General features: G+C 58.9%; 213 protein-coding genes, 4 tRNA genes and 4 pseudogenes (2 of these 221 cut by a window edge). 149 read left to right on the top strand and 72 right to left on the bottom strand.

Annotated features, from left to right (window positions below; all coding sequences use genetic code 11):
- Positions 1-597, top strand: partial view of a bifunctional 4-hydroxy-2-oxoglutarate aldolase/2-dehydro-3-deoxy-phosphogluconate aldolase gene (locus ACZ89R_RS10780; protein ID WP_008072964.1) — the 3' portion only. It extends 69 nt beyond the left edge of the window; the window shows 597 of its 666 coding nt (coding positions 70-666); its start codon lies beyond the left edge, outside the window; its stop codon occupies positions 595-597.
- A 216-nt stretch (positions 598-813) separates the two neighbouring features.
- Positions 814-1,539, top strand: a complete 726-nt coding sequence (locus ACZ89R_RS10775; RefSeq protein ID WP_429545812.1) for an intradiol ring-cleavage dioxygenase — start codon at positions 814-816, stop codon at positions 1,537-1,539.
- Positions 1,540-1,541: 2 nt separating this feature from the next.
- On the opposite strand, the gene ACZ89R_RS10770 is transcribed toward ACZ89R_RS10775, so the two are convergent.
- Both ACZ89R_RS10770 and ACZ89R_RS10765 read right to left on the bottom strand, forming a co-directional pair.
- Positions 1,542-2,723 carry an aminotransferase class V-fold PLP-dependent enzyme gene (locus ACZ89R_RS10770; protein ID WP_429545813.1) on the bottom strand — a complete coding sequence of 394 codons (1,182 nt, stop codon included), beginning with the start codon at positions 2,721-2,723 and terminating at the stop codon, positions 1,542-1,544.
- A gap of 25 nt (positions 2,724-2,748) precedes the next feature.
- Positions 2,749-2,985, bottom strand: coding sequence for a DUF3820 family protein (locus ACZ89R_RS10765; RefSeq protein ID WP_007949456.1), 237 nt, complete (start codon positions 2,983-2,985; stop codon positions 2,749-2,751).
- Positions 2,986-3,189: 204 nt separating this feature from the next.
- Here ACZ89R_RS10765 and ACZ89R_RS10760 point away from each other — a divergent pair, with 204 nt between their 5' ends.
- From ACZ89R_RS10760 to ACZ89R_RS10745, 4 genes are all read left to right on the top strand, one after another.
- The gene (locus ACZ89R_RS10760) at positions 3,190-3,657 is read left to right on the top strand and encodes a PA2169 family four-helix-bundle protein (protein ID WP_123495446.1); all 468 of its coding nucleotides are present in this window, start codon (positions 3,190-3,192) and stop codon (positions 3,655-3,657) included.
- 157 nt (positions 3,658-3,814) lie between these two features.
- Positions 3,815-5,803, top strand: a complete 1,989-nt coding sequence (locus ACZ89R_RS10755; protein WP_429545814.1) for an FUSC family protein — start codon at positions 3,815-3,817, stop codon at positions 5,801-5,803.
- On the top strand, positions 5,790-5,996 hold the full coding sequence (locus tag ACZ89R_RS10750) for a DUF1656 domain-containing protein (RefSeq protein WP_429545815.1): 207 nt from the start codon (positions 5,790-5,792) through the stop codon (positions 5,994-5,996). Before ACZ89R_RS10755 ends, ACZ89R_RS10750 begins: the two co-directional genes overlap by 14 nt.
- 11 nt (positions 5,997-6,007) lie before the next feature.
- Positions 6,008-6,868: an efflux RND transporter periplasmic adaptor subunit gene (locus ACZ89R_RS10745; protein ID WP_063341287.1), complete on the top strand. Its 861-nt coding sequence runs from the start codon at positions 6,008-6,010 to the stop codon at positions 6,866-6,868.
- 84 nt (positions 6,869-6,952) lie between these two features.
- Here the strand turns inward: ACZ89R_RS10745 and ACZ89R_RS10740 are convergent, their stop codons facing one another.
- Both ACZ89R_RS10740 and ACZ89R_RS10735 read right to left on the bottom strand, forming a co-directional pair.
- Positions 6,953-7,423 (bottom strand): MaoC family dehydratase, encoded by a 471-nt coding sequence (locus tag ACZ89R_RS10740; protein WP_007902410.1) that lies wholly within the window; start codon positions 7,421-7,423, stop codon positions 6,953-6,955.
- Positions 7,424-7,467: 44 nt separating this feature from the next.
- Entirely contained in the window at positions 7,468-8,412 is a 945-nt protein-coding gene (locus ACZ89R_RS10735) for an alpha/beta hydrolase (RefSeq protein WP_429545816.1), read from the bottom strand.
- 258 nt (positions 8,413-8,670) lie between these two features.
- Between ACZ89R_RS10735 and fadD2 the strand changes: the two genes are divergently transcribed.
- Together fadD2 and fadD1 are read left to right on the top strand one after the other, a co-directional pair.
- On the top strand, positions 8,671-10,359 hold the full coding sequence (gene fadD2, locus ACZ89R_RS10730) for a long-chain-fatty-acid--CoA ligase FadD2 (protein WP_429545817.1): 1,689 nt from the start codon (positions 8,671-8,673) through the stop codon (positions 10,357-10,359).
- Between the two features lie 372 nt (positions 10,360-10,731).
- Positions 10,732-12,432 carry a long-chain-fatty-acid--CoA ligase FadD1 gene (fadD1, locus tag ACZ89R_RS10725; protein ID WP_429545818.1) on the top strand — a complete coding sequence of 567 codons (1,701 nt, stop codon included), beginning with the start codon at positions 10,732-10,734 and terminating at the stop codon, positions 12,430-12,432.
- Between the two features lie 159 nt (positions 12,433-12,591).
- On the opposite strand, the gene ACZ89R_RS10720 is transcribed toward fadD1, so the two are convergent.
- Entirely contained in the window at positions 12,592-12,969 is a 378-nt protein-coding gene (locus ACZ89R_RS10720; RefSeq protein WP_008069134.1) for a hypothetical protein, read from the bottom strand.
- 191 nt (positions 12,970-13,160) lie between these two features.
- Between ACZ89R_RS10720 and ACZ89R_RS10715 the strand changes: the two genes are divergently transcribed.
- The 3 genes from ACZ89R_RS10715 (at position 13,161) to def (ending at position 15,005) form a co-directional block, all read left to right on the top strand.
- Positions 13,161-13,352: a CsbD family protein gene (locus tag ACZ89R_RS10715; RefSeq protein ID WP_192343900.1), complete on the top strand. Its 192-nt coding sequence runs from the start codon at positions 13,161-13,163 to the stop codon at positions 13,350-13,352.
- 172 nt (positions 13,353-13,524) lie between these two features.
- Positions 13,525-14,469, top strand: coding sequence for a YihY/virulence factor BrkB family protein (locus ACZ89R_RS10710; protein ID WP_429545819.1), 945 nt, complete (start codon positions 13,525-13,527; stop codon positions 14,467-14,469).
- Entirely contained in the window at positions 14,466-15,005 is a 540-nt protein-coding gene (def, locus tag ACZ89R_RS10705; protein WP_429545820.1) for a peptide deformylase, read from the top strand. The genes ACZ89R_RS10710 and def overlap by 4 nt, the downstream gene beginning before the upstream one ends.
- 88 nt (positions 15,006-15,093) lie before the next feature.
- Here def and ACZ89R_RS10700 read toward each other — a convergent pair whose 3' ends face one another.
- Together ACZ89R_RS10700 and gstA are read right to left on the bottom strand one after the other, a co-directional pair.
- Complete coding sequence (locus ACZ89R_RS10700; protein WP_429545821.1) at positions 15,094-15,507, bottom strand: GNAT family N-acetyltransferase; 414 nt, start codon at positions 15,505-15,507, stop codon at positions 15,094-15,096.
- Between the two features lie 360 nt (positions 15,508-15,867).
- Positions 15,868-16,470: a glutathione transferase GstA gene (gene gstA / locus ACZ89R_RS10695; RefSeq protein WP_429544108.1), complete on the bottom strand. Its 603-nt coding sequence runs from the start codon at positions 16,468-16,470 to the stop codon at positions 15,868-15,870.
- Between the two features lie 99 nt (positions 16,471-16,569).
- On the opposite strand from gstA, the gene ACZ89R_RS10690 reads away from it, so the two are divergent.
- The gene (locus tag ACZ89R_RS10690) at positions 16,570-17,502 is read left to right on the top strand and encodes a LysR family transcriptional regulator (protein WP_123501451.1); all 933 of its coding nucleotides are present in this window, start codon (positions 16,570-16,572) and stop codon (positions 17,500-17,502) included.
- 10 nt (positions 17,503-17,512) lie between these two features.
- Here ACZ89R_RS10690 and ACZ89R_RS10685 read toward each other — a convergent pair whose 3' ends face one another.
- The 3 genes from ACZ89R_RS10685 to gntR form a co-directional block, all read right to left on the bottom strand.
- Positions 17,513-18,256, bottom strand: a complete 744-nt coding sequence (locus ACZ89R_RS10685; protein ID WP_429545822.1) for an NAD-dependent epimerase/dehydratase family protein — start codon at positions 18,254-18,256, stop codon at positions 17,513-17,515.
- A 43-nt stretch (positions 18,257-18,299) separates the two neighbouring features.
- Positions 18,300-18,932 (bottom strand): glutathione S-transferase family protein, encoded by a 633-nt coding sequence (locus ACZ89R_RS10680; protein WP_429429168.1) that lies wholly within the window; start codon positions 18,930-18,932, stop codon positions 18,300-18,302.
- A 66-nt stretch (positions 18,933-18,998) separates the two neighbouring features.
- Positions 18,999-20,030, bottom strand: a complete 1,032-nt coding sequence (gene gntR, locus ACZ89R_RS10675; RefSeq protein ID WP_429545823.1) for an HTH-type transcriptional regulator GntR — start codon at positions 20,028-20,030, stop codon at positions 18,999-19,001.
- A 215-nt stretch (positions 20,031-20,245) separates the two neighbouring features.
- On the opposite strand from gntR, the gene ACZ89R_RS10670 reads away from it, so the two are divergent.
- Together ACZ89R_RS10670 and ACZ89R_RS10665 are read left to right on the top strand one after the other, a co-directional pair.
- Positions 20,246-20,779 (top strand): gluconokinase, encoded by a 534-nt coding sequence (locus ACZ89R_RS10670; RefSeq protein ID WP_007902444.1) that lies wholly within the window; start codon positions 20,246-20,248, stop codon positions 20,777-20,779.
- An 83-nt stretch (positions 20,780-20,862) separates the two neighbouring features.
- Positions 20,863-22,215: a GntP family permease gene (locus ACZ89R_RS10665; protein ID WP_123357887.1), complete on the top strand. Its 1,353-nt coding sequence runs from the start codon at positions 20,863-20,865 to the stop codon at positions 22,213-22,215.
- A 176-nt stretch (positions 22,216-22,391) separates the two neighbouring features.
- Here ACZ89R_RS10665 and alaC read toward each other — a convergent pair whose 3' ends face one another.
- Entirely contained in the window at positions 22,392-23,609 is a 1,218-nt protein-coding gene (gene alaC, locus ACZ89R_RS10660; protein WP_008069107.1) for an alanine transaminase, read from the bottom strand.
- Between the two features lie 138 nt (positions 23,610-23,747).
- Between alaC and ACZ89R_RS10655 the strand changes: the two genes are divergently transcribed.
- From ACZ89R_RS10655 to ACZ89R_RS10645, 3 genes are all read left to right on the top strand, one after another.
- Positions 23,748-24,410 carry a LysE family translocator gene (locus ACZ89R_RS10655; protein ID WP_429545824.1) on the top strand — a complete coding sequence of 221 codons (663 nt, stop codon included), beginning with the start codon at positions 23,748-23,750 and terminating at the stop codon, positions 24,408-24,410.
- A 66-nt stretch (positions 24,411-24,476) separates the two neighbouring features.
- Positions 24,477-24,962: a GyrI-like domain-containing protein gene (locus tag ACZ89R_RS10650; protein ID WP_429545825.1), complete on the top strand. Its 486-nt coding sequence runs from the start codon at positions 24,477-24,479 to the stop codon at positions 24,960-24,962.
- Between the two features lie 96 nt (positions 24,963-25,058).
- Positions 25,059-25,547 (top strand): GNAT family N-acetyltransferase, encoded by a 489-nt coding sequence (locus tag ACZ89R_RS10645; protein WP_218397853.1) that lies wholly within the window; start codon positions 25,059-25,061, stop codon positions 25,545-25,547.
- Between the two features lie 99 nt (positions 25,548-25,646).
- Here ACZ89R_RS10645 and ACZ89R_RS10640 read toward each other — a convergent pair whose 3' ends face one another.
- From ACZ89R_RS10640 to ACZ89R_RS10625, 4 genes are all read right to left on the bottom strand, one after another.
- Positions 25,647-27,479, bottom strand: coding sequence for an ABC transporter ATP-binding protein (locus ACZ89R_RS10640; protein WP_429544104.1), 1,833 nt, complete (start codon positions 27,477-27,479; stop codon positions 25,647-25,649).
- Between the two features lie 85 nt (positions 27,480-27,564).
- The gene (locus ACZ89R_RS10635; RefSeq protein ID WP_007902463.1) at positions 27,565-28,122 is read right to left on the bottom strand and encodes a peptidylprolyl isomerase A; all 558 of its coding nucleotides are present in this window, start codon (positions 28,120-28,122) and stop codon (positions 27,565-27,567) included.
- 3 nt (positions 28,123-28,125) lie between these two features.
- The gene (locus ACZ89R_RS10630; protein ID WP_218397847.1) at positions 28,126-28,929 is read right to left on the bottom strand and encodes an alpha/beta fold hydrolase; all 804 of its coding nucleotides are present in this window, start codon (positions 28,927-28,929) and stop codon (positions 28,126-28,128) included.
- Positions 28,930-28,943: 14 nt separating this feature from the next.
- The gene (locus ACZ89R_RS10625) at positions 28,944-29,867 is read right to left on the bottom strand and encodes a PA3225 family LysR-type transcriptional regulator (protein WP_429545826.1); all 924 of its coding nucleotides are present in this window, start codon (positions 29,865-29,867) and stop codon (positions 28,944-28,946) included.
- Positions 29,868-29,916: 49 nt separating this feature from the next.
- Between ACZ89R_RS10625 and ACZ89R_RS10620 the strand changes: the two genes are divergently transcribed.
- The 3 genes from ACZ89R_RS10620 to ACZ89R_RS10610 all read left to right on the top strand — a co-directional run bounded on the left by ACZ89R_RS10620 (position 29,917) and on the right by ACZ89R_RS10610 (position 32,204).
- Positions 29,917-30,246, top strand: a complete 330-nt coding sequence (locus ACZ89R_RS10620) for a 3-phosphoglycerate kinase (RefSeq protein ID WP_429378362.1) — start codon at positions 29,917-29,919, stop codon at positions 30,244-30,246.
- A 151-nt stretch (positions 30,247-30,397) separates the two neighbouring features.
- Positions 30,398-30,997 carry an FMN-dependent NADH-azoreductase gene (locus ACZ89R_RS10615; RefSeq protein WP_218397843.1) on the top strand — a complete coding sequence of 200 codons (600 nt, stop codon included), beginning with the start codon at positions 30,398-30,400 and terminating at the stop codon, positions 30,995-30,997.
- 343 nt (positions 30,998-31,340) lie between these two features.
- A complete protein-coding gene (locus ACZ89R_RS10610; RefSeq protein ID WP_429545827.1) occupies positions 31,341-32,204 on the top strand; it encodes a carboxylate/amino acid/amine transporter in 864 nt (287 codons plus the stop codon).
- A gap of 40 nt (positions 32,205-32,244) precedes the next feature.
- On the opposite strand, the gene ACZ89R_RS10605 is transcribed toward ACZ89R_RS10610, so the two are convergent.
- Positions 32,245-33,543 (bottom strand): mechanosensitive ion channel family protein, encoded by a 1,299-nt coding sequence (locus ACZ89R_RS10605; RefSeq protein ID WP_429545828.1) that lies wholly within the window; start codon positions 33,541-33,543, stop codon positions 32,245-32,247.
- A gap of 193 nt (positions 33,544-33,736) precedes the next feature.
- Between ACZ89R_RS10605 and ACZ89R_RS10600 the strand changes: the two genes are divergently transcribed.
- Positions 33,737-35,083 carry a DEAD/DEAH box helicase gene (locus tag ACZ89R_RS10600; RefSeq protein WP_008153197.1) on the top strand — a complete coding sequence of 449 codons (1,347 nt, stop codon included), beginning with the start codon at positions 33,737-33,739 and terminating at the stop codon, positions 35,081-35,083.
- 136 nt (positions 35,084-35,219) lie between these two features.
- Here ACZ89R_RS10600 and ACZ89R_RS10595 read toward each other — a convergent pair whose 3' ends face one another.
- The 3 genes from ACZ89R_RS10595 to ACZ89R_RS10585 form a co-directional block, all read right to left on the bottom strand.
- A complete protein-coding gene (locus tag ACZ89R_RS10595) occupies positions 35,220-35,495 on the bottom strand; it encodes a hypothetical protein (RefSeq protein ID WP_429545829.1) in 276 nt (91 codons plus the stop codon).
- A gap of 106 nt (positions 35,496-35,601) precedes the next feature.
- Positions 35,602-35,811 (bottom strand): hypothetical protein, encoded by a 210-nt coding sequence (locus tag ACZ89R_RS10590; protein WP_429547868.1) that lies wholly within the window; start codon positions 35,809-35,811, stop codon positions 35,602-35,604.
- 197 nt (positions 35,812-36,008) lie between these two features.
- Positions 36,009-36,743 carry a DUF899 domain-containing protein gene (locus ACZ89R_RS10585; protein WP_429545830.1) on the bottom strand — a complete coding sequence of 245 codons (735 nt, stop codon included), beginning with the start codon at positions 36,741-36,743 and terminating at the stop codon, positions 36,009-36,011.
- Positions 36,744-36,944: 201 nt separating this feature from the next.
- Between ACZ89R_RS10585 and ACZ89R_RS10580 the strand changes: the two genes are divergently transcribed.
- Positions 36,945-37,337 carry a transcriptional regulator gene (locus tag ACZ89R_RS10580; protein ID WP_429545831.1) on the top strand — a complete coding sequence of 131 codons (393 nt, stop codon included), beginning with the start codon at positions 36,945-36,947 and terminating at the stop codon, positions 37,335-37,337.
- Between the two features lie 123 nt (positions 37,338-37,460).
- On the opposite strand, the gene ACZ89R_RS10575 is transcribed toward ACZ89R_RS10580, so the two are convergent.
- The 3 genes from ACZ89R_RS10575 to ACZ89R_RS10565 all read right to left on the bottom strand — a co-directional run bounded on the left by ACZ89R_RS10575 (position 37,461) and on the right by ACZ89R_RS10565 (position 39,522).
- Positions 37,461-38,330: a DUF6279 family lipoprotein gene (locus ACZ89R_RS10575; RefSeq protein WP_429545832.1), complete on the bottom strand. Its 870-nt coding sequence runs from the start codon at positions 38,328-38,330 to the stop codon at positions 37,461-37,463.
- 76 nt (positions 38,331-38,406) lie between these two features.
- Entirely contained in the window at positions 38,407-39,123 is a 717-nt protein-coding gene (locus ACZ89R_RS10570) for a TorF family putative porin (protein ID WP_401176231.1), read from the bottom strand.
- Positions 39,124-39,333: 210 nt separating this feature from the next.
- Positions 39,334-39,522 carry a hypothetical protein gene (locus ACZ89R_RS10565; protein WP_017337097.1) on the bottom strand — a complete coding sequence of 63 codons (189 nt, stop codon included), beginning with the start codon at positions 39,520-39,522 and terminating at the stop codon, positions 39,334-39,336.
- A gap of 351 nt (positions 39,523-39,873) precedes the next feature.
- Here ACZ89R_RS10565 and ACZ89R_RS10560 point away from each other — a divergent pair, with 351 nt between their 5' ends.
- The 4 genes and pseudogenes from ACZ89R_RS10560 (at position 39,874) to ACZ89R_RS10545 (ending at position 42,420) form a co-directional block, all read left to right on the top strand.
- A complete protein-coding gene (locus ACZ89R_RS10560) occupies positions 39,874-40,710 on the top strand; it encodes a CvfB family protein (protein WP_030131899.1) in 837 nt (278 codons plus the stop codon).
- 280 nt (positions 40,711-40,990) lie between these two features.
- Positions 40,991-41,923, top strand: a complete 933-nt coding sequence (locus ACZ89R_RS10555; protein ID WP_429545833.1) for a DMT family transporter — start codon at positions 40,991-40,993, stop codon at positions 41,921-41,923.
- A 79-nt stretch (positions 41,924-42,002) separates the two neighbouring features.
- A pseudogene (locus ACZ89R_RS10550) lies at positions 42,003-42,131 on the top strand (LysR family transcriptional regulator); the annotation flags it as partial.
- A 157-nt stretch (positions 42,132-42,288) separates the two neighbouring features.
- Positions 42,289-42,420, top strand: a complete 132-nt coding sequence (locus ACZ89R_RS10545; protein WP_256348862.1) for a PA1414 family protein — start codon at positions 42,289-42,291, stop codon at positions 42,418-42,420.
- Positions 42,421-42,554: 134 nt separating this feature from the next.
- Here the strand turns inward: ACZ89R_RS10545 and ACZ89R_RS10540 are convergent, their stop codons facing one another.
- The 6 genes from ACZ89R_RS10540 to speB all read right to left on the bottom strand — a co-directional run bounded on the left by ACZ89R_RS10540 (position 42,555) and on the right by speB (position 48,161).
- A complete protein-coding gene (locus tag ACZ89R_RS10540) occupies positions 42,555-42,806 on the bottom strand; it encodes an acyl carrier protein (protein ID WP_123494647.1) in 252 nt (83 codons plus the stop codon).
- A gap of 55 nt (positions 42,807-42,861) precedes the next feature.
- Entirely contained in the window at positions 42,862-43,587 is a 726-nt protein-coding gene (locus tag ACZ89R_RS10535; RefSeq protein WP_429545834.1) for an MBL fold metallo-hydrolase, read from the bottom strand.
- An 85-nt stretch (positions 43,588-43,672) separates the two neighbouring features.
- Positions 43,673-45,052: a sodium:solute symporter family protein gene (locus ACZ89R_RS10530; protein ID WP_192343940.1), complete on the bottom strand. Its 1,380-nt coding sequence runs from the start codon at positions 45,050-45,052 to the stop codon at positions 43,673-43,675.
- A 163-nt stretch (positions 45,053-45,215) separates the two neighbouring features.
- A complete protein-coding gene (locus ACZ89R_RS10525) occupies positions 45,216-46,727 on the bottom strand; it encodes a purine-cytosine permease family protein (RefSeq protein WP_429545835.1) in 1,512 nt (503 codons plus the stop codon).
- 51 nt (positions 46,728-46,778) lie between these two features.
- Entirely contained in the window at positions 46,779-47,201 is a 423-nt protein-coding gene (locus ACZ89R_RS10520; RefSeq protein WP_429545836.1) for a YybH family protein, read from the bottom strand.
- Between the two features lie 9 nt (positions 47,202-47,210).
- Positions 47,211-48,161: an agmatinase gene (speB, locus tag ACZ89R_RS10515; protein WP_007905133.1), complete on the bottom strand. Its 951-nt coding sequence runs from the start codon at positions 48,159-48,161 to the stop codon at positions 47,211-47,213.
- Between the two features lie 255 nt (positions 48,162-48,416).
- Here speB and ACZ89R_RS10510 point away from each other — a divergent pair, with 255 nt between their 5' ends.
- Both ACZ89R_RS10510 and ACZ89R_RS10505 read left to right on the top strand, forming a co-directional pair.
- Positions 48,417-49,310, top strand: coding sequence for a LysR family transcriptional regulator (locus tag ACZ89R_RS10510; protein WP_008013540.1), 894 nt, complete (start codon positions 48,417-48,419; stop codon positions 49,308-49,310).
- 4 nt (positions 49,311-49,314) lie between these two features.
- Positions 49,315-49,911 (top strand): tRNA-uridine aminocarboxypropyltransferase, encoded by a 597-nt coding sequence (locus ACZ89R_RS10505; protein ID WP_429545837.1) that lies wholly within the window; start codon positions 49,315-49,317, stop codon positions 49,909-49,911.
- Positions 49,912-50,061: 150 nt separating this feature from the next.
- Here ACZ89R_RS10505 and ACZ89R_RS10500 read toward each other — a convergent pair whose 3' ends face one another.
- The 3 genes from ACZ89R_RS10500 to ACZ89R_RS10490 form a co-directional block, all read right to left on the bottom strand.
- On the bottom strand, positions 50,062-51,426 hold the full coding sequence (locus ACZ89R_RS10500; RefSeq protein WP_429545838.1) for an HlyD family type I secretion periplasmic adaptor subunit: 1,365 nt from the start codon (positions 51,424-51,426) through the stop codon (positions 50,062-50,064).
- 193 nt (positions 51,427-51,619) lie between these two features.
- On the bottom strand, positions 51,620-53,779 hold the full coding sequence (locus ACZ89R_RS10495; protein ID WP_429545839.1) for a type I secretion system permease/ATPase: 2,160 nt from the start codon (positions 53,777-53,779) through the stop codon (positions 51,620-51,622).
- 166 nt (positions 53,780-53,945) lie between these two features.
- Positions 53,946-55,304 (bottom strand): TolC family outer membrane protein, encoded by a 1,359-nt coding sequence (locus tag ACZ89R_RS10490; protein WP_429545840.1) that lies wholly within the window; start codon positions 55,302-55,304, stop codon positions 53,946-53,948.
- Between the two features lie 591 nt (positions 55,305-55,895).
- Between ACZ89R_RS10490 and ACZ89R_RS10485 the strand changes: the two are divergent.
- Positions 55,896-63,006, top strand: a pseudogene (locus ACZ89R_RS10485) (retention module-containing protein).
- A 352-nt stretch (positions 63,007-63,358) separates the two neighbouring features.
- Here the strand turns inward: ACZ89R_RS10485 and ACZ89R_RS10480 are convergent.
- The 3 genes and pseudogenes from ACZ89R_RS10480 to ACZ89R_RS10470 all read right to left on the bottom strand — a co-directional run.
- Positions 63,359-63,511, bottom strand: a pseudogene (locus ACZ89R_RS10480) (histidine kinase); the annotation flags it as partial.
- Positions 63,512-63,589: 78 nt separating this feature from the next.
- Complete coding sequence (locus tag ACZ89R_RS10475) at positions 63,590-64,642, bottom strand: sensor histidine kinase (protein WP_429545842.1); 1,053 nt, start codon at positions 64,640-64,642, stop codon at positions 63,590-63,592.
- Positions 64,642-65,400 (bottom strand): response regulator, encoded by a 759-nt coding sequence (locus ACZ89R_RS10470; protein ID WP_429545843.1) that lies wholly within the window; start codon positions 65,398-65,400, stop codon positions 64,642-64,644. Before ACZ89R_RS10470 ends, ACZ89R_RS10475 begins: the two co-directional genes overlap by 1 nt.
- Positions 65,401-65,692: 292 nt before the next feature.
- Here ACZ89R_RS10470 and pyrF point away from each other — a divergent pair, with 292 nt between their 5' ends.
- Positions 65,693-66,391, top strand: a complete 699-nt coding sequence (gene pyrF, locus ACZ89R_RS10465) for an orotidine-5'-phosphate decarboxylase (protein WP_008011684.1) — start codon at positions 65,693-65,695, stop codon at positions 66,389-66,391.
- Positions 66,392-66,505: 114 nt separating this feature from the next.
- On the opposite strand, the gene ACZ89R_RS10460 is transcribed toward pyrF, so the two are convergent.
- The gene (locus tag ACZ89R_RS10460; protein WP_123494632.1) at positions 66,506-67,510 is read right to left on the bottom strand and encodes an NADP-dependent oxidoreductase; all 1,005 of its coding nucleotides are present in this window, start codon (positions 67,508-67,510) and stop codon (positions 66,506-66,508) included.
- A gap of 236 nt (positions 67,511-67,746) precedes the next feature.
- Between ACZ89R_RS10460 and ACZ89R_RS10455 the strand changes: the two genes are divergently transcribed.
- The 4 genes and pseudogenes from ACZ89R_RS10455 to ACZ89R_RS10440 all read left to right on the top strand — a co-directional run bounded on the left by ACZ89R_RS10455 (position 67,747) and on the right by ACZ89R_RS10440 (position 72,328).
- Positions 67,747-68,508: an SDR family oxidoreductase gene (locus tag ACZ89R_RS10455; RefSeq protein ID WP_201060620.1), complete on the top strand. Its 762-nt coding sequence runs from the start codon at positions 67,747-67,749 to the stop codon at positions 68,506-68,508.
- Positions 68,509-68,805: 297 nt separating this feature from the next.
- Positions 68,806-70,185, top strand: coding sequence for an aminotransferase-like domain-containing protein (locus ACZ89R_RS10450; RefSeq protein WP_429545844.1), 1,380 nt, complete (start codon positions 68,806-68,808; stop codon positions 70,183-70,185).
- 178 nt (positions 70,186-70,363) lie between these two features.
- Positions 70,364-71,467, top strand: a pseudogene (locus ACZ89R_RS10445) (HAMP domain-containing protein); the annotation flags it as partial.
- The gene (locus ACZ89R_RS10440) at positions 71,447-72,328 is read left to right on the top strand and encodes a methyl-accepting chemotaxis protein (RefSeq protein ID WP_476241495.1); all 882 of its coding nucleotides are present in this window, start codon (positions 71,447-71,449) and stop codon (positions 72,326-72,328) included. The pseudogene ACZ89R_RS10445 and the gene ACZ89R_RS10440, both read left to right, overlap by 21 nt.
- Before the next feature lie 70 nt (positions 72,329-72,398).
- Here ACZ89R_RS10440 and ACZ89R_RS10435 read toward each other — a convergent pair whose 3' ends face one another.
- Positions 72,399-73,157: a hypothetical protein gene (locus tag ACZ89R_RS10435; protein ID WP_185022054.1), complete on the bottom strand. Its 759-nt coding sequence runs from the start codon at positions 73,155-73,157 to the stop codon at positions 72,399-72,401.
- Between the two features lie 396 nt (positions 73,158-73,553).
- On the opposite strand from ACZ89R_RS10435, the gene ACZ89R_RS10430 reads away from it, so the two are divergent.
- From ACZ89R_RS10430 to ACZ89R_RS10415, 4 genes are all read left to right on the top strand, one after another.
- Positions 73,554-73,629, top strand: a tRNA-Glu gene (locus ACZ89R_RS10430).
- A gap of 2 nt (positions 73,630-73,631) precedes the next feature.
- A tRNA-Gly gene (locus ACZ89R_RS10425) sits at positions 73,632-73,707 on the top strand.
- 104 nt (positions 73,708-73,811) lie between these two features.
- A tRNA-Glu gene (locus ACZ89R_RS10420) sits at positions 73,812-73,887 on the top strand.
- Positions 73,888-73,890: 3 nt separating this feature from the next.
- Positions 73,891-73,966 (top strand) — tRNA-Gly (locus ACZ89R_RS10415).
- A gap of 72 nt (positions 73,967-74,038) precedes the next feature.
- Here ACZ89R_RS10415 and ACZ89R_RS10410 read toward each other — a convergent pair.
- Positions 74,039-74,905, bottom strand: coding sequence for an AraC family transcriptional regulator (locus tag ACZ89R_RS10410; protein ID WP_429545845.1), 867 nt, complete (start codon positions 74,903-74,905; stop codon positions 74,039-74,041).
- A 408-nt stretch (positions 74,906-75,313) separates the two neighbouring features.
- Between ACZ89R_RS10410 and ACZ89R_RS10405 the strand changes: the two genes are divergently transcribed.
- The 12 genes from ACZ89R_RS10405 (at position 75,314) to ACZ89R_RS10350 (ending at position 85,617) form a co-directional block, all read left to right on the top strand.
- Positions 75,314-75,511, top strand: a complete 198-nt coding sequence (locus ACZ89R_RS10405) for a Flp family type IVb pilin (protein WP_429545846.1) — start codon at positions 75,314-75,316, stop codon at positions 75,509-75,511.
- 147 nt (positions 75,512-75,658) lie between these two features.
- Positions 75,659-75,856, top strand: a complete 198-nt coding sequence (locus tag ACZ89R_RS10400) for a Flp family type IVb pilin (protein ID WP_237886532.1) — start codon at positions 75,659-75,661, stop codon at positions 75,854-75,856.
- Positions 75,857-75,883: 27 nt separating this feature from the next.
- Positions 75,884-76,414 carry an A24 family peptidase gene (locus ACZ89R_RS10395; protein ID WP_429545847.1) on the top strand — a complete coding sequence of 177 codons (531 nt, stop codon included), beginning with the start codon at positions 75,884-75,886 and terminating at the stop codon, positions 76,412-76,414.
- 2 nt (positions 76,415-76,416) lie between these two features.
- Positions 76,417-77,751, top strand: coding sequence for a P-loop NTPase family protein (locus tag ACZ89R_RS10390; RefSeq protein ID WP_429545848.1), 1,335 nt, complete (start codon positions 76,417-76,419; stop codon positions 77,749-77,751).
- A gap of 15 nt (positions 77,752-77,766) precedes the next feature.
- On the top strand, positions 77,767-78,582 hold the full coding sequence (cpaB, locus tag ACZ89R_RS10385; RefSeq protein WP_429545849.1) for a Flp pilus assembly protein CpaB: 816 nt from the start codon (positions 77,767-77,769) through the stop codon (positions 78,580-78,582).
- A gap of 75 nt (positions 78,583-78,657) precedes the next feature.
- Positions 78,658-79,995, top strand: coding sequence for a Tad domain-containing protein (locus ACZ89R_RS10380; protein ID WP_429545850.1), 1,338 nt, complete (start codon positions 78,658-78,660; stop codon positions 79,993-79,995).
- A gap of 12 nt (positions 79,996-80,007) precedes the next feature.
- A complete protein-coding gene (locus ACZ89R_RS10375; protein ID WP_429545851.1) occupies positions 80,008-80,487 on the top strand; it encodes a TadE/TadG family type IV pilus assembly protein in 480 nt (159 codons plus the stop codon).
- Entirely contained in the window at positions 80,487-80,981 is a 495-nt protein-coding gene (locus ACZ89R_RS10370; RefSeq protein ID WP_429545852.1) for a TadE family protein, read from the top strand. The genes ACZ89R_RS10375 and ACZ89R_RS10370 overlap by 1 nt, the downstream gene beginning before the upstream one ends.
- On the top strand, positions 80,975-82,195 hold the full coding sequence (locus ACZ89R_RS10365; RefSeq protein WP_429545853.1) for an AAA family ATPase: 1,221 nt from the start codon (positions 80,975-80,977) through the stop codon (positions 82,193-82,195). Before ACZ89R_RS10370 ends, ACZ89R_RS10365 begins: the two co-directional genes overlap by 7 nt.
- Before the next feature lie 3 nt (positions 82,196-82,198).
- Positions 82,199-83,641, top strand: coding sequence for a TadA family conjugal transfer-associated ATPase (locus tag ACZ89R_RS10360; RefSeq protein ID WP_429545854.1), 1,443 nt, complete (start codon positions 82,199-82,201; stop codon positions 83,639-83,641).
- Positions 83,638-84,624, top strand: a complete 987-nt coding sequence (locus tag ACZ89R_RS10355) for a type II secretion system F family protein (protein WP_429545855.1) — start codon at positions 83,638-83,640, stop codon at positions 84,622-84,624. Before ACZ89R_RS10360 ends, ACZ89R_RS10355 begins: the two co-directional genes overlap by 4 nt.
- A 30-nt stretch (positions 84,625-84,654) precedes the next feature.
- A complete protein-coding gene (locus ACZ89R_RS10350) occupies positions 84,655-85,617 on the top strand; it encodes a type II secretion system F family protein (protein WP_429545856.1) in 963 nt (320 codons plus the stop codon).
- A 731-nt stretch (positions 85,618-86,348) separates the two neighbouring features.
- Here ACZ89R_RS10350 and ACZ89R_RS10345 read toward each other — a convergent pair.
- The 6 genes from ACZ89R_RS10345 to ACZ89R_RS10320 all read right to left on the bottom strand — a co-directional run bounded on the left by ACZ89R_RS10345 (position 86,349) and on the right by ACZ89R_RS10320 (position 91,911).
- Positions 86,349-86,618 (bottom strand): DUF3613 domain-containing protein, encoded by a 270-nt coding sequence (locus ACZ89R_RS10345; RefSeq protein WP_429545857.1) that lies wholly within the window; start codon positions 86,616-86,618, stop codon positions 86,349-86,351.
- 18 nt (positions 86,619-86,636) lie between these two features.
- On the bottom strand, positions 86,637-87,347 hold the full coding sequence (locus tag ACZ89R_RS10340) for a tetratricopeptide repeat protein (protein ID WP_429545858.1): 711 nt from the start codon (positions 87,345-87,347) through the stop codon (positions 86,637-86,639).
- A 119-nt stretch (positions 87,348-87,466) separates the two neighbouring features.
- Entirely contained in the window at positions 87,467-88,690 is a 1,224-nt protein-coding gene (locus ACZ89R_RS10335) for a type II and III secretion system protein family protein (protein WP_429545859.1), read from the bottom strand.
- A 738-nt stretch (positions 88,691-89,428) separates the two neighbouring features.
- Entirely contained in the window at positions 89,429-89,986 is a 558-nt protein-coding gene (locus ACZ89R_RS10330; protein ID WP_429545860.1) for a hypothetical protein, read from the bottom strand.
- Positions 89,987-90,068: 82 nt separating this feature from the next.
- Entirely contained in the window at positions 90,069-90,872 is an 804-nt protein-coding gene (locus ACZ89R_RS10325; RefSeq protein WP_429545861.1) for a putative hydro-lyase, read from the bottom strand.
- 91 nt (positions 90,873-90,963) lie between these two features.
- Positions 90,964-91,911, bottom strand: a complete 948-nt coding sequence (locus ACZ89R_RS10320) for a LysR family transcriptional regulator (protein ID WP_008070207.1) — start codon at positions 91,909-91,911, stop codon at positions 90,964-90,966.
- Between the two features lie 275 nt (positions 91,912-92,186).
- On the opposite strand from ACZ89R_RS10320, the gene ACZ89R_RS10315 reads away from it, so the two are divergent.
- Both ACZ89R_RS10315 and ACZ89R_RS10310 read left to right on the top strand, forming a co-directional pair.
- On the top strand, positions 92,187-93,470 hold the full coding sequence (locus ACZ89R_RS10315; RefSeq protein ID WP_367372574.1) for an MFS transporter: 1,284 nt from the start codon (positions 92,187-92,189) through the stop codon (positions 93,468-93,470).
- Positions 93,471-93,565: 95 nt separating this feature from the next.
- Positions 93,566-94,807 (top strand): OprD family porin, encoded by a 1,242-nt coding sequence (locus ACZ89R_RS10310; protein ID WP_429545862.1) that lies wholly within the window; start codon positions 93,566-93,568, stop codon positions 94,805-94,807.
- 66 nt (positions 94,808-94,873) lie between these two features.
- Here the strand turns inward: ACZ89R_RS10310 and ACZ89R_RS10305 are convergent, their stop codons facing one another.
- The 3 genes from ACZ89R_RS10305 to ACZ89R_RS10295 all read right to left on the bottom strand — a co-directional run bounded on the left by ACZ89R_RS10305 (position 94,874) and on the right by ACZ89R_RS10295 (position 97,004).
- The gene (locus ACZ89R_RS10305; RefSeq protein WP_429545863.1) at positions 94,874-95,512 is read right to left on the bottom strand and encodes a LysE family translocator; all 639 of its coding nucleotides are present in this window, start codon (positions 95,510-95,512) and stop codon (positions 94,874-94,876) included.
- 1 nt (position 95,513) lies between these two features.
- Complete coding sequence (locus ACZ89R_RS10300; protein WP_008070203.1) at positions 95,514-96,284, bottom strand: 2OG-Fe(II) oxygenase; 771 nt, start codon at positions 96,282-96,284, stop codon at positions 95,514-95,516.
- A gap of 93 nt (positions 96,285-96,377) precedes the next feature.
- Positions 96,378-97,004 (bottom strand): alanyl-tRNA editing protein, encoded by a 627-nt coding sequence (locus ACZ89R_RS10295; protein WP_429545864.1) that lies wholly within the window; start codon positions 97,002-97,004, stop codon positions 96,378-96,380.
- A gap of 90 nt (positions 97,005-97,094) precedes the next feature.
- On the opposite strand from ACZ89R_RS10295, the gene ACZ89R_RS10290 reads away from it, so the two are divergent.
- Positions 97,095-98,093, top strand: coding sequence for a LysR family transcriptional regulator (locus ACZ89R_RS10290; protein WP_429545865.1), 999 nt, complete (start codon positions 97,095-97,097; stop codon positions 98,091-98,093).
- Positions 98,094-98,248: 155 nt separating this feature from the next.
- Here ACZ89R_RS10290 and ACZ89R_RS10285 read toward each other — a convergent pair whose 3' ends face one another.
- Positions 98,249-98,656 carry a PA2817 family protein gene (locus tag ACZ89R_RS10285; RefSeq protein ID WP_007905217.1) on the bottom strand — a complete coding sequence of 136 codons (408 nt, stop codon included), beginning with the start codon at positions 98,654-98,656 and terminating at the stop codon, positions 98,249-98,251.
- Positions 98,657-98,756: 100 nt separating this feature from the next.
- A complete protein-coding gene (locus tag ACZ89R_RS10280) occupies positions 98,757-101,204 on the bottom strand; it encodes an acyl-CoA dehydrogenase (protein ID WP_429545866.1) in 2,448 nt (815 codons plus the stop codon).
- A 248-nt stretch (positions 101,205-101,452) separates the two neighbouring features.
- Here ACZ89R_RS10280 and ACZ89R_RS10275 point away from each other — a divergent pair, with 248 nt between their 5' ends.
- The 4 genes from ACZ89R_RS10275 (at position 101,453) to ACZ89R_RS10260 (ending at position 104,620) form a co-directional block, all read left to right on the top strand.
- Positions 101,453-102,112 (top strand): transglutaminase-like domain-containing protein, encoded by a 660-nt coding sequence (locus tag ACZ89R_RS10275; RefSeq protein WP_429545867.1) that lies wholly within the window; start codon positions 101,453-101,455, stop codon positions 102,110-102,112.
- A gap of 43 nt (positions 102,113-102,155) precedes the next feature.
- The gene (locus ACZ89R_RS10270) at positions 102,156-102,779 is read left to right on the top strand and encodes a glutathione S-transferase family protein (protein WP_429545868.1); all 624 of its coding nucleotides are present in this window, start codon (positions 102,156-102,158) and stop codon (positions 102,777-102,779) included.
- Between the two features lie 132 nt (positions 102,780-102,911).
- Positions 102,912-103,844: an ABC transporter ATP-binding protein gene (locus ACZ89R_RS10265; RefSeq protein ID WP_429545869.1), complete on the top strand. Its 933-nt coding sequence runs from the start codon at positions 102,912-102,914 to the stop codon at positions 103,842-103,844.
- On the top strand, positions 103,841-104,620 hold the full coding sequence (locus ACZ89R_RS10260; protein WP_429545870.1) for an ABC transporter permease: 780 nt from the start codon (positions 103,841-103,843) through the stop codon (positions 104,618-104,620). Before ACZ89R_RS10265 ends, ACZ89R_RS10260 begins: the two co-directional genes overlap by 4 nt.
- 169 nt (positions 104,621-104,789) lie before the next feature.
- Here the strand turns inward: ACZ89R_RS10260 and ACZ89R_RS10255 are convergent, their stop codons facing one another.
- Positions 104,790-105,305, bottom strand: coding sequence for a DUF2062 domain-containing protein (locus ACZ89R_RS10255; RefSeq protein WP_429378453.1), 516 nt, complete (start codon positions 105,303-105,305; stop codon positions 104,790-104,792).
- 136 nt (positions 105,306-105,441) lie between these two features.
- Here ACZ89R_RS10255 and ACZ89R_RS10250 point away from each other — a divergent pair, with 136 nt between their 5' ends.
- The 12 genes from ACZ89R_RS10250 (at position 105,442) to ACZ89R_RS10195 (ending at position 116,894) form a co-directional block, all read left to right on the top strand.
- Positions 105,442-107,676, top strand: coding sequence for a DNA internalization-related competence protein ComEC/Rec2 (locus ACZ89R_RS10250; protein ID WP_429545871.1), 2,235 nt, complete (start codon positions 105,442-105,444; stop codon positions 107,674-107,676).
- 97 nt (positions 107,677-107,773) lie between these two features.
- Positions 107,774-108,409 carry a MotA/TolQ/ExbB proton channel family protein gene (locus ACZ89R_RS10245; RefSeq protein WP_008067747.1) on the top strand — a complete coding sequence of 212 codons (636 nt, stop codon included), beginning with the start codon at positions 107,774-107,776 and terminating at the stop codon, positions 108,407-108,409.
- Positions 108,406-108,834 carry an ExbD/TolR family protein gene (locus tag ACZ89R_RS10240; protein WP_007904055.1) on the top strand — a complete coding sequence of 143 codons (429 nt, stop codon included), beginning with the start codon at positions 108,406-108,408 and terminating at the stop codon, positions 108,832-108,834. Before ACZ89R_RS10245 ends, ACZ89R_RS10240 begins: the two co-directional genes overlap by 4 nt.
- The gene (gene lpxK, locus ACZ89R_RS10235; protein WP_429545872.1) at positions 108,834-109,844 is read left to right on the top strand and encodes a tetraacyldisaccharide 4'-kinase; all 1,011 of its coding nucleotides are present in this window, start codon (positions 108,834-108,836) and stop codon (positions 109,842-109,844) included. Before ACZ89R_RS10240 ends, lpxK begins: the two co-directional genes overlap by 1 nt.
- Positions 109,845-109,869: 25 nt before the next feature.
- Entirely contained in the window at positions 109,870-110,055 is a 186-nt protein-coding gene (locus ACZ89R_RS10230) for a Trm112 family protein (RefSeq protein ID WP_003179363.1), read from the top strand.
- Positions 110,052-110,816, top strand: a complete 765-nt coding sequence (kdsB, locus tag ACZ89R_RS10225) for a 3-deoxy-manno-octulosonate cytidylyltransferase (protein ID WP_429545873.1) — start codon at positions 110,052-110,054, stop codon at positions 110,814-110,816. The genes ACZ89R_RS10230 and kdsB overlap by 4 nt, the downstream gene beginning before the upstream one ends.
- The gene (locus ACZ89R_RS10220; RefSeq protein WP_008067753.1) at positions 110,816-111,280 is read left to right on the top strand and encodes a low molecular weight protein-tyrosine-phosphatase; all 465 of its coding nucleotides are present in this window, start codon (positions 110,816-110,818) and stop codon (positions 111,278-111,280) included. The genes kdsB and ACZ89R_RS10220 overlap by 1 nt, the downstream gene beginning before the upstream one ends.
- A complete protein-coding gene (murB, locus tag ACZ89R_RS10215; RefSeq protein WP_429545874.1) occupies positions 111,277-112,296 on the top strand; it encodes a UDP-N-acetylmuramate dehydrogenase in 1,020 nt (339 codons plus the stop codon). Before ACZ89R_RS10220 ends, murB begins: the two co-directional genes overlap by 4 nt.
- Positions 112,297-112,532: 236 nt before the next feature.
- On the top strand, positions 112,533-113,003 hold the full coding sequence (locus ACZ89R_RS10210) for a (2Fe-2S)-binding protein (RefSeq protein WP_038982082.1): 471 nt from the start codon (positions 112,533-112,535) through the stop codon (positions 113,001-113,003).
- Positions 113,000-115,321, top strand: coding sequence for a xanthine dehydrogenase family protein molybdopterin-binding subunit (locus ACZ89R_RS10205; RefSeq protein WP_429545875.1), 2,322 nt, complete (start codon positions 113,000-113,002; stop codon positions 115,319-115,321). Before ACZ89R_RS10210 ends, ACZ89R_RS10205 begins: the two co-directional genes overlap by 4 nt.
- A complete protein-coding gene (locus tag ACZ89R_RS10200; RefSeq protein WP_429545876.1) occupies positions 115,321-116,304 on the top strand; it encodes an XdhC family protein in 984 nt (327 codons plus the stop codon). The genes ACZ89R_RS10205 and ACZ89R_RS10200 overlap by 1 nt, the downstream gene beginning before the upstream one ends.
- Complete coding sequence (locus tag ACZ89R_RS10195; RefSeq protein ID WP_429545877.1) at positions 116,301-116,894, top strand: nucleotidyltransferase family protein; 594 nt, start codon at positions 116,301-116,303, stop codon at positions 116,892-116,894. Before ACZ89R_RS10200 ends, ACZ89R_RS10195 begins: the two co-directional genes overlap by 4 nt.
- A 147-nt stretch (positions 116,895-117,041) precedes the next feature.
- Here the strand turns inward: ACZ89R_RS10195 and rne are convergent, their stop codons facing one another.
- Positions 117,042-120,236, bottom strand: a complete 3,195-nt coding sequence (gene rne, locus ACZ89R_RS10190; RefSeq protein ID WP_429545878.1) for a ribonuclease E — start codon at positions 120,234-120,236, stop codon at positions 117,042-117,044.
- 700 nt (positions 120,237-120,936) lie between these two features.
- Here rne and rluC point away from each other — a divergent pair.
- From rluC to sppA, 3 genes are read left to right on the top strand one after another with little or no spacing between them, the layout of a single operon-like run.
- On the top strand, positions 120,937-121,899 hold the full coding sequence (gene rluC / locus ACZ89R_RS10185) for a 23S rRNA pseudouridine(955/2504/2580) synthase RluC (RefSeq protein WP_429545879.1): 963 nt from the start codon (positions 120,937-120,939) through the stop codon (positions 121,897-121,899).
- Complete coding sequence (locus ACZ89R_RS10180; protein WP_123494587.1) at positions 121,886-122,548, top strand: HAD-IA family hydrolase; 663 nt, start codon at positions 121,886-121,888, stop codon at positions 122,546-122,548. Before rluC ends, ACZ89R_RS10180 begins: the two co-directional genes overlap by 14 nt.
- Before the next feature lie 26 nt (positions 122,549-122,574).
- Positions 122,575-123,564, top strand: coding sequence for a signal peptide peptidase SppA (gene sppA, locus ACZ89R_RS10175; RefSeq protein WP_429545880.1), 990 nt, complete (start codon positions 122,575-122,577; stop codon positions 123,562-123,564).
- A 148-nt stretch (positions 123,565-123,712) separates the two neighbouring features.
- On the opposite strand, the gene ACZ89R_RS10170 is transcribed toward sppA, so the two are convergent.
- Positions 123,713-124,291, bottom strand: a complete 579-nt coding sequence (locus tag ACZ89R_RS10170; RefSeq protein WP_429545881.1) for a Maf family protein — start codon at positions 124,289-124,291, stop codon at positions 123,713-123,715.
- 104 nt (positions 124,292-124,395) lie between these two features.
- Between ACZ89R_RS10170 and ACZ89R_RS10165 the strand changes: the two genes are divergently transcribed.
- The 17 genes from ACZ89R_RS10165 (at position 124,396) to ACZ89R_RS10085 (ending at position 138,180) form a co-directional block, all read left to right on the top strand.
- Complete coding sequence (locus ACZ89R_RS10165) at positions 124,396-124,923, top strand: YceD family protein (RefSeq protein WP_004371317.1); 528 nt, start codon at positions 124,396-124,398, stop codon at positions 124,921-124,923.
- 13 nt (positions 124,924-124,936) lie between these two features.
- A complete protein-coding gene (rpmF, locus tag ACZ89R_RS10160) occupies positions 124,937-125,119 on the top strand; it encodes a 50S ribosomal protein L32 (RefSeq protein WP_003179396.1) in 183 nt (60 codons plus the stop codon).
- Between the two features lie 4 nt (positions 125,120-125,123).
- Positions 125,124-126,134: a phosphate acyltransferase PlsX gene (plsX, locus tag ACZ89R_RS10155; RefSeq protein ID WP_429545882.1), complete on the top strand. Its 1,011-nt coding sequence runs from the start codon at positions 125,124-125,126 to the stop codon at positions 126,132-126,134.
- A 124-nt stretch (positions 126,135-126,258) separates the two neighbouring features.
- Positions 126,259-127,197: an ACP S-malonyltransferase gene (gene fabD / locus ACZ89R_RS10150; RefSeq protein WP_429545883.1), complete on the top strand. Its 939-nt coding sequence runs from the start codon at positions 126,259-126,261 to the stop codon at positions 127,195-127,197.
- A 16-nt stretch (positions 127,198-127,213) separates the two neighbouring features.
- On the top strand, positions 127,214-127,957 hold the full coding sequence (gene fabG, locus ACZ89R_RS10145) for a 3-oxoacyl-ACP reductase FabG (protein ID WP_305425726.1): 744 nt from the start codon (positions 127,214-127,216) through the stop codon (positions 127,955-127,957).
- 191 nt (positions 127,958-128,148) lie between these two features.
- Positions 128,149-128,385: an acyl carrier protein gene (gene acpP / locus ACZ89R_RS10140; RefSeq protein WP_003175607.1), complete on the top strand. Its 237-nt coding sequence runs from the start codon at positions 128,149-128,151 to the stop codon at positions 128,383-128,385.
- A gap of 108 nt (positions 128,386-128,493) precedes the next feature.
- Positions 128,494-129,738: a beta-ketoacyl-ACP synthase II gene (fabF, locus tag ACZ89R_RS10135; RefSeq protein WP_008067780.1), complete on the top strand. Its 1,245-nt coding sequence runs from the start codon at positions 128,494-128,496 to the stop codon at positions 129,736-129,738.
- Positions 129,738-130,553, top strand: a complete 816-nt coding sequence (pabC, locus tag ACZ89R_RS10130) for an aminodeoxychorismate lyase (RefSeq protein WP_429545884.1) — start codon at positions 129,738-129,740, stop codon at positions 130,551-130,553. Before fabF ends, pabC begins: the two co-directional genes overlap by 1 nt.
- Positions 130,554-130,556: 3 nt before the next feature.
- On the top strand, positions 130,557-131,771 hold the full coding sequence (gene mltG, locus ACZ89R_RS10125) for an endolytic transglycosylase MltG (RefSeq protein WP_429545885.1): 1,215 nt from the start codon (positions 130,557-130,559) through the stop codon (positions 131,769-131,771).
- 19 nt (positions 131,772-131,790) lie between these two features.
- Positions 131,791-132,423, top strand: coding sequence for a dTMP kinase (tmk, locus tag ACZ89R_RS10120; RefSeq protein WP_008067785.1), 633 nt, complete (start codon positions 131,791-131,793; stop codon positions 132,421-132,423).
- Entirely contained in the window at positions 132,416-133,402 is a 987-nt protein-coding gene (locus ACZ89R_RS10115) for a DNA polymerase III subunit delta' (RefSeq protein WP_429545886.1), read from the top strand. The genes tmk and ACZ89R_RS10115 overlap by 8 nt, the downstream gene beginning before the upstream one ends.
- Before the next feature lie 43 nt (positions 133,403-133,445).
- Entirely contained in the window at positions 133,446-133,802 is a 357-nt protein-coding gene (locus ACZ89R_RS10110; RefSeq protein ID WP_008014345.1) for a PilZ domain-containing protein, read from the top strand.
- A 14-nt stretch (positions 133,803-133,816) separates the two neighbouring features.
- Positions 133,817-134,608, top strand: coding sequence for a TatD family hydrolase (locus ACZ89R_RS10105; protein ID WP_123494576.1), 792 nt, complete (start codon positions 133,817-133,819; stop codon positions 134,606-134,608).
- 382 nt (positions 134,609-134,990) lie between these two features.
- Complete coding sequence (locus tag ACZ89R_RS10100; RefSeq protein ID WP_008067794.1) at positions 134,991-135,629, top strand: TetR/AcrR family transcriptional regulator; 639 nt, start codon at positions 134,991-134,993, stop codon at positions 135,627-135,629.
- Between the two features lie 139 nt (positions 135,630-135,768).
- Positions 135,769-136,737 carry a GTP 3',8-cyclase MoaA gene (locus ACZ89R_RS10095; protein ID WP_429545887.1) on the top strand — a complete coding sequence of 323 codons (969 nt, stop codon included), beginning with the start codon at positions 135,769-135,771 and terminating at the stop codon, positions 136,735-136,737.
- Positions 136,738-136,997: 260 nt separating this feature from the next.
- Positions 136,998-137,603 (top strand): DUF4823 domain-containing protein, encoded by a 606-nt coding sequence (locus ACZ89R_RS10090; protein WP_218397701.1) that lies wholly within the window; start codon positions 136,998-137,000, stop codon positions 137,601-137,603.
- 16 nt (positions 137,604-137,619) lie between these two features.
- A complete protein-coding gene (locus tag ACZ89R_RS10085; RefSeq protein WP_008067797.1) occupies positions 137,620-138,180 on the top strand; it encodes a DUF1285 domain-containing protein in 561 nt (186 codons plus the stop codon).
- A 59-nt stretch (positions 138,181-138,239) separates the two neighbouring features.
- On the opposite strand, the gene ACZ89R_RS10080 is transcribed toward ACZ89R_RS10085, so the two are convergent.
- On the bottom strand, positions 138,240-139,112 hold the full coding sequence (locus tag ACZ89R_RS10080) for an esterase/lipase family protein (protein WP_218397697.1): 873 nt from the start codon (positions 139,110-139,112) through the stop codon (positions 138,240-138,242).
- Between the two features lie 247 nt (positions 139,113-139,359).
- Between ACZ89R_RS10080 and ACZ89R_RS10075 the strand changes: the two genes are divergently transcribed.
- The 10 genes from ACZ89R_RS10075 to ACZ89R_RS10030 all read left to right on the top strand — a co-directional run bounded on the left by ACZ89R_RS10075 (position 139,360) and on the right by ACZ89R_RS10030 (position 150,424).
- A complete protein-coding gene (locus ACZ89R_RS10075; protein WP_050683259.1) occupies positions 139,360-140,076 on the top strand; it encodes a FadR/GntR family transcriptional regulator in 717 nt (238 codons plus the stop codon).
- 127 nt (positions 140,077-140,203) lie between these two features.
- On the top strand, positions 140,204-141,079 hold the full coding sequence (locus ACZ89R_RS10070) for an SMP-30/gluconolactonase/LRE family protein (protein WP_429545888.1): 876 nt from the start codon (positions 140,204-140,206) through the stop codon (positions 141,077-141,079).
- A 269-nt stretch (positions 141,080-141,348) separates the two neighbouring features.
- Positions 141,349-142,167, top strand: a complete 819-nt coding sequence (locus ACZ89R_RS10065) for an SDR family oxidoreductase (protein WP_429545889.1) — start codon at positions 141,349-141,351, stop codon at positions 142,165-142,167.
- Positions 142,168-142,297: 130 nt separating this feature from the next.
- Positions 142,298-143,302 (top strand): substrate-binding domain-containing protein, encoded by a 1,005-nt coding sequence (locus ACZ89R_RS10060; protein ID WP_192344004.1) that lies wholly within the window; start codon positions 142,298-142,300, stop codon positions 143,300-143,302.
- A 66-nt stretch (positions 143,303-143,368) separates the two neighbouring features.
- Positions 143,369-144,913, top strand: a complete 1,545-nt coding sequence (gene araG, locus ACZ89R_RS10055) for an L-arabinose ABC transporter ATP-binding protein AraG (RefSeq protein ID WP_429545890.1) — start codon at positions 143,369-143,371, stop codon at positions 144,911-144,913.
- 9 nt (positions 144,914-144,922) lie between these two features.
- The gene (gene araH / locus ACZ89R_RS10050) at positions 144,923-145,891 is read left to right on the top strand and encodes an L-arabinose ABC transporter permease AraH (protein ID WP_429545891.1); all 969 of its coding nucleotides are present in this window, start codon (positions 144,923-144,925) and stop codon (positions 145,889-145,891) included.
- A gap of 254 nt (positions 145,892-146,145) precedes the next feature.
- A complete protein-coding gene (locus ACZ89R_RS10045) occupies positions 146,146-146,859 on the top strand; it encodes a GntR family transcriptional regulator (protein ID WP_429378492.1) in 714 nt (237 codons plus the stop codon).
- On the top strand, positions 146,856-147,854 hold the full coding sequence (locus ACZ89R_RS10040; RefSeq protein WP_429545892.1) for an ADP-ribosylglycohydrolase family protein: 999 nt from the start codon (positions 146,856-146,858) through the stop codon (positions 147,852-147,854). Before ACZ89R_RS10045 ends, ACZ89R_RS10040 begins: the two co-directional genes overlap by 4 nt.
- A 181-nt stretch (positions 147,855-148,035) precedes the next feature.
- Complete coding sequence (locus tag ACZ89R_RS10035; protein WP_429545893.1) at positions 148,036-149,502, top strand: purine-cytosine permease family protein; 1,467 nt, start codon at positions 148,036-148,038, stop codon at positions 149,500-149,502.
- Positions 149,495-150,424 carry a PfkB family carbohydrate kinase gene (locus tag ACZ89R_RS10030; RefSeq protein ID WP_429545894.1) on the top strand — a complete coding sequence of 310 codons (930 nt, stop codon included), beginning with the start codon at positions 149,495-149,497 and terminating at the stop codon, positions 150,422-150,424. The genes ACZ89R_RS10035 and ACZ89R_RS10030 overlap by 8 nt, the downstream gene beginning before the upstream one ends.
- 135 nt (positions 150,425-150,559) lie before the next feature.
- Here ACZ89R_RS10030 and ACZ89R_RS10025 read toward each other — a convergent pair whose 3' ends face one another.
- The 5 genes from ACZ89R_RS10025 to ACZ89R_RS10005 form a co-directional block, all read right to left on the bottom strand.
- A complete protein-coding gene (locus ACZ89R_RS10025) occupies positions 150,560-150,940 on the bottom strand; it encodes a Rho termination factor N-terminal domain-containing protein (RefSeq protein ID WP_050683264.1) in 381 nt (126 codons plus the stop codon).
- A gap of 77 nt (positions 150,941-151,017) precedes the next feature.
- Complete coding sequence (locus ACZ89R_RS10020; RefSeq protein WP_007903936.1) at positions 151,018-151,272, bottom strand: hypothetical protein; 255 nt, start codon at positions 151,270-151,272, stop codon at positions 151,018-151,020.
- 54 nt (positions 151,273-151,326) lie between these two features.
- Positions 151,327-151,641: a hypothetical protein gene (locus tag ACZ89R_RS10015; RefSeq protein WP_123494562.1), complete on the bottom strand. Its 315-nt coding sequence runs from the start codon at positions 151,639-151,641 to the stop codon at positions 151,327-151,329.
- A gap of 141 nt (positions 151,642-151,782) precedes the next feature.
- On the bottom strand, positions 151,783-152,988 hold the full coding sequence (locus ACZ89R_RS10010; RefSeq protein ID WP_429545895.1) for an MFS transporter: 1,206 nt from the start codon (positions 152,986-152,988) through the stop codon (positions 151,783-151,785).
- Positions 152,989-153,075: 87 nt separating this feature from the next.
- Positions 153,076-153,753, bottom strand: coding sequence for an HD domain-containing protein (locus ACZ89R_RS10005; protein WP_429545896.1), 678 nt, complete (start codon positions 153,751-153,753; stop codon positions 153,076-153,078).
- A gap of 231 nt (positions 153,754-153,984) precedes the next feature.
- Between ACZ89R_RS10005 and ACZ89R_RS10000 the strand changes: the two genes are divergently transcribed.
- The 6 genes from ACZ89R_RS10000 to ACZ89R_RS09975 all read left to right on the top strand — a co-directional run bounded on the left by ACZ89R_RS10000 (position 153,985) and on the right by ACZ89R_RS09975 (position 159,855).
- On the top strand, positions 153,985-154,467 hold the full coding sequence (locus tag ACZ89R_RS10000) for a GNAT family N-acetyltransferase (RefSeq protein WP_052964833.1): 483 nt from the start codon (positions 153,985-153,987) through the stop codon (positions 154,465-154,467).
- 215 nt (positions 154,468-154,682) lie between these two features.
- Positions 154,683-155,675, top strand: a complete 993-nt coding sequence (locus ACZ89R_RS09995) for a 2-dehydro-3-deoxygalactonokinase (RefSeq protein WP_429545897.1) — start codon at positions 154,683-154,685, stop codon at positions 155,673-155,675.
- Positions 155,676-155,694: 19 nt separating this feature from the next.
- Positions 155,695-156,315, top strand: a complete 621-nt coding sequence (locus ACZ89R_RS09990) for a 2-dehydro-3-deoxy-6-phosphogalactonate aldolase (protein WP_429545898.1) — start codon at positions 155,695-155,697, stop codon at positions 156,313-156,315.
- Between the two features lie 46 nt (positions 156,316-156,361).
- Positions 156,362-157,510, top strand: coding sequence for a galactonate dehydratase (gene dgoD, locus ACZ89R_RS09985; protein WP_007903915.1), 1,149 nt, complete (start codon positions 156,362-156,364; stop codon positions 157,508-157,510).
- Between the two features lie 170 nt (positions 157,511-157,680).
- Positions 157,681-158,991, top strand: coding sequence for an MFS transporter (locus tag ACZ89R_RS09980; protein WP_123494558.1), 1,311 nt, complete (start codon positions 157,681-157,683; stop codon positions 158,989-158,991).
- Positions 158,992-159,051: 60 nt separating this feature from the next.
- Positions 159,052-159,855 carry an IclR family transcriptional regulator gene (locus ACZ89R_RS09975; protein WP_008012044.1) on the top strand — a complete coding sequence of 268 codons (804 nt, stop codon included), beginning with the start codon at positions 159,052-159,054 and terminating at the stop codon, positions 159,853-159,855.
- Here the strand turns inward: ACZ89R_RS09975 and ACZ89R_RS09970 are convergent.
- Entirely contained in the window at positions 159,852-160,904 is a 1,053-nt protein-coding gene (locus ACZ89R_RS09970; RefSeq protein ID WP_429545899.1) for an NAD(P)-dependent alcohol dehydrogenase, read from the bottom strand. The two genes, ACZ89R_RS09975 and ACZ89R_RS09970, sit on opposite strands and share 4 nt — an antisense overlap.
- Positions 160,905-161,106: 202 nt before the next feature.
- Between ACZ89R_RS09970 and ACZ89R_RS09965 the strand changes: the two genes are divergently transcribed.
- Positions 161,107-161,997, top strand: coding sequence for an AraC family transcriptional regulator (locus tag ACZ89R_RS09965; RefSeq protein WP_218397664.1), 891 nt, complete (start codon positions 161,107-161,109; stop codon positions 161,995-161,997).
- Between the two features lie 165 nt (positions 161,998-162,162).
- Here the strand turns inward: ACZ89R_RS09965 and ACZ89R_RS09960 are convergent, their stop codons facing one another.
- Positions 162,163-163,827, bottom strand: a complete 1,665-nt coding sequence (locus ACZ89R_RS09960) for an electron transfer flavoprotein-ubiquinone oxidoreductase (protein ID WP_429545900.1) — start codon at positions 163,825-163,827, stop codon at positions 162,163-162,165.
- 546 nt (positions 163,828-164,373) lie between these two features.
- On the opposite strand from ACZ89R_RS09960, the gene ACZ89R_RS09955 reads away from it, so the two are divergent.
- The 10 genes from ACZ89R_RS09955 (at position 164,374) to ACZ89R_RS09910 (ending at position 174,026) form a co-directional block, all read left to right on the top strand.
- Complete coding sequence (locus ACZ89R_RS09955) at positions 164,374-165,123, top strand: electron transfer flavoprotein subunit beta/FixA family protein (protein ID WP_003226982.1); 750 nt, start codon at positions 164,374-164,376, stop codon at positions 165,121-165,123.
- On the top strand, positions 165,124-166,053 hold the full coding sequence (locus ACZ89R_RS09950; RefSeq protein WP_429545901.1) for an electron transfer flavoprotein subunit alpha/FixB family protein: 930 nt from the start codon (positions 165,124-165,126) through the stop codon (positions 166,051-166,053). It begins immediately after the preceding gene.
- A 73-nt stretch (positions 166,054-166,126) separates the two neighbouring features.
- Complete coding sequence (locus ACZ89R_RS09945; RefSeq protein ID WP_429545902.1) at positions 166,127-166,963, top strand: substrate-binding periplasmic protein; 837 nt, start codon at positions 166,127-166,129, stop codon at positions 166,961-166,963.
- A 9-nt stretch (positions 166,964-166,972) separates the two neighbouring features.
- Complete coding sequence (locus tag ACZ89R_RS09940) at positions 166,973-167,329, top strand: DUF4398 domain-containing protein (protein ID WP_008073146.1); 357 nt, start codon at positions 166,973-166,975, stop codon at positions 167,327-167,329.
- Positions 167,326-168,138, top strand: a complete 813-nt coding sequence (locus ACZ89R_RS09935) for an OmpA family protein (RefSeq protein ID WP_007903897.1) — start codon at positions 167,326-167,328, stop codon at positions 168,136-168,138. The genes ACZ89R_RS09940 and ACZ89R_RS09935 overlap by 4 nt, the downstream gene beginning before the upstream one ends.
- A 357-nt stretch (positions 168,139-168,495) precedes the next feature.
- Complete coding sequence (locus ACZ89R_RS09930) at positions 168,496-169,935, top strand: aminotransferase-like domain-containing protein (protein WP_007903895.1); 1,440 nt, start codon at positions 168,496-168,498, stop codon at positions 169,933-169,935.
- A gap of 87 nt (positions 169,936-170,022) precedes the next feature.
- Positions 170,023-170,490, top strand: coding sequence for a translation initiation factor 2 (locus ACZ89R_RS09925; RefSeq protein ID WP_429545903.1), 468 nt, complete (start codon positions 170,023-170,025; stop codon positions 170,488-170,490).
- 158 nt (positions 170,491-170,648) lie between these two features.
- A complete protein-coding gene (locus ACZ89R_RS09920) occupies positions 170,649-170,903 on the top strand; it encodes a YkgJ family cysteine cluster protein (RefSeq protein WP_019582607.1) in 255 nt (84 codons plus the stop codon).
- 40 nt (positions 170,904-170,943) lie between these two features.
- Entirely contained in the window at positions 170,944-171,546 is a 603-nt protein-coding gene (locus ACZ89R_RS09915) for an START domain-containing protein (protein ID WP_008075148.1), read from the top strand.
- Positions 171,547-171,917: 371 nt separating this feature from the next.
- Positions 171,918-174,026, top strand: coding sequence for an LTA synthase family protein (locus ACZ89R_RS09910; protein WP_429545904.1), 2,109 nt, complete (start codon positions 171,918-171,920; stop codon positions 174,024-174,026).
- Positions 174,027-174,071: 45 nt separating this feature from the next.
- Here ACZ89R_RS09910 and ACZ89R_RS09905 read toward each other — a convergent pair whose 3' ends face one another.
- Positions 174,072-174,224 carry a DUF3309 family protein gene (locus tag ACZ89R_RS09905; RefSeq protein ID WP_008012020.1) on the bottom strand — a complete coding sequence of 51 codons (153 nt, stop codon included), beginning with the start codon at positions 174,222-174,224 and terminating at the stop codon, positions 174,072-174,074.
- 293 nt (positions 174,225-174,517) lie between these two features.
- Here ACZ89R_RS09905 and ACZ89R_RS09900 point away from each other — a divergent pair, with 293 nt between their 5' ends.
- From ACZ89R_RS09900 to csrA, 3 genes are all read left to right on the top strand, one after another.
- Complete coding sequence (locus ACZ89R_RS09900) at positions 174,518-175,333, top strand: SDR family oxidoreductase (protein ID WP_429545905.1); 816 nt, start codon at positions 174,518-174,520, stop codon at positions 175,331-175,333.
- 64 nt (positions 175,334-175,397) lie between these two features.
- Positions 175,398-175,730 (top strand): YnfA family protein, encoded by a 333-nt coding sequence (locus ACZ89R_RS09895; protein ID WP_063341152.1) that lies wholly within the window; start codon positions 175,398-175,400, stop codon positions 175,728-175,730.
- 153 nt (positions 175,731-175,883) lie between these two features.
- Positions 175,884-176,069, top strand: coding sequence for a carbon storage regulator CsrA (gene csrA / locus ACZ89R_RS09890; protein ID WP_123494546.1), 186 nt, complete (start codon positions 175,884-175,886; stop codon positions 176,067-176,069).
- A 5-nt stretch (positions 176,070-176,074) separates the two neighbouring features.
- Here csrA and ACZ89R_RS09885 read toward each other — a convergent pair whose 3' ends face one another.
- The 5 genes from ACZ89R_RS09885 to mnmC form a co-directional block, all read right to left on the bottom strand.
- A complete protein-coding gene (locus ACZ89R_RS09885; RefSeq protein ID WP_003199186.1) occupies positions 176,075-176,302 on the bottom strand; it encodes a YheU family protein in 228 nt (75 codons plus the stop codon).
- Positions 176,303-176,474: 172 nt separating this feature from the next.
- The gene (locus tag ACZ89R_RS09880; RefSeq protein WP_429545906.1) at positions 176,475-177,665 is read right to left on the bottom strand and encodes an osmoprotectant NAGGN system M42 family peptidase; all 1,191 of its coding nucleotides are present in this window, start codon (positions 177,663-177,665) and stop codon (positions 176,475-176,477) included.
- A gap of 248 nt (positions 177,666-177,913) precedes the next feature.
- Positions 177,914-179,659 (bottom strand): N-acetylglutaminylglutamine synthetase, encoded by a 1,746-nt coding sequence (gene ngg / locus ACZ89R_RS09875; protein ID WP_429545907.1) that lies wholly within the window; start codon positions 179,657-179,659, stop codon positions 177,914-177,916.
- A gap of 3 nt (positions 179,660-179,662) precedes the next feature.
- Positions 179,663-181,435: an N-acetylglutaminylglutamine amidotransferase gene (locus ACZ89R_RS09870; protein WP_429545908.1), complete on the bottom strand. Its 1,773-nt coding sequence runs from the start codon at positions 181,433-181,435 to the stop codon at positions 179,663-179,665.
- 122 nt (positions 181,436-181,557) lie between these two features.
- Entirely contained in the window at positions 181,558-183,540 is a 1,983-nt protein-coding gene (mnmC, locus tag ACZ89R_RS09865; RefSeq protein ID WP_429545909.1) for a bifunctional tRNA (5-methylaminomethyl-2-thiouridine)(34)-methyltransferase MnmC2/FAD-dependent 5-carboxymethylaminomethyl-2-thiouridine(34) oxidoreductase MnmC1, read from the bottom strand.
- Between the two features lie 209 nt (positions 183,541-183,749).
- Here mnmC and pap point away from each other — a divergent pair, with 209 nt between their 5' ends.
- Positions 183,750-185,273: a polyphosphate:AMP phosphotransferase gene (pap, locus tag ACZ89R_RS09860; RefSeq protein ID WP_429545910.1), complete on the top strand. Its 1,524-nt coding sequence runs from the start codon at positions 183,750-183,752 to the stop codon at positions 185,271-185,273.
- A 105-nt stretch (positions 185,274-185,378) separates the two neighbouring features.
- Positions 185,379-186,563 carry a thiolase family protein gene (locus ACZ89R_RS09855; protein WP_429545911.1) on the top strand — a complete coding sequence of 395 codons (1,185 nt, stop codon included), beginning with the start codon at positions 185,379-185,381 and terminating at the stop codon, positions 186,561-186,563.
- Positions 186,564-186,701: 138 nt separating this feature from the next.
- Here the strand turns inward: ACZ89R_RS09855 and ACZ89R_RS09850 are convergent, their stop codons facing one another.
- Positions 186,702-186,896 carry a DUF6316 family protein gene (locus ACZ89R_RS09850; protein ID WP_123494538.1) on the bottom strand — a complete coding sequence of 65 codons (195 nt, stop codon included), beginning with the start codon at positions 186,894-186,896 and terminating at the stop codon, positions 186,702-186,704.
- A gap of 201 nt (positions 186,897-187,097) precedes the next feature.
- Here ACZ89R_RS09850 and ACZ89R_RS09845 point away from each other — a divergent pair, with 201 nt between their 5' ends.
- Positions 187,098-188,051 carry a DMT family transporter gene (locus ACZ89R_RS09845; RefSeq protein WP_429545912.1) on the top strand — a complete coding sequence of 318 codons (954 nt, stop codon included), beginning with the start codon at positions 187,098-187,100 and terminating at the stop codon, positions 188,049-188,051.
- Positions 188,052-188,147: 96 nt separating this feature from the next.
- Here the strand turns inward: ACZ89R_RS09845 and ACZ89R_RS09840 are convergent, their stop codons facing one another.
- Positions 188,148-189,542: a class II fumarate hydratase gene (locus tag ACZ89R_RS09840; protein WP_429545913.1), complete on the bottom strand. Its 1,395-nt coding sequence runs from the start codon at positions 189,540-189,542 to the stop codon at positions 188,148-188,150.
- Positions 189,543-189,734: 192 nt separating this feature from the next.
- On the opposite strand from ACZ89R_RS09840, the gene ACZ89R_RS09835 reads away from it, so the two are divergent.
- From ACZ89R_RS09835 to ACZ89R_RS09805, 7 genes are all read left to right on the top strand, one after another.
- A complete protein-coding gene (locus ACZ89R_RS09835) occupies positions 189,735-190,256 on the top strand; it encodes a DUF2059 domain-containing protein (RefSeq protein WP_008071591.1) in 522 nt (173 codons plus the stop codon).
- A 12-nt stretch (positions 190,257-190,268) separates the two neighbouring features.
- Positions 190,269-190,568 (top strand): BolA family protein, encoded by a 300-nt coding sequence (locus ACZ89R_RS09830; protein ID WP_008005913.1) that lies wholly within the window; start codon positions 190,269-190,271, stop codon positions 190,566-190,568.
- A 171-nt stretch (positions 190,569-190,739) separates the two neighbouring features.
- Positions 190,740-191,681, top strand: coding sequence for an oxygen-dependent tRNA uridine(34) hydroxylase TrhO (gene trhO, locus ACZ89R_RS09825; RefSeq protein WP_095634957.1), 942 nt, complete (start codon positions 190,740-190,742; stop codon positions 191,679-191,681).
- Between the two features lie 39 nt (positions 191,682-191,720).
- The gene (locus ACZ89R_RS09820; protein ID WP_429547870.1) at positions 191,721-192,323 is read left to right on the top strand and encodes a DsbA family protein; all 603 of its coding nucleotides are present in this window, start codon (positions 191,721-191,723) and stop codon (positions 192,321-192,323) included.
- The gene (locus ACZ89R_RS09815) at positions 192,316-194,133 is read left to right on the top strand and encodes an ABC transporter ATP-binding protein (protein WP_429545914.1); all 1,818 of its coding nucleotides are present in this window, start codon (positions 192,316-192,318) and stop codon (positions 194,131-194,133) included. The genes ACZ89R_RS09820 and ACZ89R_RS09815 overlap by 8 nt, the downstream gene beginning before the upstream one ends.
- Before the next feature lie 196 nt (positions 194,134-194,329).
- Positions 194,330-196,789 carry an EAL domain-containing protein gene (locus ACZ89R_RS09810; RefSeq protein WP_429545915.1) on the top strand — a complete coding sequence of 820 codons (2,460 nt, stop codon included), beginning with the start codon at positions 194,330-194,332 and terminating at the stop codon, positions 196,787-196,789.
- A 77-nt stretch (positions 196,790-196,866) separates the two neighbouring features.
- Positions 196,867-197,628, top strand: a complete 762-nt coding sequence (locus ACZ89R_RS09805; protein WP_429428837.1) for a TenA family transcriptional regulator — start codon at positions 196,867-196,869, stop codon at positions 197,626-197,628.
- A gap of 110 nt (positions 197,629-197,738) precedes the next feature.
- On the opposite strand, the gene ACZ89R_RS09800 is transcribed toward ACZ89R_RS09805, so the two are convergent.
- The 5 genes from ACZ89R_RS09800 to ACZ89R_RS09780 form a co-directional block, all read right to left on the bottom strand.
- Entirely contained in the window at positions 197,739-198,665 is a 927-nt protein-coding gene (locus tag ACZ89R_RS09800; RefSeq protein ID WP_192344035.1) for a GGDEF domain-containing protein, read from the bottom strand.
- Positions 198,666-199,040: 375 nt separating this feature from the next.
- Positions 199,041-199,781, bottom strand: coding sequence for a YciK family oxidoreductase (locus ACZ89R_RS09795; protein ID WP_063341138.1), 741 nt, complete (start codon positions 199,779-199,781; stop codon positions 199,041-199,043).
- 116 nt (positions 199,782-199,897) lie between these two features.
- Positions 199,898-200,569, bottom strand: coding sequence for an N-acetylmuramic acid 6-phosphate phosphatase MupP (gene mupP, locus ACZ89R_RS09790; protein ID WP_123494528.1), 672 nt, complete (start codon positions 200,567-200,569; stop codon positions 199,898-199,900).
- A 4-nt stretch (positions 200,570-200,573) separates the two neighbouring features.
- Positions 200,574-201,272 carry a bifunctional 2-polyprenyl-6-hydroxyphenol methylase/3-demethylubiquinol 3-O-methyltransferase UbiG gene (ubiG, locus tag ACZ89R_RS09785; RefSeq protein WP_305425799.1) on the bottom strand — a complete coding sequence of 233 codons (699 nt, stop codon included), beginning with the start codon at positions 201,270-201,272 and terminating at the stop codon, positions 200,574-200,576.
- Between the two features lie 57 nt (positions 201,273-201,329).
- The gene (locus tag ACZ89R_RS09780) at positions 201,330-202,664 is read right to left on the bottom strand and encodes a TRZ/ATZ family hydrolase (RefSeq protein WP_429545916.1); all 1,335 of its coding nucleotides are present in this window, start codon (positions 202,662-202,664) and stop codon (positions 201,330-201,332) included.
- A 109-nt stretch (positions 202,665-202,773) separates the two neighbouring features.
- Between ACZ89R_RS09780 and mtnA the strand changes: the two genes are divergently transcribed.
- The 20 genes from mtnA to ACZ89R_RS09680 form a co-directional block, all read left to right on the top strand.
- A complete protein-coding gene (gene mtnA / locus ACZ89R_RS09775) occupies positions 202,774-203,850 on the top strand; it encodes an S-methyl-5-thioribose-1-phosphate isomerase (protein WP_429545917.1) in 1,077 nt (358 codons plus the stop codon).
- A 535-nt stretch (positions 203,851-204,385) separates the two neighbouring features.
- Positions 204,386-207,040: a DNA gyrase subunit A gene (gene gyrA / locus ACZ89R_RS09770; protein WP_429545918.1), complete on the top strand. Its 2,655-nt coding sequence runs from the start codon at positions 204,386-204,388 to the stop codon at positions 207,038-207,040.
- Between the two features lie 273 nt (positions 207,041-207,313).
- Positions 207,314-208,399: a 3-phosphoserine/phosphohydroxythreonine transaminase gene (gene serC / locus ACZ89R_RS09765; RefSeq protein WP_123494523.1), complete on the top strand. Its 1,086-nt coding sequence runs from the start codon at positions 207,314-207,316 to the stop codon at positions 208,397-208,399.
- On the top strand, positions 208,399-209,493 hold the full coding sequence (gene pheA, locus ACZ89R_RS09760; RefSeq protein WP_007899727.1) for a prephenate dehydratase: 1,095 nt from the start codon (positions 208,399-208,401) through the stop codon (positions 209,491-209,493). The genes serC and pheA overlap by 1 nt, the downstream gene beginning before the upstream one ends.
- 12 nt (positions 209,494-209,505) lie before the next feature.
- Complete coding sequence (gene hisC, locus ACZ89R_RS09755; protein WP_429545919.1) at positions 209,506-210,618, top strand: histidinol-phosphate transaminase; 1,113 nt, start codon at positions 209,506-209,508, stop codon at positions 210,616-210,618.
- Positions 210,619-210,646: 28 nt separating this feature from the next.
- Complete coding sequence (locus ACZ89R_RS09750) at positions 210,647-212,854, top strand: bifunctional prephenate dehydrogenase/3-phosphoshikimate 1-carboxyvinyltransferase (protein ID WP_259698659.1); 2,208 nt, start codon at positions 210,647-210,649, stop codon at positions 212,852-212,854.
- Positions 212,851-213,540 carry a (d)CMP kinase gene (cmk, locus tag ACZ89R_RS09745; protein ID WP_123494519.1) on the top strand — a complete coding sequence of 230 codons (690 nt, stop codon included), beginning with the start codon at positions 212,851-212,853 and terminating at the stop codon, positions 213,538-213,540. The genes ACZ89R_RS09750 and cmk overlap by 4 nt, the downstream gene beginning before the upstream one ends.
- A 119-nt stretch (positions 213,541-213,659) precedes the next feature.
- Positions 213,660-215,351 (top strand): 30S ribosomal protein S1, encoded by a 1,692-nt coding sequence (rpsA, locus tag ACZ89R_RS09740; RefSeq protein WP_007899744.1) that lies wholly within the window; start codon positions 213,660-213,662, stop codon positions 215,349-215,351.
- A 217-nt stretch (positions 215,352-215,568) separates the two neighbouring features.
- Positions 215,569-215,847, top strand: coding sequence for a hypothetical protein (locus tag ACZ89R_RS09735; protein WP_008071618.1), 279 nt, complete (start codon positions 215,569-215,571; stop codon positions 215,845-215,847).
- Between the two features lie 150 nt (positions 215,848-215,997).
- Entirely contained in the window at positions 215,998-216,294 is a 297-nt protein-coding gene (gene ihfB, locus ACZ89R_RS09730) for an integration host factor subunit beta (RefSeq protein ID WP_007899751.1), read from the top strand.
- A 27-nt stretch (positions 216,295-216,321) separates the two neighbouring features.
- Positions 216,322-216,561 carry a LapA family protein gene (locus ACZ89R_RS09725; RefSeq protein ID WP_218397609.1) on the top strand — a complete coding sequence of 80 codons (240 nt, stop codon included), beginning with the start codon at positions 216,322-216,324 and terminating at the stop codon, positions 216,559-216,561.
- A 225-nt stretch (positions 216,562-216,786) separates the two neighbouring features.
- A complete protein-coding gene (gene rfbB, locus ACZ89R_RS09720) occupies positions 216,787-217,863 on the top strand; it encodes a dTDP-glucose 4,6-dehydratase (protein ID WP_218397607.1) in 1,077 nt (358 codons plus the stop codon).
- Positions 217,860-218,753 carry a dTDP-4-dehydrorhamnose reductase gene (gene rfbD / locus ACZ89R_RS09715; RefSeq protein ID WP_429545920.1) on the top strand — a complete coding sequence of 298 codons (894 nt, stop codon included), beginning with the start codon at positions 217,860-217,862 and terminating at the stop codon, positions 218,751-218,753. The genes rfbB and rfbD overlap by 4 nt, the downstream gene beginning before the upstream one ends.
- Positions 218,750-219,640, top strand: a complete 891-nt coding sequence (gene rfbA, locus ACZ89R_RS09710) for a glucose-1-phosphate thymidylyltransferase RfbA (RefSeq protein WP_429545921.1) — start codon at positions 218,750-218,752, stop codon at positions 219,638-219,640. Before rfbD ends, rfbA begins: the two co-directional genes overlap by 4 nt.
- A 56-nt stretch (positions 219,641-219,696) precedes the next feature.
- Entirely contained in the window at positions 219,697-220,620 is a 924-nt protein-coding gene (locus tag ACZ89R_RS09705) for a glycosyltransferase (RefSeq protein ID WP_429545922.1), read from the top strand.
- The gene (locus ACZ89R_RS09700; RefSeq protein WP_429545923.1) at positions 220,617-221,579 is read left to right on the top strand and encodes a UDP-glucose 4-epimerase family protein; all 963 of its coding nucleotides are present in this window, start codon (positions 220,617-220,619) and stop codon (positions 221,577-221,579) included. The genes ACZ89R_RS09705 and ACZ89R_RS09700 overlap by 4 nt, the downstream gene beginning before the upstream one ends.
- Positions 221,576-222,595 carry an MraY family glycosyltransferase gene (locus ACZ89R_RS09695; RefSeq protein WP_429545924.1) on the top strand — a complete coding sequence of 340 codons (1,020 nt, stop codon included), beginning with the start codon at positions 221,576-221,578 and terminating at the stop codon, positions 222,593-222,595. Before ACZ89R_RS09700 ends, ACZ89R_RS09695 begins: the two co-directional genes overlap by 4 nt.
- Positions 222,596-222,970: 375 nt before the next feature.
- Positions 222,971-223,759, top strand: coding sequence for an ABC transporter permease (locus ACZ89R_RS09690; protein WP_218397596.1), 789 nt, complete (start codon positions 222,971-222,973; stop codon positions 223,757-223,759).
- Positions 223,759-225,018 carry an ABC transporter ATP-binding protein gene (locus tag ACZ89R_RS09685; protein WP_429544040.1) on the top strand — a complete coding sequence of 420 codons (1,260 nt, stop codon included), beginning with the start codon at positions 223,759-223,761 and terminating at the stop codon, positions 225,016-225,018. The genes ACZ89R_RS09690 and ACZ89R_RS09685 overlap by 1 nt, the downstream gene beginning before the upstream one ends.
- Before the next feature lie 4 nt (positions 225,019-225,022).
- A protein-coding gene (locus tag ACZ89R_RS09680; RefSeq protein WP_429545925.1) for a glycosyltransferase crosses the window boundary here: on the top strand, positions 225,023-226,224 show its 5' portion. 2,530 nt of this gene lie beyond the right edge of the window; only the first 1,202 of its 3,732 coding nucleotides appear in the window; the start codon lies at positions 225,023-225,025; its stop codon lies off the right edge, out of view.

Genomic DNA, 226,224 nt, shown 5'->3' with positions numbered 1-226,224 from the left:
GCGCGGATCCTGCCGGTGATCACCATCGCCCGTGAACAGGACGTACTGCCGTTGGCCGACGCCTTGGCGGCCGGTGGCCTGACGGCGCTGGAAGTGACCCTGCGTTCGCAGTTCGGTCTCAAGGCGATCCAGATCCTGCGCGAGCAGCGTCCGGAACTGGTGACCGGTGCCGGCACCGTGCTTGATCGCAGCATGCTGGCCGCTGCCGAAGCGGCCGGTTCGCAATTCATCGTCACACCGGGCATCACCCGTGACTTGCTTGAAGCCAGTGTTGGCAGCCCGATCCCGTTGTTGCCGGGCATCAGCAATGCCTCCGGCATCATGGAAGGCTATAGCCTGGGTTATCGCCGCTTCAAGCTGTTCCCGGCGGAAGTCAGCGGCGGCGTCGCGGCTATCAAGGCCCTGGGCGGTCCGTTCGGCGAAGTAAAATTCTGCCCGACCGGCGGCGTCAGCCCGGCCAACATCAAGAGCTACATGGCGTTGAAAAACGTGATGTGCGTGGGCGGTAGCTGGATGCTTGACCCCGAGTGGATCAAGAACGGCGACTGGGCCCGCATCCAGGAGTGCACCGCCGAGGCGTTGGCCCTGCTGGACTGATTTACCGGATTTTTACCAAACACTTCGTTGTGTGTTCTACGGCTTTACGGTGCGCTTGGTCGGTGCACCGTTTTTTTTTGCCTGAAATAAAACCCTTATGGCTGCACCTTTTTTTGCCAAAAAAGAAAATCTGTAGAAAAAAAGCGATACATAGTTACCGCATCTCGTCGCTCGTCCAGCGTTACCCTGCGTTCATCTTATGGAAGAGAGAACGTCATGGACGACAATACTGCAATTACATCCCCACCTCCGGCTTGCCAACTGTCACCCGAACAGATCGCCGGCCCGTATTTTCGAAACCCGAAACTGATCAGACGCAACATCAGCGAAGGCGTGGACGGCATCCCCTTGGTGCTGCGGCTGACGATCGTCGATGCGATGACCGGTCAACCGGTCACCGGGGCGGTGGTCGATATCTGGCATTGCAACGCGCGCGGGGCGTATTCGGGGTGGAGCAAGATCAACCCAGACAAGAAAGTCAGCGTCGGCGATATCGGGTCGATCCCGCGTACCGATGATGATACCTACCTGCGTGGTGGGCAATTCACGGACAAAAACGGCATCGTCCGGTTTACCACGATCTATCCGGGGTTTTATGCCGGCCGAGCGCTGCACATACATGTCGCGGTACGCATCACAGCCGGCAACAACTATCTCGAAGAACGCCATGTCGCCTGGGTTGGCCAACTCTACTTCCCGGACGTAGCGTCGAGATCGGTGCTTAATGCCAGAGAATACAGCGGGCGCACCGTATCACCGCTGACAAACGATGAAGATTTTCACTACAAACACCGAGGCGGCGAAGCCTCGACCTTGAATGTCCATGCCATCGGTCGAGACTCGAACGACGACGGCTTTTTCGGGCACATGACCATCGGCGTCGACACGTTTGCAGTGTCATCGCAAATCAAGCCCGAGGACTTCGACAAATACACCGTGTGACCTCAGCGCAATTCAGTCAGCGCCCGTGCCAGCCGATCCATGTCGGCTGCGGTGGTGGTGAGGCCCGGCGTAATGCGGATGCACGGGCCACACGCCGCACCGCTGCGCATCACGGTAAACAGGTTGTAGTCGTTGAGCAGGCGCTCGACCATCGCCTGCTGATCGGCATGCCGGGTAAAGCGCATCGAGGTGATGCCGCAATACAGGCGCGGGTCATCCGGGGTCATGACTTCAATTCCCGGTAACCCCCGAACGGCATCGACCCATCGGTTGCGCAGGTAATTGAGCCGCATGCCCTTGGCGACGGAACCGCCCATGGCGTGATGTTCTTCGAACACCAACGGCAGGGTCTGCAGGGCCGGAATATTGGGCGTGCTGTAGGGCGTGCGGGCGCGAATGTCGGTGACCGGGAAATGCATCTCGCCCATGTCCGGGTCAATATCGGCCAGGCGCTCGGGGGCGATGTAAATGAAGCCCAGCGTCAGCGGCGCACCGATCCATTTGTGCAAGTTGTAGCCAGCAAAGGCGATGCCCAGTTTCTCGAGATCGAACTCGATCTGACCGAGGGCATGGGCGCCGTCTAGGATCACATCGATCCCGTGTTCCCTGGCGGCAGCGGCAATCGCCTGCACCGGCATGACCAGTCCGGTGCGATGGGTGACGTGGGTCAGCGCCATCAGCTTCAGTCGCGGATAACGCACGAAAGCTTCGTGGTAAGCGGTGAGTAAACTGTCGAAACTGGCGGGGTGGCGGTGTTCGATCTCGATCACTTCCACGCCTCGATAACGTGCCAGCCAACGCATTGCGCCCTTGACCGTGTCGTACTCCAGATCGCTTATCAGCACCTGATCGCCCGGTGCCAGGCGATTGTAGTTGCGGATCAGCGATTGCAGGCCATCCGAAGCGTTGCGGGTGAAGGCAACGGCTTCGGCGGGGGCACCGATCAGCTCGGCCAGTTGCTCACGAATCTTGACGCTTTCGCCCTGTTCGAAGCGCTGGCGCACATGCACCGAGTTGCCGCGGTTGATGAGTTCGATGTTGCGCTGATACTCCTCGACCACGGTGCGCGACATGCGCCCGAAATAACCGTTTTCCAGGTTCAGGGGGCCGGGTTCGACAGCGTAACGGTCGGCAAAGGTCTGCCAAAAGGCTTCATCGCGGGTACGGCGTGTGTTATCGGGCATGAGCAACTCGGTGAGGTAGGGCGGGTCAGTGGCGAGGCGCGGGTTTGCCGTGTTTGGCGCGCAGGGGTTCGAGCAGTTCCGACAAGCCGTTGTGGTCGATTTCCTGCATCAAAGCCAGCAAACCGCCCAGTTCACCGTGGGGGAAACCTTCGCGAGCGAACCAGTTCAGGTACTGACCGGGCAGGTCAGCGATGATGCGGCCCTTGTATTTGCCGAAGGGCATTTCGCGGGTAATCAGCAGTTCGAGCTTTTCGGGATTCATCATCAGTCATCTTGATTCAAGGCAGTCTGGAAAATACAGGCATTCTGCATGCAGGCCAAATGACAGATCATGCAAAAAAAGCGGATACAGATTCCTCGCTAATATCTAAGCAATTGAAATATAAGTAGAAAGTCATCAATTCAAAGCTGGCATGCAGGCTGCAACTACTTATTGCATCTTTCATCAACCGCAAGGAATTGAAAAATGACCGACATTAATAAAGAAGCGATCTCTGTACTCAACGACCTGATTGAAACCAGTAAAGACGGTCAGGAAGGGTTCAAGACTTGCGCTGAAGACATCAAGCATCCAGAACTTAAAAACCTGTTCATGCAGCGCTCCGCCGACTGCGCTGCTGCCGCTGCCGAGCTGCAGGCTGCCGTGCGTTCCCTGGGCGGTGATCCGGAAACCTCCACCAGTGTCAGCGGCGATCTGCACCGTCGCTGGGTCGATGTGAAGGCAATGTTCACCGGCAAGGATGAAGAGGCGGTGCTGAACGAAGCCGAACGCGGTGAAGACCACGCGCTGAAGGCGTACAAGGAGGCGCTGGAAAAAATCAACAAAGACAACCTGGTGAGCATTCGTGACATCGTTGAACGCCAGTATCACGGCGTGCAACGCAACCACGATCAGGTGAAAGCCCTGCGTAACCAGGCTCGCGCACGCTCATAAGCGTTCGTTATCTGTCAAAAACGCCAGCCAGTCTGGCGTTTTTTTATGTTCGGGATTTAATACTGGACGGGATATAGATAGCTAGCTAATAATTTGTCATTCAAATCATCTCGCCTAACCGGGCTATCGTTAAACCGTCCTTTCAAGAGTGCCTTACGTGCCTATCACTTTACAGGCCTTGTTCGCGCCTGACCGCCGCGCCTTGCAGTTCGCGATCAAGACTTTGATCGGCGGCGGCCTGGCACTGTGGCTGGCGTTGCGCTGGGGGCTGGAGCAACCGTCGTGGGCGTTGATGACGGCATTTATCGTCGCCCAACCGTTGTCCGGGATGGTGGTGCACAAGGGTTTGGCACGGCTGTTGGGTACGCTGGTCGGGACGATCATGTCGGTGGTGTTCATGGGTCTGTTCGCTCAGACGCCCTGGCTGTTTTTACTGGCGTTGGCGTTGTGGCTCGGGCTGTGTACGGCGAGTTCGACCTTGCTGCGCAGTGCCTGGTCCTATTCCTTCGTGTTGGCCGGTTACACGGTGGCGATCATCGCATTGCCGGCCATTGCCCATCCGCTGACGGTATTCGATCAAGCCGTGGCGCGCTGCACGGAAATCTGCCTGGGCATTCTCTGCGCCACCGCTGCCAGTGCGTTACTCTGGCCATTGCGGGTCGAACGGCAACTGGCGGACCAGGCCCGGGCAGCCTGGCAAAGCGGCATGAATGCCGCGCGTGCGACATTGGCCGGCGACGCTCAGGCGCGTAAAGGCTTACTGGAAATACTCGGGAAAATCGTCGCGGTCGATGCCCAGCGCGAGCATGCCTGGTTTGAAGGTAGCCTCGGTCGGCAACGAGCGCGGGCCATCAGCGGTTTGAGTCAGAAGCTGTTGATGCTGTTGCGCATCGCCCGTTCGGTACGCCGCCAATGGAATCAATTGGAACTGCTCGAAGCCGAGCAACTGATGCCATGGATGACCGAGGTTCAAGAAGCGATTGGCGCTTGTGATACCGCCCAGTTGCAAGCCTTGCGCCCGAGATTGCTCGACGCCTCTCACGATGCACACATCAGTGCTGCGCAAAGTTACTGTCTGGCCCGTTTCACTTTGTTGCTCGATACCGCCATGGCGGCCTGTACCGCATTGAAAGCGGTGCAGGAGGGGCGTGAAACGGCCGACCCGCCGAGAACCCTTACGCCGCATCGCGACCTGTCATTGGCGCTGGTCTTTGGCGCGCGCAGTGCGCTGGCGTTTCTGGTGGTGTCGGGTTTCTGGCTGGCGACGGCATGGCCTGCGGCGTCGGGCGCTCTGGTGCTGACGTGTGTGGTGTGCAGTCTGTTTGCCAGCCGCGAGAATGGGGCGCAAATCGGCATGAGCTTTCTGCGCGGCATCCTGCTGGCGATTCCATCGGCGTTTATCGTCGGGCAGATTCTGCTGCCGCAATGGAGCGGGTTTGCGCTGCTGTGCATGGGCATGGGCGTGCCGCTGTTTCTCGGCGCGCTGGGCATGGCCAAACCGCAGATCGGCGCCACGGCCACGTCCTTCTGTCTGCACTTTATTGTGCTGGTTTCGCCGCTGAACACGATGAAGTTCGATGTCGCGAATTTCTTCAATAGCGCTCAGGCCATGTTGATCGGTGTCGGCGCTGCCGTATTGGCGTTTCATTTGCTGATCATGCGTAACCCGACATGGCATGGCCGACGCTTGCTGGCGGCGACCCTCGCCGATCTGGTGCGCCTCACCCGACGCAATCTGCGCGGTGCCGAGAGCTGGTTCGGTGGGCGCATGGCCGACCGTTTGCTGCAACTGGCGCGGCATTATCCCGAGTTGCCGGAGCCGGCGCGCAGCCGCTGGGATGACGGCTTGCTCGGCCTGGACATCGGCGATGAGTTGCTGCATTTGCGTTTGAGCCTGGCGGCCGCCCAGGTGCCGGTCAGTGCGCCCCAGCGGCGTTATCTCGAGCAACTGGAAAAAGTCCTCGGGCAAGGCCCGGCCGGCAGTCGCGCCGAGGCGCTGGCGCAACCCAGCGAAGCATTATTGAAAACCTTGTACGCGTTGCCGCCCAGCGACGCGGTGAAACTCGCCCAAGGCGCGGTGCTGCAATTGCAAAGCAGCTGGCGTGCCTGGTGTCACCAACAGGAGCAAAACCATGGGCTTGCATGAGTGGTCGGTGGACGGCGTGCTGCTCAGTCCGTTTCTGATTGATGTGTTGCTGGCGTTGCTGGTGACCGGAGCGTTGCGCATGGTATTGCGCCTGACCCCGGTCGGTCGCTGGATCTGGCACGAAGCATTGTTTGATTGCGCCTTGTACGTCTGTGTATTGACCTTGATCACCGTCGTCCTGGGGCCTTTATAAAGGAGTTGAATATGCGTACATCCGTACGTGTCGCGATAACCCTGAGCCTGACGGCGCTGGCGATTTTTGCCGGCTTCCATCTGTGGCAGTACTACATGTTGACGCCCTGGACTCGCGACGCGCGGATCCGCGCCGACGTCGTAGTCATCGCCCCCGACGTGTCTGGCTGGGTGCGAGAGCTCAAGGCTTTCGATAACCAACAGGTCAAGGCTGGCGATGTGTTGCTGAGTATCGACCGTGATCGTTTCGAAGCCGCGCTGGAGAAGGCGCAAGCGGTGGTGCAGACCCGTCAGCAGCAACTCGGTTTGCGTGAACACGAAGCCAGCCGCCGTGCCAGTCTCGGGCCGCAGGCGATCAGTGCCGAACTGCGCGAGAACGCGCAAATCAATGCCGGCATCGCCCGGGGCGAACTGCGCGAGGCTCAGGCTGAAGCCAAGGTCGCGCAACTCAACCTGACCCGCAGCGAGGTGCATGCGCCGCGCAGCGGTCACGTCACCAACCTGCGTCTGGCCCAGGGTAATTACGTGAATGCCGGGCAACCGGTGATGGCGTTGATCGACGATTCGACCTTTTATGTGCAGGCGTATTTCGAAGAAACCAAACTGCCGCGAATTCGCGTCGGCGATCCGGTCAAAGTCTGGCTCATGAGCGCCGGGGAGGCGTTGCAGGGGCACGTCGAAAGCATCAGTCGCGGGATTACCGACCGCAATACCACGCCCGATGGGCAGTTGCTGGCCGAGGTGGAACCGACGTTTAACTGGGTACGCCTGGCGCAGCGCATTCCGGTGCGGATCAAGCTCGACACGTTGCCTGAAGGGATCAGTTTGAGCGCGGGGATGACGGCGAGTGTGCAGGTGCAGGAGGGACGGTAAGATCAAAAGATCGCAGCCTTCGGCAGCTCCTACGCCGATCTCTGTAGGAGCTGCCAAAGGCTGCGATCTTTTAGGGCTTGCAAATCAGCCGATGCTGATCGCCGGCAACGTCGGCAACGTCACGGTCTGTTGCTTGCGCGGCGCCAGAATTTCCGCCTCGCCATCCACGACCAACTCATCGCGCTGGTTGAACACCCGAGTGGCGATACGTACACGAAACTTCGGCAGTTTCTCGAGAATTTCCAGGCGCACAGTCAGCGTGTCGCCAATTTTCACCGGCTTTTGAAAGCTCATCGTCTGACCGATATAAATCGTCCCCGGCCCAGGCAACTCGCAAGCCACCGCCGCGCTGATCAACGCGCCGCTGAACATGCCGTGGGCGATACGCTCCTTGAACATGCTGGCGGCGGCGAACTCGGCGTCCAGGTGCACCGGGTTGTGGTCGCCGGACATCGCGGCGAACAACTGAATGTCGCGCTCTTCGACGGTCTTGCTGTAGCTGGCGGTCTGGCCGACTTCAAGGGCTTCGTAAGGCGTGTTGGTAACCTGGGTCATCTGTCTCGATTCCTGTGACGAATTAAAAAAAATCCACAAAAAAACTATTCGGTTCTGGGTGGCCGGCGAGCGCTCAAGTCCTGGGCGATCCAGTTCAGCACATCGGCAGTCACTTCATCGCGATTGATTTCATTGAACAGTTCATGCCGGGCCTGAGGGTAAATAGTCAGCTGCAGGTTCTGGCAGCCAGCGTCGCGCAGGGCGTGGGCCAGATCTTTCAGACGTTTGCCTTCGCTCACCGGATCACATTCGCCGCCAATCACCAGCAGCGGCAGGCCCGGATCGATCTGGGCGAGATTGGACGCTTTGCTGATTTGCTGCAAGCCGCCGAGCAAATCGATCCACAGTTGATTGGTGCAGCGAAAGCCGCAGAGCGGGTCATTGGCGTATTTGTCGACTTCGGCCGGGTCGCGGCTCAGCCAGTCGAACGGCGTGCGCGCCGGTTTGAATTTCTTGTTGAATGAGCCGAACGACAGCCATTCGATCAGCGCACTGCGACCCTTGGGCCCTTGGCGCAGGCGTTCTAGGCGAGCTATCTGTCGCGCTGCGCGATAGAGCGTTACGGGCTGGAAGTTCGAGCCGCTGAGAATCGCTCCGTGCAGGCTGGCACTGTGGTGCAGCAAATAAGCCTGGGCGATGTAGCTGCCCATGCTGTGGCCGAGCAACACGATCGGCACGCCGGGATGCTGTTGGCCGATATGTTGGTTAAGGCTGGCCAGGTCGCCGACCACTTTGCACCAGCCATCATCATCGGCGAAATGGCCCAAGGTGCCGTTTTCGGCAGTTTTGCCATGTCCACGCAGGTCCGGCGCATAAACGCCGTAATCCTGATCACAGCATGCTTGCGCCAGACGGGCGTAACGGCCGCTGTGTTCCGCCATGCCGTGGGCCAGCAGGATCACCGCCTTGAGCGGCGCGGCCGGCAGCCACTGGTTGACGAAGAGGCGGCTGCGGTCACTCGCGGTCAGCCAGAAAGTGTCGTGGATCATGGCGATTCCTTTGCGTTGGGCTGCATGAGGCTGCCGGGTGGGAAACAGCCTCGATGCATTGTATAGCGCATCCCGTCGCCTACTGTCTGATCAGGCCACGGCGGGGCAGCAAGATTCACGCGATCAATGACGACCGTGCGCATATTTGCCTGATTCGTTATAGCTGCTAGTGTCCGGGAAGCACCGTTTTTCGCTTTCTGTTTTTGAGAAAGGACAGAAAGCGGCCCCGGATAGGCTCAGGTAAAGAGGACAAGAACAATGCAACCTGATTTCTGGAATGACAAGCGCCCGGCTGGCGTGCCCCTGGATATTGATCTTGGAGCCTATAAGTCGGTCATCGAGGTGTTCGAGCGTTCCTGCAAGAAATTTGCCGACCGCCCGGCGTTCAGCAACATGGGCGTGACCCTGACCTACGCCGAACTGGAACGCTACAGCGCCGCGTTCGCCGGTTATCTGCAAGCCCACACCGACCTGGTGCCGGGGGATCGCATCGCGGTGCAGATGCCCAACGTCCTGCATTACCCGATTGCCGTGTTCGGTGCCTTGCGCGCCGGGCTGATCGTGGTCAATACCAACCCGCTGTACACCGCGCGGGAGATGCGTCATCAGTTCAAGGACTCCGGTGCCCGGGCGCTGGTTTACCTGAACGTGTTCGGACAGAAGGTCCAGGAAGTGCTGCCCGACACCGACATTCAGTACCTGATCGAAGCGAAGATGGGCGACTTGATGCCCACCGCCAAGGGCTGGCTGGTCAATACCCTGGTGAGCAAAGTCAAGAAAATGGTCCCGAACTATTCCTTGCCGCAGGCCATTTCCTTCAAGAGCGCGCTGCGTCTGGGTCGGGGCCTGGGCATCAAACCGCTGAAGGTCGGCCTCGACGACATCGCTGTGTTGCAATACACCGGCGGCACCACTGGCCTGGCCAAAGGGGCGATGCTGACCCACGGTAATCTGGTGGCGAACATGCAACAGGCGCGCGCATGTCTTGGGCAATTCGGCACCGACGGCCAGCCGCTGCTGCGCGAAGGTCAGGAAGTGATGATCGCGCCGCTGCCGCTGTACCATATCTATGCGTTCACGGCGAACTGCATGTGCATGATGGTGACCGGCAACCACAATGTGCTGATCACCAATCCACGGGACATTGGTAACTTCATCAAGGAACTGAAGAACTGGCGGTTTTCGGCGCTGCTGGGGCTCAACACGCTGTTCGTCGCGCTGATGGACCACCCCGACTTCAAGACCCTGGATTTCTCCAGCCTCAAGCTCACCAACTCCGGCGGCACCGCGCTGGTCAAGGCCACGGCTGAGCGCTGGGAGCAGCTCACCGGTTGCCGCATCACCGAAGGTTATGGCCTGACCGAAACCTCGCCGGTGGCCTGCACCAATCCCTACGGCGACAAGTCGCGCATCGGCACGGTCGGCCTGCCGGTGCCAGGCACAACCCTGAAAGTGATCAACGATGAAGGCGTCGAGCAACCGCTGGGTGAGCGTGGCGAACTGTGCATCAAGGGCCCGCAGATCATGAAGGGCTACTGGCAGAAACCCGAAGCCACTGACGAAGTGCTGGACGCCGACGGTTGGTTCAAGTCCGGTGACATTGCGGTGATCGACCCTGACGGTTTCGTGCGTATCGTCGATCGTAAGAAAGACATGATCATCGTCTCGGGCTTCAACGTGTACCCGAACGAGATCGAAGACGTGGTGATGGCTCACCCGAAAGTCGCCAACTGCGCGGTGATCGGCGTGCCGGACGAGCGTTCGGGGGAGGCGGTGAAGTTGTTTGTGGTGGCCCGTGAATCCGGGGTCAGCCTTGAAGAGCTGAAGGCCTACTGCAAGGAAAACTTCACGGCGTACAAAGTCCCCAAGCACATCGTCTTGCGAGAGTCGTTGCCGATGACGCCAGTGGGCAAGATTCTGCGGCGGGAGTTGCGAGAGATCGCCTGATCGTTGAATGGCCGCGCTTTGCGCGGATCGCGGGCAAGCCTCGCTCCTACAGGTTCAATGGTCTGAACGACACGAACCCTGTAGGAGCGAGGCTTGCCCGCGAAGCTTTTAAGGGGCTGAAGCCCCGATTTCAAAGGCTTTCAAGGCGCTATAGAATTTTTGCTCTAAAAGTGACTATTGATTAGTCAAGAGTCAAAAATGTGACTATAGAGGCCGTTTTTGGCTCTAGTCGGCCCTTGGCAAAGCTGCTACTCTCGGCGCGCTTTGTGACTTCTCGGCCTTGTTAAAAGCCAGACTCACCAATAATCAAACACCAATAATAATCGCATCAAATGCGGTATTTGAATTCGCGTTGCTGAGGAGTGGGCTTCCATGATCGAAGACTTTTGGAAGGATAAGTACCCAGCTGGAATTGCTGCCGAGATCAATCCAGACGAGTATCCGAATATTCAGGCAGTGTTGAAGCAATCCTGCCAACGCTTCGCTGACAAACCGGCATTCAGCAATCTGGGCAAGACAATCACCTACGGTGAGCTGTACGAATTGTCCGGTGCCTTTGCCGCTTACCTGCAACAGCATACCGATTTGCAACCAGGCGATCGAATCGCCGTGCAACTCCCCAACGTGCTCCAGTACCCGGTCGCCGTTTTCGGTGCCATCCGTGCCGGGCTGATCGTGGTTAATACCAACCCGTTGTACACTGCGCGGGAAATGGAACACCAATTCAACGACTCCGGTGCCAAAGCCCTGGTCTGCCTGGCCAACATGGCGCATCTGGCCCAGACCGTCGTGCCGAAAACCGGCGTCAAGCATGTGATCGTCACTGAAGTGGCCGACCTGCTGCCGCCGCTCAAGCGTCTGCTGGTCAACAGTGTCATCAAGTACGTGAAGAAGATGGTTCCGGCGTATCACTTGCCCAAGGCCATCAAATTCAATGACGTGCTGCGCAAGGGTCATGGCCAGCCAGTGGCTGAAGCCAACCCGGCCAGCAGCGACGTTGCCGTGCTGCAATACACCGGTGGCACTACCGGCGTGGCCAAGGGTGCGATGCTGACCCATCGCAATCTGGTGGCGAACATGCTGCAGTGCAAAGCGCTGATGGGTTCCAACCTCAATGAAGGTTGCGAGATCCTGATCACCCCGCTGCCGCTGTACCACATCTATGCGTTCACCTTTCATTGCATGGCGATGATGCTGATCGGCAACCACAACATCCTGATCAGCAACCCGCGCGACCTGACGGCGATGGTCAAGGAACTGTCGAAGTGGAAGTTCAGCGGCTTCGTCGGCCTGAACACGCTGTTCGTCGCGCTGTGCAACAACGAAGCGTTCCGCAAGCTGGATTTCTCCAGCCTGAAAATCACTCTGTCCGGCGGCATGGCCTTGCAACTGGCCGCGGCCGAACGCTGGAAAGAGGTTACCGGTTGCCCGATCTGCGAAGGTTACGGCATGACCGAAACCAGCCCGGTAGCCACGGTGAACCCGAGCCAGAACATCCAGATCGGCACCATCGGTATTCCGGTGCCATCGACGCTGTGCAAAGTCATCGACGATGCCGGTGTTGAACAGCCGTTGGGTGCCATCGGTGAACTGTGTGTGAAAGGTCCGCAAGTCATGAAGGGCTACTGGCAGCGTCAGGACGCCACCGATGAAATACTCGACAGCGAAGGCTGGTTGAAGACCGGTGACATCGCGCTGATCCAGCCTGACGGTTACATGCGCATTGTCGATCGCAAGAAAGACATGATCCTGGTGTCTGGTTTCAACGTGTATCCCAATGAGCTTGAAGACGTGCTGGCGACTCTGCCGGGCGTGCTGCAATGCGCGGCCATTGGTGTGCCGGACGAGAAGTCGGGCGAGGCGATCAAGATCTTTATCGTCGCCAAACCGGGTGTGACCCTGACCAAGGACCAGGTGATGGAGCACATGCGCGCCAACGTCACCGGCTACAAAGTGCCCAAAGCCGTGGAATTTCGCGACGCGCTGCCGACCACCAACGTCGGCAAGATCCTGCGCCGCGAACTGCGCGACGAAGAGCTGAAGAAGCTCGGCGTCAAGAAAGTCAGCGCCTAGCCAAACAAAAAGCCCCGCAGATGCGGGGCTTTTTGTTGTGGTGAAAGCAGATCAAAAGATCGCAGCCTTCGGCAGCTCCTACATTGACCGAGTACACCCGATATTCCACAAGTATGCGCGATCCATGTAGGAGCTGCCGAAGGCTGCGATCTTCTGCTGTTACTGACGGAACTGCGCGAAATTGACGTTGGTACCGGCCGGGCGCATGTCCTGCAGGTAGGAATCCTTGTCGGCGCTTAATTCCAGGCTCAGGGCTGCCTTGCGCTTGCCTTGGTTGCGCACCACCAGGCCTTCGAGTTTCTCGCGCAGGAACACCGTCGGCACTTTAAGGTGCAGCAGTTCGTCGGTATCCGGGGTGTGCATCAGCAAGTGAATCCATTCGTACTGACCAACGGCCAGGCGCGCGACCGGAATATCGAACCAGAAGATATTGCGGTTGCGGTTCAATTCGGTGAAATGGCAGTTGTTGACGCCAAGCACAGCACCGCCGAGTTCCTGGTTTCTGCGGGCAATGGCCTGCTTTTTATCGAGTTTCATAACGTTCCTACGGGATTGGATCTTCAGCGCCATGGCCTGAATACGTTGCGCATTCTCGGGGCAAAGGCTGCAAACATAAAGCCTAACCTGCGAAATGTCCGGTTAATAAATAAATGAAACTCCGCGCAAAGGCCCCCGGTCAATCTTTGTGTAACCACTTTCCCCATTGAAATGTTCACAGGAGAAATACCATGGGCAGCACTGGCGATAAAGTTAAAGGCATGGCAAACGAAGCGGCCGGCAACGTCAAGCAAGGCGTCGGCAAGGCCACCGGCAACGAAAAACTGCGCTCCGAAGGCGTGGCGCAGGAGAGGAAAGGCGAAACCCAGCAAGCGATCGGCAAAGCCAAGGATGCTCTCAAAAAAGGCATCGATAAGGCGTAATCCGGCATTTGACGAGTAACAGAAACGGCCATCCGAAGATGGCCGTTTTTATGTTGGATAGGCGAGATATACCCTGTGATTGTTTCAAAGTCGCCAAGTAGGCTACTTTGTTGTAGAAAACGGCCCCTGAGTCGCCATGACTTCAACCTTTTTGCGGCGAAAGGAGACGCTAATGTTTTTTCCGACCATGAAAGGTTTGCCCCTGCATCGGGTGATGATGCGTACGGTCACCGAATTCGTCGACGACGAGATGTCGACCTATGCCTCGGCGCTGGCCTATCAAATGCTGTTCTCGCTGTTCCCTTTCATCCTGTTTCTGATCGCCCTGATCGGCTTTCTGCATTTACCGGACTTCTTCTCCTGGCTGCGCCTGCAATCAGAGCTGGTTCTGCCGCCCCAGGCGCTGGAGCAGGTGAACCCGGTGATCGACCAGCTCCAGCAATCCAAGGGGGGATTGCTCTCGGTAGGTATCGTGATTGCCCTGTGGACCGCGTCCGCCGGTGTGCGGTTGATGATGAGCGCGATGAACGCCGCCTATGACGTGGTCGAAGGCCGTCCGGTCTGGAAACGCTTTCCGCTGTCGATTTTCTACACCGTTGGCATCGCCGGCATGTTGCTGATTGCTGCCGCCCTGATGGTGCTCGGGCCGCAGGTGATGGGTTGGATTGCCTCGCAAGTGGGCCTCGAAGATTTTATCGTGACCGTGTGGACCATCGTTCGCTGGCCGGTTATCGTGGTTCTGTTGATGATGGCGGTGGCGCTGATTTACTACGTCATGCCCGACGTCAAACAAGAGTTTCGCTTCATCACCCCGGGTGCGGTGTTGTCTGTGGTGGTCTGGATCATCGCTTCGCTGGGCTTTGGTCTCTATGTCAAAACCTTCGCCAATTACAATGCCATGTATGGCAGTATCGGCGCGATCATCGTGTTGCTGCTGTACTTCTACATTTCCGCTGCCGTGCTGTTGCTCGGCGCGGAAATGAACGCGGTGATCGAGCACATGTCATCCGAAAACAAGAAACACGGCGAAAACGTGCCCGACGAACCCAAACACCACGTTTCGGGACTGGGACGGGACCACTCAATCAAGCCGACCACTGACGAAGCCCTGAAATGATCCGTGAAATTCTGAAAATGGGCGATGAACGCCTGCTGCGTATTGCCCCACCGGTACCGGCAGAAATGTTCGACAGCCCCGAGTTGTGGCAATTGATCGACGACATGTTCCAGACCATGGAAAGTGTCGGCGGAGTCGGCCTGGCCGCACCGCAGATCGGTGTCGACCTGCAACTGGTGATCTTTGGTTTCGAACACAGCGAACGCTACCCGGACGCCGAAGCGGTGCCGCAGACAATTCTGATCAATCCGCTGATCACGCCATTGAGCCCGACCCTCGAAGAGGGTTTCGAAGGTTGCCTGTCGGTGCCGGGCCTGCGCGGCGCGGTGGATCGTTATCAGCAGATTCGCTATGAAGGCTTCGATCCCAAGGGCGAGCCGATCGTGCGCATTGCCTCGGGATTTCATGCGCGGGTGGTGCAGCATGAATGCGATCACCTGATCGGCCGGTTATACCCGTCGCGCATCAGTGATTTCAGCAAATTCGGCTTTACCGAGGTGATGTTCCCGGATCTTGATCCTGCGACAGACGATTAAATCGCTAAAAGATCGCAGCCTTCGGCAGCTCCTACGGGTGTACACAAAACCCTGTAGGAGCTGCCGAAGGCTGCGATCTTTTGATCTTCTAACCTGGTTCAAAACCCATGGCAATCATCGGTTTGCTCCGCGCATAACGGCTCAACCGTTCAGCCATGGCGTAGGGCAGGGGCGGGTCGAAGGTAAAACCGCGACGTTCATAAAAACCACGCAGATCCGGATGGCAGAACAACCAGACGGGTTCTTCGAGGTGCTTGATGGCGTGGGCGATCATCGTCGCGGCGATCCCTTGCTCGCGACAGCGCGGGTCGACGAACAACCCGGTCAGCCAATGCCCGCCGGCCACTGGCCGCAAACATAACGCCGCAATGATCTCATCGCGTTTTGCGACCCACAGCCGAGCGTCGCGGACTGCTTTCATCGACGATTGGTGGGCGCGGTAAAACTTGTTCATCAACGGCCATAACGGCTCGTCGAGCAAGGTGTACTGGGTGTTGGGCATGGGCCTGGACTGTCAGTGCGCAAAGCGGGTGATTATAAAAGAACGCGGGCGCCGCGATAGGTGTATACCTGATCTCACGTCCCGTATGAGTGGAGTATGTATCATGGCCAAAGGCATGGATTCAAAGAAAGCGGCAAAGAAGAAACCGGCTAAAACCGCCGATGAAAAACGTGCGGACAAGAAGGCCAAGAAGGTGGGCGTGTTCGGCCACTGATCCCGCGTCAACGGAGCCCGAGTCCTCGGGCTCCTTGTTTTTTAGGCCTATCGAAATAACCAGATAATCTGCAAGAAATCCCGAAGACCTGCCCACCCTTTCAAGGCTAAACCTACAAGTGAGTTATTCGCGGTTGATTTAACGCCTCACGCCAATTGCGCAGCCAACGCGCCTTTCACGGCTGGCCGCATATCAACCCTCGCCTGAAATCGCGCCAATGCAGGCCACTGACTCAGATCGATGTCAAACCCCTGAGTCCAGCGCAACACCGTATACAGATACGCATCAGCGATGCCGAATCCACCGGCCATCAAGTAATCCTGCCGCTCCAGCGTTTTGCTCAACACGGCGAAGCGCTTGAACAGCTTCTCCTTGATGAGCGTCTTCACCTCATCCGGAAACTGCGAATTGAACAGCCAACCCAGCCCACCATGAATCTCGGTCGAAACGAAATTCAGCCATTCCTGCAAACGCACCCGCTCGAACGTCCCGTTCGCCGGTGCCAGGTTCGCCTCGGGTCGTAGATCCGCCAGGTACTGCAGGATCGCCGGGCCTTCGGTCAGCACCTCACCGTTATCCAGCTGCAATGCCGCGACGTAGCCTTTGGGGTTTATGGCGAGGAAGTCCTCGCCGGTGGCGGTTTGCTTGGTGCTGTTGTCGACGCGGACCAACTCGAACGGCAGATCCAGTTCGCACAGCACGATGTGCGGCGCCAATGAGCAGGCTTGCGGGGCGTAATACAACTTCATGGGCAGGGCTCTGGTTGCGGGTTTGCGCCAGTATCATAGTGCGCGGCACCCTCGGTAAAATTAATCTTTCAGAAAACTGCCATTAGGAAAGCTACTGCCATGATGAACCTGATGCACTGGCGAATGGTGGTGGCGGTGGCCGATACCGGCAACATTACCCGGGCAGCCGAGCGGGTTGGAATGACCCAGTCAGGTGCCAGTCAGGCGTTGGCCTTGATCGAAGAAACTCTGGGCGTTCAGCTGTTCAGCCGGGAAAACCGTCAGACCTTGCCGACCGCCATCGGCTTGCCTGTGATCGAACAGGCGCGAACCATGCTCGGCGCTCTCGAGAACATTCGCAGTACCGTCAACGCCACTAAAGATATTCAGCGCGGGACGATTCGCCTGGCCAGTTTCCCGTTGGTGTTGGCGACCTTTCTCCCGCCGCTGCTGCGCCAGTTCAATCGGTTGTATCCCGGCATTCAAGTGGTGGCACTGGAGGTCAGCGACGATGAAGTGGAAACATTGCTCAGTACCGGGCTGGTGGATGTCGGCGTGGTATTGAACCCTGCGCCCGCGCGCAGTGCTGGTCGTTTAGGGCGTGATGCCTGGGTGGCGGTTCTGCCCGGTGGCCACCCCTTGGCGCGCCGCTCGAATGAAGAGGGCGTTTCATTGGCTGAACTGGCGGAGCAACCCTTCGTGCTGGCCACGGGCGGTTGTTCGACCAATGCCCGCAGCCTGGCCGCCGATGCCGGGCTGCAACTGCTGGATGTGCGGGCCGAGGTGCGTGAGTGGAGCAGTGCGTTCACCCTGGTGCGAGAGAACATCGGCGTTACGCTCGTGCCGGAAATGACCTTGCCGGGAAATCGTCAGGGCTTGCGAGTAGTGCCGGTGACGCCGTGTATCGATCGCGAGTTTGCCTTGGTAGTCGCGCCTCACAAAGAACCTTCGGCGGCGGTGCGGGTGTTGTTGGGGATGCTTGCAGATCATCAGTTATCGGCTGGCTCGCCAGGGAACCGAAAGAGTGCAAGAACCACGTTGTCCGGATTCTGAAAAAGCACAGTCAAGGAAACCCGATGGGAATGTCGAACTCCTGAAACGCATCATCCACCGGCCTATAACCCAACACCCGGGTAGTTTCACTGAGGTCCAGGCGTTTGAAACGGTTATTGGAAATACCGTGGGCGATCAGGTGTTGCACACCTTTGACCTCTACCGAGAGTTGCAGTAACTGCACCGCATCACGAGGGCTGAGCCATGCGCTCAGGTCACGAGCATTGGTCAATTCGTGACGGTCCGCAAACTCGAAAGCGCCGATGCGTATGGCGATGCTCGATAGGTTGTGTTTGGCAGCGTAGAACGCACACAAGGCTTCGCCATAACACTTGCTGACGCCATACAGATTGGCCGGCATCACCTGCATGCCCGGTGTGATCTGCCGGTCCACCGGATAGCCCTCGATGGTCTGCGCGCTGCTGGCGAACACCAACCGTTTACAACCCGCCGTCACGGCGGCTTCGAACAGGTAAGTGGTGGCCAGAATATTGTTGGGCAGTAACTCATCGAAAGAGGCGGTGGCGTAAGGGATGCCAGCCAGATGCACGATGACGTCGATGCCCTTCAGCACTTCGCTTATGGCGGTGAGGTCGGACAGGTCCTGGCGTACAAAGCGATGCGGTGCATCGACATTGAAGTCGGGTTCGATGCGATCCGTCAGCACGAAGGTGTAGCGGTCCTGCGAAGCTTCGAAAAAGGTTCTGCCGATTCTGCCGCAGGCGCCGGTCAGCAGTACGTTGAGTCCGTTCATGGGGGTCTCTTTTTATGGAAGGGCAGAGGGGGCGGATTTGGCGTTATGGCACGCCGTTGCAAGCGTGTTCCATAAACCCCGGCCGCAACGCCAGTCGCTGGCAATAGGCGTCTACGGCGGGGTAGTCCGGGCGTTCCATCGGGGTCATTCGCCAGCGGTTGACCGACAATCCGATGAGGATATCGGCCAGTGTGAACTGCGGTCCGGCGACATATGCACCGGTCGCCGCGAGTTGCTGTTCGAGGATGCCCATTTTCGCGTTCCAGCCGCGAACGCCATCAGCAATCCGCTGCGAGTCCTGGAAGTTCGGCAATTGCCTGACCAGCGCAAAAAAAGCGTAGCCCCACGACGGGTTGAGTTCGGTGGCTTGCCAGTCCATCCACTGCTCCACGCGAGCGCGGGCCGCCGGTTCGATGGGCAACAGGTCAGTGTTTTGGAGTTTGCCGGCCAGGTACCGGCAGATGGTATTGGATTCCCACAGAACGCCGGCTTCGTCGATGAGCACCGGCACCTGTGCGTTGGGGTTGAGCTGGAGAAACTCCGGGCTCTGGGTCGATGCGAAACCGCTGCCCCAGTCTTCGCGTTCGTAGGAAACGCCCAGTTCGTCGCAGGTCCACAGGACTTTTCTGACGTTGATTGACGAGGCCCGACCCAAAATCTTCAGCGTATGTCCCATTGAGCTTCTCCGTTTGCTGTTCCAGGTATCGGAATCTAGCACGCGGAGCGTGGGAAGGGTCGCGCTTCAGGTGCTCTCGCGCACCTTCAATTCAAACCCCATATCCTGCACCGGTCTGGTCACTGAATTGCCGGCCAGCAAGGTCAGCATCAGCTCCGCGGAGCGACGGCCAATGGCTTCGCGCGGGGTGCTGATGCTGCTCAGGCGCGGCACCATGTGCTCTGATGCCGGCAGGTCGTTGAAGCCGAGGATCGCCACGCGCTCGGGGATCTTGATTCCATTGCGCAGCGCTTCGAGCAACGCGCCCTGGGCAAGGTCGTCGTTGCCGAAGAAGATCGCATCGACGTCCGGATGGGCAGCGAGCAGTTGCAGGAATAATTCGCCGCCCAGTCCCACCGACGAGGCTCGTGGTGTCAGCACTTCCAGGGCTGGATCATACAAACCGACCTTTTGCAGCGCGCGGCGGAAACCTTCGCCACGCAGTAGCGTGCGCTGGTCCAGTTGCGCGCCGATATAGGCCAGGCGTTTGCGACCGCGTGACAGCAAATGCCCGGCAGCGGTTTCGCCGGCGGCGACTTGCGAAAAACCGACGCAATTGAGCCCGGCCGCGCTGTCCAGTTCCATCATGTACACGCAGGGAATGTTGCTGGCTTCGATCATCCGCCGCGAACTTTCGGTGCGGTCGAAACCGGTCAGCAACAGGCCGCGAGGCTGATAAGCCATGTAATTGCGCAGCAGGTTTTCTTCTTCATCACGCGAGTAATGGAAGTTGCCGATCAGCACTTCGAAGCCCTTTGGTCGCAAAACCTGATGAATGGCTTCCAGCGTGTCGATGAACAGCAGGTTGGACAATGACGGCACCAAAACCACCACGGAATGGCTCTGGGCCGAGGCCAGGGCGCGGGCGGCGGGGTTGACCACGTAGTTCAGGTCGAGGGCGGCCTTCTGGACTTTTTCCACCAGTTCGGTGGCCACCGTGCTGACGCCGCGCAGGGCGCGGGAGGCGGTAATCGGGCTGACACCGGCCAGGCGCGCGACTTCGTTGAGGGTAGGGCGGCCAGTGGTGCGAGTATTTTTATCGTTTTTAGGGGTATTCATCGGACGGCTTGCCAAACAAAATTCAAGGCACTAAGGTAGCGCTGTCTCGATGCAGCTGCAAATGCGTGAACGAGGTTTGCCTGATCCTCGCTTTTTGGCCTCGAGAACGAACATGCTGCAACCCACAAAAATGACAAGAAGGCGTCGGCAACTTCTGCTTTTGCACTTGAGTCTTACGTCGCAAAGGTAGCGCTGTCTGCGCGCTGAGGTGTTACATGAATCATCCCATCACCGCCCTGGTCATCATGGGCGTTGCCGGTTGCGGCAAGACCTGCGTCAGCCAGTCCCTGTGCCAGCTTAGCGGCGCGACCGCCATTGAAGGCGACACTTTCCACCCTGCCGCCAATATCGAAAAGATGAGCGCGGGTATCCCCCTGAACGATGAAGACCGTGCCGGCTGGCTCGACAGCCTGTGCGATGAACTGCGCCGCGTCGATGCCAAGGGCGAGCGCCCGGTGCTGACCTGTTCGGCCCTCAAACACAGTTACCGCGAACGCTTGCGCAGTGCCTTGCCGGGCCTAGGCTTCGTTTTCCTTGAGCTGACCCCCGAAGTCGCCGCCGATCGTGTGTCTCATCGGCCGGGTCACTTCATGCCGTCGACCTTGATCGACAGCCAGTTCGCCACACTTGAATCGCCCGTTGGTGAGCCCCTGACCCTGGCTCTGGATGCGTCCAGCCACAGCGTCGATGAATTGGCGAAGCAGGCTCATGCATGGTGGCTCGATCATGGCTTGAAACTCGCCAGTTGAGTTTTGCTCCAAGAGATAGCGCTGTCCTGACGGCATTTGAATAATTGCTTTCATAACAACAACAAACAACGGAGACACCCCCCATGTTTGGCATGTCCCACGAGTCATTCCTGCTGCTAGACGCAGTGGTCACAGTGATCGGGCTTATCGTCCTGATCACCAAGTTCAAGTTGCACCCATTCCTCGCACTGATCATCGCCGCCGCCTTCCTCGGGCTGACGTCCGGCATGCCGATCGGCACCATCATCAAGGCGTTCCAGGATGGCTTCGGTGGGGTACTCGGTTTCGTCGGGATCATCCTGGCGTTGGGCACCATGCTCGGCAAAATGATGGCCGAGTCGGGCGGGGCGGACCAGATCGCCCAGACGCTGATTCGAGCCTTCGGCAAGGACAAGGTGCAGTGGGCCATGATGTTCGCCGCGTTCCTGGTCGGCATTCCGCTGTTCTTCGAAATCGGCTTCGTGCTGCTGATTCCGCTGGTGTTCATCGTGGCTCGTCGCACTGGCGTGTCAATCATCAAGATCGGTATCCCGCTGCTGGCTGGTCTGTCCGCGGTACACGGCCTGGTGCCGCCGCACCCGGGTCCGCTGCTGGCCATCGGTGTGTTCGGTGCCGACATCGGTAAAACCATTCTGTACGGCCTGATCGTTGCGTTGCCGACCGCTATTATCGCCGGTCCGATCTACGGCACGTTCATTGCCAAGCACATTCCCGGTCATCCGAATCAGGAGCTGGTGGATCAACTGGCGCGCGATGAGGGTTCAGCCGATCTGCCGAGCTTCGGCATCACCCTGATCACTGTGCTGTCACCCGTGTTCCTGATGCTGCTCAAGACCTTTGCCGATGTAGTGCTGCCAGACGGCAACTTCTTCCGCACCTTCATGGACCTGATCGGTCACCCGATTTCGGCGTTGTTGCTGGCATTGCTGCTGTCGCTGTATACCTTCGGCTACAAGCAGGGCATCGGTTCCAGTCAAATGATGAAATGGCTCGATGCAAGCCTTGCACCGACCGCCGCAATCATTCTGATCATCGGTGCCGGTGGTGGCTTCAAGCAGATGCTGGTGACCAGCGGTGTGGGTGACGTGATCGGCCACATGGCGGTGAACGCACAGATCTCGCCGATCCTGCTGGCCTGGCTGGTGGCGGCGGTGATTCGCATTGCGACCGGTTCGGCGACCGTGGCAACCATTACCGGCGCGGGCATCGTGGTGCCGGTGGTGGGGATGATTCCGGGCGTGAACCGTGAGCTGCTGGTACTGGCCACTGGTGCCGGTTCGTTGATCCTGTCCCACGTCAACGACGCCGGTTTCTGGCTGGTGAAGCAGTACTTCAACATGACCGTGGCGGAAACCTTCAAGACCTGGACCGCGATGGAAACCATCCTGTCCGTGGTGGGCCTGGGCTTCATCCTGCTGTTGTCGTTGTTCGTCTGACACGATCGGCAAACACAAAAAAACCGCAGCAATGCGGTTTTTTTGTGGGTGATGAGTCGAAATCCCTGTAGGAGCTGTCGAGTAGAACGAGGCTGCGATCTTTTGATTTTGTTTTTTAAATCAAGATCAACAGATCGCAGCCTCGTTTCACTCGACAGCTCCTACAGTGTTAGGTATTAGCTGTTGGTTTTCTGAACTAGCCCATCCGCCCGAAACATCCCGCGAATCCCGCGCACGGCCTGACGAATCCGGTCCTGGTTTTCGATCAGCGCGAAGCGCACATGATCATCCCCATACTCGCCAAATCCCACACCCGGCGAGACACAGACCTTGGCCTCGGCCAGCAGTTTCTTGGCGAATTCCAGCGAACCCATGTGCGCGTAAGCCTCGGGAATCTTGGCCCAGACGTACATCGACGCTTTCGGGTTTTCGACCATCCAGCCCAGTTCATGCAAGCCTTTGACCAGCACGTTGCGACGCTGCCGATACTGATCGGCGATGTCTTTGACGCATTGCTGATCACCTTCTAGTGCTGCGATGGCCGCGACCTGCAGCGGGGTGAAGGTGCCGTAATCGTGGTAGCTCTTGATCCGCGCCAGGGCGTTGACCAGTTCCGGGTTGCCGACCATGAAACCGATGCGCCAACCGGCCATGTTGTAGCTCTTGGACAGGGTGAAAAACTCCACCGCGATGTCCTTGGCGCCGGGCACTTGCATGATCGACGGGGCTTTCCAGCCGTCGTAGACGATGTCGGCGTAGGCCAGGTCGTGCACCACCAAAACATCGTACTGCTTGGCGAGGGCGATCACCCGCTCGAAGAAATCCAGCTCCACGCACTGGGCGGTGGGGTTGGACGGGAAGCCGAGGATCATCATTTTCGGTTTCGGGATCGAGCCGCGAATCGCCCGTTCCAGCTCGGCGAAGAAATCCACGCCAGGAATCAGCGGCACCGACCGCACCTGGGCACCGGCAATCACGGCACCGTAGATGTGAATCGGGTAGCTGGGGTTCGGCACCAGCACGGTGTCGCCCTGATCGAGGGTGGCCAGCATCAAATGCGCCAGACCCTCCTTGGAACCGATGGTGACGATGGCTTCGGTTTCCGGGTCGATGTCGACTTCGTAGCGATCCTTGTACCAGTTGGAAATCGCCCGGCGCAGGCGCGGAATCCCTTTGGACGTGGAGTAGCCGTGGGTGTCTTCACGCTGGGCAACGGTGACGAGTTTTTCGACAATGTGCGGCGGCGTGGCGCCGTCGGGGTTGCCCATGCTCAAGTCGATGATGTCTTCGCCACGACGACGGGCGGCCATCTTCAGCTCGGCAGTGATGTTGAAAACGTAAGGGGGGAGTCGATCTATGCGCGCAAAGCGGCGCGGCGAACCTTGTTCGGCCATTGTTGCCTCGGATAACGTAAGCGCCCGGAACCGTCCGAGCGACGCTGGCCACTGCGGTGGCCTGTGGCGGAATGTAAGGGCTGCTGTGGCAGACTGTCCAGCGTCTATGTAAACAATTTTTGCGAAGGAAATCGGTTGATGGAATTTACCAGCGGCTTTTTGCTGAGCCTTTCGCTGTGCCTGGACATCGGTGTGGCCAATATCGCTATGATCACGTTGGCGATGCAGCGCGGCTATTTCCAAGGCTTTGCCCTGGGGCTGGGGACGTGTGTCGGCGACCTGATTTACGCCGTGCTGGCATTGGCCGGCATGACCGTATTGCTGCAATACGAAACCGTGCGCTGGGTGCTTTGGATCGGCGGGTCGGCGCTACTGCTGTATTTCGCGGCGAAGATGATTTATTCGGCGATTCACCATGAAGCGCTGTTGGCGCAGACCGCTGAAGTCGGTCACAACTCCCACCGCAAGGAGTTCTTTCGCGGGATTTTCCTCGCCATGTCGTCCCCCAGCGCCATTCTCTGGTTCGCCGCGGTAGGCGGAACACTGATCGCCCGTTCCGGCGGTGGTGGCGCGCTCAGTTCGGCGCTGTTTCTCGGCGGTTTCTTGTGCGCCGGTGTGCTCTGGTGTGTTGGTCTGTGCTTCGCTGCGAGCCACGGCGGCAAATTGCTCGGGGACAAACTGCTGCGTTATTCCTACATGGCATCGGCAGCGATCTTCTGCTATTTCGCAGTCTACGTGATCCTATCGGGTTACAACGAGTTCATCGGTCCGGGCGCTCTCGAACAGTTGCACGCACTGTAACTGGGCGAATCAGGTTTGGCTTCTATACTCCCAGCCGAACCCACCTTTTGTACCAGGAGTTGAGTCATGGATGAGCAAACAAGCGCCGAGAAGGTCGAGCCACGCTTTGAAAACGGGCACTTCATGCTCATAGCGGGGCTTGGTGGACGATTTACGACGGATACGACCAAAGCGATCCCCGATCTATGGGAGAAATTCATTCCCGAGATGGGCAAAATTCCCGGTCAGAAAAGCGAAGTAACCTACGGCATCTGCTGCAATCCGGATGGCAAGGGTGGTTTCGAGTACATCGCCGGTGTCGAAATCAGCAAGCTCGACGACCTGCCCGAGAAGTACCGCTGGATCGAAGTTCAGCCTCAGAAGTATGCAGTCTTCGAACACAAGGGCTCTCTGGATGCCTTGCCCCAGACCTTTCAATACATCTGGAAAACCTGGCTGCCGAAGTCCGGTCATGAAGCGGCGGACGCTCCGGAGTTCGAACGCTACAGCGACGATTTCAACCCGAAGCTCAATACCGGCGTGCTGGAAATCTGGCTGCCGCTCAAGGCGTAATGAGCGGTTCGAGCGGCGGATCGGTGATTCGCCTCTCGATGTCGTATTGATGCTGATTTATGATCCCAACCTTTCCCACGCCGATTCCGAGCTGCCATGAACACCGTCATCCGCCACGTCAGCCCCGCTGACCTGGACCGTTGCTATGCCATCGAAACCGTTGCCTACGAAGGCGATGAAGCCGCTACCCGCGAGAAAATCGCCACCCGCATCGCCACCTGGCCCGAGGGCTTCATCGTTGCTGAAGTGAATGGCGTTGTCGCCGGTTTCATCAATTCCGGTGCGGCATTTCAGGTGGAGATGTCGGACGAAGCGTTCAAGGAGCTGATCGGCCACGACCCGGCCGGCCCGCACGTGGTGATCATGTCGGTGGTGGTGCATCCGGACTATCAGGGGCAGGGGCTGGCGAAACGCTTGATGAGTGAGTTTATCCAGCGCATGCGTGCACTGAACAAGTCCAGCATCCACCTGATGTGCAAAGAGCGGCACATTGCGCTCTATGCCGGGTTTGGTTTTGCCTACATCAAGCCCTCGACGTCGGACCATGGCGGGATGGCGTGGCATGAGATGGTGTTGACGCTGTAACCCGTGTGGGAGCGGGCTTGCTCGCGAAGGGGGGGTGTCTTGATGTCGGCTGATACACCGCCTTCGCAAGCAAGCCCGCTCCCACAGGTTGGTGTTGCCTCAATCGATTCCGACAAACCCGCCGGTCTGGTGCTGCCACAACCGCGCATACAAGCCGCCATGGGCCAACAGTTCGGCGTGGCTGCCGGTTTCGGCAATTTTGCCGTTTTCCAGCACCACCAAACGGTCCATCCGCGCGATGGTCGAGAGGCGGTGGGCGATGGCGATCACAGTCTTGCCTTGCATCAGGGTTTCGAGGCTTTCCTGAATCGCCGCTTCGACTTCCGAGTCCAGTGCCGAGGTGGCTTCGTCCATGATCAGGATCGGCGCGTCCTTGAGCAGCACCCGGGCGATGGCAATCCGCTGACGCTGGCCACCGGAGAGCTTCACGCCGCGTTCACCGACGTGAGCATCGAAACCGGTGCGACCTTCAGAGTCCGACAGCAATGGGATGAATTCGTCGGCGCGGGCCTTGTGCACCGCTTCCCAGAGTTCGGCATCGGTGGCGTCGGGTTTGCCGTACAGCAAATTGTCGCGGATCGAACGGTGCAGCAGCGAGGTGTCCTGGGTGATCATGCCGATGCGTTCACGCAGGCTTTCCTGGCCAACTTCGGCGATGTTCTGGCCATCAATGAGAATCCGCCCACCCTGCACGTCATAGAGGCGCAGCAGCAGATTGACCAACGTCGATTTGCCGGCACCGGACGGGCCGATCAAGCCGATTTTCTCGCCGGGTTTGATCGTCAGGTTGAGGTCGCTGATGATCCCGCTTTTCTTGCCGTAGTGAAAATCGACGTGATCGAAACGCACCTCGCCACGGGCCACCTTCAAAGGCTTGGCCTGCTCGCGGTCGGTGATGCTGACTGGCTGGGAAATGGTCTGCAAACCGTCCTGAACCATGCCGATGTTTTCGAAAATGCCCGTCACCACCCACATGATCCAGCCAGACATGTTGACGATGCGGATCACCAGACCCGTGGCCAAGGCAATTGCACCCACTGAGATCAACGACTGCGTCCACAGCCACAGCGCGAGGCCGGTGGTGCTGACGATCAGCAGGCCGTTCATGCTGGTGATGGCCACGTCCATGCTGGTCACCACACGGCCAGCCAGTTGGGCTTTTTCGGTTTGTTCCTTGATCGCTTCGCGGGCGTATTGCTGTTCGAAGTTGGTGTGGGCGAACAGTTTCAGGGTGGTGATGTTGGTGTAGCCATCGACGATCCGCCCCATGAGTTTGGAGCGCGCATCGGACGACACCACAGAGCGTTCCTTGACCCGTGGCACGAAGTAGTGGAGGGCGCCGATGAAGGCGGCGATCCAGGTCAGCAGCGGGATCATCAGGCGCCAGTCGGCTTCGGCGAACAGCACCAGTGAACTGATCGCGTAGATCAGCACGTGCCATAGCGCGTCCACCGCTTGCACAGCCGAATCGCGCAACGAGTTGCCGGTCTGCATGATGCGTTGGGCGATGCGCCCGGCGAAGTCGTTCTGGAAGAAATTGAGGCTCTGTTTGAGCACGTAACTGTGGTTTTGCCAGCGGATCAGGCTGGTCAGGCTAGGGCTCAAGGTCTGGTGCACCAGCAAGTCATGCAAGCCGACGAATATTGGGCGCAGGACCAACGCCACCACCGCCATCCAGGCCAGTTCGATGCCGTGTTCCTTGAAGAAGTCGACGTTGGGCGTGCCTTGGGCGAGGTCGATGATGCGGCTCAGGTAGCTGAACAGCGCCACTTCGATCAGCGCGCCGAACAGGCCGACGATCAGCAGGACGGCGAAACTCGGCCAGACCTGCTTCAGGTAATAGGTATAGAAGGGGAGAACCCGATCCGGCGGAGCCGCCGTCGGTGCATCGCGGAATATGTCGATCAGTTTTTCAAAACGGCGATAAAGCATCAGTTCTCCGCCCGCGCACGGGCTCTCCTTTAAACGATATGAGCGGCGCCGGAGACCGACAGCCGCTCAAGCACTCCTGTGCAGATTAGTCTATGCGTTTGGCCGACTTGATGAAGACAGGGTCGGCCGGCACGTCTTTCATGCCGCTTTTGGTGGTGGTCTGGGAGTTGACGATGACATCGACCACGTCCATGCCTTTAACGACTTTACCGAACACGGCATAGCCGTCGCCCTGGTCGAGGAAGTCGTTGTCTTTGACGTTGATGAAGAACTGGCTGGTGGCCGAATCCGGGACAGAGGTGCGGGCCATGGACAGCGTGCCACGCACGTTATGCAGGCCGTTCTTGGATTCGTTCTTGATCGGCGCCTTGGTTTCTTTTTGCTGCATCTGCTGAGTGAAACCGCCGCCCTGGACCATGAAGCCCGGAATCACACGGTGAAAAATCGTGTTGTTGTAAAAGCCGCTGTCGACGTACTCAAGGAAGTTCTTGGTACTGATCGGCGCCTTGACCGGGTCCAGTTCGATTTCGATCTGGCCATTGGTGGTTTCCAGCAGCACGTGCGGCGCCTTGGCGGGCGTGGCGGCCATCAGGTTGGCGGCAAACAGAACGGAGCCGGCGACGAGGGCGATTTTTTTCAGCATAAGTCAGTGATCCTGAGTAGTGGTGTCGACTGCGGTGAGAAATTCGAGCAGCGTTTGGTTGAAGCGTTCCGGTTGATCCAGCGGGGTGGCGTGGCGCGAGTCGGCGATCACCACCAGCCGCGCATCGGGTAGCAGTTTTACGTAAGTTTCCTTCACCGAGACCGGGGTGTAATCGTGGTCTGCGCTAACGATGAGGGTTGGACAGGTGACTCGCGAAAGTCGTTCCTGAACCCCCCAGCCTATGAGGGCATCGAAGCTGGCGAGATAAGCATGTTTGTGGTTCTTTGCCCAGCGCACGGCAATTTTTTGCCGCAAATCGGCTTGGTCGGGTTTGGGAAACAGCATGCGTCCCAAGGCTTTGCCGATTGTTTCCATGCTCAGCAGTCGGGCCATGCTCCAGCGTTTGATTAGCCACCAGTAGTCACTGGGCTTTTGCATTTTGACTTGCGGCTGGCTATTGACGATGCACAGACTTTTGAGTAATTGCGGCTGATCCACCGCCAGTTGAAAGCCGATTATGCCACCCATGGAAAGCCCTACATAATGTGTCGGGCCGAGGTGCAAGTGTTCAATGAGAGCGATCAGGTCGGCGCTGAATCCGGCGATGCTGTAACGCTCACGGGGTTTGTCGGAGCGCCCGTGGCCGCGTACGTCCGGGACGATCACCCGGTAGCGGGCAGACAGCGCCGGGATCTGCATTTCCCAGTCCAGGGTGCTGGAGCCCAACCCGTGAACCAATAGCAACGGCGTGCCGTGGCCATATTCCTCATAGTGCAGGTTGCAACCTTCATGTTCGAAATAGGCCATACGTACACTCCATGTCAGGCTTGTTCAGGGGCGGCGAAAGGTGCATCCAGCGGCGCGGTATCAAAGGTGCGCAGCAGTTCGATGAGAATCTGCGTCGCCGGGCCCAAGGGTTTGTCCTTGTTCGAATACAGAAAGAAGCTCGGGTTGCGGCTGCCACCCTGATCCAACGGTAGCACTTTGAGCGTGCCTTCCTTGAGTTCGCGCTCGATCATGTGCCGGGGCAGCCAGGCGAAACCCAGGCCGCTGCTGACGAAGGTCGCGGCGGTGGCCAGGCTGCCGACGGTCCAGCGCTGTTCGGCGCCGAGCCAGCCGACGTCTCGTGGTTGCTGGCGGCCGGAGTCGCGGATCACCACTTGCATTTGGCTTTCCAGGTCCTGGAAGTTCAGTTCGCGGTTCAAGCGATGCAAGGAATGCTCGGGGTGGGCGACCGCGATAAATTCGACGTCGCTCAATTCCGCGCCCAGATAACCGGGAATACTGAACCCGGTGATGGCCAGATCGGCCACGCCTTCGAGCAACACTTCCTCGACACCCGATAACACTTCTTCGCGCAGACGCACCCGGCAGCCACGGCTTTGCGGCATGAACGCGGTCAGGGCGCGAACGAGGCGGGCGCTGGGGTAGGCTGCGTCGACCACCAGCCGCACTTCCGCTTCCCAGCCTTGCTCCATGTGATGGGCCAGGTCTTCCAGTTGGCTGGCCTGTTTCACCAGTTGCCGGGAACGGCGCAGCAGCACGCCGCCGGCTTCGGTGAGTACCGCTTTGCGGCCGTCGATGCGTAGCAATGGCACACCGAGTTGGTCCTGCATGCGCGCTACGGTGTAGCTGACCGACGATTGCGAGCGGTGCAGCGCTTCGGCGGCCTGGGCGAAACCGCCGTGATCGACCACGGCCTGTAATGTTCGCCATTGATCAAGGGTCACGCGGGGCGCTTTCATGTTGAGCTCCTCTTGTCCTAAGCTGGCAGTCCTTATTGGAGGCTGCTGAATGAAAAAACTTTGTAGCGTGATGGCGGGTTGTGCGGTGTTGGCGATGTTGCCGCTGACTGCGTTTGCCTATCCGATCGACGTTCAAAAGCAATTGAACGGCTTGAGCATCGATTACAACGCCTTTGATACAGATGCCGATATCGCCTCCATTCAGGTGAACAACTACGGCAGCACCGATGCGATCTGTAAGGTGGTTTTCAACAATGGCCCGGAAGCGCCGCGTAACCGCACAATCGAAGTGCCTGCCGGTAAACACAAAAACGCCACCGCCAAGTTCACCCGCACCATCATCAAGATGCGTATCAACCTGACCTGCACCCCGAAATGACATCGAGCGGAGCGGCCCAGCTGGGACATGCTCCGCTTATAAACGAATTTATCGATGCTTTATAGCAGTTATTTGCGCTTTTTCATCGATATGACTCTGTTTAACCTTCACTCCATCGACCTACAGCATTCTCAGATGGAGGCTACATCCCATGTCCCGCGTTCTGATCATCGAAAGCAGCGCCCGTCAGCAAGACTCGGTTTCCCGCCAGCTGACCCAGACCTTCATCAGCCAATGGAAAGCCGCACACCCGGCCGACCAGATCACCGTCCGTGACCTCGCCACCACCCCGGTGCCGCACCTGGACATCAATTTGCTGGGCGGCTGGATGAAACCTGCCGAACAACGCAACGACATCGAGCAGGCCTCGCTGGAGCGCTCCAACCTGCTGACCGACGAGCTGCTGGCCGCCGACGTGCTGGTGATGGCGGCTCCCATGTACAACTTCGCGATTCCGAGCACCCTTAAAGCCTGGCTCGACCACGTGCTGCGTGCCGGTGTGACCTTCAAGTACACCGAAACCGGCCCGCAAGGTTTGCTCAGCGGTAAGCGGGCTTATGTGCTGACTGCTCGCGGCGGCATCTACGCCGGCAGCACCGCCGATCACCAGGAACCCTACCTGCGCCAGGTCATGGCCTTCATCGGCATCCACGACGTCACATTCATTCACGCCGAAGGCATGAACCTGGGAGGTGACTTCCAGGAGAAAGGCCTGAACCAGGCCAACGCCAAGCTTTCCCAGGTCGCCTGAGCCGTTAATCGCCAGATAATCGCTGGATGGTCTAGTGATCTGGCGCAACCCTTCAAGCCTGCACGCGCATCGAACCTCCCTTTGCACTTGTTGCTCCTGAGTGCTCTAGCCCGATTGAACGCATTAGCGAGATCGGGCTTTTTTTTGCCTGCGATTTAATGAATGAGCACACAACCCCTGTGGGAGCGAGCCTGCTCGTGATAGCGGTGTGTCAGCCAACATCAATGTTGAATGTAAGGCCGTCATCGCGAGCAAGCTCGCTCCCACAGGGATCTGTGTTGCCTGACTGTTCGCGATGACGGGCAAAACCCGCTATCGTCGCGCCATTCGAAATGAGGCGACCATGGGCTATCTACTTTTTGTCACGCTGATCCAGGCGTTTTCCTTCAGCTTGATCGGTGAATACCTGGCCGGGCATGTCGACAGTTACTTCGCGGTGCTGGTGCGGGTGCTGCTGGCGGGGCTGGTGTTCATTCCGCTGACGCGCTGGCGTCAGGTCGAACCGGCGTTCATGCGCGGGATGTTGCTGATCGGCGCGTTGCAGTTCGGCGTGACTTACGTCTGCCTGTACCTGAGCTTCCGGGTGCTGACGGTGCCAGAGGTGTTGCTGTTCACCATCCTCACACCTTTGCACGTGACCCTGATTGAAGACGCGCTGAACCGGCGCTTCAATCCGTGGGCCTTGATCGCGGCATTAGTGGCGGTACTCGGGGCGGCAGTGATTCGCTATGACCGGATCAATCCGGATTTCTTCATGGGTTTCCTGCTGCTGCAACTCGCCAACTTCACCTACGCCGCCGGGCAGGTGCTCTACAAACACCTAGTGGCCCGCCATCCGAGCGATCTGCCGCATTATCGACGGTTCGGTTACTTCTATCTGGGCGCATTGGCGGTGGCGTTGCCGGCGTTTCTGCTGTTCGGCAAACAGAACTTCCTGCCCGAAGCGCCGCTGCAATGGGGCGTGCTGCTGTTCCTCGGCCTGGTCTCGACCGCGCTGGGTTTGTACTGGTGGAACAAGGGCGCGTGCCTGGTGAACGGCGGCACGCTGGCGGTGATGAACAATTTGCATGTGCCGGTGGGGTTGCTGATCAACTTGCTGATCTGGAATCAGCATGAAGAGCTGGGGCGGTTGTTGTTTGGTGGGTCGGTGATATTGATGGCGGTGTGGATTAGTCGGTTGGGTGTTCGTAGACCCGCTATCGCATGATCGTCCCCACGCGGAGCGTGGGAACGATCAGTGCTAGCTGCTACATGATGTGTTTTTCGGGGGCAGGGATATGGCTCGCGCCCAACACCGCCGGGAGCAACCCCGACCGCAAATCCCCGCCGCTCGGCTGCTGATAAAGGCTCAAGCCAAACTCCGGCAATACCGCCAGCAGGTAATCGAAAATATCCCCCTGAATCCGCTCGTAATCAGCCCACACGGTGGTGCGGGTAAAGCAGTAGATTTCCAGCGGAATGCCCTGAGCGGTGGTCTGCATCTGGCGAACCATGCAGGTCATGTTCGGCTGGATTTCCGTGTGACTCTTCAGATAGGCCAGCGCATAGGCGCGAAAGGTGCCGATGTTGGTCATCCGTCGACGGTTGGCCGACATCGCTGCGACGTTGCCCTGAGCTTCGTTCCAGGCCTTGAGTTCGGCCTGTTTGCGGTTGATGTAGTCGGTCAGCAGATGCACCTGGGACAGCTTCAGCTCTTCGTCATCGCGAATAAACCGCACGCCGCTGGCGTCGATGAACAAGCTGCGCTTGATCCGGCGGCCACCGGACTGCTGCATGCCGCGCCAGTTCTTGAACGACTCGGACATCAGGCGCCAGGTCGGGATCGACACAATCGTCTTGTCGAAATTCTGCACCTTGACCGTGTGCAAGGTGATGTCCACCACGTCACCGTCGGCACCGACTTGTGGCATCTCGATCCAGTCGCCGACCCGCAGCATGTCGTTGCTGGTCAGTTGCACACTGGCGACGAACGACAGTAGGGTGTCTTTGTAGACCAACAGAATCACCGCCGACATGGCGCCCAGACCCGACAGCAGCAACAGCGGCGAACGGTCGATCAGCGTCGCGACGATGATGATCGCGCCAAACACGAACAACACCATTTTCGCCAGTTGCACGTAGCCCTTGATCGAGCGGGTGCGGGCGTGTTCGGTGCGGGCATAGATGTCCAGCAGGGCATTGAGCAATGCGCTGACGGCCAGTACCAGGAACAGAATGGTGAACGACAGCGCCACATTGCCGAGGAAGTTAAGGGCGGTTTTGCTCAGCTCCGGTACCAGGTGCAGGCCAAACTGGATCACCAGCGAGGGCGTCATCTGCGCCAGGCGATGAAACACTTTGTTGTGGCGAAAATCGGTGATCCAGTGCAACGACGGCTGGCGACCGAGGATTTTGGTCGCATGAAGAATGAGGTAACGCGCCACTCGTCCGAGTACCAGCGCCACCACCAGCAGCAACATCAGCGCGAGCGTGGAATGCAGGAGCGGGTGCTGATCGAGAGCACCCCAGAGGTCTTGGGCGTTGAGCCAGAGCTGTTTGATATCCATGGGTGAAAACGGTTCTTCTGTAGGACGCGACGGGGCAATTAGAGCATTTAAGACGTTCCGGATGACGTTTTGAGACAAAACAGGCGACAAAAAAACCACTGTTTGCAGCCGTTTGTATAAAGAAACTCGGCCTTCGCGCTCGAAACCGTTACCCTATGCAGCTGTTTTTTTGTATTTCTTCGAGGTAGCACCCGTGTTTTCCCAATTCGCCCTGCACGAACGCCTGCTCAAAGCCGTGGCCGAGCTTAAATTTGTCGAGCCAACGCCTGTGCAAGCAGCGGCTATTCCGCTGGCGCTCCAAGGGCGTGACCTGCGGGTGACGGCGCAAACCGGTAGCGGCAAAACCGCTGCATTCGTTTTGCCGATCCTCAACCGCTTGATCGGCCCGGCTAAAGTCCGCGTCAGCATCAAGACCCTGATCCTGCTGCCGACCCGCGAGCTGGCCCAGCAGACCATCAAGGAAGTCGAGCGCTTCGCTCAGTTCACGTTCATCAAGTCCGGCCTGATCACCGGCGGTGAAGACTTCAAGGTCCAGGCTGCCATGCTGCGCAAGGTGCCGGACATCCTGATCGGTACGCCGGGCCGGATGATCGAGCAACTGAACGCCGGCAACCTCGACCTCAAAGAAGTCGAAGTGCTGGTGCTCGACGAAGCCGACCGCATGCTCGACATGGGCTTTGCCGAAGACGTGCAGCGTCTGGTGGAAGAGTGCACCAACCGTCAACAGACCATGCTGTTCTCCGCCACCACCGGCGGTTCGGGTCTGCGCGAGATGGTCGCCAAGGTTCTGAACAACCCTGAACACTTGCAGCTGAACAACGTCAGCGATCTGAACGCCACCACTCGTCAACAGATCATCACCGCCGACCACAATCAGCACAAAGAACAGATCGTGAACTGGCTGCTGGCCAACGAGACCTATCAGAAGGCCATCGTGTTCACCAATACCCGGGCCATGGCCGACCGTATTTACGGCCGTCTGGTGGCGCAGGAATACAAAGCGTTCGTGCTGCACGGTGACAAAGACCAGAAAGACCGCAAGCTGGCCATCGACCGTCTGAAGCAGGGCGGCGTGAAAATCCTCGTCGCCACCGACGTCGCCGCCCGTGGCCTGGACGTGGAAGGCCTGGACCTGGTGATCAACTTCGACATGCCGCGCAGCGGCGACGAATACGTTCACCGCATCGGTCGCACCGGTCGCGCTGGCAACGATGGCCTGGCCATCTCGCTGATCTGCCATGGCGACTGGAACCTGATGTCGAGCGTCGAGCGCTACCTCAAGCAGAGCTTCGAGCGCCGCACCATCAAGGAAGTCAAAGGCACCTACGGCGGACCGAAAAAGGTCAAGGCCTCGGGCAAAGCCGTTGGCGTGAAGAAGAAAAAAGTCGACGCCAAAGGCGACAAGAAGAAAACCGGCGCCAAGGCCCCGACCAAGCGCAAGATCGCCAACCGCCCGAAGACCGACGCCCTGTCGCTGGTCAGCAAGGACGGCATGGCGCCTTTGAAACGCCGCAAGCCGGAAGCGCCAGCGGCTGAATAAAGCGCTGTAGCGTTCCCATAAAAAACCCGGACAGTGTCCGGGTTTTTTTACGTCAAAAAATCGCATCAGCTCTTACAGCTGCACGCTCAAACCCGTGTAGGAGCTGCCGAAGGCTGCGATCTTTTGATCTCGCCGTTCAGCTCTCGGCTTTCTTCTCAGCCGACTGCAACTCTTTGAGGCGCTGATCGATCAACTGGCACTTATCCGGCAGATCCTTGCTGGCCGTCTCCAGGTCCATCTTCTGTAACTCATCATTGATCTCCTTGGCCTTGGCCGGGTTTTGCTCAGTGATCTTGGCGACCTCCTTGGCCAATTGTTCGCGCTTGGCCGTGGCTTCGTCGGGAGGGCAGGCCCAAACGGGGAGGGCGCAGGCTAGGGTGGCGGCGAAGGTGAGTTTGAGCAGGGTTTTCATAAAGTCAGGCCTCGGTTCCGGTTAAGGCGGGTTATCCGGTTGAGGGCTGAAGGGCGAAAAAAGTTCAGTGACAGAAACGGGCGACCCACAGGTCGCCCGTTTTCATTCACTCCGCAGCCTGCGCCCGCAGACGTCTGCCAATGACATCCATCAAATCACAACCATCGCGTAACGGAATGGCCAGCAGTTTGGAGAAGTCGGAAAGCACCACCGTGTCGCAACCGATCTCGGCGCGAAAGGCGATGTTTTCCAGCACTTGGGTGACGGTGCGGTAGTCGGGAGGTTTTTGTAGGGCATTTGCCCCAGTTGCAGTCAGGCAACCGCATGTACCTACAGAACACACGCAACCTTGTGGGAGCGAGCCTGCTCGCGAAAGCGGTGTATCAGTCGACATCAATGTTGAATGTTAGTCATCGCGAGCAGGCTCGCTCCCACAGGGGATTTGTGGTGTTTATGGGGACTGTGTCTAATCCGGACCAATGCCCCGATGGCTGAGCCTCGATCCCTGAGGGTCTACCCCCCATGGCAGCAACTGGCCGAGGCCTTGTCTTCATACCGATCGTGATGCCGCACCCAATCCATGATCTCCTCTTCATTACGCCCCTTGGGCGTGAGGTCCAGATAGTTATAGGCCCCCACCAGCAAATCCAAACCTCGGGCATACGTTGAATAGGTGTGAAAAATCTCCCCCGCTTCATTGCGATAAAACACGCTGAGCCCTGGGAGTTCTTCTTCAGCCCCGTCGGATTTTTCGTAGTTGTAGGTAGCTTTTCCAGCGGCGACGTCTTCGGCTCGGGCTGATACGCCAAAGTCATAGTTGAAGTCGCAGCCTTCGGACGAGACCCAGTCGAATTTCCAGCCCATGCGCTGCTTGAACGGTTGGAATTCGGCGAACGGTGCGTGGGAAACCGCGACCACAGCCACGTCGTGATGGGCCAGGTGTTGGTTGGCGCCGTCGATGTGGTCGGAGAGGAACGAGCAGCCTGGGCAGCCTTCGTCCCAGCCTGCGGCGAACATGAAGTGGTAGATGATCAATTGGCTGCGACCGCCGAACAGGTCGGCCAGGCTCAGTTCGCCGTTGGGGCCCTGAAAGCGGTAGAGTTTGTCGATTTTCACCCAGGGCAAAGCGCGGCGTTCGGCGCTGAGTTTGTCTCGTTCCTTGGTGAAGGCTTTTTCGTGGGCCAGGTGTTGTTTGCGGGCAGCGAGCCATTCTTCTCGGGACACGACCGGATGGTTCTGAATGTTCATGGTGATTTCTCCTGCATGCTTTGGCGAAAGTCGATCCGCGCAGAGGGGTAAACCGTCTTACATAGCCTAGTCGTTTGGCCTGTGCCCTATTCGACATACCGCTGGTCGGTAGGGCGAAATAACCAGGCTGAACGGCCGCCCTCCCTGTCGGTCACAACCTATGAAGGCCATTTCACTCACGGGCTCTGGAGGTTGATCAGGATGACGACTTACAACTGGGATTTGATGGAGCGCTTGCTGCATGAAGTGCAGAACGGCGCTGGACACAGTTTCACTCCACGGCCTTATGCCGAGCAGTATGCGGCGGCGAAAGCCTCCGCGGGCGAGCCGTTTGAGAATCTGGATCACCTGAAAACGGTGGCTGGTGAGTACGAAAAATTACTGCTGCTGCGGGGCTATATCGAGCCTCGGCCAGAAGATCAGGGTGGCAATGGTGAGAACTACATTTTGACGCCCAGGGGCTCGAGTTTATTGAGCCTGATTGACAGCAGCATTCCGGGTAATGAGCATCCGCGGCAGGTGCTGGATGAACAGGAAGATGCGCTGGAGGAGCTGACGTTTGATGAGGTGGCGTCGAAGGCGCAGATTGCCTGATTTTGTGGCGACAGCAAAAGATCGCAGCCTTCGGCAGCTCCTACATGGAGTTGCGTTCACCCTTAAACATCGGGCGGACACAAATTCTGTAGGAGCTGCCGAAGGCTGCGATCTTTTGATCTTCTAGTCTTGCCGCGCCGCTTTCAGGCATTTTAAATCAGCGAAATCCTTGCGCACGCCTTCAATTTTTTGCAGCAACCGTTCACGTTGAACCGGTGTGCTCTCGGCCATCACGTCCACCAGCAAGGCCCGAGCCTGGGCTTCGGTGTTGGCGTAGGCCTCGCGGTAAGCCGGCGTCCACAAACTCTCGCGATTCACCAGAAGTGTCTCGATTCGCTGTGGGAATTCCGGGCTCTGCCGCTGCGCGACTGCCGCGCTGAATTGCTGTTGCCAATGGGCGCGGTTGGCAATCCATTGCTTGTTCTGATCACCCAAGGCATTCGACCAGGCCACGACCCGTTGCTGTTGGCTTGGGTTGAGCGGGCCGAGCCAGTCATTCAGGCGTTTCTCCATGCGCTTGCTCCGCTCTTTGATCTGTTGCTCCAGAGACGGTTTGAGGTAGGCCTCCTGGCGTTTGCGTTGGTCCTTGGCGAAGGCATCGTTCATTTCCGCGACTTGCTTGTCATCAAGACCCTGCAACAGCTCGATGGCCGACGGGGTGATTTCCCGGGCGGTATCGGCGATGGCCTGTTTGGCTTCCTGGGTGCGGGTTTGCAATGCGGCGTCGGTGATCTGGTTGGCCTCGACCATGGCCTGTAAGCGATCCAGCCAGTCGAGGTAGCCGGGCAATTGCGTGGTGCAGTGCCAGCTCAGGTGTTCTTTGAGGCGCTCGTTGAACCAGTCTTTTTGTTCGTGGTTCATTTCCAGGTAGTCGCTGAGCGTCCAGGGAATGATCACGTCGAGATTGCGGTAAGCCAGGCCCACGCGGCTGCACGCGGCGACAGTGAGGCTGAGGGTGATGATGACGCCGAGCTGTTTCCACCAGTGCGACATGGCGAGTCCTTGCGAAGACCTGGTTTCTTAAGGGTTCTCTTGTGTGATCGCGGGATAAGCCCGGCAGTTCAGCCAATTAATAGAAGCTGTGCGCAGCCTTGAGCGTCACCAGGCCGTCGCACTGGCTATTGTGGCCAGAATAAGCGGAACAATCGCTGCCGCTCAGGCTTGAATCACTGTAGATCAAGTCCAGATCGATGCCCATGAACGGCCGGGACAATTTCACTGACCAGTCGGTAAAGCTGCCTACATACCCATCGTCAACGGACACCGGTGTGTTGAGTTGGTGGGTGGTGTATTTCAGGCTGATCCCGATGCCGAACGGCTGATTGCCACTGAGGTCGGCGAACAGGGTGCTGTTCTGTTTGTCGGGGTCGTTGCTGAAGGCCGCGCCGAAGCGGCTGCCCAGCAGGGTCAGGCCGCCGAACAGCTCCTGGCTGTCGAGGGTGTCCACTTTCGGGTAGCTGTAATGGATCATGCCCACTTCGTAGCCGAGGGAGTGATCGAAAGGCTGTTTAAAGCCCATGTAGGAATCGACTTCAAGGTTGCTCGACGGGCTGAGTCCCATGCTGGGGGACCATTGACCTACATAGAAGCCGCTGTCGTGGCTCAGGTCGAGGCCACCATGGAACGAGCCGGTCGTCGAGGGTTTGACCAGCCCCTGGGCCATGCTGCGGCTGGGGGTGGTCGCGAGCTTGAGATCGAAATCGCCCAGTTCGCGCTGGAAGACTTGTGCTTGGGCGACCGAATACCACAGCAGGCTGCCGAGCAGAAAAAGAGAGGGCTTGAGCATGCGTCACTCCATGAACAGCGAGGAGCAGGTCCTGAAAACCTGCTGAAACGCTTGATCCAGACACGTGCAAGCATACCGGCGAATGTTCGGCATCGAGGGCCGTTCGTCGATTTTTGAAATATTGATTTGTTTTATGGGGTATTGCGGGAGGGTTCCAGTCCAAGCGCTTCGAAGCTCAAAGCGCTTAGGGACCAGTTAACGCGGGGGAAATTACTTCTTGCCCAGCGTGATCTGCTTGGACGGGCCGAACGTCTGGCCGCTGACGCCTTTGGCAATTTGCTGGATCTCTCCGCCGGACTTGAGGAACGCAGCGATCTGGTTGTTGATCGATTCGCTGGTTTCAACGGCTGGAGCTGGCTTTGCTTTGCTGTTGGATGCTTTTACACGCATGGCGGCCATTAACCTGTAGAAATTAACTTGGCCAGGCATCGTACAGGAAATACTTGACAATTGCTTGGTAAATATCATTCCGAAATACACCTTGGAGCAACGCAATTTATCGCAAGTTATTATTCGCAATGTTCCCGTAAGCTGCTGTTTTAACTAAGAACCCAAGTGAAGAAAAAGCGTTTTTCGGATGGGCAGACCAAGGCGCGAGGCACCCAAATGGTCTGACGAGCGGGCAAGCGCACCGGGTAAAACCCAGGAAAATTAAGGCCTTCGACGGATTTTCTTGTGCCACCGGACCGGCCGCCGAACGCGGCCCGCAAAACCGGGTAGAATGCCGCCCACGCAATGAGGGTATTGGACATGGCTTTAGTCGGGCGCTACAACAGTTTGCAAGTGGTTAAACACACTAACTTCGGTTTATATCTGGACGGTGGCGCGGATGGTGAAATCCTCCTGCCTAACCGTTATATCCCCAAAGATATTCCCAGCGAAGATGAAGACTGGCTCAACGTTTTTATTTATCTGGACAGCGATGACAAACTTATCGCGACGACCGAAAAGCCGAAAGTTCAGGTCGGTGAATTCGCCAGTTTGAAAGTTGTTGAAGTCAACAGCATCGGCGTGTTCCTGGATTGGGGTTTGCCGAAGGACCTGCTGCTGCCGTATTCCGAAGAAAAGCGCCAGATGACGGCCGGCGAGTATGTCGTGGTGCATGTCTACCTCGACAAACACACGCGGCGCATCACCGCGACGGCGCGTCTGGACCGCTACCTGGACAAGACCCCGGCCAATTACACCCCGGGTCAGGAAGTTGATTTGCTGGTGGCCGAAGCGACCGATATGGGCTTCAAGGCAATCATCAACAACAAGCACTGGGGCCTGATCCACAAGAACGAAATCTTCAAGTTCATGCGTGCCGGTAAAGAAGAGAAGGGCTTTATCAAAGAAGTCCGCGCCGACGGCAAGATCAGCCTGAGCCTGCAACCGGTGGGCGAGGAAGCTGCCACTAGCCTGAACTCGAAGATTCTTGCCAAGTTGCGCGACAACAACGGCACTCTGCCAGTCAGCGACAAGAGCGACCCGACGCTGATCAGCAGTATGTTCGGCGTCAGCAAGGGCAACTTCAAAAAGGCCATTGGTGCGTTGTACAAGAACGGCCAGATCGTCATTCACGCTGATCGTATCGAACTCAGCTGACCCTACGCCGCCCCCGTAGGAGCTGCCGCAGGCTGCAATCTTTTGACTGTAAAAGATCAAGATCAAAAGATCGCAGCCTGCGGCAGCTCCTACAGGGAGGCCGCGACCGCCATATGACGCAAGCAACGATTTAAAGGTCTTTTGCAGACACCTTTTTCTGTCCATCTGGTTAATAATCGACGGCATAATTTTTCGCCCCGGCACTCTGCTCAGCCAGAAGGTCGGGGCTTTGCTTTTACTGTCGAGTCACTGCCATGGATTGTGTTATCGAGGTGTTCCGGTGAGCGCCACCCGGCGTAGCGCCGATGGATTTGCCCTGCAAGTGATGGTCGGGTTGTGCCTGATCTGGGGCGTGCAGCAGGTGATGATCAAGTGGGCCGCGCCCGACATCGCGCCGGTCATGCAAGCGGCGGGGCGGTCGGGTATTTCCGCGTTGCTCGTAGGCGTATTGATCTGCTGGAAGGGCGGTTGGGATCAGGTCGGTAATACCTGGCGCGGCGGCTTGCTGGCGGGTGCTTTGTTTGGCCTGGAGTTCTTCTTCATTTCCGAAGGCCTGCAACTGACCACGGCGGCGCACATGTCGGTGTTCCTCTACACCGCGCCGATTTTCACCGCGTTGGGCGTGCATTGGCTGCTGCCGAGTGAGCGTTTAAGGCCGGTGCAGTGGCTGGGGATTGTTCTCGCCTTCATCGGCATTGCCATTGCGTTTGCCGGTGGCGTGTCGTGGGACAACCTCGACCACCGCATGCTGATGGGGGATGCGTTGGGCGTGCTGGCCGGCGCGTCATGGGGCGCGACCACTGTTGTAGTGCGTGCCTCGCGCCTGTCGGAAGCGCCGGTGACGCTGACGCTGTTTTATCAACTGATCGTCGGCTTCGTCGGCCTGCTGTTGATCGCGATCCTCAGCGGGCAGGTCACTCATGTCAGCCTGACCACTGTTTCCGTGGCCAGTGTGTTATTCCAAGGGTTGGTGGTGTCGTTCTTCAGTTACCTGACCTGGTTCTGGCTGCTGCGTCGTTATCTGGCGGCGAACCTGGCGGTGTTTTCGTTCATGACGCCGCTGTTCGGCGTCACATTCGGCGTGGTGCTGCTGGGCGAAGAACTGAGTCTCAACTTTGTGATCGGCGCGGTGCTGGTTCTGCTCGGGATCACTTTTGTGAGCGCAGAGCAGTGGGTCCGCCGTCGTTTGCGCAAAGCACTTGGGCAACCCTGATCGGGCGCAACAATAAAGCCCCCGTGATGATCAAACCGCTGCCGGCGATCAGCAAGGCAGGTTGCAAGCCACTCGTCGTCGCGAAAGCGTGGCGGCCGAGCCGTTCGCCAGCGCGACCACCTGGCTGATGTGGCGCAAAGACATGGTCGGCGCCAACCTGAATGCATGGATCGAGCAGCAGGCGGTGTATCCGTCGACAGCGATTTAGACCCAGGCAATTGCTTGAACCAACGTTCAGGGATTTGGATCAATTTAGTAACAGATCATTGCGATCTTGGGCGAGCATTGCGTAGGACTTCGGACTATTATCAGTGCGAAGGGGCTACAGAACTTCAGCCGCTCGGCACTACCCTGAAGGGGGCACCATGAAAGAGAAAATCCAAAACTGGCTGCATGACCTGGGTGTCGCACTCGGTTTGATCGAACCGCCTCTGCAACCCATACCCATTCGCACTGACGACGAACAACGTCGCCGCCAGCAGCAGCGCCGCCGGTAAGTTATTTATCCTGAAAAAGATCGCAGCCTTCGGCAGCTCCTACAGGAGTGCGCCTGTGCTGCGATTGCGGGTGCCTGTAGGAGCTGCCGGAGGCTGCGATCTTGGCGGTCGACAGGTTAGATCAAGTGTTGCGGTCAATAACGCCCAATCTCAATCAAAAACCGGCTCAAGTCGTCGACGGTCGTCGCAGTCTTGAGCATCCGGTCTTCTTCGGCGATAGACGCTGTCAATCCCAGCTGATCTTCCAGATGGAAAATCAGATCTTCAATATCTTCTTTATCCAGTCCCAACTGCACCAGACGGGTGTTGTCGTCGAAGTCATCCCGGCCCTCCAGCAGGCGGCTGATGAAGCGGTGCACGGCTGTACGAACGGCGTCTCTTGTCATGATTGTTCTTCGAGGGCGTCATTGTTGTTGTCCCTGGTGCTGAGTACAGCAGGCTTCAGGCGTGTCGGTGCTGCCACTCGTCAATCATCGTGCGCAAATATTCCCCGGAAAAACTCCCGAAATGTCCGCCGTGCACCGTGCGGATCGGCAGCGCGCGCAAGCGTTGCAGGCTGCGGGCGTAGTCGTCGAGGTTGGAGTGATAGGCGTCTTCGATCAGTGGCCCATCGTAAATGATGTCGCCGCTGAACAGGGTTTCGGTCGCCGCCTCGAACAGGCTGATGCCGCCCGGTGAATGACCCGGCGTGTGCAGCACTTGCAGGACCCGATCACCGAGATCAAGCACGTCGCCTTCTTCAATCAAACCCGTGGCCGGTGCGGCTTTGACCCGGTATTCGGCGTAGCACAGCGGGCAGTCGGGGTGAGCCTCGAACATGTCGTCACCGACGAAAGCCTTGCTCAATGTGTTTTCACCGTCCGGAGAAGCCAGAATCTGCGCTTCAGCCGGGTGCACCAGCCGTTCGGGAAACTCGTGATGGCCGGCAATGTGATCGAAATGGCAATGGCTGGCCACTGCCACCAGCGGTCGTTCGGTGATCCACGGCAATTGCTCGCGCAGGCTGACCAGCCCAGAACCGCTGTCCAGCAGCAAATCCTTGTCACGCCCCTGAATGTGCCAGAGGTTGCAGCGGTAAAAGGGCCTAATGTAAGGCTCGTGAATCAGGCGTATGCCGTCGCTGAGCTGTTTGACCTCGAACCACTGATCGCGAGAAACAATCTTCATCAAAGGTTTTCTCCAGACGAAAAAAAACGGGTGTGGCAACCGACGCCACACCCGTCGAAGAAAGCATCAAGTCGTTATGTTCAGCTTAGGCAGGGCTGGCCACCACTGCCGGGCGACGGGACAGCAGGCTGACCACCACGAAACTCACCAGGCCTACGCCGAGGCTGTAGTAGATCGGGGTGTTGGCGTCCATACCGTCCTTGACCATGAACAGCAGCGCGGTGGCGAAGCCCATGCCCATGCTGGCGATAGCGCCGGCGGTGGTTGCGCGTTTCCAGAAGATTGCACCGATCAGCGGGATCAACATGCCGCCCACCAACAGGTTATAGGCCAGGGTCAGGGCACTGATCACGTCGTTGACGACCAGCGCGATACCCAGCACGGCGATGCCGGTCAGCAGGGTGAACAGGCGGTTGACCGCCAGGCTCGACTGTTTACCGCCGCGCAGTTTCGGCAGCAGGTCTTCGGTCAGGGTAGTGGCGGCGGCGAGCAGGCCGGCGCTGGCGGTGGACATCATGGCCGCCAGGGCAGCCGCAATCACCAGGCCACGGATTCCGTCCGGCAGGGACAGTTTGACGATGGCGGCAAAGGCGTTGTTGACGTTGTCCAGGTCCGGGATCAGTACATGAGCGGCCATGCCGATCAGGGCGCAGGCCAGTCCGTAAAGGATGCAATAGAAGCCTGCGAATGTGCCGGCGACCTGAGCCACTTTGGCGCTCTTGACGGTGAACACACGCTGCCAGATGTCTTGGCCGATCAGGATCCCGAAGAAGTAGATCATGAAATAGGTGATGATGGTGTCCCAGCCAATCGTAGTGAAGCTGAAGGCGGTTGCCGGCAGTTTCAGCACCAACTCATCCCAGCCACCGACGCGGTACAGGCAGATTGGCAACAGGATGAACATCAGGCCCACGGTCTTGATGACGAACTGGACGATGTCGGTCAGGGTCAGGGACCACATGCCGCCGATCGCCGAATAAATCACCACCACGCCACCGCCGACCAATACCGACAGCCAGAACGGCAGGTCGAACAGCACTTGCAGCACGGTGCCAATGGCCAGAATCGAGACCACGCCGATCATCAGCGCATACGCCAGCATGATCACCGCGCTCGCGGAGCGGGCCATCGGGTTGTAGCGTTTTTCCAGCACCTGGGTAACGGTGTAGATTTTCAGTTTCAGCAGCGGTTTGGCGAGGAACAGGTTCAGCGCCACGATCCCGCAACCGAGGGCCGCGCAGAGCCAGAAACCGGAGATGCCATGGACGTAACCCAGGCGCACGGTGCCGACGGTAGATGCGCCGCCCAGAACGGTAGCGGCCATGGTGCCCATGTACAGGCTCGGGCCGAGGTTACGACCGGCGACCAAAAAGTCTTCGTTGGTCTTGGCCTTGCGCATGCCGTAGTAGCCGAGTATCAGCATCGCGGCGGCGTAGATGAGTACGACGAATAAATCCAAAGCCATGATGGCGTGTCTCCGATTGTCTTTTTTATGGTGAAACAAAGATGGTTCTGTGGACCGGCCCCTGTGGGAGCGAGCCTGCTCGCGATAGCGATTTATCAGTCACATCAATGTCGGATGTGCCGCAGTCATCGCGAGCAGGCTCGCTCCCACAGGGGTGTCGGTGTCAGGCTGGCTGACGCATTTCAGGTTTTGCGATGGTGTGTGCGCCCTTGCTGCGTGCATCGTTGGGGCCGAACACCGCAGCCGGTTCCGGGAACAGGCTCAGCAGCGTCAGGTACACCAGCGAGGCCAGGCCGAGGGTCACCGGCAGGCTGATGTCGATACCGCCCGCCAGATGCCCGAGTGGCCCGACAAACTGCCCCGGCAGGTTCACGAAGCACAAACCCACCAATGCACTTGGGATCCAGGCACCCAGGCCGCGCCAGTTCCAGCCGTGGGTGAACCAGTAACGGCCGCCTTTCTCGCCACGGGTGAACACTTGCAGGTCATCCGGGCAGTAGAAGCCGCGACGCACCAGCAGGCCGATGATCATGATCACCATCCACGGGGTGGTGCAGGTGATGATCAGCACGGCGAAGGTCGACACGCTCTGCACCAGGTTCGCCGCAAAGCGCCCGATGAAGATGAAAGCAATCGACATCACACCGATCAGCAGCGTTGCCTTGACCCGCGACAGCACCCTCGGGAACACGCTGGACATGTCCAGCCCGGTGCCATACAGCGAAGTGGTGCCGGTGGACATGCCGCCGATCACCGCAATCAGGCACACCGGCAGGAAGAACCAGCTCGGCGACACCGCCAGCAGACCGCCGACATAGTTGTTGGCCGCGATGTAGTCCGGTGCCTTGATCGCCACGATGGTGGCAGTGGCGAGGCCGAACAGGAACGGGATGAAGGTGGCGATCTGCGAGATCACCACGGCGGCCATGATCCGGCGCTTGGAGGTGTCACGCGGGATGTAGCGCGACCAGTCGCCGAGGAACGCCCCGAAGGAAATCGGGTTGCTCATCGCTACCAGCGCGGCGCCGATGAAGGCCGCCCAGAAACCCGGTTGACCGAGGCTGACGCTGCCGGCGTAGTTCACATCGAAAGGACCGGCGAAAGCGAAGACGCCCAGCAGGAACAACAGGCTGGCGCTCCACACGGCGATCTTGTTGACCCACAGCAGGAAGCGGAAACCGTAGATGCACACCGTCAGCACCAGAATCGCGAACAGACCGTAGGCCAGGCCCAGGGTCAGGTCGGTTTCTGGCAGGCCGATCAAGCGCTTCGCGCCACCGATCAACGCATCGCCCGAACTCCACACCGAAAGAGAGAAGAAGGCGATGGCGGTCAGCAGCGACAGGAACGAACCGACGATCCGCCCATGCACGCCAAAGTGTGCACCGGACGACACGGCGTTGTTGGTGCCATTAAGCGGACCGAACAGGCCCATCGGCGCAAGGATCAGCGAACCCAGCAACACGCCCAGCACAATCGCCCAGACGCCCGCCTGGAAAGACAGGCCGAACAGTACCGGGAAACTGCCGAGCACGGCGGTGGCAAAGGTGTTGGAACCGCCGAAGATCATCCGGAACAAGTCCGTCGGGCCGGCGGTGCGTTCGTTGTCCGGGATCTGTTCGACCCCGTAGGTTTCGATTTGCGTAAGGCTTTGGTCTTTGTTGTTGTTATTCATGATCTGCTCCGATCATAAAGGCGCGCTCATCGTGTGTGAGCGTCACCTTGGCTAAGGGGATGGCAGCCCTTCCGGCATTGCGGACAAATGTTCGTGGCAGGCCAGCCATAGGCCTTGTTGTTCTTGGCCAGACGTCTGTTTCTTGAAAACAATCGTCTCGCGTTCCTGGCTGAAGTGTTGCTCCCCTTGCATGCGCAGCTCGGTGGCCACGTCATGGATGAAAATTGCCACGTCACCCTGCAGGCTGACGAAGGCGTTGCTCGAGGTGCACGACAGCACCTCGAAGCCGTCCTCGGCGCGCCAGGTGTCCCACAACGCCTGATAGGCATCGCGCGACAGCAGGGGCTGCTCGAGGGTGTAGAACACGAAGCTGGCATCAACGCTGAATGCGTCGAAGTAAGCTTCGCGATCGTTACGGGCAAAGGCCGACACCAGCTCAGCGGCGGCGTTGAGTACCTGATCACGTTCGCTCATGACCGATCCTCAGCGATGGACCACGCCCGGCAGTACGCAGAGCATTTCGTACAGCAGGTTGGCGCCCAACAGCGAGGTGTTGCCGGTGGTGTCATACGCTGGCGAGACTTCCACCAGATCACAGCCGACCAGATCGAGGCCTTGGCAGCCGCGCACGATTTCGATCGCCTGAATGGTCGTCAGACCGCCGATTTCCGGGGTGCCAGTGCCTGGTGCCCAGGCTGGGTCGATACCGTCGATGTCGAAACTCAGGTACACCGGACCGCCGCCGACTTTCTCGCGAACTTCGGCCATCAGCGGTGCCAGGGATTTGTGCCAGCATTCTTCAGCCTGAACCACACGGAAGCCTTGATTGCGGCTCCAGTTGAAGTCATCAGCGGTGTAACCCTGAGCGCGCAAGCCAATTTGCACCACGCGGTCGCAATCCAGAAGGCCTTCTTCTACGGCGCGACGGAAGGTGGTGCCGTGGGCGATCTTCTCGCCGAACATGTGATCGTTTACATCGGCGTGAGCGTCGATGTGCACCAGGCCGACCTTGCCGTGCTTTTTATGGATGGCACGCAGGATCGGCAGGGTGATGGTGTGATCGCCGCCGAGAGTCATGGGGATCACATCGTGTTCGAGGATGTTGTCGTAGGCCTCTTCGATGATCCGCACGGCGTCCAGCAGGTTGAACGTGTTGATCGCTACGTCACCGATGTCGGCAACCGACAGCGAGTCGAACGGCGCGGCGCCGGTGGCCATGTTGTACGGGCGGATCATCACCGATTCCGCACGGATTTCACGCGGCCCGAAACGGGTGCCGGGGCGCAGGGAAGTGCCGATGTCCAGCGGGATGCCGATAAAGGCAGCGTCCAGGCCGGCGGCGGATGGCAAATGGGGAAGTCGCAGCATGGTGGCGATGCCGCCGAAGCGCGGCATTTCGTTGCCGCCCAGTGGTTGGTGAAGAATCTTGTCCACGGGTAAGGCCTCATCGTCGTTGTTTTATTTATGTCGGTTGCACGCTCGGGGAGAGACGGGCACCGCTGTGGGCCGATTCTGCGAAATGTAGTGACCGGGAAGAATCGCTACGGGCAAATACTTAGTTCAGATTTTTCTAAACTAATGGAGTGTGTGGCGATAGACTCAACACGTCTCGTAGCCGCTGACGAATAACCCTGTAGGAGCTGCTGCGACCCAGATTAAGCTGAATCTCGACCAGTGCTTGGAGCCCCCATGGCCAACGCTTTACCCGACCTGAAACTATTGCGCATCTTCGTCAGCGTGGTCCGCCATCAGGGGTTCGCCAACGCCCAGCAAGAGCTCAACCTCTCGACCTCGGCGATCAGCACTTACATGAGCCAGCTCGAAGCGGCCTTGGGCCTGGTGCTTTGCCATCGCGGTCGCGGTGGTTTCAGCCTGACCAGCAAGGGTGAGCTGTTCCATCAGGAAACCCTGCGGCTATTGGCCGAACTCGAAGGTTTCGAACAATACGCCGCCGCCCTCAAAGGCGAGCTGCGCGGAACCTTGAACCTGGGCGTGATCGACTCCACCGTCAGCGATAAGGCCTTGCCCTTCGCCGAAGCCATCGGCGCCTACAGTCAGGAGCACCCGGCGGTGCATTTGCATCTGTCGGTCATGAGCCCTTACGAGCTGCAACTCGGCGTGCAGGACAACCGCCTCGACCTGGCCATCGGTGCCTTTTCCACGCGCATGAGCGGTCTGGTCTACATGCCGCTGTACCGCGAGCAACACTGGCTGTATTGCAGCAGCCGCCATCCGCTGTTCACCGAGCGGCGTATTCCCGAGCAAGTCATCACCCAACAGCGCATGGTCGGTCGCGGCTATTGGAGTCAGGCGGAACTGGCCCGCCACGGTTTCAAACACAGCGCGGCGACTGTGGAAAGTATGGAAGCCCAGCTGATTCTGGTGCTGTCCGGCGCCTACATCGGTTACTTGCCGGAGCACTACGCTCAGGCTTGGGCCGACAAAGGTGATTTACGCGTGCTGCTGCCGGCGACGTTCGGTTATCAGGCGCCGTTCTCGATGATCGTGCGCCGAGGCCGCAGCCGCGAACCGCTGATCCAGACCTTCCGCGACCTGCTCAAAGCGCAGCTCAATCAGGCTTAAGACAATGTCCAGAATCCAGTGCCCGCGTTGCCTGCGTCCGCAAACCCATTGCCTGTGCCCGCTGATCCCGAGCCTCGACAGCCGCACCCGGGTGTTGCTGCTTCAGCATCCGAGCGAAGTGAACCATGCGCTGAACACCGCGCGATTGGCCGCATTGGGGTTGAAGAATGCCGAGTTGATCGTCGGCGAGGTGTTCGATGAATTGCCGGCGCTGTTGAATCAGCCGGGCTATCAGGCGCGGCTGCTGTTTCCCGCCGAGGACGCGCAACCGTTGCAGGCTTACACCGCTAATGATGAACCGCTATTGCTGGTGGTCCCGGACGGCACCTGGCGCAAGGCGCGCAAAATGCTGCACCTCAATCCGTTGTTGGCGGCGTTGCCCAGAGTGGCATTGGTCGAGGGCGGGGTCTCGCGTTATCGCTTGCGCAAGGCTCCGGGGCCTGGGGCGTTGTCGACGGTGGAGGCGATTGTGCAGGCGTTGCAGACGCTTGAGTCACCCGTCAGTTTCGAGCCGTTGTTAAAACCGTTCGAGGCGTTGATCGAGGGGCAGATTGCGGCGATGGGGGAGGAGACCTACCAGCGTAATCATGGGCCGAAATAGGCGTTGTTTATTAGGGCCTCATCGCGAGCAGGGTCGCTCCCACAGTTGATCTTCAGCGCACACAAAATGTGTGATCACCACCCATCCAATGTGGGAGCGAGCCTGCTCGCGATAGCGGTGGGAACAATCACAGAAAATTCCCGCCGCAGACTACCTTTCGCGCATCGCCTCAGTCCGCGCTTTCAACACCGGTTTAAGCAGATAATCCAGCACACTTTTCTCCCCGGTAATAATGTCCACCGTCGCCACCATCCCCGGGATGATCAGCAGCGGTTTCGCATCCCCGCCCAAGTGATTCTTGTCGGTTCTTACCTGAATCAGATAAAAGCTGTTGCCCTTGTCATCGGTGATGGTGTCCGCCCCGATCAGCTCCAGCTTGGCACTCAGCCCGCCGTAAATCGTGTAGTCATAAGCGCTGAACTTGACCATGGCTTTCTGGCCCGGGTGCAGGAACGCCACGTCTTGAGGGCGGACCTTGGCTTCGATCAGCAGGTTGTCTTCCAGTGGCACGATTTCCACCATGTCGTTGCCCGGCTGGACCACGCCGCCGATGGTATTGACCTTCAGCATTTTGATAATGCCGTGAACCGGCGACACCACGGTGGTGCGCGTCACCCGGTCGTCAATGGCAATGCTTGAAGCGGTGATTTTCGACAGGTCGGTGCGTTTCTCATTCAGCTCTTTTGCCGCGTCCGAACGGAAGGATTGTTCCGACTCGTCGATCTTGCTTTTGATCTCATTGATCGCCGATTCGGCACGGGGAATCGCCAGGGTCGTGGCGTTCAGCGAGCCGCGGATTTCCACCGCGCTGCGTTTGAGCCGAAGGATTTCCACCGGCGAGACCGCTCCGGTGCCCACCAGCGGCGCCGACATGTTCATCTCTTGTTGCAGCAGCGCCAGGCTGGAACTGAACTGCCCCTGTTTGGAACGGAATTCCGCCAGTTCCTGGGTTTTCTGCCGAAGTTGTTCGGTCAGCGTGCGCTGTTCGCTGGCCAGTCGGCGCTGGCGTTGTTCGTACAGCGAGCGTTCGTCCTCGGCCACTTGTGGCGCCTTGGCGATCACTTCCGCGGACAGCTTGAATGGCCGGCCTTCCGCTTCGGCGGACAACCGTTCGACCTGCGCGGTCAGCGCATAGCGATCCGCTTCGCTTTCACCCTTGTTCGACAGGAATCGCGTGTCATCCAGGCGCAGCAAGGTGTCGCCCTTGTTCACCATTTGCCCTTCGCGCACGAAGATTTCCGTGACGATGCCGCCCTCCAGGTTCTGGATCACCTGAATCTTGCTCGACGGAATCGCCTTGCCTTCGCCCGTGGTGACTTCCTGCAACACGGCGAACTTGGCCCAGACCAGTGCGGTGATCAGCAGCGCCGCTGCCAGCCACACGGTGATCCGCGACCAGCGCGGCGAATCCTGCAGCGAGGCGCCGGCGGTTTCCGGCATGAATTCGCTTTCGGCACTTTTGCTGAAACTGCCGAGGTAGCTTCGGGCCGCTGAATCCGGTGTTTGAGCAGACATGGGCGATACCCGTCAGTTAGAGAAATAAAGCCGAACACAAACCTGTGGCGAGGGAGCTTGCTCCCGCTCGACGGCGAAGCCGTGCAAAATCTGCCGATAGGGTCCATCTGACACAACGAGGTGAATGGCTTTGGGGCTGCTTCGCAACCCAGCGGGAGCAAGCTCCCTCGCCACAGGTCATGTGTTTGTGCCCCTAAACCGTCGCAGAGCCGACACGGCCCTTGCGCAATGCATCGATGACCGCTTCTTTCGGGCCGTCGGCGACGATCCGTCCGTTGTCCAGCACCACCAACCGGTCCACCAGGCTGAGCATTGAGGTGCGGTGAGTGACCAGCAGCAGGGTTTTGCCCTGGATCCAGCCGTGGAGTTTTTGCCGCAAAACGTCTTCGCTGCTGTTGTCCATGGCGCTGGTGGGTTCGTCGAGCAGCATGATCGGCGGGTCGAGCAACAAGGCCCGCGCCAGCAACACCGCTTGGCGTTGACCGCCGGACAGCAACTGACCGCGTTCACCCACCGGCCGGTCGAAGCCATGGGGATGTTGGCGAGCCAGTTCGGTGACGCCGGTCAGTTCGGCGACTTCGAGCATCCGGGCATCGCTGATGTAGCGCGCGCCGAGGGTCAGGTTGTCGCGCAGGCTGCCGGCCAGCAATGGCAGGTCGTGGGCGACGTAACCGATTTGTTGACGCAGGTCGGCGACGTCCAGTTGCCGCAGGTCCAGGCCATCGAGCAGCAACTGGCCTTCTTCCGGTGCATAGAAACCCATCACCAGCCGCGCCAATGTGCTTTTGCCCGAACCGCTGCGGCCGATGATGCCGATCCGTTCGCCGGGCTTCATGCTGAAGCTGACGTTGGCCAGGGCCGGAGCATTCTGGCCGTTGTAGTGGAACGTCACGCCGCTGACGTCGAGTGCGCCTTGCAATTGCGTGCGCTCCAATGGCCGCTGCTTGGCGTCACGTTCTTGCGGTAACGACATCAGCGCATCGGTGCTTTTCATGGTCAGTTGCGCTTGCTGATAACGGGTGATCAGCCCGGCGATCTGTCCCAGCGGCGCGAGTACGCGGCTGCCGAGCATGTAGGTCGCCACCAGCGCGCCAACGCTGAGGTTGCCGGCAATGATGCTGTAGACCCCGGCGACGATGGTCGCCATGCCGCAGAGTTGCTGAATGAACAGCGTGCCGTTGGTGGCCAGCGCCGAGAGGTTGCGCGCGTGACTGTCGAGGCGGGTGAGGGCACCGTGGGTGCTTTCCCATGTGTGCTGACGTTCGCTTTCGGCGCTGCAGGCCTTGAGGGTTTCCAGGCCGCCGAGGGTTTCGATCAGCAGGGCCTGACGCTCGGCGCCGAGGCTCAGACTCTTCTGCACGGTGTCGCGCAGACGGGCCTGGATCACCATGGCAAAGATGATCGTGATGGGGAAGGCCAACAGCGGAATCACCACCAGCCAGCCACCGAGCAGGCCGATCACCACCAGCATCAGTACCGCGAAGGGCAGGTCGATCAGGCTGGTCAGCGTGACGGCGGTGAGAAATTCCCGAAGGCCCTGAAAGTCATGAATGCTCTGGGCGAAACCACCGATGGTTGCTGGCCGTGCTTTCATCGCCATGCCGGTGATGCGTTCGAACAAGGTCGCCGAAAGAATCACGTCGGTTTTCTTCCCGGCGGTGTCCAGCAAGTGCGCGCGAACCACCCGCAGCACCAGTTCGAAGCCAGTGCCGATCAGCAAGCCGATCGACAGCACCCACAACGTTGAAGTGGCTTGGTTCGGCACCACTCGGTCGTAGGTCTGCATCACGAACAGCGGCACCATCAGGCCCAGCAGGTTGATCAGAAAACTCGCCAGAATCGCATCGCTGTACAGCCACTTCGACAACTTCAACGTGTCGCGAAACCATGCCTCGACTCGTGGCACCAGCGGCGCGCGCAAATCTTCGAGTTCATGCCGCGGCCGGGCGAACAAGGCCTGGCCGCTGTAGTTGGCGGCCAGCTCGTCCGTGCTGACCCATTGTTCTCCACCGTCGGCTTCGCTCGGCAGAATCAGCGCCTGACCGTCATCGCCGAAGCGACGCAAGATTGCGCAGCGGCCATGGTTGAGGATCAGCATCACTGGCAGGTTTAGCGCGGAAATCTCACCCAGTTCACGGCGCAGCACGCGCGCCTGCAAACTGGCCCGGGCCGCTGCGCGCGGCAGTAGGTCCAGGCTCAAACGTTGGTGTGCCATTGGCAGCCCGGCACTCAGGCTGGCGCGACTGACCGTCGCGCCATGAAGTTTGCAGAGAATCAACAGACCATCCAGGAGCGGGTCATCGAAGCTCAGACGCGGATCGACGCCAGTGTTGCCGGGTTCCATGCTGGTCACTTGATCGCTCCTGTTGAACCGTGGCAATGGATACACATCTCCCTGTAGGAGCTGCCGAAGGCTGCGATCTTTTGATCTTGATCGTGAAAACAAAATCAAAAGATCGCAGCCTTCGGCAGCTCCTACGCGGGGTTACATCATTTCAATTCAGGTAAGCGCGGTTAATTCATTTCAGTTCAGGCAAACGAGCTTCATTTTTCACTTCGGTGGCGGCGATCGCATCGGCAGGCAGCACCACCCGTTGTTTGCTCAGCAACTGACCCATGTTCGCCAGCACGCGGTACATCGAAAACTCCTCGGTGTAGCGCACTTCGGTGTAGCGGCGATTGGCGTTGTAGAGCTCGTTTTCACTGTCGAGCAAGTCGAGCAAGGTCCGTTGACCCAGGCCGAACTGATCCTGATACGCGGCCCGCACACGGGTGGTGGTTTCGGCGTATTCACGGGCGGTCGGGGTTTGTTTCTTGGCGTTGAGCATGGCGTTCCAGGCCAGGTGGATGTTCTCGTTGAGTTGGCGCAGGGCGTTGTTGCGGATGTCCAGCGCCTGGTTGATCTGGTGCGCGTCGGAGGCCAGCCGGGCCTTGTCGCTGCCACCGCGGAACAGGTTGTAGTTCATCACCACACCCACTCGCCATTCGTTGTCGTGACCTTCGTCGCCCTGAATATTGTTATTCGCGCCCACCGCTGCTTCAGCGTCAAAACGCGGGTAGAACGGCGACTTGGCGACTTCGTACTGGCTCTCGGCCGATTGCACATCGGCCTGGGCGGATTTCAGGTACGGGTTGTGTTCCACCATGCTCTGCTGGGCTTCCGGCAGGGTGGCGGGCAATTCGCCGCGGGTCGATGGCGGTGCTTCGAGTTCATCGGGCATGCGCCCCACGACGCTGTAGAAATTTGTCTCGGCATCGGCCAGATCGACTTCGGCGGTGTCGAGGTTGTTTTGCGCCAGTGCCCGGCGAGCGGTGGATTGGTCGGAGTCGGCGTTGCTGCCGACCCCTCGCTGAGTGCGCAGACCTATCTGATCATTGACCCGCATGTGCGCTTGCAGGTTGTTCTTGGCCAGGGTCACCAGTTCGCGGCGTTTGAGCACTTCGAGGTACACCTCGACAGTGCGCAGGGCCAGATCCTGGGCGGTGCCTTGAGCGTAATAGGCCCGCGAGTTGGCCACGCCTTTGGTGCGCGCGACTTCGTTGGAGGTGTTGAAACCGTCGAACAGCATCTGCCGCAGGCGCAGTTCCGATTGGGTGTAGTTGAGGATTTCGGTGTGGTGATTGCCCTGCGCCCGAGTGGTGGTGTTATCGCTGTACCCGCGCCCGTAGCCGGCGTTCAAATCCACCGATGGATAAAAGCCCCCTTTGGCGACTTTAACCTGCTCGTCGGCCGAGAGCCGGGCATCGACCCGCGACGCCAGTTCCGGGTGGGTCGCAATGGTGCTCTGGATCGCCTCGGTCAATGACATTGCCTGAGCCTGAGAAGTGCAGGCCATGGCCAGCAAAATCGCGCTGCAGAGGGGGGTTAAAACGCGCATGGATGCCTCTCCCTGATTCCTGATGGTACTTAGTGATTCGCCAAATATTTGACGTTATTTTTAAGTGAAACCGTCTCACCCTTGTTACAACAGAGCTAAGAACATCCTGACGCGAAGCTAAGAAGGATTTCTCATAACGCTTATGCCGAAAAAAACTTATGCGCTCTGAAAAATCCAGCACATTGTTCAATGCGAAAGCCTTTGTTTATGAGCTCTCAGGAGCATCGAAGGGCTTGAGGAAAGTTCAATTCACTTTTCGACACAGAGCGAAGAAGTGCTGGAGGGGAGGGAAGCGAGACGGTTTAGAGGCGACAATTTTTTGTCACTCAAGTGATTCAAAACCGTTACGCATCGTTAGCAGGGCGGTTATTTTGGAAGTGGATCCCGATGCCGTTGATTGCAGAGGGTTTTATCCCGATCCAGAAATTCCCCTTGCGAGCGACACGCCTGGCGAAAGTGTCGGGAGGCAGTGGTTTACGTCAGGTAAACGCTTTCTCGGCAAACGATCCATCAGGCCAACCTGCTTGAACCATGGGCACGTTCTTCGCGCAAACAGGATGCCGACAGCAGTTGGCAGCGGAGGAAATGCACATGGCAACGCTCATCGGTATCGTCAGTAAAGTCATCGGTCAGGTGTATGCAGTGGCGGGTGATGGCACCCGACGCACCCTGGTCGAGGGCGATCGGCTGTTTGCCGGCGAGCAGCTGGTCACCGGGGCCGAAGGCGCGGTGGCGGTGCAGCTGCAAAATGGCCAGGAACTGACCCTGGGACGTGACAGCAGCCTGCAGATGACGGCCCAGTTACTGGCGCATCAGGTCCCGCATGTGGAGACCTCTGAGGCGGTGACGCCGAGCCAGGCGCAACTGACTGATGTCGAGCAGCTGCAAAAAGCCATTGCCGCCGGCGCCGACCCGACTCAAACAGGCGAAGCCACTGCCGCCGGACCGGGCTCGGGCGCGCCGGGTGGATTGGGCGGTGGTCACAGTTTTGTGTTGCTGGAGGAAGTGGGGGGCCGGGTCGATCCCACGATTGGTTTCCCCACCGCGGGCTTCAACGGTATTCCCGAATTCCTCCTGGAGCGTCGGGATACTGATCCAGACAATGGCGATAGCGGCGATGCACCGAATAACCCGGTCACTCTCATTGGCCTGGCGGCGGCGGGGGGCGAACTGACCCTCAATGAAGCCCACCTGGCGGACGGTTCGGCCAGCAACCCCGGAGCGCTGACTCAAAACGGCACCTTCATAGTCATTGCCGCTGACGGGCTGACCAGCCTGAACATCGGCGGGATCAACGTGGTCAGTGGCGGTGTGCCCACCGGTTTTCCGCAGTCGATCACCACTCAATTGGGCAACACCCTGACGATTACCGGCTATAACCCGGCCACCGGCGTAGTGAGTTACAGCTACACCTTGGTCGGCAACGAAACGCACTCGGCTGGCGACGGCGCCAACAACCTCAGCGAACAGTTCACCGTGGTCGCGAGTGACAGCAACGGCGATACCGCCACCGGTTCGCTGGACGTCAACATCACTGACGATGTGCCCAAAGCCATTGATGACACCAACGCCAATACCGCCTCGGAAACCCTGCTGACCCTGACCGGCAGCGTGCTGCCCAACGACCTCCAGGGCGCCGACCGCATTGCCACCGGTCCCGACAGCGGGCCGATCATCGGCGGTACGTTCAACGGGACTTACGGCACGCTGGTGCTCAACCCCAACGGCACTTACACCTACACCCTGAACACCAGCGATGCGGATTTCAAAGCCTTGCACGGCGGCGGCAGCGCTACGGAAACCTTCATCTACACCCTGACGGATGCCGACGGCGATACCAGCACCGCGAACCTGGTGCTGGAGATTCACAACAACGATGACTCGGTGATCATCGGTGGGCTGAATGCCGAAGGCGGCGAGTTGACTGTTTACGAGAAAAACCTCGCTGACGGCAGTGACCCCGATGCACCGGCGCTGACCCGGAGCGGCACTTTCACCATCACGGCGCCAGACGGCGTGCAAACCCTTAGCGTAGGTGCAATCAACGTGGTGCTTGGCGGTCTGGCTGCAGACTTCCCGCAATCGTTCGTCACGCCGCAGGGCAATACGCTGACCATTACCGGGTTTGATCGTGCCACCGGCGTGATCACTTATAGCTTTACTCTCAACGCTAACGACGCGCATCCGGATACCAGCGGCGCCGACAGACTCGCCGGGCAATTTGCGGTAACCATGGTGGACGATAATGGCACCACCGCCCACGGCATTCTCGATGTGAATATCGTCGATGACGTGCCACAAGCCGTGGACGACATTAATGCCAATACCGCCTCGGAAACCCTGCTGACGTTAACCGGCAGCGTGCTGCCCAACGACATCCAGGGCGCCGACCGCATTCCTGCTGGCCCCGATAGCGGGCCGATCATCGGCGGTACGTTCAACGGGACTTACGGCACCCTGGTACTCAACCCCAACGGCACCTACACCTACACCCTGAACACCAGCGATGCGGACTTCAAAGCCTTGAATGGCGGGGGCAACGGCACCGAGAATTTCGTCTACACCCTCACCGATTCCGATGGCGATACCAGCACCGCGACGCTGGTGCTGAACATCCATAACAACGATGACCCAGTGACCCTCGATGGCCTGAACGTCAACGGCGGTGAACTCAACGTTTATGAGAAAAACCTCAGCGACGGCACCAGCCCCAACACACCTGCCTTGACCCAAAGCGGCACCTTCACCGTCACCGCCCTCGACGGTTTGCAAACCCTGACCGTGGGCGGTATCGCGGTAGTCACCGGTGGCGTGGCCGCAGGCTTCCCGCAATCGATTGTCACCGCGCTGGGCAATACGCTGACCATCACCGGTTTCAACAGCACCACCGGCGTGGTCAGCTACAGCTACACCCTGACGGATAACGAAACCCATCCGAACGCCGACGGCACCAACAGCATCACCGAGAACCTCGACGTCGTTGCCACCGACGTCGATGGCAGCACGGCATTGGGTCAGATCAACGTCAACATCGTCGATGACTTGCCCACCGCCAACCCTGATCTCGCCACGATCGACGAGGGCGCAACGGCCTCGGGCAACGTGCTGAACAATGACGTCGGTGGCGCCGACGGCCCGGCGCTCAGTGGTGCAGTGGTCGGCGTGCGCGCCGGCAGCGACACCTCGACTTCGGCTATTGGTGGCTTGAACACGCAAATCAACGGCACCTACGGCTACCTGACTCTGGATGCCAACGGCAATGCCGTGTACCACAGCAACCCGAACTCGGTCAGCGCGCCGGGGGCCACGGATGTGTTTACCTACACTGTGCGCGATGCCGACGGTGACGAAAGCACCACGACCATCACCATCAACGTGGCCGACTGCACCCTCGTAGCGGCCAGCGACAGCGACGTGACGGTTAACGAAAAAGCCCTGGATCTGACCCAGGATGGCCAGGACCTTGCAGCAGGCACCGTCATCGGCAGCGAGCCGGGCAATGCTGGTGAAACCGGCTCCGGTACGTTGGTGGGCTCGGTTACCGGCGCCACTGGCACGATCACTTACACCTTGGTCGGCAGCGCCACCGGGACTTATGGGCAAATCGTGCTCAACCCCGACGGCAGCTACACCTACACCCTGACCTCCCCACCCACGACCACGCCCCACGCCAACGACGGGCCAAATACCCTGAGTGAAAGTTTCACCTATCAAGCGACTGATCCCTTGGGTAACAGCGTCACCAGCACTATCGTGATCAATATCGTCGATGACGTACCCACCGCTCACGCCGATGCAGTCGCGGTGGCGGAGGGCGGGACCGTCAGCGGTAATGTGTTGGGTAATGATGTGCTCGGCGCCGACGGCCCTGCGTCGGGTGGTGCAGTGGTCGGCGTGCGCGCCGGCAGCGACACCTCGACCTCGGCCATCGGCGGTTTGAACACGCAAATCAACGGCACCTACGGCTACCTGACGCTGGATGCCAACGGCAACGCCGTGTACCACAGCAATCCGAACTCGGTCAGCGCGCCGGGCGCTACGGACGTGTTCACCTACACCGTGCGCGATGGCGACGGCGATGAAAGCACCACGACCATTACCGTCGACGTGTCCAACTGCTCCCTGGTAGTGGCTCCCGATACCGACGTGACGGTTCAGGAGAAAGCGCTGGATTTGACCAGGGATGGCCAGGACCTGGCGGCGGGTACCGTCACCGGCAGCGACCCTGGCAATACCGGCGAAACCGCTTCCGGCACGCTGGTCGGTTCCATCACCGGCGCCACTGGCGCGATCACTTACAGCCTGGTCGGCAGCGCCACCGGCACCTACGGGCAACTCCTGCTCAACCCGGATGGCAGCTATACCTACACCCTGACGTCCGCACCCGCGACCACGCCCCATGCCAACGACGGACCGAATACCCTGAGCGAAAGCTTCACCTATCAGGCCACCGATTCTCTAGGCAACAGCGTCACCAGTACCATCGTGATCACCATCATCGATGACGTGCCGACTGCTTACTGCGATTCAGTCGCGGTGGTAGAGGGCGGTACGGTCAGCGGCAACGTGTTGCACAACGATGTGCTCGGTGCTGACGGCCCGGCAGTGGGAGGTGCCGTGGTCGGCGTGCGCGCAGGCAGCGACACTTCGACTTCGGCCATCGGCGGTTTGAACACGCAAATCAACGGCACCTACGGCTACCTGACGCTGGATGCCAGCGGCAACGCCGTGTACCACAGCAATCCGAACTCGGTCGGCGAGGCGGGCGCCACCGATATATTCACCTATACCGTGCGCGATGCGGACGGCGATGAAAGCACCACCATCCTGACCATCGACGTGTCCAACAACTGCCTCGTAACGGTCTCCGATACCGACGTGACGGTCTACGAAAAAGCCCTGGATTTGACCCGGAACGGGCAGGACCTGGCGGCGGGTACGGTCATCGGCAGCGAGCCTGGCAACACGGGAGAAACCGGTTCGGGGACATTGGTCGGTGCAGTCACCGGCGCCAGCGGAGCCATCACTTACACCTTGGTTGGCAGCGCCACCGGAACCTACGGGCAGATCCTGCTCAACCCCGACGGCAGCTACACCTACACCCTGACCTCTGCGCCAAAAACTTCGCCCAACGCCAATGACGGCGCGAACACCCTGAACGAAAGCTTTACCTACACAGCCACTGATGCCGTGGGCAACAGCACCACGGGCACCCTTGTGGTCAGCATTGTCGATGACGTGCCCACCGCCTTCGCCTCGGACCGTTCGGTGCCCGCGGTGCAGATCGATTCCAACGTGCTGCTGGTGATCGACGTGTCCGGGAGCATGGTCGACCCTTCCGGCGTATCGGGTCTGTCGCGACTGGACCTGGCCAAGCAGGCAATCAGCACATTGCTCGACAAGTACGACGATCTCGGTGATGTGAAAGTGCAGATCGTCACCTTCAGCAGCAGCGCCACGGACCAGACTTCGGTGTGGGTCGATGTGGCGACCGCCAAGTTGATCATCGCTACGCTGACGGAGGGCGGCGGCACCAACTACGACGCAGCCGTGGCGGCCATGCAAACCGCGTTCAACACCTCGGGCAAACTTACCGGGGGCGCAGAACGTCGGCTACTTCTTCTCTGATGGCAAACCCAACGAAGGCGACATCGGCCCCGCGGACGAGGCCGCGCTCAAAGCCTTCCTCGACGCCAATGACATCAACAACTACGCCATCGGCCTGGGCAGCGGCGTCAGTAACGACAGTCTCGATCCAGTGGCCTATGACGGCAGCACGCACACCGACACCAACGCCGTGCTGGTGACCGACCTCAATCAACTCGACTCGGTACTCTCGGGCACCGTACAAGGTGCGCCGGTCACCGGTTCCTTGCTGGGCGAGGGCGGTACCTTCGGTGCCGATGGCGGCTTCATCAAATCCCTCACGGTTGACGGCACCACCTACACCTATGACCCGAAAGCCAACAGCAATCAGGGTTCGCTGAGCTTCAGCGGTGGCGCCAACCACGGCACGTTCAACACCGCCAATAACACCCTGAGCATCGCCACCGATGACAGCGGCACGCTGTTGGTGAACCTCGATACTGGCGAGTACACCTACCTCTCGCAGAAAACCACGACGGCGGTGATCACCGAAAACATCGGCTTCACCGTCAGCGACAACGACGGCGATCTGGCCAGCTCCACGCTGGTGATCAACGTGATTCCGAACACGCCACCGGTGGCGGTCGATGACCATGTCATCACCAATATTCTGTCGGGCAGCATTGTGGTGCCGGGTGAGCTGCTGCTGGCCAACGACAGCGACGTCAATGGTGATGCGCTCACGGCATCGCCGACCACCTTCAATACCGGGTGGGTGCTCAAGGGCGCGGACTTTACCGGCACCAACCCGAACTTCAGTTTCACCGGAAACAACCAGGCAGTGACCATCGCCCGCAGCGCATTCGTCGCCAACACGGCAGCCATGACCGCGGTACTGGTAGTCAGCGGGGCATTGGGGGCGGTCAGCAACAACAATACCAACGACGAGGATCAGATCACCGTCAACCTCAAGCAAGGTGAAACCCTCAACCTGGACCACAACCTGGCGGCCGGTCACGTCACCATGGAGTACTCGGTCAACGGCGGCGCTTTCATTGCCATCGCTGACGGCCAGACCATCACCGCTTCTGCGGACGGCACGTACCAGATCCACATCACCAACATCGACGACGGTGGTCCGGGTAACAGCGGCAAGGGCTCGGAAAATTACCAACTGACCATGACCGTCAACTACGCCGGCGCTCATGACAGCACACCGGACTTCCACGGCACCTACACCGCCAACGACAACCACGGCGGCAGCGACTCGGCCAATGTGACCATCAGCTATCAGGACGGCCATACGCTGACCGGCACTTCAGGTGACGACGTACTGGTGGCGGGAGCTGGCAACAACGTCATCAATGCCGGCGACGGCAACGACGTACTCACCGCAGGTGGAGGCAACAACGAAATGCACGGTGGCGCCGGTAATGACTTGCTGTTCAGCGGAGCGGGCAATGACCTGCTCGATGGCGGCACCGGCAACGACACCGCGAGCTACGCCCATGCCACCGCCGGGGTCATCGCCGACCTGAGCCTGATTACCGCGCAAAACACCCTTGGCGCGGGCACCGACACCCTGACCGGCATCGAAAACCTCACCGGCTCGAACTTCAACGACAGCCTCATGGGGGATAACAACAGCAACATCATCAACGGCGGTCTGGGCAACGATGTGCTCAACGGCGGGGGCGGCGACGACTTCCTGATCGGTGGCCTGGGCAACAACACCCTCACCGGCGGCAGCGGCGCCGACACCTTCCAGTGGCTCAAAGGCAACAGCGGCCACGACGTTATCACCGACTTCACCCCAGGCACCGACAAACTCGACCTGTCACAACTGCTGCAAGGAGAAAACGGCACCGCGGCATCGCTGGATGACTACCTGCACTTCACCGTCAGCGGCAGCGGCGCATCGGTCATCACCAGCATCGACGTCAGCGCCATGGCCGGCGCTACGCCGAACCAGACCATCGACCTTGCCGGCGTGAACCTGGCCAGCCACTACGGCGTCACCCCCGGGGCGGGCGGGGTGATTGCCGGCGGCGCGGATACGGCGACGATCATCAACGGCATGCTCAATGACCATTCGTTGAAGGTGGATACGGTGTGATCTGAAAGTACAAAGCCCGCCATTTCTTTGGAAAGAAATGGTGGGCTTTTTGTTGTTTGGGGTTTTGAAAGTCAACAGATCGCAGCCTTCGGCAGCTCCTACAGATTCGGTGTTCACCGCCCTATCGCGGTTGAGCACAATCGCGCGTAGGAGCTGCCGAAGGCTGCGATCTTTTGATCTACCAACCCTGTGCCCCTGAAGCAAAAAAGCCAGGCCCGGATTCAGATATCCGGTCCTGGTTTTTTGTTGGGGCTTAGGGCCTCTTCGCGGGCAAGCCTCGCTCCTACGGGGGTACGTGGCATCAGTGCCCTGCACATCAGTAGGAGCGAGGCTTGCCCGCGAAGCTTCTGACTCAGGTCGCCTCGTTCAGGTATTTACCCACGGTCGCCACGTTGTCGAGCGAGTACTGCTTGCTCAGGTTGGCGATCATTTTGTTCAGCGCTTCGGTCACGCTGAACTGATCGGTGGAGTTGTCAGTGTTCTGCTCGCGGCCGGCTTGCAAGGCCGGCACAGTCAACATTGATGTCACCTGACACACCGCTATCCCGAGCAGGCTCGCTCCCACATTGGATTTGTGTGTGATTTAGACGCGCGGCAGGCGGATGACCGCCGTCAGGCCGCCACCGGAAGTTTCTTCCAGACTCAACTGCCCACCCAACCGCTCTGCGGCTTCCCTCGCGATGGTCATGCCCAGGCCGACGCCGCCGGAGTTGCGATTACGTGAACCTTCCAGGCGAAAGAATGGCTCGAACACCGCTTCACGTTTATCCGCCGCGATACCCGGGCCATGGTCGATGACCCGGATCACCAGTTCCGCGCGACTGTCCTCAAGCGTGATCAGCGCGTCCCCGGCATAACGCAGGGCGTTGTCCAGCAGGTTATTGATGCACGAGCGCAGGGCCATCGGCTGAACCTGCAACGGGGCGCAATGGCCGCTGGCCTGGACATTGGAACCCTGGTCCTGGGCGTTTTCGCTGAGGGATTCCACCAGCGCCTGCACGTCCATCCATTGTGGCGCCTCGCTGGTGCGCTGTTCGTGCAGGTAGGTGAGGGTGGAGTCGAGCATGCTGATCATGTCGTTCAGGTCCTGACGCATCTGGCCTTGCAGCTTGTCATCGTCGATCTGTTCCAGCCGCAGCTTGAGCCGCGACAGCGGCGTGCGCAGATCATGGGACACGGCGCCCAGCATCCGCGAGCGTTGCTGCACCTGTTCAAGAATGCGCTTTTGCATCAGGTTGAAGGTGTGCGCCGCTTGCCGCGCTTCCCGTGGGCCTGACTCATCCAGCGGTGGGCTATCGAGGTTTTCACTCAGGCGCTCGGCGGCGTCGCTCAGGCGTTGAATCGGGCGGGTCAGCAGCTTGGCGCCGTACCAGGCGGCGATGATCAGCGAGACAAACTGAAAGGTCAGCGGCACCAGCGGCCCGCCGAACCACGGCCGTGGCGGCCGGTTGCCGAAGCGCGGGTCGGGTGGTGGGCGTTGTCCGTCGAAGCGCTCGGAAAATTCCGACGGCGCAGGCGGGGGAGGCGGTGGACCGTAATGCCTGAACCAGAAGAACGCCAACAGGTGCGCCAGTACGATCGCCAGCAGCAGCACGCCAAACAGGCGGCCGAACAGCGTATCGAAGCGCGTACGCATCAGCCGATGTCTCGTGCGTCGAACAGATAACCCTCGCCGCGAACGGTCTTGATCAGTTGTGGGGCTTTCGGGTCATCACCCAGTTTCTGGCGCAGGCGCGAGACGAGCAAGTCGATGCTGCGATCAAACGCTTCGATCGAGCGACCACGGGCGGCGTCCAGCAGTTGTTCGCGGCTGAGTACCCGGCGCGGACGTTCGATGAACACCCAGAGCAAACGGAATTCAGCATTGGACAACGGCACCACCAGGCCATCGGCGGCGATCAACTGGCGCAGCACACTGTTCAGGCGCCAGGTGTCGAAGCGAACATTCGCACGTTGTTCGGTGCGGTCGTCGCGTACCCGACGCAAAATGGTCTGAATCCGTGCGACCAGTTCCCGCGGCTCGAATGGCTTGGCCATGTAGTCGTCGGCGCCCAGTTCCAGGCCGATGATCCGGTCGGTGGGTTCGCAGCGGGCGGTGAGCATCAGGATCGGGATGTCCGATTCGGCGCGCAACCAGCGGCACAGCGACAAACCGTCTTCGCCGGGCAGCATCAGGTCGAGCACCACCACGTCGAAATGCTCGGCTTGCAGCGCCTGACGCATGGCAGCGCCATCGGTGACGCCGCTGGCGTGGATATTGAACCGGGCCAGGTAGTCGATCATCAGTTCACGGATCGGGACGTCATCGTCGACGATCAGGGCGCGAATGCTCCAGCGTTTATCGTCGGCCGGCGCTTTTCGATCGTCGTTCAGAGGTGCTGGGGAGTTGTGCATGCGTGCGTTCATCTGCCAGATAGGCTGCCAACCACAAAGATAGGCTGCGAGGTTGTGGCTTCAGCATAGGCGTCCGGCCGTGAGGCGGGAAGTGCTGTAGGACCTGTTGCGGCTGCCGAGGGTAGCGTTGAAGGGTGTTGTGGGCGTGTCGTGTGTGTACCGAACTCGACACAATTGCCGCAGGAGCTAGTCTTGTCTAAGCCGCGATGACGAATTACCGATCACCGGGTCCCGCAGCGGCGCTGGTTCCGCTACAATGCGCGCCGATTTCGACTTGCCTGAGAGCCCACTCATGTCCGCCTGCCAGACGCCTATCATCGTCGCCCTGGATTTCCCTACCCGTGACGCCGCACTGAAGCTGGCCGATCAGCTGGACCCGAAGCTGTGCCGGGTCAAAGTCGGTAAAGAACTGTTCACCAGTTGCGCCTCGGAAATCGTCGGCACTTTGCGCGACAAAGGCTTCGAAGTGTTCCTGGACCTCAAGTTCCATGACATTCCGAACACCACCGCCATGGCCGTCAAGGCCGCCGCGGAAATGGGCGTGTGGATGGTCAACGTGCACTGTTCCGGCGGTTTGCGCATGATGGCTGCCTGCCGTGAAGTGCTCGATCAGCGCAGCGGCCCGAAACCGCTGTTGATCGGCGTGACCGTGCTGACCAGCATGGAGCGTGAGGATCTGGCGGGTATCGGTCTGGACATCGAGCCGCAGGAGCAGGTGCTGCGTCTGGCCGCGCTGGCGGAAAAAGCCGGGATGGACGGTCTGGTCTGCTCGGCCCTGGAGGCCCGGGCACTGAAAACCGCGCACCCGTCGCTGCAACTGGTGACCCCGGGGATTCGTCCGGCGGGCAGCGCCCAGGACGATCAGCGCCGCATCCTGACCCCGCGTCAGGCGCTGGAGGCTGGTTCCGACTACCTGGTGATCGGCCGCCCGATCAGCCAGGCGGCGGATCCGGCGAAGGCGTTGGCGGCAGTTGTTGCCGAACTCGCCTAACCAAACGCTGAAGATCCAAATGTGGGAGCGAGCCTGCTCGCGATTGCGGAGTGTCAGTCGACATAAATGTTGTCTGATCCGCCGCTATCGCGAGCAGGCTCGCTCCCACATGGGTTAAACCTTCAACACCAACTTCCCGAAATTCTCGCCGCTGAACAATTTCATCAGCGTCTCCGGGAACGTTTCCAGTCCTTCGACGATATCTTCCTTGCTCTTGAGCTGCCCCTTGGCCATCCAGCCGGCCATTTCCTGCCCGGCAGCACCGAACTGTGCGGCGTAATCCATCACCACAAAGCCTTCCATCCGGGCGCGGTTGACCAGCAGCGACAGGTAGTTGGCCGGGCCTTTGACCGCTTCTTTGTTGTTGTACTGGCTGATGGCACCGCAAATCACCACCCGCGCCTTCATGTTCAGACGATTCAGCACGGCATCGAGAATATCGCCGCCGACGTTATCGAAATACACGTCGACGCCTTTCGGGCACTCGCGTTTGAGGCCAGCGTGTACATCTTCGTTTTTGTAGTCGATGGCGCCATCAAAACCCAGCTCGTCAATCAGGAATTTGCACTTGTCCGCGCCGCCGGCAATGCCGATCACCCGGCAGCCTTTGATCTTGGCAATCTGCCCGGCAATGCTGCCCACCGCGCCAGCCGCGCCCGACAGCACCACGGTGTCACCGGCTTTCGGCGCGCCGACATCGAGCAGGGCGAAGTAGGCGGTCATCCCGGTCATGCCCAGCGCGGATAAATAACGCGGCAGCGGTGCCAGTTTCGGATCGACTTTATAGAAACCTCGTGGCTCGCCGAGGAAGTAATCCTGCACACCGAGGGCGCCGTTGACGTAGTCCCCCACGGCGAAACCCGGATTGTTCGAAGCGATGACTTTTCCTACGCCCAATGCACGCATCACTTCGCCAATGCCGACCGGAGGGATGTAGGACTTACCCTCGTTCATCCAGCCACGCATGGCCGGGTCCAGGGACAGGTATTCGTTCTTGACCAGAATCTGACCCGCCGCCGGTTCGCCGACCGGTACTTCTTGATAGGTGAATGTTTCACGGGTGGCCGGCCCCACGGGACGTTTGGCGAGCAGGAACTGGCGATTGGTCTGGGTAGTCATGACAGGCACTCAAGATGAATGAAGTCTTGTTGATAGACCTTCATGGGCGATGTCGCAAGGTTGGCTGACGCTGCGAATGCACATCGATCCAGTGCGGTGATAGTCATGGCGCCCGTTCTATCACTGCAACTCATGGGTGCCCAACCGGCCTTCTGATAGTGCTGCCGCGCCATACGCCCCTGTGACTAGACTGGCCACACGCGATCCCCTGCATTCTTCCCTCCGAGGACATAACAATGAGCATGACGTTTTCTGGCCAGGTTGCCGTTGTGACAGGCGCAGCCAATGGTATTGGCCGCGCGACCGCTTTGGCGTTCGCCGCCGAAGGTTTGAAAGTGGTGGTCGCCGATCTGGACGCGGCCGGTGGTGAAGGCACTGTGGCGCTGATTCGCACCGCCGGCGGTGAAGCGACCTTCGTGCGCTGCAACGTCACGGTGGAAAGCGATGTAAAAAATCTGATGGACGAGGTGGTGAATACCTACGGCCGTCTCGACTATGCCTTCAACAATGCCGGTATCGAAATCGAGAAAGGCAAACTGGCCGACGGCACGATCGATGAGTTCGACGCGATCATGGGCGTCAACGTCAAAGGCGTCTGGTTGTGCATGAAGTATCAGTTGCCGTTGCTGCTGGCCCAGGGCGGTGGCGCGATCGTCAACACCGCTTCGGTCGCTGGTCTGGGCGCTGCGCCGAAGATGAGCATTTACGCAGCCTCCAAGCACGCGGTGATCGGCCTGACCAAATCGGCGGCCATCGAATACGCCAAGAAAAAGATTCGCGTGAATGCGGTGTGCCCGGCAGTGATCGACACCGATATGTTCCGCCGAGCCTACGAAGCGGACCCGAAGAAGGGCGAGTTCGCCAATGCCATGCACCCGGTCGGGCGTATCGGCAAGGTCGAAGAAATTGCCAGCGCGGTGCTGTACCTGTGCAGCGATGGCGCGGCATTCACCACCGGTCATTCGCTGGCGGTGGATGGTGGGGTCACGGCGTTTTAATGTTTTACGTCGCGCCACAGGGATTCAGGCAAACACAATCTTTGTGGCGAGCGAGCTTGCTCGCGCTGGGCTGCGTAGCGGCCCCAAAATCTTGTGAGTGCTACGCCCTCAAGCGGGAGTAAGCTCCCTCGCCACAGGTTTCTCTGCACTACACACATTGGCGCCGGTTCCGTGAAGACGCCAATCATTGTGTTTCAAATGGTTAGAACCGAGGGTTTTGACGGCGTTGTCGCACATCCCCTGAAGCGCTCCTGTGATTAACTGTTCCCCGCAAAACGGACAGGAGTTTGCTTGCTCATGGAGTTGAGAATCGATCGACAGGCATTGGTGCCTGTCGTGCAGCAAATCGTCGACGCATTGGCCGACTGGCTCCGTCGCGGCGAGGTGACGCCGGGGGGGCGTTTGCCTTCCGTGCGACAAATCGCGCGGACCAATCTGCTCAGTCAATCCAGTGTCGTCGAGGCCTGTGAACGGCTGGTGGCTCAAGGGGTACTGGAGACGCGTAACGGGGCGGGTTTCTTTGTCGCGGCAACGGTGCTGGCCACTCAGGAGCAACGCGATCTTCCCTGGTTCGAAGGGGTTGAGGAGAAGCAAGGCGGCCATGTCGAGGAACTGAAACTGGGTTGCGGCGGACTACCCGAAAGCTGGCGCGAGACTGACGACCTGAGCTACGCCATACGCCAGGTCAGCCGCACCGACATGGCCGGGTTGTTCAATTACAGCACGCCGCTGGGCCTGCCTGCTTTGCGCCAGCAGATCCTCAAGCGGTTGAAACAACTGAGTATCGAGGTGGATGAAAGCCGAATACTGACCACGGCAGGGGCCAGTCATGGGCTCGATCTGATTGTGCGCACGCTGTTCAAACCGGGCGATTGCGTGGTGGTGGAGAGTCCCGGTTATTCGATGCTGTTCGATCTGCTCAGGCTGCACGGGGTCAGCATGATCGAGGTGCCACGAACCCCGCGCGGGCCAGACACCGAAGCACTCGAGGCAGTGCTGATGAAGTACAAACCCCGTGGCTTGTTCATCAACAGCTTTTATCACAACCCCACGGGCAGCAGTTTGACCCCGGGGGTGGCTCAGCAGGTCCTGCAACTGGCCAAAAACCATGGCGTGCGGGTGATCGAAGACGACGTCTATGCGGATTTTCACAGCGGTCCCGGCACACGCCTTGCGGCACTGGGCATCGATGACAACGTGATCTACGTCGGCAGCTACTCCAAAACTCTCAGCAGTTCGTTGCGGGTTGGCTTTGTAGTGGCCAGTGCCGATGTCATTTCGCGACTGGCGCAGGTCAAGATGATCAGCAGCATGGGCGCTTCACGGTTCAGCGAGTCGGTGCTGGCGAGTCTGTTGGCCAGCGGTGCCTACCGCAAATTGGTGCAGCGTCAGCGCCAGCGTTTAAGTATTGGCAGGGAAGCAGCCTTGCAGGTCCTCGAAGACGCGGAGTGGGAGGTTTTCGGCAAACCGGTTGGCGGCCTGTTCATCTGGGCGCGATCGCGCAACGCTGACTATGCTCAGGTGCGCACTCAGGCTCGGCGCTTCGGTGTCCTGCTGTCTTGCCCGACGGCGTTCAGTCCGACCGGCCAGGCTCATGACTGGCAGCGGATCAACATAGCTTATGCCTGTGATCCTCGCGCCCGGGCATTTTTTCAGGCCACCGCCAGGGTCTGTTGACGTTTGGTGACGAACCGCGTTGCGCTGCCAAACGTCAACAGACCCTGAGGATCGACCTCGAGCGTTCTGAAAGCGACGCGGGCGTAGCTTTTTGCCATTATTCCGCAGCCAGAGACTTGTGTTGGCACAAGCCCGTTGCGAATCTGCATCAACAGACAATGGCAGGGGACTACGCGCAATGATTTCGGCCGTGCAAGGACGTTTTGCCAACCTCGGTATGGCGAAAAAACTGGGTGTCGGGTTTGTACTGGTGCTGCTGTTGACCGCACTGGTAGCGGCCATCGGCGTATGGTCCCTGCAAACCATCAGTCAGCGCTTCGACGGGCTCAAGCAGATGTCGTCGCTCAACAGCGGTTTGCTCAAGGTTCGCCTGCTCGAGCAGGAATACGCCTTGCACGATAATCCGAAAACCGCGGACGCCTTGCGCGCCGGGGTGGACGCTCTGATCGCTCTGGCGACCCAGCTCAAGGCCCAGTCAGCGGCCAACGTGCCGGTCATGAATGACGTCGAGCAATCTCTGGGGGCCTATCGCAAGGCTTTTGACGAGTTTGTCTCGCTGAGTCAGGCCAAGGACCTGGCACTGGAAATGGCCAGTTGGTCGGTGTCCAGCGTGGCCAATAACCTGGACGTGCTGCAGGCCGGGCTCGCCGATGATGGTGCCTATACCTTGAAGGAATCCGAGGGCAAGGATGGCGCGCAATTCATCGAACAAGCCAATCAGGTCAGCCAGGTTGCACGGCTGATGTTGCAGGCCATGAACGAAGCACGCGTACGGCTGGACCAGAGCCGCAAGGGCGACGACAGCGGCGGGCAGGGCAAGATCGAGCAGGCCGATCAGGCGCTGACTCAGGCCGAGCAACTGAAAACCACGATCAAGGATGAGGGCTACCAGACTGTCCTCAATGAAGTGTCCGGTCACATCGCCGGTTTCAGTGAAAAACTTGCCGAGTACACCGGACTGTTGGCAGAGGAAAAAACCGTCTACGAACAACTCCACCAGCGCGCCGCTCAAGTGGTGGAACGGGTGGATCAGGCCTACGTTGCCGAAGACCTGTCGATGCAGGCAGAGCTGAAAAAGAACTCGCTGTTGATCATCGGTTCTTCGGCACTGGCCTTGCTGGTGGGGCTGATTGCTGCGTGGGTGATCACCCGGTTGATCGTGGCGCCGCTGCGCAGCGTCATTGGTGTTGCTCAACAGATCGCCGCGGGCGATTTGAGTGCAACGATTGAAGTGACCCGCCGTGACGAGATCGGCCAGTTGATGCAAGCCATGCAGCAAATGGGCGCAGGGCTGAGCAGTATCGTCAGTGGTTTGCAGGCCGGTATCGAACAGTTGGCAAGCTCTGCTCAATCGTTGTCGGCGGTAACCGAACAGACCAATCTTGAGGTCAGCAGCCAGAAGGAAGAAACCGAGCAGGTCGCCACCGCGATGAATCAGATGACCGCCACGGTGCACGATGTCGCACGTAACGCGGAAGAGGCTGCCCAGGCGGCGCAGACTGCCGATGGCAAGGTTGAGAGCGGTCAGCAGGTGGTGCGTCAGAGCATGGTGCGGATCGAACAATTGGCGGACTCGGCCACCTCGGCCAGTTCCAGCATCGAAAGCCTCAGCGCGGAAATCCAGAACATTGGCACGGTACTCAGCGTGATCAAAAGCGTTGCCGAGCAAACCAACCTGTTGGCGCTCAATGCGGCCATCGAGGCAGCGCGGGCCGGCGAGCAGGGCAGGGGCTTTGCGGTGGTGGCCGATGAAGTTCGGGCATTGGCCAAGCGAACCCAGCAATCAACCGAGGAAATCGAACGGCTGGTCAGTGCCTTGCGCTCGGCGGCGCAGTCGTCGGTGCAGCAGATTCAGAACAGTGGCGAGTTGGTGAAGCTGGCGGTGAGCGATGCATTGCAAACCGAGAGCGCGTTGGGGAGCATTGCGACAGCGGTGTCGTTGATTCAGCAGATGAACCAGCAGATCGCAGCGGCTGCGGAAGAGCAGAGTTCAGTGGCCGAGGAGATCAATCGCAGTGTCACCAGTATCCGCGCCAGTGCGGATCAGTCGTCGCTGGCGATGCAGGGCAATGCCGCGTCGAGTATTGAGTTGGCGCAGCTGGGGGTTGAACTGAAGGGGATGGTGGGGCACTTCAGGTTGTAAGCGCTGCCCTCCATCAATCCCGACGCAAAAAAAAGCCACCTGACCCGGTGGCTTTTCAGCATTGGCATGATCAGTCGTAGATCGCTTTTTTCTTCCAGTCGGCGTCAGCCTCAACGTCTTTGAGGCCTTCAGTCAGTTGGTTCATCTCGCCTTCCACCGGAGCGATCTTGTCCATGACCTGGGCGTTGGCGCGGGCCAGGAGTTTCTCCAGGTATTCCAGCTGTTCAGCGTAAATCTGCGGTTCCTGCTGTTTGCGCAGGTATTGCACGCCGCGTTCGAAGGCCAGACGAGCCTGGCCGGGCTGGTTCTGCTGCAGCGAGTGCTGGCCCAGGTTGTTGAAGAATTCGATGTGCAGCAGGACCAGGATGTGGCGCACTTCACGGATCCAGCGCTTGGCTTCGTTGGGCGGCAGGAAACCGTCCTGTGCCGCGCGGGTGATCTGGCCATGCAGGGCTTCGAGCAAAAAGCGCACGTCTTTGGCTTTGGCTTCAGTCTGGATCGGTGCCGGCGGGTTGTTGACCGGGATCGATTCGCCTTGGGCGACGAGGGCACTCAGCTCGGCAATCCGTGCCTTTAAGGTGCTGTTGGATTTTTCCAGGTTCAGCAAGCGCTGGCAGACGTTCAATTCAAGACGGGTCAACAGCAGCTTGAGGGTCGGTGTCATCAACTGACCGGGGAAGGTCTCGGTGATTTCACCGCAGCGACGCAGGCGGTCATTGAGTTCAACCTTGGTGCGGGCCTTTTCCAGCTTATTGTTCTCCACCACATGGTTCATGTAGCCAATGGCGATCAATAGTGCGATCCCGGCTACGACTAGCAGGGTGATCATGAGTGGTGTCACCGGTAAGACCTCTTTTATTAGGGTTCGCGTGCGAGTCGAGTGTAGTAGCTTGGCATTTGGGCGCCTAGGGTCGCTCGACGAGTTGAATCGGCAATGGCTCTGCTTATATCGGCCGTAACGCTGCATAGATAAGTAAATAGCGTGCGAGGTGCACATTGCCATCATCCGGGCCGGGACTATAGCGCCTTGCTGGATGCCAGAATATAGGCGCCAAAGGTCAGTCGACGGAAAAGCCTCAATCGCTGCTGAAAGCAGGGCGAAGTCATTGATTTAAATAAATTTATATCTGGGGGTTGACGACCCCTCAATCCATCCATAGAATGCGCGCCACTTACAGCGTAAAGCACACAGCGAAACGCGGTAAGGAGTGAATGTTGTACGTGTGTCCCCTTCGTCTAGTGGCCTAGGACACCGCCCTTTCACGGCGGTAACAGGGGTTCGAGTCCCCTAGGGGACGCCAATGCGGGAATAGCTCAGTTGGTAGAGCACGACCTTGCCAAGGTCGGGGTCGCGAGTTCGAGTCTCGTTTCCCGCTCCAGTTTTAAACGGCTTTGCTTTCGGGCAGGGCTGAGTGAAACCAGAACCTAATCTTCGGATGCGGATCTGGGCACCGAAACACACACCATGTGTTCCGGGCAGCGTGTCCCCTTCGTCTAGTGGCCTAGGACACCGCCCTTTCACGGCGGTAACAGGGGTTCGAGTCCCCTAGGGGACGCCATTTGCGGGAATAGCTCAGTTGGTAGAGCACGACCTTGCCAAGGTCGGGGTCGCGAGTTCGAGTCTCGTTTCCCGCTCCAAATTCAAAAAAACGCCGCTCATTGAGCGGCGTTTTTTTATGCGCGTTATTTGTCACGGGCCTAAAAACCGCCTCAACTTCCGAGGCTCTGTACCAGGCTTTCGAGCACTTCAGCGGTTGTATCCTCCAGCGCCGGTTGCGCTGCCACCGCTCTGAGTTGGCAGGTCAAACGGTATTCGCTGGGTGTGCAGTTGACGAACTGCTTGAAGGCGCGAGCGAAGTAGGACGGGTCCTTGAAGCCGGCTTCATAGCCGATGCTGGTAATAGGCATCTGGCTATTGTCGAGCAGTTGTTTGGCGAAGCTCATGCGCTTGTTCAGGATGTAATCGGTAAAACCAACGCCATTGGCTTCCTTGAACAGGCGGCTGAAACGAAAGGTCGTCATGCCGCAGCGCTTCGCCAACTCCCTCTGATCAATGCTGTCGCGAAAGTGCTGGTCGATGTACAGCATGACGTGGCTCAACGCCTGGTGTTTTTGGTGCCCCGAGGTCAATCGGATGCTGTCCGGCAAGGTCGGGGAGTGATCGATCAGCGATGTCTGGCCCTGGCCGTTGGCATTTCTGCGCAACTCGCACAGCTGCACCACTGCTGTCAGATAGCGCTTTCTCTCAGTGCCTGAGAGCGGGAGCACCATGTATTCCCAGACACTGGAACGCATGGCCCATACCGCCAGTTCTTCCGAGTGCTGCACAGTGAACATGGTGATCGGAATGGTGGGCGTTGTGCGTTTGATCTCCAGCAACAGCCTCAAGCCTGGTGTGTCGGGGCGATCAAAATGGACGCAGATCATGTCCGCCTGTTCCCCGATGGGCAACGCGGAATTTTTCGCCAATTTGCAGTCGCAGGCACCCTCGAACTGCGCGATGAGTTCCTTCGTGGAATGATCGTGGGTCAGATCGAACCACAGTAGCGATGGCCTTCTGGTCAAATTGGACGTCATGTCTCTACTCTGCGGTTCTTCATGCCGTTCTCGGTGAGTAGTATTGTCAACGTGTACTGACTTTGCAGATTAAATGCTTATAAAGAACTGATACTTTAGTTCTATACGCTCTATATTTCGTTGCAAAGCCGTTACACCCAGTTGTTTGTTAGCGTGGATCGATGTCCCGAGCCCCAACCGCTCGTCGCTTGTGAATCAACGGCAATCGCATTCGCAAGTCATTTCCTTTTTTTTGTCCTGCCGTTCCTTCCAAAAGCCAATAAACGGCAGTTGGGCATCCCCGCAAAAAAGTCCTAGTGATGTGCAAAATCTTCCTAACGCCTATGCCTTGCCCCTGACTAGTGTTGCATCCAGGCAGAGCAGAACGCACTGCCTCCGAAAAAACAACATTCGAGTGAGGTGGGCAAAATGATCATGCAAACAATCAAGGCTTCGGTAGTGAAGTTCGCCAAAGACGAAGACGGCCTGACCATTGTGGAATACGCGGTGGCCGGTGGGTTAATTACGGTAGCTGTTGCCGCAGCGTTCGTGACACTTGGAGGCCAGGTCAATACCAAGATCACGGCGCTGTGCACCGCGGTCAATGGTGGGAACGCCTGCCCATAACAATAAGTCGCACTCGGGAGACGCGGCGATGCCCACAGAACCTCTGGTTGCCTTATTTCTGATAGGGCGCCGGGCACTTTCTTGATGGGCTTCGCGTTGTCCCTGCCAACTTACGTAATGAGCGGCATGGCCGCTGGAGTGATCGAAATGACTCTGCAAACAATCAAGGCTTCAGTACTGAAGTTCGTCAAAGACGAAGACGGTCTGACCATTGTGGAATACGCAGTGGCGGGTGGGCTGATTACGGTAGCTGTTGCTGCCGCGTTCGTAACACTCGGAGGCCAGGTGAATACCAAAATCACAGCGCTGTGCACCGCGGTCAATGGTGGGAACGCCTGCCCATAACAATAAGTCGCACTCGGGAGACGCGCCATGTCCATGGAATTGCTGGTGTCGACAGTTGTACTGCTAGGACTGCTGGGCGTCGCGGTGGTGAGCGATCTGCTTCGCCACCGTATTCCCAACATGCTGGTTCTATTGGGCCTTGCCCTGGGATTGGTCGGTCAGACTTATTCAGGTGGTATCAGCGGATTGGGTGACAGCCTGCTGGGCATCCTGATCTGTTTTGGGCTGTTTCTGCCGATGTACGCCGTGGGCGGCATGGCCGCCGGTGATGTCAAATTAATGGCCATGGTCGGCAGTTTTTTACCGGTTCATTTCGCTTTGTGGGCTGCCTTGTTCAGCCTGATGGCCGGCGGTGTCTGCGGTTTACTGATCGTGCTGTTCCGCGGTCAATTATTTCAAACCCTGGGCCGCTATCGGCTGATTCTGAGGGCGCAGTCCTATCTGGCGCCTGCTTCGGATGAAGTAGCCGGCAAACCTTTTCCTTATTCGATCGCCATTCTGATCGGCACTTTAAACAGCGTCTACTGGCAACTCGTTGCCGGTGGATTGGGAGCTTAGTCATGCACGTCATCGTCGATAGTGATGCCTACCCCAGCGATAGGGACGCGGTGCAACGACTGGCGCCTCAGCCATGCACCATCCGCGAAACCGGTCTGACCGACAGTTTTCTCGGTGAGCTGGTGTGCAAGCATTTGCATGACGCCGGTGTGCTGGACATGTCGCGGCTGGTGGAGCGCCTGGCACTGACCGGCGCTGTACTAGAGGAGGTCCTGGCGTTTCTGCGCAAGGACGGCCGTGTCGAAGTGCTGGGCCAGATGGGGCCGCAAACCACGAGTGGGCAGATGCTGCGTTATGGCCTGACCGAACGGGGTCGCAGTGCCGCCCGAGATGCCCTGTCACGTAGCGGCTATATCGGTGCGGCACCTTTCCCGGTGAGTACTTACCGTTCCCTGATCAAAATCCAGACCATTCACCACGGTCGCATCAACGCCGACGATATGCACAGGGCCCTCGCGGGCGTAGTGCTCACGGAAGGGATGCTCGATCAGTTGGGTGTGGCGCTGAACTCCGGGCGCGCGATCATGATTTACGGCCCCGCGGGTACCGGCAAGACGTATGTGAGCAGTCGGCTGATTCGTCTGTTCGCTGAAGCGATCTGGGTGCCTCATGCCATCGTCATCAACGAGTCGGTGATCGAGATTTATGATCCGCAGGTGCATCAGCGCCTGGATGACAACAGCCAACCGAACAGTCTGATGCTCAACGAAGGGATCGACCGTCGTCTGCTGTGCTGCAAACGCCCGATTGTCATTACGGGCGGCGAGCTGAGCATGGAACAGCTGGACGTTCGCTATGACCCCTACACCCGTCAATACCAGGCGGCCTTGCAGCTCAAGGCCAGCAATGGCTTGTTCATCATTGACGACATGGGACGCCAGCGCATGGCTCCGGCCGAGCTGTTGAATCGCTGGATCGTACCCATGGAAGAGAAGCGCGACTTCCTCAACCTGGGCGGCGGTCGGCATTGCGAGCTGCCGTTCGATTTGATTCTGGTGTTTTCCACCAACCTCAATCCGCTGGAGCTGGCCGATGAAGCCTTCCTGCGCCGGATTGGCTACAAGCTGCAGTTCGGTTACCTGAAGCCTGAGGAGTACGAAAAGATCTGGCGTCAGGAAAGCGAGCGTTTGGGCATTCCTTTTGACCCGCTGCTGCTGCGTTATGTACTGCAAAGGCTTTATGCAAGTGAAGGCATGCCCCTGGTGCCTTGCCACCCCCGCGATCTCCTGAACATGGCCCTCGACCGTCAGCGTTACCTGGGCGGTTCCGGAGCCCTGTCGCCGCAGGAGCTGGAATGGGCCTGGCACAACTATTTCGTCCAGCTCGACTTTCTTTGAAGCGGAGATACTGACATGAGCTCTCGTACTGTTTCCCTGATAGGCATTTCCCTGGTCATGGGCCTTGGGGCCGCATGGATGGCCGACTCCTGGCTGAGCGCACGGCTCAATGCCACCCCGGATGATCACCTTCGAAGTGTGGTGGTCGCCACGGTAGAAATTCCCTTCGGGCAGATGGTCGAGGCTCAGCAAGTCACGACCGTACGCATGCCGATGGACACAATTCCGGACGATGCGCTCGATTCAACCGACAAGGCCGTGGGCAAGATCGCAACGTTCGACATCTTGCGGGGCGACGTGATGCGCGGCGCACGCCTGAGCGAGCATTTGGGCGGCAGTACCCTGGCCTCGCTGATTGCGACAGACAAACGTGCCATATCGGTACGCGTAGACGATGTGGTCGGCGTGGGTGGGTTCCTGTTACCCGGTAACCGGGTCGATGTGCTGGCGACTAAAAAAACTGATGGCGCCGGCAATAACGCTGTGTCCAAGACCATCCTCGAGAACTTGCGGGTGTTGGCGGTGGACCAGACCGCAGGTACCGACAAGACCCAGCCGGTGGTGGTGCGCGCAGTGACGCTGGAAATGACGACTGCAGAGGCTGAAACCCTGGTTACCGCACAAACGGAAGGCAAATTGCAACTGACCTTACGCAATCCGCTGAACGACCAGAAGAAAATCGCGACCGTTGCGCCTGCACCTGCGGCACCGGTCATGGCGATGGCCGCTGCCCCGGCGCCAAAACGCGTGGTGCAGCGCAGCAGTGGCGAGCGTGGCGGAGCTATCACCATTATCCGCGGGATCGAAACCAAAGTAGTCAACATTCGCTGACAGAACGCAACAGGCGCCTGGACACCCAGGTATTGGCGGAGCCGATCCGGATCAGTTTCGGTAAATGAGGGCTTGATGATGAATCTTCGAATTCAGCAGCCGTTCACTGCGACGCCAAGGCGCCAGGAAGGTTCGGTGAGCGTATTGATGGTGATCGCGTTGGCGGCGATGGTGATGATGGCGGCGTTGGCTCTGGACGGCGGACACATGTTGCTGAACAAAACACGCCTGCAGAATGCGGTGGACGCCGCCGCCCTGAGTGGCGCCAAAACCTTGAGCCAGGTAGCAGGCGCTACCAATTTTGCCAGCACGACGCGATCTGCCGCGCTCAATACGCTGTTGCAAAATGCCAATGCCACCGGCAACAACGAATTGTCCACGGCTGTCGCCGGTAATCCAGGTGCATTTGCGGTAGTGGAACTGTCCGACAGCGTCTATGGCACATTCTCTTTTCCTGGCCCGACGAATGCCAAATACGTTCGGGTATCGGTATCGAACTATAGTCTGACAGGTTTTTTCTGGGGCTTCGTTCAGTCATTCGGTGTGCTGGGAGACAAAGCGGTGGCGGCGATCGCCACTGCTGGCCCCAGCCCTACCAGCCCATGTGATCTCGCCCCGTTGATGATCTGTGGCGATGCGACCCAATACGACCCTGACGCCGGTATGTTCTGGGGCTTCCAGTTTGGTGATTTGCAGGTATTGAAGTCGGCGGCTGGCAATTCGTCCGCCATTGGCCCAGGCAACTTCCAGTTGCTCGATTTCGGCTCGGGCGGCAGTACGGTCAGGCAGGATCTGGCTGGAGGCGGCTCGGTCTGCCGCAATGTGGGAGAGAACGTCCAGACCTCTCCCGGCAACATGGTCGGCCCTGCGTCTCAAGGTCTGAATACGCGCTTTGGCATCTACAACGGTCCGGTCAGTGCTTCGAATTACCCGCCAGACCTGGTGACCGCGTCCAGCAACCCTCAGATTACTTACAACGATTCAGTTACCCCGGCACAAGCGCAATACAAGGGGCAGCCTGTCACATCGAGCGATGGCAATCTTACGGCAGGTGGCGAGGCGATAATGGATTACAACGACTGGCGTGCCAGCGTGGCCGCGTGCGTGGCAGGGACCGGCAGCGGCTGTGAGAGCAATGGAGTGTTCGAGCGCCGGATGCTGAAAATCGTGGTGGGTGAATGCACCGGGAAACAGGGCGGTTCAACCTCGATCCCTGTCCTGGGTTTTGGCTGCTATTTCGTGGTGCAGCCCATGAACGGCGGCGGCACGGAGGCGCAGATTTTCGGACAGTTTGTGAAAGAGTGCGAAGGCGACAACGTGCCCGGCCCGACACCGACGACCGATTCCGGCCCACAGATCATCCAGCTCTACAAAACCTATCTCAACAGCGGCACTCCGAGCACTGACTCGTAGGGAGGGGGCGTCATGAGACTTCACGCGTTTAAACAGTCGCAGCGCCAGCAAGGCCTGGCCTTGGTCGAGTTCACCCTCGTGCTGCCGTTGTTGCTCCTGCTGTTGCTGGCTTTCGGCGAGTTCGGCCGCATGCTCTACCACTACAACGTGTTGCTGCAGGCCAGCCGTGATGCCGACCGTTTCGTCGCCAGCCAGGCCTGGAACTCGACGCTTGGCGCTGTCGCTCTGAGCGATGCGCTGAAGGCCCAGACGAGAAATGTCGCGGTCTATGGCGTGCCTGCAAATACCGGGACCGCAGTGGTGTCAGGGTTGACGACCAGCATGGTGGAGGTCGCCGCGGTGGGCCTGGACCATGTGCGGGTCACCATCACTTATACGTTCTGCCCGGTGATTGGCAGTGGCAATTGCACCGGAGCGATTCCGGGTTTCTTCGGTAATCCGATTGCGCTGAGCATTCCGCTGGTCGCCACCACTGTCATGAGGGCATTGTGATGAATCGCAAACGCATGCACGGCACCTATGTCGTGGAATTCGCCATCATCGGTATGCTCGTATTCACGCTGTTGTTCGCCGTGCTGGAGATGGGCCGACTGTACTTCACGGTCAATGCGCTGGATGAAGCCGCACGGCGCGGTGCACGCCTGGCGGCCGTGTGCAACATCAGCGATCCGGTGGTTTTGCGACGGGCGATCTTCAATGCCGCGACCGACGCCGGTACCAGCCAGCTGATCACCGACTTGACCACCAACAACCTGACGCTGACCTACCTGGATGCCAACGGCGCTTTGGTCGCCAACCCCGGCGATACGAGCGGTAGCAATGGCTTTCGTGCCATCCGCTATGTCCAGTTGAGCCTGCAAAACTTCGTTTTCAATCTGTTCATTCCCGGGTTCGGCGTGCCCATTACCTTGCCCACATTCAGGGCAACGTTGCCACGCGAAAGCCTTGGGCGTCATTCCGATTCCGGGGAGATCACACCATGCTGAATACCAAGGAAACTCCAGTCGCCACCTCGACCGGCAAAGCTGGGCTCCGGTTGCTGATCAGCAGCCGCGATGCCACCTCTTTGCGCGATCTGCAGAGCGTCTGCCAACGCATGCCTTGCCTGGAGGTGAGCACTCGCCTGGTGAGCAACGGCCATGTCGACCCGCTCTATGGCCTGGACCGGATGCCTGATCTGCTGCTGTTGCGCGTCAGCCATCTGTGGCGCGAGGAGCTGGCGGCGCTGTTGCAGCATCCAGCCCATGAGCGTCCGCCGATGTTGGTGTGCGGTCTGCTGAGCGAACAGGAAGCCATGCGCCTGGCGATGCAGGCCGGAGCCCGTGACGTGTTGCCCGAGCCCATCGCCGAGACAGAATTGGTCGCCGCCTTGAATCGTCTGGTCACAGAGGTTCGGACCGGCAGCGGGGCAGAAGGGAAATTGATCGCCGTGATGAGCGCCAAGGGCGGCTCCGGCGGAACCCTGGTGGCTTGCAACCTGGCTCAACAACTCAGTGTCAAGGGCGGCAGCACCCTGTTGCTGGACATGGACCTCCAATTTGGCAGTGTCACGCATTATCTGGATGTGGCGCAGTCGCACAGCCATCTGGAGGTGTTGGCGCAGATCGAGGGCATGGACAGTGTCGCGTTACGCGGTTTTTGCAGTCACTTCAGCCCGACCTTGCATGTGCTGGGTGGCCGGGCCGGTGAGCTGTGTCTGCCACAGGATGCCCAGCCCGAACAGCTTGATGCCCTGTTGAAACTGGCCCGCGCCAGCTACGACTGGGTGGTGATCGACCTTCCGCGGCAAATCGACCATCTCACCGGCTCGGTGCTGGAACAGGTGGATCGGGTGTACGTGGTGGTGCAGCAGAGTGTCAGTCATCTGCGCGATGCCAGCTCTCTGGTGCGGATTCTTCGCGATGACCTGGGTGTGCGCGGGGACCAAATGCAGATAGTGGTCAACCGCTATGACAAGGCAGCCCCCATCAGCCTCAAAGACATCGGCGAGGCGCTGCGCTGCACCAATCTGTCGAAATTACCCAACGACTTCAACCTGGTCAGCCAGAGTCAGAACACTGGCGTGCCGTTGGGGCTGCATGCGCCGAGGGCGGCTATTACTACTGCTCTGCGCGACATGACCGAGGACCTGGTCGGTCAACAAGTAGCCGGGAACAAAGGCTTACTCAAACGCGCCTTCAACCGTTTTTTCGGGGGATGACCCATGATCAGCGACTTTCGTAACCGCTTGCGCAAACAGTCCGGTAAACCCGCCGCTTCGTCGGCTGCTCAGCTGGGCGACGACCTGCTGGACCCGGCAGAGGAAATAATGGCGTGGGAGCGTGCAGCGCCGGACGTTCTTTACGAAACCAGAAGCCAAGTCACCCCGGTGGAAGCCGAATGGCGGGAAAAGATCTATCAGCAGTTGCTCAAGGTCATGGACCTGTCCTTGCTGGACTCCCTTGAACAGGCCGAGGCCACGCGGCAGATTCGCGATATTTGCCAGCGCTTGCTCGATGAGCATTCGGCGCCGGTGAGTTCTGCCAGCCGCCAGTTGATCATCAAGCAAATCACAGACGAAGTGCTTGGCTTGGGTCCCCTGGAACCGTTGCTGGCCGATCACAGCGTGTCGGACATTCTGGTCAATGGCTTTGCCTCGGTCTATGTCGAGCGCTTCGGCAAACTGCAACGGACCGATGTGCGCTTTCGCGATGATCAGCATTTGCTGAACATCATCGACCGCATCGTTTCCAGCCTGGGTCGGCGTATCGACGAGTCCTCGCCATTGGTGGACGCCCGGCTCAAGGACGGTTCGCGGGTCAACGCAATTATCCCGCCACTGGCGATCGACGGCCCGAGCATGTCGATTCGCCGCTTTGCGGTGGACCTGCTCAATACCGACAGCCTGATCTCGGTGGGGACGTTGACCCCGGCCATTGCCCTGCTGCTCAAGGCGATTGTCCGTGGACGCTTGAACGTGTTGATCTCCGGCGGTACCGGCAGCGGCAAGACCACCATGCTCAATGTGCTGTCCAGTTTCATTCCGCAAAACGAGCGGATTGTCACCATCGAAGACTCGGCTGAACTGCAACTGCAGCAACCCCACGTGGTGCGCCTGGAAACCCGGCCTTCGAATATCGAGGGGCGAGGCGAGGTGAGTCAGCGGGAGTTGGTGCGCAACAGTTTGCGGATGCGCCCAGACCGCATTGTCATCGGCGAAGTGCGCGGCGCCGAGGCGCTGGACATGCTGACGGCGATGAACACCGGCCACGACGGCTCGTTGACCACCATTCACGCCAACACCGCGCGTGATGCGTTGGGCCGAATCGAAAACATGGTGTCGATGACCGGGGCGACTTTCCCGATCAAGGCCATGCGGCAGCAGATCGCGTCGGCCATCGATGTGGTGATCCAGCTGGAACGTCAGGAGGACGGCAAGCGCCGCCTGGTCAGCGTCCAAGAGATCAACGGCATGGAAGGCGAGATTATCACCATGACCGAAATCTTCTCCTTTGCGCGTCAAGGCATGGGTGAAAACGGTGAGGTGCTTGGCGATTATCGCCCCAGCGGCATGATCCCGGCCTTCCGCGATGTGCTGGCCAAGCGCGGTATCGAGTTGCCGCTGACGATGTTCAGGCCTGAGTGGATGGAGGCACGGCAGTCATGAACAATATTCCCAGTGAATTCATTCTGATGTTCCTCGGCATGGTGTTTATCGCCGTGTTCCTTTTGTCCCAGGGCGTGGTGGTGCCGGTGTTCGGCGAGGCCGGCAAGATGCGCAAGCGCATCCGCGGTCGTCTGCATGTGCTGGAGAAAGCCAATAATTTGCCCAACATGCAGACGGTGTTGCGGCAGAAATACCTGACGCGTTTGTCGCCGCTGGAATCCATGCTCGAGCAGTTGCCGTTTATGGCGAGCCTGACCCAGGTGATCGAGCAGGGTGGCCACGAATACCGGGCTTATCGGGTGCTGTTGCTCGGGCTGTTCCTGGGCGTTTGTGCGGCTATCTCGATCTGGATGATTTCGGCAGTCTGGTGGATGGCGCTCTTGGCGGGCTTCGGGGTGTTCTGGTTACCCCTGCTGAAAATTTCTCGTGACCGGGGCAAACGCTTCGCTGAGTTCGAGGAAGGCCTGCCGGATGCGCTGGATGCCATGTGCCGGGCCCTGCGTGCCGGGCACCCGTTCAACGAAACCCTGCGCCTGGTCGCCGAAGAGCACAAGGGCGCCGTCGCTCATGAGTTCGGCCTGACCTTCGCCGACATCAACTATGGCAACGATGTACGCCGCGCCATGCTCGGCCTGCTCGAGCGTATGCCAAGCATGACGGTGATGATGCTGGTGACCTCGATCCTTATCCATCGCGAGACCGGCGGCAACCTGACCGAGGTGCTGGAGCGTTTGAGCCGGCTGATTCGCGGGCGTTATCGCTTCCAGCGCAAGATCAAAACCCTGTCGGCCGAAGGGCGGATGTCGGCCTGGATACTGGTGGCCATTCCCTTCGTGCTGGCGATCGCAATCATCGTTACAAGCCCCACTTACTTGCCGGTTCTGCTCAATGACCCCATGGGCCATAAGCTGATCATCGGGGCTTTCTGCGCCATGTTGATCGGGATTTTCTGGATAAAAAAAATCATCCGGATTCAGGTTTAAAGCGGTATTCGCTACCGGGAGGTACAGTTCATGGACTTTTTACTCGGGTTGTTCAGTCGTGTCACGGGGAACGAGGAGATGGGGCGCCTGTTGTTTCTCGGCGCCATTGGTGTCAGTACGGTGCTGGCGGTGGTCGCCGTGATCTTGCTGATGCTGGGCCTTCAAGACCCGGTGCAGCGTCGTCTGGCGTTGATCAAGCGTGGTCATTTAGGCAATACGACCGGGCAGGAAGCTCCAGGTAATCTGCAACTGTTGCTGGAGCGGGTCGGTCAGCGCTTTGCCTCGAGCGAATCGGCTCAGGCATCCGCCACCCAGACCCTGTTGACGCATGCGGGTTACCGTTCTGCTTCGGCGGTGCAGATGTACTGGGCGGTGCGTTTGATGTTGCCGCTGTTGTTGTTTGGCGTTGCATTGCTGCTATTGCCATTGATCCCCAAGATTTCGCTGACCATTGGTCTGCTGTTGGTGGTCATGATGGCGGGTATCGGATGGCTGCTGCCGGCCCTGTACGTTGGCAAGCGCAAGCAGGCGCGTCAAAACCGACTGCGCGCCGCGTTTCCGGATGCACTGGACCTGATGGTGGTGTGCGTGGAGTCAGGCCTGGCCCTGCCCACGACCATCGAGCGAGTGGCCGAAGAAATGTCGGTCAGTCAGGTTGAACTGGCTGAAGAACTGGCCCTGGTCAATGCGCAAATCCGCGCAGGCATTTCCAGTACCGAGGCGCTCAAGCAGCTGGCCGTACGCACTGGGCTGGATGATGTACAAGGGTTGGTCAGCCTGTTGGCGCAGAGTATTCGCTTCGGTACCAGCGTGGCCGATACCCTGCGCATCTATGCCGATGAGTTCCGTGACCGGCGTATGCAGGCTGCCGAAGAGGCAGGGGCGAAAATCGGTACCAAGCTGATATTCCCGCTGATTTTCTGCCTGTGGCCGAGCTTCTTCCTGGTCGCCATCGGCCCTGCCTTGATCGGTGTGATGAGAGCATTCGGGTGAAATAACGGGCGGAGGCTGTCGAGTACGATGGCCTTGCCGCCCGAGTCTGATCTGCACTTTCCTTCCAGCTCCACACATCCCTGTAGGCGTTGCCGCAGGCTGCGATTTTTTGATTTTTCTGGCAGGCAATTCGTTGCCCAGGCCTTTGAATCAAAAGCTCGCAGCCTGCGGCAGCTCCTACAGGGATTTGCGTATATCTGTTCATCACGACCGGGCGCTGATTGTCGCGATAGGCTCTGTGACAGGCTGGTCAAGGCGTAAGCGATGGTTGCCAGGCACTCCTTTAAGGAGCACCGCGGTCAAGCGTAGGAGCTGGCGAAGCCTGCGATCTTTTGATTTTGATGGCCGTGGAATCGCTGAAGAGCAAAAGCTCGCAGCCTGCGGCAGCTCCTACAGGGATTTGCGTATATCTGTTCATCACGACCGGGCGCTGATTGTCGCGATAGGCTCTGTGACAGGCTGGTCAAGGCGTAAGCGATGGTTGCCAGGCACTCCTTTAAGGAGCACCGCGGTCAAGCGTAGGAGCTGGCGAAGCCTGCGATCTTTTGATTTTGATGGCCGTGGAATCGCTGAAGAGCAAAAGATCGCAGCCTGCGGCAGCTCCTACAGGGTAATCCGGCCAAGCGGGATCATTTGTAGATGCCAATGCTTTCCTGCACACGACGTCTAGCCCGGCTTTGCAGCCAGGCCACTCTGAACGACGCCAGAGGCTGATCACTCATTGACGTGCCTCAGTTGCCGGTGGTCATTTCACCCGCTGCATCCTGGTCAAAAAACTCCGGAATCGGGTAGTTGAAGCTGTTCAGCCAACGCTGCATGGCCAGGTCACGTTCGGTGGCCGAAGCGGTTTGCAGTTTAGGAGAGGCAACTACACCGCGACTCTGTAACACCAACCACTGCTCGGTGCCTTTTTGCTCCTTCGAAGAGGGACCCGGTTCAATAGCCCAGGCACTGGTGGACAGGCAAGCCATGCACACGATCAACAGCCTCTTGGTATTCATCTCGACTCCTCGTACGTTTTACTTGGTCGCACTGGATGAGGCAGCGGCTACCTCAGTCTTGCGATTGCCCTGCGAAGCCGCCACTTTTTTTGCGGAGGCCTTGAGTTTTTCCGCGCGGCTTTGAGCCTCGGCGATTTGCTGGGGACTCAAGCTGGCACGGTTCGCGAGTTCGGAAGCTGCCTTCCAGTTATCCTGATAGATCAGCAGCGTCACCATATTGAGTGCCGCCAGTGAATTGGACTGTTTGAGCTCCATGGCGGTCATGAACTCAAAGCGTGCTTCAGGGATCCGTCGCTGATTGAGGTAGACCACCCCCAGGTCATTGCGCATCCTTTCGTCAGTGGGGGCCATCTTCACCGCACGCTCAAGGTGAGTGGTAGCGTTGGCGTAATCATTTTTGGCCGCGGCCAATTGGCCCAGGCCATGTTCCCCGTCGGCGGCCAGACAGGTGCCGAGCAAGCTTTGATACAACGGCCCCGCCTCGTTACGCCCCATCAAGCGCAGCACCCGAGCCTTGCGCAGGCGAACCTGAACCAGGTTCTCGGGCAAACCTTCCAGATTCGCCAGGCTGGCATACAAACGGCCATCGTTGGCCATGTTGTCGGCCAGACTCAGGGCCAACTCTTGTTCCGAATCGGGCTTGGCACAGATAGCCGGTCGCGAAGACAAACCATTAGTGGCACAACCTGCGAGCATTAATGTCGCCATGACTGCAATGACTGCTTTCATCGAATGTCCTTTGGCTACAACACGTTGAACATCTGGCCAATGGCAAGAAAGCTGGCCCGGCAAGCGCTCAAGGTCACCGTTACGAATGAGGGCGAGGCAAGTCTGATTCAGGCTCTGGCTCATTGCGAAAGCCCGGAGCGACTGTCGAAATCGCCATTTTCGAGGAAGAACATGCGGTAGAAGTTCGGGTCGTAATTGCGCAGCTGTTCGCCAGGCAATGACGGCAGTTTTGCGTTGGCAGCCAGTGGCTGGACCAGATGCGGAGTAACGATCATCAGCAGTTCACGCTCTTCACGGTTGATGCTGTTGTCGCGGAAGAACGCGCCCAGAATCGGGATATCGCCCAACCCCGGAAACTTGTTCACCTGGGAACTGTTGCGGGTGCTGATCAGGCCGCTGATGACGAAGCTTTCGCCGTCGGCCAGGGAGATGCTGGTGTCGGTACGTCGAATGGTCAGCGCAGGAACAATGGTACCGGCGATGCTCACGGCGTTGGAGAAGTCCAGTTCACTGACTTCCGGTGCCACCTTCAGCGCGATACGGTTTTTCCCGATGATGGTCGGCGTCAGGGTCAGGCGGATACCGAATTCCTTGTACTCGATGGACACGTTATCGCTGCCTGAACTGGGCACTGGAATCGGCACCTCACCACCGGCCAGGAAGCTCGCACTCTGCCCGCTGAGCGCGACCAGGCTTGGCCGTGCCAGGGTGTAGGCGAAACCGCTGCCTTCCAGTGCGTTGATCGACACCAGCGTATCGCTGGACGCAAAAGCGAAGTTGAACATGTCGTTGTTCACCGGCACCGACGGCGTGACAATGCCGTCGATGGTGGGAAAGGTTCTCGGCGAGCCGAACAAGAAGTTGCCCTGGCGGCCAAAAATCGAGGCATTGGCTTCCTTGAGTTTGGTCCGGCTGACTTCAACGAAGCGGATGTCGGTTTGCACCTGGATCGGCAACAGCGGGTCTTCGGAGGGCACCGTCGACACGCTGGTCAGCGCCGCGGTGGCCTTGCCCTTGACGAACACCATGCTTTGGCGCGGCTCTTTCGAACAGGCGGTCCAGACCATCAGGCTGGTGGCCCCTGGCGCGAGTCCCGTGAGTATGAAGGCGTTGCTGCCGCTGGGTTGCACGTCGGCAATCTTCGGATCGCCTACCGCCAGTTGCGTCACCGGGACGGGGACGCGCAGTTCGTTCTGAAGTCCCTGACCGACCTCGAACGTTGCCGGTAAGTTATCCAACTGCGAACAATTGGCCGCCGCGGCCTGAGCCGCATCCACACCAAGGCCCATCCAGAACAGACCATGGATAATTCGCTTGAAAGCGGGCACGGTACGATAGCTCATTAAGTGCATCCTCGCTGAATAGGCCATCTTTGAGGCAAAACCAGGTTGCCTCGGATCACTACAAGGGGCCTCGGTCGGCCCTCTACCCCGCCAGACCCCTGACTAATGGCCCCGGCAATATTCCTTGGTGCTACATGCAAGCAGCTGCAATACGCTGTTCTGACTGAACGGCGAGCGACCTTCGCTATAACGGTTTTTAGTGATCCAGATGCCAAGGCTGTCAACCCGAACGATATGCGCAGGCTCGACAGCAGCTAAAGACGGCACTTTGCGCCGACCTGACTCCCCTAAAAAGCAACCGGCAATTAACGCACTGAGCCGGAAAACGCTTGTCAGGATCATAGTGAGGTAACTCCTTTTGCCAATCCGCTATCTGATCGCTGAACCTAACGTGGCATTTCGAACCGTTATGTCTTCTTCTTGTTTGAAAGGTAGTTCAACCAAGGCAAAGCGCCATGCTTTGAACGAAAACTTTCGATACAGATACTGGTTTTTTTCTGAAAGCCACGGTCAGGCCGCGCAATCATTGGTATTGCGCTGGATGCTGATGAAATAAGGGGTGCTTTACGGTCCTGCGAGTTTTTCTTTGGGTTTTGCGCTGCATATTTCACAAAAACGCCACTCATTGAGTGGCGTTTATCAGGCGAGTCGGTTTGTACTTTTCGAATGCAGACCAAACCTAACAATGGCGTCTGAGGGGATATTACAAGGAAGCTGAATACGACTGATTGTGTAGCTCTACACCTGCGAGGTGCAGGTTGGCGTATTGGCCGTAAGGTACTGGATCACCTCTTCAAGCGTGTCTATGTCAGGAGCATTGCTCACTAACGCTTGCGAACTGCACCATGGGTAATCCAGATGCGATACCCACTCCATGATGCAGTGCAGATCAGTCGCTGGCAGGGTTTTCATGTGCTCAATGGTGATAGTGAGCCTCTCGACAAGCCCTGACTCGGGGTTGAACTGCCACTCATACAGACCGCAACCGACTCGGCCTTCGCCGCAGCTCTTGTCGGACATGCCGACCAGCCATTTGCACTGGAATGTTTTGGCCTGCGGTTCAGGTGGACGTCCCAGACAAAAGGTATAGACGTTTTCGAAAGTCTGGCCGAATCGCCTGACGAGTACATCGCCGATAGATCCGAGGCCTTCAACGTGGGGTGGAAACGAGATAGATCCGGTGTGCACGACCATGTCCAGTATCGCGTCTGGCGCAAAGGCCTGGCGCAACAAATGTGGGCGATTACTGTCCTTGGCTTTTATGTACTGTTGAATCGATAGCTGAGCAGTGTTCATTGTTTGTCCGTCGAATCCCTATCAGGTTGAGAACATCCTTATCCGAGGCTCACGTTACTATGCCACGCGAGCCCGCCCTCATTTACAAAGCGCTATTCCACACATCCGTTACCAGCATGCAGCCGGGAGCATGGGTGATGCACAGCGGTGGACGTGAAGTTTGCACCACCGATTGCGGGGTCACACCGCAGGCCCAGAATACCGGGATTTCGTCGGCTTCGACTGACACGGCATCTCCGTAGTCCGGGCTGCTTAGTGAATCGATGCCGATCAGCGCCGGATCACCGATGTGCACAGGCGCGCCGTGGACGTTGGGCATGCGTGCGGTGATCTGGATCGCCTGGATCGCCGCGGCGGCCTTCATCGGGCGCATGCTCACCACCAGCTTGCCGCTCAGGCGAGCGGTAGGGCGGGTGTCTATGTTCGTCCGGTACATGGCGACATTGCGCCCCAGATCGATGTGCCTGAGGGCGATGCCGGCATCCAGCAGCGGTTGTTCGAAGGAGAACGAGCAACCGATGGCGAAGGCCACCAGATCGTCCTGCCACAAATGCTCGATATCCGACGGTTCTTCGCTCAGTTCGCCATGGCGATAGACCCTGTATCGGGACACCTCGTGACGGATATCAATGGCTGTGCCGAGATTGCGAAAATACGGATCACCGGGGGCGGTAACGTCGAGCACCGGGCAAGCCTGACGATTGAGCGTGCAATACCGCAGAAACTCGTTAGCCCAATCATTGGGCAGAATCACGATATTGGCTTGCACCCGACCTTGGGCCAGGCCGCTGGTGTGGCCCCGATATTGTCCGGCAGCGATGCATTGGCGCAGGGCCAGTGGAACGCTGTGCTTCAGTTGTTCGAACGACAGGGTGGGTTGGCTCATCACGGCATCTCTTCAGGGGCGATGACCCTTTTTAGAAAACCATGACGATGGCGTCCAACCAGGAATGTTGTTACCCCCCGACAACTAAAAGTTATTCAAGGGACCGTCGGCTGTTGAGACCGGGTGCCGGAACCATTCGAAGCGGGCCGACATCCGCAGCGTATTGAGAGACTACCTGGCGGCTCATGTCGACGATGCTCTCGATCAATTCCAGGCCGACGCCGGCGCGCCATGAAGCCACGACATCCAGCTGCGGCAAGCGAGTGCCTGGTTCCAGCTGAATCAGCTCGCCGCTGGCCAAGGGCTTGGCCACCAGCGCGGCCGGCAAGGCGCCAATACCGAAGCCGTCACGAATCAGCCGGGTCATGGCCGACACCGAGTTGACGCAACTGACGCGTGGCGTGCTGATGCCATGGGCGTGCAGCAGGTTGAGTACATCCTGATGCGGCCGGGAGTTTTTGACGAAGGTGATGATGCGCTCACTGGCCATTTCGGCCAGTGAGGCATAGGGGCGGGCATAGATTGAGTTACTGGCGGCGATCCAGTGCATGGGGTAGTGCGCCAGTTCGAGGTTGCGCACACTTTCGTGGCGGATCAGGTCCGTCTGGAACACGATGTCCAGATAGCCCTTTTGCAGCTGATCGCACAGATTGCGTGCGGCGTCGGCCGTGATCTCGATTTCCACGGCGGGGAAGGTCTGCATCAAGGTCGACATCAACGGGCTGAGCCAGGTGTGGATCACCGTATCCATCACACCGATGCGCACCAGGCCCTGTTGCGGGTTGGTGTTATCCAGTGAGTGTTTCAACGCTCGCTGAACTTCGAGCATCTGCTCGGCGTAGTCGAGCACCTTGAGGCCTTCCAGCGTTAGCGATACCCCGCGCGAATCGCGCACGAACAAACGCAGGCCCAACTCTTCTTCCAGCGAGGCAATGCGGCTGGAGATAGCCGCCTGAGTGCTGAACATTTTCTCTGCGGTAAGGCTGAAGCTTTGCAGGCGTGCGACCCAGACGAAGGTTTCGAGAAATTTGAGGTTCATGGCGGTTCTCGTGGTGGGGCGTTCACTGTTTTTCCACAGAGAACCGTGGTGGGGGGGCAGTAATTGTTACTCCAGAGTTTGTCGCCGGGGGTATCAAATTTTCTTATGCATAACCTCGTTTTTTTCCCGTTTGACGCAGTTTGGCCTTGGCGCGAAGAATCCGCTCCACGACGCAGCCACTGCGTCTGCCCCCCACGACAACGCCTTCACAAAAAAATAATGAGGCGTGTCCGTCATCTTCGCTTGCTGCCGCAGGAACTCCCATGGAAAAGACCATGACTGACCACGTGCTTTCAGGTTCGGGCCGCACCGGCCCGTTCAGTTGGTACGGCCCCCTGTCGAAAAATGAAAAGCGTACCTTCTGGAGTTGCAAGATCGGCTATGCCCTGGATGGCATGGACACACAGATGCTCAGTTTCGTCATTCCGACCCTGATCGCAACCTGGGGCATCTCCAAGGGCGATGCCGGGATGATTGGCACTTGTACGCTGCTGGCCTCGGCAGCGGGTGGCTGGATCGCCGGAATACTGTCCGACCGCATCGGTCGGGTGCGCACCTTGCAACTGACGGTGCTGTGGTTCGCCTTCTTCACTTTCCTCTGCGGACTGGCACAGAACTACGAGCAACTACTGGTGGCCCGGACTTTGATGGGCTTTGGCTTCGGTGGTGAATGGACTGCGGGTGCGGTGCTGATTGGCGAGGTGATTCGCTCCCAGGATCGCGGCAAGGCAGTGGGCATGGTGCAGGCCGGATGGGCGCTGGGGTGGGGGCTGACGGCATTGCTCTATGCCGGATTATTCAGCTTTCTGCCGCCGGAAGAGGCTTGGCGGGCGCTGTTCATGATCGGGTTGGTGCCAGCGCTATTCGTATTGGTGATCCGCCGGCTGGTCAAGGAGTCGGACACCTTCGAGCAGGCCTGCATTGAGCGCAAGGCCAAGCCTGAAAAGGATTCGCGTTGGGCCTTCTTTGAAATCTTCGCACCTCGGATGCTCAGTACCACCTTGCGCGCTTCGTTGCTGACCACTGGCGCGCTGGGTGGTTATTACGCGATCACCACATGGTTGCCGACTTACCTGAAAACCGAGCGCGGCTTGAGCGTACTCGGCACTGGCGGCTATCTGGCGATGGTGATCGTCGGTTCCTACATTGGCTATGTGACCAGTGCATTGCTGACCGATGCCATCGGCCGAAAGAAGAACTTCATCCTGTTTGCCGTCGGCTCCATGGCGATCGTTCTGGCCTACACCCAACTGCCCATCGACAACACCTGGATGCTCTGGCTGGGCTTTCCGTTGGGTTTCTTCGCTTCGGGCATTTTTGCCGGCATGGGCGCTTTTCTGACCGAGTTGTTTCCGACCCGCATGCGCGGTTCGGGCCAGGGCTTTTGCTATAACGCCGGGCGTTCCATTGCGGCGCTGTTTCCGTTGTTCATCGGTGCGCTGAGCGAAACGTTGCCGATTGGTACGGGGATCGGAATCTTCGCTGCCGGTGCCTATGGCGTGGTGATTCTGGCCGCGTTAAGCCTGCCGGAAACCCGCGGTCGCCAACTCGAATCCTGAACCCAGACGTCGCTGATCCATTGCTAATCGACAAACATCGGCCGCGATCGCAGCGCCCCCGAGAGGGCTCGCTCGCGTCCGTAACAGGAGCAGGCATGAACTATTCGCTTTCCACCCAACGGTTGTACCTCCCGGTCGGCTCATTGCTCGGGTTGAGCTTGCTCGGCGCACCGGCCGCTCAGGCGGATTTCATTACCGACAGTAAAGGCAGCCTGGAAGCACGCAACTTTTACTTCAATCGCGATTTCCGCCAGGACGGCTCGCGAGACAAAGCCGAGGAATGGGCACAGGGTTTTCTGTTGCGGATGGAGTCCGGGTATACCGCTGGCACGCTGGGGTTTGGTCTGGATGCGTTGGGTATGGCCGGATTTAAACTGGACTCCGGCGGCGGCACGGCGGGCACCAATCTGTTGCCGCCGGATTTGTCAGGCGGCTCGCAGGATCGCTATGGCGAGTTGGGCCTGACCGCCAAAGTGCGTTTGTCCAAGAGCACTCTGAAGCTGGGGACGTTGCAGATCAAGGATCCGGTGGTGAACTCCAACGACAGTCGCCTGTTGCCGTCAACTTTCAAGGGCGGCCTGGTCAATGTGCAGGAAATAGACCGTTTGAAGCTCACCGCCGGTCAACTCACGCAGATCAACTTTGTTGATTCCACTGACTACCAGGACATGACTGCCAATCGCATCGGCGGGCAAAGCGACAAATTCCAGTTCGTCGGGGCTGACTATCAATTCCTGCCGAACCTGACAGCGCAGTACCGCTACGGCAAGCTGGAACATATCTACCAGCAAAACTACCTCGGATTGGTCCACCTGCTGGATCTGGGAGCCGGTCAGTCGCTCAAGAGCGACGTGCGCTATGCGCGCAGCATTGAAGATGGCAACTTTCGTGACCTCGACAACCAGGCTCTCGGTGCGATGTTTACCTACAGTCGCGACGGCCACGCGCTGGGCTTCGGCTACCAGCGCATGAGCGGCGATGATCCGTTTCCGTACATCGGCCGCAGCGATCCGTACCTGGTCAACTTCGTGCAGATCAATGACTTCGCCAACGTTGACGAACACTCCTGGCAAACGCGCTACGACTATAACTTCGCCGCATTGGGTGTGCCGGGGTTGAGCTTTATGACCCGCTATATCTCGGGGGATAACGTGCAGCGCAGTGCTGCGGGTGAAGGCAAGGAATGGGAGCGCGACACCGATATCGCTTACGTGGTGCAGGACGGTACTTTGAAAGGCTTGGGCTTTAAATGGCGCAACGCGTCGGTGCGTTCGAACTTTGGCAATGATCTGGATGAGAATCGCTTGATCGTCAGCTATACCCTGGCGCTTTGGTAAATGTCTGGGCTATCAAGCAAGCAATGAATCGACGGCCCGCCAGTCAGACTGCGCGGGCCGTTTTTTTTACATCGACAGAATCAACCGGCCAGCGAACAGAATCAGGATCACACCCATGGTTCGTTCGAACCAGTGCCCCATGCGCATGAACAGCAATCGCACCCGGGCGCTGGAAAAGAACAGCGCCACGATCACGAACCACAAAGCGTTCATGAAACACATCCATAGCCCGTATAGCGCCTGAATCTGCAGCGGTGTCGTGGCACTGATGATCGTGGTGAAGATCGCCAGGAAAAACAGCGTGGCCTTGGGATTAGTGGCATTGGTCAGAAATCCCGTGCTGAAAGCCCTGAACAAGGTCTGCCGTTCAGTTGACGCCTCTGCACCCTTGTCGCCTTCAATTGCCGATTTGGGTTTGCTGCGCAGCAGGCTCACGCCGAGGTACAAAATGTAGGCCCCCCCCACAACCTTGGCCACCGTCAACAACCAGGGTGTGGTGTGCATTAGCGCACCGACGCCGAGCAAGGTGTAAAGCACATGCACGGAAATGCCCGCGCCGATGCCCAGCGCCGTGCAAATCCCCACTAAGCGGCCGAAACGCACGCTTTGGCGGATGGTCACGGCGAAGTCCGGTCCGGGGGCGACCACGGCCAGAAAGTGGATGGTTGCCAGCGCCAGAAACTCGCCCAGGTAATTCGAAAACATCTCAGCTCCAGAAAGTCAGGGGTGAAGCATTGCCGCGATAGCCGACAAAGAAGGAAAGGCTCAATCGCGGATCGTCCACCCCCGGGGTCACCGAGTGCATGCAGCGCGAATTGAACATGATGAAATCACCCGGCTCAGGACGAATCTCCAGGGTCGGAGGGCCAAGCAAGGCCGGGTCGATGCCGTAACTGTCGCCACGCATTTCATCGAACTGGTCCGGAGAAATGTCGTGGTCCCACATCTGCAACGCGCCGCCCTCGGTCGGCATGTTCAGGTAGACGTTGCAGGCGAACTGCGCTTCCAGGCTTCTGGCCTGGAAGCTGTCCGGGGCGTCCTTGGCGAAAATGTCGTGATGGGCGAGGAAGCACACCCCGGGTTTCACGACCCGGGACAGGCCCACATACATCTTGCGGCCATAGAGATTTTCCAGGTGCGCTCCCGCCGGCCAGGACTCGTCGAGCATGCAGCGCAGCGTGTCGACAGGAGAGGAGTAGGGCGCACAACGGCTGCGCAACTCGGCGATATTGCTGGTGGCGCGCTCGAAATAGTCCTCGATCAGCAGCGGCTGGTTTTCCGCTTCATAAAACGCCATGCCAATGCGGCCGATACTCGGCGCGTTGATGTAGCCTTCGAAGCCGGGGGCGAGGATCTTGTCGCCGATCTGGATCGCCAGCGGCCCAGGCAACAAGCCCTTGACGCGGATGGCGAGGACTTCTTCATTGGCCAGTTTTTGTATGCACGTCTCATCGAGACGCTCGACGTCAAGCATCATGTCTTTAGGTCCATCTATCGATAGTCAACAGAGCCTGCGAACGCAGACTCCCCCCGGCGTCAGGCGATGACGGGGCCGACATCGCCCAAATGCTCAATCCACGCTGTAGTGGACTGACAGCGTTCCTTTTTTCTGTGAAAGGGAAGCGATCGTGACCGTGCCCAAATCCTTCAGGCTCCGTACATGGGTGCCGCCGCAGCCGTAGGCGGGCAGTTCACCGAAACCGATTTCCCGGGCGCCTTCGCGCAACGACGTCAAGCGCGGCAGGTCATGGGCGATCCATTGCGTGATGCCGTGTTGAATCGTCTGGGCATCGACCTCCTGCGCGCTATCACCCGGTTTGAACTGAACGCGTCCTTCATCGGGCCAGTGATGAGCCTTGATCGGCATCCAGCCCATCGCCTGGACGAAGTGACCAATCAGGTGACCCGCCGAATGCATGCGCGTGTTGAACCGGCGGCGTTGCTCGTCGACCCGAATCTGGGTCATGCCGAGTTTTACCGGGTGGTCGACGAAATGGATGATCCGGTCCGGATCCTGAACCACGCGCAGCACCTGGCTTTCGCCGATCCAGCCGGTATCCCAGGGTTGCCCGCCGCCTTGGGGATGAAACAGTGTGGCCCGCAGCACCACAGCGAATTCGTTCTCCTGAGGTGTGCATTCCAGGACTTCCACGTTGGCCTTGAGCTCATCACTATGGAAGAAGAGGCGAAGCGTCATATTCCATGCTCTTATTAAAGTTTCTATTTTTATTATATGAATCGTGGAATTGCGTGATAATCCGTTCAATCATCAAAGGACTGTTGCGCTGTGAGCATAAATCTTCCTCTGCCTCTGCTCGGTGAAATGGCGATTTTCGTCAAGGTTGTCGAGACTGGCAGTTTCTCCGAAGCGGCACGCCAACTAGGTTCTTCACCCTCGGCGGTGAGTCGCAGCATTTCGCGGCTGGAGAAGGCACTCGCCACGCGACTGCTGCAACGCACTACGCGCAAGCTACGCCTGAGTGACGGTGGCGAAGAGGTGTTCAAGCGTTGCCAGGAGATGGTCAGCGCGGCGAAGTCGGTGATGGAAATCAGCGGACAGTTCACCCATGAGGCGGAAGGGCTGGTGCGTGTCAGCGTGCCCAAGGCTGTCGGGCGATTCGTGATTCATCCGCACATGCCCGAATTCCTGCGGCGCTATCCAAAAGTGAACGTGGAATTGTTGCTCGACGACCGCCAGGTGGATTTGATCGACGACAACGTCGATCTGGCGATCCGTATTACCGACCGCCCGCCCGCGGGGCTGGTGGGGCGGCAGTTGCTGACCATCGATCATTTACTCTGTGCAACGCCGCAATACCTGGCCGAACACGGCACGCCGACTCATCCCCACGACTTACTCAACCACAGCTGTATCTATCTGGGCGAAACCCCGAGCGATGCTCGCTGGAAATTCAAGAAAGGCAGCAAAGCCGTGACCGTCGGCGTGCGCGGCCGTTATGCCGCCAATCACACGGGGGTGCGACTGGGCGCGGTATTGCAACACATCGGAATCGGCAGCCTGCCGTACTTCACCGCCCGTTATGCGCTGGAACAAGGGCTGATCGTTCAGGTTTTGCCGGACTGGACTTTTCTGGCGTCCTACCACGGAGGCGCCTGGCTGCTGCATTCGCCCACCCGCTATCTACCGCCCAAGTTACGGGTGCTTATCGATTATCTGGTGGAGTGCCTGGAGAAGGAACCGACCTTGAGCAGGCCGGGCAAGCCAAGCGGGTTGGGCAAGGTCGCGGTGGAGTATGAGTTGCCCGAAAGTGATGGATTGCTTTGAGGTTAAGATCAAAAGATCGCAGCCTGCGGCAGCTCCTACATTGAGATGGCGTACACCCTGTAGGAGCTGCCGAAGGCTGCGATCTTTTGATCTTTCACGAACAAAAAGGCCCGCATGTTCAACCATGCGGGCCTTTTGCATTACTGACTGTGGGATCAGTGCTTGCTGTCCTGGTTCGACATCGCCAGTAGCTGTTTTTCCTGATTCCAGTCGAATGGTTCGTCGTTCTGTTCGGCTTCGAAGCGACGCTCTTCAAGGGCCTGGTACAGGTCGATTTCATCATCGGGCATGTAATGCAGGCAGTCGCCGGCGAAATACCACAGCAGGTCGCGCGGGACCAGGTGGGCGATTTGCGGGTAGCGAGTGATCACCTGACACAGAATGTCCTGGCCCAGGTATTGGCTTTCGATCGGGTCGACCGGCAGCAATGCACGCAGTTCATCGAAGCGCTCCAGGAACAAGGCATGGCTTTCTTCGGGAACCTGTTCGGCCTCACCTACGGCGACCAGGATGCTGCGCAGGTGGTCGAGCAAGACGAGATGATCGGCAACGACGTTGGACACGAGATAAGTCCTCAAGAGCAAAACGGGCGCGGGAGTATAAAGCTCCTGCGCCCCTTTTCACATATTAAAGAGCCCCATGCAAGACACAGGGTCCGCCGGATCAGCGGACCTTGCCTTTGGCCAATACCAGCTCCTTTGGGTCGAAATCATCGACATCGATCACCTTGCGTCGCGCCACTTCTGCCTCGCGCAAGGTCTGGGCTTCAAGCGGTTGCAAGACGCCAGCCTCCAGGGCGGCATCAATGGGAGACTCTCCGACAGTGGGTTTGACCTGGCGACTTTTCAGTGCCGTATTGAGTTTTTTCTGTAGCGGCTTGGCGGCGTTCAACAAGTCGCAGGCGTGCTGCAGGGCGCCGACCGAATCTTCTGGTGATTGCGGGCGATAGCAGCCGCCCAGTAACTCCTCAAGCGTTGGATCGCCCTTGGGACGGCCGATGACGGCTGCGACGTTGGCCGCCAGTCTGTCCGACGGGCCTCTGTGACGACGACCGAACGGGAACACCATCACCCGCAGCAGGCATCCAAGTACCTTGTTCGGGAAGTTGGTCAGCAGTTCGTCCAGCGCACGTTCGGACTGACCGAGGCTCTCTTCCATGGCCCAGGCGAACAGTGGATGCATATGCTCCGGCGAATCGAGATCGTGATAACGCTTGAGTGCGCCGGAGGCGAGATACAGGTAGCTGAGTACATCGCCCAGACGTGCGGACAGACGTTCGCGACGTTTCAAATCACCGCCCAGCAGCATCATGCTCAGGTCTGCAAGCAAGGCAAAGGCCGCGGCTTGACGGTTGAGGGCGCGGAAATAGCCTTGGCTGAGCCTGTCCCCGGGCATGTGTTCGAAATGCCCGAGGCCGAGGTTCAGCACCAGCGTGCTGGCGGCGTTGCACACGGCAAAACCAATATGGTCGAGCAGCAGTGCATCGAACTCGATCAGTGCCTGTTGTTTGTCTTCGCGATGGGCGAGGGCCATTTCCTTGAGCACGAACGGATGACAGCGAATAGCGCCCTGGCCGAAGATCATCAAACTGCGTGTCAGGATGTTCGCACCCTCGACCGTGACGGAAATGGGCGCACCTTGCCAGCCACGCGCCAGGTAGTTGTTCGGGCCCATGATGATGGCCCTGCCGCCGTGAACATCCATGGCGTGGCTGATGCATTCGCGGCCGCGTTCAGAGAGGTGGTATTTGATAATGGCCGAAGGTACCGACGGTTTTTCGCCGAGGTCGACCGCGTTGGCGGTGAGCATCCGTGCGCTGTCCATCAGCCAGGTACTGCCGCCGATCCGCGCCAGTGCTTCCTGAATCCCTTCGAAGGCTGACAGCGGTGCGTTGAATTGTTCGCGAACCTGCGCGTATTGGCCCGTCACCAGACTGCTGAACTTGCCCGCAGCGGTACCGATGGCAGGCAGCGAAATGGAACGCCCGACTGACAGGCAGTTCATCAGCATCATCCAGCCCTCACCGAGCATCTCCTGACCGCCGATGATGAATTCCAGCGGTACGAACACGTCCTTGCCGGAGTTCGGACCATTCATGAATGAGGCGCCCAGCGGCAGGTGACGGCGACCGATTTCTACACCGGGGGTCTGGGTTGGAATCAAGGCGAGGCTGATCCCCAAGTCGACTTTGTCGCCCAGCAGATGGTCCGGGTCATAAGCCTTGAACGCCAGGCCGATCAAAGTCGCCACCGGGCCGAGGGTGATGTAGCGCTTTTCCCAGTTCAGGCGCAGGCCGAGGGTTTCCTTGCCCTCCCATTCACCTTTGCAGATGACCCCGGTGTCGGTCATCCCGCCGACGTTGGAGCCCGCCATCGGGCCGGTCAGGGCAAAGCAGGGGATATCGTCGCCACGGGCCAGCCGTGGCAGGTAATGATTGCGTTGTTCGTCGGTACCGTAATGCAGCAGCAGCTCCGCAGGTCCCAGGGAATTGGGCACCATGACGGTCGACGCCAGGTCGCCGCTGCGGGTGGCCAGTTTCATCGCCACTTGGGAGTGGGCATAGGCCGAGAAGCCTTTGCCACCGTACTCTTTGGGGATGATCAGGGCAAAAAAGCCATGTTGTTTAATGTGATCCCAAGCCTTGGGCGGCAGATCCAGCAACTGGCCGATCTGCCAATCGCTGACCATGGCGCAGAGCTCTTCGGTCGGGCCATCGATGAACGCTTGTTCCTCTTCGCTCAGTTGCGCTTTTGGATAAGCCAGCAGCTTGTTCCAGTCCGGGCGCCCGCTGAACAGCTCGCCGTCCCACCAGACCGTGCCCGCTTCAATGGCTTCACGTTCGGTTTGCGACATCGGCGGCAGGTTTTTTTGAAACCAGCCGAATATCGGCGTAGTGAAGAGTTTTCGGCGCAGATCCGGCAGCAACAGGAAAGCGGTCACGACCGCGAGCATCACCCAGAAAATCAGCATGAGCCAGACGGGGGCATGGCTGAAGATGCCCATCGCCAGCAGATAGGCCGCAATGATGCCCAAGGCGGGCAGAGGCGCGGTGCGGCGATGGGCCAGATAGGCAATCCCGACCACCAGAACCAGTATCCACAACAGCAACATATTCAATTCTCCATGAAGCCAGGGGCAAAACCACTTTCAGAGCTTAGACGGCATCCATAAAAGTGGGGGGCCAGCGCATGAGTCTGAGCGTGTAGGAAACAACGACTGAAATTCGTCAGTCATTTCTAGGAAAGACGGTTTAGCGCTTGCGTAAATAGGGCCGCAAGCGCTGACATTTGGCCGAAACGTCGTTATCTCTGTGCTGAAGCTGTCGCTAGACTCGTGGCTTCCCCCAGGAGATTGTTGCCATGCATGCGTATCTGAGCCCCGGCCGCTTCATCGACAGTGACCATCCCTCGGTGGTGGCGTTCGCCGAAAAACATCGTGGCGCCGGGCGCGATCCGCTTGAACAGGCGATCAATCTCTATTACGCGGTGCGCGAGGCCGTACGCTACAACCCTTACACCTTCAGCCGCGATCCAGAGACCTTGCGCGGCAGTTATGCGCTGGCGGCCGGAGAGAGTTATTGCGTGCCCAAAGCCACGCTGCTCGCCGGTGCAGCCCGGCATTGCGGGATCCCGGCGCGGATCGGTCTGGCAGATGTGCGTAATCATCTGTCGACGCCGCGTCTGCTCGAATTGCTCAAAAGCGATGTGTTCGCCATGCACGGCTACACCGAGTTGTATCTGAACGATCGTTGGGTCAAAGCCACGCCGGCTTTCAATCAGCAACTCTGCGAACTGTTCAATGTCGCGCCGCTGGAGTTCGATGGGATCAACGACAGCGTGTTCCACCCCTTCAACCGTGACGGCGAGCAATTGATGGAGTACCTGATCGATCACGGCCACTTCACCGATGTGCCTGAAGCGTTCTTTTTCGAACACCTGGAAAAGTGCTATCCGCATCTGTTTGGCGAGCAGCTGCCGGTGCTGCTGGGGGACATGCAGAGCGATTTGAGTCGCGCCTGATCCGGCGTATGCTGCCTGCGCATTCATCCAAAAAGGGGCGGTCATGCTGAAGATCTGGGGTCGGAAAAATTCGTCGAATGTCAGGAAGCCATTGTGGGCGGCCGAAGAACTGGGCCTGGCCTATGAAGCCATCGATGCCGGCGGCGCCTTTGGTGTAGTCGACACGCCTGAGTACCGCGCGATGAATCCCAACGGCCGCGTGCCGGTGATCGAAGACGACGGTTTTGTGCTGTGGGAATCCAACACCATCGTCCGTTACCTGATGGCCCGTCATGCCAGCGATACGGCCTGGTATCCGACAGACCTGCAAGCCCGAGCCTCTGCCGAAAAGTGGATGGACTGGACCACCTCAAGTTTTGCCGCCCCGTTCCGCACGGTGTTCTGGGGCGTGTTGCGCACCCCGGAAGACCAGCAGGACTGGCCGGCCATCAAGGCTGCGATCAAGGAGTGCGACGATCTGCTGTCGATGGCCGATCAAGCGCTGGCGGCCAAACCGTATCTGTCGGGCGATGAGATCGGCATGGGCGACATTCCCCTGGGCAGTTTCATTTATGCCTGGTTCGAGATGCCGATCGAGCGCGCGCCGCTGCCTCATCTCCAAGCCTGGTATGCGCGGTTGAAACAGCGTCCGGCCTATCAGAAGGCGGTCATGACCGCGTTGACTTAATACTCACTATCGACACGCTTGACTGTACTTGTGCGGCAGCGACAAGCACCATTGCGCTCATGCGCCGCGGTTGCATTGCTCGCCGCCCGCCCTTATTTATTCCTTTCTTCCCTTCTTGGTGCGTAATCCGATATGAGTTCCGCTCTGTCCATCCGGCAGCTAACCAAAACCTACGGCAACGGTTTCCAGGCCTTGAGTGGTATCGATCTGGACGTCGCCGAAGGTGACTTTTTCGCCTTGCTCGGCCCTAACGGCGCCGGCAAATCCACGACCATTGGCATTCTCTCGACCCTGGTGAACAAGACCAGCGGAACGGTGAATATCTTCGGTCATGACCTGGACAAGGAACCGGCGGCGCTCAAGCGCTGCATTGGCGTGGTGCCCCAGGAATTCAACTTCAACCAGTTTGAAAAGACGTTCGACATTGTCGTGACCCAGGCCGGTTACTACGGCATCCCGGCGAAAATCGCCAAGGAACGCGCTGAGCAGTACCTGACCCAACTGGGCCTGTGGGACAAGCGCGATGTGCCGTCACGTTCCCTGTCTGGCGGCATGAAGCGCCGACTGATGATCGCCCGTGCGCTGGTTCACGAACCGCGCCTGCTGATCCTCGACGAACCGACGGCGGGGGTGGACATCGAATTGCGTCGCTCGATGTGGACTTTCCTCACCGAGCTGAACAAGAAAGGCATCACCATCATCCTCACCACCCACTATCTGGAAGAGGCTGAGCAGTTGTGCCGCAACATCGGCATCATCGACCACGGCACCATTGTCGAGAACACCAGCATGAAGCAGTTGCTCAGCCAGCTGCATGTCGAAACCTTCCTGCTGGATATAAAGAATACGTTGCAAGTGGCCCCGCAATTGCTCGGTTACCCGGCCAAACTGATCGACAGTCATACCCTGGAAGTCCAGGTCGACAAGGCCATGGGCATTACCGCGCTGTTCACCCAATTGGCGCAGCAGAACATCGAAGTGTTGAGCCTGCGTAACAAAACCAATCGCCTCGAGGAGTTGTTCGTGTCCCTGGTGGAGAAGAATCTGTCGAAGGTGGCGGTATGAGTTCCGAGCTGCAACCCAACCTCGTTGCCCTCAATACCATCGTCTACCGCGAGGTCAAACGCTTCACCCGGATCTGGCCACAGACCCTGCTGCCGCCAGCCATCACCATGGTTCTGTACTTCGTGATCTTCGGCAATCTGATCGGTCGGCAGATCGGTGACATGGGTGGCTTCACCTACATGGAGTACATCGTGCCGGGGCTGATCATGATGTCGGTGATCACCAACTCCTACGGCAACGTGGTGTCGAGTTTCTTTGGCAGCAAATTCCAGCGTTCCATCGAAGAATTGATGGTGTCGCCGGTGTCGCCGCATACGATTCTGATTGGCTACACCTTGGGCGGCGTGCTGCGCGGGTTGATGGTCGGGATCATCGTGACCCTGCTGTCGTTGTTCTTCACTCAATTACAGGTGCATCACCTGGGCGTGACCGTTCTGGTGGTGGTGCTGACGGCGACGATTTTCTCGCTGCTGGGTTTCATCAACGCGGTATTTGCGCGCAACTTCGATGATATTTCGATCATCCCGACATTCGTGCTGACGCCGTTGACGTACCTGGGCGGGGTGTTCTACTCGATCAGTTTGCTGCCACCGTTCTGGCAGACCGTGTCGCTGGCCAACCCGGTGCTGCACATGGTCAACGCCTTCCGTTACGGCATTCTTGGTGTGTCTGATATCAGGATCAGCGTGGCAATCGCCTTCATGCTGGTGGCGACCGTTGTGCTTTATATCGGTTGTGCGCGATTGCTGGTGAGTGGGCGTGGGATGCGTACCTAAGGAAGATCGAGTCGCCTGCATCGCGAGCAGGCTCGCTCCCACATTGGTTTTGTGTCGATCGCAAAATAGATGGGCAACGCCATTCAGTGTGGGAGCGAGCCTGCTCGCGATGGCGTCAGCACAAACACCGCAAAAAAACGGCCTCCCAAGCGGAGGCCGTTTTACATTCTCACATTCGACTTTTCTTACGCCGCTTCCACTGCCGACTCACCCACCAGCGCCAATACATCATCACCAGACAATAGGCGAGGGCTCCCAGCACCAACCCCGTCACCACCGAGCCAAGCAAGAACGGTTGCCACAGGCTCGAGAGTTCGCCGCTGATCCATTCCCAGGTCAGCTCATTCGGCAGGCTGCGGGCGGGAACGTCCATCAGCCAGGCGCCGGTCTGGTAAGTGCAAAAGAACACCGCCGGCATGGTGATCGGGTTGGTCAGCCAGACCAGGCTGACGGCAATCGGCATGTTGCCGCGTACCACAATGGCAAGGATGGCCGCCAACAACATCTGCAACGGAATGGGCAGGAACGCCGCGAACAGACCGACCGCCATGGCCCGCGCGACGGAGTGGCGATTGAGGTGCCAGAGGTTCGGGTCATGCAGCAGGGTGCCGAGAAAGCGTAAGGATTTGTGTTCCCTGATGCTGGTCGGGTCTGGCATGTAACGTTTGAACAAGCGCCGGGGCATAAGGCTTCTCGGTCGGTTAAGGCGGCAAGTATGTCTTGATTCTACGAGCCGCCCATTCAGACTTTGTGACAATTGATAACGACGGACGTGCGGCGCACCGGCTAAGCCTAGGGAGGGGACTCTCAAGGACGGGCTTATGCGCACAGGGATGATGGCGCTGGCGTTGGGTCTGTTGGCCCTGCGTTTTTTTCCGGTATTACCGCCGGCGGGGTTGTGGCTGTTGTTGCCGGTAGTGGGTTTGATGTTGTTGCCGTTTCGCACCTTCCCCCTGGCATTTTTGCTGTTCGGTTTCAGTTGGGCGGGCGCGAATGCACAGTGGGCGCTGAATGATCGCCTGGCACTGAATCTTGATGGTGAGACTCGCTGGCTCGAAGGTCGTGTGACCGGGTTGCCGCAGCAGGCCGAGGGCGTAGTGCGTTTCGAACTGACGGACAGTCAGTCGCGTCGCACCAGACTGCCTCGGCACCTGCGCCTGGCCTGGTATGGCGGGCCGCCCGTCAACAGCGGCGAGCATTGGCGGCTGGCGGTCAAATTGAAGCGTCCTGCCGGGTTGCTCAACCCGCATGCGTTCGATTACGACGCCTGGTTATTGGCCCGGCACATCGGCGCCACCGGGACCGTCAAGGATGGCCAGCGACTGATGGACGCGCAATGGGCCTGGCGCGACGGCATCCGTCAGCGTTTGCAGGCCGTGGATGCCCAGGGACGAACGGGTGCGCTGACGGCGTTGGTGCTCGGGGATGGCGCCGGGTTGAGTCGTGAGGACTGGCAGGTGCTACAAGACACCGGCACCGTGCATCTGTTGGTGATTTCCGGGCAGCACATCGGTTTGCTGGCGGGAGTGATGTATCTGCTGATTGCCGGGTTGGCGCGTTATGGCTTATGGCCCAAGCGCTTGCCGTGGCTGCCATGGGCATGCGGACTGGCGTTCGCGGCGGCGCTCGGTTATGGGCTGCTGGCCGGCTTCGAAGTGCCGGTGCGGCGGGCCTGCCTGATGATCGGTCTGGTGCTGTTGTGGCGACTACGGTTTCGTCACCTTGGCGCATGGTGGCCATTGTTGCTGGCGCTTGACGGTGTTTTGCTGCTGGACCCGCTGTCGAGCCTGCAACCGGGTTTTTGGTTGTCCTTTGCGGCGGTCGCGGTGCTTATTTTCACTTTTGGCGGCCGATTGGGGGCATGGCGCTGGTGGCAAACCTGGACCCGTGCCCAGTGGCTGATCGCGATCGGCCTATGCCCACTGCTGTTGGTGCTGGGGTTGCCGATCAGTCTCAGCGGGCCGCTGGCCAATTTACTGGCGGTGCCCTGGGTCAGCCTGGTGGTCCTGCCACCGGCCTTGCTTGGGACGATGTTGTTGCCCGTTCCTTATGTGGGCGAAGGATTGCTGTGGCTGGCCGGCGGTCTGATCGATCTTTTGTTCAAGGGGTTGGCGTTGATCGCCGGGCAATTGCCCGCGTGGGTGCCGGTGGCGGTCCCGTTGTGGGGCTGGGCGCTCGGCACACTGGGGGCCTTCCTGCTGTTAATGCCGCGTGGCGTGCCGTTGCGCCCGTTGGGCTGGCCGATGTTGCTGTTACTGGTTTTTCCGCCCCGGCACACATTGCCTGAAGGCATGGCCGAGGTCTGGCAGCTGGATGTCGGTCAGGGTTTGGCAATCCTGGTGCGTACCCGCCATCACACCTTGCTGTATGACGCCGGGCCGAGGTTCGGCGATATCGACCTGGGTGAGCGGGTGGTACTGCCGTCATTGCGCAAACTAGGCGTGAATGGCCTCGATCTGATGCTGATCAGCCATGCCGACGCCGATCATGCCGGCGGTGCGCGAGCAATTGCCAATGGAATATCGGTGAAGCAAATACTGAGCGGCGATCACCAGGCCCTGCCAGACGAACTGCACGCCGAGGGCTGCGAGAGCGGTCAGCAATGGGCCTGGGACGGGGTGAAGTTTCAACTCTGGCAGTGGCCGTCTGCCATCGACAGCAATCAGAAATCCTGCGTGCTGCAGATCGAGGCCAACGGCGAGCGGTTGCTGCTGACTGGCGATATCGATAGTGCGGCCGAGCGTGCGCTGCTCGACGGTCCATTGGCGGTGCCGACGGATTGGTTGCAGGCCCCGCACCATGGTAGTCGCAGTTCGTCTTCGATGGCGTTGCTCAGCGTATTGCAACCCAAAGCGGTGCTGATCTCCCGTGGTAACGGCAATTCTTTCGGTCATCCCCATCCCACGGTCGTGGCGCGGTATCAAAAGCGCGGGGTGGCGATTTACGACAGCGCCGAGCAAGGTGCCATTCGTCTGCAACTGGGGCGCTTCAAGCCGCCGTGGACGATGCTTCAAGAACGGCGCTTCTGGCTTGATCTGCCACCATCCAGCCAGTAACCCGAACTGTCGAAGCCCGACCGGATACGACATCGCGGTCTTCGGTGCGTCCACCCCCTATGTTAGAGTGGCGCACTTTTTCGAGGGGACTGTCACTGTGTGGGAATTGGTCAAATCCGGCGGCTGGATGATGCTGCCGATCATTCTGAGCTCCATCGCGGCCATGGCGATCGTCGCCGAGCGTCTCTGGACCCTGCGTGCCAGCCGCGTGACCCCGGAGCATTTGCTCGGGCAGGTCTGGGTCTGGATCAAGGACAAACAACTCAATAAAGAAAAGCTCAAGGAACTGCGTGCCAACTCTCCGTTGGGCGAGATCCTGGCCGCCGGTCTGGCGAATTCCAGGCATGGCCGCGAGATCATGAAAGAGTGCATCGAAGAAGCCGCTGCGCGGGTGATTCACGAGCTCGAACGCTACATCAATGCCCTCGGCACCATCGCCGCCATGGCCCCGTTGCTGGGTCTGCTGGGTACGGTGCTGGGCATGATCGATATTTTCAGTGCATTCATGGGCACGGGCATGGGTACCAACGCCTCGGTACTGGCCGGTGGTATTTCCAAGGCGCTGATCACCACCGCTGCAGGCCTGATGGTCGGTATTCCGGCCGTGTTCTTCCACCGCTTCCTGCAACGCCGCATAGATGAGCTGGTGGTAGGCATGGAGCAGGAAGCGATCAAGCTGGTCGAGGTGGTGCAGGGTGACCGCGACGTGGATCTGGCTGAGGGCAAAGCGTGAAATTCCGTCGTAAACCACGGGAAACGATAGACATCAACCTCGCGTCGTTGATCGACGTGGTGTTTATCCTGCTGCTGTTTTTCGTTGTGACCACCACATTTACTCGTGAAACCCAGTTGCGCGTCGACCTGCCGGAAGCGGTCAGCGGTTCCCCGGCCGAAGACCAACAGGCCAAGCAACTGGACATCGCTATCAGCGCCGAAGGGGTGTTCTCGGTCAACAACCAATTGTTGCCCAAGAATGACCTGACCAGCCTGATGGAAGCGCTACAGAAAGAATCCAACGGCGATACCAACCTGCCGTTGTCCATCAGCGCTGATGGCAAGACCCCCCATCAGTCCGTCATCACCGCAATGGACGCTGCCGGCAAACTCGGTTTCAGTCATTTGCGCATGACCACTGTCGAGGCGGCGCCGGCATCCTGATGGCCATGTCCGATCGATTGCTCGCTGCATGGTACGAAGGCCATCCGGCGCTGAAGCTGTTGCAGCCTCTGGAATGGCTGTATCGGCGTGTGGTCATCGGCAAGCGCGAGCGCTTTCTGGCAGGTGAGGGCGAGATCTATCAGCCGCCGGTGCCGCTGATCGTGGTTGGCAACATCACGGTGGGCGGCACCGGCAAGACGCCGCTGATTCTGTGGATGATAGAGCATTGCCAGCGCAGCGGTTTGCGAGTTGGCGTTGTCAGCCGTGGTTACGGCGCCAAACCTGCGCAATTGCCGTGGCGGGTCGAGGCGGATCAAGGCGCGGACGTGGCGGGCGATGAGCCATTGTTGATCGTCCAGCGCACCGGCGTGCCGCTGATGATCGACCCGGACCGCAGTCGTGCGGTAAAAGCCTTGCTGGCGAGCGAGCCGCTGGACCTGATCCTCTCCGACGACGGCATGCAGCATTACCGGCTCGCCCGGCACCTGGAACTGGTGCTGATCGATGCCGCCCGGGGGCTGGGCAACCAGCGCTGCCTGCCGGCCGGGCCGTTGCGTGAACCGATCGAGCGTCTGCAAAGCGTCGATGCGGTGCTTTATAACGGTGCCACGGCCGACCGCATCGACGGTTTTGCCTTCCTGCTGCAACCCACGGCACTGGTCAATCTGCAAAGCGGCGAACGCCGGCCCCTTGACCACTTCCCCCCAGGCCAGGCCATTCACGCCGTGGCCGGGATCGGCAATCCCCAGCGTTTCTTCACGACCCTCGAAACGCTACACTGGCGGCCAGTGCCGCATGCATTTGCCGACCACGCCGAGTACAGCGTGCAGGCCTTGAATTTCACCCCGTCATTGCCAGTGGTGATGACGGAAAAAGACGCGGTGAAGTGCCGTGCCTTCGCCGCCGCCGATTGGTGGTACCTGGCGGTCGATGCTGCGCCATCGCCGGCCTTCGTGGCCTGGTTCGATACGCAGCTGATGCGCCTGTTGCCGGCTCGTCTTTTGCCTTAAATCCGTTTCTATCCAGGGAATGTTCATGGACACCAAATTGCTCGATATCCTCGCTTGCCCGGTCTGCAAAGGCCCGCTCAAGCTCAGTGCCGACAAAACCGAGCTGATCAGCAAGGGCGCTGGCCTCGCATACCCGATTCGCGACGGCATCCCGGTGATGCTCGAAAGCGAAGCGCGCACCCTGACCACCGACGAGCGTCTGGATAAATGACCACAGCCTTTACCGTTGTCATTCCATCGCGCTATGCCTCCACCCGTCTGCCGGGCAAACCCCTGCTGCTGATCGCCGGCAAGCCGATGATCCAGCATGTTTGGGAACAAGCGAGCAAAAGCAGTGCCCAGCGAGTGGTCGTTGCCACTGACGATGCGCGCATTGTCGAGGCCTGCAAAAGCTTTGGTGCCGAAGTGGTGCTGACGCGCGAAGACCATAATTCCGGCACCGACCGTCTGGCCGAAGTCGCAGCGAAACTGGGCCTGGCCCCGGACGCCATCGTGGTCAACGTTCAGGGCGACGAGCCGTTGATTCCGCCGAGCGTGATCGATCAGGTTGCCGCCAACCTGGGCGCCCACACCGAAGCGCGCATGGCCACCCTGGCCGAGCCGATCGAAGACGTGGAAACCCTGTTCAATCCCAACGTGGTCAAGGTGGTCAGCGACCTCAATGGCCTGGCGCTGACGTTCAGTCGTGCCACCTTGCCGTGGGCTCGCGACGCGTTCGCCAAGAGCCGCGAGCAATTGCCGGAAGGTGTGCCGTATCGCCGCCACATCGGCATTTATGCCTATCGCGTCGGTTTTCTGCATGACTTCGTCACCTGGGGCCCGTGCTGGCTGGAAAACACTGAGTCTCTGGAGCAACTGCGGGCGCTCTGGCACGGCGTGCGGATTCACGTGGCCGATGCGCTGATCGCCCCGCCTACCGGCGTCGATACCATTGAAGACCTCGAGCGCGTTCGTCGCTTGCTGGAGGCCTGATGCGGGTTCTGTTCGTCTGCCTGGGCAATATCTGCCGTTCCCCTACGGCCGAAGGCGTGTTGCGGCACAAACTGCGTGAGGCGGGGCTGGCCGATCAAGTCGAAGTGGCCTCCGCCGGCACCGGTGACTGGCACGTCGGCAAGCCTCCGGACAAGCGCAGCCAGGCCGCGGCGAAGCTACGCGGCTACGACTTGTCCGCCCAGCGCGCTCAGCAAGTGACCCGCGCCGATTTCGCCACCTACGACCTGATTCTGGCGATGGACAACAGCAACCTGCGCCACCTCAAGGCCTTGCAACCGGCCAAGGGCAAGGCCGAGCTGGACCTGTTTCTGCGTCGCTACCAGTCGGAAATCGATGAAGTGCCGGATCCTTATCACGACAGCGACCAGGGTTTCGAACAGGTACTGGACCTGATCGAGCGCGCCAGCGATCTGCTGGTCATCGAATTGAAGGGCCGGTTATGAGTTTGCAGGTTCAACCCCGGGTTTCGCTCAAGCCGTTCAACAGCTTTGGCGTGGATGTTCAGGCCCGGCTGTTCGCCGAAGCCCATAGCGATGCCGACGTGCGCGAAGCGCTGGCCTATGGGTTGGAACATGATGTGCCGGTGCTGGTGATCGGTGGCGGCAGCAACTTGTTGCTGACCGCCGATGTGCAGGCGCTGGTGCTGCGCATGGCCACACGAGGGATTCGCCTGCTGAGCGATGACGGTAACCAGGTGGTGATCGAAGCCGAGGCGGGCGAGCCCTGGCATCCGTTTGTGCAACATACCTTGGCGCAAGGGTTGGCGGGACTGGAAAACCTCAGTCTGATTCCCGGCACCGTGGGCGCGGCACCGATGCAGAACATCGGCGCTTACGGTGTCGAGATCAAAGACGTTTTTGCCGGCCTGACCGCCCTCGATCGCCAGACCGGCGAGCTACGGGACTTCACGCTGGCCGAGTGCAACTTCGCCTACCGCGACAGCCTATTCAAACAGGAGCCGGGGCGTTGGTTGATTCTGCGGGTGCGTTTCACCCTCACGCGCACCGCGCACCTGCACCTGGAATACGGTCCGGTTCGCCAGCGTCTCACATCGCTGGGCATCGATCACCCGACGCCTACCGATGTCAGCCAGGCCATTTGCAGCATTCGCAACGAAAAGCTCCCGGACCCGGCGGTGCTCGGCAATGCCGGCAGTTTCTTCAAGAATCCCTTGGTGCCGGCGACATTGGTCGCGCAACTCAAGGAGCAATACCCGGAGCTGGTGGCCTACGCGCAACCTGACGGGCAAATGAAACTGGCGGCGGGATGGTTGATCGAACGGGCCGGCTGGAAAGGCTTTCGCGACGGTGATGCCGGTGTGCATAAATTCCAGGCGCTGGTGCTGGTCAACTACGGCACCGCAACGGGCCTGCAATTGTTGAATCTGGCGCAGCGTATTCAGAAAGACATTTCAGAACGATTTCATGTCGACCTGGAAATGGAGCCCAATCGATATTGAGGCTACGCTTTCACGGCTGATTTCAAAGCCCTGCACATCTTCAAATGTGCAGGGCTTTTTTGTTAATGCTCAGTTAACTTAGCCACCTAACGATGCAAGCATTTGCTCCACCAAAGGCCCGATGCAGACGTTGTCGTCCGCGTAAGAGAGCCCATTAGCCTGAGTCGATCTGCGTGAAGGAACCCACGCGGCAGATTGCTCGACCCCATAACCTCTATAACTATGCGGGCGTGCCCATGATTACCCTGAAACTCAATGGTCAAGATCATCAACTCGATGTCACCGAGGACATGCCGCTGCTCTGGGCGATCCGTGACGTGGCCGGTTACAACGGCACCAAATTCGGCTGCGGCATGGGCCTGTGTGGCGCCTGCACCATTCATATCGACGGCGCGCCTGCGCGCAGTTGCATCACGCCGATTGGCTCGGTAGTCGGCCAGAACGTCACCACCATCGATAACCTGCACGCTGACCCGGTTGGCAAAGTCGTCCAGCAAGCCTGGCTCGACAGCGCCGTGGCCCAGTGCGGTTACTGCCAGGGCGGGCAGATCATGTCGGCCACAGCGTTGCTGAAAACCAATCCGAACCCCAGCGACGAGCAGATTGAAGAGGCGATGGTCGGTAACATTTGCCGTTGCGGCACCTACAACCGGATCAAGACCGCCATCCGCCAGGCATCCACTCACCTGAAGGAGGCCAAGGCATGAATCAGCTTCCCAATGATTTTGCGCTGAGTAACCTCAGCCGCCGTGGCTTCCTCAAAGGCGTGGGCGCCACCAGTGCCCTGGTGCTGGCAGCCAGTTGGGGTTGGCAGGACGCGCTTGCCGCCGAAAAAGACAAGAAGTTCGGCGCCGACGGCATGCCCAACGGCTGGATCGATGATCCAAAGGTTTACGTCAGCATCGCTGCCGATGGCAGCGTGACCGTGGTCTGCAACCGCTCGGAAATGGGTCAGGGCGTACGCACCAGCCTGACCATGGTAGTAGCTGATGAACTGGACGCCGACTGGGCGCTGGTCAAAGTGCAACAGGCGCCGGGCGACGAAGTGCGTTTCGGTAACCAGGACACTGACGGTTCGCGCAGCATGCGTCATTGGTACGAGCCGATGCGCCGTTGCGGGGCTGCCGCGCGGACCATGCTTGAGCAAGCCGCCGCCGCGCAGTGGAAAGTGCCGGTCAGCGAGTGCCATGCGCAACTGCATAAAGTCATTCACCAACCGACCGGTCGTGAACTGGGCTACGGCGCATTGGCCGCTGCTGCCGGTGCACTGGCGGTGCCGGCTCGCGACAGCCTGCGGCTCAAGCAGCCATCGGAATTCCGTTACATCGGCAAGGAAGGCACCAAGGCCATCGACGGTGCGGACATCGTCAACGGCCGGGCGGTCTACGGCGCCGATGTGCATTTCGACGGCATGCTATTCGCCACCATCGCGCGTCCAGCGGTCTACGGTGGCAAGGTCAAATCCTTCGATGCCAGCGCCGCGATGAAAGTCCCGGGCGTGATCAAGGTCCTGCAAGTCGAAAGCCGTCCATTGCCGTCCGAGTTTCAGCCTCTGGGCGGCGTGGCCGTGGTGGCCAGCAATACCTGGGCGGCGATCAAGGGCCGCGAAGCGCTGAAAATCGAATGGGATGACGGCCCCAACGCCAGTTACGACTCGATCGCCTACCGCAAGGAACTCGAAGCCGCGTCCCTCAAGCCCGGCAAAGTGGTGCGCAATACCGGCAGCATCGACCAGGCCATGAGCAGCGCCGACAGCACCCTCGAAGCCTCTTACTACCTGCCGCACCTGGCGCAATCGCCAATGGAACCGATGGTCGCCATTGCCCGTTTCAAGGACGGCGTGTGCGAAGCCTGGGCTCCAAGCCAGGCGCCGCAAGTCACCCGCGAACGGATCGGCGAACGCCTCGGCATTCCATTCGATAACGTCACGTTCAACGTCACCTTGCTCGGCGGCGGTTTCGGTCGCAAGTCCAAGCCGGACTTCGTCGTTGAAGCGGCGATCCTGGCCAAGGAATTCCCGGGCAAGGCGGTGCGGGTGCAATGGACCCGTGAAGACGACATCCACAATTCCTATTTCCACACCGTGTCGGCCGAATACCTGAAGGCCAGCCTGAACAAGGACGGCCTGCCGTCCGGCTGGCTGCACCGCACGGTGGCGCCGAGTATCACCGCACTGTTCGCGCCGGGCATGAACCATGAGGCGGCTTTCGAGCTGGGCATGGGCTTTACCAACATGGCTTACGCGATCCCCAACGTGCGCCTGGAAAACCCCGAAGCGGCGGTCCACACCCGGGTCGGCTGGTATCGCTCGGTGTCGAACATTCCCCACGGCTTTGCGATTCAGAGCTTTGTCGATGAACTGGCCCACAAGGCTGGCCAGGATCCACTCAAGTACCAGATCAAATTGCTCGGCCCGGACCGTCAGATCGATCCGCGCACCTTGAGTGAAGAGTGGAACTACGGCGAATCTCCCGAGCGTTATCCAATCGACACTGCACGGATGCGCACCGTGCTCGAAACCGCTGCCAAAGCGGCCGGTTGGGGGCGTGAGTTGCCCAAGGGCCGAGGCTTGGGCTTGGCGGTGCACTATAGTTTTGTCACTTATGTGGCGGCGGTGATCGAGGTGGAAGTCAAAGACGATGGCACGCTGATCGTGCACAAGGCCGACATCGCCGTGGATTGCGGCCCGCAGATCAACCCTGAGCGGATTCGCTCGCAGTTCGAAGGTGCTTGTGTCATGGGGCTGGGCAACGCGGTGCTGGGGGAGATCAGCTTCAAAGACGGCAAGGTTCAGCAGGACAACTTCCACATGTACGAAGTGGCGCGCATGTCGCTTGCTCCGAAAGAAGTCGCCGTGCATCTGGTCACGCCACCGGGCAATGTGCCCCTGGGCGGGGTCGGTGAGCCAGGCGTGCCGCCGATCGCGCCAGCGTTATGCAACGCGATCTTCGCCGCCACCGGCAAACGCATCCGTAACCTGCCGGTACGCTATCAGCTGCAAGGCTGGCAGAAGGCGCAAGCCTGATGGACAGCGTCGATCTGAACGTCCTGCGCAGCGTGCTGGAATGGCGCCGCGCCGGTCAGCGGGTGATGTTGTACAGTGTGGTCCAGACTTGGGGCACCGCGCCCCGGGCACCTGGCGCCATGCTCGCCTTGCGTGAAGATGGCGTGGTGATTGGCTCGGTGTCCGGTGGCTGCGTCGAGGATGACCTGATTGCCCGGCTCCACGATGGCCGTATCCCGGCCGATGGGCCGCCGGTGCAGCTGATTACCTATGGCGTCACTCGGGAGGAGGCCGCGCGGTTTGGTTTGCCATGTGGCGGCACGTTGCGCCTGGCCGAGGAGCGCGTCGGTGATCCGGCGTGGGTTGCCGAATTGCTGACGCGCTGCGAGGCCCATGAAATCGTTGCGCGTGAGCTGAACCTGGCGACCGGTGAAGTGATCCTGCAACCAGCGAGCAAGACTGATGTGCTGGTGTTTGACGGACAGACCTTGCGCGCCATTTATGGTCCGCGCTGGCGGCTGTTGCTGATCGGCGCCGGACAACTGTCGCGCTACGTTGCCGAGATGGCGCGGCTGCTGGATTTCGAAGTGCTGATCTGCGATCCGCGCACCGAGTTCGTCTATGGCTGGGAAGAGCAACACGGTCGCTTCGTCCCGGGCATGCCCGACGAAGCGGTGCTGACCATCCAGACCGACGAGCGCACAGCCATTATCGCGCTGACCCACGATCCACGCCTGGATGACATGGCGCTGCTCACGGCGCTGGATTCCAAGGCATTTTATGTTGGTGCGCTGGGTTCACGGGTCAACAGTCAGAAGCGCCGGGACAATCTGGCTCAGCTAGGCTTGTCACAACAGGCCATCGAGCGCTTGCACGGCCCGATCGGTTTGCACATCGCCAGCCATACACCGGCGGAAATCGCCTTGTCGCTGCTGGCCGAAATTGTGGCGATCAAGAACGGCGTCGAGCTGAAACAGAAGAGGCCGTTGCAGGAGGGCGTATGAGCGACTCCATTGGCGTTATCGTTCTGGCCGCAGGGCAGGGCAGTCGGTTTCGACAGGTAGCGGGCGACGATAAGGACAAGCTGCTGGTGGATTGCACCGCTCGTGACGGCGTCACCGTGCATTCGATGATCGAGCAGGTGCTGGTAAATCTGCCGGCCACGCTTGAGAAGCGCGTGCTAGTGACCACGGCGGATCGCCCGCAAGTGATTCGCATGGCTCAGGCCTATGGTTGCGAGATTGTGCGGATCGAGTCGGCCGGTCTGGGCGACAGCATTGCGGCGGGTGTGGCGGCGTGCTCACAACTCGGTGGCTGGCTGATTGTGCTGGGGGATATGCCGTTTATCCTGCCGTCCAGCATTGAGCGAGTGGTCGCGAATATTGCCGACGATGCCATCAGCGTGCCGGTGTTTGAGGGGCAATATGGACACCCGGTGGGATTCGGGCGAAGTTTTGGTCCGGGATTGAAGGCGTTGACCGGCGATCACGGGGCTAAGTCGCTGTTTGCACAGGCGAGGGTGGTCGAGGTGGCGGTGGACGATCCGGGGGTGTTGTGGGATGTGGATGTTCCAGAGAAATTAGTGTTTGTGTAATCCCAAAAAGATCGCAGCCTTCGGCAGCTCCTACAGAGATTGAGTTCATCCTGTAGGAGCTGCCGAAGGCTGCGATCTTTTGATTTTTTGGACATAAAAAAAGCCCCGCCTGGATCACCAGGCGGGGCTTTTTAGTGGCCGATGGAATCAGGCGAGGGGTTTAGGCTCGTGCTCTTTTTCCTGGGCTTGCTCGTGTTGCTCCACCGCTTCCTGAACGGAGCGCGGTGCTTCGTCGAACGCGGATTCAACCGGTTCGGCAGGGGCTTCAGCGGCTGGGGCAGGGGCTGCCTCGGCAACTTCAGCAACAACCGGTGCTGGCTCGGCAGCGGCCGGAGCAGCAGCGGCAGCCAGTTCGGCTTCCTTCTGCAGACGCTCGGCTTCACGCTTGCGACGACGTACTTCACGCGGGTCGTTCGGCGCACGGCCACTTGGGGTCAGAGCGCTGACAGGGGCGGCTTCAGCCACCGGTGCAGCCTCTTCGGCAACAACTGGCGCTTCAACAACCGCTGGAGCAGGCTCGGCAGCAGCAACCACTGGCTCGGAGACCATGGCTTCGGCAACCGGAGCTTCAGCGACTGGCGCTGGAGCTTCGACCGCTACAGGTGGCTCGGCAACCCAGTTGAACGTGGTTTGCTCTTCGCGAACTTCACGTGCCGGTTCAGCCGGCGCTTCAACCACAGGCTCGGTAGCAGCCACTGGTTCAGCGACGACGGCCGGCTCAGCGGCAGCTTCAACTTCAGGCTGTGCTTCACGAACCGGTGCCACTTCGACTTCCGGAGCAGCGGTGACTTCTACTGGTGTGGTCGCTTCAACCACTGGCGCTTCAACCGGAGCAGCTTCCAGCGTGGCGGCAGTGGCGCGTTCAGCTTGCTCGTTGGCTTGTGCTTCGGCAGGCGCGCTGATCACGGAGCTGGCAACGGCTGCGGTAACAGCCAGGCCGGCGGCCAGATCGGCAGCGCTTGGCGCTTCGGCGTTTTCAGCCGATTCGGACTCTTCCGAACCTTCGATCACATTGCCGTTGGCATCGCGTTGACGCTCACGACGGTTGCTGCGACGACGCTGGCCACGGGAGCGGCGGCGTGGACGATCGCCTTCGGCGCCTTCCTGACCGTCTTCCTGCAGTTGCTCTTCGTTGGTGGTCAACTCTTCTTCAGCAACGGCAGCAGCTTGCTCGGTACGTGGCTGACGTTCTTCACGCGGTGGGCGTGGAGCGCGTTCTTCACGTGGCTGACGGGCTGGACGCTCTTCAGCGTTGGCAGCGGCGGCCGGAGCGGCATCCAGAGGCTCGCGCAGTTCACGAACCGGACGTTCTTCACGCTCGCCACGTGGCTTGCGATCTTCACGCGGGGCGCGCGGTGCACGTTCTTCACGAGGGGCGCGTGGTGCGCGCTCTTCGCGCGGAGCGCGTTCCTGGGCAACTGCTGGAGCTTCTTCGCGGGCTTCACGTGGCTCACGTGGTGCGCGTTCTTCACGCGGTGCACGTTCCTCACGAGGCTTGCGCTCTTCATCGCGGCGACCGTTACGGTTGCGGCTCTGCTGACGGCCGTTACGGCGCTCTTCGTTGCGAGCAGGGCGTTCGGTGGCTGGCTTTTCAACCACTACCGGCGCGGCAGGCTCTTCCTTGGTGGCGAACAGGCTGACCAGCGACTTCACCAGGCCTTTGAACAGGCTTGGCTCTGGCGCGGCGGCCGGTGCGGCAACAGGTGCTGCCGCGACGACTTCGGTCGGAACCGGAGCGTTGGCGCGGGCCGGAGCGGTCTTGACCGCGGCTTCCTGGCGAACCAGGGTGCGGGTCGCGGCGGCTGGCTGGACTTCTTCGACTTCGGCAGCGGCAGCGGCGATTTCGTAGCTGGACTGGCCGACTGCGGCTTCCGGGCTGTCATCGCGCAGGCGCTGAACTTCGAAGTGCGGCGTTTCGAGGTGATCGTTCGGCAGAATGACGATGCGGGCACGGGTGCGCAGTTCGATCTTGGTGATCGAGTTGCGTTTTTCGTTGAGCAGGAAAGCTGCGACCGGAATCGGCACTTGTGCGCGAACTTCGGCGGTGCGGTCTTTCAGGGCTTCTTCTTCGATCAGGCGCAGGATCGCCAGTGACAGCGATTCAACGTCACGGATGATGCCGGTGCCGTTGCAACGCGGGCAGACGATGCCGCTGCTTTCGCCAAGCGATGGACGCAGGCGCTGACGGGACATTTCCAGCAGGCCGAAGCGCGAGATGCGACCGACTTGCACGCGAGCGCGGTCGGCTTCCAGGCATTCGCGGACTTTCTCTTCCACGGCGCGCTGGTTCTTGGCAGGGGTCATGTCGATGAAGTCGATGACAATCAGGCCGCCGATGTCGCGCAAGCGCAACTGACGGGCGATTTCTTCGGCAGCTTCAAGGTTGGTCTGCAGTGCGGTTTCTTCGATGTCGCTGCCTTTGGTGGCGCGCGCCGAGTTGATGTCGATGGACACCAGGGCTTCGGTCGGATCGATAACGATGGACCCGCCGGAAGGCAGTTCGACGACGCGCTGGAAGGCGGTTTCGATCTGGCTTTCGATCTGGAAACGGTTGAACAGCGGAACGCTGTCTTCGTACAGTTTGATTTTGCTGGCGTACTGCGGCATCACCTGACGAATGAAGGTCAGGGCTTCGTCCTGGGCTTCAACGCTGTCGATCAGTACTTCGCCGATGTCCTGGCGCAGGTAATCGCGGATGGCGCGGATGATCACGTTGCTTTCCTGGTAGATCAGGAATGGCGCGGAACGGTCCAGCGAAGCTTCTTTGATGGCGGTCCAGAGTTGCAGCAGGTAATCGAGGTCCCACTGCATTTCTTCGCTGCTGCGGCCAAGGCCGGCAGTACGAACGATCAGACCCATGTCGGCCGGGGCAACCAGACCGTTCAGGGCTTCACGCAGTTCGTTGCGCTCTTCACCTTCGATGCGACGGGAGATACCGCCGGCACGCGGGTTGTTCGGCATCAGCACCAGGTAACGACCGGCCAGGCTGATGAAAGTGGTCAGGGCGGCGCCCTTGTTGCCACGTTCTTCTTTTTCGACCTGAACGATGACTTCCTGGCCTTCGCTCAGGACGTCCTTGATGTTGACGCGGCCTTCGGGGGCTTTCTTGAAGTATTCGCGGGAGATTTCTTTGAGGGGCAGGAAGCCGTGGCGCTCAGAGCCGAAATCGACAAAGGCAGCCTCAAGGCTTGGTTCGATGCGAGTAATCCGGCCTTTATAGATGTTGGCCTTCTTCTGCTCGCGTGCACCGGATTCGATGTCCAGGTCGTAGAGGCGCTGGCCATCTACCAGTGCAACACGCAACTCTTCGGGTTGAGTTGCGTTAATCAGCATTCTTTTCATGTAGTACCGTCGGTTTCCGGGCTGCCGGAAACGGCGTTCGGCACACACGACTTCTCACGGTCGGTGTCAGGTGCGTCAGGAGTGGTTGGCCACTCCAGTGTCTAGCGAACCCCGGCCAATTGGGCCGGTGTCGCGACGTACGCGTCCTGCTTGCTGTGGCTACTTAAGCACTCAGTCAGGAGGAGGAATCAACCGGCGGCTGTGGACGAGATGAAGCGTCTTGATAAAGCCTATTGCTACACAGTCCAGCGGTTGTGCATCTCCACCCTACACGTATCCCTGATAATTCGGGTGCTGCCGCGCGCAGAATCCGCAGCGGGTTGGCATTTACCGTGAGCTCCGAAAGGGGAGGTCACGCATCATGGCTAATTTAGGCGGTGTTTCCGAAGCGTTCGCTCGGGGTCGTTCGCAGCTGACTGCACTTTGTGAACTGGCCGTGAATATTTGCTCGGAAGGCGAGTGAAAACTCTGCTTTGCGGCATGATTCAGGCCTTATGTCACCTGCGCTCGTTACAACTGCAAACTCTGCCGTTACGTAGCGAAAGCCCCGTAGGACGGCCTCTCGTCCTCGTGAATTGCGTTGGTCAGGGCCGGTTTTTGACCGTTAGTCCGCTGTCCAGGCCACTTTTGGCGGCGTTCGCGACTATAGCAGCAATGATTAAGTGCTTCAATTCCATAAAAAATTGTTATCATCCGCACCATGACGACTACTGCCCCTTCGACCCCAGCCGTACAACTGCTGGAGGTCTCGCCGGAATATGCCGGCCAACGTATTGATAACTTCCTTCTCGCTCGGCTCAAAGGCGTGCCCAAGACCTTGATTTACCGCATTTTGCGCAAGGGCGAAGTGCGGGTGAACAAAGGTCGGATCAAGCCCGAATACAAGCTGCGGGCGGGCGATATCGTGCGCGTGCCGCCGGTTCGCGTGCCTGAGCGCGACGAACCCGTGCCCTTGGCTCAAGGGCTGCTGCAGCGGCTTGAAGCCTCGATTGTCTACGAAGACAAGGCGCTGATCGTGGTCAACAAGCCTTGCGGCATTGCGGTTCATGGCGGCAGCGGCCTGACTTACGGAGTGATCGAAGCCTTTCGTCAGTTGCGTCCCGATTGCAAGGAGCTCGAACTGGTTCATCGTCTCGATCGTGATACCTCCGGCCTGCTGATGATTGCCAAAAAGCGCAGCATGTTGCGCCACTTGCACACGGCATTGCGCGGCGATGGCGTCGATAAGCGCTATATGGCGCTGGTGCGCGGCAACTGGGCGGCCTCGATCAAGCAAGTCCGTGCGCCGCTGGGCAAGAGCAATCTGCGCTCCGGCGAGCGTATGGTCGAGGTGGACGAGGATGAAGGCAAGGAGTCTGTGACCGTGTTCAAGGTGCTGCGTCGCTTTGGCGACTTTGCCACTATGGTCGAGGCCAAGCCGATCACGGGTCGCACTCACCAGATTCGCGTCCATACTCTGCATGCGGGACATTGCATCGCGGGTGATACCAAGTACGGCGATGAGGGTTTCAGCAAAGAGATTCGTGATCTCGGCGGCAAGCGTCTGTTTCTGCACGCCTACATGCTGACGGTGCCGCTGCCTGATGGTGGTGAGCTCAAGTTGCAGGCGCCGGTCGACGAGATGTGGGCCAAAACCGTGGAGCGCTTGAGTGCACCCTACTGATTACAAGCTGCTGATTTTCGATTGGGACGGCACGTTGGCTGACTCCATTGGTCGGATTGTCGAGGCGATGCATGTCGCGTCCGAGCGGTCCGGTTTTCAGTTGCGTGATGATTTTGCCGTCAAGGGCATTATCGGTCTGGGCTTGCCGGAAGCGATTCGCACCCTGTACCCCGAGATTGGCGACACCGAGCTGATAGCATTCCGTCAGCACTATGCGGATCACTACATTGCGGCGGAGGCCGAGCCTTCCCCGCTGTTTGAGGGCGTTGTCGAGTCTCTCGAAGCGTTTCGTGTCGAGGGGTATCATCTGGCAGTAGCGACCGGCAAGGCTCGTCGTGGGCTGGATCGGGTGCTGAAGTCTCACGGTTGGGAAGATTATTTCGATATCACCCGTGCCGCTGATGAAACCGCCAGCAAGCCCCATCCGCTGATGCTTGAGCAGATTCTCGCCCATTGTGAGGTTCGTCCGGAGCAGGCGCTGATGGTCGGCGATTCGTCGTTCGACCTGCAGATGGCGCGCAATGCGGGTATGGATTCGGTGGCGGTCAGCTATGGTGCTCAATCGATCGACGCCTTGAAGCTATTTGAGCCGAGACTGGCCATTGATCGTTTTTCAGAGTTGCACGCCTGGCTGAGTCAGCGGGTTTAATTGGTTTTTTTGCTGGGGTACATGGCATGACCGACGAATGGAAAGCGCCCGCCAAGGCGAGTGCGGAAAGCGGTGACGAGAAAAGCTGGAAGCTGCTGGAAAAAACCTTGCTGGCTGGTGTGCAGGAACAGCGCCGGTCCCGTCGCTGGGGGATATTCTTCAAGTCGCTGACTTTTTTGTACCTGCTCGGCGCGTTGATCCTTTTATCGCCGTTGATAGGCATGGAGAAAGGCGCGGGCCTCGGCTCTGGCTACACGGCGCTGATCGATATAACGGGCATGATTGCCGACAAAGAGCCGGCCAGTGCCGATAATATCGTCGGCAGTCTGCGTGCAGCCTTCGAGGACAAGAAGGTCAAGGGTGTGGTTCTGCGGATCAACAGCCCTGGCGGCAGTCCGGTGCAGTCGGGTTATGTCTACGACGAGATCCGTCGTTTGCGCGGCCTGCATCCAGATACCAAGGTTTATGCGGTGATCTCGGATCTGGGCGCTTCCGGTGCCTATTACATCGCTAGCGCCGCGGATCAGATCTACGCCGACAAGGCGAGCCTGGTGGGTTCCATCGGTGTGACGGCGGCCGGTTACGGTTTTGTCGGGACCATGGAAAAGTTGGGTGTGGAGCGTCGTACCTACACCTCTGGGGAGCACAAATCGTTCCTCGATCCGTTCCAGCCGCAGAAGCCCGCGGAAATCCAATTCTGGCAGAGCGTGCTCGATACCACCCATCAGCAGTTCATCAATAGCGTCAAGAAGGGTCGTGGTGATCGCCTGAAGGATAAAGAGCATCCGGAGCTGTTCTCCGGGCTGATCTGGTCGGGTGAGCAGGCCCTGTCGCTGGGCTTGATCGATGGGCTGGGCAATGCCAGTTCGGTTGCCCGTGATGTGATCGGTGAGAAAGAGCTGGTGGATTTCACTGTTGAGGAATCGCCATTCGATCGCTTCTCGAAAAAGCTCGGTGCCAGCGTGGCTGAGCATTTGGCAATGTGGATGGGCTTTCAGGGGCCGTCGTTGCGCTGATCTTCTTGCTGCATAAAAAAACCGGCTTTTTGCCGGTTTTTTTACAGTCAAAAGATCGCAGCCTCGTTTCACTCGACAGCTCCTACAAGGGAATACGCATTTCAATGTAGGAGCTGTCGAGTGAAACGAGGCTGCGATCTTTTGACCTTTAAGGTATCTGCACGCCTTCGGCCAGCAACATGTCCACCAAGCGAATCAGCGGCAGGCCGATCAGGCTGGTGGCGTCAGGGCCTTCGGTGCTTTGAAACAGGCTTACCCCCAAACCTTCGGCCTTGAAGCTGCCAGCGCAGTCATAGGGCTGTTCAGCGCGCAGGTAGCGTTCGATGCGCGCTGCGTCGAGCGTGCGCATGTGTACGGTAAAAGGCACGCAGTCGACCTGGCAGTGGCCGGTCTGGCTGTTGAGCAGTGCCAGGCCGGTCAGGAAGGTCACGCTGGCGCCGCTGGATGCCAGCAGTTGTTCACGGGCCTTTTCGAAGGTGTGGGGCTTGCCGATGATCCGCTCGCCGAGTACCGCGACCTGATCCGAGCCGATGATCAGGTGGGCTGGATGACTGCCTGCCAGTGCACGGGCTTTTTCTTCGGCGAGGCGCTTTACCAGTTCGATGGCTGACTCGCCCGGGCGATGACTTTCGTCGATATCCGGCGAGCTGCACGTGAACGGCAACTGCAAACGGGCCAGCAATTGCCGGCGATAGGCCGAGCTTGAAGCGAGTAATAAAGGCAGCATGCGCATCTCCAAAGGGCAGGGGCGAATTCTAGCGCAGGCTCAAGTGACGGGCAGGGCTGAATTTCCTTTGACATGGCTGGGGGCATCCCTATAATGCTGCGCCTATGTTGAATGACCCGATTCCACCTCACGTTGACCCGCGCAAATTGGCTGACCGTGGCACCACCCTTCAAGGTGAACTGCTGCTGGCCGATTTGGAGAGACTCTGCGACCCGCTTTCCGATACTGTCGGTACGGTGCAGGCTAAATTCGTTTTTGAACGAGATGAACGTAAATCTGTGGTAATTCACAGCTTTATCGACACCGAAGTCAAAATGGTTTGCCAGCGTTGTCTTGAGCTGGTCACCCTGCCGATCCATAGCGAATGCAGTTATGCTGTGGTGAAGGAGGGTGCGAATACCCAGTCGTTGCCGAAAGGTTATGACGTGCTGGAACTGGGCGAAGATCCTTTGGATCTGCAGTCACTGATCGAGGAGGAGCTTCTGCTCGCCTTGCCCATTGTGCCTGCTCATCATCCGGAAGAATGCCAGCAGCCGGCGGGTCTCGATGAGCCCGAACCGAGCGAGGACGAGGTAACGCGGTCCAACCCGTTCAGTGTATTGGCGCAGTTAAAGCGTGACCCAAACGTTTAGGAGTTAATCAATTATGGCTGTTCAGCAGAACAAAAAATCCCGCTCTGCCCGTGACATGCGTCGTTCGCACGACGCTCTCGAGGCTAGCACCCTGTCTGTAGAAAAAACCACCGGTGAAGTTCACCTGCGTCACCACGTATCGCCAGAAGGCGTATACCGTGGCCGTAAAGTGATCGACAAGGGCGCTGACGAGTAATCACTTGTCCGCTCAAGTCATCGCGATTGACGCAATGGGCGGGGACTTCGGTCCCCGCAGCATTGTTCAGGCCAGCCTTGCTTGCCTGTCTGCTACACCCTCGCTGCACCTGACCCTCGTCGGTCAACCCTCCCTTCTTGAAGAACTGCTCGCCAGCCAATCGGCTGTGGATCGCGCGCGCCTGTCGATTGTGCCAGCGTCCGAAGTCATCACCATGGACGAAAAGCCTGCCCAGGCCTTGCGCGGCAAACCCGATTCGTCGATGCGCGTGGCGCTGGAGTTGCTGCGAGACGGCAAGGTCCAGGCCTGCGTCAGTGCCGGCAATACCGGTGCGCTGATGGCGTTGTCGCGTTTTGTGCTCAAGACCTTGCCGGGCATTGATCGGCCGGCAATGATCGCGGCCATTCCAACGCAGAAGGGCTACTGCCAGTTGCTTGATCTGGGTGCCAATGTCGATTGCACTGCCGAGCACTTATTGCAGTTTGCAGTGATGGGCTCGGTTGCGGCAGAAACCCTGGGTGTCGTTCGCCCGAGGGTCGCACTGCTGAACATCGGCACCGAAGACATCAAGGGCAATCAGCAGGTCAAGCTGGCAGCCACCTTGTTGCAGAGTGCTCGTGGCATCAACTACATCGGGTTTGTCGAAGGTGACGGTTTGTACCGTGGCGAGGCGGATGTGGTGGTGTGTGACGGCTTTGTCGGCAATATCCTGCTCAAGTCCAGCGAAGGCCTGGCGACCATGATTGCCGGGCGCATCGAGGCGTTATTCAAGAAAAATTTCGCGTCCAAAGTGGTGGGTGCGCTGGCGCTGCCGCTGATGAAACGCTTGCAGGCTGAGCTGGCGCCGGCGCGACATAACGGCGCAAGTTTCCTCGGTTTGCAGGGAATTGTCGTGAAAAGCCACGGTTCGGCGGGGGTGCAGGGTTTTCAAAGTGCGATACAGCGAGCGCTGATCGAGATCCAGGAAAACCTGCCTGAGCGGCTTCATGGGCGCCTGGAAGATTTGTTGCCTTAGGCGTTTTCGTCGGACAATGCTTAAATGTGACCGCTCAGTTCAATGGGCCATCCAACTGTGAGTTTCTTGCGTTCCAGAAACGGGACGTCATTCTCCGACGACAAGATCATTAGGGGCTTGTTACATGTCTGCTTCCCTCGCATTCGTCTTTCCAGGACAGGGTTCGCAGTCCCTCGGCATGTTGGCCGAGTTGGGCGCGCAACATCCGGTGGTCCTCGAAACATTCAAAGAAGCTTCCGATGCTCTGGGTTACGACCTGTGGGCACTGACCCAGCAAGGGCCGGAAGAACAACTCAATCAAACCGATAAAACCCAGCCGGCCATTCTGACCGCCTCGATCGCCTTGTGGCGCCTGTGGCTGGCTGAAGGCGGCGCGCGTCCGGCTTACGTTGCCGGTCACAGCCTGGGCGAATACAGCGCCCTGGTGGCTGCAGGCAGTCTGAGCCTGGGCGACGCAGTGAAACTGGTAGAACGTCGCGGTCAGTTGATGCAGGAAGCCGTTCCGGCCGGGCAGGGCGGCATGGCTGCCATTCTCGGTCTGGACGATGCTGACGTGCTGGCAGCCTGTGCCGAAGCGGCGCAGGGCGAAGTGGTTAGCGCGGTCAATTTCAACTCCCCGGGTCAGGTAGTGATCGCCGGTGCCAAGGCGGCGGTCGAGCGCGCCATCGAGGGCTGCAAGGCACGCGGCGCCAAGCGCGCCATGCCATTGCCGGTCAGCGTGCCGTCCCACTGCGAATTGATGCGCCCAGCCGCCGAGCGGTTCGCCGAATCGATTGCAGCGATCGACTGGCAGGCGCCGCAGATCCCTGTGGTACAGAACGTCAGCGCCAACGTGCCGGCGGATCTGGAAACCCTCAAGCGTGATCTGCTTGAACAGCTCTACAAGCCTGTACGCTGGGTCGAGTCGGTCCAGGCGCTGGCGGCCAAGGGTGCGACCGAACTGGTTGAGTGCGGGCCTGGCAAAGTGCTGGCCGGGTTGAACAAACGTTGCGCCGAAGGCGTGTCGACCTCTAATCTCAATACCCCAGACGCTTTCGCTGCCGCCCGCGCAGCGCTGGCCTGAACAAGGAGAAGCTTGCATGAGTCTGCAAGGTAAAGTTGCATTGGTCACCGGTGCCAGCCGTGGTATCGGCCAGGCTATCGCTCTGGAATTGGGTCGTCAGGGTGCCATTGTCATTGGCACCGCGACTTCCGCTTCGGGGGCCGAGCGTATCGCTGCGACCCTGAAAGAAAATGGTATTCAGGGTACTGGCCTGGAACTCAATGTCACCAGCGACGAGTCCGTAGCGGCCGTGCTGGCGAGCATCCAGGCGCAATTCGGTGCGCCGGCGATCCTGGTCAATAATGCCGGTATCACCCGCGATAATCTGATGATGCGCATGAAAGATGACGAATGGCATGACGTCGTCGATACCAATCTGAACAGTCTGTTCCGCCTGTCCAAGGGCGTTTTGCGCGGCATGACCAAAGCCCGTTGGGGACGAATTATCAGTATTGGTTCGGTTGTGGGTGCCATGGGCAACGCAGGCCAAGTAAACTACGCTGCCGCCAAGGCCGGTCTGGAAGGTTTCAGCCGTGCACTGGCGCGTGAAGTCGGTTCGCGTTCGATTACGGTAAACTCGGTGGCCCCAGGGTTCATCGACACCGATATGACCCGTGAACTGCCCGAGGCGCAGCGTGAAGCCTTGCAGACGCAGATTCCGCTGGGTCGTCTGGGGCAAGCTCAAGAGATCGCGTCTGTGGTCGCTTTTCTTGCATCTGACGGTGCGGCTTACGTTACTGGGGCTACAATCCCGGTGAACGGCGGGATGTACATGAGTTAAATGTGACGGATTGCTTCAAAAAAATGTCATACGAGCTGTCTAAAATCCGTTATAAAGCTGCAATCTATTTATAGACAGAGGGTCGCCGGGTTTGAGGAGTGAAGCTTTCAGTTGAAAAACTGAAAAGTCTTTCTATACACTTACCCACCGGCCAGCTGCCTGAATTTGTCCATTAGGAGTGAAAACAAGGTATGAGCACCATCGAAGAGCGCGTCAAGAAAATCGTTGCTGAGCAACTGGGCGTTAAAGAAGAAGAAGTGGTCAACACTGCTTCCTTCGTTGAAGACCTGGGTGCCGACTCCCTTGACACTGTTGAGCTGGTGATGGCTCTGGAAGAGGAATTCGAGACCGAAATCCCTGACGAAGAAGCTGAGAAGATCACTACTGTACAAGCAGCAATCGACTACGTTACCAGCCACCAGGCGTAATAGTTTTTAGTCGTCGCTCGCTGTCATGGAAAAACCGCACTGCCATCATGGCGTGCGGTTTTTTCTTTAGGCCTGATGCAAAGTCGTCATTTGAAAAAGGAGAGTGCTGTGTCGCGTAGACGCGTCGTAGTCACCGGTATGGGTATGTTGTCGCCACTGGGCACGGATGTGCCGAGCAGCTGGCAGGGCATTCTGGCTGGCCGCAGTGGCATTGGTCTGATCGAACACACCGACCTTTCTGCCTATTCCACCCGTTTTGGCGGCTCGGTAAAGGGCTTCAATGTCGAGGAATACCTGTCGGTCAAGGAAGCTCGCAAACTCGACCTGTTCATTCAATACGGTCTGGCTGCAGGTTTTCAAGCCGTGCGTAACGCAGGTCTTGAGGTCACCGACGCTAACCGCGAGCGGATTGGCGTGGCCATGGGCTCGGGTATTGGCGGTCTGACCAATATCGAAGAAACCAGCCGTACGCTGCATGATTCCGGCCCACGACGGATCTCTCCGTTTTTCGTGCCTGGCTCGATCATCAATATGATTTCCGGTTTCCTGTCCATCCACTTGGGCGCACAGGGACCTAACTACGCCATTGCCACGGCGTGTACCACCGGTACGCACTGCATCGGCATGGCGGCACGCAACATCATGTACGACGAAGCCGACGTGATGATTGCCGGTGGTGCCGAGATGGCCGCGTGTGGTCTGGGCATGGGCGGCTTCGGTGCCTCCCGCGCACTGTCGACCCGCAACGACGAGCCGACCCGCGCCAGCCGTCCATGGGACAAAGGCCGTGATGGCTTCGTGCTGTCCGACGGTGCCGGCGCACTGGTGCTCGAAGAACTGGAGCACGCAAAGGCCCGTGGCGCGACCATCTACGCCGAGCTGATCGGCTTCGGCACCAGTGGCGATGCTTACCACATGACCTCGCCACCGGCCGATGGCGCGGGTGCTGCGCGTTGCATCACCAATGCCTTGCGCGATGCGAAGATCAACAGCGATCAGGTTCAGTACATCAACGCCCACGGCACCTCGACCTCGGCGGGCGACCTCGCCGAAGCCTGTGCGATCAAATCCGTGTTCGGTGATCACGCCTACAAGCTGGCGGTCAGTTCGACCAAGTCCATGACCGGTCACCTGTTGGGTGCGGCGGGCGCGGTCGAGGCGATTTTCAGCGTGCTGGCAATCAACAGCCAAGTAGCACCGCCGACCATCAACCTCGATGAGCCGGACGAAGGCTGCGACCTCGACTTCGTACCCCACACCGCGCGTGGCATGGATATCGACGTGGTGCTGTCCAACTCCTTCGGATTTGGCGGTACCAATGGCTCGCTGGTGTTCCGCCGGTTCGCTGACTGATGGACAGCTGGGTCGACGGTCAACCGGCTGACGCTTTGTCGCTGAAGGATCGCGGCCTGGCTTACGGTGATGGTCTGTTCGAGACCATTGCGGTCAAGGGCGGGCAGCCGCTGTTGCTGGATCGACATCTGTCGCGTCTGGCGGAGGGGTGTTCGCGCCTGGCGATTGCCGCCGATCATCAACTGATCCGCGCGGAGCTGCTGGCCTATGCCGCCGCGCTGGGCGAGGGCGTGCTCAAACTCATCCTCACCCGCGGCGACAGCCTGCGCGGTTATGCCGCCGATCCCTCGGCTCAGGCTCGACGTATTCTGCAAGGCAATCCTCCTGCAACTTATCCGGCTATTCATGCGGAGCAGGGCGTTCGCCTGTTTCCGTGTGCGACACGGCTTTCCAAACAACCATTGCTCGCCGGCCTCAAGCATTTGAATCGTCTGGAGCAGGTCATTGCCCGTTCCGAATGGCAGGACACCGAGCATGCCGAAGGCTTAATGCTGGATCAGGTCGGGCGGGTGATCGAAGGCGTGTTCAGTAATCTGTTCCTGGTGCGCGATGGCGTGCTGGTGACCGCCAATCTCAAACGCTGTGGCGTGGCGGGCGTGATGCGTGCCGAATTATTGTTTCAAGCCAAGTCATTGGGGATTCCCACGCAAATCACCGATATCACCCTCGAGCAGCTGCAATGGGCTGACGAGGTCTTTGTCTGCAACAGCGTGTATGGCGTTTGGCCGGTGCGCGCCTATGCCGCACTGAGCTGGCCGGTTGGGCCGCTCACCCGTAAACTCCAAACCATTGCCCGTGCGCTACTGGATGCTTGATTCGTGAGACGTAAATTCTTGCTGCTGCTGGAAACCGGATTGGTTCTGGCGGGGCTGTTGGCCGGCGCTTGCGCCTGGAAAATCGATTCGGCGCTGGAACAGCCGCTGAACATCGCCCAGGAAGAGCTGCTGGAAGTGCCCAAAGGCACTACGCCAAACCGCACCTTCCTTCGACTCGAAGCCGATGGCGTCATCAAAGACGCTTTCTGGCTGCGCGTGTATTGGCGCTTTAATCTGGCAGGGCAACCATTGCACAGCGGTGAATACCGTATGGTGCCGGGTATGACAGTCAATGGGCTGATCGACCTGTGGAAGCGCGGAGAAATGGTGCAGTACAGTCTGACGCTGGTCGAAGGCTGGAATTTCCATCAGGTTCGCGCAGCACTGGCCAAGGATGAAAAACTCGAACAGACCCTGAACGGTCTGAGCGACAGCCAAGTGATGGACAAACTCGGGCACAGCGGGATTTTCCCCGAAGGACGATTCTTCCCCGACACCTATCGTTTCGTGCGGGGCATGACCGACGCCGATCTGCTCAAGAAAGCTTACGACCGCCTCGATGAGGTCCTCCTCAAGGAATGGAACCAGCGCGCTGCCGACGTCCCTTACACCGAGCCCTATCAGGCGCTGATCATGGCCTCGCTGGTGGAAAAGGAAACCGGTGTGCCGCAAGAGCGTAGGCAGATCGCCGGCGTGTTCGTGCGGCGCATGGAGATGGGCATGCTGTTGCAGACCGATCCGACCGTGATTTACGGTCTGGGTGATCGTTACAATGGCAAGTTGACCCGTGCTCATCTCAAGGAGCCGACGCCGTATAACACTTACATGATTGCTGGCCTGCCGCCGACGCCGATTGCGATGGTGGGCCGCGAAGCGATCCATGCGGCGCTGAATCCGGCGGACGGCAACAGCCTGTATTTTGTCGCGCGTGGTGATGGCAGCCACGTGTTCTCCGATGATCTGGACGCTCACAACAATGCGGTGCGGGAGTTCCAGATCAATCGACGTGCCGATTACCGGTCCAGCCCTGCGCCGTCTGTTACGCCGTCGACGGAGGATGCCCAGGCGCCAATCCCGGCGGCTTCGCCCAATACGGCGCCCGAAGAAATGCCGCCAGTAGCGCCGCAAGACTCTGTGCAAGATCCCGTACAAGATCACGCACAAGAATCTGCGCCAGCACCCGAAGCGGATGCACCTGCGCCGCAAAGCCCGCAATGACTCTGACTAAGGACTGCCTGTGACTGGCTTGTTTATTACCCTGGAAGGCCCGGAAGGTGCTGGCAAGAGCACCAATCGCGAATACCTGGCCGAGCGTCTGCGCGCTGCCGGGATCGAGGTGGTGTTGACCCGGGAGCCCGGCGGCACGCCCCTGGCTGAGCGGATTCGCGACGTGCTGTTGGCCCCGGTCGATGAGGTCATGAACCCCGACACCGAGCTGCTCTTGGTGTTCGCCGCGCGAGCCCAGCATCTGGCCGAGGTGATCCGTCCGGCGCTGGCCCGTGGCGCGGTAGTCCTGTGCGATCGCTTTACCGATTCGACTTATGCCTATCAGGGCGGTGGTCGCGGTTTGTCGCTGGAGCGCATTGCGACCCTCGAAACATTCGTCCAGGGCGATTTGCGCCCGGACTTGACGCTGATTTTCGATCTGCCGGTAGAAGTGGGCCTGGCTCGCGCCAGCGCCCGCGGTCGGCTGGACCGCTTCGAGCTCGAAGGCCGAGCGTTTTTCGATGCAGTGCGCACTGCCTTCCTTGAGCGTGCCAAAGCGGATCCTGCGCGTTATGTGCTGGTGGATGCCGCTCAGCCGTTGGCACAGGTTCAGCAGTCTCTGGATGCCTTGTTGCCACGTCTGCTGGAGCTGACCCGTGGCTGAAGCCTATCCGTGGCAGGACAGTCTCTGGCAGCAATTGGCCGGCCGTGCCCAGCACGCCCATGCCTATTTGCTGCATGGCCCGGCCGGGATCGGCAAGCGCGCGCTGGCCGAGCGTCTGATGGCCCATTTGTTGTGTCAGCGCCCGACCGCCCAAGACGCCTGCGGTGAGTGCAAATCCTGTCTGCTGCTGAAGGCTGGCAGTCACCCCGACAACTACATTTTGGAGCCGGAAGAAGCAGACAAGGCGATCAAGGTTGATCAGGTGCGTGATCTGGTCAGCTTCGTGGTTCAGACCGCGCAGATGGGCGGGCGCAAAGTGGTGCTGATCGAGCCAGTCGAGTCGATGAACATCAACGCCGCCAACGCCTTGCTGAAAAGCCTTGAAGAGCCGTCCGGCGATACTGTTTTGCTGTTGGTCAGCCACCAGACCAGCCGTCTGCTGCCAACCATCAAGAGCCGTTGCGTGCAGCAAGCCTGTCCATTGCCAAGCGAAGCCATGAGTCTGGCCTGGTTGGCCAGCGCTTTGCCGGATTGTGCGCAAGAAGAGCGCGTCGAGCTGCTTACCCTCGCCGCCGGTTCGCCATTGGCCGCGGTCAAATTGCAGGCCCAAGGCGTGCGCGAGCAGCGGGCTCTGGTGGTCGAGGGCGTGAAGAAGTTGCTCAAGCACCAGCAATCGCCGACCCAGTTGGCCGAGGAGTGGAAAACCATTCCCATGTTGCTGCTGTTCGACTGGTTCTGCGACTGGTCGAGCCTGATCCTGCGTTATCAATTGACTCAGGATGAAGCAGGGCTGGGGTTGGCGGACATGCGCAAAGTGATTCAATACCTGGCGCAGAAATCCGCTCAGGACAAGGTCCTGAATATCCAGGACTGGATCCTCGCCCAGCGCCAGAAAGTGATGAGCAAAGCCAACCTCAATCCGGCATTGTTGCTGGAGGCGCTGTTAGTGCAATGGGTATCCTTGCCTACCCAGAAGTGACCGTCTGACACTAGACTCTGATCATCAGACAGTGGAGGTCAACATGAACGAACCCATCAGTCCGGGGCCGCGCAATGGCATTTTGTCCTTGACCATCAAAGACAGGGCCGTGCTCTACGCGGCCTACATGCCGTTCATCAAGAACGGTGGCCTGTTTATCCCGACCAACAAAAGCTACAAGTTGGGCGATGAGGTCTTCATGTTGCTGCACCTGATGGACGAACCGGAAAAAATTCCGGTCGCCGGCAAGGTCACCTGGATCACTCCCAAAGGCGCCCAGGGCAACCGTGCCGCCGGGGTTGGCGTGCAATTCAACGAAGGCGACAACACCGCGCGCAGTCGAATCGAAACCCATCTGGCCGGAGCCCTGAAGTCCGACCGTCCCACTCATACGATGTAAGTTGCAGCCCTTTTATGCTCGTAGATTCCCATTGTCACCTTGATCGCCTCGACCTCACCGCCCACGACGGCTCCCTGGATGCCGCGCTCGATGCGGCCCGTGCGCGCGGGGTAGGGCACTTCCTGTGCATTGGCGTCAGCGCCGATAACGCCGCCGACGTCAAAGCGCTGGCCGAACGTTACGACGATGTCGACTGTTCGGTCGGCGTGCATCCACTCGATGTGCAGCCGGGTGCCGCACCGGCGCTGGACTGGCTGTTGCACGAACTCAATCATCCGCGGGTGGTGGCAATCGGTGAAACCGGCCTGGATTATCACTACGAGCCGGAAGCGGCAGCGTTGCAGCAGGAGTCGTTCCGTCTGCACCTGCAAGCAGCGGGGCAGACCGGCAAACCGGTGATCATCCATACCCGTGGCGCGCGGGCCGATACCCTTGAACTGCTGCGCGAAGCGGCACTGCCTCAGGCGGGTGTGCTGCATTGCTTCACCGAAGACTGGGAAATGGCCAAGGCTGCGCTGGACATGGGGTATTACATTTCCTTGTCCGGTATTGTCACTTTTCGCAATGCCGATGCCCTGCGGGATGTGGCCAGCAAGGTACCGGCTGACCGTTTGCTGGTGGAGACCGATTCGCCGTACCTGGCGCCGATCCCTTATCGCGGCAAACCGAACCTGCCGCAATACGTGCGTGAGGTAGCGGAATTTCTGGCCATGTTGCGAGGTGAGTCCTACGAGCGATTTGCCGAGCAAACCACCGAGAATTTCAAGCGTTTGTTCCCGTTGGCGCATGTCAGGGCGCCGGTGTAACGTTAGAAAAGATCGCAGCCTTCGGGGCTTTGGCTGCTGAATCACAGGCAAAAAAAACCCGGGTTCTGGGGGGGGAATCCGGGTTAAGACCATTAGGAGTAAAACAAAGGCACGCAATCCGTTGGTACCTTCATCGGCGCGACACTTGGGGGAGATGCCTCGCCGACAGTTGAAGTATTGATCAGTATTGCGCCGAGTCCAGTTTAGCTGGTCGGGTTTTTAAACAAATTTGGAATACGCGCGCTTCGGTTGAGTTCTCATCAACCCTCGAGGTGGCGCGAATTCATCAAGAAACACATATATGGTCGGATGATCCGTGCATTTTGGCGTAAGTTAGGCATAATACGCGGCTTCGAATTTTGACCCCTACAGACCTTTTCTTATGCATAAAGAACCTCGTAAGGTCCGTGAGTTTCGTCGCCGCGAGCAAGAAATTCTCGATACCGCGCTCAAGCTGTTCCTCGACCAAGGTGAAGACAGTGTCACCGTCGAGATGATTGCTGATGCCGTCGGTATCGGCAAAGGCACGATCTACAAGCACTTCAAATCCAAGGCGGAGATCTATCTGCGCCTGATGCTCGATTACGAGCGCGATTTGAACGAGCTGTTGCATTCGGCCGATGTCGATAAGGACAAGGAAGCCCTGTCCCGGGCCTATTTCGAATTCCGCATGCGCGACCCGCAACGCTATCGGTTGTTCGATCGCCTGGAAGAAAAGGTGGTCAAGGGCAACCAGGTGCCGGAGATGGTCGAGGAACTGCACAAGATCCGCGCCTCGAACTTCGAACGCCTGACCCTGCTGATCAAGGGCCGGATCAGCGAAGGCAAGCTCGAAGACGTGCCGCCTTACTTCCATTACTGCGCGGCCTGGGCTCTGGTACATGGCGCGGTGGCGCTGTATCACTCGCCGTTCTGGAGCAATGTTCTGGAAGATCAGGAAGGTTTCTTCCAGTTCCTGATGGACATCGGCGTGCGCATGGGCAACAAGCGCAAGCGCGATACCGACACGCCGAGCAACTGAACCCGTCAGTTGCCTTGTTGCGCCATGATTTAGCTACATGGCGCAGTACCGCAGGAATATACTCAGGCATAGGGCTTGCTAAAACTTGATTTGTGAGTCAAGTTTTGCGCGTTCGAATCTTCTTTCGCCGGAGTGATCCATGATCGTTGACCGTCAAGGCAGGCGTTTTCGCAATTTGCGGATCAGTCTGACCTCAGCCTGCAACTACGCTTGTACCTACTGCGTGCCCAACGGCAAGCGGCTGGTGGCTGCGCAGGATGAGTTGTCGGCGGAGGCCATGGCACGCGGCGTGGCCTACCTGATCGAGGCCGCGGGCATCGAGCGTTTGCGCATTACCGGTGGTGAACCACTGGTCAGCCCCAAACTCGAAGCCTTCATGACCGCCGTCGGTCAGATGGGCCTGGCGGACATCAGCCTGACCACCAATGGTCAGTTGCTGGCGAAGAAGCTGCCACTGCTGGTGGATGCCGGCATTCGGCGCATCAACGTTTCCCTCGATACCCTGGATGCCAGCGCTTTTCGCGGTATTGCGCGCGGCGGTGATCTGGCGACCGTTCTCGACGGTATGGACCAGGCCGCCGCGGCCGGCATGAAGATCAAGGTCAATATGGTGCCGCTGCGCGGGCAGAACCTTGATCAGGTGATGCCGCTGCTCGCTTACTGCCTGGAGCGCGGCTACGAGTTGCGCTTCATCGAGTTGATGCGCATGGGCCATCTGGCCAGCGACTCCAACGCCTTCCTGCAGCAGTTCGTCAGCCTTCAACAGTTGCTGAGCCTGATCGGCGAACGCTACGAGTACCTTCAGGCCGATGCGCCGGTCGATGCCACGGCGGTGCGTTACCAGATTCCGGGGCTGGGCCACTTCGGCGTGATTGCCAACGAAAGCGTTCCGTTTTGCCGCACCTGTTCGCGTCTACGCTTGTCGTCCACTGGTTGGCTGCATGGCTGCCTGTCGTCGAGCAATCGTCACTATGTCGGCGATTTGTTGGACAAGCCTCGTCACCAGGCGCTGCCGGCGTTGCAGCGACTGCTGGTCAAAGCCTTGGGCGACAAGCAGGAAGTGGCGTTCTCCGGTGGCGCTACCATCATGAAGATTATTGGCGGCTGATCGGGCCCTGTGGTGAAGGGGGCTTGCTGTGGCGAGGGAGCTTGCTCCCGCTGGGTCGCGAAGCGGCCCCCCAAAAAAAACCCGTTTCGTCAGAATTAGCGCATTCATCGCTCTACGACGGCTACGCCGCCGAACGGGAGCAAGCTCCCTCGCCACAGGTCTGTATTCTCAGTCTGGAAATGTTCAGGGTCTTAGCTGGCGCGGAAGCTGCATCCCATGGCCATTCGCCGGTTTTCCGTCACCGGCCTCTGGAGGGTAGGATGCGTAGCCTGGTTTTGCTGCTGGCCGTTTTGGCGCTTGGTGGCTGCATGAATGTCAGCGATATGGCCGAAGGGACTCGCTACCACATGAGCGACGCGGGCCTGCTGGACCACAGCGACAGCCGTCGTGTGAATAACTTCCGCATTCAGCCGGACTCGTTCATCTACATCGCCCAGGGTGCCTTCGTGCCGCCGGGCAATGCCTACCCGCGACCTAACGTGGTGGCTGAAGAGGCCTTCAACGGCTTTATCGAATATTTCCCGATGGTCCGCCGCGCCCACGCGCCGGAAGGCCTCGACGCTGCCATGGGCGAAGCCCGTGCCGCCGGCGCCCATTACCTGCTCTACACGCGTTTCGCCAAAGCCGACGACCGCATCGGCAACTCGGACGAATGGCTCGACCAGGAACACGTGGATCGCCTCGGAATCGACAACGGCGTGATTCAAATCATGTTGATCGAGACCAGCACCCAGTATTTGATTGATACTGCACGTATCAAGAGTCGTGGCGGTTTACTGACGTTCCACGACAACAAGCCAGAAGACCTGCTGGGCCCGCCGCTGGAGCAATACGCTCGTAGCCTGCTGGGGCTCAGCGACCAGTAATTCAAAGGAGAACGCCATGAGTGGCCCGCAAAAAGCCAACGATCTGTTGGGGCAAATCCCCAAAACCAAAGGCTTGCCGCCGGTCCACTTGTGGAACCCCGACTTCTGCGGCGACATCGACATGCGCATCGCCCGCGATGGCACCTGGTATTACCTGGGTACGCCGATCGGGCGCAAGCCGATGGTCAAGCTGTTCTCCACCATCATTCGCCGCGACGGTGATGATTATTTTCTGATTACCCCGGTCGAAAAAGTTGGCATCAAGGTCGACGATGCGCCGTTCGTGGCGATTGCCGTGGAGGTCGAAGGCGAGGGCGAAGCTCAGGTCTTGCGCTTTACCACCAACGTCGATGAAACGGCCGATGCCGGCGCCGAGCACCCTATGCGCGTGGTGATCGATCCGGTGACTCAGGAACCCGCGCCGTACGTGCATGTACGCACCAACCTTGAAGCGCTGATTCACCGCAATGTGTTCTACCAACTGGTGGAGCTGGCGGTGAGTCGTGAAATCGACGGGCAGCGTTGGCTGGGCGTGTGGAGCGGCGGCGAATTCTTCCCGATCGGGCTTGAGCCATAGTCGATTGAGCGTTGGCAACGAAACGGCCCGTTATTGCAACGGGCCGTTTTTTTTTTGGCTTACAAACCTTTGCTCTTGAGTCGCTCAGCATGTTCCAGGTAGAGCCTCACCGGGCTCACATTCCAACTGGTGATCCCGGCCATTTGGTTGACGGCGTCAAAGTGGTCCATCGGGTAATCCGAGCGAATCACTTTGCCCAGATGCGAGCTGTAGCGGCCGACCAGCCCATCATTGGCACGCTTCTCTTTATAAAATAACTTCGACAGCACGACAGTATTCAAATGACTCGGGTCGAGTGGTTGCAGGCTTTGGAAGTTCTGCACGATCCCGCTCCAGGAGTAGTAATACACGCCGTTTTCAATTTCGTTGCCTTCGCCGCCCCAAACCTTTGGCACCCCTTGCGGGTACTTGCGATTGAAGGCAGCCAATCCCGCGCTGGTCAGCGATTCGAATGCCGCTTCAGCATCAATCGGGTTTTCCGGATGGCCGCTGATCAACGAAATGAAGGTGCCGACCGCGCCAAACAGGGCCAGTACAAACGCTTCGGGCAACTCTCCGGGCGTCAGCGCCTTATGCAATTGGTCGGCAATCTCGGAGCCATGATTGGGGCAACTGACAGACGTGACCGACGCGACCTTTTCCGGGTGCAGCGCTGCTACGTAGCGTGCGGCCAGAGGGCCTTGGCTATGGCCGATCAGATTGACCTTGGCAGCTCCGGTTTCCAGCAAAATGCGGTTGACATGCTCGAGCAGTTTTTCACCGCGTTCCTCATTGCCGTTGACGGCTGGAATATTGACCGCAAACACCTGAGCACCGGCGCGTTCCAGGGCTTCCTCGATTTCGAAGAAGTAGGGGTAACCGGCGATTTTATCGAAGCCGAAAAGGCCGTGAACCAACACAATGGGGTATTTCGTAGACGCATCCATGTCCATGTTCATACCTATCGATAGCGGATTTGAAGGAGAACAGACCGCTGACTGCCCGATCTGCTGCGGCTAACCGTAGTTTACAAAGTGGATGGGATCAAAGCGCTTCGAGCAGGATTCGGACGAACAGCCGTGTCCGTATGGCGAGGCATCTGAAAATCCAATTGACACCCAATCATATGATGATTAGCGTGGACACCCATCGCGAACGGCTTTGTGTCGTTTCTTTTTATCACCGGTCGACGAGGTGCCCATGTCCAGCAGTTTTCATGCGTCGACGGTCGATTGGCTGGGGTGCTGGATTGCTGCCGGCCAGGTAAAGCCCGGCGAAACCATCAAGGTCGAAGCCGACCTGGGCGAGCAGCTCGGTGTCAGTCGTACGGTTATCCGCGAAGCCATCAAAACCCTGGTGGCCAAAGGCATGCTCGAAGTCGGGCCAAAGGTCGGCACACGCGTATTGCCGGTGCGGCGCTGGAACCTCTTCGATCCGCAAGTCGTCGGCTGGCTGTCGCGCAGCGGCTTACCGGAAAACTTCGTCGACGATTTGCTCGACCTGCGCCGCACCATCGAACCCATGGCGGTGCGCTGGGCCTGCGAGCGGGCGACGGTGGAACAAGTGCAAGCCGTACTCCAGGCCTATAACGCGCTGGAACGGGCGGTGGACAGCGGCATCGATTACAACCGCGCCGACCAGTTCTTCCACGAGTGCATCCTCGCCGCCAGCCACAATCAATTCATCGAACAAATGGTCCCGGCCCTCGGCGCGTTGCTGGCCGTGTCTTTCGAAGTGTCTGCCGCTGACCCGGACGAACTGCGCCGAACCTTGCCAATCCACAAAGACATGGCCGACGCCATCGCCGCCCGGGATGCCGCGCGGGGTGTGTGGGCCTGCATGACCCTGATCGATAACGCAGACTTGGCGATCAAACGCTTCTACCCGCAAGTCATGGCTGACAAGAAGGCCAGCTAACAATAAGAACCCTTGTGGGAGCGGGCTTGCTCGCGAAGGCGATGTCTCAGGCGACAGAGATGGTGAATGTCACGGCCTCTTCGCGAGCAAGCCCGCTCCCACATAAAAGCATTAAAAAGGAGGTTTCATGACGTGGACTGCGGTTACCGGACACCGTGCGCAACTCGGCGAAGGCCCGTTTTGGGATGCACCGACCCAGGCGCTGTATTGGGTAGATATCGCCGGTAAACAAGCGCTCCGGCTGATCGGCGCCAACGTGGAAATCTGGCAGATGCCGGAACACGTGTCCGCGTTCATCCCCTGCGAAAGCGGCGATGCCCTGGTGACATTGAGCAGTGGGGTTTATCGGCTGGATCTGGATTCTCCAGGCCTGGAACCTCGGCTGAGCTTGTTCTGCGTCGCCGATCCGCAACCCGGCAATCGCCCCAACGAAGCCCGCTGCGATGCCCAGGGCCGGCTCTGGCTGGGCACCATGCAAAACAACATCGGTGAGCAGGGCGAAGATTTGCCCGTCGTGCGCCGCTCCGGTGGCCTGTTTCGCATCGACCGCGATGCTCGGGTCACGCCGCTGCTTCGAGGATTAGGCATTCCCAACACGTTGTTGTGGAGCGACGACGGCACCACCCTGTATTTCGCCGACAGCCTCGACAGCACGCTTTACCGGCATTTCATCCATACCGACGGCAACCTGGACACTGCCTATGTCTGGTTTGGCCCCCACAAACGTGGCGGCCCCGACGGCTCGGCGATGGATGCCGAGGGCTATATCTGGAATGCCCGTTGGGATGGCAGTTGTCTGCTAAGGCTGAACCCGGACGGTTATGTGGATCGGGTGATCGAACTGCCGGTCAGCCGTCCCACCAGTTGCGTGTTCGGTGGCGAAGACTTCAAAACCCTGTACATCACCAGCGCCGCAAGCCCGCTCAATCATCCGTTGGACGGCGCGCTATTATCGATTCGAGTGGATGTGCCCGGAAAACCCTGTCAGCGATTTGCTGGGTAAATCCCAAAGTATGGGATGTAAAATTATATATTGAGATTATTTGGTGGTCGGGTTTATAGTCGGCCCCATCAGTTACACGCACTCACACTTAAAAAAACAAAACAGGTGAAGTGATGCAGCGATATTCCACCGCACTCCCGTACGGAGTCAGTGCTTCAGGCCGCCTCGGCGCCCGGGCGTTTTCGCGCCTGCCTGGTCCCAACAGCTTTCTGACCGGACATCGACAGATGTCCGGTTTTCGTCGTGCCTTCAAACAGGAGTGTTGATCCATGGCTGAACCTCTTTCCTTGCCTCCGGTGCCCGAACCGCCCAAGGGTGAGCGCCTGAAAAACAAGGTGGTGCTGTTGACCGGTGCCGCTCAGGGTATTGGCGAAGCGATTGTCGCGACCTTCGCCTCTCAGCAGGCCAGGCTGATCATCAGCGATATCCAGGGCGAGAAAGTCGAAAAAGTCGCGGCGCACTGGCGTGAACAAGGCGCGGATGTCGTGGCAATCAAGGCCGACGTGTCGCGCCAGCAAGACCTGCACGCCATGGCCAGATTGGCCATTGAGCTTCACGGCCGGATCGATGTGCTGGTCAACTGCGCCGGGGTCAACGTGTTCCGCGATCCGCTGGAAATGACCGAGGAAGATTGGCGTCGCTGCTTCGCCATCGATCTGGACGGCGCCTGGTATGGCTGCAAAGCCGTGCTGCCGCAGATGATCGAGCAGGGCATCGGCAGCATCATCAATATTGCCTCCACCCATTCCACTCACATCATTCCCGGCTGCTTCCCGTACCCGGTGGCCAAGCATGGCTTGCTGGGACTGACCCGCTCCTTGGGCATCGAGTACGCACCGAAGGGCATTCGGGTCAACGCCATCGCCCCGGGCTACATCGAGACCCAACTGAACGTCGATTACTGGAACGGTTTTGCCGACCCCCATGCCGAACGTCAGCGGGCCTTCGACCTGCATCCGCCACGGCGTATCGGCCAGCCGATTGAAGTGGCGATGACCGCTGTGTTCCTGGCCAGTGATGAAGCGCCATTCATTAACGCTTCATGCATCACCATCGATGGTGGGCGTTCGGTCATGTACCACGACTGAATGCCCCGGGTTTCAAACGCGAAACTACGTCTGAAATCCAATCATCATACGATATGACTATTGGCTGCGTGCTTCGACCGCTGTATTGGCTTTCAAATAACGCTCAAAAAAAATAACAAGGAGTCAGCTTATGAAACGTCGTCGTGGGATCCGTTCCCTGTGCTGTGCCGCTTTGGCGGTCACCGCGGTCAGCCTGAGCAGTACGTTGCTGGCGGCCGAGGAAGTGAAGATCGGTTTTCTGGTCAAACAAGCGGAAGAGCCCTGGTTCCAGACCGAATGGGCCTTCGCCGAAAAGGCCGGCAAGGACAAGGGCTTCACCGTCATCAAAATCGCCGTGCCTGACGGCGAGAAAACCCTCTCGGCCATCGACAGTCTGGCGGCCAACGGCGCCAAGGGCTTCGTGATCTGCCCGCCGGACGTGTCCCTGGGCCCGGCGATCATGGCCAAGGCCAAACTCAACGGTTTGAAAGTGATCGCCGTCGATGACCGTTTCGTCGATGCCGGCGGCAAGTTCATGGAGAACGTGCCGTACCTCGGCATGGCTGCATTCGAAGTCGGCCAGAAGCAGGGCGCCGCCATGGCCGCCGAAGCGAAAAAACGCGGCTGGGACTGGAAAGACACCTACGCGGTGATCAACACCTACAACGAACTCGACACCGGTAAGAAACGCACTGACGGCTCCGTCAAAGCGCTGGAAGACGCCGGTATGCCGAAAGACCACATCCTCTTTTCTGCGCTGAAAACCCTCGACGTACCGGGCAGCATGGACGCCACCAACTCAGCCTTGGTGAAGCTTCCGGGGGCGGCGAAAAACCTGATCATCGGCGGCATGAACGACAACACCGTGCTGGGCGGCGTGCGCGCCACCGAGAGCGCCGGTTTTGCCGCGGCCAACGTGATCGGCATCGGCATCAACGGCACCGATGCCATTGGTGAACTGAAGAAACCCAACAGCGGATTCTTCGGCTCGATGCTGCCGAGCCCGCACATCGAGGGCTACAACACCGCGAGCATGATGTACGAGTGGGTCACCACCGGCAAAGAACCACCCAAATACACCGCGATGGACGACGTTACGCTGATCACGCGCGACAACTTCAAGCAGGAACTGGAAAAAATCGGCCTGTGGAACTGAGGCGCGGTTGATTTCATCGGCGGCCCTGGCGACGGGGCTGCCTGACCGGTGTGATGAGGTGGGTTTATGCACGCGCACGTACAAACAAATGAACAGAGTATTGGCGGCAGCTTGCGCTTCAACGGGATCGGCAAAACCTTTCCCGGGGTGAAGGCGCTGGACGGCATCAGTTTCGTCGCCCATCCGGGGCAGGTTCACGCCTTGATGGGCGAGAACGGCGCAGGTAAATCCACGCTGCTGAAAATCCTTGGCGGTGCTTACACGCCGAGCAGCGGCGATCTGCAGATCGGCGAGCGGACGAGGGTCTTCAAGTCCACCGCCGACAGTATTGGCAGCGGGGTTGCGGTGATCCATCAGGAGCTGCATCTGGTGCCGGAAATGACTGTCGCCGAGAACCTGTTTCTCGGGCATCTGCCGGCGAGTTTCGGTCTGATCAATCGCGGCGTTTTGCGGCAACAAGCATTGGCCTGCCTCAAAGGCCTGGCCGATGAAATCGATCCGCAAGAGAAAGTCGGGCGCTTGTCCCTCGGTCAGCGGCAACTGGTGGAAATCGCCAAGGCGTTGTCCCGTGGCGCGCATGTGATTGCATTCGACGAGCCCACCAGCAGCCTGTCAGCACGGGAAATCGATCGTTTGATGGCGATCATCGGGCGCTTGCGCGACGAAGGCAAAGTGGTGCTTTACGTCTCCCATCGGATGGAAGAGGTGTTCCGCATCTGCAACGCGGTGACGGTGTTCAAGGACGGCCGCTTCGTGCGCACTTTCGAGGACATGAGTGCGCTGACCCATGATCAGTTAGTGACGTGCATGGTCGGTCGCGACATTCAGGATATCTACGATTACCGCAGCCGCCCGCGTGGCGCGGTGGCGCTCAAGGTCGACAGGTTACTGGGGCCGGGCTTGCGTGAGCCGGTGAGTTTCGAGGTGCACAAGGGTGAAGTCCTCGGGCTGTTCGGCCTGGTCGGGGCCGGGCGCACCGAGCTGTTCCGGATGCTCAGCGGGCTCACGCGCAACACCGCCGGGCGCCTGGAATTACGCGGTCATGAACTGAAACTGCGTTCGCCGCGCGATGCCATCGCCGCGGGGATTTTGCTGTGCCCCGAGGACCGCAAGAAGGAGGGTATCCTGCCGCTCGCCAGCGTCGCCGAGAACATCAATATCAGCGCTCGCGGCGCCCATTCCACCTTCGGCTGCCTGTTGCGCGGCTTGTGGGAAAAGGACAATGCCGACAAGCAGATCAAGGCGCTGAAGGTGAAGACGCCCAACGCGGCGCAGAAAATCATGTACCTGTCCGGCGGCAATCAGCAGAAGGCGATTCTCGGTCGCTGGCTGTCGATGCCAATGAAAGTCCTGCTGCTCGACGAGCCCACCCGGGGCATCGATATCGGTGCCAAAGCCGAGATCTACCAGATCATCCATAACCTGGCGGCCAGCGGCATCGCGGTGATTGTGGTGTCCAGCGATCTGATGGAAGTCATGGGTATTTCCGACCGCATCCTGGTGCTCTGCGAAGGCGCGATGCGCGGCGAACTGACCCGCGAACAAGCCAATGAATCCAACCTGCTGCAACTGGCGTTGCCACGCCAACGCGCTGCCGACGTGGCGAACTGAGAGGTGACTATGACCATCCAAAACAACGCTCTGCCAACCCCGCGAAAACCGCTGGACCTGCGTCGCTTTCTCGATGATTGGGTGATGCTGCTGGCGGCCGTCGGGATCTTTGTGCTTTGCACCTTGCTGATCGACAACTTCCTGTCGCCACTGAACATGCGTGGCTTGGGCCTGGCGATTTCCACTACCGGGATTGCCGCATGCACCATGTTGTATTGCTTGGCGTCCGGGCATTTCGACTTGTCGGTGGGCTCGGTGATTGCCTGTGCCGGCGTAGTCGCGGCAGTGGTGATGCGCGACACCGACAGCGTGTTCCTCGGCGTGAGTGCAGCACTGGTGATGGGGCTGATCGTCGGGCTGATTAACGGGATTGTGATCGCCAAGCTGCGGGTCAATGCGTTGATCACCACGCTGGCGACGATGCAGATCGTGCGTGGCCTGGCTTACATTTTTGCCAACGGCAAAGCGGTGGGCGTTTCACAGGAACAGTTCTTCGTGTTCGGTAATGGTCAGTTGTTCGGCGTGCCGGTGCCGATTCTGATCACCATCGTCTGCTTCCTGTTTTTCGGCTGGTTGCTGAACTACACCACCTACGGGCGCAACACCATGGCCATCGGCGGCAACCAGGAAGCGGCGTTGCTGGCCGGGGTGAACATTGACCGGACCAAGATCATCATCTTCGCCGTACACGGTGTGATCGGTGCGTTGGCCGGGGTGATCCTGGCGTCGCGCATGACGTCCGGTCAGCCGATGATTGGCCAGGGTTTCGAGTTGACGGTGATCTCGGCTTGCGTGCTCGGCGGGGTGTCGCTGAGTGGCGGGATCGGGATGATTCGGCATGTGATTGCCGGGGTCTTGATTTTGGCGATCATCGAGAATGCGATGAACCTGAAGAATATCGATACGTTTTATCAGTACGTGATTCGTGGTTCGATCTTGTTGCTGGCGGTGGTGATTGACCGGTTGAAACAGCGCTGATTTTCCTTGTGGGGGCGGGCTGTCTGACACATTGATAGTGAATGTGCCGACGCCATCGCGAGCAGGCTCGCTCCCACAGTTGATTGGTGTCGCGCACAAGATTTATCTACACGACAGATCCCCTGTGGGAGCGAGCCTGCTCGCGATTGACCGCACAGCGGTCGGTTTTGAACCTGCATTCTTCACCCACTTTCACAAAATATCCCTTGCTCGCCCCAGCCCGTTTCGGCTATGACGGTACACCCGAGGTGTACATGATTAGACCGCTACGAATTGACAAGAAACAACAGGTGGTCGACGAGCTCGTCCGGCGCATCGAAAACGGCCTCATGGAGGACGGCGTTCTATTGCCGGGCGAACATCAGTTGGCTCAAGAATTCAAGGTCAGCCGCGGCACGCTGCGTGAAGCCCTGGCCGAACTGAAACGGCGCCACTACATCGCTACGCAAGGCGCAGTGGGGTCCATCGTCACGTTCGACGGTGTGGTGCTCGATCAGCGCAACGGCTGGGCCCAGGCGCTGGCCGACAACGGGGCGCTGATCAATACCGAAGTGCTGCGGCTGGAGGCGGTTACTCGTCCGGACCTGTTGGCGCGTTTCGGTACTGATCAATTCATCACCCTCGACCGGCGGCGGCGCGGCACCGATGGCACGCTGGTGTCCCTTGAGCGCTCATTGATGCCCGCCACCGGAGGCCTGGAAGGCCTGCCGCGAGTCGGTCTGATCGATGACTCCCTGACCATCACGTTGGCCGCCTACGGCTATATCGGCGACCACGGTGATCAGTGGGTCGGCGCCGAACCCTTGAATGCCGAAGACGCCGAATTGCTCGGGCGCCCGGAGGGCACGGTGTTCCTCAAGGCCCTGCGCACCACTTACGACCGTCAGAACCGCTTTATGGAACAGGTCGAAAGCCTGCTCGATCCGGTGCATTTTCGTCTGCACCTGCAAATTGGAACTTCAAAATGACCGCGCTCGACCGTGCCCTCGGCGCGTTCTACGGACTGGCCCTGGGCGATGCGTTGGGCATGCCGACACAATCCCTGAGCCGCGCCGAGATCAAGGCGCGCTTCGGCGAGATCACCGATCTGCAAGACGCTGGCCCGGATCAACCGATTGCCGCCAACATGCCCAAAGGTTCGATCACTGACGATACCGAGCAGGCGATTCTGCTCGGCCAATTGTTGATTGAAGGCGAGGGCTGGATCGAACCGGCGGTGCTGGCCCAACGCTTGATCAAATGGGAAGCAGGGATGCAAGCCAAGGGCTCGCAGGATTTGCTCGGCCCCTCGACCAAACGCGCGATCGAGATGATCCTCGCCGGCCACTCGCTGGAAGAGGCCGGCCGCCACGGCACCACCAATGGCGCGGCCATGCGTATCACGCCGGTGGGTATTGCGGCCGATGTTGCCGATCCCGAGCGTTTCATCCGCGCCGTGGTGCAGGCCTGTCAGGTGACCCACAACACCACGCTGGGAATTGCCAGTGCGGCGGCGGTGGCGGCGGTGGTTTCTGCCGGGATCAACGGCATGGACCTGGGCGAAGCATTGAACCTTGGCCAGCAGATTGCTCAGAAAGCCGAAAGCCATGGCCACTGGGTCGCTGGCGGACGTATCGCCGCGCGCATCGGTTGGGCGTGGAGCATCAGCGTCGACAGCGACAAGGCGTTGCTGGCGGATTTGCTGTACGACGTGATCGGCACGTCGGTGGCCTCGCAGGAATCTGTGGTGGTGTCGTTTGCGCTGGCTCGGCAAGTGGCTATCGGGCAGATGACGGCCTTCGAAGCGTTGTGCATGGCTGCCAGTTTGGGCGGAGATACCGATACCATCGCGGCGATTCTCGGCGCCATGCTTGGAGCCTGCCTGGGGCTTGAGAGTTGGCCTGTGGCGATGATCGAGCAGGTTAAAGCGGTAAATGATTTGCAGCTGGAACCGTTGGTAAGAGGACTCCTCACGTTGCGCTGAGGAACACAAACCCCCCGTAGGAGCTGCCGAAGGCTGCGATCTTTTGATCTTGATCTTTGGCAACTGGACGGCCGCCAAAAATCAAAAGATCGCAGCCTGCGGCAGCTCCTACACTGGATGCTGCAGGCCGACCTGAATCTGTCTGCCCATAACCACAACAATGGCAACAGGAGCAGTTTTCATGAGTTCATCGAACACCGGACAAAGTGCCGGGCAACTGGAAACCCGTGGCATCGAACCGGTGCCGGAAGGGGAGTGCAACGGTCACCCACTGCAACTGTTCTGGGTCTGGTTTGCCGCCAACATTTCCATCCTCGGCTTACCGTTGGGCGCCACGCTGGTGGCCTTCCGCGGCCTGGCGATCTGGCAGGCGATCATCGTCGCCATCCTCGGTGCCGCCGGCTCTTTCGCGGTGGTCGGGATCATCTCCATTGCCGGTCGCCGTGGTCGCGCACCGAGCCTGACGCTGTCGCGAGCAATCTTCGGGGTGCGCGGTAATATCGGCCCGACGCTGGTCTCGCTGATGTCGCGACTGGGTTGGGAAACCGTCAACACCACCACCGCCGCATTCGTCTTGTTGTCGCTGTGCTCGATTCTGTTCGGCTCGCCGGTGGAAGCCAAAAGCGCGCCGCTGCTGACCCTGGTGTTTATCGCGATTTTTGTCCTGCTGACGTTGTCGGTGTCTGGCCTCGGTCACGCCACGTTGCTGGTGATCCAGAGGTGGGCGACCTATGTGTTCGGTGGGTTGAACATCCTGGTCGGCGGTTTCCTTTGCGCGACCATCGACTGGAACGCCGTATTCAACGCCACGCCAGCGCCCCTGAGCGCAATGATCATCGGCATCGGCACCATGGCCGCCGGCACCGGGATCGGTTGGGCCAACGCCGGTGCCGACATGTCGCGCTACCAGCACCGCAGCGTCAAAGCCGTGCGTCTGGTGGCGTCGGCGGCGTTCGGTGCGGGGATTCCGCTGGTTCTGCTGATCACCCTCGGCGGTCTGCTGTCAGTGGGCAACAATGATCTGGCCTCGGCCACTGACCCGATCGTCGCGATCCGCGACATGCTGCCGACCTGGATGGCCGTGCCGTACCTGATCACCGCATTCGGCGGGCTGCTGCTGTCGAACAACCTGTCGGTGTACTCCGCCGGTTTGACCACGCTGACCCTCGGCCTGAAGGTCAAGCGCGTGTATGCGGTGGTGCTCGATATCATTGCGATCTTCGCCGGTTCGATCTACTTCATGCTGATCGCCGAGAGCTTCTACGGCCCGTTCATCACCTTCATTTCCTTGCTGGCGGTGCCAATTACGGCATGGGTCGGGATCTTTGTGGTCGACCTGATTCACCGGCATTACTACAGCCCCCAAGACCTGCTGGACGTTGGCCCGAGCAGCGCCTACTGGTATCGCGGCGGCGTCGAGTGGCGTGCCTTCGGTGCGTGGGCGCTGGCGATTGTGTTGGGTTTCAGTTTCACCACCATTGGCACCACTGAACACGATGTCTGGTTCCGGGGCTTTTTGTCCGACTCCTGGCTGGGCCACAACGGCCTGGGCTGGATCGTCACGTTCGTGGTGGCCGGTGGCATTTACGGGGTACTCGGCGGTGCCAAGGATCGCCGCACTGCGTTGATCGAGCCTGCTCATGCCTAATCTGCTACACACCGGCCAGGTCATGATCGACCTGGTCATGGCCGTGGATAAATTGCCTCATTCAGGCGGCGACGTGCTGGCGCAATCCGCCCGTTTCGAGGCTGGCGGTGGCTTCAATGTGATGGCTGCGGCCCGGCGAAACGGCTTGCCGGTGGTCTACCTCGGTGGCCATGGCAAGGGCCGTTTCGGCGACATGGCCCGAGAGGCGATGACGGCTGAAGGCATACGGATTGGCATCGATCAGAGCACTGAGCGCGACACCGGGCTGTGCGTCGCGCTGACCGAAGCCTCGGCCGAACGCACCTTCATTTCCTGCATCGGTGCCGAAGTCGAATTGACCGCCGAAGACCTGGCGAGCGTGCCGGTCGAGGCGGGCGATTTTGTCTATGTCAGCGGCTATAGCCTGCTGCATGGCGGCAAGGCTCAGGCGCTGGTGAATTGGGTGCTGGATTTGCCGGACGGGATCAAGGTGGTGTTCGATCCGGGGCCGTTGGTGGGTTCGCCGGACGCGCCGCTGATGAAGGCCTTGTTGCCGCGCATCGATCTGTGGACCAGCAACCGTGTCGAGGCGCTGCGGTTTACCGGGGCGTCAGACATTGCCGAGGCGTTGAATGGGCTGGCGGATCATTTGCCGGCGGACGCCTTGATGGTGGTACGCGATGGGCCGCAGGGGTGCTGGATCAGCCAGCGTGGCGATCACCAGCATGTGCCGGGATTCAAGGTCGTGGCGGTGGACAGCAATGGCGCCGGGGATGCTCACGCGGGCGTTTTTGTCGCCGGGTTGGCGCACGGATTATCGGCGGTCGAAGCGGCGCGGCGGGCGAATGCGGCTGCGGCGTTGGCGGTCACTCGCTGGGGGCCGGCGACTTCGCCGGGGGCGGCTGAGGTGGATGCGTTGATCCGGGAGACCTATGGCGCCTGATTGACCGCTATCGCGAGCAGGCTCGCTCCCACAGTTGATTCGTGTGAGCCGCAATATTGGCAGCTGGCATAAATCCAATGTGGGAGCGAGCCTGCTCGCGATGAGGCCCTCAAACGCACCCTCAAATCCGGACCCTTACCCGGCCTTGCGCAACGCCTCGATCAACTCCTGCTTGCGCATGCTCGAGCGCCCCGGAATCTTCTTCGCCCGGGCTTCTTTCATCAGGCTGTCCACTGTTTGCGTATCGCGCGAAGCCTTGCTGTTGCGCGGCTTGCCTTCACGGGTGGCCACCGCACGTCGGGCTGACTCCTTGCGATCTGCAGACTTGGCGCTGGCCGGCTTCTTGCGCCCGGAGCCGCCGGCGCGTTCACCGCCGCCCGACTGCTTGTTCACCGTGGCCCAGGCGCGAGCTTCGGCTTCATCTTTCGACACGCCTTTGTGCTCATAGCTTTCTTCGATGTGTTCGGCCTTGCGTTTTTGCTCGGCGGTGTATTTGTCTTTGCTTCCACGAGGCATGGGATTTCTCCTGGTTGTAGGCGCTGGCGAAGTCTGCGATCTTTGTTTTTCAAACATTCAAAGCAGCGCCAACTCGGTTAGACATCCAGCTTGCGCGCCGCTTCAACCCCAGCGGCGCTAAGTTTGATCGGCAGGTTCAGCGAGTGCTCGCCGGCTTCGTTGCAGATCACATGACCGTGCTGGATCAGCCCGCGATCCTGCAGAGTGGCGAGGGTGCTGGCCACGACTTTCTCCCCCCGGTAATTGTCCAGAACCTCCTTGCCCAAGCCATTTGGGTGGGCGTGCAACAGGCGGGTCAGGACTTCTTTTTCCAGGTTTTTATCGACGTTCATGGTTACCTCTTCGTTAGGACGGATAGGTATTGCAGGTCGCTCGCATCGGCGATTTTATGGACGGGTGCCAAGGCCTTCGGAGCCCGAGCCTCCGGTGGTGGTTTTCGAGCCGATGCCGGTGCCGGCGTTGTCGGGAGTCTGGGGGCCGGGTGTATTCATCCCGCCCTGACGGCCCGCGTCGTCGTGATAAATCCTTGGGTCTGTGGCCGTCGGAGAAGGCGATCGGCCGCTGTCGATACCTTGGGTGGTCGCAGATTCGGGCCTTTGAAGTGGGTCGCTCGGGTCGGTCCCGGAAGAGCTGGTCGCGGCGAACGCGACAGAGGAGAGCAGCGTGGTAAGAGCGAGGGCGGTCAGTCGGGACGTGGTCATGGTGTCGTCTCCGTTGATTAGAGTCCTTACCCGATATTGGTCCTCGCTAACCTGGATTGGTGCCTGATGAACGACGAGTGGTCCAGGGGGCCGTTTTCAATGAGTTCCCGGCGCGGCGGGGAAACTCATTGAGAACGCCCCCTAGGCCTGCTGCAACGTTTTGATCCTGCTGACGTGACGCCAGATCAACCGACCTACGGTGATCAGCCAGTTCAGTAGGGCGACCGTCAGTACCGTGAGCAACAGTGTCACCATCCCGTGTTCGACGATGATTCTGCCGGCCAGCAACGGAAAGCCGAACACGCCGACGAAGTAGGACAGGCTGAACAGCAACAAGGCTTGCGAGGTGGTGCCGGACGGCGTTTCGTTCGCCGCCAGGCCATTGATCACCGAATACGTCAGCCCATAACCCACCCCTAGCATCATCGCCGCCAGCACGTAGCTGAACCCGTCATCGACGACAAAACCGAACATCAGGATCGAAACCATCATAAGGCCCGACAACAGGCAGGAGGCACGCAATGGATCGCGTTTGACCACGAACCCGGCAATCAACATTCGGCTGCTGATCGCCGCGCCCATGAAGCCGAAAAAGAACAGCGAATAATCAAGTGAACGGGACGCCGCGTAACTGGTTTGAAAACTCGACAGACCACCGAATACACAACCGCCGAGGCCGACCATGATGATCGGGAACACGGCTCTGGAGGACAACACCCGAGCCGTTGCGCGCCAGGATATTCGTGCGACTGACGCTGATGCCGAGGGCGTTTTCTTGAGCTGGGCATCCAGCCGCCAGAACAGCAAAGCACCGATCAGGCTGGCCAGCGCCGCGAGGTAAAACGCTGCCGTCACCGGATACCCGAGAGCGCTGGCTGCGCGGCCCAACAATGGACCGCTGCCGATCCCGGTCATCATGCTGCCCGACAGCAGCGCAAAGTATTTAGCCCGTTGCGCAGGCGTCACCAGACTCGCGACGATGATCGGTCCGAGCGTGTAGAAAACGCCCCAGCCCAACCCTAGCATCAGTCCAAAAAACAGCAGCAGATTGCCAAAGCCAGGCGTCAAGGCAAATCCCAGGCTGGCGGCCACCAGCAAGAGGCTGAACAGTGCAATGGAGCGCGCCGCGCCGAGCAGGTCGGACAAGTGACCGGAAACAATCACCGCCGCAAAGGTGCTGAGCATCGCCGCCGAAATCACGCTGCCGGCATCGAGTTCGTTGCCACCGCGAGAGCCAATGAGCAACGACAGTAGAAAAGTCGAGCCATAGGACAACGACAACAAATAGCTGGCGAGGCAGAACAGGCTGAACAACCTGCTTGAGACGGGTGGGGCGGCGGTAGACATGAGTCGTTCCTTGACTTGATAGAAGTGAATGTCATCTATCTATCACGCAAGGTATCGATGATAGGTCTGTGGTTACCGATTTCAGGGTTAGCGCAGACCGGAGTAATGCTCTGGGCAGACGCCGATTTCTTCCTTGAACAGCTCCATGAAACCCTTCAGGCGTTCGTGGCGAATCTGTGCCAGACGTTGACCGGTGGTCGTTTGGAAGCCGTCCGCCAGGTGCAGCAACTTGGTCTGGAAATGATCGAGGCAAAAGCGCTTGTCGTCGTAGTCCCGTTCTTTTGCCTCTGGGTCCAAAGGATCGTACAACGCACTGCCCATGCGCCCGGCAATGTAGAAGGTACGCGCCACGCCGAGCATGCCAAGGGAATCGAGGCGGTCGGCGTCCTGGATGATTTTCGCTTCGAGGGTGGTGGGCGTGATGTTGGCGCTGAAGCTGTGGGCTTCGATGGCATGAGCGACCGCTGTAATTTTTGCGCCAGGCCAATCCAGGGCTATCAGTACGGTCGAAGCTTTCTGCGCCGCCAGTCGTGATGCCTGTGAGCGCAGCGGCGAGTTCTTCTCCACCGCCACGCAATCGTGCAACAGCACGGCGGCCAGCAGTACCTCAAGATCACCGCCTTCTTGCACATGAAGCGTGCGCACGTTGTGCCACACCCGCTGCAAGTGCGACAGATCATGGGCGCCGTCCTCGCCTGGTTCCAGTGCATGGGGCAGCAGTCTTGAGGCCAGATTATGCAGAGGCGCAAAAGCGATAGCGGTCATAAAAGTCCTTTAGTGTGGAAACGCTTTTGTGGCGAGGGAGCTTGCTCCCGCCGGGCTGCGCAGCAGTCCCTGCCCCAAACGACACGGTATTTCAGTTAGATCAGCATCGCCAGTTTTGCGACTGCTTTGCAGCCGAACGGGAGCAAGCTCCCTCGCCACAGTGCTTTCAAATGTGACGAGCGCCGCGCGCGGACTTAGTATGGCGTTTTCAACTTTTCACAAGGCACGTTCATGACGATCGAAATCCGCCCGGCAACCCCCAGCGATGCTCCGCAAATCCTCGCGTTCATCACTGAACTGGCCGACTTCGAACGTGCCCGCCACGAAGTCATCGCCAGCGTCGCCGACATCGAGCGCAGCCTGTTCAGCGAAGGCGCCACCGCCCATGGCCTGATTTGCCTGCGCGATGGCCTGCCGATCGGCTTTGCGGTGTTCTTCTTCAGTTATTCCACCTGGTTGGGCAGCAACTGCCTGTACCTCGAAGACCTCTACATCACGCCTGAACAACGGGGCGGCGGCGCCGGTAAAACCTTGCTGCGCCACCTGGCAAAAATCGCCTGCGCCAATGACTGCGGCCGTTTCGAATGGAGCGTACTGGACTGGAACAAACCGGCGATCGAATTCTACAAATCCCTCGGCGCACAGCCGCAGGAAGAGTGGGTGCGGTATCGGATGGATGGGGCGGTGTTAAGGGATTTTGCCGAGGGCAATTGATCCCCTAAAAGGTCGCAGCCTTCGGCAGCTCCTACACGGGATTGTGTTCGACCGCGCTATTGCGTCGTACATCGAATCTGTAGGGACTGCCGAAGGTTGCGATCTTTTTTTGTATCTTCCCAGTATATGGGATTGATATTTATATATTGAGATTTGTGCGCGTCCAGGTTTATAGTCCAGCTCACTCACTGCCAAAAAACAAAACAGGTGAAGCGATGCTGGCGCAATTGATCGCGCTCGATTGGGGGACAACCTCATTACGTGCTTACAAACTCGGCTTGGGTGGCCAGGTGCTGGAACAGCGCTCGCTGTCGTCCGGGATCATGCAGCTGCCCAAAACGCCACGAACCATCGCCGGCCAGGCATGCGTCGACGGTTTTGAATTGGGCTTCGATGAGGCGTGCGGAGACTGGCTCGACGCGCAGCCCGATTTGCCGGTGATTGCTTGCGGCATGGTCGGCAGTGCTCAGGGCTGGCGCGAAGCGGCCTACTGCGACACGCCGGCGAACGTCGCCAATCTCGGAACTTCCCTACAAATCGTTCGCAGTCTTCGCGGTGTCGATGTGCATATCGTGCCGGGCGTGATCCAGCGTTCTCGCTTGCCCAACGTGATGCGCGGCGAGGAAACCCAAGTCCTCGGTGTGTTGCAGCATCTGCCGAGCGGGGCGGGCAACGATCTGTTGATCGGTCTGCCGGGCAGTCATTCGAAATGGGTGGAAGTGGCCGACGGCTGCATCGTGCATTTCGATACTTTCATGACAGGCGAAATCTTCGCCGTCCTCAGTGAACACAGCATTCTGGGGCGCACTCAGCAGCGCGGCGCGTCTTTTGATGGAGAAGCGTTTGATCGTGGCGTGCGGGTGGCCTTGTCGGCGGACGGCGAGATCGGTCCTCTGTCGACGTTGTTCAGTGCCCGCAGTCTGGGGCTGACCGGTGAACTGAGCACCACGGCTCAACCGGACTATCTGTCGGGCCTGTTGATCGGCCATGAACTGTCGGCGCTGGCCAACGTTCAGCGGCGTCGGCGCAACAGCGTGCACCTGCCGTCGATCATCCTCATCGGCAACTCCCAACTCTGTGCCCGCTACAGCCGTGCGCTCGACGCCTGCGGTTTTGCCCGCGTGACCCTGGCCGAGCAGGCCACCGAACGCGGGTTGTGGCAGTTGGCGGTCGCCGCCGGACTGATCACGACACCCCCATCCCGTTAAACCTGACTGGAGGTCTGACATGCTCAAGCAAGCATTGGCACAAAACGGACTGATCGCGATCCTGCGTGGCCTGCGTCCGCAAGAAGCGGCAGCCGTCGGCGAAGTCCTGTATTCGGCGGGATTTCGCGTCATTGAAGTGCCGCTTAATTCCCCCGAACCGTACGAAAGTATCCACATCTTGCGCAGTACCTTGCCCGCCGATTGCCTGATCGGTGCGGGCACGGTGTTGACGCCGCAACAGGTCGAGCAAGTGAAAGCGGTGGGCGGCCAAGTGATCGTCATGCCCCACAGCGATGCCAAGGTGTTGCGCGCGGCGAAAGCAGCGGGGCTGTTCCTGTCGCCGGGCGTGGCGACGCCGACCGAAGCCTTTGCTGCATTGGCCGAAGGGGCGGATGTGCTGAAGATGTTCCCGGCCGAACAAATGGGCCCCGCCGTTGTGAAAGCCTGGCTGGCGGTGTTGCCAGCGGGGACGGTGCTGGTGCCGGTGGGCGGGATTACGCCAGACAACATGCAGGTGTTTATCGAGGCCGGCGTCAAAGGTTTCGGTCTCGGGTCCGGGTTGTTCAAACCGGGCATGACACCTGAGCAAGTGGCAGTAAACGCCAAGGCGTATGTCGCTGCATGGAATGCTTTGCGTTAAGACTTTTTGGCGCTGCGAGCGCTGCATCTAATAAGAGAGGCAATAGATGAAAATCACCAAACTCACTACCTTCATCGTTCCGCCGCGCTGGTGCTTCCTCAAGGTCGAAACCGACGAGGGCGTGACCGGTTGGGGTGAGCCCGTGGTCGAAGGCCGCGCGCACACCGTCGCCGCTGCGGTTGAGGAATTGTCCGACTACCTGATCGGCAAAGACCCACGCAACATCGAAGACATCTGGACCGTGCTTTACCGCGGCGGCTTCTACCGTGGCGGCGCGATCCACATGAGTGCTCTGGCCGGCATCGATCAGGCGTTGTGGGACATCAAGGGCAAGGCGCTGGGTGTGTCGGTCAGCGATCTGTTGGGTGGTCAGGTGCGCGACAAGATCCGCGTTTATTCGTGGATCGGTGGTGATCGCCCGGCGGACACCGCTCGCGCTGCGAAAGAAGCGGTCAGCCGTGGTTTCACGGCGGTGAAAATGAACGGCACCGAAGAACTGCAATTCCTCGATTCCTTCGAGAAGGTCGACCTGGCCTTGGCCAACGTCGCCGCCGTACGCGATGCCGTCGGCCCGAATGTCGGCATCGGCGTGGACTTCCACGGTCGGGTGCACAAGCCCATGGCCAAAGTGCTGATGAAGGAACTCGACCCGTACAAACTGATGTTCATCGAAGAGCCGGTGCTGAGCGAAAACTACGAAGCGCTGAAAGAACTGGCACCGCTGACCAGCACACCGATTGCCCTCGGCGAGCGGTTGTTCTCGCGCTGGGATTTCAAGCGGGTGCTCAGCGAAGGCTACGTCGACATCATCCAGCCGGATGCTTCCCACGCAGGTGGCATCACCGAAACCCGCAAGATCGCCAACATGGCCGAAGCCTACGACGTGGCACTGGCGCTGCATTGCCCGCTGGGCCCGATTGCCCTGGCGGCGTGTCTGCAACTGGACGCGGTTTGCTACAACGCATTCATTCAGGAACAGAGCCTCGGCATCCATTACAACGAGAGCAATGACCTGCTCGATTATGTGAAAGACCCACGGGTGTTCGACTACGACAAAGGCTTCGTGAAGATCCCCAACGGCCCGGGCCTGGGCATTGAGATCAACGAGGAATATGTGATCGAGCGCGCCGCCGTCGGCCACCGCTGGCGCAACCCGATCTGGCGCCATGCCGATGGCAGTTTTGCCGAGTGGTGAGTTCCTCCTGAGTCAACACAAATCCCTGTGGGAGCGGGCTTGCCCGCGATAGCGTCCTGTCAGTCACATCAATGCTGAATGTGCCGCCGTCATCGCGGGCAAGCCCGCTCCCACAGGGTGCAGCGCAAGTCTTCAAATCGACCTCAATAAACATAAGAAGAGGCACCCCCATGCAACCGCAAACCCTCACTGGGCAGGCGTCGTTGGTGACGCCGAGCCGCAAGCGCTTTTTCATCATGGTCCTGTTGTTCATCACGGTGGTGATCAACTACCTGGATCGCAGCAACCTGTCCATTGCCGCCCCGGCGCTGACCAGCGATCTGGGCATCGATCCGATCCATGTCGGGCTGATCTTTTCCGCGTTCGGCTGGACCTACGCCGCCATGCAGATCCCCGGCGGCTGGCTGGTGGACCGGGTGCCGCCGCGCATCCTGTATAGCGTCGCATTGCTGCTGTGGTCGCTGGCCACGGTGATGCTCGGCTTCGCTGCCAGTTTCATCGCGCTGTTTGTGCTGCGCATGGCCGTCGGTGCGCTGGAAGCACCGGCGTATCCGATCAACAGCCGTGTGGTGACCACCTGGTTTCCCGAGCGCGAACGCGCCACCGCCATCGGTTTCTACACCTCCGGGCAGTTCGTCGGCCTGGCGTTTCTCACGCCGGTACTCGCGTGGTTGCAGCACCAATATGGCTGGCACATGGTGTTTGTCAGCACCGGTGCGGTGGGCATCATTTGGGCGATGATCTGGTACGCAGTGTATCGCGAGCCCCGGGATTTCAAGGGCGCCAACGACGCTGAAATCGAGCTGATCCGCGAGGGCGGCGGGTTGGTGGATATCCAGGCTGAAGCCGCGAAGACCAAGGCTAAATTCAGCTGGGTCGACCTCGGGATTGTCCTGAGCAAACGCAAGTTGTGGGGCATTTACCTCGGTCAGTTCTGCCTCAATTCGACGTTGTGGTTTTTTCTGACGTGGTTCCCGACCTATCTGGTGAAATATCGCGGCATGGACTTCATCAAGTCTGGCTTGCTGGCGTCGCTACCGTTTCTGGCTGCATTCGTCGGTGTACTGTGTTCGGGGTTCTTCTCGGACTTTTTGATCCGTCGCGGTTACACGGTGGGTTTCGCCCGCAAGTTGCCGATCATTGGCGGCCTACTGATTTCCACCTCGATCATTGGTGCCAACTTCGTCGAGTCGACGCCGCTGGTGATTGCCTTCCTCGCGCTCGCCTTTTTCGGCAACGGCCTGGCGTCGATCACCTGGTCGCTGGTGTCGACCCTGGCCCCGGCGCGCTTGCTTGGATTGACCGGTGGGGTGTTCAATTTCATCGGTAACCTGGCGGCGATTACCACGCCGATCGTCATCGGCTTCCTCGCCTCGGGTGATTCGTTTGCCCCGGCGATTACCTATATCTCGGTTCTGGCGTTGTTGGGTGCGCTTTCCTACGTGTTGCTGGTGGGCAAGGTCGAGCGTATCAAGTTGTAGTCGCGGCCTTCGGGCGACCATAATGCCGCCCGTTCACTCGCTCAACGGTAAAGGCTGGATATGCAGGAAGACGCCCCAAAAATCGCCAAGGACGCCGCGCCGACTGGCACCCAGACACTGCTTCGTGGTTTGGGTGTGGTTCAGGCCGTGGCCAGTGGCGCCCGCGATCTCAAGGAAATCGCCCGGCTGATCGGCACAACGCGCAGTACCACCCATCGTCTGGCCAGTTGCCTGGTGGACGAGCGATATTTGCGGGTGGTGCCGCAAGTCGGTTATCTGCTGGGGCCGAAACTGATCGAGCTGGGTTTCCAGGCTCGTGAAGAGTTGCCACTGGTGACGCTGGCCGGGCCGTATCTGGATGAGTTGTCGGCGTTGACCGGCGACACCATTCACTTGGCGATCCGTGAGGGCGACGAGGTGCTGTACCTGCACAAGAATCCGGGGCGCAACGGTCCGGAAATGCGTTCGCGGGTCGGGCATCGCATGCCATTGGCGCGTACCGGGATCGGTAAGGCGCTGATGCTCGATGACACACAGGAAGAATGGCAACGGCTGTACGAAATCAGCTTGCCGGTGGGTGGGAAAAATCAGTTCTGGCCGCAGCACCCGGAGCAATCCTGGGAGCAGTTTCAGCAGCGCATGATTGAGTACGTGGCTGGCGGGTACGCCTTCGACCTGGAAGACAACGAACCGTCGATCCGCTGCGTGGCGGCGCCGATCCGCGATGCCAGCAAGCGCATCGTCGCCGGTATCAGCATCGCGAGCACCGTGCCGTACATGCCATTGGAAAAAATGGCCGAGCTGATTCCCCTGATCAAAGGGGTCACAGCCCGGCTGTCGGCGGAGCTTGGCTTGAAGGTTTAAACCTTCAGTGTCGCCATGTCGATCACGAAGCGGTACTTCACGTCACCGGCAATCATGCGGGTGTAAGCCTCGTTGATCTGGCGGATGTCGAGCATTTCGATGTCGCAGGTGATGCCGTGCTCGGCGCAGAAATCCAGCACTTCCTGGGTTTCGGCGATGCCGCCGATCAGCGAGCCGGCCAGCACGCGACGACCCAATACCAGTTTGGCAGCATGCACCGGTGGATCGATCGGTTCGATCAAGCCCACCAGAATGTGTACGCCGTCGAAACGTAGGGTATCGAGGTAGGGATTGAGGTCGTGCTGCACCGGAATGGTGTCCAGCAGGAAGTCGAAATGTCCTGCGGCGGCCTTCATCAGTTCTGCGTCGGTGGACACGATCACGTGGTCCGCGCCTTGGCGACGACCTTCTTCGGCCTTGCTCGCCGAGCGGGTGAACAACGTCACCTCAGCGCCCATCGCCTTGGCGAACTTGATGCCCATATGGCCGAGGCCACCCATGCCGAGAATCCCGACCTTGTCACCGGCCTTGACGCCGTAGTGCTTGAGCGGCGAGTAGGTGGTGATGCCGGCGCACAGAATCGGCGCGGCGCTGGCCGGGTCGAGTTGCTCCGGGATACGCACGACAAAGTGCTCGCTGACCACGATGCTGTCGGAGTAACCGCCCATGGTGTTGCTGCCATCGACCCGGTCCGGGGTGGCATACGTCATGGTCGGACCTTCCAGGCAGTATTGCTCCAGATCCGCCTTGCAGGCTTCGCAGTGACGGCATGAGTCGACCATGCAGCCGACCCCTACCAGGTCGCCGATTTTGTATCGGGTAACGTTCGCACCGACGGCGGTGACTTTTCCGACGATCTCATGGCCGGGCATCAGCGGGTAAACAGCAATGCCCCACTCGTTGCGTGCCTGATGGATGTCGGAATGGCAGACACCGCAGTAGAGAATGTCGATCGCCACGTCGTCGGCCCGTGGGCTGCGGCGTTCGAATTTCATTGGGGCGAGGGGAGTGGTGGCTGACTGAGCGGCGTATCCGATGGCGGTGTACATGGTGAACCTCGCAAAAGCAGTGACAGGTGAGGCGAGCCATTCTGGGCGCCGCACGGGTGACCGGCCATGGCGATTCCTCCGGGTGTCATGCCTAATCCTCCGGCATGCACCGTTGATTGGTCGCATTGGCGTTCAGACCTGCGATGATGCTTTCATCCCTTTTTTGCGACTTGTTTCGCGACTTCTTTTGAAGAGCTCTCTCATGTTGTTGACCCGTCATCTCGATGCCAACGCCACGCTGGTTTCACTGATCCAGCCGCTGACCCTTCGCGATGGTTTCGCGCCCACCGCACTGCCTGGAGTGCAGGTTTTGCGCGCCAATTGTGATGTCGCCCGTGGCCCACAAATCTACGAGCCGAGCCTGGTCATCATCGCCCAAGGCAGCAAGTTGGCGTATCTGGGCCCGCGTACGCTGGAATATGGTGCCGGGCATTACCTGATTCAGGCGTTGCCGGTGCCCTTCGAGTGCGAAACGTTTTCGGCGCCGGATGGCCCGATGTTGGGCGTTTCCATCGCCATTGACCGGGTAATGCTCGGTGAGTTGGTGCTGGCCATGGGGCTGTCGCCGGGGCGCACGGTTCCCGCACAGACACCCGAGTCCATGACCTCGGCGGTGCTCGACGATGCCATGCGCGGTTGTGTGGAGCGGTTGTTGCGCTGCCTGCACGATCCGCTGGAATGCCAGATCATGGGCCCGGCGCGTTTGCGTGAGTTGTTGTTCGTGGCGTTGCGGGGGCCGCAAGCCGATGTGTTGCGAGCGCTGGTGGAACAACAGGGACAGTTCGCCCGGATCGCGGCGTCCCTGAGTCATCTGCATGCGCATTACACCGAGCCGCTGAATGTCGAGACCCTGGCCAGTTGCGCGAACATGAGCGCGTCGACATTTCATGAGCATTTCAAGCGCTGCACGTTGTTGTCGCCGGTGCAGTATTTGAAGCGTTTGCGCTTGCTCAGAGCCCAGCAGTTATTGCTGGGCGAAGGCTTGGGCGTGGCCCAGGTGGCGCATCGGGTGGGGTATCAGAGCACGTCGCAGTTCAGCCGTGAATACAAGCGCTACTTCGAACGCAATCCCGGGGATGAGCGGGCTGCTTGATCCAGTGATGGCCCGTGTGGGAGCGAGCCTGCTCGCGATAGCAGTGTGTCAGTCGACATCTATGCCGGATGATAAACCGCTATCGCGAGCAGGGGGGGGTGAGTTCTGGATTTCGGGCAACAAAAAGGCCCCCATTTCGGGAGCCTTGATGTTCAGCGATTCGACTTACATGTTCGGGTAAGTCGGGCCGCCAGAGCCTTCCGGTGCCACCCAGGTGATGTTTTGTGCAGGGTCCTTGATGTCGCAGGTCTTGCAGTGAACGCAGTTCTGGGCGTTGATCTGGAAGCGCTTCTCGCCGTCTTCCTGGGTCACCACTTCGTACACGCCGGCCGGGCAGTAACGCTGGGCAGGTTCATCGTACATCGGCAGGTTTTTGGCGATCGGAATGCTCGCGTCGGCCAGCTTCAAGTGGCAAGGCTGCTCTTCTTCGTGGTTGGTCCCCGAGATGAACACCGAGCTGAGTTTGTCGAAGCTGATCTTGCCGTCCGGTTTCGGGTAGTCGATCTTCTTGCAGTCGGCCGCCAGTTTCAGGCAAGCGTAATCCGGCTTGGTGTCGTGCAGGGTGAACGGCAGTTTGCCGCCGAAGATGTTCTGGTCGAGCCAGTTGAAACCGGCGCCGATGATCGGGCCGAACTTGTGCATCGCCGGGCCGAAGTTGCGGCTGGCGAACAGTTCGTCGTAGAGCCAGCTCTTCTTGAAGGCGTCGACGTAAGTGGTCAGCTCTTCGGTGCCATCCTTCTCAGCGAACAGCGCATCGGCCACGGCGTCAGCGGCGAGCATGCCGGACTTCATCGCGGTGTGGCTGCCTTTGATCTTGGCGAAGTTCAGGGTGCCGAGGTCGCAACCGATCAGCGCGCCGCCCTTGAAGACCATTTTCGGCAGCGAGTTCAAGCCGCCTTTGGAGATAGCACGCGCGCCGTAGCTGATGCGCTTGCCGCCTTCCAGGTATTGCTTGAGCACCGGGTGATGCTTGAGGCGCTGGAACTCGTCGAACGGCGACAGGAAGGTGTTGCTGTAGGAAAGATCGACGATCAGACCGACCACCACCTGGTTGTTTTCCAGGTGATAGAGGAACGAGCCACCGGTGTTCTCGGTGCCCATGATGTCCAGCGGCCAACCGGCGGTATGGACCACCAGGCCTGGCTGGTGTTTGGCCGGGTCGACTTCCCAGATTTCTTTCAGGCCGATGCCGTAGTGCTGGGCGTCGGCTTCGCTGTCGAGGTTGAAACGCTTGATCAGTTGCTTGCCGATGTGGCCGCGGCAACCTTCGGCGAACAGCGTGTACTTGGCACGCAGTTCCATGCCCGGGGTGTACAGGCCTTCTTTCGGATTGCCTTCACGGTCAACGCCCAGATCGCCGGTGATGATCCCGCGAACCACGCCGTTCTCGTCGAACAGTGCTTCCTGGGCGGCGAAGCCCGGGTAGATTTCCACGCCCAGGTTCTCGGCCTGCTGAGCCAGCCAGCGGCACAGGTTTCCCAGGGAGATGATGTAGTTGCCTTCGTTGTGCATGGTCTTGGGCACAAAGAAGTCAGGAATCTTCTGCGCGCTGTCGGCGTTTTTCAGAACGAAGATGTCATCGCGTGTGACTGGCGTATTCAGCGGCGCGCCGAGTTCTTTCCAGTCCGGGAACAGTTCGTTCAGGGCGCGTGGTTCGAACACGGCACCGGACAGGATGTGAGCACCGACTTCGGAGCCTTTTTCGACCACGCAGACGCTGATTTCCTTACCGGCTTCGGCGGCCTTCTGCTTCAAACGGCAGGCGGCGGACAGGCCAGCGGGGCCGGCACCGACGATGACCACGTCGAATTCCATGTATTCGCGTTCCACAGGCTATCTCCTACTCAAGGCTCAACAGTTTTTTTCTAATTGGAGGTTTGGCGTTGCATCCATTATTTCCTCCGGCAACGGCCGAAAGGGACAATGGATGACCCACCTTTCTCTCTAGGTGGCGCATTATATCTACACCACTCCTAGCGTCCAATACAAACGTTTGTTTGAATTGGCTCAAAGCCAGATAAATCAAAGTCACCGCGGCTTATGAGTGGCCATTTTGCCGTATTGACCGGAATAGGCGTTCCGGTCAAGATACGGTCGGTTTTGCGCTCGCCGTAGGCTGACTGTTGGTTTCAAGAGCACCTCTAAAGACAGGGCGATGGCAGTACAAGGTGATGCGCCGCGCAGGTTTTTCGCGCAGTTTACACGCCACGATAATGAATGACCCGTCAGTCACCACTGACGAACGGTTATCCGCCTCGTGAGCAAGGTTCACCTTTACACCTGCCAGCGTTTTTAGAGGTGCCCTTGCGCCGATGAGCATCAACCGCCAGGTTCGCCTAGGCGACTTTCTTTTCACCGGAGAGTAACGAGGAATCCATGAAGGTTCTTGTAGCTGTCAAACGCGTTGTGGATTACAACGTCAAGGTTCGTGTCAAGGCGGACAATTCCGGCGTCGACCTCGCTAACGTCAAGATGTCGATGAACCCATTCTGCGAAATCGCAGTGGAAGAAGCCGTACGTCTGAAAGAGAAAGGCGTTGCGACTGAAATCGTCGTCGTCTCCATCGGCCCGTCCACCGCTCAAGAGCAACTGCGCACCGCGCTGGCTCTGGGTGCTGACCGCGCCATCCTCGTCGAATCCGCTGAAGATCTGACTTCCCTGGCGGTTGCCAAGTTGTTGAAAGCTGTTGTCGACAAGGAACAGCCTCAGCTGGTGATCCTCGGCAAACAAGCCATCGACAGCGACAACAACCAGACTGGCCAGATGCTCGCTGCATTGAGCGGCTACGGTCAGGGCACGTTCGCTTCGAAAGTCGAAGTGTCCGGCGACAGCGTTGCCGTGACCCGCGAAATCGACGGCGGCGCGCAGACGGTTTCCCTGAAACTGCCGGCCATCGTCACCACCGACCTGCGTTTGAACGAGCCGCGCTACGCGTCTCTGCCAAACATCATGAAAGCCAAGAAGAAGCCTCTCGAAGTGCTGACTCCGGACGCTTTGGGCGTTTCCACCGCCTCCACCAACAAGACCCTGAAAGTCGAAGCGCCGGCGGCACGCAGCGCGGGTATCAAGGTCAAGTCGGTGGCTGAACTGGTTGAAAAACTCAAGAACGAAGCGAAGGTAATCTAAATGACTATCTTGGTTATTGCTGAACACGACAACAAAGTACTGGCTCCGGCCACGCTGAACACTGTGGCTGCTGCCGCCAAGATCGGTGGTGATATCCACGTTCTGGTTGCAGGTCAGGGCGCTGGCGCCGTGGCTGAAGCCGCTGCGAAAATCGCGGGTGTGGCGAAAGTGCTGGTGGCCGACAACGCCGCTTACGCTCATCAACTGCCGGAAAACGTCGCGCCGCTGGTAGCCGAGTTGGGCAAGGGCTACAGCCACATCCTGGCTGCTGCGACTTCCAACGGCAAAAACATTCTGCCGCGCGTTGCCGCTCAGCTGGACGTTGACCAGATCTCCGAGATCATCTCGGTCGAAAGCGCTGACACCTTCAAGCGCCCGATCTACGCCGGTAACGCCATCGCTACCGTTCAGTCGAACGCTGCGGTCAAGGTGATCACCGTTCGCGCCACCGGTTTCGACCCGGTTGCTGCTGAAGGTGGTTCGGCGGCTGTTGAAGCCGTTGCCGCTGCTCACGACGCGGGCACTTCGAGCTTCGTTGGCGAAGAACTGGCCAAGTCCGATCGTCCGGAACTGACCGCTGCCAAAATCGTCGTTTCCGGCGGTCGCGGCATGCAGAACGGCGACAACTTCAAGCACCTGTACGCCCTGGCCGACAAGCTGGGCGCGGCAGTCGGCGCTTCCCGCGCCGCGGTCGACGCAGGTTTTGTACCCAACGACATGCAGGTCGGTCAGACCGGCAAGATCGTTGCTCCACAGCTGTACATTGCGGTCGGTATTTCCGGCGCGATCCAGCACCTGGCCGGCATGAAAGACTCCAAAGTGATCGTTGCGATCAACAAGGACGAAGAAGCGCCGATCTTCCAGGTGGCCGATTACGGCCTGGTGGCAGACCTGTTCGAAGCCATCCCCGAGTTCGAGAAGCTGGTCTAATCCGGCGGCTTGACTTATAAAGAGCCCGACCTTTTGGTCGGGCTTTTTTTTGTTCTTTGAGGGGTGTTTCGCCATGGATTTACGCCGCGTGTGTGGCTGGTCATTACTGCTGGGGCTGACGCTGTTGCCGGGGCTATCCATAGCCGCGGGCAAATGTGAGCGCCTGGTGGTGACCGGCAGCCCGGACGCGCCGCCGTACCTGTGGCAAGACCCGCAAAATCCCAAGCATCTGATTGGCGCCAGCGCCGACCTGTTGCATCAAGTGGCGGGGGAGTTGGGCATCAAGGTCGAACTGCTTTACGCCGGCAAACGCTCCCAGGCCCTGGACGAAGTGCGCAGCGGGCGCATGGACATGCTGGCCGATGCGCCGTTGACGGTCAGTGAGCTGGAAAATCTGGATTACATCCATCCACCGCTGCTGGAGAACGATTACCTGGTCTGGACTCGCAACGATTCGCTACTGGTCTACAACGAAGCGCAGGACCTTCACGGTCATCCCGGCGCCTTGTCGGAAAAGGCTCGAGTAACAACGTCATTTAGCACTTTCGCCGAGCAGCAATTGACTCTGGTGCGCACGCCCAATCTCACCCAGGCCTTTCAGAAGTTGCTGCTGAACGAGGTGGAATTTGTCCTCGCCGGACGCTACTCAGGCATGGCCCTGGTGCAAACGCTAGGGATGGCCGATGACCTGATGGCCCACCCACACCCCATCGACAAACCGGGCCTGTATCTTGCGGTTTCCCATAACTCTGCCTGCAACGATCCTTGGTTGCGCGGACAGCTGGCTAAAAAGATGACAGAATTGCCCGCGTCCGGACTGACGGAAGCTGCGCTGCTGCGCAATATCGAGCGTTGGAAAGCGCAACGCTCACAACCGCAGCCACAACCTGTCAGTACCCCAAAACAGTAGGGATTTTTAGTGAGTATTCGACCTCTTTTCGCTGCCCTGGCCGTTCTGGCTCTGGCGGGTTGTGCAGCCGATCCGGCGCCGAATGAACAAATACGCCTGACCGAACAGGCTCTTGAACAAGCGAAGGCCGTGGGTGCTACCGCCGACGAAGTGCCGGAGCTGAAACTGGCTGAAGACAAGTTCAAGCGTGCCAAGGGCAACATGGCCGACCAGTCCTTCAAGAATGCGCGCATGCGGGCCGAGCAGGCCGAGCTGGACGCGCGTCTGGCCGAAGCCCGGGTTCTGACCCTCAAGAGTGAGGAGCAGTTGAACGTGCTCAATACCCGCATCACTCGTCTGCGCAAGCAACTGGGAGATGCCCAATGAGCCTGAAAACCAAAGCACTCGGCGGCTTGATCCTGGCCGGTTGCGCAAGCCTTTATGGTTGCGCTGGTCAACACAGCGAAGCCGCAATCCAGCAGGCTGGCACTGACTTTCAGAAGGTCAAGGAAGACTCCAATGTGCTGCGCATTGCGCCCAAGGACGTGATCCGTGCCGGTGAGTCGCTGGCACGAGCCGATCGTCTGTCCAGCTACTGGGGCAGCGGTTCGGACGTTGTGCATTACGCCTACCTGAGCCGGCGCTACAGCGAAATCGCCCGGGAACACACCAATCAAGTGCTCAACGAGGAACGTGCGGCGAAGCTCGAACTCGAGCGTCAGCGCCTGCAACTGGCCCTGCGTGAGTCCAAGTTGCTCAGCGTGCAGCAACAGGGCAAGTGGCTCGAAGAGCAGATCGTGGCGTTGGCGACTACCCAAACCGACCGTGGTCTGGTGATGACTCTGGGCGATGTGCTGTTCGATACCGGTGAAGCAGAGCTGAAAAGCTCGGCAAACCGCGTGGTGCTGAAGATCGTCCAGTTCCTGCAGCTCAACCCCAAACGGGTGGTGCGGATCGAAGGCTATACCGACAGCACTGGCGGTAAACAGGAAAACCTCAAGCTGTCCCGCGACCGTGCGCAATCGGTGGCGGATGTGCTGATGGACCTGGGCATCGACGACAAACGTATCAAAGTCGAAGGCTACGGCGATGAATACCCGGTGGACGTGAACGCCTCAGAACGTGGTCGTGCACAGAACCGTCGGGTGGAAATTGTGTTCTCCGACGAAAAAGGCCAGCTCGGCGCCGCTCGATAAGCGTTATTGGAAAAGGCAGGTTTGCGAAAGCGAATGACGCCCGAAATTCTGTAGGAGCTGTCGAGCGAAGCGAGGCTGCGATCTTTTGATCTTTCGCTTGGGACTCAAGTGGGCCTGGAAAGATCGCAGCCTCGTTTCACTCGACAGCTCCTACCAGCTCCTAGAACCCGGCCTGTCGGCAGTGCCGGGTTTTTTTGTGCCTGCCAATCAGCGCAATACTCTCCATAAAACAGTACAGTTTTTGCTGACAATGCACTGTACGGTCGACTATTGTGACAACTGTCCCAGTACACTTCCAAACTGTTCCGGTATTGTTTCACACAAGAATAAAATGCCCGTGAAATCGAGTGCTGCGTCATGACCAATCTCTTGCTTTACCAACGTATTGCTCAGCAACTGGCCGAAGACATCCGCCGCGGTGTTTACCAACCGGGGGAGCGCGTGCCTTCGGTGCGCAAGATGAGCTCGCAGCTCAACGTCAGCCATGCAACGGTGTTGCAGGCCTACGCCAACCTTGAAGATCAGGGGCTGATTCGTGCCCGGCCGCAATCCGGTTACTACGTGCACCAGACGCCGGCGCTCACGGCGCCAACCCCGGACATTGCACGGGTCGAGCGACCTGGCCTTGTCACGCGCAGCAGCATCATTCAGCAAGTCCTGGTCGAATCCCGCCGCGAAGGCGTCTTCCCGTTGGGCGCCGCCGTACCGAGCGTTGACTATCTGCCGGTGCGGGCGCTGCATCAGCAACTGGCAAAAGTCACCCGTTTCCATAGCCCGCGGGCGTTCAGCTACATGTTCAGCCCCGGTTTCGAGCCGTTGCGTCGGCAAGTGGCGATCCGCATGCGCGACGCAGGCGTGGTGGTCGACCCGTCGGAAGTGGTGATCACCCACGGCTGCGTCGATGCGTTGCAGATGTCTCTGCGCGTATTGACCCGGCCGGGCGATCTGATCGCGGCCGAGTCGCCGACCTATTACGGTTTGCTGCAACTGGCCGACCTGCTGGGGCTGAAAGTCATCGAGATCCCCAGCGATCCAGCCACCGGCATGAGCCTCGAAGCCCTGCAGCTGGCGGCCAACCAGTGGTCGATCAAGGCGTTGGTGTTGACCACGCGCCTGAGCAATCCCTTGGGCGGCACCATGCCCGAAGAGCGGCAGAAACAACTGCTGCGCCTGGCCTCGGATTTCGATATCCAGGTGGTCGAAGACGATATTTACGGCGAACTGATGTTCGAGCAGGGTCGCACTAAGTCGCTCAAGGCCTATGACCGGCTGGATCGGGTGATCTATTGCTCCAGCTTCTCCAAAACCCTGTCGCCCGGTGTGCGCATCGGCTGGATGATTGCCGGCAAGTACCAGCAGGAAATCCAGCGCTTGCAGACCTTCAGCACCCATTCAGCCTGCAGCGTCACGCAAATGGGCATAGCGGCCTATCTGGAGAACGGCGGTTACGATCGGCATTTGCGCTACATCCGTCAGGAATACCGCAAGAACCTCAGCGCTTTTCAGCTGGCGGTGCAGCAGTACTTCCCTGAAGGGACGCAAATGACCCGGCCCACCGGCGGCTTCATTCTGTGGGTCAGCCTGCCAGGGCGGGTGAATACGCAGGAACTGCATGTGCGTGCGTTGCAGCAGGGCATCAGCATTGCGCCGGGGTTGATTTTCAGTAATACCGAGCAGTTCAATCACTGCATTCGCCTGAACTGTGGCATCCCCTGGAACCGTGAGGCCGAGCGTGCATTGATGACGTTGGGTTTGCTGGCGACGCAACTTTGTCAGGAGACGGCGAGCGGTTTTTGAGCGGCTGGGCAGTTCTGAACTGGCCGCTTGTCTTGTTGTCTCCAACAGGCGAGCATATAGCCTTCTGCCGTTCACGCCGTTGGGTCCATGAAGCCGATTTTTCCTGCCGCCTGGTTGTTGATCTGCCTGCTAATGACCTGTCACCCGGAAGGCGTCATGGCGGCTTCCGTTCAGGAAAAACCGACAGCCAGCACACCTGCGAAAAAAGCGGCACCGGTCAAAAAAGCAGCGCCGGCCAAAAAGAAGGCTGCAGCGGTCACAAAACGTTCCCCCGTTGCTTCCAAGTCGAAACCGGCCAGTGAAGTCGTGAAAACCAAACTCCCTTCTGCAGATCTCGACTTGAGCCTGCCCAAGGACATGGTCGAAGAATTGAAGCCGGTCGGTACGGTAACCTTGCCCCCCCGCGATGCGTTGTTGCCTCAAATGTTCGGTGACAAGAGCAGCCCGTTCCAGCTCAACGGTCGTCTGCTCAGCAACGAAATGCAGTTGCAACTGCGCAATGAAGAGCGTCGGGAAGTTGAAGGCGCGGCGCTGGAATTCGAGTTCAAGCAGTAATTTCCTCCCATTCGTGACCCTCGGACCAGACGCTTTGTCGGAGACTGGTCAGTCACGCTCGTTTGAGCGAAAAAACCCGGGCTCAGGTAATTTTAAACAGTCGTTTTAGCCGTTACTCTGTGCCACGTCCCTTTACCCGTCGCGAGGAGCTTGTCGTCATGAGATGCCGTGAAGGCTGTGGCGCCTGTTGCATTGCCCCTTCCATCAGTTCGCCGATTCCCGGCATGCCCAATGGCAAAGCCGCCGGAGAGCGTTGCGTACAGCTGTCTGCCGATAACCTGTGCAGCATTTTCGGCAAGCCGGAACGCCCTGCGGTGTGTTCGGCATTTGAAGCCGATGTCGAGGTCTGCGGAAGCAGCAGCGATGAAGCGATCAAGTTGCTGGGCTGGTGGGAGCAAATGACGGCCGCGTGATGTGTTCAACGAACGGAACTTCAACAATAAGGAAAAGACTATGGGTTCGCTGCATCGTATGGCTGTGCTGTGTGGTTTGACGGTTTTACTGGCCTCCACGGCCCAGGCCGAGGAATGGAAAACCGCCAAGGAAGAAGAGGGCATCAAGGTGTCCTTGAGTGAAGTGGCCGGTTCCCAATACAAGGCTTACCGTGGCGTGACCGTCATGAAGACCACCATGGCCAAACTGCGTGCATTGCAGGAAGACGTGCCGGGTGCCTGTGCATGGATTCACGAGTGCAAGACTCAGAAGTTGCTCAAACATGAAGGTAACCAGAGCTGGACCTACACCCAGTTCAATACCCCTTGGCCGGTCACTCCTCGCGACTCCGTATTGCATGTCACCACTGTTGAAGGCGCCGATGGCAGCCTGACCCGCGAGTTGGAAGGGCAGCCCAAGTACGTTCCGGAAGAAAAAGGTTTTGTACGGGTCGCCCAGGTCAAAGGATTCTGGAAGCTCGTGCCTAAAGGCGATCAAGTCGAAGTGACTTATCAGGCCCATACCGAACCCGGGGGCAGCGTGCCGTCGTGGTTGGCCAACAAGTTTGTGGTCGATGCGCCGTTCAACACCCTCAAAGCCCTGAAAGAACGCGCAGAGAAGTAACCGCGTATACTTTTGACAATGCCCGTTCAACAGCGCCCCGAATTTTGATCGGGGCGTTTGCGTTTTTTGCCAAGGGGCGGGGCTTTATTTTGTTTCTGGATATGCGTTGAACGAAATTTTCACAAAGCGTCCAAGACAATTCACTCGCGCCCCAACCAGTCCGCCTCCGCAACTTTGCGTCACGTCTCTTGTCCCAGAACGCTGCAAGCGACAGTCGGGGCCTGTGGGTCAGTAATCAATGGTAATGCCTCGGTTGATCGTGCAACATTTGCGCACCGCGCAAGCCCGCTCCCACAGGTTAACCGACCAGCCTTAGGCAAGGCGCTGCTGTATTTTTTGAAACTTCAACTTCCAATGGGTCCTAAAACGACATGGCAAACCCGGACGCCCTGAGTCAGCAGCGAGCTTCTAGTCGCCTGCTGCAACCGACCGTCAAATCGCATCTGGCCTACACGCTATTGTGTGCCTTGGTCATGATGGTCATGTTCAGCCTGCTGCGCTTGGCGCTGCTGGTCTACAACAGCTCGATGATCCTCGACACACCGGCTTCGACCTTTCTGGAAGCGTTCGCCAACGGCCTGCGTTTCGACTTGCGTCTGGTGGTTTACCTCAGCATTCCGCTGGTGCTGGCATTGTTCAGCGTCAGGGCGATGGCCGCCCGCGGGTTTTTCCGGCTGTGGCTGACCGTTGTCTCGAGCATTGCGCTGTTCCTCGGCCTGATGGAGATGGACTTTTACCGCGAGTTCCACCAGCGCCTCAACGGTCTGGTCTTCCAGTACGTGAAAGAAGACCCGAAAACCGTGGTGAGCATGCTCTGGTACGGTTTTCCGGTGGTTCGCTACCTGCTGGCCTGGGCCGTGGGCACGTTGATTCTGACGCTTGCGTTCAAGGGCGCCGACCGCGCCACGCGTCCTCGCGGGCCGTTCAGCGGTGGCAGTATCAGTACGCGGCAGGTCGCTCCGTGGTATGCGCGTGGCGTGGTGTTCGTGGTCTGCCTGTTGGTCTGCGTGGTCGCCGCTCGTGGCACTCTGCGTCAAGGCCCGCCGCTGCGTTGGGGTGACGTTTACACCACCGACTCCAACTTCGCCAATCAGTTGGGTCTCAACGGCACGCTGTCGTTGATCGCAGCGGCCAAGAGCCGGCTGTCCGAACATCGCGACAATGTCTGGAAAGCCACACTGCCACAGCCCCTGGCCCAGCAGACCGTGCGCGATTTGTTGTTGACCCCGAGTGACAAGCTGGTCGATCCCGAGACCGCCGCGGTGCGTCGCAATTTCAGCCCCGACACCAACAAGACACTGCCGATCAAGAACGTCGTGGTGATCCTGATGGAAAGCTTCGCCGGTCACTCGGTGGGCGCTCTGGGTCGTCCGGGTGAAATCACGCCGTACTTCGACAAACTGTCGAAAGAAGGCCTGTTGTTCGATCGTTTCTTCTCCAACGGCACCCATACCCACCAGGGCATGTTCGCCACCATGGCCTGCTTCCCGAACTTGCCGGGTTTCGAATACCTGATGCAGACGCCTGAAGGCAGCCACAAACTGTCCGGCCTGCCGCAGTTGCTCAGTGCCCGTGACTACGACGATGTGTACGTCTATAACGGCGACTTCGCCTGGGACAACCAGTCGGGCTTCTTCAGCAACCAGGGCATGACCAACTTCATCGGGCGTAATGACTTCGTCAACCCGGTGTTCTCCGATCCGACCTGGGGCGTGTCCGACCAGGACATGTTCAACCGTGGCCTGGAAGAATTGAAGGCCCGCGATGGCAAGGACAAGAAGCCGTTCTATGCCTTGCTGCAAACGCTGTCCAACCACACGCCGTACGCTTTGCCGACGCCATTGCCGGTGAAGCCTGTGACCGATCGCGGCAGCCTCAACGAACACTTGACCGCCATGCGCTATTCCGACTGGGCGTTGGGTCAATTCTTCGAACAGGCCCGCAAAGAGCCGTATTTCAAGGAAACCCTGTTTGTGGTGGTCGGCGACCACGGTTTTGGCAACGAACAGCAGATCACTGAAATGGACCTGGGTCGTTTCAACGTGCCGATGCTGCTGATCGGGCCGGGCGTCCAGGAAAAATTCGGCCAGGTCGACCATACCGTCGGCACCCAGATCGACATCGTGCCGACCATCATGGGCCGTATTGGTGGAGAGGTGATTCAACAATGCTGGGGTCGCGACTTGCTGAACCTGCCGGAAGGCGACAAGGGTTTTGGCGTGATCAAGCCGTCGGGCAGCGATCAGACGGTTGCATTGCTCACCGGGGATCGCGTGCTGGTACTGCCCAAAGAGATGCCACCGAAGTTGTATCACTATGAACTGGGCGCCAATCCCAAAGGTGAGGTGATCCCGGCATCGGCTGACGAAGCGGCGCTCAAGCAAAAGCTCGAATCGTTCATCCAGACGGCAACCAAAAGCCTCATCGATAACACCGCCGGTGTAGTTGACGGCAAGCCAGACCAATTGTTGGCGCAATAGAAAAGAGGCCCTTCGCAGGGCCTCTTTTTTTTGCCGGCAAAACCTTTATATCTTGCCAAGCAGCAGCAGGATCAATAGCACCACCAACACCACGCCGATGATACCTGACGGGCCGTAACCCCAACTTCTGGAGTGCGGGAAGACCGGCAAGCCACCTATCAACAACAGGATAAGAATAACGATAAGAATTGTGCCCATGTCTGTTTCCTTGTTGGAAGCGTTGTGGATTGACCTAGGGTTTTAGCCATCAGCTGGACTTGTATTAATCCTAGCTGCTTACAAAATCCGACTCATGGATATGAAGAAAAATTCCAGGTTTTTTTAATGTATTTGGCAAGTACGTTTATTTCTTTTACTGCGTCTCAACGTTGAAACAACCGGACCGCGCCGTGGTTCATTGCTGGCCATTCAGCAATCTGATGGAGCGTGGGTCGCGCATTATCCTTCGCTACACTCGGTACATCTTCCCCGGAACAACAAGGCTGTTTGCTATGCAAAATCGCATGATGATCACTGGCGCGGGCTCAGGCCTGGGTCGCGAAATCGCGCTGCGCTGGGCGCGTGAAGGCTGGCAGCTGGCCTTGTCGGATGTCAGTGAACCCGGCCTGCAAGAAACCCTGAAGCTGGTTCGCGAAGCCGGCGGTGATGGTTTCATTCAGCGTTGTGATGTGCGTGACTACAGCCAACTGACGGCGTTCGCCCAAGCCTGCGAAGAGAAGTTCGGCGGCATCGACGTCATCGTTAACAACGCCGGCGTGGCCTCGGGCGGGTTCTTCAGTGAATTGTCGCTGGAAGACTGGGACTGGCAGATCGCGATCAACCTGATGGGTGTGGTCAAGGGCTGCAAGGCCTTCCTGCCGCTGCTGGAGAAAAGCAAAGGCAAGATCATCAACATCGCCTCGATGGCCGCACTGATGCAAGGTCCGGCCATGAGCAACTACAACGTGGCCAAGGCGGGTGTGGTGGCTTTGTCCGAAAGTCTGTTGATCGAACTGGCCCACGAGGAAGTCAGCGTGCATGTGGTCTGCCCGTCGTTCTTTCAGACCAACTTGCTGGACTCTTTCCGCGGCCCGACTCCGACCATGAAAGCCCAGGTCGGCAAGTTGCTGGAAAGCTCGCCGATCACCGCCGCCGACATTGCCGACTACATCTATCAGCAGGTCGCCGCCGGCGAATTCCTGATTCTGCCTCACGAACAGGGCCGCATGGCCTGGGCGATCAAACAGAAAGACCCGCAAGTGCTCTACAACGAAATGACCGTGATGGCCGACAAAATGCGCGCCAAGGCCAAACAATCCGCAAGCTGAACTTGCCCGTGCGCAAGACCGTCGTTAGGGTGGCCGCAACCGGTCATCCTCACGAGACATCTGCATGCTCAATTACCTGTGGTTTTTCCTCGCCGCGCTGTTTGAAATCGCTGGCTGCTTCGCCTTCTGGATGTGGTTGCGCCAGGGTAAGAGCGCTTGGTGGATCATCCCGGCGTTGCTCAGCCTGATCTTGTTCGCGGTACTGCTGACCCGGGTCGAAGCGAGCTACGCCGGCCGCGCCTATGCCGCCTACGGTGGCATCTACATCATTGCGTCGATCGGCTGGCTGGCGGTGGTCGAGCGGATTCGTCCGCTGGGCTCGGACTGGATTGGCGTGGCGCTATGTGTGATCGGGGCGAGCGTCATCCTGTTTGGCCCGCGCTTTTCCGCTTCCTGAAGGATCGGTCCTTCATTCAACCGGTTTGTCGGACACGTCCGTCAGGGCGAAGCCTCCTGGGCTGTAGGGCAAGACTGTTTTGCTGCCGTTGCATTGAAGACCCGCGCCGCGCCGGGCATCTTCAAGGGCCGGTAACCCTGAAGGATGAATGCCATGCTTGTACTCAGTCGCGTTGTGGGCGAGTTGATTTCCATTGGTGACAACATTTCCGTGCGGGTTCTCGCCGTCAACGGAAGCAGCGTGCGCTTCGGTGTTGAAGCGCCGCAGCAGGTCAACGTACATCGCGCTGAAGTCTATGAGCGCATCCAGATTCAACAGGCCAAAGCCAAAGCCCGTTAAGGGCCTCAGTCGAACAGGTGCTTGGGCACGTCGTGCTTGAGCATCAACTGGCATTGCTCGCTTTCCGGATCAAAGACGATCAGCGCCTGGCCCTTGGTCAATGCCTGACGAACACGCAACACGCGGGTTTCCAGCGGTGTGTCATCGCCATTGTCCGTGCCGTCGCGGGTCACGAAATCCTCGATCAGGCGGGTCAGCGTGTCGACTTCAAGTTGGTCGTGGGGGATCAGCATAAGGCACCTCGGCTAAACAATGGCGCGATGCTACGGCGGTTATGAACGCATCACCAGTAGGAGCTGCCGAAGGCTGCGATCTTTTGATCTTTGCGCCAGATGCATCGCTGCAGATCAAGATCAGGATCAAAAGATCGCAGCCTTCGGCAGCTCCTACGGTTTTGTGTTCGTTTTAGCTATCTGTGCGCTGCCCAATCAAGCTATCCACCGACGGCACCCGCGTGTCACTTTCCATCTGCGTCTCGTGTTCGATCTGATGACTGAACCGGTCCAGGGAGCCCTTGGCCGGTTGTGCATCGCTGGCGAACACAGGCGGGCTGAGGATATAGGCGCCGAGCAGGCGGCTGAGGGCGGCGAGGCTGTCGATGTGGGTGCGCTCGTAACCGTGGGTGGCATCGCAGCCGAAGGCGAGCAGGGCGGTGCGAATGTCGTGGCCGGCCGTAACGGCGGAGTGAGCATCGCTGAAGTAATAGCGGAACAGGTCGCGGCGCGCCGGCAGTTCGTTGTCGCTGGCCAGGCGTAGCAGGTGGCGCGACAGGTGATAGTCATAAGGCCCGCCGGAATCCTGCATCGCCACACTCACCGCGTGTTCGCTGGAATGCTGGCCGGGCGCGACCGGCGCGATGTCGATGCCGACGAATTCGCTGACGTCCCAAGGCAGGGCCGCCGCTGCACCGCTGCCGGTTTCTTCGGTGATGGTGAACAATGGATGGCAGTCGATCATCAGTTCTTCGCCACTGTCGACAATGGCTTTCAGCGCCGCCAGCAGTGCGGCAACGCCGGCTTTGTCGTCGAGGTGACGGGCGCTGATGTGGCCGCTTTCGGTGAACTCCGGCAACGGGTCGAAGGCGACGAAATCGCCGACGCTGATCCCCAGCGAATCGCAATCGGCGCGGGTGGCGCAGTACGCGTCCAGGCGCAATTCGATGTGATCCCAGCTGATCGGCATTTCATCCACGGCGGTATTGAACGCATGCCCGGAAGCCATCAGCGGCAACACGCTGCCGCGAATCACGCCATTGTCGGTGAACAGACTGACGCGGCTGCCTTCGGCAAAACGGCTGGACCAGCATCCGACCGGCGCCAGGGTCAGGCGACCGTTGTCCTTGATCGCGCGAACCGCCGCGCCAATGGTGTCCAGGTGGGCGGAGACGGCGCGGTCCGGGCTGTTCTGCTTGCCCTTGAGGGTGGCGCGGATGGTGCCGCGACGGGTCATCTCAAAGGGAATGCCCAACTCTTCGAGACGCTCGGCAACGTAACGCACAATGGTGTCGGTGAACCCGGTGGGGCTGGGAATGGCGAGCATTTCCAGCAGGACTTTTTGCAGGTAATTGAGATCCGGTTCGGGAATTTTGCGGGTCATGGAAACTCCTGATGAAGTGAGGGCTGATCGTTCCCATGCTCCGCGTGGGAATGCAGCCAGGGACGCTCTGCGTCCCAAGTGGACGTGGAGCGTCCGAGGAGTCATTCCCACGCAGAGCGTGGGAACGATCATGAAAAGTGTGATCTGTCAGGGCCCCATTGCGAGCAGGCTCGCTCCCACAGGGGAATGCGGTCAAATGTGGGAGCGAGCCTGCTCGCGATGGCGATTCAACACGCGACACATCAATGTCAGACCACCGGCTGACTATGCGGAAACAACAAATCCACAAACCGCTCGGCCGTCGGCTGCGGTTCATGGTTGGCCAGCCCGGCGCGTTCATTGGCTTCGATAAACACATACTCCGGCTGGTCGGCGGTCGGCACCATCAGGTCGAGCCCGACCATTGGAATATCCAGCGCCCGCGCCGCCCGCACTGCCGCATCCACCAAGGTCGGATGCAGAGTCGCCGTGACGTCCTCAAGAATGCCGCCGGTATGAAGATTCGCCGTGCGCCGCACGAACAGATGCTCACCGGCGGGCAGAATGCTGCTGTAGTCGTAACCCGCAGCCTGCAAGGTGCGCTGGGTCTCATGGTCCAGCGGGATTTTGCTTTCACCGCTGGTTGCCGCCTGACGACGCCGGCTCTGGGCCTCGATCAGCGCCCCGATGGAATGCTGACCATCGCCCACCACTTCCGCCGGCCGGCGAATGGCGGCGGCGACCACTTCGAAACCGATCACCAGAATCCGCAAGTCGAGGCCTTCATGGAAGCTTTCCAGCAGCACTCGACTGTCGAAGGTGCGGGCGTTTTCGATGGCTTGCTGGACCTCTTCGATGCTGCGTAAATCCACCGCCACCCCTTGGCCTTGCTCACCGTCCAGCGGTTTGACCACCACCCGTTGATGCTCGTCGAGAAACGCCAGGTTGTCGTCCGCGCTCCCCGCCAGTTGTTGGGCGGGCAGTTTAAGACCGGCGTTTTTCAGCACCTTGTGGGTCAGGCTTTTGTCCTGACACAACGTCATGCTGATGGCGCTGGTCAGATCGCTCAGGGATTCGCGGCAACGCACCCGACGACTGCCGTGAATCAAGGTAAACAGACCCGCTTGCGCATCATCCACCTGCACATCAATGCCGCGCCGATGAGCCTCCTCGACGATGATCCGTGCATACGGATTGAACTCGGCTTCGGGGCCTGGGCCGAGAAACAACGGCTGGTTGATGCCGTTTTTGCGCTTGATGGCGAAGGTCGACAAATTGCGAAAACCGAGCTTGGCGTAAAGACTTTTCGCCTGACGGTTGTTGTGCAGCACCGACAGGTCCAGGTAACTCAGACCACGGCTCATGAAGTGTTCGATCAAGTGCCGCACCAGCACTTCACCGACGCCTGGGCGGGAACATTGCGGATCGACCGCCAGGCACCACAGGCTGCTGCCGTTTTCCGGATCGTTGAACGCCTTGTGATGATTCAGGCCCATGACGCTGCCGATGATGGTGCCGCTGTCCTCATCTTCGGCCAGCCAGTAAACCGGGCCGCCCTGGGGATGAGGCGTCAGCAAATTCGCATCAATGGGCAGCATGCCGCGTGCCTGATACAGCTGATTGACAGCCTGCCAGTCCGCCTCGCTTTGCGCCCGGCGGATGCGAAAGCCGCGAAACACCCGGGTGGCCTGGCGGTAATCGCTGAACCACAGGCGCAAGGTGTCGGAGGGGTCAAGAAACAGTTGCGCCGGCTCCAGCCCCAACACTTGCTGGGGCGCGGCAACGTACAAGGCGATGTCCCGCTCACCGGGCTGCTCATTGAGCAACTCTTGGGCAAGGCTCGCCGCATCGGGAAAGGTATGGCCGATCAGCAACCGGCCCCAACCGCAATGCACCGCGATTGGCGCGGCGCCCAATTCACTGCCGTCTTCGGCCAAGCGCGCCTGCAGGCGTTCATAAGAGGGCGTCTGACCGCGCAACAAGCGTTGGCTATAAGCCGTGGCGTGAGGTTTCATCGATCAGATTCCTTGTTCACTGAGCCACAGGTTCAGGGCTGCCAATTGCCACAGCTTGGAGCCGCGCAACGGGGTCAGTTGACCTTGTGGATCGGTCAGCAGGCGGTCTAGCATGGCGGGGTTGAACAGGCCACGATCCTGACTCGGATCGAGCAGCAATTCACGCACCCAGTTCAGCGTGTCGCCCTGCAAATGCTTGAGGCCGGGGACCGGGAAGTAACCTTTTTTGCGGTCGATCACTTCACTCGGAATGACCAGCCGCGCCGCTTCTTTCAAGACTTGCTTGCCGCCATCCGGGAGTTTGAATTTGCCCGGCACCCGCGCCGACAATTCCACCAGGCGATAGTCGAGAAAGGGCGTACGCGCTTCCAGGCCCCAGGCCATGGTCATGTTGTCGACCCGTTTGACCGGGTCATCCACCAGCATCACGGTGCTGTCCAGGCGCAGGGCTTTGTCCACGGCTGCGTCGGCACCGGGCTGTGCGAAATGTTCCTTCACGAAGTCGCCGGCCGCGTCGTTGGCCGTCAGCCATTTCGGCTGCACCGTGGCGGCGTAGTCGGCGTAGTTGCGGTCGAAAAACGCATCGCGATACGCCGCGTACGGATCGCTCGCACCGTCCACCTGCGGATACCAGTGATACCCGGCGAACAACTCGTCCGCGCCCTGGCCGCTTTGCACCACCTTGCAGTGCTTGGCCACTTCGCGAGACAGCAAATAGAACGCGATGCAGTCATGGCTGACCATCGGCTCGCTCATGGCGCGGAACGCCGCGGGCAGTTGCTCGATGATCTCTTTTTCGTCGATGCGCAGTTGGTGATGGTGTGTGCCGTAGTGCTTGGCGATCAGGTCCGAATACTGGAACTCGTCACCACGCTCGCCGCCGGCATCCTGGAAACCGATGGAAAAGGTCGACAAGTCTTCGACCCCGACTTCACGCAACAGGCCCACCAATAGACTCGAATCGACGCCGCCGGAAAGCAGCACGCCGACATCCACTGCCGCCCGTTGACGAATCGCCACCGCATCACGGGTGCTGTCGAGCACGCGGTCGCGCCAGTCTTCGAGGGTCAGGTTCAGTTCGTCGGCATTTGGGCCGTAGGGCAGGGTCCACCAGGTTTTCTGCTCGGTGGTGCCGTCCGCGTCGATGCGCATCCAGCTCGCCGGCGGCAGTTTCTCGATGCCCGCCAGCAAGGTGCGCGGGGCAGGGACCACGGCGTGGAAGTTCAGATAATGATTGAGTGCCACCGGATCGAGAATCGGGTTGATGTCGCCGCCCTTGAGCAAGGCCGGCAGGGCCGAGGCAAAGCGCAGGCGTTGGCCGGTGCGCGAGAGATACAACGGCTTCACGCCGAGACGGTCGCGGGCAATGAACAGACGCTTGGCGTCGCGCTCCCAAATGGCGAAGGCGAACATGCCATTGAGTTTAGGCAACAGGGCTTCGCCCCAGGCGTGATACCCCTTGAGCAGCACTTCGGTGTCGCCGCCGGAATAGAAGGCGTAACCGAGGCTTTCAAGCTCAGTGCGCAGTTCCGGGAAGTTGTAGATCGCGCCGTTGAAGGCCAGGGACAGGCCCAGTTGGTTGTCGATCATCGGCTGTGCCGAGCCGTCCGACAGGTCCATGATTTTCAGGCGCCGATGGCCGAGGGCAATCGGCCCCTGGCTGTGAAAGCCCCACGCATCAGGGCCGCGAGGGGCCAGGTGATGGGTGATTCGTTCGATGGCTGCGAGGTCCGCAGGTTGATGGTCGAAACGTAATTCTCCAGCTAATCCGCACATAAGTCCTTACCGGTTTTTCCGTTGGGGAGGGTCAATCGATACCTGCCAAAAACGGCGGGTACTCAGAAACTGACCCACGTGAATCCCTGGAGTTTTAGACCGATAAGTTATAAGGCAGTGGGTCAGGCTTTTCCGCGGATCAATTGGCGCAAGGCAAAACGGTTGGGATGGCAGGCTTCGGCGACTGTTCTAGGCAGCGGCAACGGCTCGTTTTCAAGCCATGCCGCCAACAGCTCGCCAGACAACGGCGCGGTGATCAAACCGCGAGAGCCGTGACCGCTGTTGACGTAAAACCCCTCGAGCCATGGGCAGAGAACATCGGGCACTTGCCGGGCATCTTTGCTCAGTGCGGCATAGGCCTCGGCGAAGGCGGCCTGGTTGGCCAACGGTCCGACGATCGGCAGGTAGTCGGGGCTGGTACAGCGGAATGCCGCGCGTCCTTCCAGTCGCAGCGGGTCCAGGTCTGGAACATGCAGACGGGCGACCAGGTCAGTGGAGATTTCCTCGAGCAACGCCAGATTGCCGAGGTGTTCGGCGACGGTCGGGGTCAGCTCATCGCTTTTGAAATCGAAGCTGGCGCCGAGTGTGTGTTCGCCCAGGCGTGCGGGCGCCACATAGCCTTCGGCGCAGACCACGATCGCCAGGCTCTGACTTTCAGGGGTTTGCGCCAGTCGGGTGATCTGGCCGCGAATGCGTTTGAGGGGCAGGTCGGCGCTTTGGGGAAAACGCTTGATCTCGGCGGCGCCGGCCAGAATCACCACCGGCGCACTGGCCAGTAATACATCGCCGTCCCAGGCCTGCCACTGATCATCGACCTTGCGCAGTTCCAGCACGTCGCGATGGGGCCGCCACTGGATGTTCGTTGAGGACGCCTGCCGCTGGCACAACGCAGGCGGATGAACCCAGCCGCCTTCAGGGTAGAACAAGCCGCCGTACGCCAATTTGATGCCGGCCCGGGCTTGGGCCTGGGGTTGATCGAGCAGGTGCACCAGGCTCGGTGAAAAGGCCGTTGCCAATTGCGCCTGACGCTCGGCTTCCTTGGCATTGAAGGCCAGTTGCAAGACTCCGCAATCGTCCCAGTCGACGCCACGCTGCAGTTGTTCCAGCAAACGTCGGGTGTAACCAAAACCGCTGATGATCAATTGCGACAACGCCGTGCCGTGAGCAGAAAGCTTGAGGTACAGCACGCCCTGAGGATTGCCCGAGGCTTCCTGCGCCAGTGCTTCGTGGCGGTCCAGCAGGCTCACTTGCCAACCCCGCGCGGCCAGGCTGGCGGCACTGGCGCAACCGGCCAGCCCGGCACCGATCACCAGGGCGCGGCGTTCGCCGGTCAGCGGCTGTGGGCGAGCGAACCATGGTTTTGCCGAGGTCGGTTTAGCGGCCTCTTCGGGCCAACCGAGGAACGTGCCCCGCAGAATTTCCCATTTATGGCCGATGCCCGGTGTTCGCTTCATCTTGAAACCCGCCGCATTCAGCAAACGGCGTACCCAGCCGGTGCTGGTAAAGGTGCTGATGGTCGAGCCGGGTGCCGCCAGGCGAGCCAGTTCGGCAAACAATTCGGCGGTCCACATGTCGGGGTTTTTCGCCGGGGCGAAGCCGTCGAGAAACCAGGCGTCGATTTGCGCATCCAGTTGCGGCAACTGCTCAAGTGCATCGCCGACCAGCAAGGTGAGGGTGACGCGGCCGTTGTCCAGGACCAGGCGCTGAAAGCCTTGATGGATCGCAACGTATTGCGCCAGCAATTGATCGGCAAACGGCTTGAGTTCCGGCCATAGCGCCAGGGCCCGTTGCAGATCGGGAGCGCTCAGCGGGTACTTTTCGACACTGACAAAATGCAGCCGCGCACCGGCCACCGCGTGCTGTTCGAACAACTGCCAGGCACAGAGAAAATTCAGCCCGGTACCGAACCCGGTTTCGCCAATCACCAATCGACCGCTTGCCGGCAATGCGGCGAAACGCTCGCGCAAATCGTTTTGCTGCAGAAACACGTAACGGGTTTCTTCAAGGCCCGACTGGTCGGAAAAATACACATCATCGAACACCCGCGAACGCGGGCGACCTTGGTCGTCCCAGTCGAGCTGGGCGTGGGGCAATACAGGTTTCATGGCAGGCTCGGCAACGACAAGGTGGCCATTCTAGCCCGCCTGCTCAAAAGGGTGTGCTGGCGTAAAAGATCGCAGCCTTCGGCAGCTCCTACAATGGGACCGGTGTACACCTGTAGGAGCTGCCGAAGGCTGCGATCTTTTGATCTTTTTACATCACCGCACACCTCCATCTTCCGCTAGTCTTGCTCAATCCTGGAAGGAGCCGCTCCATGTTCGAATCCGCCGAAATCGGTCATACCATCGACAAAGAAACCTATGACGCCGAAGTGCCGGCCCTGCGTGAAGCTTTGCTCGAAGCGCAGTTCGAACTTCGGCAGCAACAGCGCTTTCCAGTGATCATTTTGATCAACGGCATTGAAGGGGCCGGCAAGGGCGAGACCGTCAAGTTGCTCAATGAATGGATGGACCCGCGCTCGATCGAGGTTCGCACCTTCGACCAGCAGACCGACGAAGAACTGGCGCGACCGCCGGCCTGGCGCTACTGGCGGATGCTCCCGGCCAAGGGCCGCATGGGGATTTTCTTCGGCAACTGGTACAGCCAGATGCTGCAGGGACGGGTTCATGGCTTGTTCAAGGATCCGCGACTCGATCAAAGCATCAATGGGGCCGAGCGGTTAGAGAAGATGCTGTGCGACGAAGGCGCGCTGATCTTCAAGTTCTGGTTTCACCTCTCCAAAAAACAAATGAAAGCGCGGCTCAAGGCACTGGCCGATGACCCGTTGCACAGTTGGCGCATCAGCCCGCTGGACTGGCAGCAATCGCAGACCTACGACAAATTCGTCAAATACGGCGAACGGGTGCTGCGCCGCACCAGCCGCGACTATGCGCCGTGGCATGTGATTGCAGGCGTGGACGCGAACTATAGAAGCCTGGCGGTCGGCAAGATTCTGCTCGATGGCCTGCAAAGTGCACTGAAAAGACCCAGGATTCACCCGGACAAAGTCAGCGCTGCGCCCTTGTTCCCCAGCGTCGATCAGGTGAATTTGCTCGACAGCCTGGACATGACGCTGAGCCTGGACAAGGACGATTATGAAGAACAACTGATTACCGAACAGGCACGGTTTTCCGGGCTGATGCGCGACAAGCGCATGCGTCGCCATGCGTTGATTGCATTGTTCGAAGGCAATGACGCGGCAGGCAAGGGCGGGGCAATTCGTCGGGTGGCCGCGGCACTCGACCCGCGCCAGTACGACATCGTGCCGATCGCCGCGCCTACCGAGGAAGAACGGGCCCAGCCGTATCTCTGGCGGTTCTGGCGGCATATTCCGGCGCGGGGCAAATTCACCGTGTTCGATCGTTCCTGGTATGGCCGGGTGCTGGTGGAGCGCATCGAAGGCTATTGCAGCAAGGCGAACTGGATGCGCGCCTACGGCGAGATCAACGACTTCGAAGAGCAGATCGCCGACGCCGGGGTGATCGTGGTCAAGTTCTGGCTGGCCATCGACAAACAGACCCAACTGGAGCGCTTCCAGGAGCGTGAAGAAATTCCCTTCAAGCGTTTCAAGATCACCGAAGACGACTGGCGCAATCGCGACAAGTGGGACGATTACCGCACCGCTGTCGGCGACATGGTCGATCGCACCAGCACCGAGATATCACCGTGGACCCTGGTGGAAGCCAATGACAAGCGCTGGGCGCGGGTCAAGGTCCTGCGCACCCTTAACCAGGCGCTGGAAGAGGCGTTCGAAAAGTCCGACAACCGCGAGAAGAAACAGCGAAAACGCAAGCGCTGAACCGATGGCTACGCATACGCGAGGTGAATGATTGTCGCGGTCAGTCATAGGGTGGACTTATGCTCGGTCCAACTCCTGACTGACAACAACAATGAGGTGTATGCCATGCGTGAAGTGGTGATCGTCGACAGCGTACGGACCGGCCTGGCCAAATCCTTTCGCGGCAAGTTCAACATGACCCGTCCGGACGACATGGCGGCCCACTGTGTCAATGCGTTGCTCACGCGCAATGACGTCGACCCGGCCAGTGTCGAGGATTGCATCGTCGGCGCCGGCTCCAACGAAGGCGCCCAGGGCTTCAACATCGGCCGTAACGTCGCGGTGCTGTCGCACCTGGGCATCGGTACCGGTGGCATGACCCTTAATCGTTTCTGTTCATCGGGCTTGCAGGCCATTGCCATTGCCGCCAATCAAATCGCTTCGGGCTGCAGCGACATCATCGTCGCCGGTGGCGTCGAGTCGATCAGCCTGACCATGAAAAGCGTCAACACCGACAACCTGATCAACCCGCTGCTGAAAGAGCAGGTGCCGGGCATCTATTTCCCCATGGGCCAGACCGCCGAAATCGTCGCGCGTCGTTACGCTGTCAGTCGCCAGGAACAGGATATGTACGCCCTGCAAAGTCAGCAACGTACCGCCCTGGCGCAGGCCGCCGGGTTGTTTGACGATGAAATCGTGCCGATGACGGTGAAGTATCGCGTTGAAGACAAGGTCACCGGCCAGGTGCAGATTCTCGAAGGTATCGTCGACCATGACGATTGCAATCGCCCGGATACCACGCTGCAAAGCCTGGCCGGGTTGAAACCGGTGTTTGCCGAGGACGGCTCGGTGACCGCTGGCAACTCGTCGCAGCTGTCCGACGGCGCTTCGATGACCCTGGTGATGAGCCTGGAAAAAGCCCTGGCGCTGGGGCTCAAGCCCAAAGCCTTCTTCCGCGGTTTTGCCGTGGCCGGGTGTCAGCCAGACGAGATGGGCATCGGCCCCGTGTTCTCGGTGCCGAAGTTGCTCAAGGCCAAGGGATTGCAGGTTGCCGACATTGATCTGTGGGAACTCAACGAAGCGTTCGCCTCGCAATGCCTGTACAGCCGCAATCGGCTGGAAATCGACAACGACAAATACAACGTCAACGGCGGCTCGATTGCCATCGGCCATCCATTCGGCATGACCGGCTCGCGTCAGGTCGGGCACATCGTGCGTGAATTGCAGCGGCGTAACCTGCGCTATGGCATCGTCACCATGTGCGTGGGGGGCGGGATGGGGGCTACGGGGTTGTTTGAGGCGGTGCGTTAAATCTGCGAATTCGTGTTGTCTGATTGACCGCTATCGCGAGCAGGCTCGCTCCCACATAGATCACTGGTGTTCACCAATCTTGTGTTCACCATTGATCCACTGTGGGAGCGAGCCTGCTCGCGATGTAGGCGCCGCGGTTTACCGGCTCATGCACAAGAACTGCATCCGCTCGATATACGCTTGAATCTCACGCACCGCTGCTTCCCGGTTTTCAAACGGACCCTCCAGCGTGTGTTCCCGCGTGGTGAAGTACAACTCTCCATTCACACGACACAAGCGGTCACAACGAAAGTGGGTGGCGGGGGCGTTGTCTTGGGCGCGCATGCCGTACATGGGCGATCTCCTGCGGGTGACGGTTTCAATGAGCTTATGCATGAACCACTGGCCGCGCCTGGCCACCTGATCGACGGCATATCGTCAACTTCAGGGTGCGACCTGCACAGTTTCATTCGCGGCCCGTTGGCAACTGTCCCTGTGTCGCGTTCCCGTCTGAGCCTAGAATGACCGTTTTCGCCAATCGGCTTCGGGGTCAGCATGCATATTTCATCGGGTCGCTGGGTTTATGGTCTGTGCCTGGCCTTGCTGACCGCGTTGCTGTGGGGAATCCTGCCGATCAAGCTCAAGCAAGTGCTGCTGGTGATGGACCCGGTGACGGTGACCTGGTTTCGCTTGCTGGTGTCCGGCGGTTGTCTGTTCATTTATCTGGCGGCGACCAAACGCCTGCCGAGTCGCAAAGTCCTCGGCCCGCGCGGTGGCTGGCTGGTGTTGATGGCGGTACTCGGACTGGTTGGTAACTACGTGCTGTACCTGATGGGCCTGAACCTGCTCAGCCCCGGCACCGCGCAACTGGTGGTGCAGATGGGCCCGATCATGTTGCTGATCGCCAGTCTGTTCGTGTTCAAGGAACGGTTTAGCGTGGGGCAGGGGATTGGCCTGTTGGTGCTGCTGATCGGCTTTGCACTGTTCTTCAATCAGCGTTTGAGTGAACTGCTCTCCTCCCTGACCGATTACACCGCCGGTGTGCTGATGGTGCTCTTGGCGTCCACGGTCTGGACCTTCTATGCCTTGGGCCAGAAGCAGTTGCTCACGGTGTGGAATTCGTTGCAGGTGATGATGGTGATTTACCTGTTCTGCGCGCTGTTGCTGACGCCATGGGTGCATCCGCTGGAAGCGCTGCAATTGAGTCCGTTGCAAGGCTGGCTGCTGCTGGCGTGCTGTTTGAACACCCTGATCGCTTATGGCGCCTTCGCCGAAGCCCTGGCCCATTGGGAAGCTTCGCGGGTCAGCGCAACGCTGGCGATCACGCCGCTGGTGACCTTTGCCGCCGTGGCTGTGGCCGCGTGGTTATGGCCTGAGTATGTGCACGCCGAGCAGATCAACGGCCTGGGTTATGGCGGGGCGGTGTTGGTGGTGTTGGGGTCGGTGCTGGTGGCGTTGGGGCCATCGTTGATGGCGGGGCTCAGGGCGCGGCGGGTGCGGATGGCCTGAAGATCAAAAGATCGCAGCCTTCGGCAGCTCCTACAGGTGTTCGCCAATCTTATGTAGGAGCTGCCGAAGGCTGCGATCTTTTTGCTTCACTTCATCTCAACCCTTGCTACCAGCCTCCAGCATATCCTCCGGCCTCACCCACGCATCAAACTCTTCATTGGTCAGATAGCCCAGCTGCAACGCCGCCTCACGCAGGGTCAGCCCCTCGCTGTAAGCCTTCTTGGCAATTTCCGCCGACTTGTCGTAGCCGATATGCGGGTTCAGCGCCGTCACCAGCATCAAGCCTTGTTCCAGGTGCTCGGCCATTTTCTCGGCATCCGGTTCCAGCCCGGCGATGCAATGCTGCTGGAAGTTACTGCAGCCATCGCCCAGCAAGCGGATCGATTGCAGCAGGTTATGGATGATCACCGGTTTGAACACGTTCAATTGCAGATGGCCCTGACTGGCGGCAAAACCGATGGCAACGTCATTGCCCAATACCTGGCAGGCCAGCATCGACAGGGCTTCGCACTGAGTCGGGTTGACCTTGCCGGGCATGATCGAACTGCCCGGCTCATTGGCCGGCAGTTTCACTTCGGCCAACCCCGCTCGCGGCCCGGAGCCCAGCAGGCGCAGGTCGTTGGCGATTTTCATCAGGGTCACGGCAAGGGTCTTCAGGGCGCCGGAAAGGGTGACCAGCGGCTCGTGGCCGGCCAGGGCGGCAAATTTATTGGGGGCCGTAACGAACGGCAGGCCGGAGAGGGCGGCCAGTTCAGCAGCGATCGCTTCGCCAAAACCGTGGGGCGAGTTCAATCCGGTGCCGACCGCAGTGCCGCCCTGAGCCAGTTCACAGACCGCCGGCAGCGCGCTTCGGATCGCCCGCTCGGCGTAATCCAGTTGCGCGATGAACGCCGAGAGTTCCTGGCCGAAAGTGATCGGTGTGGCGTCCATCATATGGGTACGACCGGTCTTGACCAGTTTCATGTGCCGCGCGGACAACTCCGCCAACCCGCCCGACAATTCGCTGATCGCCGGTAGCAAATGCTGCTGCACCGCCTGAGCCGTCGCGATGTGCATGGCCGTGGGGAAGCAATCGTTGGAACTCTGGGAACGGTTGACGTGATCGTTGGGATGCACCGGCGTCTTGCCGCCGCGCGGGTTGCCGGCCAGTTCGTTGGCGCGACCGGCGATCACTTCGTTGACGTTCATGTTGCTCTGGGTGCCGCTGCCGGTCTGCCAGACCACCAGCGGGAACTGCTCGTCGTGGTCGCCGTCGAGCACTTCGTCGGCGGCCTGTTCGATCAGCCGGGCGATGTCGGCGGGCAGGTCGCCATTGCGATCGTTGACACGCGCCGAGGCTTTCTTGATCAGGGCCAAGGCGTGCAGCACGGCCAGCGGCATGCGCTCGTTGCCGATGGCGAAGTTGATCAGCGAGCGTTGCGTCTGAGCGCCCCAGTAAGCGTCATCCGGGACTTCTACCTGGCCCAGGCTGTCGGTTTCGATACGGCTCATCATGCACACTCCTGTCGGTCTGATAGCGCAGTTTAGGCCGTGATCGCCGGCCGTGGTTCCATCAGTCTGGAATTTGACCGTTCAACCCCTCTAAATCAGGCGCGACAAGGCTTGGGGTTGAGTGACACACTTTTTTAGGTGCAGAATGGACGCCCTTGAGGTTTTGCCTCGCCTGCTAGAAAAGGAAACTCGATGACTCGTCTTCGTGCCATCTGTACCGCGGTTGCACTGGTTTGCGCCAGCGGCCAGGTTTTTGCCGATACCGCCAGCCACAACGCCAGTGCCGAAGCTTTCCTGACCCTGGCGCACGCTGACAAATTGGGCACTCCGGTGTACATGCAAGTGCAGCAAATGTTCGCTCAGCGCTTTGAACAGACCAAAGCCCCTGAATCGAAAAAAGCCCTGCTGGAAACCTATCAAGCCAAGGCCAACGCCGCTCTGGACGCAGCCATTGGCTGGAACAAGCTGAAGCCAGACATGGTCAAGCTTTACACCACCAATTTCAGCGAATCCGAGCTCAAGGATCTGGTTGCGTTCTACCAGTCTCCACTGGGCAAGAAAGTCCTGGAAAAAATGCCGCAGCTGACTCAGCAATCGGCACAGATGACCCAGGCCAAGCTGGAAAGCGCGGTGCCTGTGGTCAACAAACTGCTGGCTGACATGACGGCCGAGCTGGAGCCTAAAGGCGCCGCTCCTGCCAAGAAAAAGCCTTAAGCGGAGTTCGGGATGACCATGCAACAACGCATCGAATCGACGCTCGGGCTGTTACAGCCCGAGCACCTGCAAGTGCTGGATGAAAGCCACATGCACAGCCGTGGGTTGCAGACCCACTTCAAGGCCGTGGTGGTCAGCCAACAGTTTGAAGGCCTCAATCGCGTCAAGCGTCACCAGAAGGTGTACGGCACGTTGGGCGAACTGATGGGCGAGTTCCATGCGTTGGCGCTGCATACCTACACGCCGCAAGAATGGGCACAGATCGACGCGGCCCCGGCTTCGCCGACCTGCGCTGGCGGCAGCAAGCATTAAGATCAAAAGATCGCAGCCTGCGGCAGCTCCTACAGGAGAATGCATTCCTATGTAGGAGCTGCCGCAGGCTGCGATCTTTTTTGCTAGAATCCGCAACGCGCCGCTTACCCGGCGCGTTTTTTTTCGCATCCGGTTCACCCCTTACGAGGGTAGCCACCTGGAGAATTACCCATGACACAACAGATTGTCGTGGCGGCACTGTATAAGTTCGTCACCCTGGAAGATTACGTCGCCCTGCGCGAGCCGCTGCTGCAAGCGATGGTCGACAACGGCATCAAAGGCACGCTGCTGATCGCCGAAGAAGGCATCAACGGCACCGTGTCCGGCAGCCGCGAAGGCATTGACGGGCTGATGGCCTGGCTCAAGAACGACCCGCGCATGGACGACATCGACCACAAAGAGTCGTACTGCGACGAGCAGCCGTTCTACCGCACCAAAGTCAAACTCAAGAAAGAAATCGTCACCTTGGGCGTTGAAGGCGTGGACCCGAACAAAAAGGTCGGCACCTATGTGGATCCGCAGAACTGGAACGCGCTGATCAGCGATCCCGAAGTACTGCTGATCGACACCCGCAACGATTACGAAGTCTCGATTGGCACCTTCGAAGGCGCCATCGATCCGAAGACCACCAGTTTTCGCGAATTCCCCGACTACATCAAAGCCAATTTCGACCCGGCCGTGCACAAGAAAGTCGCGATGTTCTGCACCGGCGGCATTCGTTGCGAAAAGGCTTCGAGCTACATGCTCAGCCAGGGTTTCGACGAGGTCTATCACCTCAAGGGTGGCATCCTGAAGTACCTCGAAGAGGTGCCGCAGGAAGAAACCAAATGGCAGGGCGACTGCTTCGTGTTCGATAACCGCGTGACCGTGCGCCACGATCTCAGCGAAGGCGACTACGATCAATGTCATGCCTGTCGTACGCCTGTCAGCGTCGAAGACCGCGCGTCCGAGCACTATGTGGCCGGCATCAGTTGCCCGCATTGCTGGGATAAGCTGAGCGAGAAAACCCGTCGCAGTGCCATCGACCGGCAGAAGCAGATCGAACTGGCCAAGGCGCGCAACCTGCCGCACCCGATTGGTTACAACTACAAGCAAACTCCTTCCGAGGCTTGAACCATGTCTGCACGTCGCCTGCTCTATGTGATGGACCCGATGTGTTCCTGGTGCTGGGGCTTTGCGCCAGTGGCCAACGCGCTGGTCGAGCAGGCGCAGGCGGCGGGGGTGGACGTGCATCTGATCGTCGGCGGTTTGCGCACCGGCAGCGGCTCAGCGCTGGAGCCGACCACCCGGCGCTACATCCTTGAACACTGGCAGGCGGTCCACGAGGCCACTGGCCAACCGTTCAAGTTTGAAGGCGCGCTGCCTGACGGGTTCGTCTACGACACCGAGCCTGCCTGTCGGGCGCTGGTGACGGCGCGCAGCCTGGCACCGGATTGCGCGTGGAAACTGCTCGGGTTGATCCAGCAGGCCTTCTACGCCGAAGGTCGCGACGTCACTCACGCCAGTGTGTTGGTGGAGCTGGCGGAGCAGGCCGGTTTGCCTCGCATCGAATTCGCCGCCGCCTTTGACCGTGCCGATCAGCACGCCGCCACCGCTGCCGATTTCACCTGGGTCCAGGACCTGGGCATTGCCGGTTTCCCGACCTTGCTGGCAGAGCGTGATGGTCAATTGGCGTTGCTGACAAATGGGTATCAACCGTTGAATGTGTTGTCACCGTTGCTCGGCCGCTGGCTGGAGCGCGCTGCCTGTGCATGACCTGCCCGACGACGTTCCAGCCCCTGCACGTGTCGACCGTCTGAGCTGGGCAGAAATCCGTCGCCTGGCCCTTCACCATAAAAAATCCCTGTGGATCGCCAACGGCGTCGCGGTATTGGCAACGCTGTGCAGCGTGCCGATCCCCTTGCTGTTGCCGTTGCTGGTGGACGAAGTGCTGCTGGGCCACGGCGACGCCGCGCTGCAAATCATGAACCACGCGCTTCCCGACGTCTGGCAGAAAGCCGCGGGTTACATTGGCCTGATGCTGCTGGTGACTCTGGCACTACGCTGTGCGGCGTTGTTGTTCAACGTGGTGCAGGCGAAGTTGTTTGCGGCGCTGGCCAAGGACATCGTGTATCGGATCCGGGTGCGGTTGATCGAACGGCTCAAATGCATTTCGCTGGGCGAATACGAAAGCCTGGGCAGCGGCACGGTGACTACGCACCTGGTCACCGACCTGGACACCGTGGACAAATTCGTCGGCGAAACCCTCAGTCGTTTCCTCGTGGCGATGCTGACGCTGGTGGGCACCGCCTCGATCCTGATGTGGATGCACTGGAAACTCGCGCTGCTGATCCTGCTGTTCAACCCGCTGGTGATCTATGCCACGGTGCAGTTGGGCAAGCGGGTCAAACACCTGAAGAAACTCGAGAACGACAGCACCTCGCGCTTCACCCAGGCCTTGACCGAAACCCTGGATGCCATCCAGGAAGTGCGCGCCGGTAATCGTCAGGGTTTTTTCCTCGGACGGCTTGGCCAGCGAGCGCGTGAAGTGCGCGATTACGCGGTCAGCTCGCAGTGGAAAACCGATGCATCGAACCGTGCCAGCGGTTTGCTGTTCCAGTTCGGCATCGATATTTTTCGCGCCGCGGCCATGCTCACCGTGCTGTTTTCCGACCTGTCCATCGGCCAGATGCTGGCCGTGTTCAGCTACCTGTGGTTCATGATCGGTCCGGTGGAACAACTGCTCAACCTGCAATACGCCTTTTACGCCGCCGGCGGTGCGCTGTCGCGGATCAACGAGTTGCTGGCCCGCGCTGATGAGCCGCAATACAGCGGCAGTGTCGACCCGTTTCAGGGGCGCGACACGGTAGGCATCGAAGTTCAGGGATTGAGTTTCGGCTATGGCGACGAATTGGTGCTGAACCAAATGAACCTGTCGATTGCCCCCGGTGAAAAAGTCGCGATTGTCGGCGCCAGCGGGGGAGGCAAAAGCACCCTGGTGCAGTTGCTGCTTGGCTTGTATACGCCCTTGGCCGGCACCATCCGTTTCGGTGGTTCGACTCAGGAAGAGATCGGCCTGGAAACCGTGCGTGAAAATGTCGCCGTGGTCTTGCAGCACCCGGCACTGTTCAACGACACCGTGCGCGCCAACCTGACCATGGGCCGCGAACGCACCGATGAAGCCTGCTGGCAGGCATTGGAAATTGCTCAGCTGCACAACACTGTACGTGAACTGCCCAATGGTCTGGACAGTATTGTCGGGCGCTCCGGTGTGCGTTTATCCGGTGGGCAGCGTCAACGCCTGGCGATTGCGCGGATGGTGTTGGCCGAACCCAAGGTAGTCATCCTCGATGAGGCCACGTCCGCCCTGGACGCGGCCACCGAATACAACCTGCACCAGGCACTGGCGCGGTTCTTGAGCAACCGCACCACGCTGATCATTGCGCACCGGTTGTCGGCCGTGAAACAGGCCGACCGTGTTCTGGTGTTCGATGGTGGCCAGGTAGCCGAGGATGGCGACCATCAGCAGCTGATTGCCGATGGTGGTTTGTACGCCAAGCTTTATGGGCATTTACAGCAGCACTAGATTAATGCCACAAGACGTTCAGGGCATTTTCCCCGGCAAGGATTAGCACATGAAGACGAGCCAGCCCTGAATCGCCGGGACTGTGCTGCTGTTGAGCATGAGCTTCCCCGGCTTGCCTAGAGTGAGAACCCATCCTAGTCTAGCGGTAGCGTTTTCGTCCGGACGACGATCGAGCAGTGTTAAGACAAGGGACCTCATGAAGCCAAAAAGGACTCTCGCAACCCCTCGGTTGTTGGGCATCGTCTGGCCTTTTATCGCCGTCGTGTTATTTCAGGCATTGTTGGGAGGCGGCAGTCTTTACGTTCTTTCGGCGGTTCGCGGTTACGTCGGCGGGGAAAGCCTGTGGTCCAAGGGCCAGAAAGACGCCATCTATTACCTCAATCTCTACGCCGACAGTCGCGACGAAACGATTTTTCTCAAATACCAGAACGCGATTGCGGTGCCTCAGGGTGGCCATGAATTGCGTCTGGCGCTGGACCATCAGCCACCGAATATCGAGGCAGCGCGAATCGCGATCCTCAAGGGCGGCAACCACCCGGACGACGTCTCCAGTCTGATTTGGCTGTACCTCAATTTCCGGAATTTCAGTTACCTGGAAAAAGCCATCGAGCGGTGGACGGTCGGTGACGCGTACCTGGTGCGACTCAATGACGTCGCGCGGGAGATGCATCAGCGTATTGCCGATAGCCAAGCCACCGATGCCGACGTCAAACGCTGGAAAGAACAGATTCTTGCCATCAACGATGGCGTGACGCCTGCCGCCAAAGCGTTCAGCGATGCCTTGGGCGAAGGTTCGCGGGTGATTCTCCGGCTGCTGTTGGTGACGAACCTGGCCACTGCGTTGGGTTTGATTGTGTTGGCGCTGTTGCGTACGCATAAACTGCTCAAGCAGCGCCATGCCTTCGCCGATGCCTTGCAGTTGGAGAAAGACCGGGCGCAGATCACTCTGCAATCGATTGGCGACGGGGTGATCACCACGGACGTCGAGGGCGCGATTGTCTATATGAATCCGGCCGCCGAGGCCTTGACTCACTGGAAGGCCGAACAGGCGGCGGGGTTGCCATTGGCGGCGCTGTTCAATCTGCTGGACGAAAACGCTCAGGCCGACGGTTTTACCTTGATCGAGCACATTTTGAGCGGTCAGCTCAGCGGTGGCAGCGAGCATTCAAAACTGATCCAGCGTCTGGATGGCAGCACGGTTTCGGTCACTCTGGTCGGCGCGCCGATCCGCAATACGGGCAGGGTCAGTGGCACCGTGCTGGTGCTGCATGACATGACCCAGGAGCGGCAATACATCGCCAATCTGTCGTGGCAGGCGACTCATGATGCTCTGACCGGATTGGCCAACCGCCGCGAATTCGAATATCGGCTGGAGCAGGCCCTGCATAACCTGACGCGTCAGGCGGGGCGGCACGCCTTGATGTTTCTCGACCTGGATCAATTCAAACTGGTCAACGACACCTGCGGCCATGCGGCGGGCGACGAGTTGTTGCGGCATATCTGTGCGTTGTTGCAATCAGGTTTGCGCGAAGGCGACACCCTGGCCCGGCTAGGGGGTGACGAGTTTGGCGTTCTGTTGGAAAACTGCGCGCCGCAAGCAGCCGAGAAAATCGCCGAAGGCCTGCGCCAGACCGTGCAGAACCTGCATTTTGTCTGGAAAGGCCGGCCGTTCGTGACCACCGTGAGCATTGGCCTGGTGCATGTGGTCCAGAGTCCGGCCACCCTTGAAGCTTCATTGCGTGCCGCTGACATGGCCTGTTATATGGCCAAGGAAAAGGGCCGCAACCGGGTTCAGGTCTATCACGCCGACGACTCGGAGCTGTCCTTGCGGTTTGGCGAAATGGCCTGGGTGCAGCGCCTGCACGTGGCGCTGGAAGAAGACCGCTTCTGCCTGTACGCCCAGGAAATCGCGCCTCTTGGCCCAGGTGAGCATGGCGGCGGGCATATCGAAATACTGCTGCGCCTGCATGACGAAGCGGGACGCATGATTCTGCCGGACAGTTTCATTCCGGCCGCCGAGCGTTACGGTTTGATGACATCGATTGATCGTTGGGTGGTGGAGAACGTTTTCAAAGTCATTGCCCAGTGCGTTGCCCAAGAGCGCGAAGGGCCGTTGGCCATGTGTGCGATAAATCTGTCAGGAATTACTATCGGAGATGAGGCGTTTCTGGACTTCCTTCGTGAACAGTTTGTTGCATATTCAATTCCACCTGAAATGATTTGTTTTGAAATTACAGAAACCAGCGCGATTGCAAATCTGGCTAGCGCAACTAAATTTATCAATGAACTCAAAGGTTTAGGTTGTCATTTTTCGCTAGATGACTTTTGTGCCGGTATGTCCTCATTCGCTTACTTGAAACATTTACCTGTAGACTTCCTGAAGATCGACGGGAGTTTCGTAAAGGATATGCTGGACGACCCGATTAACCGCGCCATGGTCGAAGTGATCAATCACATCGGTCATGTCATGGGTAAGCGCACGATTGCAGAGTTCGTTGAAACACCTCAGATCGAGCAGGCATTGCTGGAGATCGGAGTGGATTACGCTCAAGGGTATGTGATTGAACGCCCGCATCTGTTTACCTGGGATAGTTTGCAAAGTCGTCCTGCCCGGCCCCGATCCTTGTTGTTCAAGGCGCCGGGCACGTTCCGTTGAAATCTCTTGTTGATCTTAAAATCACAATCAAAAGGAGCGCGACAGTGATCGATACATTCAACAGAACCGGACCACTCATGGAAGCTGCAAGTTACCCCGCCTGGGCTCAGCAACTGATCCAGGATTGCAGCGAGAGCAAACGCCGGGTTGTCGAACACGAACTGTATCAACGCATGCGAGATAACAGACTCAGTGCAAAAACCATGCGTCAGTACCTTATTGGTGGCTGGCCGGTGGTCGAACAGTTCGCTTTATACATGGCACAGAACCTGACCAAGACCCGGTTTGCGCGCCACCCTGGCGAAGACATGGCGCGTCGCTGGCTGATGCGCAACATTCGCGTCGAATTGAACCATGCCGACTACTGGGTGCACTGGAGCCGTGCCCACGGTATCAGCCTGGAAGATCTGCAAGCGCAACACGTGGCACCAGAGCTTCACGCCTTGAGCCATTGGTGCTGGCACACCAGTTCGTCGGACTCGCTGATCGTGGCCATCGCCGCCACCAATTACGCCATCGAAGGGGCGACGGGGGAGTGGTCGGCCCTGGTTTGCTCCAATGGCGTCTATGCGGCCTCGTTCCCCGAGGAAGATCGCAAGCGGGCCATGAAGTGGTTGAAGATGCATGCCCAGTACGACGATGCCCATCCATGGGAAGCGTTGGAAATCATCTGCACCTTGGCGGGCATGAACCCGAGCAAAGCGCTGCAAGTGGAATTGCGCCAGGCGGTCTGCAAAAGTTACGACTACATGTATCTGTTCCTGGAGCGTTGCATGCAGTTGGAATTGGCAGTGAAAACCCCGGTAGCCCGTGAGCGGATGGAGTTGGCCGAAAGCTAAAAAAATCGCAGCCTACGGCAGCTCCTACAGTCGGCGGGGTGTCATGACAGGCCGCTGTCCGTAGGAGCTGCCGAAGGCTGCGATCTCTTCAAGAACACTTGAGTTTTACATTACCCCGCCATCGCAAGGCGATTACGCCCCTCACGCTTGGCCACATACAGCGCACTGTCGGCCCGTCGCAACAAACTCTCGGCAGACTCGCCGGGAAGCAGCGTCGAGCAACCGATGCTGACCGTCAGTTCGATCATCTTGCCCTCGGCTACATAGTCCTGAGCCTGCGCCGCAAACCGCAGTCGTTCACCGACCATGGCTGCTGCTTCCCGACTGGTGTTGGAAAGCAGAATCAGGAATTCTTCGCCACCAAAGCGGAACACCATGTCGACGTTGCGCAACTGGTTTTTGATCGAGGCGGCGACGGCCTTTAGCACTTCATCGCCGGCGCTGTGCCCGTAGGTGTCGTTGATCTGTTTGAAGTGATCGATGTCCAGCATCAGCAGCGACAGGGGCTGCGAGTGTCGCCGCGACATCTCGATTTCCCGTTCCAGCGTCTGATCCATGGCGATGCGGTTGCCGGTATCGGTCAGCGGATCACGCAATGCACTTTGGGTCGCCGCTCGGTAAAGCAGGGCATTTCGCATGGGGAAGAGCAGGGTCGACAACAGTGACTCCAGGTTGCCCTGTTCCTGTTCGCTGAAACGTTGATTGCGACGGAACACCAGCTCACCCAATTGCTCGCCTTCATGGCTGAGGCTGTAGCTGATTGAATGATGACCCCGTGCACCGAATTGCAGGCGCAAGTCGCTGGGCTGATGTTCGTAACTCAAGGCATCCAGCGGCACCAGGCGCTGAATTTCACGGAAGAAAAGTCCGAGAATGCGTTGCGGCTCAAGACTGGTTTGCAGTTGCAGGCCCAGCGTTTGGCGCAACTGCGCAAGACTGTCGGGCCGCTCCAGGAGGGGAGGCTGCTGACCAAAGCCCAGGCGTTGCAATTTGGCACTGTCGAAGTCAATTGCGTTGGTCTGGGAAGGTGATTTCATATGGCGTGAGCCCCTAAGCAGTAAGGCTGTCTTACAGGCTGGGTGAGAGCGGCTTTGGGCTGCGCGTCATACTGGTCCATCAGTCCCGTAGGACATTTGGCACGAGTTTAGTCCGCTTTGCCGAAGATTAGGTAACCTCTCGGCTGAAGCTCCGCCTCGTCTGCTTTCACACGGCGTGTCTGAACAAAATTAGAGCGAAAGTCGTGCCATTCGGTTCAGTCGAATAAAAAGCTTTAAAAATCAAAATGCTGGAAGGTCATGCGAGGGGAGTTGCGCAGCATGATGACATTTATTTGACTTGAAGCAGGGGTAGTTACCACCGGGTTTGAGTGCCGCGGCGGGAAGCCGTCGCGGCAGAAAAGCGACGCACGGGCACTACTGAGCGTTGAATGCCTGGCCATTGATGCCGGTGCTGTCCGGACCCATGAGGTAAAGGTAGACCGGCATGATCTCCTCGGGGGTTGGATTATTCAGCGGGTTTTCACCGGGGTAGGCCTGAGCGCGCATGCTGGTGCGGGTGGCGCCGGGGTTGATGCTGTTGGAGCGCACCGGTGCCACGGTGTCTACTTCGTCGGCCAGGGTTTGCATCAGGCCTTCGGTGGCGAACTTGGAAACGCCGTAAGCGCCCCAGTACGCACGGCCCTTGCGACCGACGCTGCTGGAGGTGAACACCACCGAGGCGTCCTGAGACAGCTTGAGCAGTGGCAGCAGGGTGCTGGTGAGCATGAACATGGCGTTGACGTTGACGTGCATGACGCGCATGAAATTCTCGCCGGACAACTGCTCGATCGGTGTGCGCGGCCCGATGATGGATGCGTTGTGCAGCAAGCCGTCGAGGTGGCCGAACTCGGTCTCGATCATGGCTGCCAGTTCATCGTATTGATGAGGCAGTGCGGTTTCCAGATTGAATGGAATCACGGCCGGTTGTGGATGCCCTGCCGCTTCGATTTCGTCATAGACCTGAGTCAGGTTGGCCTCGGTCTTGCCCAGCAGCAGCACGGTGGCGCCGTGGGCGGCGTAGGTTTTTGCAGCGGCAGCACCAATGCCACGGCCAGCGCCGGTGACCAGGATGACCCGGTCCTTGAGCAAGTCAGGGCGGGCGGAGTAATCAAACATAAAAACCTCAACATAATCCGTTAACAGGGCCGAAAAGATCGCAGCCTTCGGCAGCTCCTACGCCGATCGCGGTTCTCCTGTAGGAGCTGCCGCAGGCTGCGATCTTTTGATTTGAATCAGCAACTGCACAAAGCGTTATCCAACACCTCGAGCAACGCCAGCGGATGATCGATCACTACGTCCGCGCCCCAGTGCTTGGGGTTATCGTCCGGGTGAATATAGCCGTAGGTCACCGCGCAGGTTTTGGTGCCGGCATCGCGACCGGACTCGATGTCCCGCAGGTCATCGCCGACAAACAGCACGCTGGCCGGGTCCAGGTCGAGCATCTTGCACGCCAGGATCAAAGGTTCCGGGTCCGGTTTGCTGTTCTTCACATGGTCGGGGCAAATCAGCACTTTCGAACGGTCGGCCAGGCCCAGCTGCTGCATGATCGGCTCGGCGAAACGTACCGGCTTATTGGTGACTACGCCCCAGATCAGGTTGGCCTTCTCGATTTTTTCCAGCACCTGGGCCATGCCGTCGAACAGATGGCTGTGGACCGCGCAACCCTCGAGGTAGCGGTCGAGGAATTCCTGACGCAGTTCCTCGAACCCCGGCGATTCCGGGTCCATGGAAAAGTTTGCGGCGACCATCGCCTTGGCGCCACCGGAAATTTCATCACGGATGTGTTGAGTGTTGATTGGCGGCAAACCACGATCAGCGCGCATCGCCTGGCAGATGGCGATGAAATCCGGCGCGGTGTCGAGCAGGGTGCCGTCCATGTCGAAAAGAACTGCTCTGATACGCATCGGCTTACTCCTCGCGCAGGGTCTGGATCATGTAATTGACGTCCACATCGGCCGCCAGTTTGTAATGCTTGGTCAGTGGATTGTAGGTCAGGCCGATGATGTCCTTGACGGTCAGGCCGGCCATGCGGCTCCAGGCGCCAAGCTCGGAGGGGCGGATGAATTTCTTGAAGTCGTGGGTGCCGCGCGGCAGCAACTTCATGATGTATTCGGCGCCGACGATGGCGAACAGATAGGCCTTCGGGTTGCGGTTGATGGTGGAGAAGAACACCTGGCCGCCCGGTTTGACCATCTTGAAGCAGGCGCGAATCACCGACGACGGATCTGGCACGTGTTCGAGCATTTCCAGGCAGGTGACCACGTCGAATTGCTCAGGCATTTCTTCAGCCAGGGCTTCGGCGGTGATCTGCCGGTACTCGACGCTCACGCCGGACTCCAGCTGATGCAGTTGAGCGACGGCCAGCGGCGCTTCGCCCATGTCGATGCCCGTCACGGTCGCACCGCGCTGGGCCATGGCTTCGCTGAGGATGCCGCCGCCGCAACCGACGTCGAGGACTTTCTTGCCGGCCAGATGGACCCGCTCGTCGATCCAGTTGACCCGTAGCGGGTTGATGTCGTGCAGCGGTTTGAACTCGCTTTCGCGGTCCCACCAGCGATGGGCCAGGGCTTCGAATTTGGCGATTTCGGCGTAGTCGACGTTGCTCATGGTGTCAGTCCTCTAAAACTTGAAAAATCCTGTTGCCCCGGTTTTGGTCCAGGGTGCTTACGATTCGGTATGGCCGCTGATGCGCTGGCCCCAGGCCTTGGCGGTGGCGCACAGCTGTGCTTCATCCAGGCGGGTCAGGCGGCGGTCGTCGAGCAGTTGCTTGCCGGCGACCCAAAGGTGTTTCACGCAGTCGCGGCCAGTGGCATAGATCAGTTGCGAAACCGGATCGTAGACCGGTTGCTGCGCCAGGCCCGACAGGTCGAACGCGACGATGTCCGCCGCTTTACCGACTTCCAGCGAACCCGTTTCAGCTTCGATGCCCAGCGCACGGGCGCCATTGAGCGTGGCCATGCGCAGGGCGCGATGGGCGTCCAGCGCCGTGGCCGAGCCGGCGACGGCCTTGGCCAGCAACGCAGCGGTGCGGGTTTCGCCGAGCAGGTCGAGGTCATTATTGCTGGCCGAGCCATCGGTGCCGACCGCCACATTGACCCCGGCCCGCCACAAACGCTCGACCGGGCAGAAACCGCTGGCCAGTTTCAGGTTCGACTCCGGGCAATGAATCACATGGGTGTTACTTTCTACCAGCAGCATCAGGTCTTCATCGCTGATCTGGGTCATGTGAACGGCCTGCAGGCGCGGCCCGAGCAGGCCCAGGCGACCGAGGCGGGCCAACGGGCGTTCGCCGCACTGCTCGACCGACTGCTGCACTTCGAAAGCGGTTTCATGGACGTGCATGTGAATCGAGGCGTCCAGTTCTTCGGCGATTACCCGGATTTTTTCCAGGGTTTCGTCGCCCACGGTGTAGGGTGCATGGGGCCCAAAGGTGACTTTGATCCGCTCGTGATGCTTGAGATCACCGAATAATTCAACGCCCTGACGAATGGCTTCATCCGCCGTGGCGGCGCCTGGAATCGGGAAATCGAGGATCGGAATGGCGATCTGGGCGCGAATGCCGCTGTTATGTACGCGTTCGCTGGCGACCTTCGGGAAGAAATACATGTCGGAGAAACAGGTGATGCCGCCTTTGAGCTGCTCGGCGATGGCCAAGTCAGTGCCATCGCGTACAAAAGCCTCGTCGACCCACTTGGCTTCGGCCGGCCAGATGTGGTTTTCCAGCCAGGTCATCAAGGGCAGATCGTCGGCCAGGCCGCGGAACAGCGTCATTGCCGCATGCCCGTGAGCATTGATCAGGCCCGGGCTGAGCAACATGTCCGGCAATTCGCGGACTTCGGTTGCGTTAAACTTCAAGGCTGCTGCGCGCGGGCCGATAAATACGATACGACCGTCGCGGATGCCCAGGGCGTGCTCTTTAAGGACCACGCCAGCCGGTTCGACAGGTACCAGCCAGGTCGGCAGCAATAACAGGTCGAGCGCAGCGGTGGGGGTCGGCATCGAAAGTCGGTTCCAGTGCTTTTGTAAAGGATGGCGAAGTATACCCGAGCGTCTTCACGGGGGGATCGCTATAATCGACGGCTTTTGTTCATGAGTGCGGGGTAAGTGGATGCGCGATCGACTGTTGGCTGCGGAGAAGGTGAAAGCCATCGATTGGCGTGATGGCGCCCTGTATCTGCTGGATCAGCGTATTTTGCCATTCGAGCAAACCTGGATCGCCTACACCAGCGCCGCGGACGTGGCTGAGGCCATTCGCTCAATGGTGGTGCGCGGCGCGCCGGCCATTGGCATCAGTGCGGCGTATGCCATGGTGCTGTCAGCCCGCGCCCGAATTGCCGAGGGCGGTGACTGGCAGGCCGCGTGGGAAGAGGATTACGCGTTACTGGCCGATTCCCGTCCAACAGCGGTTAATCTGTTCTGGGCCTTGAGTCGCATGCGCGACCGCCTGGACCGCCTCAAGGACGACGCAGACCCTCTGGCGGCGCTGGAGGCCGAAGCCATCGCCATCCATGAAAGTGATCGCGAAGCCAACCTGACCATGGCTCAGTTGGGCGTGGACTTGATCCGCAAGCATCAGGGCAACGCCCAGGCGATCCTCACGCACTGCAACACCGGCGCACTGGCCACCGGCGGCTTCGGCACGGCTCTGGGGGTGATTCGCGGGGCGTTCATCGAAGGCATGGTCGAGCGCGTCTACGCCGACGAAACCCGCCCATGGCTGCAGGGTTCGCGATTGACCGCATGGGAATTGGCCAATGAAGGCATTCCAGTGACCCTCAATGTCGATTCCGCCGCCGCGCACATCATGAAAACCAAGGGTGTGACCTGGGTGATCGTCGGTGCCGACCGCATCACCGCCAATGGTGATGTGGCGAACAAGATCGGCACCTACCAACTGGCGGTCAACGCCATGCACCACGGCGTGCGCTTCATGGTGGTGGCGCCGAGTTCGACCATCGACATGAACCTGGCTAGTGGCGACGAGATTCCCATCGAAGAGCGCGATGGTCGCGAGTTGCTGGAAGTCGGTGGCAAGCGGCTCGGGGCGGATGTCGATGCGTTCAACCCGGTGTTCGATGTGACCCCGGCTGACCTGATCGATGTGATCGTCACCGAAAAAGGCATCGTCGAACGGCCGGATACCGCGAAAATGGCGCAGTTGATGTGCCGTAAGCGTCTGCATTGATGATCGCTGGTGCCTGAAAGATTGCCATCGCGAGCAGGCTCGCTCCCACAGGGGATTTGTGAACGATACAGATCCAGTTATCTGCCCCCAAAAAATTAGGATTGGTGTTCATTTTTGGGTGCAGATCACAATGTGGGAAGATTGCCATCGCGAGCAGGGGATTTGTGGGCGATACAGATTCAATGTGGGAGCGAGCCTGCTCGCGAAGAGGCCCTGACAGTCAACAAATATCGCTGATCAGGCCGCTGATTCTCCATTCAACACGGCTCTAAGCCCCTCTCGTCCCTTTCAAGCCTGTCACCGGTCAACTAACTATGCTCCATGCGCATCTGGGGGATAGGTGCGTGGCGGCTCTTGTGATAACATCCGGCGGTTTCCAGGGTAGCCTGATGTGGCTGCCTTTACTGCGCAGATCCATGGCATAACTCGTTGATTTGTCGTAAGTCGGTGCACGGCACTCAGTCTGCATCGGCGAGCTTCGTTCGTCCCATATGGATGTGACGAAGTTTCACCAGAAAAAGGAATCAGGCTTCTCATGGGCGAACTGGCCAAAGAAATCCTCCCGGTCAATATCGAAGACGAGCTGAAGCAGTCCTACCTCGACTACGCGATGAGCGTGATTGTCGGGCGGGCACTGCCGGATGCGCGCGATGGCTTGAAGCCCGTGCACCGGCGTGTGCTGTTCGCGATGAGCGAGCTGGGCAACGACTTCAACAAGCCGTACAAGAAATCTGCCCGTGTTGTCGGTGACGTGATCGGTAAGTATCACCCTCACGGTGATACCGCGGTGTACGACACCATCGTTCGGATGGCGCAGCCATTCTCGCTGCGTTACCTGCTGGTAGACGGTCAGGGCAACTTCGGCTCGGTGGACGGCGACAATGCCGCGGCCATGCGATACACCGAAGTGCGCATGACCAAGCTGGCGCACGAGCTGCTCGCTGACCTGCACAAAGAAACCGTGGACTGGGTGCCGAACTACGACGGCACCGAAATGATCCCGGCGGTCATGCCGACCCGTATTCCCAACCTGCTGGTCAACGGCTCCAGCGGTATCGCCGTGGGCATGGCGACCAACATCCCGCCGCACAACCTCGGTGAAGTCATCGACGGTTGCCTGGCACTCATCGACAATCCGGAACTGACCGTCGATGAGCTGATGCAATATATCCCCGGTCCGGACTTCCCGACCGCCGCGATCATCAACGGTCGCGCCGGCATCATCGAAGCCTACCGCACCGGTCGCGGGCGCATTTACATGCGTGCCCGCTCGATGATCGAAGACATCGACAAGGTCGGTGGTCGTCAGCAGATCGTCATCACCGAACTCCCTTACCAGCTGAACAAGGCGCGTCTGATCGAGAAGATCGCCGAGTTGGTCAAAGAGAAGAAGCTCGAAGGCATCACCGAGCTGCGCGACGAGTCCGACAAGGACGGTATGCGCGTCGTGATCGAACTGCGTCGCGGTGAAGTGCCTGAGGTGATCCTCAACAACCTCTACGCCCAGACCCAGCTGCAAGCGGTGTTCGGTATCAACATTGTTGCGCTGATCGACGGCCGTCCACGGATCCTGAACCTCAAGGACCTGCTGGAAGCGTTCGTTCGTCACCGCCGCGAAGTGGTGACCCGTCGTACCGTGTTCGAGCTGCGTAAAGCGCGCGAACGTGGCCACATTCTGGAAGGTCAAGCGGTTGCCCTGTCGAACATCGACCCAGTCATCGCCCTGATCAAGGCCTCGCCAACGCCGTCGGAAGCCAAGGAAGCGCTGATCAAGACTGCGTGGGAATCTTCCGCTGTAGTTGCGATGGTTGAGCGTGCCGGTGCTGATTCGTGCCGTCCAGAGACTCTGGACCCGCAATACGGTCTGCGCGACGGCAAGTACTTCCTGTCGCCAGAGCAGGCGCAAGCCATTCTGGAACTGCGTCTGCACCGTCTGACCGGTCTGGAGCACGAAAAGCTGCTGGCCGAGTATCAAGAGATCCTCAACCAGATCGGCGAGCTGATCCGTATCCTCAGCAGCGCCACGCGCCTGATGGAAGTGATCCGCGAAGAGCTGGAAGTGATCCGTGCCGAGTACGGCGATGTGCGTCGCACCGAGATTCTCGATGCCCGTCTCGACCTGACCCTGGGCGACATGATCCCGGAAGAAGAGCGCGTCGTAACCATCTCCCACGGTGGCTACGCCAAGACCCAGCCGTTGGCTGCGTACCAGGCTCAGCGTCGTGGCGGTAAAGGCAAGTCGGCCACCGGCGTCAAGGATGAGGACTACATCGCTCACCTGCTGGTCGCCAACAGCCACACCACGCTGCTGCTGTTCTCCAGCAAAGGCAAAGTGTACTGGCTGAAAACCTACGAAATCCCGGAAGCGTCCCGCGCTGCCCGTGGTCGTCCGCTGGTCAACCTGCTGCCACTGGACAGTGATGAATACATCACCACCATGCTGCCGGTCGAGGAATACACCGAAGGTCACTTCATCTTCATGGCCACTGCCAAAGGCACCGTGAAGAAGACCCCGCTGGAATCCTTCAGCCGTCAACGCAGCGTCGGCCTGATCGCGTTGGAGCTGGACGAAGGCGACGTACTGATCTCTGCCGCCATTACCGATGGCGAGCGTGAAGTCATGCTGTTCTCCGACGGCGGCAAGGTCACTCGCTTCAAGGAAACCGACGTTCGCGCCATGGGTCGTACCGCTCGCGGTGTCCGTGGTATGCGCCTGCCGGAAGGCCAGAAGCTGATTTCCATGCTGATCCCGGAAGAAGGCAGCCAGATCCTTACCGCTTCGGCGCGTGGTTTCGGCAAGCGCACCGCGATCACCGAGTTCCCAGAGTACAAGCGTGGCGGTCAGGGCGTTATCGCCATGGTCAGCAACGAGCGTAACGGCCGTCTGGTCGGCGCAGTCCAGGTGCTCGACGGCGAGGAAATCATGCTGATTTCCGACCAGGGTACGTTGGTTCGTACCCGTGTCGACGAAGTCTCCAGCCTGGGGCGTAACACCCAGGGCGTGACGCTGATCAAGCTGGCCAGCGATGAAACGCTGGTGGGCCTGGAGCGGGTTCAAGAGCCGTCGGAAGTCGAAGGCGAAGAGCTGGAAGGCGAAGAGGGTGCAGTGTTCGACAGTGAAGTCGTGATCGACGACGTTGCCGAAGACCAGCAACTCGACGCCGCCGCTGACGAAGAGCCGCAAGAGTAAGCGGGCAAGCAGGGGGCGGATGAAGATTCGCCCCCTTGTTGTTTGTCCCTCAGGAACTATGGAATTTGTTTTAAATGTAGGACTGTAAAACCTGTAGGAGCTGTCGAGCGGAGCGAGGCTGCGATCTTTTGATCTGCCGTCGCTCTTGCTTTGGCGGGTAGAGCGAAAAGATCGCAGCCTCGCTCCGCTCGACAGCTCCTACAGGGTTCATGGATCCACCCACAGATCCACAGATTTATTGCGTGATACCACCAAATCAGAGCGAGATTGGATGTGAGCAAGAGAGCCTATAACTTCTGTGCCGGTCCTGCGGCGCTTCCCGAAGCTGTCCTGAAACGCGCCCAGGGTGAACTCCTTGATTGGCACGGCAAGGGCTTGTCGGTCATGGAAATGAGCCATCGCAGCGATGAGTTCGTGTCCATTGCCACCAAGGCCGAGCAGGATCTGCGTGATCTGCTGAATATCCCCTCGAACTATAAAGTGCTGTTTCTGCAAGGTGGCGCGAGCCAGCAATTTGCTCAGATTCCTCTGAACCTGTTGCCGGAAAGCGGCACCGCCGACTATATCGACACCGGTATCTGGTCGCAGAAAGCTATCGAAGAAGCCTCGCGCTACGGCCACGTCAACGTTGCCGCCACCGCCAAGCCTTACGACTATTTCGCCATTCCCGGCCAGAACGAATGGAAGCTGTCGAAAGACGCGGCCTACGTTCACTACGCACCGAACGAAACCATTGGCGGCCTGGAATTCCAATGGATTCCGGAAACCGGTGATGTGCCGCTGGTCGCCGACATGTCCTCGGACATTCTTTCGCGTCCGGTGGATGTTTCGCGCTTCGGCATGATCTACGCCGGCGCCCAGAAAAACATCGGCCCGAGCGGCGTTGTCGTGAACATCGTTCGCGAAGACCTGCTGGGTCACGCCCGTTCCATTTGCCCGACCATGCTCAACTACAAGGTCGCGGCCGATAACGGCTCGATGTACAACACCCCGCCAACCCTGGCCTGGTACTTGTCCGGTCTGGTGTTCGAGTGGCTGAAAGAGCAGGGTGGTGTCGAAGCCATCGGCAAGCTCAATGAAGTCAAGCAGCGCACGCTGTATGACTTCATCGACGCCAGCGGCTTGTACAGCAACCCGATCAACAAGTCGGACCGCTCGTGGATGAACGTGCCGTTCCGTCTGGCCGATGATCGTCTCGACAAGCCATTCCTGGCCGGTGCCGACGAACGCGGCCTGCTGAACCTCAAGGGTCACCGTTCCGTGGGCGGCATGCGTGCCTCCATCTATAACGCCGTCGATATCGTTGCGGTCAACGCACTGGTTTCGTACATGGCAGAGTTCGAGAAGGAACACGGCTAATGTCTGAGCAAGAACTCAAGGCACTGCGCCTGCGCATTGATGCTCTGGACGAAAAAGTCCTGGAGCTGATCAGTGAGCGCGCACGTTGCGCCCAGGAAGTTGCGCGAGTAAAGATGGCCTCGCTGGCCGAAGGCGAAGTGCCGGTGTTCTATCGTCCTGAGCGTGAAGCCCAGGTGCTCAAGCGTGTGATGGAGCGTAACCAGGGGCCGCTGGGCAACGAAGAGATGGCGCGGCTGTTCCGCGAAATCATGTCCTCGTGCCTGGCCCTCGAACAGCCGCTGAAAGTGGCTTACCTCGGCCCTGAAGGCACCTTCACCCAAGCGGCGGCCATGAAGCACTTCGGCCACGCAGTGATCAGCAAACCGATGGCGGCGATCGACGAAGTGTTCCGTGAAGTCGCGGCCGGTGCGGTGAACTTTGGCGTGGTCCCGGTGGAAAACTCCACCGAGGGCGCGGTCAACCACACCCTCGACAGCTTCCTCGAACACGACATGGTGATCTGCGGCGAAGTCGAACTGCGGATTCACCATCACCTGTTGGTGGGTGAAAACACCAAGACCGACAGCATCAGCCGCATCTATTCCCACGCCCAGTCCCTGGCCCAGTGCCGCAAGTGGCTGGACGCCCATTACCCGAATGTCGAGCGCGTGGCGGTTTCGAGCAACGCCGAAGCGGCCAAGCGGGTCAAGGGTGAGTGGAACTCGGCGGCAATTGCCGGCGACATGGCCGCCGGTCTGTACGGGTTGACTCGTCTGGCCGAAAAAATCGAGGATCGTCCGGACAACTCCACGCGATTCCTGATGATCGGCAGCCAGGAAGTACCGCCGACCGGCGACGACAAGACCTCGATCATCGTGTCCATGAGCAACAAACCCGGCGCGCTCCATGAGTTGCTGGTGCCGTTCCATGACAACGGCATCGACCTGACACGCATCGAGACCCGTCCGTCGCGCAGCGGTAAATGGACCTACGTGTTCTTCATCGACTTCGTCGGCCACCACCGCGACCCACTGGTCAAAGGTGTGCTGGAAAAGATCAGTCAGGAAGCAGTAGCACTCAAAGTGCTGGGTTCCTACCCGAAAGCAGTTCTCTAAGGGCGGTAGCAAATGAGTGGCAACTTCCTCGCTCTGGCACAGCCGGGCGTGCAACAACTTTCGCCTTACGTTCCGGGCAAGCCCGTGGACGAACTGGCCCGCGAGCTGAAGCTCGATCCGGCCAATATCGTCAAACTGGCGAGCAACGAAAACCCGTTGGGCGCCAGTCCCAAGGCATTGGCAGCGATTCGCGAAGCGCTGACCGAGCTGACCCGCTATCCGGACGGCAACGGTTTTGCGCTCAAGACCCTGCTGGCCGATCAGTGCCGCGTCGAGCTCAACCAGGTAACGCTGGGCAACGGCTCCAACGACATTCTGGAGCTGGTGGCGCGTGCCTATCTGGCGCCAGGCCTGAACGCAGTGTTCAGCGCCCATGCGTTTGCGGTCTATCCGATTGTCACTCAGGCCGTTGGTGCCCAGGCAAAAGTGATCCCGGCCAAAGATTGGGGTCATGATCTGTCGGCCATGCTCGCCGCGATCGATGCCGATACCCGTGTGGTGTTCATTGCTAACCCGAACAACCCGACCGGGACCTGGTTCGACGCCCAGGCGCTGGATGATTTCCTGCAGGACGTGCCGGCCCATGTGCTGGTGGTGCTGGACGAGGCCTACATCGAATACGCCGAAGGCAGCGACTTGCCGGATGGCCTGGATTATCTGGCGGCCTACCCGAACCTGCTGGTCTCGCGCACCTTCTCCAAGGCCTATGGCCTGGCGTCGCTGCGGGTCGGTTACGGCTTGTCCTCGGCCATCGTCGCCGATGTGCTGAACCGCGTGCGTCAGCCGTTCAACGTCAATAGTCTCGCACTGGCCGCCGCTTGTGCGGCTCTGCAAGATGTCGAGTACCTGGCCGAAAGCCGTCGCCTGAACGAATCCGGCATGCAGCAGTTGCAAGCGGGTTTCCGCGAGCTGGGGTTGAGCTGGATTCCATCCAAAGGCAACTTCATCTGTGTCGATCTGGGTCGCGTTGCGGCACCAGTGTTCGAGGGGTTGCTGCGTGAAGGTGTGATCGTGCGTCCGGTGGCCAACTACGGCATGCCGAACCACCTGCGTATCACCATCGGTTTGCCGGCGGAAAACAGCCGCTTCCTCGAAGCGCTGACCAAGGTTTTGGCCCGTGGTTGATGTCACTGCACTGCAATCTGCTCAACCTATGATCGGTCGCCTGGTGGTGGTCGGTCTGGGCTTGATCGGCGGTTCGTTTGCCAAAGGCCTGCGTGAAAGCGGTCTGTGTCGCGAAGTGGTCGGGGTCGATCTCGACCCGCAGTCGCGCAAGCTGGCGGTCGAGTTAGGCGTGGTGGATCGCTGCGAAGAAGACCTGGCGGCGGCTTGCCAGGGCGCTGATGTAATTCAGCTGGCGGTGCCGATCCTGGCCATGGAGAAACTGCTCGCGCTGTTGGCGGGCATGGACCTGGGGCAAGCGATTCTGACCGATGTCGGCAGTGCCAAGGGCAATGTGGTGCGCGCGGCGACCGAGGCGTTTGGCGGCATGCCGGCCCGCTTCGTGCCGGGGCATCCGATTGCCGGTTCCGAGCAGAGCGGGGTGGAAGCCTCCAATGCCGAACTGTTCCGTCGTCATAAAGTGATTCTGACGCCACTGGATCAGACCGATCCGGCCGCGCTGGCAGTGGTTGACCGGTTGTGGCGCGAATTGGGCGCCGACGTCGAGCACATGCAAGTCGAGCGTCATGACGAAGTGCTGGCGGCGACCAGCCATCTGCCGCACTTGCTGGCGTTCGGTTTGGTCGATTCGTTGGCCAAACGCAATGAAAATCTTGAGATCTTCCGTTACGCTGCGGGCGGTTTCCGCGATTTCACAAGAATCGCCGGTAGCGACCCGGTCATGTGGCACGACATCTTCCTCGCCAACCGCGAAGCTGTCCTGCGCACACTCGATACATTTCGCAGCGACCTCGACGCCTTGCGCGACGCGGTCGATGCAGGGGATGGGCACCAATTATTGGGCGTGTTCACGCGCGCCCGGGTTGCCCGCGAGCATTTCAGTAAAATCCTGGCCCGCCGGGCCTATGTGGACGCTATGAATTCCAACGATCTGATTTTCCTGGCACAACCTGGTGGCCGCCTGACTGGGCGGATTCGTGTACCGGGCGACAAATCGATTTCCCACCGCTCGATCATGCTCGGTTCCCTGGCCGAAGGCGTCACCGAAGTGGAAGGTTTCCTTGAGGGCGAAGACGCTCTGGCAACCTTGCAGGCTTTCCGCGACATGGGTGTCGTCATCGAAGGTCCACACCACGGTCGTGTGACCATCCACGGCGTCGGCCTGCATGGCCTGAAGCCTGCGCCGGGCCCGATCTATCTGGGTAACTCCGGTACTTCGATGCGTCTGCTGTCTGGCCTTTTGGCTGCGCAGAGCTTCGATAGCACGCTGACTGGCGATGCCTCGCTGTCCAAGCGTCCGATGAATCGCGTGGCCAATCCACTGCGCGAAATGGGCGCCGTGATCGAGACCGCTGCTGAAGGTCGTCCACCGATGACCATCCGTGGCGGCAACAAGCTTAAGGGTCTGACTTACACCATGCCAATGGCCAGCGCCCAGGTTAAGTCCTGCCTGTTGCTGGCGGGTCTGTATGCCGAAGGCAAGACCACCGTCACCGAGCCGGCGCCGACTCGCGACCACACCGAGCGCATGCTGCGCGGCTTCGGCTACCCGGTCACCGTCAATGGTGCGACCGCCTCGGTCGAGTCCGGCCACAAGCTGACCGCGACCCACATTGAAGTGCCGGGCGACATCTCGTCGTCGGCGTTCTTCCTTGTAGCCGCGTCGATTGCCGAAGGTTCGGAACTGGTGCTCGAGCACGTCGGCATCAACCCGACCCGTACCGGCGTGATCGACATCCTGCGCCTGATGGGTGCGGACATCACTCTGGAAAACCAGCGTGAAGTGGGCGGCGAGCCGGTAGCGGATCTGCGCGTACGGGCAGCTAAACTCAAAGGTATCGAGATCCCCGAGGCGCTGGTTCCACTGGCCATCGACGAGTTTCCGGTGCTGTTTGTGGCCGCTGCCTGTGCCGAAGGGCGCACAGTGCTGCGCGGCGCCGAAGAGCTGCGCGTGAAGGAGTCGGACCGGATCCAGGTCATGGCGGATGGTTTGCTGGCACTGGGTGTCAAATGCGAGCCGACCCCGGACGGCATCATCATCGACGGCGGTCAGATCGGCGGCGGCGAAGTGCATGGTCACGGCGATCACCGGATTGCCATGGCTTTCAGCGTGGCTTCGCTGCGTGCCACTGCACCGATCCGCATCCATGACTGCGCCAACGTCGCGACCTCGTTCCCGAACTTCCTCGCGCTGTGCGCGCAGGTCGGTATCCGTGTTGCACAAGAGGCTCAGTCGTGATCAGCATCGCACCGGTTATAACCATTGATGGGCCTAGCGGCTCTGGCAAGGGGACTGTTGCCGGGATGCTGGCCAAGCGCCTGGGCTGGAACCTGCTGGATTCCGGTGCACTTTATCGATTGCTGGCATTCGCGGCGCATAACCACGGCGTCGATCTGACGAACGAAGAATTGCTCAAAAAACTTGCCGCTCATCTGGATGTGCAATTCATCGCGGCGACCGACGGTCAGCTGCAGCGCATCATTCTGGAAGGCGACGAAGTCAGCGATGTCATCCGTACCGAAAGTATCGGCTCGGGTGCCTCGCAGGTCGCTGCGCTGCCCGCCGTTCGTGAAGCGCTGCTGCAGCGCCAGCGGGCCTTTCAGGAGCCGCCGGGTCTGGTGGCCGATGGTCGCGACATGGGTACGGTGGTTTTTCCGGATGCGCCGCTGAAGATATTCCTTACTGCCAGTGCCGAGGAGCGTGCGCGCCGTCGATACTTGCAGTTGAAGGGCAAAGTCGATGGTGTTAGTCTGTCGAGTCTGCTAGATGAGATACGTGCGCGCGATGAGCGTGACACCCAGCGCGCAGTAGCCCCGCTCAAACCGGCGGCCGACGCGATACAGCTGGACTCCACGGAGTTGTCCATCGATCAGGTGCTGGAACGCATCATGAGCGAGATCGCCATTCGCGATATCGCCGGGTGACCAAGAAAGCTGCAGGGGACCAGTCATAGTCCTGCGGTGTTTCTTTCATATGAAACTAACCCACACCGTCTGGGGTGTGGAGATGGGCGTATTCTTCGCCCTTATCAACAGGAATTAAAATGAGCGAAAGCTTTGCGGAACTCTTTGAAGAAAGCCTAAAAACCCTGAACCTTCAGGCAGGCTCCATCATCACCGGTGTTATCGTTGATATCGATTACCAGGCTCGCTGGGTAACCGTTCACGCTGGCCTGAAGTCTGAAGCACTCATCCCGCTTGAGCAGTTCTACAACGATGCTGGCGAGCTGAACATCAACGTCGGTGACGAAGTTCACGTTGCTCTGGACTCGGTTGAAGACGGCTTCGGTGAAACCAAGCTGTCCCGTGAAAAAGCCAAGCGCGCTGAATGCTGGATTGTTCTGGAAGCAGCCTTCGCAGCCGAAGAAGTGGTCAAGGGCGTTATCAACGGTAAGGTTAAAGGCGGCTTCACTGTCGACGTTAACGGCATCCGTGCGTTCCTGCCAGGTTCTCTGGTTGACGTCCGTCCAGTGCGCGACACCACGCACCTGGAAGGCAAAGAGCTGGAATTCAAGGTCATCAAACTCGACCAGAAACGCAACAACGTTGTCGTTTCCCGTCGCAGCGTCCTCGAAGCCGAGAACTCCGCCGAGCGTGAAGCTCTGCTGGAATCCCTGCAGGAAGGCCAACAAGTCAAAGGTATCGTCAAGAACCTCACCGATTACGGCGCATTCGTCGATCTGGGTGGCGTCGATGGCCTGCTGCACATTACCGACATGGCTTGGAAGCGTATCAAGCATCCTTCCGAAATCGTCAACGTTGGCGACGAGATCGATGTCAAGGTTCTGAAGTACGATCGCGAACGCAATCGTGTTTCCCTGGGCCTCAAGCAACTGGGCGAAGATCCATGGGTTGCTATCAAAGCCCGTTACCCAGAAAGCACTCGCGTTACCGCTCGTGTAACCAACCTGACCGACTACGGCTGCTTCGCTGAGCTGGAAGAAGGCGTTGAAGGCCTGGTACACGTTTCCGAAATGGACTGGACCAACAAGAACATCCACCCTTCGAAAGTCGTACAAGTCGGCGACGAAGTGGAAGTCATGGTTCTGGACATCGACGAAGAGCGTCGTCGTATCTCCCTCGGCATCAAGCAGTGCAAATCTAACCCATGGGAAGATTTCTCTGGCCAGTTCAACAAGGGCGATAAAATCTCCGGCACCATCAAGTCGATCACCGATTTCGGTATCTTCATTGGTCTGGACGGCGGCATCGACGGTCTGGTTCACCTGTCCGACATCTCCTGGAACGAAGTGGGCGAAGAAGCTGTTCGCCGCTTCAAGAAGGGCGACGAGCTGGACACCGTTATCCTGTCGGTTGACCCAGAGCGCGAGCGCATCTCCCTGGGTATCAAGCAACTGGAAAGCGATCCGTTCTCCGAGTACGTTCAAGAGAACGACAAAGGCGCCATCGTTAAAGGCATCGTGAAAGAAGTTGACGCTAAAGGCGCCATCATCACTCTGGCCGACGATATCGAAGCGACTCTGAAAGCCTCCGAAATCAGCCGTGACCGCGTTGAAGACGCGCGTAACGTTCTGAAAGAAGGCCAGGAAGTAGAAGCCAAGATCATCAGCGTTGACCGCAAGAGCCGCGTAATCCAGCTCTCCATCAAGTCGAAAGACGATGCTGAAGAGAAAGAAGCCATCCAAAGCTTGAAAGACAAGCCTTCGGATAGCATCGCTGCTGGTCCTACCACTCTGGGCGACCTGTTGCGTGCACAAATGGAAAAACAGAACTAAGTTCTGTCGGATCATAAAAAAGGGCGACTTCGGTCGCCCTTTTTTGTGTCTGCGATTTGGTTAATCCCAAGGAGGGCTGACACCACCGCTTTTCTTTCGTGAAACCAATGATCTACACAAGTTGTCTGTAACTTCATACAGGTCAATCGTCTATTCAAGGCTAGGCTTAGTCTGAAGTGAACGACCGCTGGGCATTGCACCCGGCATAAGGAAGCGAATGAACAAGCTCATTGTCGTGATAGCAGTACTGACATTGGCAGGTTGTACCACCAGCGCCAAGACTCATGCGGTACGCGGAGTCAGTGGCATAGAGATCGATTGTTCCGGGTTGGGTTCCGGATGGGAAAAGTGCCACAAGCGAGCTGCAAAGGAATGCAAGGGCGCAGGTTATAAAGTCGTCGTCAGGTCCGATGATGCCAAGGAAGAGGATGTATTCCCTTTCGGCTTCAATCCCGCGGGTTATCTGACGCGCACCATGCTGGTTATCTGTAGATGAATGCCGGGTTAGAGCAATGTTCCGATGTTCTTAAATCGGGCACCTCATTACGAGGAAAGATATGTCAAAACTCAGGCTGTTCAAATTTCTCCGGGCATGCTAAAACCTTTGAAGCGCTTTTCCTAGCTGCTTGAAAAAGAAGGGAAAAATATGACGAAGTCGGAGTTGATCGAACGAATTGTCACCCATCAAGGGCTGCTCTCATCCAAGGATGTGGAGCTGGCCATCAAGACCATGCTTGAGCAAATGTCCCAGTGTCTGGCCACCGGTGATCGAATCGAGATCCGTGGGTTTGGCAGCTTCTCCTTGCACTATCGCGCACCGCGCGTAGGCCGCAATCCTAAAACCGGTCAGTCCGTCAGCCTCGACGGCAAGTTCGTTCCGCATTTCAAGCCAGGCAAAGAACTGCGCGATCGCGTGAACGAGGAAGAGGAGGAGGGGCTTTGACAACTGCTGCACTTCAAGGAATCGCTGATGCGTAATCTCAAGCGTGTACTTCTCGCTATAGTTGTCCTGTTGCTCGTTCTCGCGATCCTGGCGTTCGTACTTGAGAACCAGCAAAGCGTGTCACTGCTATTCCTGGGCTGGGCGGGTCCACAGTTGCCAGTGTCGCTGATCATGGTGATTGCGTTGCTGATTGGTATGGTGATCGGGCCCATTCTTGGCTGGTTGCTAGGGCGTGCGTCAAGAACCTCACGTAAGCGCCTTGTCTGATTGCGACAAGCACCTTGTGCTTGTCGAATTGTGTCTCAGCTTGTGCATATCCATTAGTAAAACCTTCATTAAGCTGTAAAATGCTGCCCTTGGCCGGTTTGGTGTTCCCGCATCGGTTCAGACTGACTCTGTCAGAAGCCACAGCTGACTTGATGGCTTTTGCATTCATGGATTAGACAGTGCGCGGTTGGCGGCCCTGTCAGCAACTTAAGGGTAAGGTTTCGCGTGAAAATTCTAGTAACCGGCGGCGCCGGGTTTATCGGCTCGGCAGTCATTCGTCATATCATCTCCAACACTAACGACTCGGTCGTTAACGTCGATAAGCTGACTTATGCCGGTAACCTTGAGTCGCTGGCCGAAGTCAGCCAGAACTCGCGTTACGTGTTCGAGCGCGTCGACATCTGCGACCGTAATGAAGTGGACCGTGTCCTGCGTGAACACCAACCAGATGCCATCATGCACCTGGCCGCAGAGTCCCACGTTGACCGCTCGATCTCCGGTCCGTCTGAATTCATCCAGACCAACATCATCGGCACCTACACCTTGCTGGAAGCTGCACGGCACTATTGGGCTGCACTGGATGGGGCGCGTAAAACCAATTTCCGCTTCCACCATATCTCCACCGACGAAGTCTACGGAGACCTCGAAGGTCCGGAAGACCTCTTCACCGAAACCACGCCATATCAGCCAAGCTCGCCATATTCGGCCAGCAAGGCCAGTTCCGATCACCTGGTTCGCGCCTGGGCTCGTACTTACGGTCTACCGACGCTGGTCACCAATTGCTCGAACAACTACGGCCCTTGCCACTTCCCAGAGAAATTGATCCCGCTGATCATTCTCAACGCACTGGAAGGCAAGCCGTTGCCGGTCTACGGCAAAGGCAACCAGGTCCGTGACTGGCTCTACGTCGAAGACCACGCCCGTGCACTGTACAAAGTCGTGACCGAAGGCGTGATCGGCGAGACCTACAACATCGGCGGCCATAACGAAAAGCAAAACATCGAAGTGGTGCATACACTTTGCGCACTGCTCGACGAACTGCGTCCGGATTCCGCGCATCGTCCACACGCCAGCCTGATCACCTACGTTCAGGATCGCCCGGGCCACGACCAGCGCTATGCCATCGACGCCAGCAAAATCCAGCGCGAGCTGGGCTGGACGCCGGAAGAAACCTTTGAAACAGGTATCCGCAAGACCGTCGAGTGGTACCTGAACAACACTGAATGGGTAGCTCACGTGAAGAGCGGCAGCTACCAGCAATGGATTGACCAGAACTACACGGATCGTTCGGACAAAGCATGAAAATCCTCCTGTTGGGAAAAAACGGCCAAGTCGGCTGGGAGCTTCAGCGCTCCCTTGCACCACTTGGCGAGTTGATCGCCCTCGATCGTCACCCGGTCGATGGTTTGAGCGGCGACCTGTCCGACCTCGATGCATTGCGCGCGACGATTCGTAAGGTCAAGCCGGATATCATCGTCAACGCAGCGGCCTATACCGCGGTCGATAAAGCCGAATCCGAGACCGAACTGGCCGATCGTGTGAACGGTCAAGCCAGCCAAGTCATGGCTGAAGAAGCCGCATCCCTGGGTGCCTGGCTGATTCACTACTCGACCGACTATGTGTTCAGCGGTGAAGGCCTGACGCCGTGGCAAGAGACGGATGCCGTCGCCCCGGTGAATCACTACGGCGCCAGCAAACTGGCCGGCGAGCAAGCGATCATTGCCTCGGGCTGCAAGCACCTGATCTTCCGCACCAGCTGGGTCTATGGCGCTCGCGGCAATAACTTCGCCAAGACCATGTTGCGCCTGGCCAAGGACCGCGACACCCTGAGCGTCATCGCCGACCAGATCGGTGCCCCGACCGGCGCAGATTTGATCGCCGATGTAACGGCGCTGGCCATTCAGCAGGTCCAGCTACGCCCTGAACTGGCGGGCCTGTATCATCTGGCGGCCAGTGGTGAAGTGTCCTGGCACGGCTATGCCTGCCATGTGATCGGTTTTGCCAAAGCCAACGGTGAAGAACTCGCTGTCACGGCGATCAATCCGATCGACACAACCGCCTACCCAACACCGGCGCGCCGCCCTCTGAACTCACGGTTGAACACTCAGAAGCTGCGCGACAATTTTTCTCTGCACTTGCCGGATTGGCAAAGTGGCGTCACCCGAATGCTTATGGAAGTTCTGAATAAATGACCACGACAAATCGTAAAGGCATCATCCTCGCTGGCGGCTCGGGCACTCGCCTGCACCCGTTGACCCTTGGTGTGTCCAAGCAGATGCTGCCGATCTACGACAAGCCGATGATTTTTTATCCGCTGTCGGTGCTGATGCTCGCGGGTATGCGCGAAATCCTGATTATCTCCACCCCTGAAGATCTGCCATCGTTCCAGAAATTGCTAGGTGACGGCAGTCTGTACGGCATCAAGCTGACCTACGCCGAGCAACCTAACCCGGACGGCCTGGCACAAGCCTTCATCATCGGCGAAGAGTTCATCGGTAAGGACCCTTGCTGCCTGATCCTGGGCGACAACATCTTCTACGGTCAGCACTTCTCGGAAAACCTGCGCTCCGCCAGCACTCAAGAGCATGGCGCGACTGTATTTGGTTACCACGTGTCGGACCCGGAGCGTTTCGGTGTCGTCGAGTTCGACGCTGCCGGCCGCGCCTTGAGCATTGAAGAGAAGCCGCTGAAGCCAAAATCCAGCTATGCGGTAACTGGCCTGTACTTCTACGACAACCAAGTCGTGGAAATCGCTAAGAGCATCAAGCCATCCCCACGTGGCGAGCTGGAAATCACGGACGTTAACCGTGCGTACCTTGAGCAGAAGACCCTCAGCGTCGAAATGCTCGGCCGTGGCTTCGCCTGGCTGGATACCGGTACCCATGATTCGCTGCTGGAAGCCAGTCACTTCGTGCACACCATCGAGCAGCGCCAAGGCCTGAAAGTGGCGTGTCTCGAAGAGATCGCCTACCACAATGGCTGGATTACTGCTGAGCAGTTGGGTACTCAGGCTGATGCTCTGAAGAAGACTGGCTACGGTCAGTACCTGCAGAAACTCCTGGACTCGCCTTCTCACTGATTCGAAAGCTTGATTCTTTCGAACAGTAGCGTTTAACCAGTGTGGGCAGGAATGGCATGCCAGTAAAACATCCCAAGGTTGCGGTTTTGCTGGCTGCCTACAATGGCATGCAGTGGATCGAGGAGCAGTTGGCCTCGATCCTTGCACAGTCAGCTGTCGACGTAACCGTTTATATCAGTATTGATCCTTCTACGGATGGAACTGAAGTCTGGTGTGCTGAGTTCGCTAATTGCCATCAAGGCATTGTTCTGTTGCCCGCAGCCGGTAGTTTCGGCGGCGCCTCGCGCAACTTCTTCAGGCTTATCCGCGATGTCGACTTTGACGGGTATGACCTCATCGCTTTCTCCGATCAGGATGATGTTTGGCATACTGACAAGCTCAAGCGGGCGAGTGAGGTGATTTGCGCGCGAGAGGTGGATGGCTATTCGAGCAATGTCACAGCGTTCTGGCAGAATGGCAAGACCCACTTGTTGGACAAGGCGCAGTCACAGGTAACCTGGGATTATCTTTTCGAAGCAGCGGGGCCCGGCTGCACCTATGTTCTGAACAAAAAACTGGCAATGCAACTCAAGACCTCGGTGCTTGCCCATTGGCAAGAACTTCAGGGCGTAAGTCTACATGACTGGTACTTCTATGCATTCGCTCGCAGCCATGGTTTCAAGTGGTTTACCGATCCGGTACCGGCTATGCAATATCGTCAGCACGAAAGTAACCAGGTAGGCGCGAATATCGGGATTGGATCGCTATTCATGCGCTACAAAACCATTCATGACGGTTGGTGGTTTTCGCAGGTACAACTCATCACGGCGCTTGTAGGCAAGGAAACCGATCCTTTTGTACGACGCTGGTTTCGGCTTGGGCGTATACAATTGATGCTGCTTTCGTTCAGTGCCTGGAAGTGTCGGCGGCGGTTGCGGGACAAGCTGTTTTTCTTTCTGATTTGCTGGGCTACCGCAATGATCGGAAAAAAAACCAAATGAAAGGACTGAAAGTTCTAGTGACTGGTGCGTCCGGCTTTGTCGGCGAAGCCGTGGTTTTGAGGCTGTTACTGGACAGGAAGCTCACGCCAGTGGCTGCGGTTCGCGGCTCTTCACGCCTTGGCGGACTTTGCCGAGTCGTGCCATTCAGTCTGGGAAATAACACAAGGCTGCCAGTACTGGACGATGTTCAGGTAGTCATTCACTGTGCCGCGCGGGTGCATGTGATGAATGAGTCTGCGACTGACGCCTTGATGGAGTTTCGTAAGATCAACGTGGATGGCACAGTTAGCCTCGCTCGCAAGGCTGCTGAATCAGGTGTGAAGCGCTTCATTTACATCAGCTCGATCAAGGTGAACGGCGAGAGTACCGTTCCGGGCAACCCCTTCAAATTCGATGATCCTCCGGCACCGATCGATCCTTATGGTATCTCCAAGCTGGAAGCAGAGGACGCACTGCGGCAAATCAGCCTTGATACCGGCATGGAAGTGGTGATTATTCGTCCGCCACTGGTTTATGGTCCGGGAGTAAGGGCTAACTTTTTAAGTATGATGAGTTGGCTGAATAAAAGAGTTCCGCTGCCATTAGGTGCCATAAATAATCGAAGAAGTTTTGTTGCGGTAGATAACCTTGTGGATCTGGTTATCAAGTGTGTCGATCACCCTGAAGCGGCGAATAATACGTTCCTGGTAAGTGATGGCGAAGACCTGTCAACAACGCAGCTATTGCAATGCATTGGCAGGGCATTCGCGAAGCCGGCGCTGTTGATTCCAGTGCCTGTCTGGATGTTGAAGAGTGTTTTGTCGGTGCTCGGAAAAAAGGTGATAGCCCAACGCTTATTCGATTCTCTTGAGGTCGATATCGTCAGAACTCAAACCCTCTTGAGTTGGTCTCCTCCCGTCGCGATGACCAGAGCATTACGTCAGACGGCTGATCACTATCTGGATACTCTAAAAAAATGAATTTCTGTTGGCTGCTCAGTGCAGTATTCATCGTGTCGCTATTTTTGACTTATGTCTTACGGCGTTATGCGTTGGCAAATAGCCTAATCGATATTCCAAATCTACGTAGCTCCCACACTCTGCCTACTCCGCGAGGCGGCGGAGTGGCGATAGTCGTTTCATTTCTGCTCGCATTACCTGTGTTGTATTACCTCGACTTAATAGACCTGTCGGTGTTTGCAGGGCTATTGGGGGCGGGAGCGTTGGTTGCCGCTTTAGGTTTTGCTGATGATCATGGTCACATAGCTGCGCGATGGCGTCTGTTAGGGCATTTCGTTGCCGCGGGTTGGGCATTGTTCTGGTTGGGTGGTGGGCCGCAGATCTCTTTTTTTGGTGTGCTGCTCAACTTGAACTGGTTCGCAACCATTCTGTTCGCAGTCTTTCTGGTCTGGATGCTCAATCTCTACAACTTTATGGATGGTATCGATGGACTGGCCAGCGTTGAGGCCATCTCTGTTTGCTTGTCAGGGTGTCTGGTCTATTGGCTGAGTGGACATCAGGAACTGAGTTGGGTGGTTTGGGTGTTGGCAAGCTCTGTTGCGGGTTTTCTCTGCTGGAACTTTCCCCCTGCGCGAATTTTCATGGGAGATGCCGGCAGCGGTTTTCTCGGGCTGACGGTGGGCTTACTGGCCATTATTGCCGCCACTAAAGTACCCGAGTTGCTTTGGTGCTGGTTGATACTCTTGGGGGTGTTCATTGTCGATGCCACCTGGACGCTGATGCGACGCCTACTGCGTGGCGAAAAAATTTATGAAGCCCATCGCAGCCACGCTTATCAATATGCATCTCGACAATACGGAAATCATAAAACGGTTGTTTATGCTGTCCTGGCAATAAATCTGTTATGGCTCGCGCCGCTAGCGGTTGCTGTCGGAGCCGGTTTGATTCCAGGTGTTGCTGCGCTGATCATTGCATACACTCCGCTGCTCCTGATCGCATACAAATACCAGGCCGGAATGTTGGAGCCGGCAAAGTAATGTCTGCTTTTTTGCAGGTCGATTTTTCTAGGACTTTTCTTACGACCTTTTCAGAATTCTCACATATTTCGCCCATTAAAAGTCCGTATCCTAACGGAACAGATCTCCCTGGTGAGGAGAGCTTATGAGTTGGAGTCATGAGCGGGAGCGCTTGGCCGATGCAGGCTTACCCTGCGGTAAAATTCTGGTTTTTCGGGCTACAGTGATAGGGTGTCCCGCTCAGTTGTGCAGGGAATAGGGATAACGGTCGAGTGTCAAGCCTGGTCGTTTCTCTGAATCACGGGTTAAAGGAAATAGAAGGCTACTGCTTGTCTGTAGGCCTTTCGATTGTTGGCTGATGACCTTGTTGGGTGTCTATCTCGAAGGAATAGTTTGATGCGCATATTCAGAGAGTTTGCACGGGATCGAAGGGTGTTGTTGAGTTTGATAGCCAATGACCTTCGTGCAAGATACCTGACAAATTACCTTGGTGTTTTGTGGGTTTTTATTCAGCCTGTAGCAACTACTGTTATTTTGTGGTTCGTATTTCAGTTTGGATTCAAGGCGGCGGCTCAAAACGATTTTCCGTTTGTCTTGTGGTTGGTTTGTGGCCTGGTGCCTTGGTTCTTTATCGTCGAGGCATTGAACTCAGGATGCTCGTCGATAAAAGAAAACAGTTTTCTGGTAAAGAAGATAGTGTTTAGGGTTTCATTGCTGCCGTTGGTGAAGCTGGGTTCGGCGTTGATGGTTCACATTTTTTTTGTTTGCATACTGATTCTTTTGTTTTTGGTTTATGGCTATACGCCAACGATCTACTGGCTTCAAGTCATCTATTATATTGTCTGTTTGTTTGCTTTGTTGTTGGCGATAGCCTGGATCACCAGTTCGGTTGTTATCTTTTTTCCTGATCTTAGTCAGTTGGTTTCCATGGCGGTACAGTTTGGTTTCTGGTTGACTCCCGTTTTCTGGGATATCAACGCCATGCAGAGCAAGGCTGTAAAATATCTTCAATTTAATCCGTTTTCTTATATTGTTGAGGGATTCAGGGATTCACTTATTCGGGGTGTCTGGTTTTGGGATCGTCTGGAGCAAACGATTGTGTTCTGGGTTGTTCTGATTGTTTTCATGCTGGTGGGTTTGCGAACGTTCAAAAAATTAAGACCTCACTTTGCGGATGTTTTGTGATGACTGAAGTGTTGGAGGACGCCATTGTTGTCAGCAATATCGGTAAACTTTATCGACTGTACAACAAGCCTGTTGATAGATTGATTGAGGCATTGTCTTTATTCGGGAAGCGTCGGCATCATGATTTTCATGCTCTCTCGGATGTCTCCTTCACGGTCAAGAAAGGACAGACCGTTGGTATATTAGGAAAGAATGGAGCTGGCAAGAGTACGTTACTCAAGATTTTGACCGGTGTTCTCACGCCGACAAGTGGTGACGTTAAAGTATCTGGCCGGGTAGCCTCGTTATTGGAGTTGGGGGCTGGCTTCAATCCCGATTATACCGGGATGGAGAACATCTACTTCCAAGGCACCTTGATGGGCTACAGTCACGCGGAAATGCAACTGCGTGTTTCGGCAATCACGGAATTTGCAGATATTGGCGAATTTATCAATCAGCCTGTTCGAATGTACAGTAGTGGCATGTTTGCGCGGCTGGCCTTTTCTGTCGCAATTAATGTTGATCCCGATGTGCTTATTGTTGATGAAGCGCTGAGTGTAGGGGATGCAGGGTTCCAGCTTAAGTGTATGCTTAGAATGAAGTATATGCAGGAGCGCGGTACGACTATACTTTTTGTTTCTCATGATACTCAGTCAGTTATTCGGTTTTGCCAAGCAGTTATTGTAATGCAGGCCGGTCGCATCATTGATTACAGTGCCGACGTTTTGGCGGCCACCAAGAATTATGAAAAAAATATCCGTAATGCAGGTCCATCGCCAATGGGGCTTGCTGAGGAGCTGCATGTTGATGTTTCTTACGAGAAAGAGTTGGGTGATATTTCAGAAGTGAGATTTGGCTCCGGAGAAGCAAAAATCAATGCGGTTGATTTTCTTGATGCCGCGGGAGTCCCAACGAATCATTTCGAACCTATGGATGAAGTTATAATGAATTGCTATATCCAGTCTCGGGCTGAGTTTAGCAATGTTGTGATTGGTTATTCGTTACGAAACGCTAAAGGTGTCGACGTGGCGGGTGATAATACTCTTTTGGCTGGCGGTGAAATAAGCTTCGAGGAAGGGGCGTATAAGGTTAGCTTTTCCTATTCGCTGAATGTCGCGCCCGGTGAGTACTTTCTGTATATCGGTATGGCCAGTCTCGATGGTGAGCGTGTTGAGTTGGATCAGCGTTGGCCCTTGAGAAAAATGAGTGTGTCTGGTGGACGTCAGGCTGTAGGCGTGGCTTATTGTCCGTCAACCGTAAACGTTGTGAAGGTTGCTTAAAGCTATGCTGAAGATTGGTAACGCACTCATTTCCGAAACGGTAAAGTTTTATGTTGATGATACAGCAACTTGTATTATCGCCGACGACGTGCAGATTCGCGACAATGTCGTTATTGAGTGCGGGGCAGGCGGTTTTTTGAGTATCTCATCCGGTACCGTGGTCAACTACGGGGCGTGGATCAACGGAAGTGGAAAGGTAACTATCGGCGCGAATGTGTTGATCGCTCCTAATGTTTCCATAACTTCTTCTACCCATCGTTATGATCGCAAAATATCTATCAAGGATCAGGGTCTGAAGTTGGCCGAGGTGATTATTGAAGATGATGCCTGGATTGGTGCAAATACCTCAGTTCTGGCGGGAGCGGTAGTGGGTAAGGGAGTAGTAGTCGCAGCGAACTCGGTTGTAAAATTTAATATTGAGCCGCAAAGCATTGCCGCGGGCAGTCCTGCGGTGCGGGTGGCGCAGCGAAAATTCAAGAAAGTTGTGTTCTACACGCTGCCCCTGGTTTTAAGAGGGCGGCCGACGTTGTTCAGCAGTATTGTCGATGTGTATTTGCCGTTGGCGAACAAATTTGCCAGTGAAGGCTGGGAATGCATATTTGTTGGCTCTGACGAACTGAAAAACGAGTACGGTGTATTTGCTCATCAATGGGTAAGTCCAGCGACATTTTCGTGTGTTTACCCCAATGGACCTGACGTTGATTGGCTGGGCGACTGGACAGCAATACTCAAGAAGGAGGCGGTTCCTTATCACGATGATTTTGTTCGCCGCATGGTAAGTGAGCTAGATCCAGATCTCGTTTTTTGTTGGAATTACGACGGTTCGCTGGACAGGATTTGTTCATCTCATACGATCCCTCTGATTTTTAATGAGCTGGGCATGTTACGAGAACCTAATGCCATGGGTTATTACTCGGATCCGCAGGGCGTGAATGCTCGAAGTGCCTTCAGGACGGAGTTTGCTGCCTATCTGGAGAGGGTGCAGACCTACGACAATAGTGGAAGTGTTGACCGGTTAAAGGCACTGGAGGACCGTTATAAGTACCAGGGGGGCGTCAGGGAGCCCAATGCTCTGGTTCTGCTGCAGGTTCAGGATGACTCCAATGTAATCATGGGGTCTCCCTATTCGAGCATGGCTGAGTATGTTCAGCATGTATCGGATGTTATCTCGGGATCAGGCTTAAAAATCATCGTCAAACCGCATCC

This window comes from Pseudomonas sp. TE3728 (assembly GCF_056279145.1).
This window is presented reverse-complemented; position numbering and strand designations above follow the sequence as displayed.

Bases quoted from the DNA above. Each gene is read 5' to 3' on its own strand.
- ACZ89R_RS10460 (WP_123494632.1), bottom strand. From the start codon at position 67,510: ATGACTACCCAGACCAATCGCCAGTTCCTGCTCGCCAAACGTCCCGTG.
- fabG (WP_305425726.1), top strand. From the start codon at position 127,214: ATGAGTCTGCAAGGTAAAGTTGCATTGGTCACCGGTGCCAGCCGTGGT.
- ACZ89R_RS10740 (WP_007902410.1), bottom strand. From the start codon at position 7,423: ATGACCCAGGTTACCAACACGCCTTACGAAGCCCTTGAAGTCGGCCAG.
- ACZ89R_RS10765 (WP_007949456.1), bottom strand. From the start codon at position 2,985: ATGAATCCCGAAAAGCTCGAACTGCTGATTACCCGCGAAATGCCCTTC.
- ACZ89R_RS09800 (WP_192344035.1), bottom strand. From the start codon at position 198,665: ATGAAATCACCTTCCCAGACCAACGCAATTGACTTCGACAGTGCCAAA.
- ihfB (WP_007899751.1), top strand. From the start codon at position 215,998: ATGACGAAGTCGGAGTTGATCGAACGAATTGTCACCCATCAAGGGCTG.
- pyrF (WP_008011684.1), top strand. From the start codon at position 65,693: ATGTCCGCCTGCCAGACGCCTATCATCGTCGCCCTGGATTTCCCTACC.
- ACZ89R_RS10255 (WP_429378453.1), bottom strand. From the start codon at position 105,305: ATGCCCCGGCGCTTGTTCAAACGTTACATGCCAGACCCGACCAGCATC.
- ACZ89R_RS10010 (WP_429545895.1), bottom strand. From the start codon at position 152,988: ATGTCTACCGCCGCCCCACCCGTCTCAAGCAGGTTGTTCAGCCTGTTC.
- ACZ89R_RS10070 (WP_429545888.1), top strand. From the start codon at position 140,204: ATGACGTGGACTGCGGTTACCGGACACCGTGCGCAACTCGGCGAAGGC.
- ACZ89R_RS09955 (WP_003226982.1), top strand. From the start codon at position 164,374: ATGAAGGTTCTTGTAGCTGTCAAACGCGTTGTGGATTACAACGTCAAG.
- ACZ89R_RS10305 (WP_429545863.1), bottom strand. From the start codon at position 95,512: ATGTTTTCGAATTACCTGGGCGAGTTTCTGGCGCTGGCAACCATCCAC.
- ACZ89R_RS09990 (WP_429545898.1), top strand. From the start codon at position 155,695: ATGCTCAAGCAAGCATTGGCACAAAACGGACTGATCGCGATCCTGCGT.
- ACZ89R_RS10620 (WP_429378362.1), top strand. From the start codon at position 29,917: ATGAAAAAACTTTGTAGCGTGATGGCGGGTTGTGCGGTGTTGGCGATG.
- ACZ89R_RS09880 (WP_429545906.1), bottom strand. From the start codon at position 177,665: ATGACCCGCAAAATTCCCGAACCGGATCTCAATTACCTGCAAAAAGTC.
- ACZ89R_RS10505 (WP_429545837.1), top strand. From the start codon at position 49,315: ATGTCCAGAATCCAGTGCCCGCGTTGCCTGCGTCCGCAAACCCATTGC.
- araH (WP_429545891.1), top strand. From the start codon at position 144,923: ATGACCATCCAAAACAACGCTCTGCCAACCCCGCGAAAACCGCTGGAC.
- ACZ89R_RS09735 (WP_008071618.1), top strand. From the start codon at position 215,569: ATGAACAAGCTCATTGTCGTGATAGCAGTACTGACATTGGCAGGTTGT.
- ACZ89R_RS09885 (WP_003199186.1), bottom strand. From the start codon at position 176,302: ATGCTGATCCCCCACGACCAACTTGAAGTCGACACGCTGACCCGCCTG.
- ACZ89R_RS10110 (WP_008014345.1), top strand. From the start codon at position 133,446: ATGAACGAACCCATCAGTCCGGGGCCGCGCAATGGCATTTTGTCCTTG.
- ACZ89R_RS09695 (WP_429545924.1), top strand. From the start codon at position 221,576: ATGAATTTCTGTTGGCTGCTCAGTGCAGTATTCATCGTGTCGCTATTT.
- fadD2 (WP_429545817.1), top strand. From the start codon at position 8,671: ATGCAACCTGATTTCTGGAATGACAAGCGCCCGGCTGGCGTGCCCCTG.
- ACZ89R_RS10370 (WP_429545852.1), top strand. From the start codon at position 80,487: ATGAATCGCAAACGCATGCACGGCACCTATGTCGTGGAATTCGCCATC.
- ACZ89R_RS09690 (WP_218397596.1), top strand. From the start codon at position 222,971: ATGCGCATATTCAGAGAGTTTGCACGGGATCGAAGGGTGTTGTTGAGT.
- ACZ89R_RS10295 (WP_429545864.1), bottom strand. From the start codon at position 97,004: ATGACGCTTCGCCTCTTCTTCCATAGTGATGAGCTCAAGGCCAACGTG.
- ACZ89R_RS10165 (WP_004371317.1), top strand. From the start codon at position 124,396: ATGTTGAATGACCCGATTCCACCTCACGTTGACCCGCGCAAATTGGCT.
- ACZ89R_RS10360 (WP_429545854.1), top strand. From the start codon at position 82,199: ATGATCAGCGACTTTCGTAACCGCTTGCGCAAACAGTCCGGTAAACCC.
- ACZ89R_RS10310 (WP_429545862.1), top strand. From the start codon at position 93,566: ATGAACTATTCGCTTTCCACCCAACGGTTGTACCTCCCGGTCGGCTCA.
- ACZ89R_RS10625 (WP_429545826.1), bottom strand. From the start codon at position 29,867: ATGAAAGCGCCCCGCGTGACCCTTGATCAATGGCGAACATTACAGGCC.
- ACZ89R_RS10690 (WP_123501451.1), top strand. From the start codon at position 16,570: ATGATGAACCTGATGCACTGGCGAATGGTGGTGGCGGTGGCCGATACC.
- ACZ89R_RS10510 (WP_008013540.1), top strand. From the start codon at position 48,417: ATGGCCAACGCTTTACCCGACCTGAAACTATTGCGCATCTTCGTCAGC.
- ngg (WP_429545907.1), bottom strand. From the start codon at position 179,659: ATGAAACCTCACGCCACGGCTTATAGCCAACGCTTGTTGCGCGGTCAG.
- ACZ89R_RS10475 (WP_429545842.1), bottom strand. From the start codon at position 64,642: ATGCGTACGCGCTTCGATACGCTGTTCGGCCGCCTGTTTGGCGTGCTG.
- mnmC (WP_429545909.1), bottom strand. From the start codon at position 183,540: ATGAAACCTGTATTGCCCCACGCCCAGCTCGACTGGGACGACCAAGGT.
- ACZ89R_RS10170 (WP_429545881.1), bottom strand. From the start codon at position 124,291: ATGCTGCCTTTATTACTCGCTTCAAGCTCGGCCTATCGCCGGCAATTG.
- ACZ89R_RS10270 (WP_429545868.1), top strand. From the start codon at position 102,156: ATGCTGAAGATCTGGGGTCGGAAAAATTCGTCGAATGTCAGGAAGCCA.
- alaC (WP_008069107.1), bottom strand. From the start codon at position 23,609: ATGGCCGAACAAGGTTCGCCGCGCCGCTTTGCGCGCATAGATCGACTC.
- ACZ89R_RS10275 (WP_429545867.1), top strand. From the start codon at position 101,453: ATGCATGCGTATCTGAGCCCCGGCCGCTTCATCGACAGTGACCATCCC.
- ACZ89R_RS10300 (WP_008070203.1), bottom strand. From the start codon at position 96,284: ATGATGCTTGACGTCGAGCGTCTCGATGAGACGTGCATACAAAAACTG.
- ACZ89R_RS09980 (WP_123494558.1), top strand. From the start codon at position 157,681: ATGCAACCGCAAACCCTCACTGGGCAGGCGTCGTTGGTGACGCCGAGC.
- gyrA (WP_429545918.1), top strand. From the start codon at position 204,386: ATGGGCGAACTGGCCAAAGAAATCCTCCCGGTCAATATCGAAGACGAG.
- ACZ89R_RS10060 (WP_192344004.1), top strand. From the start codon at position 142,298: ATGAAACGTCGTCGTGGGATCCGTTCCCTGTGCTGTGCCGCTTTGGCG.
- hisC (WP_429545919.1), top strand. From the start codon at position 209,506: ATGAGTGGCAACTTCCTCGCTCTGGCACAGCCGGGCGTGCAACAACTT.
- lpxK (WP_429545872.1), top strand. From the start codon at position 108,834: ATGGCCATGTCCGATCGATTGCTCGCTGCATGGTACGAAGGCCATCCG.
- ACZ89R_RS10340 (WP_429545858.1), bottom strand. From the start codon at position 87,347: ATGAAAGCAGTCATTGCAGTCATGGCGACATTAATGCTCGCAGGTTGT.
- ACZ89R_RS10710 (WP_429545819.1), top strand. From the start codon at position 13,525: ATGTTTTTTCCGACCATGAAAGGTTTGCCCCTGCATCGGGTGATGATG.
- ACZ89R_RS09805 (WP_429428837.1), top strand. From the start codon at position 196,867: ATGGAAGCTGCAAGTTACCCCGCCTGGGCTCAGCAACTGATCCAGGAT.
- gstA (WP_429544108.1), bottom strand. From the start codon at position 16,470: ATGAAGTTGTATTACGCCCCGCAAGCCTGCTCATTGGCGCCGCACATC.
- ACZ89R_RS10595 (WP_429545829.1), bottom strand. From the start codon at position 35,495: ATGAAAACCCTGCTCAAACTCACCTTCGCCGCCACCCTAGCCTGCGCC.
- ACZ89R_RS10580 (WP_429545831.1), top strand. From the start codon at position 36,945: ATGACGACTTACAACTGGGATTTGATGGAGCGCTTGCTGCATGAAGTG.
- ACZ89R_RS10250 (WP_429545871.1), top strand. From the start codon at position 105,442: ATGCGCACAGGGATGATGGCGCTGGCGTTGGGTCTGTTGGCCCTGCGT.
- ACZ89R_RS10575 (WP_429545832.1), bottom strand. From the start codon at position 38,330: ATGTCGCACTGGTGGAAACAGCTCGGCGTCATCATCACCCTCAGCCTC.
- ACZ89R_RS10075 (WP_050683259.1), top strand. From the start codon at position 139,360: ATGTCCAGCAGTTTTCATGCGTCGACGGTCGATTGGCTGGGGTGCTGG.
- ACZ89R_RS09795 (WP_063341138.1), bottom strand. From the start codon at position 199,781: ATGTTTGATTACTCCGCCCGCCCTGACTTGCTCAAGGACCGGGTCATC.
- ACZ89R_RS09930 (WP_007903895.1), top strand. From the start codon at position 168,496: ATGACCAATCTCTTGCTTTACCAACGTATTGCTCAGCAACTGGCCGAA.
- ACZ89R_RS10745 (WP_063341287.1), top strand. From the start codon at position 6,008: ATGCGTACATCCGTACGTGTCGCGATAACCCTGAGCCTGACGGCGCTG.
- ACZ89R_RS10610 (WP_429545827.1), top strand. From the start codon at position 31,341: ATGGGCTATCTACTTTTTGTCACGCTGATCCAGGCGTTTTCCTTCAGC.
- ACZ89R_RS09910 (WP_429545904.1), top strand. From the start codon at position 171,918: ATGGCAAACCCGGACGCCCTGAGTCAGCAGCGAGCTTCTAGTCGCCTG.
- ACZ89R_RS10440 (WP_476241495.1), top strand. From the start codon at position 71,447: ATGCAAGCCATGCAGCAAATGGGCGCAGGGCTGAGCAGTATCGTCAGT.
- ACZ89R_RS10535 (WP_429545834.1), bottom strand. From the start codon at position 43,587: ATGAAGATTGTTTCTCGCGATCAGTGGTTCGAGGTCAAACAGCTCAGC.
- ACZ89R_RS10220 (WP_008067753.1), top strand. From the start codon at position 110,816: ATGCGGGTTCTGTTCGTCTGCCTGGGCAATATCTGCCGTTCCCCTACG.
- ACZ89R_RS10500 (WP_429545838.1), bottom strand. From the start codon at position 51,426: ATGTCTGCTCAAACACCGGATTCAGCGGCCCGAAGCTACCTCGGCAGT.
- ACZ89R_RS09995 (WP_429545897.1), top strand. From the start codon at position 154,683: ATGCTGGCGCAATTGATCGCGCTCGATTGGGGGACAACCTCATTACGT.
- ACZ89R_RS09700 (WP_429545923.1), top strand. From the start codon at position 220,617: ATGAAAGGACTGAAAGTTCTAGTGACTGGTGCGTCCGGCTTTGTCGGC.
- ACZ89R_RS10335 (WP_429545859.1), bottom strand. From the start codon at position 88,690: ATGAGCTATCGTACCGTGCCCGCTTTCAAGCGAATTATCCATGGTCTG.
- ACZ89R_RS09870 (WP_429545908.1), bottom strand. From the start codon at position 181,435: ATGTGCGGATTAGCTGGAGAATTACGTTTCGACCATCAACCTGCGGAC.
- ACZ89R_RS09935 (WP_007903897.1), top strand. From the start codon at position 167,326: ATGAGCCTGAAAACCAAAGCACTCGGCGGCTTGATCCTGGCCGGTTGC.
- ACZ89R_RS10265 (WP_429545869.1), top strand. From the start codon at position 102,912: ATGAGTTCCGCTCTGTCCATCCGGCAGCTAACCAAAACCTACGGCAAC.
- ACZ89R_RS10635 (WP_007902463.1), bottom strand. From the start codon at position 28,122: ATGCTGAAAAAAATCGCCCTCGTCGCCGGCTCCGTTCTGTTTGCCGCC.
- ACZ89R_RS10320 (WP_008070207.1), bottom strand. From the start codon at position 91,911: ATGAACCTCAAATTTCTCGAAACCTTCGTCTGGGTCGCACGCCTGCAA.
- ACZ89R_RS09950 (WP_429545901.1), top strand. From the start codon at position 165,124: ATGACTATCTTGGTTATTGCTGAACACGACAACAAAGTACTGGCTCCG.
- ACZ89R_RS10655 (WP_429545824.1), top strand. From the start codon at position 23,748: ATGGAATTTACCAGCGGCTTTTTGCTGAGCCTTTCGCTGTGCCTGGAC.
- ACZ89R_RS10200 (WP_429545876.1), top strand. From the start codon at position 115,321: ATGGACAGCGTCGATCTGAACGTCCTGCGCAGCGTGCTGGAATGGCGC.
- ACZ89R_RS10330 (WP_429545860.1), bottom strand. From the start codon at position 89,986: ATGAACACTGCTCAGCTATCGATTCAACAGTACATAAAAGCCAAGGAC.
- rfbD (WP_429545920.1), top strand. From the start codon at position 217,860: ATGAAAATCCTCCTGTTGGGAAAAAACGGCCAAGTCGGCTGGGAGCTT.
- ACZ89R_RS10105 (WP_123494576.1), top strand. From the start codon at position 133,817: ATGCTCGTAGATTCCCATTGTCACCTTGATCGCCTCGACCTCACCGCC.
- ACZ89R_RS09855 (WP_429545911.1), top strand. From the start codon at position 185,379: ATGCGTGAAGTGGTGATCGTCGACAGCGTACGGACCGGCCTGGCCAAA.
- kdsB (WP_429545873.1), top strand. From the start codon at position 110,052: ATGACCACAGCCTTTACCGTTGTCATTCCATCGCGCTATGCCTCCACC.
- mtnA (WP_429545917.1), top strand. From the start codon at position 202,774: ATGCGCGATCGACTGTTGGCTGCGGAGAAGGTGAAAGCCATCGATTGG.
- ACZ89R_RS09830 (WP_008005913.1), top strand. From the start codon at position 190,269: ATGACCATGCAACAACGCATCGAATCGACGCTCGGGCTGTTACAGCCC.
- ACZ89R_RS10665 (WP_123357887.1), top strand. From the start codon at position 20,863: ATGTTTGGCATGTCCCACGAGTCATTCCTGCTGCTAGACGCAGTGGTC.
- ACZ89R_RS10650 (WP_429545825.1), top strand. From the start codon at position 24,477: ATGGATGAGCAAACAAGCGCCGAGAAGGTCGAGCCACGCTTTGAAAAC.
- ACZ89R_RS10525 (WP_429545835.1), bottom strand. From the start codon at position 46,727: ATGAATAACAACAACAAAGACCAAAGCCTTACGCAAATCGAAACCTAC.
- ACZ89R_RS10020 (WP_007903936.1), bottom strand. From the start codon at position 151,272: ATGAACGTCGATAAAAACCTGGAAAAAGAAGTCCTGACCCGCCTGTTG.
- ACZ89R_RS10405 (WP_429545846.1), top strand. From the start codon at position 75,314: ATGATCATGCAAACAATCAAGGCTTCGGTAGTGAAGTTCGCCAAAGAC.
- ACZ89R_RS10000 (WP_052964833.1), top strand. From the start codon at position 153,985: ATGACGATCGAAATCCGCCCGGCAACCCCCAGCGATGCTCCGCAAATC.
- ACZ89R_RS09965 (WP_218397664.1), top strand. From the start codon at position 161,107: ATGTTGTTGACCCGTCATCTCGATGCCAACGCCACGCTGGTTTCACTG.
- ACZ89R_RS10280 (WP_429545866.1), bottom strand. From the start codon at position 101,204: ATGTTGCTGTTGTGGATACTGGTTCTGGTGGTCGGGATTGCCTATCTG.
- ACZ89R_RS10045 (WP_429378492.1), top strand. From the start codon at position 146,146: ATGATTAGACCGCTACGAATTGACAAGAAACAACAGGTGGTCGACGAG.
- ACZ89R_RS10615 (WP_218397843.1), top strand. From the start codon at position 30,398: ATGTCCCGCGTTCTGATCATCGAAAGCAGCGCCCGTCAGCAAGACTCG.
- fabD (WP_429545883.1), top strand. From the start codon at position 126,259: ATGTCTGCTTCCCTCGCATTCGTCTTTCCAGGACAGGGTTCGCAGTCC.
- ACZ89R_RS10325 (WP_429545861.1), bottom strand. From the start codon at position 90,872: ATGAGCCAACCCACCCTGTCGTTCGAACAACTGAAGCACAGCGTTCCA.
- ACZ89R_RS10530 (WP_192343940.1), bottom strand. From the start codon at position 45,052: ATGGCTTTGGATTTATTCGTCGTACTCATCTACGCCGCCGCGATGCTG.
- ACZ89R_RS09850 (WP_123494538.1), bottom strand. From the start codon at position 186,896: ATGTACGGCATGCGCGCCCAAGACAACGCCCCCGCCACCCACTTTCGT.
- ACZ89R_RS10775 (WP_429545812.1), top strand. From the start codon at position 814: ATGGACGACAATACTGCAATTACATCCCCACCTCCGGCTTGCCAACTG.
- ACZ89R_RS10195 (WP_429545877.1), top strand. From the start codon at position 116,301: ATGAGCGACTCCATTGGCGTTATCGTTCTGGCCGCAGGGCAGGGCAGT.
- ACZ89R_RS10025 (WP_050683264.1), bottom strand. From the start codon at position 150,940: ATGCCTCGTGGAAGCAAAGACAAATACACCGCCGAGCAAAAACGCAAG.
- ACZ89R_RS10390 (WP_429545848.1), top strand. From the start codon at position 76,417: ATGCACGTCATCGTCGATAGTGATGCCTACCCCAGCGATAGGGACGCG.
- ACZ89R_RS10640 (WP_429544104.1), bottom strand. From the start codon at position 27,479: ATGCTTTATCGCCGTTTTGAAAAACTGATCGACATATTCCGCGATGCA.
- rluC (WP_429545879.1), top strand. From the start codon at position 120,937: ATGACGACTACTGCCCCTTCGACCCCAGCCGTACAACTGCTGGAGGTC.
- ACZ89R_RS09820 (WP_429547870.1), top strand. From the start codon at position 191,721: ATGTGTTCCTGGTGCTGGGGCTTTGCGCCAGTGGCCAACGCGCTGGTC.
- ACZ89R_RS09685 (WP_429544040.1), top strand. From the start codon at position 223,759: ATGACTGAAGTGTTGGAGGACGCCATTGTTGTCAGCAATATCGGTAAA.
- murB (WP_429545874.1), top strand. From the start codon at position 111,277: ATGAGTTTGCAGGTTCAACCCCGGGTTTCGCTCAAGCCGTTCAACAGC.
- ACZ89R_RS10545 (WP_256348862.1), top strand. From the start codon at position 42,289: ATGAAAGAGAAAATCCAAAACTGGCTGCATGACCTGGGTGTCGCACTC.
- ACZ89R_RS10570 (WP_401176231.1), bottom strand. From the start codon at position 39,123: ATGCTCAAGCCCTCTCTTTTTCTGCTCGGCAGCCTGCTGTGGTATTCG.
- pap (WP_429545910.1), top strand. From the start codon at position 183,750: ATGTTCGAATCCGCCGAAATCGGTCATACCATCGACAAAGAAACCTAT.
- ACZ89R_RS10395 (WP_429545847.1), top strand. From the start codon at position 75,884: ATGTCCATGGAATTGCTGGTGTCGACAGTTGTACTGCTAGGACTGCTG.
- araG (WP_429545890.1), top strand. From the start codon at position 143,369: ATGCACGCGCACGTACAAACAAATGAACAGAGTATTGGCGGCAGCTTG.
- sppA (WP_429545880.1), top strand. From the start codon at position 122,575: ATGACCGACGAATGGAAAGCGCCCGCCAAGGCGAGTGCGGAAAGCGGT.
- ACZ89R_RS09810 (WP_429545915.1), top strand. From the start codon at position 194,330: ATGAAGCCAAAAAGGACTCTCGCAACCCCTCGGTTGTTGGGCATCGTC.
- ACZ89R_RS10760 (WP_123495446.1), top strand. From the start codon at position 3,190: ATGACCGACATTAATAAAGAAGCGATCTCTGTACTCAACGACCTGATT.
- ACZ89R_RS10700 (WP_429545821.1), bottom strand. From the start codon at position 15,507: ATGCCCAACACCCAGTACACCTTGCTCGACGAGCCGTTATGGCCGTTG.
- ACZ89R_RS10450 (WP_429545844.1), top strand. From the start codon at position 68,806: ATGGAGTTGAGAATCGATCGACAGGCATTGGTGCCTGTCGTGCAGCAA.
- ACZ89R_RS09725 (WP_218397609.1), top strand. From the start codon at position 216,322: ATGCGTAATCTCAAGCGTGTACTTCTCGCTATAGTTGTCCTGTTGCTC.
- ACZ89R_RS10490 (WP_429545840.1), bottom strand. From the start codon at position 55,304: ATGCGCGTTTTAACCCCCCTCTGCAGCGCGATTTTGCTGGCCATGGCC.
- ACZ89R_RS10205 (WP_429545875.1), top strand. From the start codon at position 113,000: ATGAATCAGCTTCCCAATGATTTTGCGCTGAGTAACCTCAGCCGCCGT.
- ACZ89R_RS10315 (WP_367372574.1), top strand. From the start codon at position 92,187: ATGACTGACCACGTGCTTTCAGGTTCGGGCCGCACCGGCCCGTTCAGT.
- ACZ89R_RS09845 (WP_429545912.1), top strand. From the start codon at position 187,098: ATGCATATTTCATCGGGTCGCTGGGTTTATGGTCTGTGCCTGGCCTTG.
- gntR (WP_429545823.1), bottom strand. From the start codon at position 20,030: ATGAATACCCCTAAAAACGATAAAAATACTCGCACCACTGGCCGCCCT.
- ACZ89R_RS09925 (WP_429545903.1), top strand. From the start codon at position 170,023: ATGAAGCCGATTTTTCCTGCCGCCTGGTTGTTGATCTGCCTGCTAATG.
- ACZ89R_RS10410 (WP_429545845.1), bottom strand. From the start codon at position 74,905: ATGACGTCCAATTTGACCAGAAGGCCATCGCTACTGTGGTTCGATCTG.
- fadD1 (WP_429545818.1), top strand. From the start codon at position 10,732: ATGATCGAAGACTTTTGGAAGGATAAGTACCCAGCTGGAATTGCTGCC.
- ACZ89R_RS10040 (WP_429545892.1), top strand. From the start codon at position 146,856: ATGACCGCGCTCGACCGTGCCCTCGGCGCGTTCTACGGACTGGCCCTG.
- acpP (WP_003175607.1), top strand. From the start codon at position 128,149: ATGAGCACCATCGAAGAGCGCGTCAAGAAAATCGTTGCTGAGCAACTG.
- ACZ89R_RS09840 (WP_429545913.1), bottom strand. From the start codon at position 189,542: ATGAGCCGTATCGAAACCGACAGCCTGGGCCAGGTAGAAGTCCCGGAT.
- ACZ89R_RS10605 (WP_429545828.1), bottom strand. From the start codon at position 33,543: ATGGATATCAAACAGCTCTGGCTCAACGCCCAAGACCTCTGGGGTGCT.
- ACZ89R_RS09905 (WP_008012020.1), bottom strand. From the start codon at position 174,224: ATGGGCACAATTCTTATCGTTATTCTTATCCTGTTGTTGATAGGTGGC.
- ACZ89R_RS09915 (WP_008075148.1), top strand. From the start codon at position 170,944: ATGGGTTCGCTGCATCGTATGGCTGTGCTGTGTGGTTTGACGGTTTTA.
- ACZ89R_RS10750 (WP_429545815.1), top strand. From the start codon at position 5,790: ATGGGCTTGCATGAGTGGTCGGTGGACGGCGTGCTGCTCAGTCCGTTT.
- rpmF (WP_003179396.1), top strand. From the start codon at position 124,937: ATGGCTGTTCAGCAGAACAAAAAATCCCGCTCTGCCCGTGACATGCGT.
- ACZ89R_RS09780 (WP_429545916.1), bottom strand. From the start codon at position 202,664: ATGCCGACCCCCACCGCTGCGCTCGACCTGTTATTGCTGCCGACCTGG.
- ACZ89R_RS10715 (WP_192343900.1), top strand. From the start codon at position 13,161: ATGGGCAGCACTGGCGATAAAGTTAAAGGCATGGCAAACGAAGCGGCC.
- ACZ89R_RS10435 (WP_185022054.1), bottom strand. From the start codon at position 73,157: ATGATCACCCTGCTAGTCGTAGCCGGGATCGCACTATTGATCGCCATT.
- ACZ89R_RS10670 (WP_007902444.1), top strand. From the start codon at position 20,246: ATGAATCATCCCATCACCGCCCTGGTCATCATGGGCGTTGCCGGTTGC.
- ACZ89R_RS10630 (WP_218397847.1), bottom strand. From the start codon at position 28,929: ATGGCCTATTTCGAACATGAAGGTTGCAACCTGCACTATGAGGAATAT.
- ACZ89R_RS09895 (WP_063341152.1), top strand. From the start codon at position 175,398: ATGCTCAATTACCTGTGGTTTTTCCTCGCCGCGCTGTTTGAAATCGCT.
- ACZ89R_RS10375 (WP_429545851.1), top strand. From the start codon at position 80,008: ATGAGACTTCACGCGTTTAAACAGTCGCAGCGCCAGCAAGGCCTGGCC.
- ACZ89R_RS10560 (WP_030131899.1), top strand. From the start codon at position 39,874: ATGGCTTTAGTCGGGCGCTACAACAGTTTGCAAGTGGTTAAACACACT.
- rfbA (WP_429545921.1), top strand. From the start codon at position 218,750: ATGACCACGACAAATCGTAAAGGCATCATCCTCGCTGGCGGCTCGGGC.
- ACZ89R_RS10645 (WP_218397853.1), top strand. From the start codon at position 25,059: ATGAACACCGTCATCCGCCACGTCAGCCCCGCTGACCTGGACCGTTGC.
- ACZ89R_RS10005 (WP_429545896.1), bottom strand. From the start codon at position 153,753: ATGACCGCTATCGCTTTTGCGCCTCTGCATAATCTGGCCTCAAGACTG.
- rpsA (WP_007899744.1), top strand. From the start codon at position 213,660: ATGAGCGAAAGCTTTGCGGAACTCTTTGAAGAAAGCCTAAAAACCCTG.
- ACZ89R_RS10585 (WP_429545830.1), bottom strand. From the start codon at position 36,743: ATGAACATTCAGAACCATCCGGTCGTGTCCCGAGAAGAATGGCTCGCT.
- ACZ89R_RS09970 (WP_429545899.1), bottom strand. From the start codon at position 160,904: ATGTACACCGCCATCGGATACGCCGCTCAGTCAGCCACCACTCCCCTC.
- def (WP_429545820.1), top strand. From the start codon at position 14,466: ATGATCCGTGAAATTCTGAAAATGGGCGATGAACGCCTGCTGCGTATT.
- ACZ89R_RS10720 (WP_008069134.1), bottom strand. From the start codon at position 12,969: ATGAAACTCGATAAAAAGCAGGCCATTGCCCGCAGAAACCAGGAACTC.
- ACZ89R_RS10065 (WP_429545889.1), top strand. From the start codon at position 141,349: ATGGCTGAACCTCTTTCCTTGCCTCCGGTGCCCGAACCGCCCAAGGGT.
- ACZ89R_RS09750 (WP_259698659.1), top strand. From the start codon at position 210,647: ATGATCGGTCGCCTGGTGGTGGTCGGTCTGGGCTTGATCGGCGGTTCG.
- ACZ89R_RS09835 (WP_008071591.1), top strand. From the start codon at position 189,735: ATGACTCGTCTTCGTGCCATCTGTACCGCGGTTGCACTGGTTTGCGCC.
- ACZ89R_RS10470 (WP_429545843.1), bottom strand. From the start codon at position 65,400: ATGCACAACTCCCCAGCACCTCTGAACGACGATCGAAAAGCGCCGGCC.
- ACZ89R_RS10035 (WP_429545893.1), top strand. From the start codon at position 148,036: ATGAGTTCATCGAACACCGGACAAAGTGCCGGGCAACTGGAAACCCGT.
- ACZ89R_RS10770 (WP_429545813.1), bottom strand. From the start codon at position 2,723: ATGCCCGATAACACACGCCGTACCCGCGATGAAGCCTTTTGGCAGACC.
- pabC (WP_429545884.1), top strand. From the start codon at position 129,738: ATGGACAGCTGGGTCGACGGTCAACCGGCTGACGCTTTGTCGCTGAAG.
- csrA (WP_123494546.1), top strand. From the start codon at position 175,884: ATGCTTGTACTCAGTCGCGTTGTGGGCGAGTTGATTTCCATTGGTGAC.
- ACZ89R_RS10230 (WP_003179363.1), top strand. From the start codon at position 109,870: ATGGACACCAAATTGCTCGATATCCTCGCTTGCCCGGTCTGCAAAGGC.
- ACZ89R_RS10095 (WP_429545887.1), top strand. From the start codon at position 135,769: ATGATCGTTGACCGTCAAGGCAGGCGTTTTCGCAATTTGCGGATCAGT.
- ACZ89R_RS10030 (WP_429545894.1), top strand. From the start codon at position 149,495: ATGCCTAATCTGCTACACACCGGCCAGGTCATGATCGACCTGGTCATG.
- ACZ89R_RS10365 (WP_429545853.1), top strand. From the start codon at position 80,975: ATGCTGAATACCAAGGAAACTCCAGTCGCCACCTCGACCGGCAAAGCT.
- pheA (WP_007899727.1), top strand. From the start codon at position 208,399: ATGTCTGAGCAAGAACTCAAGGCACTGCGCCTGCGCATTGATGCTCTG.
- ACZ89R_RS09920 (WP_019582607.1), top strand. From the start codon at position 170,649: ATGAGATGCCGTGAAGGCTGTGGCGCCTGTTGCATTGCCCCTTCCATC.
- ACZ89R_RS10400 (WP_237886532.1), top strand. From the start codon at position 75,659: ATGACTCTGCAAACAATCAAGGCTTCAGTACTGAAGTTCGTCAAAGAC.
- ACZ89R_RS10100 (WP_008067794.1), top strand. From the start codon at position 134,991: ATGCATAAAGAACCTCGTAAGGTCCGTGAGTTTCGTCGCCGCGAGCAA.
- trhO (WP_095634957.1), top strand. From the start codon at position 190,740: ATGACACAACAGATTGTCGTGGCGGCACTGTATAAGTTCGTCACCCTG.
- ACZ89R_RS10260 (WP_429545870.1), top strand. From the start codon at position 103,841: ATGAGTTCCGAGCTGCAACCCAACCTCGTTGCCCTCAATACCATCGTC.
- ACZ89R_RS10520 (WP_429545836.1), bottom strand. From the start codon at position 47,201: ATGAGCGAACGTGATCAGGTACTCAACGCCGCCGCTGAGCTGGTGTCG.
- ACZ89R_RS10380 (WP_429545850.1), top strand. From the start codon at position 78,658: ATGATGAATCTTCGAATTCAGCAGCCGTTCACTGCGACGCCAAGGCGC.
- cpaB (WP_429545849.1), top strand. From the start codon at position 77,767: ATGAGCTCTCGTACTGTTTCCCTGATAGGCATTTCCCTGGTCATGGGC.
- ACZ89R_RS09975 (WP_008012044.1), top strand. From the start codon at position 159,052: ATGCAGGAAGACGCCCCAAAAATCGCCAAGGACGCCGCGCCGACTGGC.
- ACZ89R_RS09900 (WP_429545905.1), top strand. From the start codon at position 174,518: ATGCAAAATCGCATGATGATCACTGGCGCGGGCTCAGGCCTGGGTCGC.
- ACZ89R_RS10345 (WP_429545857.1), bottom strand. From the start codon at position 86,618: ATGAATACCAAGAGGCTGTTGATCGTGTGCATGGCTTGCCTGTCCACC.
- ACZ89R_RS10080 (WP_218397697.1), bottom strand. From the start codon at position 139,112: ATGGACATGGATGCGTCTACGAAATACCCCATTGTGTTGGTTCACGGC.
- ACZ89R_RS09945 (WP_429545902.1), top strand. From the start codon at position 166,127: ATGGATTTACGCCGCGTGTGTGGCTGGTCATTACTGCTGGGGCTGACG.
- mupP (WP_123494528.1), bottom strand. From the start codon at position 200,569: ATGCGTATCAGAGCAGTTCTTTTCGACATGGACGGCACCCTGCTCGAC.
- ACZ89R_RS10210 (WP_038982082.1), top strand. From the start codon at position 112,533: ATGATTACCCTGAAACTCAATGGTCAAGATCATCAACTCGATGTCACC.
- ACZ89R_RS10685 (WP_429545822.1), bottom strand. From the start codon at position 18,256: ATGAACGGACTCAACGTACTGCTGACCGGCGCCTGCGGCAGAATCGGC.
- ACZ89R_RS10540 (WP_123494647.1), bottom strand. From the start codon at position 42,806: ATGACAAGAGACGCCGTTCGTACAGCCGTGCACCGCTTCATCAGCCGC.
- ACZ89R_RS10090 (WP_218397701.1), top strand. From the start codon at position 136,998: ATGCGTAGCCTGGTTTTGCTGCTGGCCGTTTTGGCGCTTGGTGGCTGC.
- ACZ89R_RS10350 (WP_429545856.1), top strand. From the start codon at position 84,655: ATGGACTTTTTACTCGGGTTGTTCAGTCGTGTCACGGGGAACGAGGAG.
- ACZ89R_RS10085 (WP_008067797.1), top strand. From the start codon at position 137,620: ATGAGTGGCCCGCAAAAAGCCAACGATCTGTTGGGGCAAATCCCCAAA.
- ACZ89R_RS10680 (WP_429429168.1), bottom strand. From the start codon at position 18,932: ATGGGACATACGCTGAAGATTTTGGGTCGGGCCTCGTCAATCAACGTC.
- ACZ89R_RS10735 (WP_429545816.1), bottom strand. From the start codon at position 8,412: ATGATCCACGACACTTTCTGGCTGACCGCGAGTGACCGCAGCCGCCTC.
- ACZ89R_RS10455 (WP_201060620.1), top strand. From the start codon at position 67,747: ATGAGCATGACGTTTTCTGGCCAGGTTGCCGTTGTGACAGGCGCAGCC.
- ACZ89R_RS10355 (WP_429545855.1), top strand. From the start codon at position 83,638: ATGAACAATATTCCCAGTGAATTCATTCTGATGTTCCTCGGCATGGTG.
- ACZ89R_RS10565 (WP_017337097.1), bottom strand. From the start codon at position 39,522: ATGGCCGCCATGCGTGTAAAAGCATCCAACAGCAAAGCAAAGCCAGCT.
- rne (WP_429545878.1), bottom strand. From the start codon at position 120,236: ATGAAAAGAATGCTGATTAACGCAACTCAACCCGAAGAGTTGCGTGTT.
- ACZ89R_RS09705 (WP_429545922.1), top strand. From the start codon at position 219,697: ATGCCAGTAAAACATCCCAAGGTTGCGGTTTTGCTGGCTGCCTACAAT.
- ubiG (WP_305425799.1), bottom strand. From the start codon at position 201,272: ATGAGCAACGTCGACTACGCCGAAATCGCCAAATTCGAAGCCCTGGCC.
- ACZ89R_RS10015 (WP_123494562.1), bottom strand. From the start codon at position 151,641: ATGACCACGTCCCGACTGACCGCCCTCGCTCTTACCACGCTGCTCTCC.
- dgoD (WP_007903915.1), top strand. From the start codon at position 156,362: ATGAAAATCACCAAACTCACTACCTTCATCGTTCCGCCGCGCTGGTGC.